The following is a 230,686-nucleotide window of genomic DNA, read 5'->3' as shown; positions in this document are numbered from 1 at the left end:
CGCCCCCCAGGTTGAGCGACAGGATACCACCAAAGCCGATGGTGCAACCCAGGATTTTACGGGTGGTAAGTTTATCGCTCTTAAAGAACATACAGGCCAGCAGCACCAGCGTAAACACGCTGAGCGAATTAAGGATGGCAGCACGACTGCCCTGACTATGCGACAGGCCGATATAGAAGGCGGCGTAATGCAGCGTAGTATTAAGTAAGGTGAAACCCAACAGAAACAAAGCACTACCGATGAGGTTTGGTTTGGCGGCCTCCTTGAACTGGAACGAGCGATGGGTGAAACGGGCTATCGAAAGGATGATGAGTCCCGAGATACAGAAGCGGATGCCGGCAAACAGCATCTTACTGCCCGTCATGTCGGCAGTAATCTCGAACTCGGCAAAGCCCAGTTTGATAAACGGGTAAGCCCATCCCCACAGAAACGCAGCGGTAAAGGCCATGAGGGCTGCCCAAACAGGACGCTGGAAGATACTTTGTTGTGTCATATAGGATGCAAAGATAAATGTTTTGGCACGAATTTCACGAATTAACACGAAAAAATTAATAAATTCGCGCAAATTCGTGTAATTCGTGCCTAATTTTTTGTATTTTTGTCGCGAAATTAGAATGATTGCAATGAACAAACAGGATACAGCAACAAGCACAAAGCGTGATGTGGCTCTGGTACTATCGAGTGGTGGTGCCCGCGGACTGGCACATATCGGTGCCATCGAGGAACTGCTTAACGAGGGCTATCATATCACCTCGATAGCAGGCTGCTCGATGGGTGCGCTGATAGGCGGTGTGTATGCGGCAGGCAAGCTGGAGGACTTCAGAGAGTGGATGAAAACCATCGACCGCAAAAAAATGCTCGAGCTGACCGATTTCTCGTTCAGTCTGAACCACCTGGTAAAAGGCAGCCGTATTATCGAGGCCATCATGGAGTTTGTGCCCGATGTGCCTATTGAGGAACTGCCCATACCCTACTGCGCCGTGGCTACCGACTGGATTTCGGGTAAGGAAGTGGTGTTTCGCAAAGGCAGTTTGTTCGAAGCCATCCGCGCATCCATCTCGCTACCCACCTTTTACGAGCCTGTGCGCCGCGACGGCATGATACTGATAGATGGTGGTGTTACCAACCCCATACCCCTTAACCGTGTGGAACGCCACGAGGGCGACCTGCTGGTAGGCATCGACGTGAGCGGTCACGACTACAAAGTGCAGTGGGAGATACAGCAGGAAATAACCGAGAAGCGCAAACGCAGCACCTCGTTATCGCAGCAGATACTGAACCGCCTGCTGCCCGATCACCTCGACTTTAACTATTACACCATGCTGTCGCGTGTAAGCTCGCTGATGATACGTCAGAACTCGCTGCTGATGGCCAAGTTGACCAAGCCCGATGTGCTGGTGGATATACAGATGGCCCGTTACGGCGGGTTCGACTACGACAAATCGGAAAAGCTGATAGCCATAGGCCGACAAAAAACACGCCAAACTTTGCTTTCGGTTTAAACCTTTTGTCGCACGCTACGTCAATAAATAAACCTGAATAAAATAGGAACCATTAGTTATTATCAACAAAACCAATAATTATGAGAAAACTATTCATGTCTCTCCTGCTCTTAGTAGCAGTGTCTGCAGGTGCTGCAGAAAACCCAGTTCTAACAATCGAAGGTGGCAAGGTGCAAGGCATCCTGGCCGACGATCATCCCGAAGTTTTTGTGTATCGTGGCATTCCTTATGCTGCACCTCCTATCAAGGAGAACCGTTGGAAAGCACCACAGCCCATCGTTCCCTGGAAGGGTGTGAAGGTATGTGATACCTTCGGTCGCCCCAGCTATCAGGCCATCCAATATACCGGTGGCTACTACACCGAGTGGGGTTATGGTAAGGAGGCAGCCTTTAGCGAGGACTGCCTGTACCTGAACGTATGGACCAAGGCCCCTGGTGATGTGAACAAGAAGCTGCCCGTAGCCCTGTGGATTCACGGTGGTGGCTATCGCGAGGGTTTCGGTTCGGAACCTGAGTTCGACGGACAGGAATGGGGTGCCAAGGATGTAGTGCTGGTATCTATCAACTACCGCCTGGGTGTATTCGGATTCCTCACCCACCCTGCACTGGCAGCCGAGAGCCCCAACCACGTATCGGGTAACTATGGTATCCTTGACCAGATTGAGGCCCTGAAATGGATTAAGAAGAATATCGCCCAGTTTGGTGGCGACCCCAATAACGTCACCATCTTCGGACAGAGCGCCGGTGGTGGTAGCGTACGTACACTGTGCGAGAGTCCCCTGGCCCGCGGCTTGTTCCACAAGGCTGTGATTATGAGTGCCCAGGGACTGAGCATTCCCGATGCCAACGGTAACATGATGGGTGGCCGCTACAGTGGCGGTACCGTACAGGAGGCCGAGGCTAACGCTAAGAAGGTGTTCGACTGGGCCGGACTGACCGACCTGAAGAAGATGCGCGCCGCCAGCACCGAGACTATCTTTGCCCTGCCTACCCTGTACTATCAGGTAAACAACGACGGACAGCAGCAGGCTGGCGGTTTCCCATTTATGCGCGGACTGCCATTCATGCCTATGATCGACGGCTACGTAAGCGAGAAGAGCTTTGACGATGCCACCCGCCAGGGCACACTGGCCGACGTACCTTATATGATTGGCTTTACACTGGATGATATGGGTAACATGGCACCAAACATTGCCGAGTTCTGTAAGGTTCGCGAGCAGAAGGGCGGTAAGGCTTGGGCCTACCAGTTTGCACGTCCATTGCCCGATGATGGCAGTCATCCCGAAGTAACCCAGCGCCTGAAGGGTGCTTTCCACTCAAGCGACCTGTGGTTTGTATTCAAGAGCTTGAAGCATTGCTGGCGCCCCTGGACTAAGGGCGACTGGGATCTGAGTGAGAAGATGCTTACCGCTTGGACCAACTTTGTAAAGTACAGCGATCCTAACGGTCCTAAGGGTGGTGCCTGGACTCCTTGCACCGCCAAGAGCACCAAGTTTATGGTATTCAAGCTTGACGAGAAGGATGCCGAGGCTTCGTTCTTAGGCCAGCCCGAGAAGTCGAAGCTGCCCGCATTCAGCTTCGGTCCTATGCCTGCACGACCATCTGCAACTGCTAAATAAAGTATTAAGTATTAACAAACAGAGAGTCCGTCTGCATCCGTAGGCGGACTTTTTGTATCTATCGTTGACCTGAATCAATAAACTGATTTGTATCAATAAAAACGCTGTGTTCGCACACAATTAGATAAAAATGCTTGTTTAATTCAAAAAGTCGCCGTACCTTTGCACCGTCAAAAAGAAACAAAGGGTAACAAAAATGTTTAAAGTAGGCCGACCGTGAAAGGCCGACTGAGTAAAATTAAGAAAGGGTAAAAAGATGAAAAAGATGATTTTGACATTAGTTGCAATGCTGAGTATGACAACCGCATTTGCCGAGGGTGAGAACACTAACGCTGTAGCAAACGTAGAGGCTTACAAGATGGATATCAATATCAATAAGCTGGCTGATGCTCTGAACCTGGGCGACGATCAGAAGGAAGCTGTTGAGAACATTCACCACGTGTTCAGCACCGAGATGACTTATGCTGCACAGTATGGCAATGCTGATCGCGATGCAATGGTTAAGAACGCTATCAACACCGACGTTAAGCGTATGAGCCGCGTTCTGAATGCTGAGCAGATGAAGAAGTACCTCATGTTGTTGAACATCACTATCTACAACCGCGGTCTGAACAAGTAAAAAGAGAGATTTATATAATTCTAATCCATGGGATAGTAGGACATCCATCCGGTAACGGAGGGTGTCCTTTTTTGATGTTCTGAAAGTTACGGCATCTGTAGCGGACCGTTACCATGCCCGATACGGATAGCTGCCGACTTGCGGATAGCCTCGGTAATAAACTGCTTGGCTTTACCCACCGCCTCGGGTAGCGGGTGACCTAAGGCTAAGTTGGATGCAATGGCCGACGAGAGCGTGCAGCCTGTGCCGTGCAGATTGCTGGTAGCAATACGCTCGGTGGCAAACGTGCTTAGGCTGCCATCAGGTTCGAACAGCAAATCTATCATCTGCGGCTTATCGGCATGCCCACCCTTGAGCAGGAAAGCGCAACCGAAATGCCGCGCCAGGGTTTCGCCAGCCACCTGTACAAACGACGAGGAGATGGGCTTTTCGATGAGTTGCAGCAGGCGGTTAGTTTCGGGCAGGTTGGGAGTGATGAGTGTGCAGAGGGGGAACAGCTTGCTGACCACTAACTGTACAGCCTCGGGGGCCATCAGCGGATAACCGCTGGTGGATACCATCACGGGATCGTAAACCACCGACACGGGGTGCTGCGCCAGATAGGTGTGCAGTTCGTCGGCTACCACCTGAGCCACCTCGGCATCAGGAAGCATACCAATCTTGATGGCCTTAGGCTCCAGATCGGAAAGTACAGCACGCAGCTGCTGGCCTACCACTTCGGGTGGCACAGGCATGGCGCTCTGTACGCCTAACGTGTTTTGTGCGGTGACAGATGTAATCACCGTAGCCCCATAACAGCCATGGGCCGTGATGGTTTTAAGATCCTGCTGAATGCCGGCACCTGCCGATGGGTCGCTACCGGCTATTGATAATACTACCTCCATGCGTCGCCGAGGATCATGGCTCCTCCAAAGCCCATTTCTTTAACTTCAGTTATTTTATCGAATGTAATGCCACCCAGCGCCATCACCCGTTCGTCAATCAGTCCTACCTCGTGGGCTGCAGCGATGACGTCGGGGGTAAAAGTAGAGTAATAGCCGCGCTTTGAGATACTGTCGAAGATAGGACTCAGACTCATGTAGGCATAAGGCTTTCGGCGGCACTCCGACAGCTCGCTCAGGGTGTGGCACGAGATGCTTACTGCCCCACTCCACCCTGCTGGCGGCTCGGGGTTACGACTGTTAAGATGCACCCCTCGCAAGCCATACTTGATGGCCAGCGAGTGATGATCGTGTAACACCAGACGCGAGTAGAGCTCTGTGGGAATGGAAAATAATAGCTGCTCTACCTCGCTCTGGCTGGCTCTAGGTTTACGTATATGTACCAGATTGGCCCTGCCGCTTTGCAGCAGCTGGGCAATCTTAGCGGCTTCGCCCTCGAAGAAATCAGGGCGTGTAATAACGATAATCATACACACTTTTTACACATGTCGAACGAGGCATCCCAATCCTTCCAAACGGGCTCGCGGCCCAGTTCCTTCAATCGGGTGTTAATCACCTTAGCCGTACGCTCATCGCTAACCGTAAACTGCTCCAAAGCCTGTGGATAGGTGTGGTAGCCACCAGGGTTCACATGGCTCTCGGCCGACATGGTGGTTACACCTAAGGTACACATGTTGTCGCGGATGTAAGCGGGTTCGCGGGTGCTGTACGAGATGTCGACATCGTGGTCGAAGATACGCATGGCAAACGTGGCTTGTGCCAGTTCGCGATCAGTCATAAAACAGTTGGGCTGGAATCCCTCGTTCTGGGCCGGGCGCATACGGGGGAAGTTGATCGAGTACTTTGTGCGCCAGTAGTGCTTTTGCAGATAGCGCAGGTGGTGCGCCATCATCGTCACATCGGTGCGCCACTCTTTCTCCAGACCGATAAGCACACCCATACCGATAGAGTGTACGCCAGCCTGCCCCATACGGTCGAATCCGTCGCAGCGCCACTCAAAACGGCTCTTCATGCCGCGTGGGTGGTACAGCTGGTAGTGCTCGCGGTTGTAGGTTTCCTGAAAGCAGATCACACCGTTCAGTCCGTGGTGGGTCAGCTCGCGGTATTCCTCCATCTTCAGCGGCATCACCTCGATCTTGATGTTCGAGAAGTAGCGCTTGGCAATATCGATGGCCTTAGCCAGATAAGGCACTCCCGCCTTGGCTGGATTCTCGCCTGTTACCAGCAGGATGTTCTCGAAAGGTGCCAACTTCTTTATTGCCTTATACTCGTCCTCAATCTGTTCGGGTGTCAGGATGGTGCGTGCCATAGGGTTTTCGCGATGAAAGCCGCAGTACACACACGAGTTGGAACACGAGTTGGTGATATACAGCGGGATAAACATCGACATGGTGCGCCCGAAACGCTCCTCGGTGTATTTACGCGAGAGTCGGGCCATCTGCTCTAAGTAAGGTTCGGCTGCAGGCGATAGCAGGGCCATAAAGTCGTTCACATCGCAGCGACTCTTGCCTAAGGCGCGGCGCACATCGGCATCGTTCATGCTGGCTATGCGCTCGGTGGTTTCCTGCCAACTAATGTTTTTAAGTTCGTCACTAAACATCTTTTCGTTTATTTTGATTTACAGGGTTTGAAAGCATACTCCTTCAACTGGTGTATCGAAGGATGAGTGCCACAGAGTTCGCAGTTTTCACGCTTGCCAAAGTCGAAGCGCTGCCACTGCATACTGAGGGCATCGAAGGTAAGCATACTGTTGGTGAGCAACCGGCCCACCCCAGCTAAGTATTTCAAGCACTCGGTGGCCTGCACGGTACCTAACATGCCGGCTATCGAGCCTAACACGCCCACCATGGCGCAGGTCTCCACATCCTGCTTGGCAGGGGGCTCAGGGAACAAGCAACGGTAACAGGCCGAGCCTGGCACATGGGTCATCAGCTGTCCGCTATACTTGCTGATGCCACCCATCGAAAAGGCCTTGTTAAGCATCACGCAGGCATCGTTTACCAGATACTTGGGCGCAAAGTTGTCGGTACCGTCGATCACAAAATCGTAGGGCTTAATCAGCTCCATGGCGTTGGCCTCGCTCAGATAGTATTCGTAGGTCTCCACATGCACATCGGGGTTGATGGCCAGCATGCGCTCCTTGGCCACATCCACCTTGGGGCGCCCCACATCGGGCGTGCTGTGCAGCACCTGGCGCTGCAGGTTGGTGATACTCACAGTATCGCCATCCACCACACCGATGGTGCCCACACCAGCTGCCGCCAGGTACAGGGCTACAGGCGAGCCTAAGCCCCCTGCCCCCACCAGCAGCACCTTGGCCTGCAGCAACTTGCTTTGTGCCTCAGGTCCGAAACCTTCCAGTATCAGGTGGCGGTTATAACGCCTACGTTGTTCACTCGTTAGTTCCATTAAAGTTTAATGTTTAATCTTTAATGTTTAATGTTTAATCTTCCTCAGGTCATGCGTGAGCTTGGCAGCGCAGAAGTTTGGTCCGCACATGGTGCAGTACTCGCCATCGGTATGTCCTGCCTCGGTGAAATACTGCAGCGCCAGTTCGGGATCCAACGACAGGTGGAACTGATCGCGCCAACGGAACTCGAAACGGGCTTTCGACAGGGCGTTATCGCGGATGGTGGCACCGGGGTGTCCCTTTGCAAGATCGGCAGCATGGGCAGCTATCTTATAGGCAATGATACCTGCGCGCACATCGTCCTTATTTGGCAGGGCCAGATGCTCCTTGGGGGTTACGTAGCAGAGCATGGCAGTTCCCAGCCAGGCTATCTGCGCACCACCGATGGCACTGGTAATATGATCGTAGCCAGGAGCGATATCGGTAACAATAGGTCCGAGGGTATAGAATGGTGCCTCGTGGCACTTCTCCAACTGGCGCTCCATGTTCTCCTTGATTTTATGCATGGGCACATGACCGGGACCCTCGATAAAGGCCTGCACATTCTTCTCCCAGGCACGTACCACCAGCTCGCCCATGGTGTCGAGCTCGGCAAACTGGGCGGCATCGTTGGCATCGGCTGTACAGCCAGGGCGCAAACCATCGCCCAGCGACAGGGCTACATCGTACTTAGCCACAATATCACAGATATCATCAAAGTGCTCATACAAAAAGCTCTCCTTATCATGCAGCAGGCACCACTTGCTCATAATGCTACCGCCACGACTCACGATACCGCACAATCTGCTATCGGCCAGGTGCACGTTGTGACGACGGATGCCGGCATGGATGGTAAAGTAATCCACACCCTGCTCGCACTGTTCGATGAGTGTGTCGCGATACACCTCCCACGAGAGGTCTTCCACCTTGCCATCCACCTTTTCCAAAGCCTGATAGATGGGCACGGTGCCTACGGGTACAGGACAGTTACGCAGAATCCACTCGCGGGTTTCGTGAATGTTGTTACCCGTTGAGAGGTCCATCAACGTATCGCCACCCCACTTGCACGACCATACGGCCTTGTCTACCTCTTCGTCGATGCTGGATGTAGTGGCCGAGTTACCGATATTGGTATTGATTTTCACCGCAAAGTTGCGTCCGATAATCATCGGCTCGCTCTCGGGGTGATGGATGTTAGCGGGGATAACGGCACGTCCGCGTGCCACCTCCTGGCGTACGTATTCGGGAGTGATATGACTCTCGATACCCAATGCCTGGCAGTTCATGTTTTCGCGAATGGCCACATACTCCATCTCGGGAGTGATGATGCCTGCCTTAGCACACGCCATCTGGGTGATGCCCTGACCTTTCTTAGCACGATCGGCAATCCACTGCTGGCGCATGGGGGGCAGTCCCTTCTTCAAGTCAACCGTATAGTTGGGGTCGGTATAAGGACCGCTGGTATCGTAGATATACACTGGTTCGTTCTTCTCTACGTGGGTTTTGCCGTCGGCATCCTTCGTCACCGTTGGTGTCAGGTTCACCTTGGTCATACCCACCTTTACATCAGGATACAAATTTCCTTGCATATAGGCCTTCTCTCTCTGAGCATAGGCCTTGTGATCGTTTATCATTAAAAATTAAAAATTAAACATTAAACATTAAACATTTAAAAACGCCGTGAGTGGGCTCGAAGCTTCGGCGCAATCGGCGATGGCTCCTAAGCCTGCCTCGAAGGCCTGGCGACCGGCGATGACAGCCTGACGGAAGGCATCAGCCATCGCTACAGGATCGCCTGCAACGGCAATGGCGGTATTCACCAGCACACAGTCGGCACCCATCTCCATCGCCTCGGCAGCATGACTGGGGGCACCGATACCGGCATCAACCACTACAGGCACCGTGGCCTGGTCGATGATAATCTGCAGAAAATCCTTCATTCTCAAACCCTTGTTGGTACCGATGGGGGCTGCCAGCGGCATCACAGTAGCTGCACCAGCCTCTTCCAGATGCTTACACAGCGTAGGGTCGGCCTGGCAGTATGGCAGCACCACAAAACCAAGTTTTACCAACTGCTCGGTGGCCTTCAGCGTCTCAACCGAGTCGGGCAACAGGTAGCGTGGGTCGGGGTGTATCTCCAACTTCAACCAGTTGGTGCCAAAGGCCTCGCGGGCCATCTGGGCAGCAAACACCGCCTCTTCAGCATTACGCACACCCGATGTATTGGGCAGCAACTGGATTTTGGGGTTCTGGGTGATGTGTGTCAGCAAATCGTCGTTCTTGTCGTCGAGTTCCACACGTTTCATGGCAACGGTAACCATCTCCGATCCCGAAGCCTCGATAGCCTGGGCCATCAGCGCATTGTTGTTAAACTTGCCTGTGCCCAGAAACAAACGAGAGTTAAACTCCCGTCCTGCAATTACTAATTTACTCATGATTAACTATGTTTGTTAAGTGTTTCATTTCGTCAATGGGGTTCGCAGCCCTTAGCACCGTACCACTCAGGGCAATGCCGGTGATGCCGGTTGCCAGTATGGCGGGTATATCGTCCTTGGTAATACCGCCGATAGCCACAACGGGGATGTCGATATGCGCCGCACGCATCTCGATGATAATCCGTCGGTAACCATCCAGTCCTAATACCGGCGACAACTTCTGCTTGGTGGTAGTAAAGCGGAAGGGGCCACAGCCAATGTAGTCGGCACCAGCCGCATAGTGGGCTTTTACATCCCAGATGGTGTTAGCTGTTCCACCTATGATATAATCGGGACCTAACTGGCGGCGTGCCTCGCTAATGGGCATATCGTTCTTACCCAGATGCACACCATCGGCCTGCAACTCCTTTACTAATGCCACGCGATCGTCGATAATAAACGTAGCGCCATACTGCTTACATAGCTTCTGGGCCTCAATCGCAACGGGGCGCACCTCATCGTCGGTAGCGTCCTTCATGCGCAGCTGTATCCATCGGCAACCACCCTGCAAGGCAAGGCGGATGCTGTCCAGATAGCTATACTTATCGGTGTAGTGAGATATAAACTGTAACATAGCCCTTACCCCCCGCATGCAGCTTTGATAATAGTGATAGTGGCGCCCTCTTGCAGGATGGTGTCATCCCAAGTAGTGCGCGGTTTCAACTCATTATCGATAGCTATTGCCACACCTTTGGCGGGCAACTGCAATTGGGCGGCAAGCTCGGATACAGTTTTGGCTTGCGTCTCGTGTTGTTTGTTGTTAATCCTTACTTTCATATTGCATTCCTCCGACGGCATTACCCGTATCAGGTTCTATGGGTATTTTCTCAGCTTTGGCACATGCCTCAGCACCCCGAATATTTAATTTTGCGCTGCAAAAGTAATGTTTTTATTTCTATCTGACAAATAAATCGCAGTTTTTTTTGCTATTTGCTATCAATTTACTACTTTTGCACTACAATGGAAAGAAATAAAGAGATATATAAGGTAACAATGGTTGGTGGCGCCGTGAATGTGGTGCTCCTGCTGTTTAAGTTTGTGGCGGGCATTGCGGGACATAGTGCGGCAATGATTGCCGATGCGGTGCACTCGCTATCCGACTTTGTCACAGATATCATCGTGCTGGTGTTTGTGCGCATCAGCGGCAAACCTACCGACAAATCGCACGAGTACGGGCATGGTAAATACGAAACGCTGGCCACCACACTGATTGGGTTGGCACTACTGATAGTAGCTGTAGGCATTGTGTACAGCGCACTCACCAAGATTATCGCTTGGGCACATGGCGAACCCTTAAAAGCCCCAGGCATGCTGGCGCTATGGGCTGCACTTCTTTCGATTATTCTGAAAGAGGCGGTGTTCCACTACTCGATGGTGCAGGCCCGCAAACTCAAGTCGCAGGCAGTAGAGGCCAACGCCTGGCACCACCGCAGCGATGCCCTGTCGAGTATAGGCACAGCCATCGGCATTGGTGGCGCCATCTTCTTAGGTGAACGATGGACGGTGCTCGATCCCATGGCAGGTATCATCGTGGGCCTATTTATTATTAAGGTGGCGATAGACCTGCTGCGTAATGGCATTGGCGACCTGATGGAGCATTCGCTGCCCGATGAGGTTGAGAGCGAGATTCTGCAGCTGGCAGGATCGATACCTGGCGTTACAGAGCCACACGATCTGCACACGCGCCGAATAGGCAATCATTACGCCATAGAACTGCACATACTGATGGACGACGACATCAGTTTGCGCGAGGCTCACAACAAAAGCGAAGAAGTGGAGAATATCCTACGCGAACACTACGGCAAGGAAACCCACATATCGGTACACGTAGAACCCAAAAGCATCAGAGAACATTAAACTTGTCGGCATCGTCCAGCACAGGGAACTTCTTACGGAAACGCTGCAGCTGTTCCATGTCGAGTTCAACGGTAGCAATACCCTCCTCACCATCGGCACACTGGGCGATGGTGCGGCCATAGGCATCAATCACCACCGAGCCACCAATATACTTACAAGCGGCATCGCTACCCACACGGTTCACGCCTATCACATAGCACTGATTCTCGATGGCACGTGCCTTCAGCAGCGTTTGCCAGGCATCCTGACGCTGTTCGGGCCAGTTGGCTACATAGATGATGGCGTCGTAATCGCCACGCGAACGCGAAAACACCGGGAATCGCAAATCGTAGCACACCTGCAGCAGGAAACGCACACCACCCCACTCTGCTATCACACGGCGATCGCCTGGCACGTAATCCTTGGTTTCGCCGGCAAACGTAAACAGATGGCGCTTATCGTAATACTCGTCCTTGCCATCGGGGCGAACAAAATACAAACGGTTACGCAGCTGTCCAGCGTCATCCTTAGTAGCCACACTTCCTACAACGGCAGCATCATACAGAAACCCCTTGGTCCCCATCCACTGCAAAATATCATAACCCGTATAATCCGAGCCTCCTACACCGCCCTCGGGCATAAAGCCTGTGGCAAAGGTTTCAGGCAGCACAAACATATCAGCATCCGGATGCTGATCTATCAACGTTTCAAGATGCTCCAGATTCTCAGAAAAATCGTTGCTACGTATATCGTGTTGTACAATCGCTATCTTCATAATCTTTATACCTTATTAATATAATGTGGCGGCAAAGATACAAAAAAAACTAAAAAAATGCACCACCTTATAGAAAAATAATGTATATTTGCGCCACAAATCAACTATTCAAAACAGTTTATGAATCATTTAAAACAAACCTTTATCTGTGCTTTTACAGCTACGATGCTCTGTGCGCCCATGCAGGCCCAGACATCAAAGGCCGAACTGTTGGCTAACATGGAGTTGGCTACCGGCAACTATTGCAATTACCCCCTGCCCAAGGGAACAGTAACGCCTGCACCTGCAGGTTACGAACCATTCTACGTGAGTCATTACGGCCGTCACGGTGCCCGTTATATGACGGACGACGATGCCTACAAATACGTGATTGGCAAGATGGATACCGCCCAGGCGCGCGGCTGGCTTACACCCAAAGGCGTAGAAGTGCTGCAACGTGTAAAACTGGCTGCTGCCGATGCATGGCATCGCGATGGCGACCTGACTAAGCTGGGTGCCCGACAGCATCAGGGCATAGCCCACCGACTGGCTACCAACTACCCACAACTGCTGATGCAGCCCGTTGAGGTAAAAGCCAACTCATCAACCGTTCGTCGCTGCATGCTCTCGATGGCCAACTTCTGTCAGGAACTGAAGAGCATGAATCCAAAGCTCAGCATCACAATGGATGCCAGCGAACACGATATGTACTACCTGATACCCAACGACAGTATTTTCATCCCCAAGAAAGGTATCGACGGACATCTGTACGACAAGCTGGACAAGTTCCGCCACGAAAAGCTGAACGGACGCTACCAGATGCAGATGCTGTTTAAGGATCCCAAACAACTGGAAGGATTTGTGGATGGCTACAAGCTGGCTGATGGCTTATGGAACATCGCCTCGAACATGCATTGTCTGCCCGAGTTGAATCTGTCGTTCAACGACCTGTTTACCACCGACGAACTTATCGACGGCTTTTATGTTTACAATGCCAGCTGGTGCCTGTGGGAGGGATTGATGCCTGGTTCGCGCCCCAACTACTACGCCATCTATCCGCTGCTGAAGAACGTCCTCGACGAGGCCGACCTCATGATAGCTTCGGGTAAAAAACAGGTGCGCCTGCGCTTCGGTCACGACAGCGTGCTGCTACCTTTCTCATATATATTAGGTGTGAAAGAGGCTCTGGGTGGCACGCAGGATATGGAGAATCTGCATAATACATTTGCCCTGTTCCGACTCATCCCCATGGCAGGTAACGTGCAGCTTATCTTCTTCCGCAAGCAGGGCTCGGATGATATCCTGGTTAAATTCCTGATGAACGAGAACGAGACATCCATCCCCATCCCAACCGACTGCTACCCCTTCTACCATTGGAAGGATGTTTCGGCCTATTATCGTAACATTTTGAAACAAGCAAACGTAACCTATAAAGATGAAAATAGCGATTGATTTAGGCGGTACCAACATGCGTGTTGGACTGACCGATGGCGCCACGGTGGTTGATACCGTGATAGAGCCCTGCCCCGCACAGGAGCCCGAGGAGGTGGTGCTTGCCCAACTGAAGCGACAGATAGCCCAGCTGATGCGCCCCGAGGTAACGGGCATTGGTGTGGGTGTGCCTTCGGTGGTAGATTGCCAGCAGGGCATCGTATATAATGTGGCTAATATCCCCTCGTGGCAGGAGGTACATCTGAAAGAGATTCTCGAAAGCGAGTTTGGTGTGCCCGTAGCCGTTAACAACGATGCCAACTGCTTTGCCTTGGGTGCCTGGCGCTATGGCGAGGGTAAGGGCACACAGAATATGGTGGGCCTGACGATAGGTACCGGCATTGGCGCAGGTATCATCATCGATGGCAAGCTGTATAACGGTGTGAACACGGGGGCTGGCGAGATAGGTTCGCTGCCCTATCTGGATGCCGACTACGAGTTTTACTGCAGTAGCCGATTCTTCAGTAAGCTGCATGGCGACACAGGTGCTAACTTTGCCAAGCTGGCTTTGGCTGGCGACAAGGAGGCGCTGGCTGTGTGGCAGGAGTTTGGCACGCATGTGGGCAACCTGATGAAGGCGGTGCTGTTTACCTATGCCCCCGAAGCCATCATCATCGGTGGCGGCATAGCCAACGCATTTGCACTTTACGAAGCGCCCATGCGCCAACAACTCAGCACCTTCCCCTACCCCGAGAACGTAGCTGCCACCCGCATCCAGCCATCAACCTTACCAAACGCTGCCATGCTGGGAGCCGCAGCTTTACATTAAACATTAAACATTAAACATTAACATTAAAGGCTGCGATTAAGCGAGAACAGAGCCAAGCTTGCTTGGGCTTTGTCGAGCGTGAGCAGGCTCAATACGAAGTATTAACATTAAAATATGAAACTTAAAACTATTTTGGCGGCGGGGATGCTGGCGGTAGTGGCTGCTGCATGTACCGAGCATAAGACATTGGATATGAACTGGGAGGTAGAAACACCCGATGGTTGGATACCAGCCCAAGTGCCTGGCACCCTGATGGGTACGCTCACTGCCAACGGCATAGAACCCGAGGCACTTACTGCCGACGACTATGCCAGGATTAACAAAACACAGTTTGATAAAAGCTGGAAGTACCGCACCACTTTCGATCTGCAACCACTCAACGAGGGCGAACATGCGGTGCTGAACTTCGATGGTATCAGCTACCGCGCCAACGTATGGCTTAACGGCAAGCAGATAGCCAACAGCAAGGAGATGTACGGCGCGTTCCGACAGTTTGAGTTTGATGTAACCAACGAGATTGCCAAACAAAACAAGCTGGAGGTTGAGGTGTTTCGTGCACAGCCCGGCGAACCCAACATCGGTTTTGCCGACTGGAACCCGCGCCCTGCCGACGAGAACATGGGTATCTACCGCGAGGTGCGTGTAAAAACCTGCGGCAATGTGGCCCTGTCGCACTCAGCCGTACGTTCGCGTGTAAACACCGAAACGCTGAACGAGGCCTGGCTCACCATCGCCACCGAACTGCGTAACCTGTCGGACAAGCCCGTCGAAGGCACCGTGCAGGGTACTGCCGACGGACAGAAGTTCAACTACCGCGTAAGTCTGGCTCCTGGCGAGAAGAAACGCTTTGTAAGTCCCACCGAAATACATATCAACAAGCCCAAATTGTGGTGGTGCCACAACATGGGCAAGCCCGAACTGTGTGATTTGCACATTGAGTTTGCCGAGGACCACAAAATTTCGGATTTCGAAGATGTGCGATTTGGTATTCGCGAGATAAAAAGCTACCTCACCGACGACGGTTACCGCGCCTTTTCGCTGAATGGTCAGCCCGTGCTGCTGCGTGGTGCCGGTTGGACCGATGATATCTACCTGCGCGACACACCCGAGAGTAATCGCCAGCAACTGGAGTATGTGCGCGACATGAATATGAACACCGTGCGCCTGGAGGGTTTCTGGGGCACCTCGCAGAACCTGTACGACCTGTGCGACGAGCTGGGACTCTTTATCCTGGTGGGCTGGAGCTGCCACTGGGAGTGGGAGGACTATATCGGCTCGCCCTGCGACGAGCTGTACGGCGGCATACTGAGCCCAGAGAATATCGACCTGATAGCCCGTTCGTTCGAGGATCAGGTGATGTGGCTGCGCTATCACCCATCCATCATCGGCTGGTTTGTAGGTAGCGACATGCTGCCCAAGCCCGAACTGGAGAAAAAATATCAGCAGTTCCTGAGCACCGAGGACGATCGCCAGTACCTGATTTCGGCCAAGGATCAGACGAGCGAGATTTCAGGTCCGTCGGGAACCAAGATGGCCGGTCCGTACGAGTATGTGGGTCCCAGCTACTGGTATCTGCCAGATGCTCCTGGAGGCGCATTCGGATTCAATACTGAGACGGGTATCGGCGCCCAGTTGCCTGTAAAAGAGTCGCTGCAGAAGATGTTAGGCCCCAACCTCTTCCCCATCGACCAGCGCTGGAACATCCTGTGTACCGCATCGGGCAGCGACATGAACTCGCTGAAACAGCTGAACGAGGTGATTCGCAACCGCTTTAGCGAGGCCAAGGATATCGACGAGTACCTGCGCCGTGCCGACATGCTGAACTACGAGAGCACCAAGGCAATGTTCGAGAGTTTCCGAGTAAGATTGCCCCACACCACAGGCATCATCCAGTGGATGCTGAACAGCTCACGCCCAGGCATTTACTGGCAGTTGTACGACTACTACAAGCAGCCCAATGCCGCCTACTACGGTGTAAAGAAAGCCAACGCCCCTGTGCAGCTGATTTACGACTACTACACCAAGGCCGTGTATGCCGTTAACGAGACGCTGCACCCCACCAAGGCCACAGCCCGCATGCAACTGCTGAGAGGCGACAAGAGCACCGACGACAGCCAGGAGATTGAGATAGCCCCCGGCATGGTAACCAAGGTGTTTGATATCGATATGGCCCAGGCCCCTGCCGCCTTCCTGCTGCTGAAGCTGGGCGACGACATCACCAACGAGTATTTTATTGTAAGCGAGAAGGATACGTACGATTGGGACAAGACCACCTGGGTACACACCCCTATCACCAAGTACGCCTCGTATGCCATGCTCGACAGCCTGTGTACCACCGATGTGAAGCTGACTACCACTCCCACCAACGATGGCTACCAGGTACAAGTAAGCAATCCTACCGACAAGGTGGCATTTATGATTCGCTTAACAGCCAAGAACCAGGGCGAGCTGATTTGCCCAGCCTACTGGAGCGACAACTACCTGACTCTGGCCCCAGGCGAGACACGTACCGTTACCTGCCGAATGCCATCCTTGACTGACAAAACTAAGGTTGAGATAGGAGTTTCCAAGCAATAAGTGTAAAATTACAATAATTTTTTGCTCCAAATCAAATAATTATTCCGAAACCGTGATTTGTTTCGGAATAATTTTGTATCTTTGCCCCCAAATTTAACGTTTTTCAATTAATTATTCATTATGAACGACAACAAAGTTATGAACATGGCAGCGGATAATATCCGTATCCTTGCTGCTTCGATGGTTGAGAAGGCTAAGTCGGGACACCCCGGCGGTGCTATGGGCGGTGCTGATTTCATCAACACCCTTTACAGTGAGTTCCTGGTTTACGATCCCGAGAATCCCGCATGGGAGGGTCGCGACCGTTTCTTCCTCGATCCAGGTCACATGGCTCCAATGCTGTACAGCCAGCTCGCTCTGATCGGCAAGTACACACTCGAGGATCTGAAGAACCTGCGCCAGTGGGGTTCAGTAACTCCAGGTCACCCCGAGCGCGAGATTGAGCGCGGCATCGAGAACACCTCTGGTCCTCTCGGTCAGGGTCACTGTTTCGCAGTAGGTGCTGCCATCGCCGCTAAGTTCCTGAAGGCTCGTCTGGGCAACGTCATGAACCAGACTATCTACGCCTACATCTCTGACGGTGGTGTACAGGAGGAGATTTCACAGGGTGCTGGTCGTATCGCTGGTAACCTGGGACTCGACAACCTCATCATGTTCTACGACGCTAACGATATTCAGCTCTCTACCAAGACCGAGGTGGTTACCTGCGAGGATACCGCCAAGAAGTACGAGGCATGGGGCTGGTTTGTACAGAAGATTAACGGTAACGATGTTGACCAGATTCGCGAGGCCATCAAGAAGGCTCAGGCCGAGAAGGATCGCCCATCACTCATCATCGGTCACTGTGTAATGGGTAAGGGTGCCCGTAAGGCTGACAACAGCTCATACGAGAGCAACTGCGCTACTCACGGTGCTCCTCTCGGTGGCGATGCTTACATCAACACCATGAAGAACCTGGGTGCCGATCCCGAGAACCCATTCCAGATCTTCCCCGAGGTTCAGGAGATGTACGCAAAGCGTGCCGAGGAGCTGAAGAAGATTGTAGCTGAGCGCTATGCCGAGAAGGCTGAGTGGGCTAAGGGTCACCCCGTACAGGCCAAGCAGCTCGAGGAGTGGTTCAGCGGCAAGGCTCCTGTTATCGACTGGAGCAAGGTTGAGCAGAAGGCAGGTGCTGCTACACGTGGTGCCAGCGCTACTGTTCTGGGCGCTCTCGCTGAGCAGGTTCCCAACATGATTTGTGCATCAGCCGACCTGAGCAACTCAGATAAGACCGACGGTTTCTTGAAGAAGACTCACGACCTGGTTCGTGGCGACTTCAGCGGTGCCTTCTTCGAGGCTGGTGTAGCCGAGCTCACCATGGCTTGCTGCTGCATTGGTATGGCTCTGCACGGTGGTGTTATCCCCGCTTGCGGTACCTTCTTTGTATTCTCTGATTACATGAAGCCCGCCGTACGTATGGCTGCCCTCATGGAGCTGCCTGTTAAGTTCATCTGGACTCACGATGCCTTCCGCGTAGGTGAGGATGGTCCTACCCACGAGCCTGTTGAGCAGGAGGCACAGATCCGTCTGATGGAGAAGCTGAAGAACCACCACGGTAAGAACTCTGTATTGGTAGTTCGTCCTGCCGATGCCGAGGAGACCACCGTTTGCTGGCGCATGGCTATGGAGAATGTTGATACTCCTACAGCTCTTATCTTCTCTCGTCAGAATATCGACATGCTGCCCGAGGGCAACGACTACAACCAGGCCACCAAGGGTGCTTACGTTGTAGCTGGTAGCGATGAGAAGTTCGATGTAATCCTGTTGGCTTCAGGTTCCGAGGTTTCTACCCTCGAGGCTGGTGCTAAGCTGCTCCGCGAGGATGGCGTTAAGGTTCGCGTGGTTAGCGTTCCTTCTGAGGGATTGTTCCGCAGCCAGAGCAAGGAGTATCAGCAGAGCGTACTGCCCGCAGGTGTTAAGAAGTTCGGTCTCACCGCTGGTCTGCCCGTTAACCTCGAGGGTCTGGTAGGTGCCGACGGTACCGTATGGGGTCTGGAGAGCTTCGGTTTCTCAGCTCCTTACAAGGTGCTCGACGAGAAGCTCGGCTTCACCGGCGAGAATGTTTACAAGCAGGTTAAGAAATTGCTTGCTTAATTAATAATCTGGCACGAATTTCGCGAATTAACACGAATTATTTTACTCATTGCTAGTAAAATTCGTGAAATTCGTGTAATTCGTGCCTTAAATTTTAAGACTATGGAAGTAAAGACAGTTGGAGTTGCTTGCGATCACGCAGGCTTCGCTTTAAAGCAGTTTGTGCTCCAGTACCTGGAGGAGAAGGGTTACCCCGTTAAGGACTATGGTACATGGAGCGATGCCAGTGTAGACTATCCCGATTTCGGACACGCACTGGCCGAGGGTATCGAGAGTGGCGAGGTTTATCCCGGTATTGCCATCTGTGGCAGTGGCGAGGGTATCTCAATCACCCTGAACAAGCACCAGCAGGTGCGCGCCGGATTGTGCTGGATTCCCGAGATTGCACATCTCATCCGTCAGCACAACGATGCCAACGTACTGGTAATGCCAGGCCGTTTCATCGACAATAACATGGCTCGCAAGATTATGGACGAGTTCTTCACCGCAACCTTCGAAGGTGGCCGCCACCAGAAGCGCGTGGACAAGATTCCCGTACAGAAATAATATTTTTAGGCACGGATTAACACGGCTTTTTTATAAAAAAGACACGGCTTTAGCATTGCAACTATAGCCGTGTCTTTAATTTATTAAAGCCGTGTTAATCCGTGCCTAAATCTTTATGTCGTACTTATTCTTTCGTTGTTCGGCTTTGCGGGGCTTGCCTACTCCGTGGAATCCCATGTGAGGCGATTTCACACCCTGATAGCCAGCATGGCGCTGACGGATTCGCTGCACGTAATCCACCGTCTCCGAACCACGCATATAACCATATTTTACGATGGGGTCGTTATAATAGCGGGGCTGACTCAGCTTCAGCACATAAGGCGCCACCTCGCTCCAGCGGTGTGGGTTGCGGCCGTCGCGCTTAGCCAGGTTCATGGCATCACGAATATGGTGCGCACCACCGTTATAGCTGGCCAGCACAAAATTGGTGCGCTCATACTGGTCGCGCACATCCGAGAACGTGTTCTGCAACTGTCCGATATATTTCACCGCCGCACGTATGTTCGTCTCAGGCTCGTACAACTGACTGCGTGACACGCCCAGATGGTCGGCTGTGCCAGGCATAATCTGCATCAGTCCCTTGGCACCCACAAACGATACGGCACGCGGGTCGAAAGTCGACTCCTGATAACACTGGGCAGCCAGCAGTCGCCAGTCCCAGCGTATGTCGCGGGCATACGTCATAAAATAACCGTCGTAATGCGAGATAATGCCGCCCTTGGCATCCAGCATGGGCGAGAAAATGCGGCGATGCACCTTACGCACCGTCAGCAGGTCGTTCTCCTCCTTCTGCACAGCCGCTATCAGCTCCGGGCGATACCAGCCCTGCAGCTCCTTAGCCAGGTCGTTCTTAGCAGTATCGGCACTGATATGTCCCGGTGTGGGCCAGGCCACAATGTCCACCTCGCCATCGGCAAAACGTTTTACTAACTCCATACTGTCGCGGCACACCTCTACACGCAGGCGCACACCCAGCGAGTCGGCAAATCGCTGACAAATCAGGAACTGCGTGCCCAGACTCTTACCATGATACTCATAGTACGTATGCGGACCGCTCACCGTGGCCATAATCAGCTCGCCACTAGTCTGGATATCATGCAGATCAAACTCGTCGGATACCGAAACGGTATCATCTATCACGCCCCAGGGTGCCACAATGGGTTCGTGCTTCTTTTCGAAACACGATACCAGCGATAGCAAAACCGCCCCAAAACCGACATATTTATACCATTTTCGCATCAATCTGCACCATTTTGTTAGTAAAAACGGTGCAAAGGTACTACTTTTTGGTCAGTAATGACACTTATTTCGCGAAAAAGTTGTAATTTTGCACCCGATATTTTTTAGATTTAACGATATGTTAAGAATTGCAGTACAATCAAAAGGACGTCTTTTCGAGGACACCATGAACCTGTTGTCAGAGGCTGACATCAAGGTTAGTGCCTCAAAACGCACCTTGCTGGTGCAGTCGTCCAACTTTCCGCTGGAGGTTCTTTACCTCCGCGATGATGACATCCCACAGAGTGTAGCCAGTGGAGTGGCTGACATCGGTGTAGTGGGCGAAAACGAGTTTGTTGAGCGTGGCGAAGATGCTGATATCATCTCACGTCTCGGCTTCTCAAAATGCCGCCTCTCGCTGGCCATTCCCAAAGAGATCGACTACAAGGGAGTAGAGTGGTTCAACGGCAAGAAGATTGCCACCAGCTACCCCGAAATCCTTCGACATTTCCTTGAGCAGCATCATATCCATGCCGAAATCCATGTCATCACAGGTAGCGTAGAAATCAGCCCGGGCATTGGTCTGGCCGATGCTATCTTTGATATCGTTTCATCAGGCTCTACCCTGGTGAGCAATAATCTGCGCGAAGTTGAGATTGTAATGCAGAGTGAGGCTCTGCTGATTGGCAACAAGCAGATGAGCGACGAGAAGAAAGCCATCCTCGAGCAGATGCTGTTCCGCTTTAAGGCCGTAAAGGATGCCGAGGACAAGAAGTATGTACGTATGAACGCCCCCAAGGCCCGCCTGCAGGAGATTATCAATGTGCTGCCAGGCCTGAAGAGCCCCACCATCATCCCTCTGGCCGATGAGGAGTGGTGCTCGGTTCACACCGTACTCGACCAGAAGCAGTTCTGGGAGATTATTGGCAAACTCAAGGAAATGGGCGCCCAGGGCATCCTGGTTACCCCCATTGAAAAGATGATTCTTTGAGATTAAACATTAAAGATTAAACATTAAATTTCAGTTTAATGATTATAATACGAAACCCTCAAAGAAGCGAGTGGGCAAAGATTGTAGAGCGTCCGCACTTGGATGTTTCGCAGCTCAACGACACCGTAGCATCGGTATTGGCCGACGTAAAGAAACGCGGCGATGATGCCGTAAAGGGCTACGAGCTTAAGTTCGACCATGTTGATCTGCCCACACTGGCTGTATCCGAAGAGGAGATGAACGAAGCCGAAGCGCTGGTAAGTGCCGATTTGAAAGCAGCCATCCAGGTGGCTCACTACAATATCAAGACCTTCCACGAGTCGCAGCAGTTCAAGGGCAAGAAGATCGAGACACAGCCCGGCGTGGTTTGCTGGCAGAAGAGTGTAGCCATCCAGAAGGTTGGACTCTACATTCCCGGCGGCACCGCCCCACTCTTCTCTACCGTACTCATGCTGGCCACACCAGCTAAGATTGCAGGATGCGAGGAGATTGTGCTCTGCACCCCTCCAGGTCGCGATGGTAAGGTAAACCCCGCCATTCTGGTGGCAGCCCGCATTGCAGGTGTAAGCAAGATATTCAAGGCAGGTGGCGTGCAGGCCATCGGCGCTATGGCCTATGGTACCCAGAGCGTACCCAAGGTATATAAAATCTTCGGTCCCGGCAACCAGTATGTGATGGCCGCCAAGCAGCAGGTTAGCCTGCACGACGTAGCTATCGACATGCCCGCTGGTCCTTCCGAGGTATGTGTCATCGCCGATAAGCATGCCAACATCGAGTTTGTAGCAGCCGACTTGCTGTCGCAGGCCGAGCATGGTATCGACTCGCAGGTATTCCTCATCACCACCTCCGAGCAGGTCATCCTCGACGTACAGGCCGAGGTTAACCGTCAGCTGGATTTGCTGCCCCGTAAGGAGATGGCAGCCAAGGCACTCGACAACAGCCGTCTGGTACTGGTAAGCAGTCTTCAGGAGGCCATCGACCTCTCGAATGCCTATGCCCCCGAGCACCTCATTCTGCAGGTAAAGGATTATGCCAAGGTGGCTAATAAGGTAGTAAATGCAGGTAGCGTGTTCCTGGGCGAGTATGCCTGTGAGAGTGCAGGCGACTATGCCAGCGGTACCAATCACACCCTGCCCACACACGGTTATGCCACTGCCTACAGCGGTGTAAACCTCGACAGCTACTGCCGTAAGATTACTTTCCAGCATCTTACCGAGGACGGTATCCGCAGCATCGGTCGCGCCGTAGAACTCATGGCCGAAGCCGAACAGCTCGAAGCACACGCCAACGCTATGCGCGTACGCTTACGTACATTAAACATTAAAGATTAAACATTAAATTTCAGTATTTGTATGAAAGAGAATAATCAGATTGTCATTGATTCTAAGAATTACGCAATTAGGATTATCAAATTATACAAATACTTGAATGATGTTAAGAAAGAATTTGTTATGTCAAAACAGATTCTTAGAAGTGGTACGAGCATCGGAGCCAATATTAGCGAAAGTGTATTTGCACAAAGTAGGCAAGATTTTGTAAGCAAACTGAGCATTTCTTTAAAAGAAGCAAGCGAAACGAAATTCTGGCTTGAATTATTACACGAGACAGATTTCATCAGTGAAGCTCAGTTCAACTCTCTTAATGATGATAATAGTAAACTAATAGGAACATTAGTAAATATCATTAATTCGACAAAGAACAATAATAATGTTTAATGTTTAATGTTTAATGTTTAATCTAGAACGATTGACGAGAAGAAATATATGGAACTTAGCTCCATATAGTTCTGCGAGGAATGAGTACGCTGGCCGCGAGGCACGCGTGTTTCTCGATGCCAACGAGAACCCATACAACGCGCCTTATAACCGCTACCCCGACCCCTTGCAGCTGGAGCTCAAGGAGGCCATCGCCAAAGTAAAAGGCGTGCCTGCCCAGTGCATCTTCCTGGGCAACGGTAGCGACGAGGCCATCGACCTGCCCTATCGCTGTTTCTGCGAGCCAGGCGTGGATAATGTAGTGGCCATCGAGCCCACCTACGGTATGTATAAGGTGTGTGCCGATATCAACAACGTAGAGTATCGTCCCGTATTGCTCGACGAGCATTTCCAGGTAACTGCCGACGCACTGTTGGCTGCCACCGACGAGCATACCAAGATTATCTGGCTGTGCACCCCTAACAACCCCACCGGCAACTGCCTGAACCCCGAAGAGGTGGTTAAGGTGATTGAGAATTTCGACGGTCTGGTGATTGTCGATGAAGCTTACAGCGATTTCTCATCGCAGACGTCGTTCCGCCAGTGGGCCATGATCAATGGTCAATGGTCGCGCCCCAACCTGATAGTACTCAACACCATGTCGAAGGCATGGGGCTGTGCCGCTATCCGTCTGGGCATGGCATTCGCATCAGAAGGCATCATCGACATTTTTAATAAGGTGAAGTATCCCTACAATGTCAACCTGCTCACCCAGCAGCAGGCACTCAAGGCATTGCAAGACCCATTCGAAGTAGATGGTTGGGTAAAGATTCTGAAGGAGGAGCGCGGCCGCGTGATGCAGGCCTTCAGCATACTCCCTATCTGCGAGAAAATTTATCCTACGGATGCCAACTTCTTCCTGGCCAAGATGACCGATGCCACCGGTATCTACAACTATCTGGTGGATCAGGGCATCATTGTTCGCAACCGCAACCGCGTGCAGCTCTGTCAGAACTGTCTGCGCATCACCATCGGCACCAAGACCGAAAACAGCGAGTTGATTGCCGCCCTGCGTCAGTATTAATCTCAGGGTCGGCCCCTAAATACCAAAACACCCCGCCTCAACAAATTGAAGCAGGGTGTTTTTTTATTTTCTGATAACAATCCTTCCGCCACCGCGAGCAAAGATGCCGTCGCCTATCACACGTAGACTAGAGGGTGCCGAGACATGCACAAAATGCTCACAAACACCAAAGGCACACGAGCATATCGTCACCGTTCCGTCGGGAATCACATATTCGTTTTGGTCGAACCCCATCCTGGCATATAGCAGTCGTTTGCGGTCTTTGGTATACACCACATTATATTCATCTACATACACATCGTCTTCCTCATACCAAAACTCATCGTCGTTCATGTCGTCAGGCAGATAAGGTCTGTCCCAGAAACAGATAGCGCCGATGTCACCACCCAGCACGGCATCAAATTCTTCCTCTTTGCACGATACCGGGAAATAGATACACTGCAACTTGTCGCAATACAGGAAAGCCAGACGGTCAATACTCTCCGTGCCCTCCCTTACCTTATAGTTCCTGATGTTGGCACTCTTCAGCAGGCGCTTTTTGTCCTTGCTGTATACAGCACCGAAGTCGTCTACCCAGCCTTCTTCTATTTCCTTCTCCAGTTCTTCGCTGCGGATGCAGTTCTCTGGATAAGGCCACCTCCAGCATTTCAGTTTCAGTCCCTTTGGGGCATAACGCATACAGTCATCATTCGACAAACGACCTTCCCACGTCTCTATCGTAAATGGCACGTCCACCTCTTTCAGCTGTTTGCAACCCTTAAAGGCTTTCTCATCTATTTCCTCTACGCCTTCCCTGATGCGATAATGCGGCACATCTGGTGCCTTCAGCAGTATTCTGCCATCATCCGAGATGATAGCGCCGTCTTCATCATAGATGTTTTTGTATATCAACTTACTCATACGTATTACTTTTATTAAATATCTGTGGCAAATATACTATATTTATCACAAACATCCAAATTACTTATACATATGAGACATATAAAAATTAGCAAGAGTATTACTACACGCACCGAGGAATCACTCAACAAGTACCTCACCGACATCAGCCGTATTCCCATGATCACACCCGAACAAGAGGTAGAACTGGCCCAGACCATCCGCAAGGGAGGCCGGACGGGCGCCAAAGCCAAGGAGAAATTGGTAAATGCCAACCTACGCTTCGTTGTATCCGTAGCCAAACAGTACCAGCATCAGGGCATTCCCCTTATCGACCTTATCAGCGAAGGCAATGTGGGCCTCATCACTGCCGCCGACAAGTTCGACGAGACACGCGGATTCAAGTTCATCTCCTATGCCATCTGGTGGATCCGTCAGAGTATCCTTCAAGCCATCGCCGATTATAGCGGTATGGTGCGTCGCCCTCAGAGCCAGATTGCCATCAGCAACAAGATCAAGAATGCCACCAATGCATTCATGCTTAAGAATCAGCGCAACCCGTCGGCCGAGGAGCTCAGCGAGATTATCTCGCTCGAGATCGAGAAGATTGAGAAAGCTATTCAGAGCGAGGCTCATGTTGCCAGTATCGATGCGCCTATCTCCGACGACGATACCACGACTATGGCAGATTCCATCGCCTCTACTGCCGAATATGCCTCCGACCGCAAAGTCGACTACGAGTCGATGTGTAGCGATGTGATGCTGGTATTGGGTGCCGTCCTGAGCGAACGCGAGCGCACGATTGTTGTACAGAGTTTCGGCATAGGCTGCCCCGAACGTGGTCTCGACGATATCGGCAGCTCGATGGGACTCAGTCGCGAACGAGTACGCCAGATACGTGAACGCGGACTCGACAAGATCCGAAAGAGTAACATGTCGTACATCCTCCTGCGCCACGCAGGATAAACCTAAAAAAAATGAAGTAGGCTCTTACGGGCCTACTTCATTTTTATGTTACCATTCAGGAACGGCTTCCATTCTTCCGCCCCGAAATCCCCTTCCACATATACCGTATCGCCAGGCATCACCCGCTGGTTCCATTGTTCCATCAGCGTTTCGTTGCGGCAGGTATCGGGTTGCACCATCCTGCTCATTTTTGCCATTGGTCCGAAAGCCGGTCCAGGTATATGATGCTCCGTAACAACACGGGGCTTTTCCATCCACGCCTTCAGCTCCTTCATACATCCCTCCAGCGACGTGTGTATCTCCTTCACACCGTAATACTTAGCCATGCGTCGCAAGTGGTGAATACCAGCCATATCATCGCCATTCTCATTCTTGAACTCTGGGTCGATACCGATAATCACCTTATGCCCACGCGCCAGGTTCTCAGCCATCTCCAGTCGCGTGGTGATGGCATAGTATCGCCATGGCTTCATCGCTCTGGCCTGAGGCGGAATCCAGAACAGTATCACGTCGCACATACGCAGTCCGAACGTCTCCCAGTTCACCTGATAAGTACCTGTCACAAACCGATCTGTCTTTCGGGGATTCAGTAGTGTCAGGTTCTCAATACCCACTTGGGCAGCCACCTTGGGGGCCTGAGCCTGCCAAGATGGTGCACCATGCATCGGACCAGCCAGAAAGGCGGTCCATTGCTTCTTCTCTACCACAGGGGTAGGACTCTTAATTACTTCTATCATAGGCTGTTATACTAGTTTCTTAACCAGCGGCATCAGGTACTTCTCTATCTCATCATACTCCATCTTATGCCCTCCGGGGAAGGTATAGATATGGTTGTAGTGCTCAGCAAACACAGGTTTGCAATGCCCGTAGTCGGTATCCTTATCACCAAACAGACCGTAGCACAACTCGCGGTCGGCATCGGTGATGCCCTCGAACTGGCGCGCCTCCAGACGGCGATAGCCATCCTGAATCTCAGGCGTAATCACATACTTCTGCACCCCATCCTCGCGGTTCACCACGAACTGATGGCTACCCACCTTCACATCGGCATCGTTCGACATGTCGAGGGCAGGATTCACACAGATGCGCTTATAGCCCCTGAGCATCTGGGCATAGTAGCCACCCTGACTACAACCTATAATCAGGTCAGGTTTCTCCTTCTCACACAGGTCCTTCAGCATCTTCAGACACTCCTCCGCATCCACCGGACAGTCGGGTGTCAGCAGCTGCCAGTCGTCAGGCAGATACTGCAGGATACCCATCGACGTACGACTATAGCCAGCCGAAGCCGAACCATGCAGATACATCAGCTTCTTGGTGTAGTGAGGCATCTCCAGTGTGTCATCCTGCAGCTTGAAGGTCTCATCCGCATGAATCATACCTTTACTGCCCACGAATCCCACACTGTACGAAGCTATCTTCTGAGCCATCATCAGCACCTCCTTCACCGTCTGCTCCGTCATATCCTTCACCTTCAGCAGTCCCTTGCTGCAGAGTGCAGCAATCAAGGTCGACGAGGTCCAGTCGCCTGCACCCTCATAGTCCTGATAGTCAGGGTTCATGATGGGATCCAGCTTGATCCACTTACCACCACGCAACTTAAACTGGAGGCCCTCAGCCCCCATAGTCTGGATGAAGAGCTTGTCGGGGTAGTCATCAGCGAACGACAGGTCTTGAACCAGCTCTGCCGACATCTTCACCACATCGCTGGCCTCAACACAGCGCAGAAAAGCCCTCTTGGCTGCCTTTCTGGCCTTATCGTCCTTCAGCTTGTGACCATCCGAGTCACCCTCAAAGTACACCATAGTACCCTTCTCGCGCAACTGCTCAGCCAGTATTCTGTGGCCAGCCTGTGCGATGTCAAAGAAGAACACATCTGGAGTGAAGTCCAGCGATGCCACGAGTGCCTCTACCTCACCGCCCTTCGACGAGAGGTACTTTCTGCAAGGGCGTGCCGACATGCCAGTCCATGGCTTACCACCCGTAGAACCCTTATGACTCAGCGCAGGTTGTCCCTGGTCGTCCAGTTTGTGCATACATCTCAGGATAGTAGTACCGCCCGTGCGTGTGTTGCTCACGAATCTTACATCAGCCCCATAGGCCTTCATGTCGCGTTTCATCCGGTAGCCCTGTGGCGACATGTCCAGTTTGGCCACAGGGTAGGTCTTCACACCCAGGTAAGGCAACATGGTCATCACATTGCCACAAGTGTTACCAATCTCCATAGTCAGGATTCTCTCCTCGAACTTGTTGCGCTTGCCAGGAACAAATCCTTCAGGGTACTCACGACGCGTGATAATGTCGAACGAGTAGTTACCAGTTCCCATGCAGGTCTTCCCTGCAGTACCCTCCCTCAGAGAGTTTACCAAAGTCAAAATGTCATTATTCATACTTAGAGTTAATAAGATTACAGCGGCAAAGATACAAAAATCATGCCATTATTATCTCTAATTATACCTATAAATGTTTGGCTGGTTAACAAATATTGTATATCTTTGCAATCAGATAATAACCTATAACGATTTCATATGCAGACATTCTACCATGGCACATCAGTGCTTTTCGATCATTTCGACATCTCCCACGCCCTCGAAGGCGACGGCAAGGCTAAGTTCGGTTTTGGCACCTACGTTACCGAGGCTTACACCTCGGCAGCTCACTATGCCTATAACAAGAAGCGCCCTGAAAATAAGAACTATTACGTGTATACCCTTGAGATACCCGATATGACAGATGATAACCACCTGTTCTCTGTCCGTCCTGTCCACCCGTCCATCATCGAACGCACCGAGAAGGCGCTTGGCGAACAGGTGCCCGACGAAGCACGTAAAGTAGGAAAACTCTTCCGCAAATATGTTGGCAACCGTCTTACAGGCAAGACTGGCACCATAAAACAGCTCACCGACAAGGCCGATATCGATGCCGAGAAGGCTGCAGCCCGATTCTTTAGCGAGGTTGGTTTAGAGTATTTCGCCTGGCCCCAGGCCCAGAGTAAGCCCGACGGGCTCACCAACCGTGTCGTTCTCAACATCGACAAAATCCGTATCGTCCGTATCGACAAGGTTGAACTTGACCCCAAGCATTTCCAACTGATTCCTGGCTCCGAGAAAGAGGTTCCATTAGACAGCATTAAATAACCACGCATATGAGCCTGCACAATCAAATCAAACAATACTATCCCCAATACAGTGATATTCAGCACTACCCTGCTGATAAGTGTGCCTGCATCCGCAAGACTACTGAAGAATGGGGAATCTTTGGCAATTTCTTTTATGCCCCAATCATCGTTGAAGGCGTGACCATCGACTGTACCGAACGTCTCTTTCATCTGATGAAGTTCAATGCCAACGGCGAAGAAGGTATCAAAAGCGAGTATGCAGCAAAGCGAGGTATGGCGATAAAAATGCACATGAAGCCTATCTACAAATCCCATCCCGAGTGGTTACGTAACGACTGGGGGGCAATGGTAGTCGATGCCATGCGGTTCTGTCTCCAGACGAAATATGAGCAGTGTGAAGCATTCCGCAAAGAACTGGAGCGAAGCAAAGGCCTGTTCATTGTCGAGGACGAAACCAAACGCAACGAAAAGAAGAAAGCTGATGCCGACTCCTGGGGCACCAACCTTGTAGGCAACGAATACGTTGGCCCCAACCTTTTAGGCCGCCTGCTGATGGAACTTCGCGACAACGGCAAGTTGGAGTACCATCTCCCCGCCGACGCCTTCGCGTTCCTCCAGCACCTTCCTGTACATGTGAATAAATGAATAATTGAATAATTTTCTTATACGTATATTTTTTAGGCTATCGTGATTTGTTTTCCCGATATTTGAACCGCGAAACACAAATCACATAGCAGAATGACAACAAAACAAACAAACCTACTCCAACCAAAGACTCGTGGCGGCAAAGCGCTCATGAGTACGTTGCTCACCAACACTCGCGCGTATCTGGAACAAGCCGAACGTGCCGATACAGAACCTCTGCGCCAGTTCCTGTTCAGTAATCCAGAACGCCCTCTTATCGCCATGGGGCATGGTGGTGCCCATTCATCAGCCTCGTATGCCGCACTTCTCTACGGCGCTAACTGCGGTCTGGGACGTGTTGTAACACCGTACCTTGCCAACTCACTCTCCGACCAGACCTTGCGTAACTCAAAACTCCTGCTCGTCAGCACCTCGCTGAAGAATCAGGATGCCGTGTACATCGCCAACCGCATGATCCGCGTAAACCCGGAACATAGCTGCGCGCTCACCATGTCACGCGATGAGAATGCCATCATAAAACGCATGCTGCAATCCAATCCCAATAGTGTTATCCGCCACCACTTCGAACGCGACAAAGGATTCATCAGCGTCAACGGCACCTTTGCCTACTTCGCCTTATTATACAAGGCCTTCACTGGCGATGACGATTTCTCGCACAAGCTGGCACTATCTACCGATTCTGCCGATAATTACGTTTACCGCTGCGCGGATGAAACCATTGCCCCACCCGATCTTAGCCAGATATCACAATTCACCGTGCTGTTCGGCTCGTATGGCGAACCTGTAGCCCACAAGATGGAGAGCAACATGACCGAAGCCGGACTGGCCTCATGCGTCATCTCCGACTACCGCGACGAATGCCACGGACGATTCCTCGCACTTTCCAATTTCATCAGCAGCCCCAATCATCCACAGACCGACTGCGCCCTTGTGCTGTTGGTTACTCCACGCGAAGAGTCGGTATGTCGCAATCTGCTAAATCGCCTGCCAGGCCGTCTGCCGGTTGTTATCATCCGTACCGACATCGATACACCTCTAGGTAGCATCGACCTGCTCTACAAAATGAGCATATTCACCAGCGACTTTGGCGAGAAATACCGTCACTCCAATCCTAACGATCCCAACAACCTGGGCGGAATCGACAAACGCGTTTTCCGTGACCACGTACGTTTCCAGGACGATTTCGCACTCTATGGCCCACTCTCACTCAGTGCTGGAACACCCACCTATACCAATCGTTTCAGCCTCAATACCATCTGCAGTGGCATCGACGTGCTTGGTGTACGCTTTGGTAGTATCGACGCTGCCGCACTGATGGCCCAGTTCGACGACAGCCCTGAAGCTGCCAAGGAACAGGCCAAGATTATCGCGCCCGAGAACGGCTATCTCAACAACCCCAACCACATCGTCAGCGATTTCCTTACACATCGCTATGGTACGCCTCATTACCGCAAACAGGAACTCGACCGCGATGGTGCCAAGTGGTACACTGAGTGGCTCAAGTGGCTGCATGGCGAGCCTGCCGATGTCAGTCTGCTCAATAGCGCCTACATCAACTGGCTAGGCGGATACCTCCGTTTCACCCAGACTGCCGATGGTCGCATCACCGTCGAACGTGTGGAACGTTCTGCACCGGAACATCTCCCACAGACAGGTCTCATCGGTGGCATCTGTGGCGAAGTGTTCGGCTCTAAATACGAACTCGAGAAAGACAAGCAGAAAGTAAAGAAGCTCGCCGGCAAGAAGGACATGAAAGTGCTGAAGAGCATGACCTATACCGACGACACCATCCTCTCGCTCGCCATCGCCAAGTGGCTCTTGGACAATCCAGAACACTCCAAAGACTCGCTCATCGACCTCTTCCGTCACTTCGCCAACCGTTATCAGACATACTCATTCGGTAGGAAATTCCAGGAGTGGGTTAAGTCTTCCGATCGTGCACCTTATGGGGCCGGCAGTAACGGTAGCGCCATGCGCGTGGCCCCTGTGGCCTGGTATGCCCACCCGCTCGGCGAGTGTCTGGCCCTGGCCAAGACCACTGCCGAAGTAACCCACAACTCTCCTGAGGGAATCCGTGGTGCCCAGGCCGTAGCTGCTGCCATCTATCTCAATCGCACCGGCTCATCGAAAGACGAAATCCGTTCGTACATCTCACAGACCTTCGGCTACAATCTCCATCGAACCACCGACGAGATACGTCCTGACTATGCCTTCGAGACAGCCTGCGACAAGAGCGTGCCCGAGTCCATCATCTGCTTCCTCGAAGCAGAATCGTTCATGGACGCCGTCATCCGTGCCATTTCTCTGGGTGGCGACACCGACACCATGGCCTGCATCGCCGGCAACATCGCCGCCGCCACCATGCCCGTCCCCGAAGACGTCGCCCTGGCCTGCTACAACAAACTCCCCCAGGAACTCCGCGAAATCCTCAACAAGTGGAATACTTAATTGATGACTCATTGTGTCACAAACACTCTCCAACTGCCGTCCTTCTCGCCACGTTCTACATATCTCTTTTGAATCAACTGGTCAAGGAGTTTCTGTATCGCAGTCACGCTGATGCCAGTCAGTTCTTTCATATCTGCCAAAGTCAGTGTTGGCTCTGTACGCATTGCATTCAGGATCCTTGTATAGTTAGGTGTTCTGAACGCAATGCGTTCACCATCATACCACCACACATTTTCGTCTTTCTCGCTCACAAATAGTACATCATTATACACCTCCGTCGCTACCAGTTCATTGAAATACTTCATAAAAGGTCTGATGTCCTTAATGTCAGCATGTGCACCATCACTTGGCACTGGTCCAACTTCCATATCCGCCTGATGGAGGGCTTCAAGATATTCACTCTTTTTACGACTGCGTACCACAATCATTGGATAGTCATGGCGAGTTAGAATAAAGTTTACCATCAGTCTGGCTATACGCCCGTTTCCATCCTCAAATGGGTGGATACGAATGTATCTATAATGAAACAAAGCGGCCAGCTCCAAAGGCGAAAGCTTACCTTCTTGCTCTGCAGCATTGTACCAATCTACCAGATCTGCCATCATTCCTGGAGTCTCCTCAGGCGAGGCATATTCGAATCGGTCACCATATCGTGTTATTACGCTATTTGGGCGCGTCTTATACTGACCAGCATGGATCATATAACTCGTCTGCTGACCGCCAGGGAGATTACGATATACAGTATAGTTTTCCCTTAGCAACGTCTTATGTAGTGTACGAATGAAGTTCTGAGTCAGCGGCATCTCCTTCACAGATGCTTCCTCAGTCATCATTTTGAGCCCCACATTGCTGGCTGCCATTTCTTGCACGTCTCTCACATCAGCCTCCCCTATCACTTTGCCAAACAAAAGCAGAATCTCCGTCTGCCCATAGGTCAGTGTATTTCCCTCGATGTGGTTGCTGTTATAGTTGAAGTCTACAGTAAAGCGACGGCTAAGCCTATCCCTGTCTTTTTCTGACAGCGGCTGCAGAGCCTGCCATGCTGCCAAAGCTTTCTTAATATTCAGATACTTCATATACTCATTTTTATAGTTTGCTACATTTTTATGCCGCAAAAATACAAAAAGTTTTCAAAATGGTTATAACACTACAACCTTTTTTATATAATTTAACCACAAATATCGTCATAAGAACAAGTATCATACAGAATTTATCTGTTATACATATAATTTTAGCAAACCTTTCTGATTCTGATTTCTATCTTTGTTATCAGAATCACATCAATTCTCAAGACTATGCAAAAGAAAGTATTATTCCTACTCCTTGCCCTGATGATGGGTGCAGCCGTTCAGGCACAAGAGATTGAGAAGGTCGACAAGTTCCCTTCTGGTTATATCAATGGCGTCTATATGGGCGAGGCCAAATACAAGACCATCGACGGCGTACTCTACGCCGTAGGCTACGAGGGCACTAAAGACTGGATCCTCGTCCGCTACCCCGCAGGCAGTCGCAACGACACCTATACCGTCCACCCCTACTGCCGACGTATAGCCCGTGGTGCCTTCGAGGGAGCTGCCTATCTCCGCGAGATCTACCTGCCCGAGACGGTCAGCTACATCGGCGATAATGCCTTCGCTGGATGTACTTCGCTCACAGGCATCTACTTTGGCGATAGCGAGCCTTCGGCTGTACGTTCAGCCGATACTTCATCCAGTGGCGAAGCATACGAAATAGCCCGATACAACCTCTCAGGCCGCCCCTGCAAGCCCACCGACAAGGGTGTACAGATCATCGTCTACTCCGACTACACCACCCAGACCATCATCATCAACTAAACATCTTATGCACTGACGAGGATCTGACTGATTTTACTCCAATAGTAAAACGCCTCAGGATTACCACGACGAATTTTGGCCACTTCCTTGCTAATCACAGGGTTTATGGTCATATCTTTCACGTCGGCAACGTTGCCAGAATATTTATCAATTCTGTCCAAACCATATTGGATGACAGTAGCCAAATATGCAGCTTTTGCTGCATCACATATAGCCATATCTAAGGTATACCTACCTACGTAGATATGGCTTTTCAGTTTGTCTACACCTTCTTTCAACAACTCAAAATCATTGTTGGGATCTATCTTTCCTCGCGTTGCCAAAGCAAATGCGGTATTCCTGATGTCATCATAAACAATACTGAGGTCATCCCCCTTATCGCGATAAGATGATAACTCGACGATCGCTATCGACTTGAATGTCTCTGCAGTAGTATTAATATCCCCGACAACATCAAACAACCTGCCAACATCATGCAATTGCTTGGCAACGTTGATAGTAGAGTTATGTGTGCCTTTATAATATGGCACGCCACAGGTGTTTGGTGCAAATGCAGTCAACTTATCACCTAGGATATCGGCTATAGAAGGTACATGGATTATGGTCTCACTGCCATCGGTTTTAATGAATGGATGCGAAAGGATCTTGTCTTCTATCTGATGGTAGTGGTTGTCTTCGTAGAGTACATCAAGTAGAACAGAGTCCTCTATCTGGTCGGAATATACCACCTCAAAGAACGATTTGTAATGCCCCTTAGGGATATTGTTGTTTCTATTCTCGCGACGAATAACTTTACAATCCGTAAATCCATATTTGTCACTGTTTTGCAGATATTGTTCGATGTCAGTACCAGGAGGGCAAAGCACATCTATATCGATTGATAGTCTGCGAGCTTCACCACCTAAAATCAAAAGAAGGCTGGTTCCACCTTTAAATGTTAACGGACAGCCCTCTTTTACAAGCATTTCTAATAATGAGAAGGCACGTATCACCTTCTCTACTAATTCGGGATGTTTAAACTTATGTGAAGAACAGACCTTGTCAATCCATTCCTTATTAAAGCATTCTTTCTGTATCATTATTTATGGTTTCTAAATCTTTCAGTATGGAGTCTTTTGCATTTCTGCGGTCGGCATACCTGAGAAGCCGGTTTATGTTAACATCGTAATGGCTTATGGCTGTCCTCATCATCTCCTGATTCTCGATGCCATGCAGATAATAGTAGTCTGCATCTACCCTTGTATCAACAAGTAGTTTCTCAAGTGTAGGAACAGGCACCTTACCATCACATGTCAATGGAGCCTCTGTCACCAGTGGTTTCACAATGATGTTCTCTTTGCTAAAGTCGATGTATGTTGTTGCTATCTCCTTAGTTGGTGCCAGGAATAAACGTCCCTTGTACTTTGGTTGCAGCATGTCGAATACGCTTTGAGTTGTATCTCGATTTGTCTCAACATAGATGGTATTATTAGGCATCATGTTGTGCAACAACGGAGTAATGACATTGGCACTATATATACAAAAGTCAGCAAAAGGATATTGGCGTAACAATGATCGGTATAATGAACGAACCTTTGCATTAGCCTTTACCAGAAAAGTATTGGCAGATTGTATTGTGTAGATACCACGGCCTACTCTGCGCAACTTACCCATTCGGCATAGCTTGCCAAGATACCAACTGAGTTTTGCTCTCTCGATATCAGGAAACAAGTCCGTTGGCATACTGTCTACAGAGAACTGTTGCATACCCGACGCAAGGTTCATTATTCTGTCGTATACTCCCATCATTACAATAACTTTAAGACAACGCAAAGATAGTCACAAATCGGCAAATTTCCAAATTTTTGCCGTTTTGTGACCTAATATTTAATATTTATTAGCAGATAAAAACACATTAGCTTAACATATAATATGATAAAAAACATAATTCATACATATAAAATATTGCATCTTACAGATAAAATGCTTATATTTGCAGCAGGAAACTAATAAAACCTAAGATATGAAAATAATCTATTCACCAGAGTTTAACTCTACAAGCTACATCAACCTCCAACAACGCCAGGGCCAACTCCTTGGGCTGAAAGTATGTGGTTCGACCGAACTGCTTTCCGAACTCGAACTGCGAGCCGGCATTGCTGTTCAGGAGCTATCTGAACCAGAGCGTTTGGTAGCACATCATGATGCCATAAAGGAGAGCATAAAGAAAACGATCTTTGCTAATTCTTTTGCGATGGATGAGATTGGAGTAACCCGTCAGCTACTCAATTGGCGCGACAATTTGTTGATGGCAGGATGGAATCCTCAAGAACACCGATTTACCAAAAAGCTGGAAAACCTTGCAGCATTAGAAGAGGAAACGACACCAAGGTCTCAAGCTGATCGTTGGAAAAAAGTACATGAATATGTTAAGAATCATCGGCTTTTTAGCGAGAACGACAAGATAGAAGTTCATGCGTCTTCAGAATTGTTACCTTTGGTTATTCGTAATACACTTGATGAGCTAAACAATCAAGGTTTTGTAGAATATGTTCAACCCACCACAACTAATTCTGCATACAATCTGAAGGTTTATAAGTTTAAGACACGAACAATCGCCTATCAGTGGTATCTGTCTCAACCGGATGCCATTAAGGACATTGATGTTACTGTAAGCAATGATAATTGCATGCTTAATGACATGGCTATCTCGTTTAACAAGCCTGTAGTGAATTCAAAATCATCAGATAGCAACCCTCAGATACTTCAACTATTCAAATTAGGTTTATCCCTCTTTGCACGTCCATTGAATGTTTATAACCTTTTGTCCTATCTCCAAGTTCCTGGACATCCTGCAAAGGGTGTGGCCTTTCAGTTGGCCAAAGTACTTGCAGATGAAGGTGGTGTGAATGAAAAATGGGATGAAGTTATAGAAAACTACGATTTCACAAACGACAAAGATGAAGATGAACAAGAAGATTGTCTCTCTTTTATCTGCATGGTTAAGGAAGATTTTCAGTCAGATCATATTCCTGTAGAAGCAATCAAAAGCTATGCAAATGATTTAGCTCATTGGTGTGATAAACAAATCTTCTCAAAACATGTTAGTGACGAACGAAAGGCACAACTTATTGTTCTGTCCTCTTTCTGCCGGTCACTTGTTCAAACGCTAAAAGACAAGAAGACCGTTACTTCTGAGGAACTGATGGTGACTATTGATGGCATCTACCAGCCTCAATCGTTTACACATTTCAAGGCAGAAAAAGACTCTCCTGATTTCATTTCGTCTGTAACCCAAATAGCGGATCCTGTCGACAATGTATGCTGGCTTGGATGTGTAGGTAGTTCCTTATCTACTTATCCTTACGATTTTCTGAATAATGAAGAGATTGAGAAACTAAATGAGCAGGGGGTGTCCATACCATCTAAGACAGAGTTTTATTCACATTATCGTCAATTACAACTTGATGCACTCCAGAACATACGTCAGAATCTTATTCTAGTATGTTGGGAATATGATGGTAACGAGTTGCAGGAAGAACATCCACTACTGACAGAGTTTAAGTCCAGATATACTGACGAGCAATGGGCAAGAATCGTGGTGCAGAATGAGAAGCCTCATTTAGAAGAAAAGAAAGGAGAAGTTGTAAAACTCGACATTCTCCCAAACTATCAACTTGATGGCACACAGTTAAGGGCGCTCAAACGCGAAACTGAGAGTTATTCCAGCATCAGCACCTTGATACAGCATCCTTTCGATTATACTGTAGACTACCTCTTAAAACTTAGAGAACCATCTGTGGGGCAGTTGGATGACCTCGACACAACTAAGGGTAACGTAGCTCATCTCTTCATAGAGAACCTGGTGAAAGAGTTTGGAACCGAGATGCCTAATAAGTATAAGGAACTGACAGATGAGGAAAAAAACAGCAGAATTAATATTGCCATCAGTCAGAAAGGTGCCATCTTATTACTCCCAGAGTACAAAATGGAACAACAGCAGTTTGTCGACAAGTTGAAAGAGAGCGCATTGATTCTGGTTGACATCATTACTCAACTAGGTTTGCAACCCGTTGAATGCGAGGTAAAAATGAATGTTCAATTTGAAGATATAGGTTCCTTCGAAGCTAAACCTGATATGGTACTTCAGGAGACTAATAATCCGTCACATTACGTGATTTTCGATTTCAAGTGGTCAGAAAGCAGCTCATTCGAAAAGAAACTCAAAGAGAAGCGTGCTATGCAGTTGGAATTCTATAGTCAGGCAGCAACCATTCATTATCAGAAGCAAGATAAGAATGCAAAGATTGTTGGTACCGCTTACTATCTTTTCCCATTGTGCAAACTCTTTACGACTGTTTTCCCAGAGTCAGAGCATGTTGTCAATGTTGAGGTTGATTATGATGCGGAAAATCGCAAATTGTTTGAAGAGATTAAGAATTCATATATTTATCGCAGAAATGAGCTCAATAATGGTAAAGTGGAAGACAGTGAATTGTGTGCAATTGCAGAACTTCCTTATAACAAGGACACAAAAGGAAAACTTCCGCTCTACCCACTCGAGGGACAATATAAAAGAGAAAATGACAAAAAATGTCCTTACGTCAAAACTGATAAACCGGCATTTGCTAAGAAAGTTCCCAACTGGGGAGATAGCAAAGCCGATGATCGCGAAATCAAGACAACTCATTCAATTCTAAAAGGCAGACTATTATGAAAAATGTAACATATATCAACGCAGGAGCAGGTTCTGGAAAAACGACCGAACTGACTAAAATCCTGGCTAAGGAACTGTGCAAGAAAGATGGAAGAATAAAGCCATCAGAAGTTATTCTGACCACGTTCACCAAGCTTGCTGCTTCTGAATTTCGTCAGAAGGCACGTGAAGTCTTGTATGAGAAAATAAAGAATGAACCTGACAATGATACCAAGAAGCAACTATCCGATATCGCCAATCAGATGGACGCTGCAACTATTGGCGACGTCCATTCCGTCTCTTTGAGTTTTATTCAGAAATATTGGTATTTGGCTGGAATCTCTCCTGATGCGAAGGTGATGTCTGAAGATGACATGCAGATTTATATCAGCCAGTCATTAGGTAATTATGTTACTGATACTGATTTGGCTTTCTTTACAGAATATTGTAACTATTTTGACATTGACTATCCTCTGTTTTGGCAAGACGAGCTCTTAAGCGTTATTGAGAAAATCAACCATTACGATATTGATCTTAATGGTTGTATTGATATGAGTAAAAAAACGATTAATGCTATTTTTAATGAGAATGGGAACCTCAATGAGAAACTGTTGAAAGAGTTTCAAAACATCCTAACGGAGCAAATAGAATCATATAATGAAGATATAAAGAAAAAAGCCAAGGAGTTCCTTTCAGAAAAACCGAACTATCATGTTTTATTAAACATATATAAGGAGATAAGCGGAAACACGTTTCTAGGGGCTCAATCTCGCTTGACACCTTTTGTCGAAAAAATGAAAGGCGATTTTCAGGAATTTGTTAAAAATATCAAATCGGTTCTTCTGTCATCAAAGTCTACAGATAGTTGGAAATCGCCTCAAAAAATGATGACAACTATGGTTCAAACCATTTTCCGCATCGCATCTAATTGGAATGATGGTTTTAAGGCTTTTAAGGATCGTCGTCACATCATCGACTACAACGATATGGAGGAGAAGTTCTTAAAGTTGTTAGATACTAAGAATGTCTGCGAAGAAATAAAGGCTGATTATAAGTTGATGATGGTCGACGAGTTCCAGGATTCCAGTCCAATTCAGTTGAGCATTTTCAAAAAACTTTCCGATTTGATAGAACATAGTTACTGGGTGGGCGATCCCAAACAGAGCATTTATGGTTTTAGAGGAGCCGATGTGTCATTGGTGAATGATTTAATTAAGCTTTTTGATGACGAGAAAGAAAAAAAGAAGAATGGTTTAAACTTATATTCTCTCCCTAAATCTTATCGTTCTCGCAGAAAACTAGTTAACCTTGTTAATGGCTGCTTCACAAGGGCTTTCAATGGAATTATTAATAATGTAGAGTTGGAACCTGCTCGTCAAGATGAAGAAGGCCTTTCCGAGCCGTTAGCTCATTGGAATTGTTCTGGCAACATGAATCAGAACAAGGCATTCATCGAAAAAACGGCTGATCGTGTAAAACAACTTTTGGATAGTAATGTGAAGGTAAAGCCAAAGGGTGCTCAGTATGTTAGAGGCATTGAACCTGGCGACATTGCCATACTGTGCTTGAAGAATAGCGAATGCAAAAGCTATGCAAAAGCATTAGCTGCTCGCGGTATACCAGTATCATTCGTCAACGATGATATTTCTCAGCAGATTGAAATTCATTTGGTTATTTCACTCTTACAGCAAATAATAGAGCCCTCTAACAAGCATGTTAGGGCTGAATTGCTTCGATTGTTGAATGATGATTCAACGACAGTTATTCTGAATTCTCGATTGGATTATCTTTATAAACAAAGTCTGGAAAGAGAACAAGAAGAGAATCCTGACGACCAGAAGTTACCCGATGAATGGATGAACAATAATCCTCTGATAGAGAAACTGATAGCCTTTATGAAAGCAGGACGTGATTTCTCTGTCTCCGATTTGGTAGAGAACGTCATCTATGCTCTTTCACTTCCAGAAGTAGTCGCCAAGTGGGGCGAAAAAGAGATACGTCAACAGAATCTCAGTACTGTCAGAGCATTAGCAAGACAATATGATAGCCATTGTCAACAGATGGGCATTGGAGCATCTGTTGGTGGTTTTATCAGCTATCTCTCTTATGCTAAAGTTGAAAACAAAATAGATAATTCTATCAATGCAGTTAAGGTATTAACCTACCATAAATCCAAAGGCTTAGAATGGAATTATGTGATTATGGACTCTCTCTTTGATAACAAATTGAAAGATGACCATTTCGCACTATGGAATTATTGGGGAGTACGAGAAATGCGTTCGGAGGATAACGATCATTACGTGATTCAACACCTTCCCAGGATTATGAGTTCTATAACATACAAATCAACATTACCGCAGCTTTATTTGGACAATGTCATTCAACTCTCTTCGTACAAGGCGATTAAAGAGCGTGAAACCAACCAATTACGTCATCTTCTCTATGTTGGTATGACACGTGCGCGCGATTATCTGACAACATTGGGAAGATGTAGCAATGCCCGGAACAACAGGTCTATTCCTACTGCTTACTGGATAAAAAATGCCGGCATCTCTGAGGGTGTTATGAATCAGTCTTTGGGAGTTTTGTGGGGCGAGAAGAATCTAGATGGAAATCCAGAAGATATTACCAATATTCCTGAAGCTGACAAATCAAAGGCAACAGAATATAAATATTTTGATTACCCAGAGTTGATCATTTCTGAACGAGAGCCCAAATATATCTCTCCTAGCAAGCTGCCTCAGATTGAGTTTGCAAAAGAAAATATTGAGATTCTTGATAATCTCAAATGTCGCATCGAGAATTACGATACCGATGATACCAATCAGGCGGCTGCTGGTACTTGCATCCATAACATCTTTGCAGTCTACGACCCTACCCTTTCTCATGAAGAGAATGTGGATAAGGCCACTGACATTCGCAATGGCAACAACATGTACGGAATCATATCTGAGCCCGAAGAAGTTATCAATTCCATTGAGCATCTTTACGCATGGTTGGAGCAGACTTATGGCAAAGCCTCGTCTGTCAAGCATGAGGTTCCGTTCATTCAACCTCTACCTGGTCAGATAGTGCATGGAGAGATTGACCTCTTATGGTATCTTAACGAGAATGAGTGTGTGCTGATTGACTTCAAGAATTTCCCTGGTGACAGGGCAACCATCACGAATCCAGACCCTAAGAACGAGCATTATGCAGGTAAGTATGCCTCACAGCTAAAGGCTTATCGCGATGTACTCAAGGTCTCTGGAATCACCGTTAAAGATACCCTCATCTACTACTCTGTCATGGGTAACGTCGTCCGCCTCAACCTGTAGTAGAAGTCCATTAACATACAAACAGAGTAACCCTAACCGGTTGCTCTGTTTTTATTCATACATATTAACAAGGGCGGTTATTTTGGAGTCTTGGCATAATCTTTGCAATCGTAATCACGTATAATACTATTACCATATGACAAAGCAAACTACTATTATTCCTTCGTTTACCACGGTGCTCATCGATTTTGATGGCACTCTGTTCGACACCACTGTTGCAGATCGTTTCTCTGTCCGGGGGAAGGGGCTGCGCAGGTTCTCGCCAGAGTGGAGCAAGGCCCGCAGCCTATACCTTGAGAAAATCAGGCAGAGCCCGCTCTACGATGGTTGGGAGCAGGCACTCGAGTTCTTCAAAGCAAACAACATCCAAGCTGCCATCGTGTCGGGCAACAACGTTCAGGTGCAAAATGTGGCAATCAAAGCCAAAGCAGAAAAGTATCCTGTTCTGAAAGATGTTTTTCCCAAGCCCAAGGTCAATCGTATTGGCGGCACCATAAAGTCCGAGGGCGATCCTTCGCTCTTCCTCCATGCACTGAAACAGCTCAACGTTGCTCCTGAATACACCATAGCTTTCGGTAATCAGATGATTGATGCTAAATTGGCATCCATGGTCGGCATCAAGGCCTATCACTGTCTGTGGGGCGCCAGAGATGAGGAAAAAGAGCTGATGCTCGCCGACCCTGACCATGAGTGCATCACCTCCCCGCTCCAGATCATCGACCTGCTTCGCTAACCCAAGAGCACCCCTCACCGGTTGCTCTATTTTTTGTTATATGTATGATTTTCGGCTTTGATTTCCTGCCAAAGGGATAATTTTGTGGGTGTAAACATCAAAACATCACGAATATGACAAAGCTGAATTTTAACAAACTATTCGTCCAGCCGGTTGCCAAGTGCATCGTCTGTCTGGCTGTCCTGAGTATTACCAGTTGCGAGTGTCCATTCATGGAAGAGCGCAACAGTCAGTATTCCTCGTCTAAGGGCGACCACCTCACTGCCGACTTGTTGACTGGACTCTGGCAGTGCTATTACCCAATGTACGTGGGTGATGTGGAATTCAAAGAGCTCCGCATCTTTTCCGACGGCAAGGCCGACATCATTATGGAGGATGTGGGAGGCTCGGCTTACTATGCCGAAACCTTCGCTTGGCGCTACGACGGCCGATACATCACGTTTACTAAGGGCAATACAGTGTATCAGTTCCAGATCACCGGTTACCTCTGGCCCGAACTCTATCTCCACGACTCTCGCGGCAAGTACACATGGGCCTGGCGCCGACCTGAAGAATGCCTCACTCAATAATCATTTATACATATGACTTTAACCCTTACTTTCTCATCAAACGGTAAATTTGCCACCAGAAATAACCCATTAAAACACTACTATTATGCCACCAAGAAGATTGAAAATTCAGAAGCGAAGTACAAACCTTGATTTTGACATGCGCCCCGAGCGCTCCTTGTTTGATAATGAGGAGAAGGAGTACAAGGAGCCCGACACCTGGACCATCATCACCGCTATGAACCGTGTGCTCGACCAGGCACGCGGCTCCGAACTCACCGATGAGTTCTGGGAGTCGATTAAGAATCCCCTGGCTTTCCTGCGCGGCGAGCTGGGCATCAACGATATCCAGATAGTAGTACTGGCCATGCTCATCGAGGCTGGCGAACCCCTGTCGTGGAAGAAGATGGGCAACTACCTGAACTGCTCACGCCTGCAGATGATGACCTACACCGACGAAATCGAGGAGATGGTGCGCAAGCGCTGGTTCGTACGCCGTGGCACCCACGAGATAGGTGGTTTCTTCGAAGGCTTCGCACTGGCTCGCGGCCTTATCACCGCCCTGCGCCATAATCAGGTGTTCGTTCCCGAGAAGATCGACGGACTTACCGAGCAGCAGTTCGTCGACAAACTCGAGAGCCATATCTCCAAGGGCCTGAACGACCGTCACACCGAGTTCCGCGACGACGAGGAGTGGATGGTTGAGCTGTGCAAGGCCAATCCTCACCTGCCCCTCTGCCACGAGGTGCTGCGCTTCGACGATATCCACGTGCAGTCGCTGCTGCTCATGATTGTGTTCGACTATGCCCAGTGGGAGGGCAGCGACGGCGAGGGCCTCACCATGGAAACCATTAGCGACCTGTACCCCGAGGATTTTGATTGCAACTTCCTGCGCCAGAACCTGCGCGAGGGCATCCACCCCCTCATACAAGCCGGCTACATCGAGTACAAGTGCCGCGACGGCATGGCCGACAACGAGCAGTACAAGCTTACCCTCAGGGCCAAGCAGGAGCTGCTGTCGGCCTACAAGCCCAGTCACACCAAGTGCCGCCGCTATCAAAACAGCTACAACCGCATGCTTAAGAGCCACGACACCATCAAGCCCAAGGAACTGTTCTTCAACGACAGCGAGCAGCAGCAGATTGACCGCCTCACCTCTCTGCTCAGCATCGACAACTTCCCCAGCATCCAGCAGCGTCTGGAGGAGCAGGGCATGCGCAAGGGCTTTGCCTGTCTGTTCTACGGAGGCCCTGGTACCGGCAAGACCGAGACTGTGCTGCAGATAGCCCGTCAGACGGGTCGCAACCTCATGCAGGTAGACATCGCCGGCATGCGCGATAAGTTCGTAGGCGAGAGCGAGAAGAACATCAAGGCCGTGTTTGCCCGCTACCGCGAGATATGCCAGAATAGCGAGGTACAGCCCATCCTGTTCTTCAACGAGGCCGATGCGCTCATCAACAAGCGCACCGAGAACATCGAGCACTCTGTCGACAAGATGGACAACGCCATGCAGAACATCATCCTTCAGGAGATTGAGGACCTGGACGGCATACTCATCGCCACCACCAACCTCACCAGCAACCTCGACAGCGCCTTCGAGCGCCGATTCCTCTACAAGGTTGAGTTCCACAAGCCCGACACCACCGTGAAGAGCAAGATATGGCGCTCGATGCTGAAGGACCTGAGCGACCACGACGCCCAGCAGCTGGCCTCGCACTTCGACTTCTCAGGCGGACAGATTGAGAACATCGCCCGCAAGCGCACGGTCGACTACATCCTCTCGGGCCAGTACGCCACACTCGAGCAGCTGGAAGACTACTGCCGCGCCGAGCAGCTGGCCAACAACAAGTCTCGCCACCGCATCGCCGGCTTCTCCCTGCCAGGGGACAGGTTCCTGGCAGGAACAGATAAGCACCAATAACCTCCCTGCCAGGAACCTGTCCCCTGGCAGGGGTCGACAAACTATTGATAAAGTTATGCAATACACCAAAGTACAGATTAGTAACAGCATCGCCAAATTACTGGAGGAAGGCAGGAGCAACGACTATGCTCTTGACCTCTACCTCAAGATGCGCATGATGAACGACCTGGGCCCCGAGCAACCGTTCATCACCAAAGTACCCTTGCCCGCCGAAGTGCGTATACACCTGATGGGCAACGGTACAATCAGCGATTCCGACATCAAGCTGGAGCTGGCAAGCAGCAAGTACCCCAGTCCGCGACTGATAGTCAAGCTCTCGCCTGCCTGCACCCTCTACGCCGAGAAGGTACATTCGGCCATGCAGCTTACCATCAACGACAAGAACCACACCGTGATGTTCCTCAAGTCGTACCGCGCCGAGGATATCGCCCTGTGGATGATACGCCAGAAGCAGAGGTTGGCCGAATATATGAACGATTGGGATGTAGAATTGCAGACAGCCTACAAGAAGCTCAAGATCGATCATATGGCATTCCTCGGCATCCGTGCCATATTCGCCGATGCCATGAAGGACTACCCCAAGCTCAAGTATGTTGTCGTAGAGCAGAAGCGCCGTGCCAAAATCATGGTGCATATTCCCAACACCACCCTCGGTGTGTACATCTATGCCTGGTGGGGATCGTACAAAAAACAGCTTCCCCAGCAGATTGAGAGTCTGAAACTGCTCCTCGACGTTCATCGCAAAAGCAGCATCAAGAACTTCTTCATCCACCACAAGAAATAATCTTTAATGTTTAATCTTTAATGTTTAATCTTTAATGTTTAATGTAGTACTATGTCAGTAATGATTAATATCTCCGAGCTCAAGCAAACCTTAGAGCTCACCCCCTCAACCCAGAACATCATGCTCGTAGGCAAGCACGGCATCGGTAAGTCCGAAATCCTCACCAGCTATTTCAATAGCAAGGGCATGAAAGTAGTAACCCTGTTTCTCGGACAGATGGCCGACCCGGGCGACATCATCGGCATACCCTCGAAGGTAGAGCAGATCGATGCCAACGGCAAGGCCACCTCGCGCACCGACTTCACCCCACCCTACTGGTTCCCACAGGACGGAAAGCCCATTGTGCTCTTCCTCGACGAGTTGAACCGCGCCCGTCCAGAGATACTCCAGACGGTGATGGACCTCACCCTGAATCGCAAGCTGGCAGGCAAGGCCCTGCCCAAAGGCAGCTACGTGATATCGGCCGTTAACGATGGCGACGAATACCAGCTCACCGACCTCGATCCAGCACTCGTAAGCCGTTTCAACATCTACGAGTTCAAGCCCACCGTCGAGGAATGGCTCAACTGGGCTGTGAGCGAGCATCTCGACGACCGTGTAGTAGATTTCATTCAGGACAACCCCACCTGGCTCGACGGCAACAACCGAGAATACAAGGGACTCGACAAGACCGCCGATCGCCGCGCCTGGAAGCATGTATCCGACGTGATTCACAAGGTAGACACCATCACCGACATCCACAAGCGCATCATCGCCGGCATCGTGGGTGTAGGCGCAGCAGCAGCCTTCATTCAAAGTGCCCTGCAGCATAATGCCATCACGGGCAAGGACCTCCTGCTTAAGTACGACAAGACCATCAAGACCGTCGAGAAGTACCAGCTGCACGAGTTTGCCATCCTCAACGAGTCGGTGTTCCGTTTCCTCGAAAATGCCGAACTCAAGAAGAACGAGAAGAAAACCGTGGCCGAGAACCTCGGTAAGTACATCGATTTTCTCAGCAATAACAGCGAGGCACTTGCCAACTTTACCACCATCTTTGAGAAGGACACCTACATCAGGGCCGCCTCATTTATGGTAATCAATGCCCCCAAGGTGTACAACACGTTAAACGATTATGTAGAAGCACTATGAAAGAACGAATAGCCAGAATCGCCCAGCGCTGGTTTCTCAGCGACGAGCCGCTGTTCTTAGCATTCTGCACCCATCGTGTGGTCGAGAACCGCGAGATGAAGTGCATCGCCCGTGTGGGCAGAGGCGTTATCGAGTTCAACCCCTTGCTGTGTTTCCACACCAGCGACAAGGAACTCGAGGAGCGCCTCCGTGTAGAGGTGATCCGTATCCTGCTCAAGCACCCCTACGACCGCCAGCCCGACGGCTGCAGCACCACGGCCAGGGCATTAGGCAGCAACTGTGTCATAACCGACAACTACCGTCTCCATTTTTTCGAGATGGTAAAGCCTGTCGACTTCGAGCTGCCCTCCCAGAAGCACTACGAGTTTTATGCCCGTAGCATACAACAGCTCCTGCCTAAGGGTGAGCAAGGCCAGGCCGGAGAGTCCGACGCAGATTCCGATCTCGCAGCCAACTGGCAGCAGGACGAGCTGATGGCGGCCCAGGTCGACCAGGTCATCAACAATGTCAAGTCATGGGGATCGATGCCTGGCCATCTGGTCGACCAGATCATTGCCTCTACCAAGGCACGTGTCGACTATCGTAAGATACTGGCTGGGTTCCGCGCCTCCATCCTGAGCGAGAAGCGCAAGCTTACACGCATGCGCCCCAACCGCCGCTTTGGATTCGATGCCATGGGCAGTCGCTACGATTTCTGCACGCACATGCTTATCGGTGTGGATTGCAGTGGCAGCATCACCAAGACCGATCTGCGCAATTTCTACTCCACCATCAACCGTTTTTTCAAATACGGCATCAAGCAGATAGATGTGGTGCAGTTCGACGTGAAACTGGGCGAAGTGCAAACCCTGGTCAAAGCCTCCGAGAACGTCAAGGTTACCGGCCGCGGCGGCACCCTTTTCCAGCCCTTTATCGACTTTGTGGCCAAGCATCCCGAATACGATGGTGCGCTTATCTACACCGATGGCTATGCGCCCCCGCCAAAGGTACCCGCCACCATACGCACGCCCCTTTGCTGGGTACTCCGATCCGAGAGGGAGTTGAAAGAGCACGAATCCTGGATGCGCCAATCCGGCCGCGTCTGCGTAGTCGAAAACACATAAATCCAATTATAGCCAAAGCACCCTGCCTCAGTAAAATGAAGCAGGGTGCTTACTTAATTGGCCAGGCGATGGTTATGCTCCCATGCAGCTGGTCGCTCCCAGTGCGGTAACAATGGCCGTAGCCACAGATGCTATGATCTGCACGATAAACTTTAAGGTTTCCTTCTTACTCATAACTTTTAATGTTTTAATCGTTTCTTTAGTACGCTTGGCATCGCCAAGAATGTTTCATGTTTAATCTTTAATGTTTAATGTTTAATGTTTAATAGTAAGGCTGGGGCCTAAGCCCCAAGCCCTTAGTCTCCGATAGGCTCGTGACTTCCTCCGCCGCCGGTATTGCCGCCACCAGTGTTTCCACCGGTATTGCCGCCACCGCTCTGGTTGCCACTGCTACCTGAGCCCGACGAAGGATTCTCGTCGTCCATAGTGCCGGCAAACGTCTCGGCATTTACAAACTCAGCCTTCTTGATGAACTCACGACTCGAGATGTCGGTCTCGGTGCTCGAATCGGGCAGGAATCGGATGTGCAATCCCTTCAGGTTCTTCTGAGGCAGGAACTTGTCCTTGCTCTCGGCACCGCCCTCGGTATTCTCCAGGGTGGTGAAGAAGATACCCAGACCGTCGATCTTCACACGCTTCGAATTAAGCAGCATCTCCAGCAGACAGCTGCGGAACTTCTCCAGCACGCCAAACACCACGTCGGGGGTGTAGATAGAGCCGTGCTCACTAATGTGGTTCGCCAACTTGCGGGTGTTCAAGGTCTCGATAGTCTTCTGATGGGCGAACCACTTGCCATTCACCTTCGAGTTCTTCACCTTGTTCTGCTTCAACAGATAAAATACTTTTGCCATAATGTGTGTGTATTAATTAGACTTAAGTGCGACTGACTACATCGGGCAGCCGCTTCCCGTGTGTGCGTTTCATATCTGATTTGCACTGCAAAGGTACAAATTATTTTTGAAACTACCAAACATTTTAGCAAGTTTTTATACGCTATTTTGTAAGTTTTTATAGTATATATACTCAAAAATACAGAAACGTAACTTCTGGCGCCCCGAAGTTACGTTTTCGGCTGCCAGAAGTTACGCTTCGTCGATCGTGACGGAGAGCTGGTTTTATTCACTATTCATTTATTCACATGTACAGGAAGGTTTTCAGTTTTCTCAAATATATATTTATATTATATAATTATATTATAATATAATTATATAATATAGTATTAACATACTAATAAGGCAATGGCAAGTCGTTTTCACGCAAAAGCATTCCCGTCTATGTGAATAAATGAATAACTGAATATTTTTTATTTCCCGAAAAATTTGCGTAATTGCAATTTTTCCATTATCTTTGCACTACATTGACGAATAAACCTAAAAATAAATAATATTCATAAAAATTATGGACAACAGAAACAGCTTATCATTCAGGCAGATAATCGATACATTATCTGCAACAATCAACCCAGTGAATCACGTCATGGACCTCGTACCATCCGACATGCAGGAGTTATTTCAAAAGAGTATGCTCATATCGCTATCCATCCTTAAGACCTCCGAGATGGTTCACAATTCGGGCGGACAGATCGACTACCAGCAGTTGTATCAGCTATTAAAGCCGCTACTAACCGACCCCGAAGTCATTAACAGCTACAACAAGTGGAAAAGCGACCTGTGCTGCATGACACCCCAAATGCTAAAGCATAAGCGTTTGCAGGTGATATTTGATGTGCTTAAGCGCGACATTATGAAGTACGACGAGGATGCATTCAACTATGAGGTTAATGAAATCAACGACGACGAGATTACCCAATGGATATCGTGCGAAGAAAAGCTCGACGATAACCTTAAGAAAGAGTTGGCAAAACTTAAGCGCTACTTGATTAAAGAGGGCGACATCATCATGATAGATCGCCAAAAGTTCGGTAAGTATGCAATGAAGCACATAAAAGCTTTCTCGTACGAGGACGCCAGGACTATGTTCGAACTCGATGCGACACTCGACATGGTGAATGCCGACCTGGTGGCGCAGAACCCCAGGCTGCAGACGATTATCAACAAGTACCGTCTGCAGCCTGAGCCGTTCAACGCTTTTGCGCCCGCCAAGATTATCAAGAGCATCCTCACCCAGACAGAAGTATTGGCATTGGTAAGCAACAAGCAAAAGTACACCGCCCAGTGGATAGAGCAGTTTGTTGACAATCTGATGGCCTCAGAGCATGGCAGAAAGATTGCCGAAGACTGGGCCAACAGTAAGAAACGCATCAAGATACCGGCTCTGGTGGCAGGCACACTAATAAGCGCAGGCGTTTTCAATTGTAGCAAACCAAAGTTGGCCCGCGCCATCCGCGTACAACACGACTTCACGGTAACAATCGACAGCTACGCCACCTACATGGGCTGCAAAAAGGAGCAGCCCTACCTGGAGTGGGTACAAAACTACGTAAAATCCAATTAACCGTATCCCAATTCTGTCCAACTGGCTTCTCCCGATTGGGGGAAGCTAATTTTTTTTGTTTTTTCTGATACGGCGATAAACACACGCAAACCACAGCAATTCTACACGCCAACCAACCGGCTGCCGCCAAAAAAGTTTTGGCAGTTGGATAGTTGGACTCTACTTTTGCACTCGCAATCCGGATTTCGCAACAAACATCAAATTTAAAATGACTTTAGAGTATTTAGAAATTATGGAAGAAATCAAGAAGGCCGAGGAGCAGCCATCCACAGCTCCACGCAGAAAGTGCATTCGTAGTTTCAAGTCGAACACCCGCGTTTTCGACGACGACTCGATCGAGGTTACGCCCCAGGAACGTGGCCAGCCTGCACAAACCAACGTTAAGAAGGTGGGCCGGTCCAAACGATACGACACCACGGGCAAGAACCCACTTACATGCATCGAACTCAAATGTCCCGACAACGTGCCCGACAAGGCTGCCTATTTCCAGAAGGAACTGGCCAAACTCACCAAGGACATTACTATCGCCACCCCCGAGCTGCCCAACAGCGAGTTTCTGTTAAATCAGGACAACCTGAAGGTATGTTTCGAGGAAAAAGAGAGAAAGCTGACGGCATGGATGGCATTCAACACCCAGAACATGCTTGAGGCAAGAAGAGATTTGTTTAATTTAACCAGCGAAATTTATAAATGTTTAGTTATCAACAACAACTTACTGACTCGCGAACGCGACTGATTACCCCCGAGGTGTTCTGGGCTTACTGCCGCGCACCACAAACAATACAACTGGTAACCGAAGCCCGACAGGCACTCCAGAACGGCGACGAGAAGACCTATGCCGACAAGAAAAAGCAGCTGGCGCTGATGATATTTGTAGGCACCTTTGAGGAATGGGAGAAGGAACTGGAGAACAAACGCACAGGCGAAAAGCGAAAGGAAACGGCGATGTGGCGCAGTCAGAGTCATGTACACCTGAACGGACTGGTGGTGGCCGACTACGACCATCTGCAGGGCGACGTTCGAAAGATTTGGGCCGAAGCCTACGAGCGCCTCTCGCCCGAAGACCAAGCCCGCATCGTGCTGGTTTACGTTACCCCATCAGGCCAAGGTTTGAAGCCCGTATTCACCGCCGATCCTGCCATCGGCAACCTCATCGACAACCAGCTCGATTTCTCGCGCAAGCTGGGGCTGCCCCTCGATGAATCGTGCAAGGACGGTAGCCGAGGGGCCTTCATGACCACCGCCGATGACATTATTTATATTAACGAAGAAAAACTGTTTTCCTATGAAGATGAAACATTTTCTGCGCGATTTGATGCTCTATATCGAGACGGTCAGTCGCAGGCTACGCAAAAGGATAATTTAGGCTCGGAGAAAAAAATCATAGAGTCCTGTGGTCCGTTGCAAGATAATTACAACGGCATGCCGGTAATGGAGATTGTCGACAAGTGGAGCCAGCAGCATTTTGCCAGCGAGGGCGTATCGCGCCACGAATCCAGCATCCTGCTGGCACGCGACCTACTCATTATGCTCGATCGCGACCAAAGTCTGGTGCTGTCGGTATTAAAGGCACAGCCCTGGGTGCAGGCCATCATCCGCGAACGTGGCGAGGACGTAGAGCGCACCGTATCCGATGCCGCCACCTATCTGAAAGCCCAGGAGAGTCAGGCCGCCAAGAAAGGTCAGCCCTGGCTACCCAAAATCTCAAAAGAGATGCAGGCGATAGTAGAACCTCTAAATTCTAAAATCTCAATTCTAAATTCAGATGCCGACATCTACTCCCAGCTGCCGCTGGACAAATGGGCTGATGAACTGCTCGAGATGGCCCAGTACTACCCCTGCATGAAGGAGCTGTTTGTTAACCTGCATCCACATAAACTGCCCGCCGTACTCTTCTCGTCGGGCGCCCTCTTCGGCACGCTGATGACTCGCGCGTGGTACCACTTCTGGTTCGACCCAAAGATTATACGCCGACTCAACTACTGCATCTTTATCATTGGCGATCCCGGTGCAGGCAAGCATATGATAGAGGAGTTCTATCGCCTGATAGCCGACCCTATCATACAGGCCGACCAGTGCATGACCGACGCCCTGAATCGCTATAAGGAGAGCCGCACCGAGCGCACCACCAGCACCAAGGCACAGAAGGCCGAGGCACTCAAAAAGCCCGAAGTTGGCATACGCGTTCACCCCGCCCGCACCGCCACCGGCGAGTTTATCCGCCACATGCTGGCAGCCAAGGAAATCATCCAAGGCCAGCCGATAAACCTGCACATGCTGTCGTTCGATTCCGAGCTCGACAACGTGAACAAGAACAACAAAGGTGGCGATTGGAAGGATCGCGAGATTATGGAGCTCAAGGCCTTTCACAACGAGGAAGACGGACAGATGTACGCCAATCAGGAGAGCATCAGCGGCATGTTTAATGTGTACTGGAACTTCATCTACACCGGCACACCCTATGCCCTGCATCGCAAGGTAAACCAGCGCAACTTTGGTACCGGCATGAGTAGTCGACTGGCAGTTATCCCCCTGCCCGACCGCGGCAAAGCCAAGCGCCATCAGGAGGTGATTGAGGGTGCCGACGAAACGTTGAAGATGTGGGCCTACCGGTTGGATAAGGTGGCAGGCGAGATACCCATCGAACCGCTGAACGACGAAACTTACGAGTGGCAGACCGAGCACATGGACATCGCCGAGTTTAATCACGACAAGGCCGACCGCATGCTGCTAAAGCGCATACCCTATTACGGCATCGGCATCAGCCTGCCCTTTATCCTGATGCGCCATTGGCAGGAGTGGGAACAGAACCGCACGCTATCTATGGACGACACCGACCGCCGTTTCTGTCGCCTGGTGATGGAGATACAGTACCGCAGCCAGCAGTTCTTCTTTGGCGAGATGGCATTCCACTACTTTGCCGATCAGGACAAGGAGTTTGTGGTTCGTCGCCGCACCACCCGTTACGACGAGTGCTATCGCCAGTTGCCCGAGGAGTTCAAGGCCAAGCATGTTGTCGAGATATTCGGCTGTTCGCAGCCCACCGCCTCGCGTAACATCAATCGCCTGCTGGCCGATGGCATCATCGAGCACGTCGACACCCACACCTACCGCAAGCTCCTCCCAGAGCTCCCCTAAAGTTAATTGAAAATTGATAATTGATAATTATGGAATCAAGAGGTTTAAGAAATTGTAATCCACTCAACATCCGTCGCTCAGCTGACCAGTGGAAGGGCCTCAGCGCCCAACAGACAGATGTGGCATTCTGTCAGTTTAAACAAATGGAGTATGGCTGGCGTGCAGCCCTAGTGCTGCTAACGCGCACTTACTACCGCAAGTACCGCCTTTACACTATCCGCAAGATAGTAGAGAAATGGGCGCCGCCCACCGAGAACAACACCGAGGCCTATATCAGCAATGTATCCGCCACCACCGGCATCGGACCCGACGACGACCTGGGCGATCCGCAGCAAAACCCCGCCAACTGGTTGCTCCTTGCCGCCGCCATGGCCATCCAGGAAAACGGTCCCAACTGTCGCGACCCCATCCCCCTCCTCCGCGCCTGGCGGATGCTATAAAAGCAATCAGGCTGGTATCCCTAATCCGGATATCAGCCTGTTTTTTGCATTTTTCTTGATAAATATTTGGAAGTTTCGATTGAAATATGTATCTTTGCCACCGAGAAAGTGTTTATCACGATTAACAAATCACACCAAAAAGTGTCTAACATGATTAACACATATGCAACAAAAGTGTTTATTACAATTAACACGAACGATAAAGTCAGATTTTGAAGCAGATCCTTCGGGACAATCAGCAGGAGGTAGAGCGATATGTAGTAGAACCTCGCGACATTAATCTAGACGACTTTCCTTGCCGTGTATTAGTAGGTGTGCGCAGAGCTGGCAAATCGTATATGCTTTATCACGTCATCCAGCAATTACTGGCCCAAGGACATAAATGGGACGAAATGCTGTATCTAAGTTTTGAGGATGAGCGCCTTGAAAACTTCGATACCGACGACTTCAACCGTCTGTTGGAATGTCATCAAGAAATGTATGGCAAGCGACCTATGCTATTTCTCGACGAGATTCAAAACATTGATTGTTGGCATAAATTTGCCAGAAGAATGGCCGACAGCCAATATACCATCTTTATCACTGGTTCAAACGCAAAGATGCTTTCAGGCGAGATAAACACCACCCTTGGTGGGCGTTTCCTCATAGCCGAAGTCTATCCATATAGTTTCAAGGAGTATTTGGCCGTACATCAGGTGCCTACTGCCGAATTAGACACCCTCTCTACCGAAGGACGTGCTAAAGTTATACGTTGTTTCGATGAATATCTTCATGATGGCGGATTGCCTGCAGCTGCCCTATTACCAGCCAAGCGAAACTACTTGAGCAGTGTATATCAGAAAATATACATGGGCGACATCATCGCACGTAACAAGATTACCAACGTGTCCGGTATCCGTGTATTGGTAAGGAAAATGGCAGAAAGCGTATGCCGCCCCATCTCCTACAAACGCATTAACAATCTCCTATCAAGTGTAGGCGGCAAACTCAGCCTTGCCACTACCATCAAATATGTAGAGTATTGCGAAGATGCCTGGTTGTTACTACGACTGCGTAACTACTCATCGGCATTAGCAGATAAGGAAAGTAACTGCAAATACTATTTCATCGACACCGGCATACTCGGTTTATTCCTTATCGACAAAGACGCCATGCAGCTCGAGAACCTTGTAGCCCTACAATTGTTCCGCATTTATGGGCACGATCCTGAGAATGAGCGTGTGTTCTTTTATAACGATAGTTATGAAGTAGATTTTTATGTCCCAGAAGCAGAACTGGCCATCCAGGTAAGTTACTCACTGCGCGACGAGGACACCCGAAAACGAGAAACCGAAGCTCTCCAAAAGCTACCTCGCCGTTTGCCTTGCAGCCGTCGTATCATCCTTACCTACGATGAAGAAGATACCATCACCGATCAGTACGGCATCATCGAGGTAATCCCCACCTGAAAGTGGTTATTGAACAAACTAGCTTAATGGGCTTCATATAACAACTTCTTCCTTATATAACCCGCTCAAATAATGGCGTTGCGACTCGTTATAAATCCCTTGCCATAGACGAGCTATTCCGAGTTTGCCTAATAGTTCTGACAAGGAATCATTGGCTTCTTTAGGCAATGAGCCTTTCTTCTGAACCATTTTTACCAGTCAGGGAAACTTATATACCAATCATCTTTGTTTATTAGTTCTTCGTATGTCATATTACAGTTATTGGTACGTTATTTTATCATTTCGTAATGCAAAGATAAGTATTTCCCCTAAAACTTGCAACAATTTAAAGGAAAATGTTACATAATTGGCAGTTTCACTCCTGTTGAGCTAGTTTCTTCAGAAGAGCAACATTCTCTTCTTCAAGTCCTTCTGCATATCTCTGAAGCTGCTCGAGGCGAGCTAGGTCACGACGATATGCCTTTATGAGGTATTTCATCCACACCTCGTAAGGAAGGTCGTTTAATGACAGGTTGCGGACTTTGCGTAGGGGGAGGTTCGCGATAGGGTTCTGACACTCTGAATTTACACTTTGCTGTTTCATAACTACTATATTTTAAATTAAACAATACTATCTATTCTGGATGGCCGTTCATTTAAATAGTACGCGAAAAGCGGATTTTCTAACATCTGGTAGCAACTTTTTTTAAAAATAATGTTTTTCACACCTTATTAATAATATAAAGGTAAAACTTATATATATAAGAAAACACAAATAAATGCGTATTTACTTGTATATTTCATCATAAATGATTAACTTTGCCAAATGATATTATGTTATGACTGAAAAAAACAACAATTACAAGCCTGCTCCAGTTGACACTACTAACGTGAAACTGCCAGATGAACTAACAGAACTTGCAGAGGCCATCTCAAAGAATGTACACGAGGTGTGGGCCCAGAACCGTATGAACGAAGGCTGGACATACGGCCCCGTACGTGACGACAAGAAACGAGAGACTCCATGTCTGGTTCCCTATGAAGAACTATCAGAGGAGGAGAAAGCCTATGATCGTAATACGGCTTTCGGCACCCTGAAGTTTATTGTATCCCAAGGATTCGAAATAATCAAGAAAACATAATCCCAATATGAAACCCATCTGTATTGCATTAACAAACATGTCAGGCATAGCCTGTGCTAGTGACAGAGATCATACAATCTATCAATTGTCAAAGCGAGTACCTTTTGCTGTAGCCGTTAATCCAGATTCTCCGATTCCCTGGTACAGCATAATTGAACAGTTCCAACTTTCTGGTGAACCAGAAGAGAGTGAGGAATTTTCTGACTACGTCACTCACTTCGTCGCTTTTCTTTCCAGTCACTTCGCTGAGAAATCATGGAGCAATCTTCCCGCAGACGATACAAACGTCTTCTTCATGGGGTATGGAAAGGAAGACCTGTTCCCCTCTGTATATGACACCGTACTGAAAGTAAACCCAGATAATGGACAGTTCGAGGCCACTCAGATAGGATATAATAAAATTTCCCATCAAGAGTCCACAGCCATTAACCATCTTTGTGACATCGATTCTGTATCACCCCTATTGTTTGGAGTTAACAATAAAACCAGAGAGGCACTTCTTCCAATATACACGAAATTGTTCGAGTCGTATAAGGATCGTGTAAAGAACCACTTTGCAGATACTGAATTTACATCTTATGTCACTCAGGAATTGGACAGCCATAATATTGAGGACTCTTTTTACCAAACATTTTATAATGCCAATAGTGAGGTAATGTCTCGGACGGACATGGGACTAAACACCTTCAGCGTGGAAGATCTTGTAACAGCCGTTGAAACACTTGTCAATGCTGAAGTCCGGCTTAAGCACCTACTTTCTAAGGGGAATGAATATCCTCATCTCACCAAGGAAATAGCCGTCATTACCCGCATCGAAGGCGTTACTTGGTTAAAACACAGTTTATTCGCATTGTAATTTATTAAATTTCATCGATTATGACAGCAGTAGTAGGTATATTAAATAAGAAAGGTGTAGCTATTGCAGCCGATAGTGCTGTAACGCGTACTAGAGGTCGCAATAATAAAGTGACCAAGAATGGCAACAAGATGGTTCGCCTTAGCGATGTACTTCCCATCAGTGTGATGCTTACAGGCAATGGTGCTTTCTTGCGTACCCAATGGGACATTATTATCCGTCATTATCGCCAACATAGAGGCGACATCAAGCATGAAACGGTAGAGGCCTGCATGCATGATTTCTTCCGCTATATTGCCGATCACGGATTGTTTATAGACTCCGAATTCGTCTTAGATCGTACAAGAAGGGAGTTAGACTATTTGTTCAACTATGTAGAGAATAAAATCGACGACAAGTATAAGCAACGTAATGACGAAGGAGCATTAACATCGCCCCGTGGCTTTCAGAAAGCTTTTGAAGCCTTGCTCAATCGTTGTTGCAAATTCTGGTCAAAAGATGGTGTTTGTCCCCAGTTTAAGGATTATTCCCCAGAGCAGTTCAATGGCTACACCAAAGAAATCTTCGACGAGTTTATTGAGACGCACATCTATAATGATGACGATCCTTTCAAGCACGGATTGTACCCTCACTCAGTCATGGCCGCACTGCGTGAGCCATTGGAGAAAACACTGATGATCAGACTTACCACACGCCGCACTGATGATGACGACAGTGCCGAGTTAGTGTTTGCCGGCTATGGTGAGAAGCAGGAATATCCCTCATTGGTTTCAACTATTGTCTGCGAAGGTTTCGATGGACGTGTCAACTATCATGTAAGCCCCAACGATATAATCTGCATCACCGATGATCGTCCTGTAGCCATCTGTCCCTTTGCGCAAACAGATGTCATATACGCAATCTTAAGGGGTATTCATCGAAGTTTCCAGGGTGAGTTTGCCGAAATATTAGACAAGGATTTCGATGCTTGGCAAAACGACATCTTTAATATACCAGAAACAGAGGATTTCAATTTCATCGAGTTTACCAATAAACTTGCAGAAGTCGAGACCAACGATATAAAAGATAAACTTTATACTCAAGCAAACCGTTATCTTGCCAGCAACCAGCGGCAATGGGAAAAAGCCCTCGAAAACTACGATCTCCAGTCAATGGCAGCATTGGCAGAGAGTCTCATCGACCTCACAGGTTTCCATCGCATCTTGACTTTCCAGCAAGAAGGTGTTGGTGGCCCAATTGACCTAGCTGTCATCACCAAAAACGAAGGTTTTACTTGGCTCAACCGCAAGAGCTGGTATCACCACAAAGACGTCGGCGGCCGCCACGGCAAATTTGGAGTATAAACGTCTAACTAAAGCATTTATGAAAACTATCAAGATATTCCTGGCATCATCAGAGGAACTTTCTCCTGAGCGGGAGAAGATGGCAGATCTCGTGCTGCATTTGAACAAACTGTTCAAGGGACGCGGTATTGAACTCGACCTTGAGAAATGGGAGTATCTTGATGCTTCCATGTCGGGCAAGCGCAAACAGGATGAGTATAACGACGTACTGCATCAGTGCGATATCTGTATGGTGCTGTTCTGGCGGCGATTCGGCAGCTATACCGGAGAGGAACTGGATGTGGCGTACAAGAGTATGCTCGATGGTGGCAACCCGCAGAAGATCTATGTGTTCTTCAAAAACCCTAACAGCGAAGATGTTTCTCAAGAGGTACGCGACTTTATCACAGAATATGAGAAACGTTATGGAGGACATTTCTTCTGCAAGTTCCATACAGTGGACACCATGAAGCTGGAATTCCTCCTACAACTAGAGAACTACCAGAAGGATATGCTTGGAGAGAAGACCATAGAGGTGCGGAATGAGCATGTCTTCGTGGACAACGAAGCACTTGTCGATCTCAATAATGTTCCTTTTGCAGCCAACAACGAGGGTTTCAAGAAGAGGCAGGCAGAACTGAAGAAACTGCGAGAGGAGATTACGGATATACAAGCTAATCTGGAAAAGAAACAAAGGAAACTTGAAAGGAAGAAGGCTGATTATGAGGAGAATCCCGATGATGAGGACTGTTTGGAAGACTATCAGGATGCAAAGGAAGATGTTGACAAACTGACGGATGACCTTCAGAAGAAACTCGATTGCAAGAATGCCTTGGAGGACGAGTTCGAGCGTGAGCAGCAGAATCTCTTCAACACTGCTAGACGCATCACGGAGCAGCGAGGCAGGAAAATCTCTGAGCGCATGACTCGCGCCATCGAGGCATTTGAAAGCGGCGATGCTCAGCGGGCAGATATTATCCTTGATGAAGCCGAAAAAGATTTTGATGAAGCCCGGAAGGATTTCCGCATGACTAAGAAAGTCAGCGTTCAGGCGCTTGAGGAACAAATCCAGAGAGCCTCATACAAAATGTCAAACAACTTTATACCCATTGAAGAACGTTTAGCAAAGACTCTTCAGATATACGAAGAGGCAGACGCCTTCGCACAGGAGATTAATTATGATCAGAAGAAATATTTAGATTTCCTTTGGGATTATTCTGCTTTCCTTTATGACCATGCCCATTACGAGAAAGCTATAGAAATTTACAACAGACAAATAAAAATGTGTGAAGATTTCTATGGCAAAGAGCATCCTGATACGGCCGGCTCATATAACAACATCGGCGCCGTATACTGTGATCTCGGCAATTACGACAAGGCATTAGAGTATCAGAAGCGAGCATTAGAAATTAGAGAGAAAGTCTATGGAAAGGAGCATCCTGAAACGGCAAGCATATATGGCAATATCGGTGTTGTATACGATTGTTTCGGCAATTACGACAAGGCTCTTGAGTACCATAAGCGTGCATTAGAAATCCAAGAGAAAGTCCTCGGCAAGGAGCATTCTGACACAGCAATTTCATGTGGCAACATCGGTGTTGTATACGGTATTCTTGGCAATTACGACAAGGCGCTGGTGTATCATAAGCAAGCATTGGAGATTCGAGAGAAAGTCCTAGGCAAGGAGCATCCTGAAACGGCAAGCTCTTATAACAACATCGGTATTGTATACGATTGTTTCGGCAATTATGACAAGGCGTTGGAGTATCATAAGCAGGCTTTGGACATCCAAGAGAAAGTCATGGGCAAGGAACATCCTGACACGGCACTTTCATATGGCAACATTGGCAATGTATTCTTTCGTCTCGGCAATTACGACAAAGCACTGGAATATTACAATCAGGCATTGGTAATCCAAGAAAAAGTCTTAGGCAAGAAGCATCCTGAAACGGCACGCTTATATATCAACATCGGACTCGCATACAAAAATCTCGGCAATTACGACAAGGCTCTTGAGCAATTTGAACTATGCCTGAAACTCCAGAAAGAGCAGAATATCCCAGAAGGGAGTATCCACGAGACAGAAGAAAAGATTGTATCACTCAAAGAACTGAAGAAGAATGGAAGATTATCAGAACAATAGGCAAATAAGAGTCTTTATCTCATCCACATTTAGTGATATGCAAGAAGAAAGAGAATACCTTTTTTATAATGTATTCCCTAAAGTGAGGAAAGTTGCAGAGAGTAGAGATGTGAAGCTTGTAGAGATTGATCTTCGCTGGGGCATTACATATGAAGAGTCTAGTAATGGAAAAGTGCTGGAGATATGCTTTAAGGAAATCTGTAATTGCAGACCTTATTTCATTGGTATTTTGGGGGACAGATACGGATGGTGTCCTGAAATAAACGAGTTGCAGAAGAATCCAAATTTGGAAACCGACTTTCCTTGGTTAAAAGATTATATTCTCCAAGGCAAAAGTGTGACAGAGATGGAAATGCAGTATGGAGCTTTAAGCAAGAGGCTTCAACCAAATCAAAAAATATATGCGAACTTCTATATTAAAGAAGATACTGCCCAAACCAGTCCAAACCAAAAATTCCTAAAAGACTTCGTCAGAAGTCAGACCAGTTTCCCGAAGCAATCATATCGTTCTCCAGAAGAATTAGGGAAACATGTTGAAGCAGATCTTCTTTCTTTGATTGATAGATTGTATCCAGAAGAAGAATGTACACCATTCGAGAAAAAGAAAAGTATTCAAAGGGCGTCTTTACATGCTTTCTCATTTGCCGTTAAGCCAAAGAACTCTGTTATTGATCACTTAAATCAGTTTTTAAACAGCTCGAAAAGATATTTAGTTGTACATGGGGATGATGGGTGTGGGAAAACCTCGACATTAGCATTCTGGATTACTCAAATAATAAAGTTACATAAAGTTGTCTATTATTTTGCTGGAGAGTCTAAAGAAAGCAAAATGGAATCTTACAAATCGTATGTTATTGATTCTCTTTGTGAACTATATCACATGAAAAGGAGTGAAGATGACATGGATTTTAAGCACTTTGTTTATGAGGTGACTTTAAACAATCCTACCATATTCATCGTTGACGGAGTAGACCATTTTGACGATCCTTATATACATCCCCAAGAATTTTTGCCAAATGTTGCTGCAGGTAGCAAAGTCATCATATCTTTAAGAACCGCTAACTACAAGAACTCTGACTGTGCAAACTTGGGGCATGAATGTTTTGATACAGCTGCAAGAGAACATCCTGAAATATACTCTGATTACATGCACTACTTAGACATCGTTTCAGGAAGAATGAAAGATTCTTGTGGATTTTTAGACGAATATATTAAAACAACAATCAAAATAGGTAGTTTATCAAAAAAAGAGTGCAGAAACATAATCGCTCATACACTAAGTGAATACGGTAAAAAGCTAACAAGATTACAATTAAACGAAATCATATCAGATGCAAAATCAAAAGTCCCATTTAGTCTTCGATGTTTAATTAGCTCCATCATTAATCTTCGTAGCCCGGAAGATCTTGATGAACATATTGAAGTATATCGTAACATAAAAACTGTCTACGATTACTATCTTTACCTATTGAAACAGCATGAAGAAATATTTGGTAATAAAACTGTTCGTGACTTTTTATTATCGATTATTGTATCCAGAAAAGGCGTACCTGAACATGACCTACGCTGTATTATCAACACTAATCAGCTAAAGTTTTCTCAAGTGTATTATGGTTTAGGAGCATTCATAAGAAACAAATCAGGTTATATCGTATTTGCCAACGATGGTATTAAAAATGTAATAGCACAACATTATAGTTCTGTATCGCTTGATATCTATCGACAAAAGTTTATTGACTATTATCTGGGGATGGACAACAATATAGGTGAGGATTCAGATTGTAATAGCTGGATGTGGAAGTTCGACCTGCCCTATCAATGTAAATTTCTTTCGAGATACGATGATTTATATTATGTTGTTTCACAGCCACAAGTTTTACTTGCTCAATTTCATGGAGCTTATTCTGGTACAGCGCCAGAGTATTACGTTGGTGAAGTTGTTGAATATTGGGATGTTTTGCTGAAACACACAAACTATTCCCTGGATACCTATTTTAACGACTCGGAAAAATATATAAACAAAGACCCTTTATCATTGGCATATGTTGTCATGATATCCAGATGCATCCAAGCACCTGTAGACAGTATAAGATATGTGCATTGGGCTTTAGACATTTATTCTTCGTATGGAGATACGTATATTCCCGTCATTTTATCTCTTTGCCAGTCGCTTGCAAGTATCTATGAAAGCGAAAATGACAAGGAAGGAAAAAGACTGATATTGACAAAGGCATTGAGTATATGCATAAAATATATCAATAGAGCCGATTTTTCTATCTTCCTTAGGTCTATTGTAAATGATTTGGTTGAACTGTATGGAGACATTACTCAGAACGATGATCTTTCGATTACGTATAATGAGCCGACAGCTGAAGGTGAGAAAATCTACGAAGATTTGTATGACTTATTACTACCGATCTCAGATAACGAAGCCTATGTGTTAATCTTCAGAGACGTTGTTAGTGCTTTGTCGAGGGTATATGTCAGAAAAAACATGTATGAATTTGCCTTACAACGACAATTAGAGGCATTAAGGATCTCTGAGAAGTATAAGAATAAGATAGTTAATAATGACTATTATTTATTTGAAGCCAATTGTGCTTATGACCATTATGAATGTGCTATCATATATCAGAAACTCAGAAATAATAAAGAAGCTATAGTACATTGCGAGAAGGCCATAATATACTATCAGAGAGAAAAGGACGAGCGAATAGTTGGTAATATGCTTAATATATTGAACAAGATGCTCGAAGAACTATAAAATTAGGTATTAATACTTTGTATTTTCGATTATAAACAGTATCTTTGCAACATCAATAAGTATTCCACATCCCAAAATAAAGCAGAAGAGATATGAAGACCAATATCATTGACAACCGCCAGATACGAGTATTCATCTCATCCACGTTCCAAGATATGCAGGATGAGAGGGATTACCTGATGAAGCGTACTTTCCCCATGCTGCGAAAGCATGCGGCAGAACGGGATGTAACGCTGACAGAACTTGACCTTCGGTGGGGCATCACCGAAGAAGAGTCAAAGTCTGGCAAGGTCGTGGAAATCTGTCTGCGTGAGATTGAAAACTCTATACCCTTCTTCATTGGCATCATCGGCAATCGATACGGATGGGTTTCTTCAAGAGAAGACCTTGGTGGGAATGTTACAGAACGCTTTACTGACGTTAACAAATATATCGAGCAACATCTTAGTGTTACTGAGATGGAAATGCAGTTTGGTGTGTTAGCACGTAAGGAAGACATGCATGCTTATATTAAGGAACAAGAAGAGAAAGATGAGCAAGACTATCCTGAGATGCTGGAACGATTAAAAGAGGAAGTGAGAGCTTGTAGATACCCAGCTAAAGAATTGATAAATAAACAATAGCAAATTCGTAGCGTAACATTAGAATTATAACATATTATTAAAGGTATGAAATACGATATTTTTATTAGCTACAAAAGGCTTGGCATTAGCAGCGCGACAGCTGCGTATCTTTACGACCTTTTAACGAAAAAAGGCTACAGCGTATTCTTTGACCGCAAAGAAATTCGTCAAGGACGGTTCAATGAGCAACTGCTTACACATATTGAAGGAGCACAGGATATTTTCGTGCTACTGGAACAAAACTCGCTTAATTCATGTTTCAATGGTATTTCAGGCTCGTATAAAACAGACTGGTTTTGCATGGAGATAACACATGCATTAAAGAATAAGAAAAGAATTATTCCGTTGTTGTTGGACGGATATAAGATGCCTGCAATACAAGAACTTCCTCCAGAACTGAAAAGTTTGGCCTTGGAGAATGCGATTATTTTCGAAGCCTCTGAAATTGATGATTTCTATAAGAAATATTTGATAGATCAAGGGTATTTGCAATCTAAACCGAAAAACCTGTTTATGTCAAGCCTTAATGGAAATGGTATTGCGGATTTCCTTTTTTATTCCAATGGGCATTGTGACATCTTTGAATATGGAAATCTGATAGGTTCTTTGGATCAAAATGTTGACGAGAAACATCCATACATATACACGGTAAAGAGAGCTGGAGAACACAGATTTGATTGCAAGAACAATGATACTTGCGAGGAACAGAGTTTCATTGTTAGTATTGAAAAAGACACACAGAAGTACGTGCCAATACAATGGAAACTCACGCAAAACCTTTGGGAACTCTCGGAAAAAGATATTGAAGCCCAAGATGATTCAAATACATTGCTCTTCTGGGGACGTGGACTTTTTGAAGGTTCAAGCACTCATGAACCTAAGATTGAAATGTCATTTCTCTGCCTTCAGAAAGCAGCAAAGCAATGGAATATTGATGCAAAAAACTATATTGTAAGAAATATTAATGCTATTACGAACAACAAGATAGAGAGAGACGTTATTGTTCCATGGCTGAAATTGGCTGCAGATTATGGTAGCAATGAGGCCCTATATATCCTTGGTTGTATGTATTTGCGTGGAAACGGCGTTGAGAGAAACGGGAAAACCGCTTTGTATTATTTTGAACAATCTGCCAATTTGGGTAATGATAAGGCAATGCGGCAAATTGGTTGGATGTATACTGAAGGAATCGGTGTTAAAAGAAATTATTCTAAAGGAAGGTTATGGTATGAAAAATCAATCAATCTTGGGAATAAAACATCAATGATATGGCTTGGTGAGATTTATCAGTATGGAAGAGGAACGAAACAAGATCTTGACAAGGCACTTTCTTTATACACTCAAGCTCTAGAAAAGGAAAAAGTATCTCCATTAATCAGAATAGGTTCATTGTATTTCGGCCCTGGCAAATACCATAATATGAGCAAAGCTTACAGTTTCTTTTGCGAGGGTGCTAACATTGAAGAAAACAACAATGAGGTTGCTTTCTCCAAAGTAATGTGCTCAATAATGATGAAAAAGGGCTATGGAACAGATGTTAATATTGAAGGGGCAGAAAGACACATGAACGAAGTAGACAAAATTTCAGCTACCTTTAAGGACATTTGTACTTTTTATAACTCTATTTCGTGGCAACTATATTTAATGGAAATATATGATGAGGCATTGCCACTTGCATTAAAATCTATAGAGTTGGGTGAGAACCCAGCCAACCTAGATACACTTGGCGCGATTTATAAAGCTTTAGGTGATTACGAGAAGGCTTTGGAGGCATATAATAAATGTCTGTCATTGGGAAAGCAATCTGCCAAGCTTGATATTGAAAAGATTAATAATATCATCAAAAAAAAATAAGAAGTGATAAGAAAAGCTGTTATTTCCTACCATCGACAATATGACAAAGCCTTGGATCATTTCCGCAAAGCCCTTAAAATCCGTTTGTTACATCCGACTTCCGAAGAGGGTGCCATCCTGCAATCACTGAAATACATTGAAGAAACCGAAATAATAATTGAAGATGAGCAATAGTAATCTCATAGAAAACAGACAGATACGTGTATTCATCTCATCCACATTCCAAGATATGCAGGACGAGAGGGATTATCTGATGAAGCGTACTTTCCCCATGCTGCGCAAGCTTGCGACAGAACGAGACGTAACGCTGACAGAACTTGACCTTCGTTGGGGCATCACCGAAGAAGAGTCAAAGTCTGGCAAGGTCGTGGAAATCTGCCTGCGTGAGATAGAGAACTCCATACCATTCTTTATCGGTATTATAGGAAACCGCTACGGATGGGTTCCCGAGAAGAAAGACATCAGCGAGAATGTCACAGAACGCTTCCCTGATGTCAATACTTTCATCGGTCAACATCTCTCCGTTACAGAGATGGAGATGCAGTTCGGTGTGTTGAAGCGCAAAGAAGACATGCACGCCTATTTCTACATCAAGAATAAAATGGAGGAGCAGGACAATCCAGAAATGCTTAACCGTCTTAAGGCTGAAGTAGAAGCAAGCAGATATCCTTCTTCTACTTACAGCTCACCTGAGAATCTCGCAGAACAGGTAGAGCAAGCCTTTATTGCACTTCTTGACCAACTGTTTCCTGAGGGGAATATCTCAGAATTGGAAAAAGAGCGAATCGGCCAACGTTCTTTTATGCACCAACTATGCCAGAACTACATTCGCGACGAGAAGAATTTCAAGGTGATTGATGACTGGATGCAAGACTGGGAGCAACACCAGATGGTTATAACTGGAGCAAGCGGTCTGGGTAAAAGTGCCCTCATAGCGAACTGGGTAAACGAAAAACTGCAGGATAAAGATCGTGGATATAATATCATCTACCACTTTACCGGCAATGGTGGAAGTGAGAGCAGCCATGAACAGATCATGAAAGTGCTCATTGACGAAATCAACGATGTATACGGATGGGAGTCGGAGAAGATATCTTCCATATCTCAGAAGGATAAATTGAATGATTTATTCATCAAAGTGGCAACAGAAGGAAAGAAACCATTGTTAATTGTTATCGACGCCATCAATCAGATTGTTGACATCGGCAATGCCAAACAGCTGTACTGGCTGCCAATACCTCCCAAAAACATAAAGATTATCTTCTCTACGCTTGAGAATGACCGTACCATGGAGGTTTTCCGCTACCACAACTACCCTACGTTTGTACTGCAGCCTATTAGTCTAAAGCATCGCAGGCTGTTGATTCATGATTATCTTCACTTGTTCGGAAAGAAACTCACCGAAGAACAGATTGAGCTTATTGCTAACGACAGTCTATGCGAAAATACACTCGTACTGAAGACCTTGCTCGATGAACTCATCAACTTCGGTGTTTATGAAATGTTAGGCAAATATATAGAAGAGTATCTATCGCCAAATACTGTCGAAGATTTTTATCAGTTGTTACTATATAATTATGAGAAAGAATTTGGAAAAGAAATTGTTGAGCATTGTCTCACTTTAATATCCATAAGTCATCTAGGGTTAACAGAGGGAGAAATTATGAGAATTGCTACTATAAGGCAGGTCGATTGGGCTACATTGTATTGTGCTCTTTTCTCTTTTTTGACCACAGGAAACGGTCAGATATTGTTTTCCCATATCCATTTTAGCAATGCTGTTTCAAAAAGATATGATATAAACAACAATACTATTATCACATATCGCAGAAACATCATTGAAACCGTTTCTGATATTAGTCCCCAAAGAGCAGTCTTAGAGGTTCCATTTCAGTTATATCATTTATATGATAATAAAAGTTTATATATTTTTGTAAAAAGAGAATTTGAAGTTCTTATAAATTTCGATGAGAAATGGGCGGCTTTTTATATCCAGAGAATCATAGGAGAAGGTTTAGGTACTTTAAAAGAATTTTTACTTAAAAAGGACAAACACGATCAGCCTGATTTTTGGTATGCTGATTTCATCTTTAGTCATCCTAATATAGTTAAAACCGCAATGAGTCAAGAAAATGGAATTTTGAAATTCCTTGAACCATATTTAAGTTCATCTCGTTACTATCCAAATTGTATACACAAATTAGCGGAAACATACGAGTCGATAGATATAAATACAGCAATAGAATTTTACCAATTAGAAATTAAATATTATAACGAAAAGATTTTGTTACCACCACCTGGATTTCTTAAAGAAGAGGAACAGATGGACATTTGGCATAGAATACAAGAATTAAAAAGGAATAGAAATGAATAACGCGAGACAGGATCTGATAGGAAACCGACAGATACGAGTATTCATCTCATCCACATTCCAAGATATGCAGGATGAGAGGGATTATCTGATGAAGCGAACGTTTCCAAAGCTTAGGAAACTTGCGGCAGAACGTGATGTGACACTGACCGAACTTGATCTTCGTTGGGGAATCACCGAAGAAGAAGCTAAGACGGGAAAGGTCGTCGAAATATGTCTTCGTGAGATTGAGAACTCCATTCCTTTCTTTATAGGCATTATCGGCAACAGATATGGTTGGGTGCCGGAAAAGGATGACCTTAGCGCCAATGTCACAGAACGATTTCCCGATGTTAATACTTTCATCGGTCAACATCTCTCCGTTACGGAGATGGAGATGCAGTTCGGTGTGTTACAGCGTGAAGAAGACATGCACGCCTATTTCTACATCAAGGATAAGATGGAGGACCAGGATAATCCTGAAATGCTTAACCGTCTTAAAGCTGAAGTAGAAGCAAGCAGATACCCTTCTTCCACTTACAGTTCACCTGAGAATCTCGCAGAACAGGTAGAGCAGGCCTTCATTGCACTTCTTGACCAACTGTTTCCTGAAGGTAATATTTCGGAGTTGGAAAAAGAGCGTATTGGCCAACGTTCTTTTATGCACCAGCTTTGCCAGAACTATATCCGCGATGAGCGCAACTTCCAGGCACTTGACGAGTGGCTGAACGACCGGGACTGCCGCCAGATGGTGGTAACCGGCGCCAGCGGCATGGGAAAGAGCGCCCTCATCGCTAACTGGCTCAACGAAAAACTCTCGGACGAGAACTGTGACTACAACATCGTCTACCACTTCACGAGCAACGGCGGCAGCGAGAGCAGCCATGAACACATCAAGACGGCGCTGAGCGACGAGATTGCCGACATCTACGGCTGGAACGCCACAGGCGATAATGGCATGCCGCAGTTCAGCAGTGCAGAAGGAGGGCAAAAAGAAAACAAAGACGACAAACTAGACAAACTGTTCCTTCGCGTAGCCGGCGAGGGCGACAAGCCTCTGTTGATAGTGCTTGACGCCGTGAACCAGATAGTGGACAACGACAACGCGAAGCTGCTCAACTGGCTGCCTGTGCCCCCCAGGAAGGTGAAAATCCTGTTCTCCACCCTTGAGGCCGACAGGACGATGCAGGTGTTCAGGAACAGGAACTATCCCGTCTTCACCCTGCAGCCTCTGGACATCGCCAACCGCAAGAGGCTTATAGAAGGATATCTGGGACAGTTTGCCAAGAAACTGACCCCCGAGAATGTGGAGCGCATAGCTGGTGACAGGCAGTGCGAGAACACCATGGTGCTCAAGACGCTGCTTGACGAACTGATCAATTACGGCGTATACGAGAAGATAGGCGACCGCATAGAGTATTACCTCTCGCAAGAGACGATAGAGGACTTCTATCAGGCGCTGCTGCAGAGCCACGAGGACGAATTCGGCAGAGACATCGTCACCCACGCGCTGTCGCTGATAGCCGTCTCCAAGAACGGCCTCAGCGAGGACGAGATACTCGCAGTGTTGAACCACGGCAGCACTGAAGACAACCCGCGTGTCGCTCGCCTGTATTGGTCGCAGTTCCTGTGCGCGTTCATGTCGCACACGGTCACCAACGGGGGAATCATCACCTTCTCCCACAGTTATATCCTCTATGCCGTGGAAGAGCGTTACCTGCAGAGCGACAACAATTACGAGCGCACTTGCCGCGAGGAGATAGTTCGCTTAACGGAAAGCCAAGAAACCGCCCGCGCCTTCGCCGAAAAAGCCTGGCAACTGTTCAATCTCATAGACCACAAGAGACTGCATGAGTTTCTACTAAATATCAAGGTTTTTGACTCTCTATATAAATCAGACGAGTTTGGCTTAGGTCAATATTGGCGAGAACTAATGGCTAAAGGCTATAATCTATCCGATTATAAATTATTGCTTGACGATGCTGATATAAAGTCTTGTAATAACATAAGTGGATTCTGTCGAGCTATTATGGCAGATTACGATACAGCCAGACAGATAGCCGAGATCTCACTGCAAAAGGCCAGGGAGAAGTTCGGCGAGGACAGCAAGGAAACGGCTAAAAGTTACAACAACATCGGGATTGTTTATTTTGACAAAGGCGAGTACGACAAGGCGCTGGAGCATCACCTGAAAGCGCTTGATATTCGCAAGAAGGTTCTCGGGACTGAACATCCCGACACGGCAATGTCCTACTACAATATCGCAAGTGCATATGGCTGCGAGGATGACTTCTACAAGGCACTGGAGTTTCACTTGAAAGCGCATGAGATTAACGAGAAGGTGCTCGGCACGGCACATCCTGCTACGGCTGATTTCTACAACAACGTCGGACAAGTATATGGAATCAAGGGCGACTCTGACAAGGCGTTGGAGTGTTTCCTGAAAGCCCTTGAGATTTTAGAGAAGACGCTCGGGATGGAGCATCCCGATACGGCAAGTTCTTACAATAGAATCGGGGGTGAATACTGGTACAAGGGCGATTACGACAAGATGCTGGAGTATTACCTGAAAGCCCTTGAGATTCGCGAGAAGGTTCTCGGGGCGGCGCATCCCGACACTGCAAGTTCCTACAACAACATCGGAGTTGTATATTCTGACAAAGGCGATTACGACAATGCGCTGGAGTTTCATCAAAAAGCCTTGGAGATTCGTGAGAAAGTCTTCGGTGCGGAGCATCCCGCCACGGAAACTTCCTGCCACTACATCGGGAATGTTTATGAAATCAAGGGCGACTACGACAAGGCACTGGAGTATTATCTGAAGGCGCTTGCAGTCAAGGAGAAGGTGCTCGGCACGGAGCATCCCGCAACGGCAGATTCCTACAGCAACATCGGGAATCTTTACGGGAACAAAGGCGACTACGACAAGGCGCTGGAGTATCGCATGAAAGCCCTTGAGTTTTTTGAGAAGGTGCTCGGCACGGAGCATCCTGACACGGCAGGCATCTATAATGATGTTGCATGGCTCTATCATCTCTTGAACAGATATGAAGAGGCGCTCCCCTATATTGAAAAGGCCATAAATGTGTTTCCTGACGACGTCAATTGTATCGACACGCTTGCCACTGTATATCAAGGACTTGGTCGGCACGATGAGGCGCTGGCGCAGTTTGAGCATTGCCTTCAGTTGATGAGGGAGCAGGCCGCGCCGAAGTATAGTATCCAGGAAATCAAAGACAAGATAGCCTCCCTAAAGGCAATGATGAAGAAATAATAGTAGTAGAAACATCAAAGAGTTAACAACGATGATTGACAATCACCTGATAGATAATCGTCAGATACGTGTGTTCATCTCATCCACATTCCAAGATATGCAGGATGAGAGGGATTACTTGATGAAGCGAACGTTTCCAAAGCTTAGGAAACTCGCGGCTGAGCGTGATGTGACACTGACCGAGTTGGACCTCCGCTGGGGTATCACCGAAGAGGAAGCCAAGACGGGCAAGGTCGTTGAAATATGCCTCCGTGAGATTGAGAACTCCATTCCTTTCTTTATAGGTATCATAGGCAATAGGTATGGCTGGGTTCCACAAAAGGATGATCTTAGTGCCAATGTCACAGAACGGTTCCCCGATGTCAACACTTTCATCGGTCAACATCTCTCAGTTACAGAGATGGAGATGCAGTTCGGTGTGTTGCAGCGTGAAGAGGATATGCATGCCTATTTCTATATTAAGGATAAGATGGAAAAGCAGGACAATCCTGAGATGCTTAACCGTCTTAAGGCTGAAGTAGAAGCAAGCAGATATCCTTCTTCCACTTACAGTTCACCTGAGAATCTCGCAGAACAGGTAGAGCAGGCATTTATTGCACTCCTTGACCAGCTGTTTCCAGAAGGAAATATTTCGGAGTTGGAAAAGGAGCGAATCGGCCAACGCTCTTTTATGCACCTGCTTTGCCAGAACTACATTCGCGACGAGAAGAATTTCAAGGTGATTGATGACTGGATGCAAGACTGGGAGCAACACCAGATGGTTATAACTGGAGCGAGTGGCCTGGGCAAGAGTGCCCTGATGGCGAACTGGGTAAACGAAAAGCTGCAGGATAAAGATCGTGGATATAATATCATATACCACTTCACTGGCAATGGCGGAAGTGAGAGCAGTCATGAGCAGATCATGAAAGTGCTCATTGACGAAATCAACGATGTATACGGATGGGAGCCGGAAAAAGAGTTGAACAAGTCTCAGGAAGACAAATTGAACGAACTGTTCATTAGGGTGGCATCAAAAGGTAAGAAATCTCTGTTAATTGTACTCGATGCCATCAACCAGATTATCGATACAGACAATGCCAAACTGCTGAACTGGTTGCCCTTCCCACCAAAGAACATCAAGATACTGTTCTCTACGCTTGAAGATGACCGGACGATGGAGGTGTTTAAGAACCGCCACTACCCTACTTTCGTTTTACAACCAATAAGTCTTGACCATAGAAAACAGCTGATCAATGAGTATCTCCACCTATATGGAAAGAAACTCAAGAACAGACAAATTGAGCGTATCGCCAACGACAGTCAATGCGAGAATACGCTCGTTCTGAAAACGCTTCTAGAAGAACTCATCAACTTCGGCATATACGAAAAGCTGGATGAGAAAATAGATTATTATTTGTCACAAGACACTATTGAGGATTTCTATCAGGCTCTGTTGCATAGCTATGAGAATGAATACGGAAAAGACATTATAAAGTACATTCTTTCTTTAATCGCACTTACTAAAAATGGACTTTCTGAGTCTGAGATTTTGAGTATTACAGAAGTTCCATCCCTTTGCTGGTCACAACTATTCTGTGCGTTAAGTGCCCACCTTTCAAACAAGAACGGACTCATTGCCTTCTCGCACATTCACATTTTAAATTCAACTATAAAGCGCAATTGTTCTTTAGATAAGGAATTTGAAAATAGTATAAGGAGAGATATTATAAAGTGTTTTAAGGATTATTCCGACTCTCGTCATGTCAGTGAGATTTCCTGGCATTATTATAAGTTAAAAGACATCATAGGCTTACACGATTATATATTAGAAATCAACAGATTCCTAATTTTATGCGATGAAAAAGTTGAACTTATCCATTATTGGCATCTTCTATATGAAAATGGCTATAATATGTCTGAATACAAACCTTTACTGAAGGAACATTCAATAGAAGTATGTCTGGTTTTTAGTTGGATATGCAGAGATTATCTAGCAGATTATGATAATAGTCTACAGTTTGCATTGTTAGCTTTGGAAAAAGCGAATATCAGCGGCACAGATAAATCTACCATTTCTTCTACTTATAAAGTTATTGGACTTATATACCAAAAACAAGGGAATTATGAAAAGGCATTGGAATACCATCAAAAGGACATAACGTTATGGGAAAACACAGTAGACGATCAAAGAGGAGATTTATCTACTGCATACGGTAATTTAGGAACTACATACTACCAAATGGGAGATTATGAAAAGGCTTTAGAATATCATAACAAGGCCCTACAAACTTCCATTTCTTTTGGAGAAGAAAATGCAGGAACAGACATTCATTTTCATAATGTTGGGCTTGATTATTATAAGTTAGGAGATTATCAAAAAGCATGCGATTATATTAATAAAGCAATAACAATTCGTGAGGAATTGTATGGTTGCAATAGTGAGATTACGGCAGAATCATACAATGCAGCTTCACTTATTCATGCAGATTTACATGAATATGAGAAATCCCATGAATATGCCGTTAGAGCATTGGATGCCACAACAAATACATATGGTAATTATCATCCTATGACTGCGCAAGTAATGGATAATATTGGCACATCTTATGGAAACCTAGGAGATTACAGCAATCTATTAAAATACAAACTTGAAGCATTAAAAATACGAGAGCAAATTATGGGATTAAACCACCCAAAGACTGCCGAATCCATGAATAATGTAGGAAGGGCATACGGATTAAATCAAGATTTCAACTCAGAACTGGAATATGAAATAAAATCTGCCTCGATTTTAGAGTCGCATCTACAAACATATGTAAATCCCGATTTGTTCACAGTTTATGACAACATCGCCAAAACTTACTCAAAACTGCATGACAATGAAAATGCCAGGATCTATTACGAAAAAAGGCTTGAATTCTCCAAATCACTTTGGGGTGAAACGAGTTCTAACACGGCTCTCGCTTTAAATGATTATGCTACCATTCTGGTAAAGAACGGCAATTATAAAGAGGCACTGCAATATAGCTCCAAAGCACTGGAAATAAGGCGATCAATATATGGGAATGAACACGCACACACAGCAATGTCTTATTGTAATACTGGTGCTATTTACGCGTATTTGGGAGATTATGAGACTTGCGCTGATTATATCACATCTGGTGCCGCCATATACGCAACCTTAGGACGATACAAGGAAGCATTAGATTACTATCAGAATGTTCTTGAAATACGTAAGGCTATATTCCCCCCAGACCACAAATACATTCAGGAGACAATAAAGGCTATTGATGAAATTAATAAAATGATGAAGTCATGATGAAGTATGTAGAAAGAAATATAGTGATCTTAATAGCACTATTGCTATCGTTACATTCATGTAGTGCAGGTTCTCCAACTAAGTTTCCGGAGGTTGGTTACCCTACCCTATCCGATACAATTCCTTCGAGGATTATAGAGCGCATTTGCTATACTGTATCTTATAACAACAGTACTTTCATGCCGAACTGGGTAATGTGGCAGTTGAAGGGAGAGCAAGTGATGAAGCGGAAAGAGGGCGTGTGGAACGAATATCATGAAGATCCTGAGATTGAGGAAGGCAGCCGGGCACTGCTCTCTGATTACGCTTCATCGGGTTATGACCGTGGACATATGTGTCCTGGTGGTGACTGCAATTGGAACGATCAGGGGCGAGATGAGACTTTCCTCTTATCCAACATGTGCCCCCAGAATCCCGTCTTGAATCGGGGAGACTGGAAAGAAATAGAAATCGCATGCAGGAGATGGGCAAAGGAGCACGGCAGCATTTATATCGTCTGTGGCCCCATCTTCCTTAAGAGCCAGGTTCATCAGAGAATCGGCGCCAACCAGATACCCGTTCCGGAAGCATTCTTTAAAGTGATCTTATGCATTGACGACAATGAGCCCATGGGCATTGGATTCATTTGCAGAAATACCGACGGCAACAGGAAGAAAGACTTTTACGTGAACTCCATCCGACAGGTAGAGAGGATTACAGGATACAAGTTCTTTCCCAATCTGGCCGATTCCATCAAGGAACGTGTCTATGACATGACTGACATAAGTCAATGGGATCTACCTAGTCTCTCTCGGTAAAGATTGTCGAGGAATTCAACTCATTCATTAATTAATCAGAATTACTTCAAGAATAAAAATTGACTCACATGAAATACGAGGAAGTATTCCCAGACATAAGATAAGATTGCTGCACTTAAACATGTCCCACATAATTAAAACAAAAGATTAATATGACAAACGAAAAGAAAAGATACGCTTTTATAAGCTACAATCATAAAGATGTAAAATGGGCGAAGTGGCTTCAAGAAAAGTTAGAATCGTACAAACTTCCTTCTGATATCCACAATGAATTTGAAGACAGCCGTTATTTAAGGCCTGTATTTCGAGATAAGACGGATCTTAATACAGGTATCTTAGCAAACGAACTAAGAAAGGAACTTGAGGAGTCTAAATATTTGGTTGTTATTTGTTCACCTAACTCAGCACAATCAGCATGGGTGAGCGATGAAGTCAAGGCATTTATTGAGATGGGCAGACTAGACTTTATCATTCCTTTTATAGTATCGGGAACACCACATAATTATAAAGATAGAGACTGTAATTCTCCTTATAATGACGAATGCTACCCAATCTTCTTGCGCCAATACACACAACAACATCCAGAATTAGAGTTGTTGGGAATTAGCACCGACGAAGTCGGAAAAGAAAAAGCCTTTATACGTGTAGTATCTCGTATGCTCGGCGTAAGTTTTGATGTTTTATGGAAAAGGCATGAGCGCCAGAAACGGAATCGCAAGATAATAACATGTGTTTCCTCTATATTTTTTGTTGCTGTTTTAATTCTAATTTGGCTTTACAATCAGCCCTTTGATTTAAAAATATCATGTTTAGAACAAGAAAAAAATCAAAATCTCCCCTTTGTTGATGGTAACATTGTGCTCATTTTAGAAAATGACACTCTAAAAGACTCAATTTGTGATTTAAACCATGCAATTGTATTCAAGAATATACCACGCAAATATCACAACCAAAATATCAAACTACATTTTTCTGCCTATGGATATACAAAAATTGATACAACATTGAATCTAAAGTCTGAAATAACATTACCTATATACAGAAAAACAGAAACCTACGGATTGGTTCGTGGTGTTGTGATAGATTCAAACGACAATCCAGTACATAATGCTCAAGTCAACATAATGGAGTACACAACAAAAACAGATAAAACAGGGTGTTTCTCTATACATGTACCTTTGGCAAAGCAAAACTCATCTGACATAGGATATATTGCCATTGTATCAACAGACAAATATAAGACCGAAGAGAAGGTTTATCCCGAAGGTGACAATAACATAACTAACAAAATTTATATACAATGAAAAAATTATTATTATCTGTCGTCGCAATTATTACTGCATTGAATATCAATGCACAAAGAGTATCTACTCAGCAATTTATGGTTAGAAAAATAACTTTTAAGGCAAACGACCAAATTGTTCCTATTAATGGAGTAAGCGTTGAGATAAACAAAGCAAAATTCCGTAGTGACAAAACTGGCCAGTTTACAGCCAACATTCCTGTGTCAAAAGATATGGGTTTTTATATATCAAACATTACAGCACCGGGATATATCGTATCTATCCCAGAAGATTTATCAAAAAAAATCTATTTAAGTTCAAATCAATGCGTTATAGTTTTAGCGGATATTAACGCTGTAAAAACTGAAAGAAATAGGATTTACAACAACAATAAAGCAGCATTAGCAAAACAAGAAGAGCGACTGAATGCAGAAGTAAAAAAGAACCAAGAATTGCTAAATAAGATCAAAAAGCAGGAATCAGAATACAACTCCATATTAGCTGAATTAGAAAAGGCAAAGCGTCAACTTGAATCATTCAATAATGCAAAGGCTAATCTGGTAGAAAAAATAGACTCTATGTCTGATAATCTGTCTGTGGTCGATTATGCATCATTGGAGTACGATGAACAGATACGCCTTGAGAAAGAAAAGAATGGAGAATGGATTGATGTCATTGTTGATGAGGTTATTTCAAAACTTGAAACAAATTTTAGCACGAAACATAGTAATGAACTGAATGAATTTGAGAAAGCGATAAACGATATTTCAAATGACTACTATCAGAATTTCATCAAGGGCAACCAACCTTTCGCAACAAATTTCTTTACATATCATTATAACGGTTACTTGCGCGCTTCAATTAACGAAATGAGAAAAAAGAAAAATAAAGTCTTAGATAGAATCCTCGACAAAATAATTGAAGAGGACTTAGAGAACATTCTAGAAAAACATATAGGGAACTGCCAAAAAAATTGGAAAGTTAAAGAGTCTGACGTAAAATCAAAAAACTTAAAACCAGAGGTGCAAAAAACATTAAAATCCGCAAAAGAAGATTTTCTAAGCTGGGCTTTGTATCCCGACAGAGAGAATTCTCTTCGCCAGGTTATGAAACCTCAATGGAATATATCCAATGTCGACAATGGAATAAGCAATACACTCAAGAAAGTATATCCAAATTATTACAATCAAAGCAAGAATGCTGCAGATAAGTATGTCGAGAAATACAAGAAAATTACCAAAGAGGAATTATATAAGTTTTCTGACCAAAGTCAAAGGGCTATGATTAGAATTGAGATAGAAGAAGAAATTAGAGAGCAGTTTAATGGAATAAGAGACGACAAGTCTATTCCATATAACGAATTCATAAATGATTTGGAATCTATTGTTGCAGACGAATCATTGGAGCCATTACGAAAAGCGTATAACGAGCTCGTTGATAATGATATCAAAGAGGTGAAAAAAAATACCTTTAAAAGCATAGAAAGCAAGATTCGACCAATTTCTCAAGAAAGGCATCATACAAATACATTGTCATGGGAAAGCGACAAAAGAATTGAGGAGTATAATAATAATTATACAGAACTAAAAAAAGATTATCCTGAGTATACGGACTTTTTATACCCAATAGTAATGCAGTTCATGCAACCAATAATTAATAAGTATGATTGTGATGATGCACTTTACACATGGAAAAGTTCAATGGAGCATGACGTTTCGGAGTATTGCTATTATCCTATCCGTCAATATAGCAATATACTGTCTCATATTCCAAATGTAGCGGGAAGTGACGATAAGTGCATGGATATAGTACATACTATTATAGAGATAGAAAAAGACAAGATAGTAAATAATCATAATAAACGACTTATGAACATCAAAGAAGTAAAAGCAAAAGAAGAAAAGCAAGCAATAGCAAACATGAAAAGCAATAAAAATAGATTCGACAAAGAGGAAGATATTATCGCTTTTCTTGCAACTCATAAGTTTGTCAATAAAGAATTAGAAATATCCTCATGGTACAATAGTCAAATTACCAAATGGTACATTAGTCTCGGGCAAATCGAAGGTTCTTACGACATCAATTTTACGATAATTGAATGGAACAGGAACTCAGCTAAACTCAAACTAACAGGAGGTGGTGCTCCAACTATTGTCAATATAGTATTGAATTCTAAGTCAGCTTCTTATTCTGAAAGTTGCGCAGGTGAAACGAAGAAGTATTCGGTTATAGATAAGTGATATCATCGATAAATAAGATATGAGTAGTCATCGTAATCAAGCTAGCGTATGGACAATCAAGACATGACATATTCCTATGGGTACGAACTTGCAAAGAGCGAATACGAAAAGTTATCAATAGTACCCCGAACCAGTCAAGAGTGGGTTGCGTTTTTCCGTAACGTCACTCAAGGATGTCCCATTTTAGAAGTAATTACCTTTGAACGAATCTTCGATGCCAACCTTCATGAAAAATTAGCAAAAGTCATCATTAACAGGCATTAAGAGTTAAAAAAGATAAAAGGACAAGCCACATTCTCACATCCTTGTTAGATTTTTGTCCTATTATTGTACTATATATATAAGTAGAACTTAAACACTATAAGAATATGAATAGAATTGAAGAAGCTATCCAGCAGATGAGTGTAGAAGAGATGCAGCAGCGTCTGGCAGAATACATGGCGGCTGACAAGAAGTGGGCTCCGAAACCCATAGCCATCGAAGTGCGCCATCGTGACGTCAATGACATCACTGGTTCTAACATCTACGACGTCATCATACTGAAGGATGACAACACAGAGGAGGCCATCAAGTTTGAGGACCGCTACTCAAAGCTGCTATACATATACACCCTACTCCACCCCAAGGGATATCAGCGTCGCAGTCTTAACAAGCCAGAAAAGGCTTTTCCTGAGCTTGCAAGTCTCTTCAGAGCTATCTTCATGGCAGACCCTAAGAGATTGATAGCTGCCGCAGAGAAAGACTTCAACCACATGATGAGTATGGCAATAGCCTTCGTACGCAAAGCAATCGGTAGGAAGATGGGGTATGAAGAGCTAACTTTCGGCAATCCGCGCCAGTATAACGGTCGCACTGTTATCCCCGCTGTATATAACGGTCTGGAAGTCATTATCGCCCCCAATCTCCAAAACATCATTTAGCAATGATTTTGTAAACAACACTTTTTTTTAAGCAGTTTTGTAGCTAATTCGAAGTTTTTTCGTATATTTGCCCCCATGAAAGCTAAAAACGAATATTTATCCGACCAAGAGATTGTGAAAGGCCTGATAGCCCGTAACGATAAAATCACGCATTATTTTTTCTGGGTGGAATGCGAGAAAGTTTTTAGTTATGTTATTAGAAAACTTTATCTTTCGCATCCAAGCAAGGAGCTGCTTAGAGAAAGTATGATTCGAGATCTGTATATTGAGCTGATGGCTAATAATGCCAAAGTATTACGTGGCTTTAAATACGGATCGAAGTTAACTACTTGGTTAACTGTTGTGGCTTATAGGTTTTTCATAAAAAAGAGGGATGCAGAACTAAATGAGTTAAGTCACAAACCAGAAACTGTTGGCATTGAAATCTTAAAAGATTCCAGCAATGAAGAATATGAGATTCTGGATGCAAAAAAAATAGTTGATCGAGTACTAGAAGCAATGCCCAATCAAGAATATGCTTATATTATCCGCAAGAGAAAATTAGAAAAATGTAGCTATAATCAATTGGCTATAGATCTAAATAAGAGTGTAAATTATCTATACAATCTTATGCGTGAAGCTTGGGCTATGTTTGTAGACACTTATTATCAAATAGAGGACGATTATGAGTAAACTTTTATTATCTGAAGAGTTGATGGCTCGTTTCTATGATGGTGAAACAACACCAGAAGAAACGATTAAAATATTGCGTGCAGCAAAAGAAGACCCAGAGTTGAAGGAAGAGATAGATTTCATGATGTCTATTCCTCATGAGTTAATGGACATTCATGTAAGCAGAGAGGAAATAGAATCTGCGAAAGAAGTATCATATTTACCGATGTGGCGACTTGCAGCCCAAAGTAGGGTTTACGGCCATGAGATGAAAGCTCCTAACGACTGTGTAATAAAATGTGAGCAATATGTTCTCCAGCTATTTAATATTGATGAATCTATAAAGACTCTTAAGGAATTATCCCAAAAGAATAAATGGTTAAAAGAAGGCGGAACTCCGCTTCATCATATTGGGCGCATTCTTTCAGAATATCAACTATCTGTAGTGCGGCGATACGATTGCGACATTGATATCCTAAGAAACGAGCTTGACAATGATTGTAAGATTATTGTAGCAATCAATTCTGACAAACTAAACAACAACGAAACAAACAGCATAATTCCTAATCACGCTGTTGTAGTACTTTCTGTCAATGAAAAAGAGGTACTGATTTACGATCCTCAAAACGCACAGAAATTATCCCATTCGGTTGATAGTTTTATTTCTGCCTGGAAAGACTCACATTATTATATAGTGTCTGTAAAAGAACGTGGCAAACGTCAATATACACCAGCTCCCATAGATGCCAGCAAATTCCAATTATCTACTGATCTTGATGAATTGATAGAAGCTATTGCAGAAAACAATCATGAGGTATGGGCAAAAGACAGAAGGAAAGAAGGGATAGAATATGGGCCAGTTCGTGACGAAAAACATAATCCTGACATGTTGCCGTACAGCGATCTTCCTGAATCAGAAAAGGAGTATGATCGCAAGGCTGCCCGAGGTATTCTTGAACTTGTACAGCGGCTTGGTTATAAGATAGAGAGAAAGAAATAATCCACTTATTTTTACTTCTATAAGAAAAAAAATCCCGAGATCTATGTTAGATTTCGGGGTTTTGTTTGTACTAAGTATTGTAGATAGTAATAATTAAAGTGTAGAATTATGAGTAAAATGCATCACCTCCTTGAGAATCGTTCCGAAGGTACCAACCACTACCTCAAGCAAATTGAAGACAATCAGCCTCTCACCTTGGAAGAAGAGCAGGAGCTGGGCCGTCGCATACTGGCAGGCGACACCTCTGCACGCAACAAACTAATCGAAGCCAACCTACGTTTCGTACTTACCTGTGCCATCGAGATGGCCACGCCCTTAGTTCCTATAGAAGAGCTCATCGCTGCAGGAAACTATGGTCTGACTATAGCTGCTAATCGCTATGACCCGTCATTCGGCAATCACTTTTGTTCATACGCAGTACACCACATCCGCAGGGCCATCAGTGAGGCTATAAAGGCCTGGACATGTACCGTTAAAGCACCCACCCTATTTGAGAGTCTAATGGCATGCTTGTCGCTAGATGATAGAAACGAAGATGATGAGGACAACTGGAGCCGTGACCTCATAGACCGTATTCCGGCTGCAATAGATGGATGTGTTATACGCCGAGACATGGAGGAGGCGAAGGAACATTTGCGCTCTTTCCTCAGCAAGTGGTACTACCCTAGTGATGTCGAGCTATTATTGGACCTGGCACAGATGATATATGATGGATACGACATCTCTGATCTGGCAAAGAAGCATAATCTGCCTGTTAAGAGAATGAAGTCAATCATTGCCGACCTCCGCAAAAAGGCGCAATTGAACAAACTACAGGCTGCCTATGCAAAGGCAGCTTAAGTATTCTGAAGTTTAACTCCCACTGTATTTTGTTGTTTCTAGTCACATCCTATTAGTTAAAAAGTATAAACAATATACAAATAGAATAAAAAAACGATCTCTTTCTCGCTAAATAATAACAACAATAAAGGATTTGTCGTATATTTGCATTAAAACCTAAAACAACAAATAATGAAGAAATCAATATTTACCGCTATCGTATTAGCGATTATTTTGGCGTCTAATATCTTTTGTACAGCACAGGCAGACAACAATTCTGTTGCTACAGGTGGCTTGGATTATCTAGAGAAAACATTCCCAAAATTGACAAACCTCTACAGGGAAGAACTAATTAAGTATCCTGCCCATTATATTTTTGCAATAGATGTTTCTGGAACCATGAATCAATATGAGGAAATGGTTGTAAACTCCATCATACCTTTCTTTAATGCACTCCCTAATGGTGATTGTGTTGATGTGATTCCATTCGGTACAGAGGCTCTAAGCAGTATGGCAAACTATAGCGGCGTCATAGACTCCCAAGTTAAAACAGCCTTAAACCAGAATATCAAAAGATTATATAACGATCCATCATATCCGGATGGGTTTAAGGGGTATACCGATATCCAAAAAGCAATCGAAGCTATAGCAAAGATTATTCAGGCCACTCGTGAATACAAGGTGAATGTAATTGTTATACTGACCGACTTTAGAAATGATGTTAAGGGAGACAAACCTTCAGAGCACAAATTCTCGGAAAGTCAGTTGAAGAAGATGAATGAAATCATTGGCGCTGCGACAAATGATACTTATACCCGTGCAATTGCCCTGGAATTACCCGTAGATCAATCCAAACCTGGTTATTGCCTAAAACAATTAAAATCGGACGTATTCCCGACAAGAGGAAGCGGCTTGGAGATTGTCTCCATGAATAATCCGGGCCAAATGATTGGACAATGGTTTGATCGTCTGAAGAGAGAAATAATGGTAACAAAACTCCGCGCTGTCATCGACTTGGAAAACAGAACCGAGCCAATCACTTTAAAGACGGACATTGACATTGACGGTAACACCAAAGCAGAGATTCATTGGACCCCAAGCAAGTTATATCCGACCATGCGGATAGATTCCACATATTTGGCAAAGAATGGATTCCTGTTTATAAATAATAAGGAGAATTTCCAAGATACGCAAGAAACAGATTTAAAGCTTGACTTAGGAAAAGTCGAGAACAATTCTTACGGTTTTCATCACCTTAAAGATAGTCTCAATTTGGGTATACTCCTACCCACTCCTTATGATGATGAACTGGCGTCACTAGGAGTTAAGAAGCCATTGCCCAATACAAAAGAAGGCATTGACAAGTTCTTGTTTACATTCTTCTTCCCCCTATGGGTATGCTGCCTCATACTAGCACTCATCTTGGCTTACATCATATGGGTTCTTTCCGCCGTGAGAAGAAATGCCAAATATGATATAAACGCAGATGTGTCCATTTATGATGCAGAAGATGAAAAAATAGGCAACACTAAAAAACCATCTGGTACATATCATCTCAAAGTAGGAAAAGGTGGCAGCAACGCATGTGGCATATCTGATGCTGAATGGCAATTTGAGATTAACCGAGTTAAGTCGAATCCTTTTACACCATGGGCAAAACCGCATTTTGAATGGCATAAGACACAAGGCACTGTATATTCTGGGAAACGTAAGGCTGATGCGTCTGGCATTCTAGATAAAAACAGTAACTCATCAGTTCGTCTCACATGTTGCGATAATGAAGGCGAGAAATCACACACAATAAAAATAAAAATGAAAGAAGATTAATATAACAACTAAAATATAAATTATTATGGCTAACGACAAACACATTTTTATCGGAATTGGCGGCTCTGGTTGCCAGACCGTTTCGCAAATCAAGGAGAAAGTTTACGAAAAAAGATTTACTGAAGCAACGGCTGCAAAATCTCGTCTCCAGCAGATGAACGACAGTTATCGTTTTTTATTCCTCGATACCGATCAACGCGATATCGATGAGGCGAACAAACGCAATAGAGAGACGTTTGAAAAAGGAAAGGTTCCATTTATCAGTCCTCAAACTGACCTGATAAACTTAGGACGAGCCAACCCACAGGCCATCTATTATGAGGCCAAGAATGATCCTAAAACGCTGATCAACAAGAGGATTCTTGAGGCGTGTTCAAAAGAACTGGCAGCCAAGATTCCAGATCAACCTCTGGCATTCGGAGCAGGGGCATTCCGTATGAAATCACGCATAGCATTCGCCCACTCTTTGACCGATTTTCAGTCAAAACTACAAGCTGCAATATCAGGTCTAAATGATGTAAAGACAGTAGGCGGCGAGGATTGTATCATTTACTACTGGGTAGTTGGAAGTACACTTGGAGGTACAGGTTCAGGCATTTTCAACGATGTATTATATCATGTCAACCAGATTCATCATCAGGTTGTAGGAAATGGAGATCCACAACTTGTTCTCACCATGTATATGCCTAAAGTATACATTGATAGCAACGCAACAGAAGAGAAATATGCTTTGAATGCATTTGGCGTTTTTTCAGAACTAGATGCATTTAAGGAAATGAGTTATAATCTTGAGCGCCAGACCGTTATGCATAGATTGGCATTCCAGAATGACTATAACTTAATTAATTCTGACAAGCGTTATTGTCCTTTCTATTATCTTATTCCTGTAGATATACAAACAGACAAGGGAACAAGTTTGGGTTCCACCCATACAATGTATAGGAATACTGCGGAAATGCTTTATCATTTACACAATGGTAAAGCAGGTTCCACCTTCCGTAGTGACATCGATAACTACATGAATGACATAATGGAACGCAACCATAAGGATTTCTTAGTTCCTATGGGTTATGTTTCACTGCAAAAGCCAGAAGAGCAGTTCCGAAACTACATGCACTATCGTTTCAAAAGAGACCTTCTTCGCAGTTGGTTACTCAATGACAGCAAGACCATAGAAGAAAGTAAAGTTGACGGACTTAAGAAAGAACTCTTCCGTGAACTCGAGGTAAAACCTGGAACACTTGCTTATAAAATCAGTCAACGCCAAGAACTGGATGAAGCTCTGAATTCACAGCCGACAGGCGCAAGTGAGTTGAATAGCGAACTAAAATTGGATAATATAGACAGTCTCCTTGAAGACGTTCTAAATAAGATTGAAAAGAACGGAAAGGGAGATATACGTAACCGATACAAACAGGTAATAGTTGAAGGCATCTGGGATGCTGCAGAAGATATGATACGCAAATATGGTTTAACATACACCCATGATGCTATTGATGCTGTACGAAAAAATGTTGCCGAATCCTACGAAAAGGATGATAACAAACTAAAAGAGGCAAAGGATACTATTGATTCAAGAAAAGACGAACTAAGGAAATTATTTGAAAAGGCAGACAAAAACGGAAAGTTTGAAAAGAACAGTCATAACAAAGAAGAAATTCGCCAGTACATTTCAGCCTTAAATGACTACGTTGATGAGGCAATAAAGAATAAAATTGAATACTGGGCTCACGACATTCTCAAGGACATTTGTGTAGATGAGAAGAATAGTGAGATGGCTATTCTCAAAAGTTATATTGCCAAGATAAAAGGCAAAGTTACAGAATTAAATACTGAAGCAGTTCATCAATATACCTCTGTGCTGCCAGGTAATTTTGGTAAGGCAGCGATGGATGTCACCACTGTATATCTACCTCAGCTTCGTAATATATGTGATGGAAATGGTTGGATTCAAGATAATTTCTTCAGTTCTATCTACACCACCATTATTAAAGCACAGAAAGATAAAGATGAAACTGCAGATCGCGACCAAATAATGAAACTAGTAGATGATGACATCTACAATTCTCAAGATGAAGCAGTCATTAAAGAGATCAATAAAGGACAATATAAATACGAATGGGACAATTCGTTTGATGAGAATAAGAAAAAAGATTCAAAGACTTTACAGAATAAAGTTAGATTCTTTACAAATCGCCGTCTCGAAGATAGAAATGCCCAGAAGATTGTTGATGATTTCGTTGCCATTGCTACAGACATTCTTGATAAGAAACTTAAGGGCAACAAAGAGGTTCAAGGTAAATGGTATGAGCAAAACGTATCAGGTTTCTTTGGTGAACTCACAAATGAAGAGAAAGACGAAGTTCGCCGTAGCCTGAACCCAGCACTCTTCTTCAGCTACAACTCAAACCGAATTGATGTAGTTAAGAAGGAAGAACACGTCGTATTTGTTGCAGGAAGCGAGGATCTGGCAGCAGAAATGTTAGGTTTCCAAAAAGGAAATCCCAAACACCGCTTTGAGAAGGCAGAAAGCGATAACACAGCTTTAGTTTTAAAGTCAAAATACGGTTTATCTCTTGCTGATTATCGTATTTATGACTCCATCAAGGCTGTATATGACAAGGCTACCTTCCGCGAGAAGTACCACTTCCACCATTCGTTCGCTCAGTTCCAAGAAAAGATAACATTAGCAGATCTGCCTGATGAGATTCTACCACAGCACTATACTTTTGCAAAGATCCAGATTCTTGATGCATTCAAGAAAGAATTAGCCCCATTCTTCTATAAGGATGAGTATGAGCCAGACAACTATGCTGTGTCTATGTATGAGGAAAATCCCAATAACAGCCAGTACTTCAGTATTGCTGTGCCAGAGGCGTTCACAATCAATCAAAAAACAGGTGCGCCTACTCTTAAAAAGAAAGATAATGATCGTAACCTCTATCTTGAAATAGAAGGTGCTGATTTTGCAGAGCAATTCCAAAAGTACTGTAATCTATATTTCAACTATCGTTTTGGAGAAACGGTTGAAGGTTTACTCTCTACATTGTTAAAATACACGATAAAAGATAGTGACAATAAAGAACATACCGGAGAAGAAATTTTCAAAGATGGATATGAGAAAAAACAAAAAGAAATTCTTGACAGTCTTTTCAATAAGAAAAAAGAAGCACGCAAGCCTGAAGTGAGAAGATTGTACAATATACTCTTCAACATCATCCGTGAGGAATATAGAACTGTACATGAATTTATTAAGTAAATAATTTAAATTAAGGATATCTGATGCTTCCACTTTGGATTATAGATATTACTGACAAATCTCCACGACGGGACTTTTTTGAAAGTCTCGTCAAGGAGATTCATCATACACACCTATCTTTGGATAATAAGCCAAAAGATGGGGAACAAACAAATAATGAAAATAATGGTGGTCAGGACAAAAAAAATCCTGCGAATAAAGAAATCAACGAAAGTGATAATTCCACAAAAGACATTCTTGATGCTCGAGACAAAAGATTAGCTGCCAAAAGGACTACAGTATATGGCGACTATTGGTTTTATAGCCAGGTTAACTGCGACGAGCTTCCAGAGTCATTAGACTCAGAGAATATAACAGACATAGAAATTGCAGAAAAACTATATAGCTTTCAAAACAGTCTGGTAGAAGAAGGCATTGATTTTATTGAAACACTCAGGAAATCCAATGCCCAACCATATCAAACAATTAATATTGCCGTTCTAGGTGATATCACAGAGAGACAGTCTCAATTGCTATTTGCTTCGATAGCATCCATGCTGCAGAAAGAGAAAGGTAGGTTCCTTCCTCATCATATCCATCAGGGAATGGAAATCATGGGTATGTTATACATACCATGTGATGTAAACACGAAACAAGTTTGCGAACGAGTTAAGATACAACGTACTCTAAAGGAAATTGAGGTACAACACACAAATTCAACAATTCGTGGATATGACCACATTATGTTGTATCAAAATGTCCAAAACAGAACAGAATGTAATTACCCGATGCTTGACCCTAAAGGGCAAGCGGAATATCTGCTTCAATGCCTTATCCACCTATTCTATGCTTGTGATACCGTCCATCCTCTATTAAGTGGAACCGGATCAGCTGATGATTTCTTCTTTTCTATGGGTGCAACATCAGCATTCTTTAACATGGATCTCGAAGACGAAACAGACTGTACAAATATCGCTTATAATATTGTTAGCAAATTTAAGGAAAAGGGCAATAAAGAAAAAGCAGCTGACAAAGATTTAAAAATCCTCAAAAACGAGGACATCAATGCTAAACAGTTTATACAAATAGCAACTGATATTGAGGATCTCGACATCTATCAAGTCAATTTATCCAGTCCAAATCCTCATCCCATTAAAGATTATCTCGCTGACTCCCTAAAAAGGATATATTATCTGTCATATCTTCGACGACTCCCTATTGATTTGATGAATAGTATTATCGAGTTTATTGACGATAATACAAAAGAGACTTTACAGAAAGTATCTATCGCTCGCAAGAATGCCTTTAGGAATGTAGCCATTGGCATTAAGCCTTCAATTAATAATGTAATCAAGAAAATCACGACTGATGATGGAGGCTTATTCTTCATCGAAGAACTCTTTAAAGATGCTCAAGGAAGATTATCAAAAGAAAAAGCTAAAATCAAGAATTGCCTTGAAGTTGAATTCTGGTCTAATATTCAAGAGGAGCATGTACCCAGAAAATTAAGAAAACATTTTGAAGATTATCATACTTGTTACACTCATGATAATGAGACAAAGAATGATGGTAGTGGCTGTGCCGATATGAAAAAAGAGGCACTTAAGGATCTTTCCGGACATATCAGCCAAGAACCAACGTTGTTAAGTATAATCTGTAGATGCGTCTTATTGGGTATTATCTTCTCATTGGCTATTGTTCCTATACTTAATATTTTGTCACCTCATATTATTGACTTAGGACGTATCAAGAGAAATTCTGAATTCTGGTTCACATTCACATTCTTTATTCCTACTTTGATGCAGTTCATCAAGTTCTACTTATATCAAAGGAAAAAGAATATGTACATTCGCGTTCTAAAGTCATATTTCCTGCACGATGCATTTGCAAGAGTAGCCAACCGCATTGAGATGGAATCTGCTATATTTTATGACAGACTTACTGACTTATGCGGCGAATACCTGGAAAGGTGTAAAATGATAAGAAAAGATGTGCATATTGAAGTCAATGACACCCAGACAGATACAGAACTGCCGCTAACACTGTTTAATATTAATCTGAATGGTGGAACGTTTGGTGGAGAGACAATCATCCCTGATGACAGAATCAAACGGGCACAAATAAGGGTTGCGGGAAAACCACGTTTCGTAAATGAACTAAATCGCGAATTATACTATATCCTTATCAATAATTTTAGTGACAAATTGGAAATTTTATTCAACAATGTTGATATCCGAGACAACAAAAATATGATACTGGATGAAGCCTCTGGAAGATATATATTCAGGAGCCACAGTGATATAGAGAAAGAAGATGCAGAAAAATGGCAGGACACCATCAAAGAATTCAAGTCTGCTCTTATTAGTGGTATCCACAAAGAGATACTACCAAGAGAACAACCGACTATCTGTGATAACCTCATCCAGTATTATAAGACGGTTAGACATACAGAATTTTTAGAGCCCATGTTGAACTATGCAGCAACAAATGGTGAGCTAACGTCATCGGCAGACCATGAATATGCAGACATTAAAGCTAACCGAGAGATTGAACCTCTGTTTGCTTGTCACCTGCCTCATTATGATACTAGATGCCAAGTAGACCAATACACTCCTCTATTTGAAAAATTCATATTTATTACACGATGGAGAAGTTTCGAACATTTCTCTCTTAATCGAATATTACCCCGTGAAGATTTTGACCGAGATATTCGTAGTAATCTAGTAACTGGTAAAGAAGAGAGCATTGTTTCTACATCCTCTGTTCTTTTATGGGCATTATTCCCTGATGACGACACTTCGTCAGAATGGTTCAAACTGTTTGACTCTGAAGTTTACAATAAGGCACATGCAAAACGTAAAATCATTAGAGAAAAACTTAATACAAACGATTAACAATAACGACAATGATATCAAACATATTACTTCTATATATACTGATTGGCTCTCTTCTGATTGTACTTATCATCATGCTGATAAGACTCAGGAAGTTTAAGACGTGGATAAAAACGCGTACGAAAAAACGCCCCATGGAAGAAATTGCCTTCCTTACATATCAAACAGAGGAAGCTTCAGAAGTTCACATATCTGGAGGTGGCAGTCGCGTTCCAATTGGCCGTGTTATTATTGGCGAGGGAAAAGATGATAACGCTTATGTAGATGTTTTGATGTCTGATTTTGATGATGATAGTATCAAACCATTATACCGTTCTTGTGGTTATATTGGTCAAGACGGCTATATCTATAAGAAATTATCTCCCAACAAAAAACCTATCAAAATAGGTTACACAGCAAGACCTTCAGATCCAAACACACCAACTACTATTGGTGAGCGTACTTGGCGGACACTTTGGCTTGGTTGCACATTAAACGCATATCTGGATATGCCTTCCAAGCAAACAGAAGAAGAAATTAAAGCTAATGATCCCAAAATAACCAAGATTACAGGTATTGGCAATGAAGTGGAAAGTGGAGATGGCGCAATAAAGAACGAAGAAATAGAGCAAGAAGAAGTTAAACAAGAAGTTGTTAAAGAGGACGAAGTAAAAGAGGACGTTCCCAATGAGACTGCCCCTGAAGAAGTAAAAGAGACCCCAAGATGGACAGAGCAAGAAAAAGAAGAATTGGATAGAATTAAAAAGACATTCCCTACTCTTCTTGAGCGTCTTGTATTAAATATGGTTCAAGTAAAAGGTGGCAACTTCATCATGGGAGCTGACCAAAAACATGATGCTACAGAAGAAGACAACAAAGGCGCTGTAGAACTTAACGAATCGCCTAAACACAATGTAACACTTGATGATTACTATATCGGAAAATTCCCTGTAACACAAGCTGAATGGAAAGCTATTATGGGTAGTAATCCTTCTGAATGTCAAGACAACACCAACTACCCTGTTGCTCCTGTTTCATGGAAAGAATGCCGCGAGTTCCTTGAGCGCCTTTCGTATCTGGTTGGTACTAAATTTGATTTCCCCACAGAAGCTCAGTGGGAGTACGCTGCTCGTGGAGGTATTAAAAGTCATGGGTACCTATTTAGTGGAAGTAATACATTTACCGAAGTCGGTCAAAGCGACTATAAAAATGAAGTCGGCTCAAAGAAGCCCAATGAATTGGGGATCTTTGATATGAGCGGTTTGGTAAGAGAATGGTGTGGAGATTTATGGGGACACTATTCTGCTGAAGACCAAACGAATCCCAATGGGCCTACCGAAGATAGCCCTCTTATTATCAAAGACCCTGATGGTAATTTGTTACGTGTCGTCCGTTCTCCGGCTGGCAATGAAACTGTGACGAACCGAAAAGGTGAATTACCAGAACTCCTCAAAGATTACAAGAGCTACGGGCTACGTATTGTCTGCTATCATATTCCTGAGGAATTTAAGAAAAAAGTAAAGGAAGATAATCTTGCAGGAACAACACCAAAAGAGCTGAAGGAAGAAGAGAAATCGTCCAAGAAATCGACAGAGAAGATTAACCCTGTCGCCATATGCCGACATTACAGTCTTCATTGCTCCAAAAAAGACACGATGTCTCCTGAGGCACGTGCATGTGCTTATGCCGTATTCTATGGCTTATATAATAAAAGGAACTACACAGAATATTATAAAGACAAGCCCTATGGATGGAAAGATACGGCTCTGCTGACCTCATTTGTCTATAGCGTCATCTTTATTACATGGTATCTCGTTGTAAAGTTTATACTTAACGAACGTTTCATCGGTTATCATTTCTGGGCTGTACCTAGTGTAGCCGGATTGTATTATCCTCTATGGGCAATTATTCGCATGATAAAGATTGATAGGCTCGAGAATTCTCAATCAATACAAGCAAAACTTGACCTATTCAACAAGTCGCTTAGACAAGGTTCATTTGACAAGGCTATATTAACATGCGCCGGAATTACAGCAGCATTTACCCTGACTTTCTATCGTTTTGACTTTTTACCGTTAGTCTGGGCAATGTCGTTCGGTGTATCGACCAATATGGGCATCAAAAACAATAAAACACGTTGGAGGATTGACAGATCCTTAATGGACGAAAACAATGACAATGCAGAATGGCTAGAGGAAGAAGACGAGGAAATGAACGAAGTCAAGAATCCTGATGGTGACATCTCGCGTTCGTACAATTGGGTATTGGAGAGAAACTATCAAAATCCTAATAACCTTCATGGTAGTCTCACAATGTACTTCACAGATGCCCAAATGAAAGAGCTTCGTCATATTAATCCATTCTATGCCCAAAGAAAAGAAAAGCACGCAAAAGACTATATTCTAACTATGTTCCATCAAATGAAGGAGCATACAGAACTTACTGCACGTTTACGTTACATTGTGTCTTATATCAACAGAACAACAGCTCCAATAGATAGCGTTGACCCATTAACTAAGATTCAGTTTACGCTTGATTTTGTACAGGAGCCAAATATTGTCTTTGCTTTTAATGAAGACTGCAAGGAGATCGATATGTTCCCTGAGTATATAAGATGGCCAGAAGAAACATTATATGACAAGACAGGAGATTGCAATAGTAAAGCACTGCTTGCAGCCACATTATTCCACTTAATGGGACATAATGTTCTATATATGTTCTCACGTGTACAGCAACACGCTGCTGTTGGCATTGAACTAGCACCAGGATGGGAAAGAATGCCTAATGGAAAAGAAAGACTAATTGGAGAGGTACCTGTGTCAAAACTCACAATAACCTATAATGGAAGGAAATTCCTTTTCTGTGAGGTCACCATGGATGGGTTCTCTATTGGCAGTTTGCTTGCAGGTATGTCATATGAGGATTTTGAGGAAACAATAGAATTACCTTTATATGAACCAGATGTAGATGATGCTGAAGATGTGGACATTACAAGTTCTAAATTCTATTATTGGAATCTGGATTCAGAATTCAACCACACGCTTAATGGATCATTTGCCTTGAAATTTACAAATGAAGAAATACAGCAACTTCGGGATATGAATCCATTCCGCACATACGGAAATGACGGTAATACATATGAACAGAATGTCAGCACCATTTTCTCTCATCTCTGCTCAAACCAAGAAAACGTCAGCAATATAAAAGAGCTTGCCAACTATATGAAGGAACAAATAGCTGAAGCTGGACTTCCAGAACTTGATTTGGTTCAGTTTGCTTTAGACTTCGTTCAAGAGCCAAATATTACTTATTGTCTCGATGAGAAATCGGCATCTATCGGCCTCATTCCTGAGTATATGCGATTCCCCGATGAGGTGCTATTTGACAAAGAAGGTGATTGCGACTGTAAGTCTTCTTTGACTGCAGCATTGTTCCATGAACTGGGTTATAATGTGATTTTTATGTTATCTCAGAAACTAGGTCATGCCGCCATCGGTATCGAATGCCGAGAGGAATGGCTTAGCCAAATCAAGATAGATAATATAAACAATGTATTAAGAGAATATAACGGTAAAAACTATCTCTACTGCGAAACGACTAGTGATAAGTTCAGAATCGGCCATATTGCAGAAGGCCAATCAATCCAGGACTTTGAAACTATCATTGAATTCAAATCGTATAACAACATTTAACTTCTTATATAAAAATGAAAATCAAATTTTTGACATTTGCATTTTTGGCAACTATTGTATTGTCGCTTTCATCATGTAAATCTAGAGAAGAGAAAGTTATCAGCCAGCTTGATAATCTTGCAGAAAGAATCGAAAAGCATGGTAAAGACTTTGACGCCGAAGACTGGGAAGAAGCTTTGGAAGATTTAGAGGAAATACATGAGAATATGGAAGATTGCGACTTCAGCAAAAAGGAACTGAGAGAATTGGGTCGCAAAGAAGGTAAGCTATTTGCAATTATTACCAGAGAAGGTGCAAAAGCATTAGGTAGGGGGGCAGCAAACTTCCTCGGAGAATTTGGTGCTTTTGCAAAAGGATTCAAAGAAGGTGCAGAAGATAATCTTAGCGAGAAGGATCTCAAAGAGGTTGAAGAAGATATTTCTGACTCCTTTAAATCCCTTGAAGAAGAACTTAAAGAATAATTAGAATATACAAAGAAGTCTTTCTAGAAATGAAAAGTAAAAATTGTAGATTAAAAAGCTTTTCTTTATTCTTTAAGGCTATCTCAAACACTAGGCATGAGATGTGGGTATCAGTGCAGGTACTGATTGCCATTACTATAATATTAGCGTTCATGCTATGGGCTGTAGAGTCTTCCGTGCAGTCTGAATTTGATTTATGGGGCAGCTTAACATGGCCATTCGTGCAATATATACAAGACCCAGGAGGTATTGCAGACTATAAGCCCTTGACTATCTGGGGGCGTGTCATTTCGGTGTTTGTTGGTATCATCGGTGTTGCTATCTTTGCTGTTCCAGCCGGACTCATCGGCTCGGGTTTCATGGATGCAATTGCTGAAGATCGGAAAGAACAACAACTGAAAGAGGCCAGCATTGTTCTACATAAGCGATTTCGCCGCATTGGACAGTCAAATTCTTGGTTTCTGAACGAAGATGGCCTGAAACGAACCTATAAGTTTGTGCCTAGATATCGCTCATTAGCCTATTTGCAGGTGAAAACAGGAATGACTGCAGATGAAATTATAGCTACTGTCAACTATTGTCCAGATATGCGTTTGTCTAATTTGGCCTCCACAGAACGTATTGCCGACAAGCCTCAAGACCGTCTTGTGGTTCAACATTTCCCACTGAATAGAGAATATGGCTGCTGCCTGGACCGTGAATCAGATGTCACAATCGTGGCACCTTCAGCTGCTAGTCAAATGGGGTCTGGAAACTTGGCTTTTTCCCTTGCGGCCATGGGTGGTTTCAACTATGTCAGTAAAGAAATTGAGCCCTATCCCGATGAACCCTTTGGATTCTTTTCTATGGATAAAGATGATTTGAGTATCATTGGTGATTATGAGACAAAAGAAATCGTAGAGTCTCAAGCACTTCATTTTATGGATGATCTTAGACAATTCAAGAAAAGAAGTGAAGAAAACAATCATCGTCACTGGTTCATTTTTATTTTAGGAACTACGAAATCACTTGAATGTCAAATCAATATATGGAGACTTGCTACTGACAAGAAAAAGAATTTGGAAAATAGAATTTTCTGCAGCAATAACAACAGAGAATATGGAAGCCTTGTTTTGAAAAGTGATGAAAACAAGTTGCAAAGCATTTTCCAAGAAATCCGCAGCAAGTTAACTGAAAAGAAAGTTACTATTCGTGATATAGAACAGGACATTGTATCAGAGCTGGATAATACAGATCGATGGAAAAGCATCAACAATAAAAATATTATGGTGAGATTGGGTGGTGGCGTTGATTGTAATGCTTTATCATTTCGTATCGCATACGAAATCTTAATTTATAACAATTCCCATCTTGCAATAGCCAAAGATATTGCTGATGCTATTAAGAATCAGATAGAACCAGAACGAATATTGCCTGAGTCTGCAGAGAAGTGCTTTTTGAAGGAAGGCGATGGTTTTGCTGATGATTTTGGTAAAGAAGAATTCTTCTTTCAATCACCTAACAAATTGAAAGAGATGATAAACAAGTGGAATTCTGAAGTCATTGATAAGTTCGAACACTTAGACCTTGATGGCAACGAGCAAGAAGATTATGTCAAGCGGCATAAAGCACCATGGTACCAGAATTAGCATATTAGAGAAGAAGAAAACAATAAAGAAAAAGTAAAATAGGTTATAATGAGTAAAATATTCAAACATTTCACTTTGTTAGACTTTGATCGTTCTTTTTCAAAAGGTTTGGGAAGTCAACTTGCATGGTTGGCAGGAATCATGTGCCTAGTTTATATTGTTCTTACGGCCATCAGCTATATAGGAGAGATGTATGCCGGAAACGGAAACAGTAGGTTTCTAGATATCCTCCTAGTACTAATAGACCCAGGCTCTGGAAGCGAGTCTATGTCTTCAACACTCGTCATTGTATGTGCAGTTTTAGGCCTGATTATCTTCAGTGGCATGTTGATTTCAGTGATCAGCAATGTTTTGGAACGACGAGTTGAGAGTTACACAAAGGGAGAAACTAATTACAATATAAGTGATCATATTGTCATTCTAGGATTCAACAAGAGCATTCCGTCGCTCATCAAACATATCCTTGAAAATAAATATCAGGGAGAAGACCCATATATATTAATCATATGTAATCGTAATATAGAGGAAACAAGAGACTGGCTTCATGCTAGTATTTCTGATCAACACGAAGACAACATCATCTTGATGAATGGTGTAAGGAATAAAGAAGACGATATAAAACGCCTCAGATTGGAACACGGGGTTAAAGAAATCTACATTCTTGGTGAAGAAGATGAACCGGCCCCCGCTCATGATGCAATTAATATGGAATGCGCCAATATTATTGCTACGATACTCAAAGACAAAAATATAAATACGAAAATAGAATGTCATGTCCAGCTCGATTCTCAGATAATGTTCTCTATACTGCAGAAAACAGAGGTTGACGAGGTAATTAAAGAACAACTGATATTCCATCCGTTCAATTTCAACGAAATATGGGCACAGAAAGTCCTTGCCACAATTCCTAATGAATACAAGTCACTTGACGATAAAGGCATTACTAGAAACAGCAATAAGCATGCCCATCTTATTATCGCCGGAATGAACCCTATGAGTTGGTCTTTGGCAGTTAACGCAGCACACATTCTTCATTTCCCGAATTTCAAAGAAGGAGATTTCAATACATGCTCAACGATTACATTCATTGATACCGAAGCAGTATCAAAGGGCAAAGAATTCAGAGGTCATTTTAGGAATCTTTTTGATTTAGCCAGATGGAGGGATGTCAATGATAATCAATGTATGAATAAGGATGAATACTGGACAGATCCAATAGCAGATGAGAACAGCCATTCTACATACAAGCATCTTAGCACGATTAATTTCATGGACATTCAATGGGAGTTTATCGAAGGGAACATTTTTAACACGAATATTCTTAAATATATCGAGTCTGTTACGACACAAGAAAATACGATTGCAACAATTGCTTTGTGCGAAGAAGAATCAGACAAGAACTCATCAATTTGTCTTTCCCTCTCTGAAGCTACAAGATTAAGTGCAAATGAAATACTATTACGTCAAAACGAAAGTGATATTGCTATCGAAAAACTTAAAGAAGTATACGGTTTTGAAAACATCAAAGCATTCGGCATGATGAACGAATGCTACAAGGAAAACTTAATCTCCGACAAATATGGAAAACTAATCAATGCTTGTTACGGAGATTATTCTACTGGTAAGCGCCAGGAGGTGGATATTAACGACGAAAAAGCAGTAGAAGACTTATGGGAGAAGGAGAAAAACCAATTAAATAAATGGTCAAGTATCTATTGCGCAAATATGTTATTCTACAAACTTCGTTCATTAGGAATTGATGTATCAGCTGGTTCTAAAAAAGTATTTTGCGAAGACATCAAAAATGCCGCAACCAATTGCATGTCAGGTTTGACTAGACTTGAACATTACCGTTGGGTAACAGAAAAGCTATTACTAGGATTCAGACCATTATTAAATGACGATGAAATACAAGAATGGTCAAAAAATAAAAAATTAATGAAAAAGCAAATGAAGCATATCGACATTTTGCCATTCTCTAAGCTACCTAAGAATGAACAGGAGAAAGACAATGACGTGAATACACATCTTCATCTTCTTTATGAGATTGTTGAGAGGGATCTAGGTAGCGCTTTCCCTAGCGCAGGCACCACTTCTTGATGGTACCATTGCTGCGGCGATAGTTATGCTGGCCTCATTGAGGAAGCAATGGAACGAGGGCTGTAGCAGGGCCTGCAAGAGGGTGTGTAGTTGCTGGAGCGACATCTTATCGGCTGGCACATGGTCAAAGGTGATATGAGGAATGGGCGATGATCGTTTTGGGCATTCAGACCATCGGCCATAATTCTGGATTCGCCGGCAAGGGTTTGGATCTGCGGGGGCACCTGGGTGGATGACAGGCAGATGATGTGTTTTGTACCGTTGGTGGTAGTGAACGCATCAAGTTAACGATAGTAAATGGTATAAGCATACACTTCCACACGGTGGTATAATGGTTCAATAGTTCAAATCCGTTTTCGGCTGCAAATTATATTAACTCTGCCGATTTGTTTATTTTGTGTTGGTCAGAAAATGCAGCTAAAAGTGCTTATGTAGAGAGGGAACGCAACCAGGCTTTAGATCGGGCATACCCCAAAGTTAAACCCATAGAAAAAGCTCCTCTTTTCATATATCCGCTTAGTATTAAGCCAAGGGCAGAATTGCCAGAAGACATGAAAAGTGTTTATAATTTCTAGCAAATATAAAAGGTACGAACTGCTGTGACATATTACATAGACAAAAATAATAGAATAGGCACAGTCTATAATATTGTTGCAAGGTTAATCATTTCCACCTCAATCTTGCAAAAGTGATTTAAGGGTATGTTGAATTACACAACAAATGGGAAATCTAACAATCGAAATATAAAAATGAGCGAATCAGGCAGATCCGCCCATTTGAATGTGATGATTATGGAACGTAGTTACAGTACTATGCACACAAAACGTCGGTACTTTCATCGGCAAGTTGGGGCAAGGGATTCCTCTGACTCTGCTTGGCGCCAACCTTTATAAGCTTGCCACAAGACTGCAGGATGCTCTGTCCACCGGGCTGCAGCTTCTTCTCGCCTTCGTTGTAGGCATCAGTGGCAGCTCCTAAAGCCCTGCCGATGGCCTGATACTTCTTCATGAACTGCCCTACTCTGTCGAGAATCTCATTAGCCAGTCTGAATACTTCCTCCTGGTTCTGGGCCTGAGCAATCTGAGTCCATGTAAGATTGATGATGCGCAGCGCAGCAAAGAGCGACTGCTCATCGGCGATGAACACATTCTTATCCATAGCCTTACGCCAAAGGTCGGGCTGTGCATTCAGTGCAGTCCAAAGGGCACCAGTGTGAGGCACAAACATGATGACGTAGTCCATCTTCACCTTAGGTGCCTTGATGTATGAAGAGTAGTCCTTAGTTGACAGTTCCTTCACATGCTTGTTAATACTATCGACATGTGCCTTCAGGAATCTATCCCTATCTTCCTCGTTCTCTGCATTCGCATAGTCCATAAAAGCTGTCAACGACACTTTAGAGTCGATAATCACTTCGCGCTGCTTGTCCAAGTGAAGTATCACGTCTGGGCGCATCTTCGAACCTTCGTCCGACACAATGATGTTGCCATTCTTATCTCTGAGATAGGGCTGCACATCGTAATGTACACCTTTGGTAAGTCCCTGAGACTCCAGTAACTCATCGAGAACAGTCTCACCCCAGTCACCCTGTACCTTTGAACGGTGTTTGAGGACATTTGCAAGTTCATCAGCACTCTTCTTGGCAGCTTCACTCTGTCTCATCATGATAGAAATCTGCGACTTCATCTCTCCACCCATTTCTGTCTGCTTAAGGGTACTCTCATCCATAGCTCGTTTCATCTTGTCGAGCGACTCCTTGAGTGGGTTTACAATCTGGCCAATATTCTCATTACTCGCCGCAGCAAACTCCTCCTGACGCTTTTTCAGAAGATCTTCGGTAGCCGATTTGACCTGTGCAGTAACTTTCTGCATAGTTTCATTGAAGCGTGACTGCTGGGCTGATAGTGCTTCTTGCTGTCTCTTCTCCTGCGCAGCAATAGCCTCCTTGTGCCTCTTTTCCTGAGCTTCAAGTGTCTGCTGATGACGCGTTTCCTGGGCAGCGATACTTTCTTGATGTCGCTTCTCCTGAGCATCAATCAGGTTATTGCAGGCCTTGTCCTTAGCCTCAATCATGTTCTCACAGGCCTTATCCTTTTCAGCCAAGACAGTTTCCAGTTTCTCTTGAGCCTCATCCTTGACATGTTGCATCTGAGACTGAAGGTTCTCTACTTGGTTCTGAAGCATCTTCTGGCGGTTCTGCATAGCCCAAACTCCCACTAACACGCCAAAAACAACACAAACAATTGCAATAATCATTATCTCCATATTCTTAACAATTTAAATAAAACAATAATCTAGCACTCCTCCTGAGATTTTTTTATAATACCTGCAGGAATCTCGACAGAATAATCCACATAGTCCATATCGAGACTAGCATTCATATGATCGTAGAAGAAGGACGCAGCCTCATCATCCGACAGTTCGTTGACGTAGTCGTCGAGCCACTCATAGAAGGCATCATACTTTTCTTCTTCAACATCATCGGGATCACTATCAGTCTCATCTGATTCAAAACTAAAACCAAGTTCCCGTTCGCAATAGTTCATCAGTTCCTCTGTATCGTATTCGAAGTAACCGTTGTTATAACCCTCCCATAGCCAGTGGAGCTCTTCAGCTTTGTAGGCCATGTTGTGATAGGCATCGTCGAGTTTCGCGTAAAGATCAGGATGAGTAGTAGCGATACCAAGCTCATCGACTTCGGTGGTTCCCTTCTCTTTGATAAGCTGGACGAGGATGTTCACTTCCTCGTCAGAGAGTTCTACTGCACTCTCACCGTTTACTGTTACTGCACCGTGATGGGACATTCCGAGGCACTGCTCGCTTTCAATACTGTATAAAGCCATAATTATTACGTTTTTAATGAAACATTCTATAGTATTAGTACACGAAAAGGGAAATATCTAACAAGGAAAGTATTCAAATATTCATTTATTCACATGTACAGGAAGAGGTTCGTGGTATGTGTATGTAACCCTGACGGCTGTGTATGCTTGGTCGTCGGATTTTTGAACCAGCCATTCGACCAGTATGCCTTTCTTCCTTAGGGGGAACAGATCTCCTGTTGCCAGACGCCACACGTCAACAGCGAAATAGGTAAAAAGGAAAATAAACAAATACAGCTTTGTATATTTCCACACACCGCCCCAGACTTGTTTATTGTATCTCATACGCAACAGTATTATTGTTTCTGAGGATTAAGTATAGTATGTTGGATGGAAATCAGAAAAACAATTCATACGTATGAATATATTCAAGTATTCATTTATTCACATAGACAGGAAGGGATATTTTATCGGAGGCGTCACTTATAGCCTATTTTGTTTAACTCATTAAACAAAAACAAGGAAATATATGTAAGTTCATTAAACAAATAGTGTTTTTGCCCCTACTTTTGGATAAAAATGGCAATTTTTTGCCCCGACTTTTGGATTTTTCACTTCTCCGTTTCGGTTACGAAGCAGGCCACGAGGCCGTAGGTGATGGTGGGGCGGATCCATATCTCAACCAGCAGATACTCGGTGTATTCGTTGATAGGTTCGAGATCTTGGCGTTTTTTTAAAATTTTGCAAAACTATCTTAAATACTGCAAAACACAAGCCACCACACCATTTTAACTTGGAGGTTTGGATTGTTTTGCTTATATTTGTTTTCAGATGATAGAGATTAAGAACGCAATAAAGGAACAGAACAAGGATATTGCCCGACTGATAATGATGGCAATGACAGACGAGTGTTGTAAGTATTTCTGTGGTGAGGGCTACGGTCTGGACGACTTTTACCGGATGATGTGCCACCTCGTAGAACGTGATGACTCGCAGTACAGTTACAAGAACACGCTGGTGGCGATGGACGATAAGCAGGTGGTGGGCGTATCGGTAAGCTACGATGGCAGCCGCCTGCACGAGTTGCGGTGTGCGTTTATCGAGGCCGCCAAGACGTACATCGGTAAGGATCATACTGGTATGGACGATGAGACACAGGCTGGCGAACTCTATCTCGACTCGCTGGCCGTGCTACCAGCCTATCGTAGGCAGGGTATAGCCCAGCAGTTACTGATGGCCACCAGGGAACGAGGCTACCTGTTGCACCTGCCCAGAGTGGGACTGCTGGTTGATAAAGGCAATCCCGACGGTGAGGCACTCTATACCAAAGTGGGATTCGAGTACCTTGACGACAATCTATGGGGCGGTCACCCCATGAAACACCTGATAATCAGTACTGCTCCTTGTGATATGCACTAATTATTTATTTGTGGTTGGCGGTGTAATCGAGAGCGGCGCCGATGGCGGTGCAGTACTGCGAGTACTTGGGGATGTGGAAACGGATGTTGTAAAGCGTTTCTAAGGCGGGGAACACCTCTTTACACTGGGGAAGCAGCGAGAGGTTGCCTATGAGCACGAAATCGCGTATATCGCTGCCTATAGAGGCGAGCCAGGCGGCTGAGCCTATCGACTGCAGTACCATATGGATTAATCCTGCTGCAATATCCTCCTTTGAGGCATCGCTCTGGGCGTTGGCAAAGTTACTGGCAGTGGTATCCATGGTGAGTCCTGGCACGGGGATGGCGCTGATGTCGCCAATGGTAAGGTCGATATTACGAATGTTACCGTGCTTGGCCATGGTGGCCACCTGCTTGATATCGCTGGTGTTGAGCATAATGCGGGCTAAGCCTGCCAAGGTACCACCACCCACACCAATACCGCCTATATGGCGCATATCGTTGCCATCGCAGCGCACAAACGAGGTACCAGTACCCATTGACACAACGATGGTGTGATCGAGCTTTGACTCGAAACGGGCACCCAGACCATCGGCAACGAACTCCTGACTCTTGGCGGTGGGCAATCCGTAGATGGGCTGATCGATATAAGCAGCACCTACGCCTGTGAGCATCACCTGATCGACATCCTGCAGATTGATATCATTATCGTGCAGATACTTGCCAAAGGCTCCGAAAAGTGACGTGATAGGATCGGCAGCGGTGATACTGATTGGAGCTGACACCTTGCCATTCTTGATTCCAACAATCTTTGTAGTTGAAATACCAACATCGATACCAATAACTATGCCCATGTTACATTAAAGATTAAACATTAAACATTAAAGATTAAACATTAAACATTAAAGATTAAACATTAAACATTTTAGGTATATATACGAAAAAACCCGGCTGTAGATAACTACAAGACCGGGCTAATGAAAGGAGGAGTGGTACCTCCAGGAATCGAACCGGGGACACACGGATTTTCAGTCCGATGCTCTACCAACTGAGCTAAGGCACCAACATTTCAAATTCGTTTTGCAAACATCCTTTCGTTGTTTTGCGGGTGCAAAGGTACGACTATTTTTCGAACCCGCCAAACTTTTAAACACCTTTTAACACTTTATTTTTTCATGCCAAAGGGTTCCAGCCTTGTGCTTTTAACGCAAACTCCTGATTATCACGGGTTACGAGTATTTGACCGAATTTTGCGTCGGTAATGTGACCAATGAGCTTAATGCCATCAATCTGCTGAATCTTCTCGTGATCGCCGATGGGAACGGTGAACAATAATTCGTAATCTTCGCCACCATTCATGGCGCAAGTAGTAACGTTCATGTTCATTTCTTCGGCCATTACGGCTGTCTGATAGTCGATAGGAATATTCTTTTCGTAGATACGGCAGCCTACCCCACTCTGCTTACAGATGTGCATGAGTTCGCTTGAGAGGCCATCGCTGATGTCCATCATAGCGGTAGGACGGATGCCTGCCTCGCGCAGCTTCTGGATGATATCGCCACGGGCCTCGGTCTGCAACTGGCGCTGCAATAGATACTCCTTACCACTGAAATCGGGCTGGAAATCCTTGAGAGCTGACAGCTGAGAGTTGAGAGTTGACAGTTTTGCATCGTTGCCGGCGGCTTTGGCTTCAGCTATCTTCTTTTGCAGATCGTTTATCTGACCGTAGTAAACGTTCTTTTCGCGCTCAAGGAGCTGCAGGCCCATATAGGCTGCACCCAGGTCGCCACTTACGCATACCAGGTCGGTATCCTTGGCGCCATTGCGGTACACAATCTCCTCCTTGGCAGCCTCGCCAATACAGGTGATGCTGATGGCCATGCCGGTATAGGATGAGGTGGTGTCGCCACCAACCACATCTACATTCCACTTTTCGCAGGCCAGGCGCAGTCCGCTGTAGAACTCCTCGATATCCTCGACACTGAAACGCTTGCTGATGGCGAGCGAAACGGTGAGCTGACGGGGGGTGCCGTTCATGGCGAAGATATCGCTGATGTTTACCATGGCCGACTTGTAGCCCAGGTGCTTGAGGTCGATATAAGTAAGGTCGAAGTGTACGCCCTCCATCAGCATATCGGTGGTAACGAGTACCTGCTTATCGGGGTAGCTGAGTACGGCGCAATCATCGCCAACACCTTTTACGGTGCTGGCGTTCTTGATTTCGATATCCTTTGTTAAACGGTCGATAAGACCGAATTCTCCTAATTTTGCTATTTCCATCCTTCAGTTGGGTGATCGGTATTAAACTTGTCTTGGTTGTGAGCCTGGATACGCTCGGCTCGGATAATCATCTCGCGCATAATGGCAGTCATCTTGGGCTGTGCCATGTTGGCAGCCTCCTGCACCTCCTCGTGACTTACCTCGACGGGCACGTCGAAGCCACCCAGGTCGGTGATGACCGAGATACCAAAGGTTTTGATGCCACAGTGGTGGGCTACGATTACCTCGGGTACGGTACTCATACCTACGGCATCGCCACCAAAGATGCGATACATCTTATATTCGGCAGGGGTCTCGAAGGTGGGGCCCTGAACGCCTACATACACACCATGCTGCACGGGGATATTAAGATCGTTGGCGATGCTGTCGGCCTCGGCAATGAGGTTGTGATCGTAGGTTTCGTGCATATCTGGGAATCGGGGACCTGTGGGGAAGTTCTTACCACGCAGCGGATGCTCGGGGAAGAGATTGATGTGATCGGTGATAATCATCAGGTCGCCAATCTTAAACTGGGGGTTCATACCACCTGCTGCGTTCGACACATACAGGGTGTTGATGCCCAGCTCGTACATGACGCGAACGGGGAAGGTGACATCCTTCATAGAGTAGCCCTCGTAGAAGTGGAAACGGCCCTGCATGGCCATGATGTCGACACCACCTAACTTACCAAAAATGAGCTTACCCTTGTGACCCTCGACGGTTGACACAGGGAAGTTGGGTATATCTTGATAAGGAAACTCGTAAGTATCAGTTATTTCTGAAGCTAATTGTCCGAGGCCTGTCCCCAGTACTATCGCTGTTTTGGGACTTGTGGTCATCCTTTCTTTTAGCCAGGATGCTGTTTCTTGAATTTTTGTATACATATCCTAAAATTTTTTGATTAAACTCTTTTTGCTGGCCTTGCATGATAGCAATACGCAGCGGTAACGCATAAAGATGGCGCTTCACGTCGTCGGTAAGTCCATCAACCACCATCAGGCGCGTGGCATCCTTTTCGGTGGTAAGCACCAGTCGCGGTTCGGGCAGCTGGGCAAAGGCCTCGTTGATGGCCAGGATATCCTTACGTTTGAAGTCGTGATGATCGCCAAAGGTGAGAGGTGTAATCTGCGAGTGATACTGCTGCAGATCGTGCATCAACTGCTCGGGCGAGGCAATGCCTGTGAGGAGCAGAATATTCTTGCCTGCGAGCGCCTCTAAGCTATCCACGGGAGCCATATTGGGCTCGTTGGTAAATACGGGGCGCGGGGCATCGTACTCTAAGGTTGAGAAGAACAGCTGCTGATAGGGATACAGATTCATAGCCTTGGTGATGACACGGAACTCCATGGGTTTGAGGTCCTTGGGGCACTTGGTGATAATCACGATGTCGGCTCTGTCCTTAGCCTTGACGGGTTCGCGCAAACGACCGGCAGGCAGCAGGCGATCGTAGATAACCAGGCGATGGTAATCTACCAGCAGGATGTTGATACCGGGCTTGACATAACGGTGCTGGAAAGCATCGTCGAGCAGCACCACATCGATATCCAACCCGCTCTCGTCGGCAGTGAGCTTGCTGATACCACGGGTGCGCTTGCGATCGACAGCCACAGTGATATCGGGGAACTTCTGTTTCATCTGGAATGGCTCGTCGCCTATCATAGGCATGGGGGTATCCTTATCGGAGAGCACAAACCCGCTGCTTTTACGCTTGTAGCCACGACTGAGCACAGCCACATTCTGTTTGCCCTTCAGCAATCGGATAAGATACTCAACATGTGGGGTCTTGCCTGTTCCACCCACAGTGATATTGCCCACAGAGATAACGGGGGTACTGAAGGAACGGCTCTTCAAGATGCCCATCTCGAACAGCAGATTCCTGATACCCACGCCCAGACCATAGAACCAAGCCAGGCCCAGCAGCTTATTATTGATTTTGATGAAATCGCCTTCCAAAACTTTATTTTCTTTTTACTTCACACGAATGTCGTCGAGCATACGTGCCTGCATACGACTATTGTTCTTGAGATCGTTGCGAATCTGCATGAGTGGCAGATAGGCATCGCCCAACAGCTCGCGAATCTGACCATCGAGATATGAACCCTTAGGTTCCTTGTTCATGAGCTTCTCGAACCATCCTGGCTCGGCAGGATAAGCGGCGGTGTGATACTCTTGAAGCTTAGCCAGCTCGGCTGCCTTCTTAACAGCATCGTCCAAGCTACCCAGCTTGTCAACCAGCTTGATGCCAAGAGCATCGCTGGCCAGCCATACACGGCCCTGACCTATCTCGTTAACCTGCTCGGGCTTAAGACCACGACCCTCGGCTACTACATTCAGGAAATTCTGATAACCACGATTGATGTAGTTCTGCATCTGGCGCATAATCTCCTGGGTATCCTTACCTGCTACCAACTCGGTTTCGTAACCGGCAAACTGGTGGGTCTTCACACCATCGAAGGTAATGCCCAACTTATCGGTAACCAGGCCGCTGACGTTAGGAATCAGACCGAAGATACCAATACTACCAGTGATAGTGGTAGGCTCGGCAATGATATAGTTGGCAGGTGAGCTAATCCAGTAACCACCCGAGGCGGCTGCACCACCCATAGATACCACAACGGGCTTCTTGGCCTTGATGAGCTTAACGGCATGGCGGATATACTCGGAAGCCACAGCGCTACCACCACCTGAGTTTACACGGAACACAACGGCTTTCACATCATCGTCGTCGGCCAGCTTGCGCAGGTCGTCGGCTACGGTCTTACCTACAATGCAGTGACCACCGCCTTCGAGCATGTTCATGGCCTCGCTATCTACAATGCTACCATAGGCATAGTAAACAGCAATCTTACCGCCATTCTCCTTCTGCTTGCTCTTTACGTTGAGCATGTCGCTCAGGGTAAGCTGGTTAATCTCATCGTTCTTACCCAGCTTGAGGCGGGTTTTAATCTCGGCCTTTATCTCCTCGGGGAAGAGCACCTTATCAACCAGCTTGCTCTTGATGAGCTGCTCGGCAGGAGTGAATGCCAGCAGGCTATCGTTAACCAGCTTGTCGAGCTCGTCGGCCTTAACCTTACGGCCCTCGGCCATCTCCTTGAGCCAGTACTTCCAGATACCACCCAGGTAAGCCTGGCGCTGCTCGCGATCGTAATCGCTCATGCCAGTAAGGGTGTTGCTCTCTACATAGCTCTTATATTTTCCAACCTTGGCCACCTGGTACTTGATGCCAAGCTTATCGTACAATCCCTTATAATACTCGCTCTTACCACCCAGACCGCGCAGATCGACCGAGCCCTGACCATTAAGGTAGATCTTATCGGCAACGGTAGCTACATAATACGAGGCCTGTGAGTAGTTATTGGCATAAGCCACAATCCACTTGCCGCTGGTCTTGAAGTCCTTGAGTGCATCGCGCAGCTGCTGGGCTGTGGCAGGACTATCGAAGCCAGCCGAACCACCCTGGATATAGATACCCTTGATATCATCGTTGTCCTTAGCCTTGCGGATGCTGGCAATGAGATCGTCGAGACCCATAGAGCCTGTATCGCCTAAGCCTAAGAAATCGTCGAACGGTGTACCCTCTTCGGAACGCTCGTTGACAGAACCACTGAGTTTAAGCACAAACACAGAGTTTTCCTTGACCTTAGTTGCAGCCGAATCGCTGGCAACCATGCCTACCAAAGAAATAACGAAGAACAGTCCGGTAATCAGACTGAGGATAACAACACCACAGATAGTGGCCAATGTCATTTTCAGGAATTGCTTCATAAAATGTCTTTTATTGGTTACGTAACAGTTTGCAAAGATAGCAACTTTTTTGCATACAGCCAACAAATAAACGAAAAATAACACAAAAAACCGGCTGTCATCACGACACCCGGTTCTCGAAAAACAAACTACTTAAAAACTAATCTACTAAAACAAATCAAAAAAATTATTATTTGCGGTTGCAAAATTAGCGTGTTTTTATGTAACCCACAAAAATTTTGTGATTAAAAACCGCATTTTTTGGCTAAAATACCTAAAAAAGGGGACGGATTGCAGAATCCATCCCCTAAATTGTTATGCAAAGTTTGCAAAATTACATCATGCCACCCATGCCTGGGGCACCTGCCATTGGCATAGCGGGCTCCTTCTCGGGTTTGTCGCAAATAATGCACTCGGTAGTAAGGAACATACCGGCGATTGAAGCGGCATTCTCGAGTGCAACACGGGCCACCTTAGCAGGATCGATAACTCCTGCCTCGCGCAGATCCTCGTACTTATCGAGACGGGCATTGTAACCGAAGTCGCCCTTACCCTCGCGAACCTTCTGAACTACTACGGCACCCTCGCCACCAGCGTTGGTAACAATCTGGCGCAGAGGCTCCTCGATGGCACGGCAGATGATGTTGATACCTGTCTGCTCGTCGGCATTGTCGCCCTTCACGTTCTTCAGAGCCTCCTGAGCGCGGATGTAGGTTGTACCACCACCAGCTACAACACCTTCCTCGATGGCAGCACGGGTAGCGCAGAGAGCATCGTCAACACGATCCTTCTTCTCCTTCATCTCAACCTCAGAGTTAGCACCTACGTAGAGTACTGCTACGCCACCAGCCAGTTTAGCCAGGCGCTCCTGCAGCTTCTCCTTATCGTAAGACGAGGTTGTATTCTCGATCTCCTTCTTAATCTGAGCGATACGATCCTGAATGGCCTGCTTGTCGCCAGCACCGTTAACGATAGTGGTGTTATCCTTGCTTACGGTTACCTTATCGCAAGTACCCAGCATCTCGAGTGTAGCCTGCTCAAGCTTCAAGCCCTTCTCCTCGCTGATAACTACGCCACCAGTAAGTGTAGCGATATCCTCGAGCATGGCCTTACGGCGATCGCCAAAGCCAGGAGCCTTAACAGCACAGATCTTCAGACCACCACGCAGACGGTTTACTACCAGTGTGGTAAGAGCCTCAGAATCAACATCCTCGGCGATTACCAGCAAGGGGCGTCCGCTCTCGGCAGCTGGCTGCAGGATAGGCAGGAAATCCTTGATGTTTGAAATCTTCTTATCGTAAATCAGGATGTATGGGTTCTCCATCACGCACTCCATCTTCTCGCTATCGGTGATGAAGTAAGCTGACAGGTAACCACGATCGAACTGCATACCCTCAACTACACCAATGTGTGTGTCGCGGCTCTTGCTCTCCTCGATAGTGATCACACCATCCTTGGATACCTTACGCATAGCCTCGGCCAGCAGCTCACCAATCTCCTTATCGTTGTTGGCAGATACGGTAGCTACCTGCTCGATCTTATCGTAGTTGTCGCCAACCTGCTCGGCACTCTTAGCAATGTGCTCAGTAACAGCCTTAACAGCCTTGTCGATACCACGCTTCAGGTCCATGGGGTTAGCACCAGCGGTAACGTTCTTCAAGCCCTCTGATACGATAGCCTGAGCCAGGATGGTAGCTGTAGTTGTACCGTCACCAGCGTCGTCGCCAGTCTTTGAAGCTACGCTCTTAACGAGCTGAGCACCTGTGTTCTCGAACTTATCCTCGAGCTCAATCTCCTTAGCTACAGATACACCGTCCTTAGTGATCTGAGGAGCACCGAACTTCTTCTCGATAACCACGTTGCGGCCCTTAGGACCAAGTGTTACCTTTACTGCATTTGCCAACTGGTCCACACCCTGCTTCATAGCATCGCGGGCCTCAATATTGAATTTGATATCTTTTGCCATGGTTTTATTTTACTATTTGACTATTTACTATTTGACTATTAAATTGTGAAATCGTGAAATTGTCCAATCGTCAAATACGATTATTTTTCAATAATCGCCAAGACGTCGCTCTGGCGCATCATCAGATACTTGGTTCCCTCGAACTCAAGCTCAGTGCCACTATACTTACCATAGAGCACCTCGTCGCCCTCTTTCAGAATCATAGCCTCATCCTTTGTGCCCTGACCTACGGCCTTGATGGTTCCGTGGAGTGGCTTCTCTTTTGCGGTGTCGGGAATAATAATACCGCCAATCTTCTCTTCTGCAGGTGCTGGCAATACCAACACACGGTCTGCTAATGGTTTGATGTTCATAATACTACTTTATTTTTTATGTTTAAACTTTTTATTTCTGCCATGATAGCTGCCAAAACCGTGCCAAATACGGGTTAATGTGACACATTGGCAGAAAAGAACACCTATTTCCGGCGGCGCGAACCGTCGAGGCTATTAATCTTCAAGGCATAAGAGGCAATCTCGATGACGCCACCATACTCGCTGATGGCATAGTAGAGGAACCAGAACACCAGCATGCCGCCACCCGACAGCAGCGTGTAAGGCCAAACCTGAGTAGGAAAGGCTGCTGTAATGGCGATGCTGCCCAAACCAAAAATAACGATGAGAACGCAACCTGTGATAAACGAGTGGTGCTTGCTAAGCAAACGGCGCTTGGTTTCGGGCGTCCACCAACTGGGAGCGTTAGCCTCGACAGTGGTTTGCTCAATGCTGTTCTGCGTTTTAAAATAATTGCTCAGGAACATATACGACAGATACACGCCATGCAGGAAGAAGATGGCAAACGGCCACTCGCTATAGGGCCTGAGCACAGGGATAACAATTGGCAGCCAATAGGTAATGATGCCAACGCCTAAGATACAGATATCGCGAATGACAATCCGGCGGGTAAGATAATTGGGGCACATCAACGGGGTGTGGCTCCAGCTGAACATAACAGCACCAACGTGAAAATACGACACGCTGAGAGCCGAGGCTGCTACCGGATTCTGAAAACGCAACGTAAGATAGCCATGAATAAAGAAACCTATGGCAAAGTTGATATAGTTGATGGCTGTAATCTTACAACTACGATGATAGATATCGTACTTACGATACTCGTAGTTATTAAACAACAGCAAAAGGGCTAACAGAAAATTTACCAGGCATGCTGCGTAAAGTACAGTTTGATATAAAACAAGATCCATAAATTTATAGTTGAACGTATAATTTTAATTGAAGAATCCCCGCCACTGACTGGCGAGGATTCGAAATCATATTTAATAATGTATTATTGCATATCGTAAACCACCTGCATGAGCTGCTTACCAAGATCGTCGGCCTGCTCCATGGTCTGGGCCTCGCTATACACGCGGATGATAGGCTCGGTGTTAGACTTGCGCAAGTGCACCCAACGATCGGGGAAGTCGATCTTCACACCGTCGATATCGTTAACTACAGCGCTGCTATCCTTAGCAAACATCTCCTTAACCTTTACCAGGATGGCGTCAACATCAGTCTCAGGAGTAAGGTCGATGCGGTTCTTGGCAATCTGATAGTCGGGGAAGGTGGCACGAAGCTCGCTTACCTTGCAACCCTTCTGAGCCAGACTTGACAGGAACAGGGCGATACCTACGAGGGCATCACGACCATAGTGGCTCTCGGGATAGATTACTCCACCATTACCCTCGCCACCAATCACGGCGCCTACCTCTTTCATCTTGGTAGTTACGTTAACCTCGCCTACGGCTGCAGCGGTGTACTGGCCACCGTGCTGCTCGGTAACGTCGCGCAGAGCGCGGGTTGAGCTGAGGTTTGAAACGGTATTACCTACTGTGTGGCTCAGCACATAATCGGCTACTGATACCAGTGTGTACTCCTCGCCAAACATGGTGCCATCCTCGCAGATAAAGGCCAGACGGTCGACATCGGGATCAACTACGATACCCAGGTCGAAACCACCCTTCTTCATCTTATCCATGATACCATGCAGGTTCTTCTCCAATGGCTCGGGGTTGTGGGCAAAGTCGCCTGTGCACTCGCCATTCAGAATCTCGTAATCTACATCAAGCGCCTTAAACAGGCCGGGCAGGATAATACCACCTACAGAGTTGATGGTATCTACGCACACACGGAACTTACGCTTGCTGATGGCCTCGCGATCAACCAACTTAAGTGCCAGCACTGAGTCGATATGACGCTGGTTGAAGCTATCGTCGATGGTGCAAGAACCCAACTGATCAACTTCGGCATAATCAAAATCCTCGGCCTCGGCCAGACGGAGCACCTCGGCGCCATCGGCTGCTGTAAGGAACTCACCCTCGCTGTTGAGCAACTTCAGGGCATTCCACTGACGGGGATTATGCGAGGCGGTAATGATAATACCACCATCGGCACCTGCCATACGTACAGCCAACTCGGTGGTTGGTGTAGTGGCATAACCAATATCGATTACATCGTAGCCCATACCCATCAAGGTTCCAACTACTACGTTACGAACCATCAGGCCTGAAATACGACCATCGCGACCCACTACTATCTTCTTGCCACCAATAAACTGGGCATAAGCAGTGGTAAACTTTACTATGTCTAAAGGATTAAGCGTGTCACCTGTGCGTCCGCCGATTGTACCACGGATGCCGGAAATAGATTTGATTAATGTCATAATATGTTAATACTTCTCTTAAGATTCACGTTGGAATGTGAGCTCATAATAATAGGGTGTTACATAGCTCGAAGCTGTAGCATGACCCTGAGAATGAGGCACAATCAGACGTACCTTGGCACACTCGTCGGTAAGCGACTGAGGGCGGCCCACCTTTACATATGTGAGGGGAACCAACCAGCCTGAAGGTACCGAAGCGCTCTGGTAGGCCTTATACATAAGTCCGCTCTCGAACGATGCTGTGAAAGAGCTGCCTGAGCGAGATACTGATATAATGTCGGGCAGTGTTACCACCGAAATGCCACTATACGACAAGCGTGGATTGTTGTTGCAGATAGTTGTGGTATCCTCAAGGATATTATACTCAGCGAATCGGGCTACCAGACGAGTGCTCTCGCCATCCTGCAGCTGGGTGCCACAGCCTGGGCGCACAATCTGCATGTACACACCACTCTTATCAAGCTTTACATACTGGTTCTTAACCGTATCGGTGGTGAAACCCTGCTGGTTAAACTGATCCTCGCTAATAACAACAATCGAGCGGTCGGAAATGAACTTTGCAATAGCATTACGTTCCTTTTCCTTCTTATCGCCGTAGGTCTCATAGTCGTTACAACTGCTGAGAACAGCGGCCATGGCTATCATGATAAACAGTATCTTCTTCATCTTGCATTTACTATTTGATGGTGCAAAAATACGAATATTTTCGTAAACACCAACAATATTAGGCTACTTTAACTTGTTTTCATAGGCAGAAATTGCCTTTTTGGTAATTTCAATCGCCTCTTCGATGGTTCCTTCAACCTTTCCGCCCGATGCATTCAGGTGTCCGCCACCATTAAAGAACTCCTCGGCCATCTGGTTGCAGGGGAAGTCGTCGACAGAGCGCAGACTAACCCAAACCATATTCTTCTCGGTATCCTCGCGCAACGAGATCGACAGCTTAAGACCCTTAATCTGCTGGGGCATGTTTACCAAGCCCTCGGTATCGCCCTTGATATAGTTGAAACGCTTCAGCTCGTCGCGAGTAATCGAATAGTAGGCGGCATGATACTCGGGCATATAAACCAGCTTCTCGTACATCACATAACCCATCAAGCGGATACGATCCTCGGAATAGTTATGATACACGTTGCGATAGATACGATCCTTATCGATGCGCTTGGTGAGCAGCTCGCTGATAATCTGGAAAATCTCGGGACGGGTGCTGTTAAAGGTAAAGCCACCTGTATCGGTCATCATTCCACAATACACGGGTACGGCAAAAGCCTTATCCAGCTGGGCAAAAGCGCCCATCTGCCATACAATGCGGAACACCAGTTCGCAAGTGCTCGAAGCCTCGGGCTGCGACACTACCAGGTCGGCAGGTACATCGGGCTTCAGGTGGTGATCGATAAGCACCTTCTTGGCCTTAGTGCTTACCAGGGCCTGCTCCATCTCGTCGACACGACTTGGGGTATTGAAGTCGAGACAGAACACCAGGTCGGCAATCTTAAACAGCATATCGCACTTTTCGCGATGCTTATCGTAACGCACAATCTTATCAGTATTGGGCAACCACATCAGGAAGTCGGGATACTGATCGGGCACAATCACGGTAACATCCTTTCCGCGCAAGCGCATATACTCGGCCCATCCTAACGACGAGCCGATAGCATCGCCATCAGGACTCTTGTGGCAAACCACAAGTACCGTATTTGCATCAGAAATCAGCTGGTCCATCAGGGCCAGCTGATTAGTATCTAAAATGTTTATATTCATTTAGAACAATTTGTTAGGATATACACCCTCGTCGACCAGCTGCTTGATACGAGCAACTGTAGCGTCGCGATCGGCTGCATAGGTTACGCCGAACCACTTGCTGGTGGTATCCAGAACCTCGACAGTAGCAGTACCGTCGTTGATGAGCTTGTTAACCATGAGGGGGATAAAGAACTCGGCCTTAAGGTTCTCGAGGTTCTTTGGATCGCTCAGGAACTCCTTGAAGTACTCCTCAGAATACTGGAAGTAATCGGGTGTGAAGCCCCACATATTCATTGATACAGGAGTGTTATCCTCGACAGCTACCCACTTGCCGTCCTCGTCCTTATAACGAACAGGCTCGTTAGCGGCACCTGCGTTCGAACCATCCTCAGCGCAACGTACAATCTCGGTACGCTCTACTACAGTTGTCAGGTGGCCCTTTTCGTTCTTTGAGCAGACACCACGTGCTACAGTACCATTCTCAGAGAGGGTATTGCCTACACGGAAACCTACCATAGCATACTGGTTCTTAGCACCCTCGGGCAGATTTGCCAGGTACTTACCAATAACCATGAAGGCATCGCGATTGTAGAAATCGTCGCAGTTAATTACACAGAAAGGCTCCTTGATAACGTCCTTACCCATGAGTACAGCATGGTTGGTACCCCATGGCTTCTGACGGCCTTCGGGAACGCTGAAGCCCTCGGGCAGTGCGTCGAGTGCCTGGAAACAGAGCTCGCACTTTACCTTACCCTCGTACTTAGCGAGAATCTGGGTGCGGAACTGCTCCTCGAAATCCTTACGGATAACCCATACAATTTTGCCAAAGCCAGCCTGGATGGCATCGTAAATACTATAATCCATAATGGTCTCGCCATTTGGGCCCAGACCGTCGAGCTGCTTCAAACCGCCGTAACGGCTACCCATACCAGCTGCGAGCAAAAACAAAGTCGGTTTCATTTTTTTCTAAAATTTTTTGAGTTATATCAATTTTTTGCGTGCAAAGGTACAAAATATTTTGGACTTAAGCACAAAAGAATCGAAAAAAAATGAGTTAGAACGGATAACCAACTGCAAAATGCAAAGTATGGGCACCACTAAAGCTGGGCACATTAAAATAGCCCGACTTACCCGTATCGTACGGACAGTGGATGGCCAAGCCCCAGTCTAAGCGGATAACCAGGAAGCCCAGATCGTATCGCAAGCCCACACCTGTGCCAAGCGCCGTGGTCTTTACCAACTGCTTGAGCGATGTGGGGAATTTGCCACCCTCGACATACTCGTCGGTAAAGTCCCATACGTTACCAGCATCCAGGAACACGGCACCATTCAAATCGCCAAACAGCTTGGTGCGATACTCCAGGTTACCCACCAGCTTTGTCTCGCCATTCTGTATCAGATAGTCGAGCTGGCGACCTAACCCACGACCATCAAAGCGACCAGGACCAATGGAGCGTACGCCAAAGGCACGGATGGTATTGGCACCTCCCACATAGAAGTACTCGCTGTAAGGTGCCTCGCTGCTATTGCCATAACAATAGATAATGCCACCATTGAAATGACCTATCAGCTGTGAGGTTGGGGTGAGATTCCACGTTTTTGAGAAATCGGCCTCTAAACGCAGAAACTGCGAATATGGGGTTTTAAACAGCTCCTTATCCTTCTCGCTGAAAGAGCGCCCGAACGCATAATCCCAAAGCGACACCAGGTTGCCCGATTCTTCGACTGTTACCTCCCAACGGATGGGATGGCGCAACGACGACGGACTGGTGTACATATAGGTATAGCGCATCTTAGGCATGAAGCAGTCCTCCATCGAGGCTGCCAGATAGGGATTCTCAACAATCACCGAGTCGAACTTATCGGTATGGCTGTTTACGAACTGATACTTGAGCGTGAGGGGCGAGAACTCGTGGCGACTATTGGCCGACGACTGCCAGCGATAGGTCCACTCGCCACTTACGATATGCATCTTATAATAATCGGGGCGACGAATCACATCGCTCGACACCTTGGCATAGGTGGTTGGTGTAGAATAGAAATGGCGACGGATGACACGACCATTCTTATCGCGGCGCACACGATCGCTATGAACAAAAGGTGCAATGATACGTGGGAACTCAATCGACACATCGGCACCATACTGATAGCTGTTCATATCAGCATCGGCACTCTTCTGCCACTCGTAGGCACCATGCAGGTTCAAATCAAGTTTCTCGCCGGCATGGAAAGCATTACGACGGGTAAGACCGATTCGGGCCTGAGGACCATATCGGCCACTGGTACGTCCGATGGCATTACACTCGATATAGAAATCGTAGGGTTTATCAAAGGTGCAGTTCAGGCGCAGGTCGAGGGTATCAGAATCGGGACGGGGCGTGAACTGGAAGTCGGTACTACTGAACACACCTGTGGCGTTAATCCTGCTGGCCGACTCCATATATTTCTCGTAGCTATACTCCTGGCGTGGGCGCAGACTGAGGTTACGCAACACCACGCGAGGCATGATGGGCGACTTCTTACCATTGAAATGAATGGTGAGATAACGGCGCTGTACCGAATCGGTAAGCACCTCGCGGGCCGACTTGCGGAAGTTAACATCCAGCTTGCCGATATACCACTTGCGCAGGGCCACATCGGGCAGGCCGTGTGCCAGCTGGAACCTGAGCTGTGCCTTGTTATCTACAGCAAAGGTATCAGCCAGGTACGAGGCATAGCTAGGACTGTAATAATAGTAGCCATTGTTACGCAGCAGCGTGCTGATACGGGTGCGCTCGGCATCGAGGTTATTGATACTGAAGGGCGACTGGCTCTTGATGAGACTCTCGTCGCGGGTTGAATCAATCAATGCCTGGATGGGAGCCGGGAAGTTAACATAGCTCACAGAGTCGAGTGTAAACAGCGAGTCGAGATGTACGGTATAGCCAATCTTACACTTCTTGGCATTCTTCTGTGGCACCAGCTCGTAAGTTACATCGCCACGAAAATAGCCGTTATTGCGCAATACCGATCGTGCCACACTACTGCGAAGCTCGGGGTTAACCTGACTCATCAGAACGGGTGGCTTACCAAACGTCTTGGTCATCCAGCGTGCAAAGCCCGAATCCTTACCCGCGTACTTATTATATACCCACAGGTGCCACGACCAGGGCACGGTGTAATAGCTACTGCCAAACAGCGATCCGTTGGGCTCGGTAGCCAGGGCGGCCTCGAGCTCAACCTTGGTATTCTCCAAGTGGGTGTCGTAAGCCTCAACATCGTATTCCTTCGCATCGTCGTAGGCTATCTTGGTAAGTCCCGTAAAGAGCTGCTCGCCTTCAGGGATATTCTTTGTCATTGAGCACGAAGCCAGACAAAGCACTAGGGGTATATACTTGATATTATTTAGCATGGCGTTCTCTGTTTGTGGATGGAACACTATCCCTACGGATGGTATCGCGAGGCGTGGTGGTTCGTGGCATCAGCATGGGCTGCTCCTTCTTCCAGAAGCTAAACACATCCTTCAGCGAGTTCAGCTTACGGCGCCAAACAAAACCTATACCATATTCGCCTGTGTAGCCCTCCAGCCAATCGTAAACGTTCTGGTTATAGAACAGCTTCAGGTTCTTGGTGGCATCCTGATTCAGGCGATACTCCATCGTGACATTATCGAAGAACGACTGGTTCTGACCACCCATCGCATCATTAGCACCCGACGATACTTTTCCACCCAACTCTATGCGCAGACGATTGTTGAAGAATCGCTTGGCAAACTTAAACGAGTAGTCGGTATGCATCGCTCCTGAGGCATCGGTAGTGTTATCGATACCCAAGCTCAGGTCGAGTGTCTTCAAGGCCGAACCTGCTATCGTGTTAATCTCGCTCTGCAAGAACGAGCTCAAGGCCGAGTTCATCGAGAAAGCACTGGTGTTGGTATCGGCCAGATACATACCGGTGGTAAGCATCGCCACAGCCATTTTTCCACGTTCCTCCTTCGACATGGTGGTCAACTCGCCACTCACCGTCTGATCCTCAGGGGCATCGATGATAAACTCCAGACCCATATCGTTCAGCGTCTTGGTGATAATCACACCACAATCAAACAGTACCGAACGGGTGCCACCACCCTCGTTGGTTACATTAGCCTTGGTACGCTCGGTAGCCGTGATGTTCAGTTTAGGATTCATCGGATCGCCCGTAAACTCTACATAGCTGCCCTCCTTAACGGTAAACGTCTTGAGCGGGATTACAGGCAACGAGTATTTCATCTCGCCACTCGACAAGGTATAACGACCCGTGAGGTGGATACCCTCGGCGTTGTACTTCATACGCAGGTCGCCACCACCCATCAAATCTACGTAGTTGCTCTCATCTACATTCAGGTCGCACACCACGTGAGCACCTTGCGATACGTTGATGGTAAGATCTACATTCAAGCCCGATGGTGCAGGACGCGTAACTACCGTGGTGGTAGAATCGCTGAAGTCGGTAAACTTAACCAGCTCTTCCAAACGGTTATCAGTTGAGAGAGGCGAATCGAGCAGCATATAGGTCATATCGGTAGAACCCAGCACATCCAGACAGCCACGCATATTCAGCGCCTCGAGCGGACCCTGCATACGACTCATAAAGTTAACGTAGGCCTTACCCCATGCCACACTCTTGGCCTGACGCTTAGAGTTGATAAGCAGGAAGTTGTTGGCACGCATACGCATATCCATCATGATATGCTCGGTATCCGAGAAGTCGATGTTACCCATCAGGTTCAGCAGGTCGTTATTGCTCGAGTAGAGTCCGAAGTTCTCCAGCAGCAGCTTAGAGCCCACGATACGCACGGGGTCGTTATCAAAACGCATGCGGATGCCATAGGGGATGCTGACCAGATAGGCCGAATCTACGTACATCTCACCATTCACCTCGGGATGTCTGGTGGTGCCACGAATGGTTACACTACCCTCGCCATAGCCCTCTAAGCCAACCAACTGGTCGGGCACAAATCCATTTACCAGCGACAGAGGCAGGCGCGTCATCGTAAAGTTGGCATCGATAAAGCCTTCGCCCTGACTCTTGTAGATACCGCTCAGCAAACCGAACTCCTCGTCGTCGAGCATCAGGCGGGCCTCTACGGCATGGGTATCGTCCTCCTTCATCAGGTAAACCAACTCGGTACTGATGTTACCAATGGGCGAACCCTCGTAGGTCATCTGGCGCACAGCCATATCGCTGGCCACCGAGATATTCTCGTTCTTATCCTGCAGGATATGGTAGTCGCCATTCAGCTTACCCGTAATGCGGGGCAGGTATGGGATTACCGAGGTGAGCTCGCCCAAATCAAAGCTGTTCACACTCAGGGTGATATCCTGCAGCATGGTAGAATCCTGGTTCTCGGTATAGAGTTTGATACCCGTCTTATCGTCGGCAATCAGGTCCACCTTTGCCTGCAAGCGCTTGTTGCGACCCATAAACAGGAAGTTGTCCTTGTTCAGGTTAAACTCCTTATAACCAATGGTCGGGCGCTCGGGCAGCAGTTTAAAGCGGATACCATCGCTCTCCATCTCGGCAGTCACGCCTAAACGCAAGCCCATTTTATCGTGCTGGTCGAAAAAGCGCAAGCCTACCAATGCACCATGCTGGTGGACGGTACCATCAATCAGGGCATTGAAGATAAACTGCGGATTACGTTTGTTGTTGCGCACCTGCCCCTGGTAGGTTAAGCGGTCGCCCTTCTGTGTGAGGTTCAAACGGATGGTATCGATACGGGTACTATCGTAAACCAACGAGTAGAGATAGCTCTGACCATTAATACCTGATACAGGCGAGGTGTTCACATCCAGCATCAGCTCCTTGAACTGCACATCCAGTGCCTTCAGCAAGCCAGCCAACGGGTTGTCGCGCTTACTCTCGACATGCAGTTTCATCTCGGGCAACAGACGCTTGATGGCAGGCTGGTCGATGATGCGCTTATCAATCTGCGCCATCGTTGAGTCGCCTAAGATGGTGAGTTTCTTCAGCAGGCGCTCGTAGTTGCCCTTGGCATCCAGCTTCACGATAAAGTCGCCACTCTGAATACGGGCAATCACGGTATCAACCGTAGTATTGATATGCAGTCCGATAAAATCGGGTCGCAGGGTTTCGTTCTTACCTTTGATGTAGATTTCATCCACCAAACCTGTTACACGATGAGTGAGTTTCATATCCGAAACCACATCTACCGAACCGCATAAGCCAATCGCCAATGGCATATCTACCAAACGCATGCGGTACAGGTCGGCCTTATCCAGATCGGCACTGATGGTAGCCATCAGTTTCTTGGTATTCAACTGGGCGTCAACACCTAAGGTGCCTTGCAGCAACTGGTTATAACCCGTGATAGATGCCAACGCATGTCCGTTAGCCAAGGTGGCTTCGGCATTCATCTGCTTCAAGTCCCAACTGCCATACTGCAACTGGTGTATCTTGGCACTGGCAGTCAATTTGCTCTTGTTCGAGAGGAAATCGGTACCATATCCCTTGGCCTTCACATCGGCCGTGATGGTATAGATAGAGTCGCGTGGCATAAAATGGTGCAGATTCAGGCGGTTGATGCTCATATCGGCATCGTAGCTTATGCCAGCCATCAGCAAATCACCTTTAGCATTGGTTGGAATGCTGGCACTACCCTTCAGTTTTACTATGCCTGTACCCTCGCGCAGTGTCAGATTGGTGGCATAGCGGGTGCCATCGGCCTTCAGCTTACCATCTATCGCCATACCTGGCAAACGATAGTTACGCATCAAGGCAGGATCGGCCAAAGCCAAGGCAAAGTTCAGATTCTCGGTCTTGGCATTCAGGGCGATATCAGCCTTCAGCTTGGTGATATCAGTTACGTTATCAGCCGTACCGGTAGCTGTGATACGAAAGGCAGTTGGCAGATGGATGTTGAGCCCCGTAAACGCCATATGCTGCATATTTCCGTTTACCGAACCCTTGATGCTGATGGGATGGTTAGGATAGTTGCGCACAAAGGCCTGTGGCATATCGCCGGCAAAACGCATCACATCCTGCTTACCTATCTGCGCATTCAAACGCAGCTTCATCGCACCAGGCTGCTGGGTGTCGAAGGTGTTAAAGTCCATCGCCAGCTCGGTCTCGATATCTGTATCAGGCGTTTGCAATCTCAGTTGGGGGATGGTCAGTCGCTTGTCGTCCATCGTTACGCGGGCCGACAGGTGGTTTACCTGCAGACCGCTTTTCTCCTTCGTCCTCAGGTCTCTAATAATAAGAGAGGTGTTAGGCTCTACGTATTCAATCGAATCGATACGCAGATTGATATCCGTGAGTGCCAGATGGTTATAATCCAGTCCGCTCACCTCTGGCTCGTAGCGGTTGTCGTAGTTCAGGCGTCCCTGGTTCCAGTCCAGACTGCCTACTTTATAAATCTTGTTACCAAGGTCGGCCAGCACCTCGCGTGCCACAGCCCTACCCATATAGGCCTGGGCGTTCAGCGTGTCGCCTGGCAGGTGGACCATGAAATTACTCTTCAGGATACTCACCGAATCGGCATTTACTATCCATTTCATTGTCGATTCTGTGGTGTCAACAGCCGCTGTATCGCTCAGGGCGATATCCAGTTGGGCTTCTGAAAGTCGGGCACCATTCACTTCTACGGTTTCCTGGTCAAGGTCGATACCATTCGACGACAGCCAAAGCTCCTGCAGATTACCTTTGATACGCAGGTCGCCAATAAAGCCGTTGGTATTCAGTTTGGCATCAGTCAACGATAGCTCATCTATCACCACACGCTTGCTAAACAAGGGTATCAAGCGCACATCGCACACCATCTTACGCACATCGGCAATGGTGTCGGTCTGGTTAGCTATCGAATCATTCTTATGTAAAGCACGAAAGCCCTCGATGCCTAAGTCGAGCGGGAACTCCAGGCATACCCGTTCTACTGTGATGTCCATGCCCGTTTTCTCCGAGGCGATGGCGGCCACCTTCTTTACCGCCCAATTTTGCACTGGCGGCAAATAAAGTAGCGCGGTTAGAATCACAATAAGCAGTATGGGTACCAAAACCGCTATCCCCAACCACTTCAGGACTTTCTTCATTTGTTTATCTGGTTGATGCAGCCTGCCACAACGGATCGTTGGGCAACGGTGCCTCTACGATAATGGTTTCTTTCGAAACAGGATGCACGAACTCCACCCTACGCGACATGAGCGAGATACTGCCATCAGGATTGCTGCGAGGCGCACCATATTTCAAGTCGCCCTTAATGGGACAGCCCATGGCAGCCAACTGACAGCGTATCTGGTGATGACGACCCGTCATCAGGTTCACCTCAAGCACCGTATAGTTATCTGTCTGTCCTATCACACGATATTTCAACAGGGCTTTCTTGGCATTGGGGCGCTCCTTATCGTAGGCATAGCTCTTGTTCTGTTTCTCGTTACGCACCAGCCAGTTCTCGAGCGTTCCCTCGAGGGCCTTAGGACGATTTTTTACTATCGCCCAGTAGGTTTTATGCACCTGTCCCTCGGCAAACATCTTGTTCAGTCGGGTAAGCGCTTTCGAGGTTCGGGCAAACACCACCAGCCCTGAAACAGGACGATCCAGGCGGTGCACCACACCCAGGAAAACGGCACCTGGCTTGGCGTATTTTTCTTTGATATAGTCTTTCACCAATTCAGAAAGGGGGCGATCGCCAGTCTTATCGCCCTGTACGATCTCCCCACTCTGTTTGTTGACTATGATGATATGGTTGTCTTCGTAAACGACCTCCATAATGTTCAATAATCAATGTTCAATGAACTACATGTTCATACCACCATCAACCTGGATAACCTGACCGCTTACATAGCTTGAGAGGTCAGAAGCCAGGAAGGTAGCAACATTAGCGATATCCTCAACCTGACCACCACGACGCAGAGGAATCTTGTTGATCCACTCCTTACGGATATCGTCGGGCAGAGCCTGAGTCATAGCTGTATCGATGAAACCAGGAGCGATGGCGTTAGCACGGATACCCTTAGGCCCCATCTCCTGACCGATACTCTTAGCCAGAGCAATCAAACCAGCCTTAGAGGCAGCATAGTTAGCCTGACCAGCGTTACCATGAACACCTACTACTGATGCCATGTTGATGATAGAACCACCACGCTGACGCATCATAACGGGTACACAAGCGTGGATGAAGTTGAAGGCCGACTTCAGGTTTACTGCGATAACAGCATCCCACTGCTGCTCAGTCATACGCAGCATCAGTCCGTCCTTAGTGATACCAGCATTGTTAACCAGAATATCGATTGATCCGAACTCTTCCTTTACAGCCTTAACTACTTCCTCGGTCTGAGCAAAGTCGGCAGCGTTCGAAGCATAGCTCTTAGCCTTTACACCCAGAGCAGCAATTTCCTTCTCGGTCTCCTCGTTCACCTGAAGATCGGTGAATGCGATGTTACAGCCTTCAGAGGCATACTTCAGTGCGATAGCCTTTCCGATACCGCGTGCAGCACCTGTAATCAGCGCTGTCTTACCTTCTAATAATCCCATAATTGTTTTCTATTATTAATAATGTGTAATGTTTATCTTTTCTGAATCTTTCCCAGCGCACCATAAACCACCTTGGCCACCTGGGGTTTGGTGTCCTCCTCCTTCATACCATGGGCAATACGTCCATATATATAAGGTACTTCGAGTCCCTTGATACAATAGTGTGTAATATCAGCCACCAGGTCCACGTTGTCGATATCAAACTCGCCATCGTCCTTACCCTCGGCATAAACCTTACGGAACAGCTCAATCTCGGCATCGTCGAAATGGCGGCGCACTTTCTCTACCATCCAGATGTTACGGAAGAACTCTGCACGCAGGTTACCGTTACGAACCACCGTTTCGCGAATCATACTGAGATGGGTATAGATCAGCTCGATAATCTTGTCCTGTGGACGGATTTTTCGGGCAGCCACCTCATCGAGCTTGTCGCTCAATCGCTCCAACTCGCTCTCGATAACAGCATAGTAGATTTCCTCTTTCGACTTAAAATAGGTATATAGCGTACGGCGACCCTTACCCGATTGCAGGGCAATATCGTTCATCGTCGTATTTTCCAGTCCGTTCTTGGCGAACAGCTGGCGTGCTACATCTACCAGTTTCTGTCTTGTCTTGGATATAGACATGTCTGTTTCCTCCTAAATTTTAAAATTGCACACTATTCTACGATGTGCAAAAGTAAGCCTTTTATTTGAAACTGACAAGAAAAACGAGGAAAAATATTACAAAAACAACAAATTTATAAAAAAATGGCCGAAAAATTTGGCCAATTCAAAAAATAGTCGTACCTTTGCACCCGCAAATCAGGAAACACCCTGAAATGCAGCGAAAATTTAACATCGCGGAGTGGAGCAGTTGGTAGCTCGCCAGGCTCATAACCTGGAGGTCGCACGTTCGAATCCTGCCTCCGCAACTAAAGAGGAGATGCAAGCTGAAAGGCTTGCATTTTTTGTTTATATCTCCCACCCCGACTTACTGCCAGATTAAACTGCATACAAAAAAAATGATCCGATCGTCAGGGCTCAGGCCCTCGACAATCGGATTATCAGATTTACTTTTTCATTCTTGCTATAACCTTTCGGTAGTAACTGTTAGTAGTTTTTATACCATAATTCATACCACCATTCCAAGAACGTATAGCCTTCTCGACGCTGTTCTCCGGGTTAAAATAGCTTTGAATCAGAAGGAACATCTCTTTCGATTTTTCTACACTATAACGGTCAGCTAAAGTGTATCGCTTCTTACTCTTACGTTTACTCAGGATGTTATTACATTCCTTAACGAGTACTGGAGTAATCTGCATCGCGCCTACCGAGTTTCCACTCACGGCCTTAGGATTTCCTTCGCTTTCCACTTTAATAATTGCATCCATCACTGGATTCCAGTCAAAGCCTAACGTTTTGTTGCTCCGTGTACCGAAACCTTCGGCCGAAACCGACAGAGTTACCAAGAACAGAGCCATTAAGCTCAAAACTGCCTTCTTAATAAAACCAATCATAAATCTCTATACTTTAGGCGGAGGGTTCTCGCGAACAAACCGCGTTATCCTTTAGATAAATTCATTAAAATTGAGAGTACCGACTTCACGTCGGAAATGCGTTCATATCAGCGCTTAGTTACGCTTAACCGGTGCAAAGATACGACGAATGACCTTACCGCCCAAATATTTTTAGCTTTTTTAAGCATTATTGGGAAGTTTCACGATTTAAATCAAGTATTGTTTTTTTATTCTAAATCCACAACAGTGATGCCTGCACCACCAAACTGCACATGCTCGTCGCGGTAGTGCGAAACGTTAGGAATAGTGCCCAGATACTGTCGGATTAGCTGGCGCAGAATACCTGTTCCGGTACCATGCAGAATGCGTACACGACTCACTCCTACCAGTATAGCATCGTCTATAAAATAGGTAATGGCATTAATAGCCTCGTCGCCACGCATACCGCGCACATCTATATCTTGTTTAAAGTTCAGTTTTCGATTATCAATCACATTGCGGGTATCCTTCGATACCACACCATACGAGCCAGCAATATTGCTGTTACGTTCCTCGGCCTTGGTCTGCTGCTCCTTGGGTTTCTCGGCATGCTCCAGGCGCTCCAGGCGCATCTTGGTTTTCATGCCACCAAATACTACCACAGCCTTTCCGCCATCGATACTATCGATAACACCCACGCTGGTAAGACCCTTGATACGCACGGTATCGCCTTTCTGGAGTGGTATGTTAGCCTTTGAAGACTGAGCACTTGCTACAGCTGCGGCATCCTCTCGCTTTCCACCTTCCTCTTTCTTCGAAAGTTTCTCGGCCTTACGTTTCTCTCTGCGCTCCTTACGCTCCTGAATCTGGCGCATCTTCTTGGCAATGGCTTCATCAGTAGCACGGGTATCTACCTGAGCCAGCTCCTCCTTAAAGGTATCCAGTTCCTCGCGAATCTTGCGGGTACGCTCCTTCTCGGCCTGGGCCTCACGTATCTCACGGATGGCGTTTTCTATCTTCTTATTACTCTCGCGCAACAGCTCCTCGGCCTGCTCTCGGGCCTTGCGCAGAATAGCCTTGCGCTCTGCTTCAATCTCTTCTACAGCAGCCTCCAAGCGCTCACCACTGGCCTGCAGTTTCTTCTCGTGCTGGTGGATAGTCTGTCGCTTACCCTCCCAGTAACGCTTATCGCGCACAATATCCTGCAGGTATTTATCACTCTGGATATAATCCTGACCCACGATATCACTGGCATCCTTAATCACCTCTTCGGGGATACCCGTCTTACGGGCAATCTCGATGGCAAAGCTTGAACCAGGCTGACCAATCGACAGCTGGAACAAGGCCTGCATCTCATGTCGGTCGTACAGCATGGCGCCATTCACCACACCCTCGTGATCGTCGGCAAAATGCTTCAGGTTCTGATAGTGAGTGGTAATCACACCAAAGGTACGCTTCTTCCAGAACTGCTTCAGCATGGCCTCGGCAATAGCACCACCAATGGCGGGCTCGGTACCGCTACCAAACTCATCTATCAGCAACAGCGAGCGCTCGCCAGCCTGTTTCATCATCTGCTTCATGTTCATCAGATGACTCGAGTAGGTACTCAGATCGTTCTCGATGCTCTGCTCATCGCCGATATCAATCATGATACTCTCGAAGATACCTGCAGTAGAGCGATCACCGATAGGAACAGGCAAGCCGCACTGCAACATATACTGCAGCAAGCCAACCGTTTTCAGGCATACCGATTTACCACCAGCATTAGGACCACTGATAAGCAGCAGTCGCTTTGCACGGTTCAGCATAATATCCAGAGGCACCACATGCCCACCCTTCTTCTCCAGCGAGAGCTGCAGCAAGGGATGGATGGCACGAATCCAGTCGATAACAGGTTCGGCCTTTACGGTTGGTTCAAAAGCCTGAGTCAGCTCAGCCCACTTGGCCTTGGCCTGAATCAGGTCGATCATAGCCAACAGCTGATACGAGTCGATTATCTCGCGCACGTGCGGGCGTACCTCATCAGTAAATACCGTCAGAATACGAATCACCTCACGACGCTCCTCAGCCTCCAGCTGTCGCACCTTATTGTTTGCCTCAACCACTTCGGTTGGCTCAATAAACACCGTCTTACCAGTAGCACTCTCATCGTGCACAATACCGTTAATACGGCGCTTTACCTGTGGAGCCACTGGTATCACCAGTCGTCCGTCACGCATAGCGGGGGCAGCATCCTTATCTACCAACCCATCGCGCTGGGCCGCATGCAATATAGTATATAATGTACGCGAGATACTACCCTGCGTTTTCTCTAAGTCGTGACGGATACCAGCCAGCGTCATCGAGGCCGAATCCTTCACCTTGCCAAATTTATCCAGAATAGAGTCAATACGACGAATCATAGCGGGGAAGGTAGCCACGCCATCAGTTAAACGGTACAGGGCCGGATACGGATACACCACCTCGCCGTTAGGTTTCTCGTCGCCATCGCGCTGCAAAAAGCGCACAATGTTGGCAATTGTTTCCAACGAGCGACGCAAATCCCACACCTCATCCTCTTCAAGATGGGTATTCTCCAATCGTATGCGCGCAATGCTCTCGCGCACATCAAAGAAGTATTGCATGGGAAAATCATCGTGTTCGGCAGTCAACCTACGGAACTCGCGCACCTGCGTTAACCATTCATTTACTACATCGGCATCAACCGAGAAAGCCATTTCGTCGACTTTCTCCTGCCCCAAGGTGCTCTGGCAACGTGCCTTCAGCAACCTACGAATCTCATCGAATCCGAGCTTACGCTCAAAGTTATTTGGATAAATCACGCTGCAAAGGTAGTAAAAATGGAGCAAAAATGCGCAAAATCACAAATATTTTATAAAAAGTTGGCGAAAAATTTGTTTATTCCAAAAAATCTCCTTACCTTTGCACCCGCTTTCGAGACAGAAGAGCACTGGAGAGATGGTAGAGTGGTCGATTACAGTAGTCTTGAAAACTACCGTGCTGAGAGGCACCGGGGGTTCGAATCCCTCTCTCTCCGCTAAGAGCTTAGCTTAAACGCTGAGCTCTTTTTTTGTGTCCGAGCAGAAAACTCGATTTTCGCTTGCGGGTTTCGTTCCTTTTTTGTACCTTTGCGCCATAAAATTCAACTTGACGATGACAAAACTTTGTATCAGACTGATATTCATTACTTTAGCGCTGGTAACTCTTGGTAGTTGCGAGCAAAAGAAACAAAATAATAATTTCGAGGCTGCCGATGGTTATGGGATAGCCGACTCGATTATTTCGGCTATTAGCGACGAACGCGACTGGCCCAAATTCCTGGCTACCTGCGACAGTTTCCAGCAGACAGGCGATATTTCGAGGGTAAAAGCCATATTCTATAAAACCGTAGCGTTTAACCTGATGGGCAAATACCGCGCCTCGCTGAGTCTTTACAACCAGCTGGCCGACGTGAACGTGAGCGAGCTGATTACCGAGGCCGATCTCGAATCATATATCTACTCAAGTAAGGACTATATACGCATGCTGTGCGATATGCGCCGCTACGATCGCGCCCTGCGACAGGCTCGTAATGCCGACCGCAAACTAAGGGCTGCTGGCTACAATGCGTTTACCGACCATCAGGACATTGCCCAGATGATTGGCGAGTGCCAGCTCTGTCTGGGACAGAATGCCGATGCCATGCAAAACTTCAAAAAGTCGTTGAAAGCCATCAAGGAACGTCTGAAGACCAACAACGGCGACCTCGATCTGCGCGAGTGCCAGAAAACCATGAATGCCATCGCCACCGTTTACATGCGTCGTGGTTACTATAGCGAGGTAACTCCATGGATCCTGGCCCAGGACTCACTGTACGAACAAGCCTTGAAACTTCCCAAGGCCGACCCTGTTTATCTGGATGAGATGAAGGCCGAAATCAGCTACACCCGCGCCATGCAGGCACATGCTTTGGGACGTATCGACTATGCCGAGAAGGCATTTGCCGAATACTCATCTACAGCCACTTCGAAACAGCCAGGCAGCCTGATTAACAGCTGTCGATACCTGATGGCCACCCACCGATACGAAGAGGCTGCCATAAACATGACCCAGCTTGATAAGTTTATGACCGAGGGTGCCTACGAAGAGGCCGACCTTGAGAATATCGGTCGCTTTATGATACCTAAATTCCACGTCAACCTGATGGCGGGTCATCGCGATTCAGCACTCCAGGTGGCTACCAGGATTGCCAATCTGTACGATTCGGCCCTGGTGCGCCAGAAGATTATCGATGCCGATCTGCTTTCTACCGTTTACGATACCGAGGGCAAAGAGCGCGAGATAGCCGAGCAACGTGCCCAGTTGAGTCAGCAACGCATGCTTTGGGTAATTGGCGTAAGTCTGGTATTCATCATCCTGCTGCACCTGCATCTGGTACAGCGCCGCAAAGCCTTCAAGAAGCTGAGCGACACCAACAAACAGCTTATCGAGGCCAACGAGCGTGCCGAGGAATCAGAGCGTATGAAGAGTAAGTTTATCCATCAGATATCACACGAGGTGCGCACACCGCTTAATGTACTTTCGGGCTTTACGCAGGTACTGGCAGCCCCTGATATCGAGATCAGCGCCGACGAACTGCAGTCAATCAGCAAGAAGATTGTAGAAAACAGCGAGCGCATCACCCGTTTGGTTGATAAGATGCTTGACTTGAGTATGGTTAACGCCCATACCTGTGCCGAGTGTAACGATAAGATATGCCCTGCCGACATCGCCTATCAGGCCGCCCAGCTGGCAGGCATTACACAGGCCACCCACCTCGACTTTAATCTTAAGCTGGGTGCACGCACCAGTCAGGTTATCCTCACCACCCATCTCAAATCGGCTGTCAAGGCCTTGGCTTTGCTGCTCGACAACGCCCAGAAGTTTACCCAGCCCATCGCCTTTAAGGGCAAGGCGCCCGAAGGCAAGGCCAGTGTGGTACTCAATGTAAACATCGACGGACAGAACGTGATTTTCAGCGTAGAAGATACAGGTATTGGCGTGCCAGCCGATCAGGCCGAGAATATCTTTACCGAGTTTGTGCAGCTCGACGAGTACACCGATGGTACAGGTATCGGTCTTTCGATAGCACGCTCACTGGCACGCAATTTAAAAGGTGATATCAAACTTGATACCACCTATACTGCCGGCGCACGCTTTATCATGCAGCTACCGATTTAATAATCAAATATTGTTTTAATCGTATACCTCTATCTCAATGCGATAAAAATCGCCTTCCTTTGTTATTGGGTACACGGCAAACTGTGTTTCATAATTGCCGTCGCCCCAAGGGTTGGTAATATACAGGCGCTTATCGTCGGGCTTGGTAATCACGTTAAAGGTCTTACCGTTAAACTGCACCGTTTTCTCCTGAGCAATACGTGCCAGGAAACGTTCGGCATCGCCCTTGTCTACGTAATAAAGACCTGCTGTTACTGAAGAATCGAAACTCATGCAGAAGAAATAAGCATGAGGCGATGAGGTAGTAATCTCGTAGCCCACATCTTTCTTGTCGCCCTTCTTCACGCCGTGACCATAAACCACTTCGGCATAGTGTTTGTCGCCTTCCTGTACATCGTCTCTACAGATAAACTGCAGAGGTGTATTAGGCCTCCTGCCTGTGCCCTCGTAGTTGTACAGCAAGTCGAGCAGATTGGTAAGAGAAATCTCCTGTCCCGTATCATCCGACGATGACGAGAGCGAGAAAACGCCCGCTGCTATAACAGCCAGAACCACGATTGTTGTTATAACCTTTTTCATTTTACCTTTTTTACTTGTTAATTGGTTTTATTGAATTGCGGCACAAAAGTACTAAATTAAACTTAATCCACCAACATTTTTGGTATTTATATGCTTAAATTATTTTTTTTTAGTACCTTTGCACCGCATTTGGCAACACATGCACCCGTAGTTTAAAGGATAGAATAACGGATTCCGGTTCCGTTGGTCACGGTTCGATTCCGTGCGGGTGTACTGGTTTTTCAAACACAACGCTAATCAATGCTATCGCAAACATTCCAAGCAGTAACACATACCCAATCAGATGCACGATTACCCCAAAAATCTGTTTCATTTGTATTTTATGTTTATTTGTTTAATTACGCTGCAAAAGTAAAACAACTCATTATTCTGCGCAAATAATTTCAGCCAACGGGCTTTTTTAATCAACAAAAACCACATAAAAATAAAGGTGCATAAGTTCTAAACTTTCCTAATATTCGCTGCAAAGGCACGTTTTATCGTAGTTTTTTATTTACCTTTGCCCCTGATTTTAATATGTTATGTAATATGATGAAGAAGATTATTTTTGCGTTGCTGGCAGCAGTGTTGGTTTGCCAGCCCGCCGATGCACAGTTTTTCAAGAAGATTTTTAAGAAGAAGGCCAAGACCGAGAAAAAGGCCAAGAAGAGTGCCGATGGTATCGATGATGCAGCACAGATTGCAATGGCCGATATAGCCACACTGGCCGATAACACCAATAATCGCAATGCTTTTATGGGCATCCCCTTGGGCATCAAGGCCAGCCTGTTCGAGAAGCAGCTAATTGAGAAAGGATTCACCGAGCGTGTACTCGAAGGCAAGCACACCGCCAAGTCGTACATCTACGACGGCCAGGTGTATGGTGCCAAGTGTACCGTTACACTGGCCGTAAGCGACGAGACCGACCGCGTATATGCCGTAGATGTAACCGAAGATACCATCTACCCCTCGTTAAAAGAGGTAAAGGCCCGATTTGCCAAAGTAAAGGCCGAACTGGTTAAGGTTTACGGTCGTGGCTTTGTAGATAATCAAGGCGAGGCCTACACCATCCAGACCCAGTTAGGCACCGTTAACCTGCATTACGAGCGTGGTTCGCTCACCAGCAGCTATACCTTTGGTTTTGCACTCGACGATGCCAAGGCCTACCAGATGGCTTATAACGAGATGGACGACAAGGAGTACGAGACAGCTCCACGCACCATCGCCAGCGGACTGGCCTCAGCCTGCAACCATACCGATTTGGTAGGCTTGGGCGTGCTGCTGTATCAGAACCGCACCCTGAAAGGCGCGCAATCGGTACTGGCCAGCTACGATTACACAGCAGGCAAGGCCACAGCCAAAGTGCTGCCCGCCACATTTAAGATGGATGGCTATCAAGCCACAGCCTCGCTCGCCCGTCGCAAGCAGGCCATCACCGCCATCACCCTCACCGCTACCGACGATGCCCAAGCCCTTTGCAAGGACCTCAAAACCTACGGTTTCACCAGCACCGATCAGAAAACCTGGCGCCAGGGCCGTATGACAGCCATCGTCAAAACCAACACCCAGGGTCAAGTAGTGCTTACAATTAAATAATTTGATATAATGCGCGTAAAAAGATTATTAGATTTCCTGGATGCTTCGCCAGTAAACTTCCTGGCAGCACAAAATATCGCCACCGAACTTGAAAAGGCTGGCTATCGTAAACTCGACCCTCGCGAGCCGATTGGCATCGTGAAGGCAGGCGACAAACTGTATGTAACCAAGAACGATTCGTCGGTCTATGCCTTCCATATCGGCCGCCAACCCATGGCCCAAGCTGGGTTCCGCATGATTTGCGCCCACTGCGATTCGCCTACCTTCCGCATCAAGCCCAATGCCGAGATGCTGTGCGAAGGTGGCATCGTAAAGCTGAATACCGAGGTGTATGGCGGTCCCATCATGTCAACCTGGTTCGATCGTCCACTCACCATCGCAGGTCGAGTGATTGTGCGTGGCCAGGATGCCCTCAACCCTGAGACATTGCTGCTGCACGTCAAGCGCCCGCTGCTGCAAATCAGCAACCTCGCCATCCATTTCAACCGTCAGGTAAACGATGGCGTCAAGCTCAGCAAGCAAAAAGATATGCTCCCCATCTTGGGCATTATCAACGATGAACTCGAAAAGGGAAATCTGCTCATGAATATCATCTGCGGCGAACTCAGCATCAAGCCCGAGCAGGTACTCGACTTCGACCTGTATCTGGCCGACGCCACCCCCGCCTGCACGTTTGGTGTACACGATGAGTTCCTGTCGTCGGGGCGCCTCGACGATCTGTCGATGTGCTTTGCCGGACTCGAGGCCATGATTGATACCGATACTACCGATGCCACCAAGGTGCTGGCCATTTTCGACAACGAGGAAACTGGCTCGCAAACCAAGCAGGGTGCAGGCAGTCCGTTCCTGGCCATGATGCTGCAGCGCATCGCCCTCGCACAGAGCGGTAGTGCCGAAGCATGGTACCAGGCCATCGAGCGTGCCTTTATGATTTCGGCCGACAATGCCCACGCCTGGCATCCCAACTACAGCGAGAAATACGACCCCACCAACCATCCCGTGCTGGGTGGCGGACCCGTTATCAAGTTTAATGCCGCCCAGAAATACGCCAGCGATGCCGTTTCGGCAGCCGTGTTTGCCGAGATCTGTCGCCAGGCCGACGTGCCCTGTCAGCGCTTTGTCAACCACTCCGATGTGGCAGGTGGCAGCACATTAGGAAACATCCTGGCCTCGTCTATCCCCCTGCGAGGTGTAGATATGGGTAATGCCATTCTGGCCATGCACAGTTGTCGCGAAACAGGCAGCGTGACCGATCACCTTTATACGGTTAAGGCTTTTACGCAGTTTTTTAAGTAACCCGATACAATGAAAAAGATTATAGCTGTGGCAGTAGCTGCGATGATGGAGCTTGTAAATGGCCAATGGCTGTTAGCCGACTTCGACAATCACAAGGCCGACTGCATCCGCCACATCGCCGAGACCCGCTAATAGGCGTACACCAGACCGTATTTCTCGTGTAGCTGGCGCAGGGTGCCGTCGGCCTTCATCTGACTGATGACGTCGTTTACCAGTTGCAGCAGGTCGTCCTGCCCCTGGCGCATCAGCACACCTATCTCGCCATGGGTAAATGGGGCATTCAATAGCGGGGCTGCCAGTCGGCTGTCGGTCTGTATATAATAAGGTGCCTCGGTAATCTCGGTTATCATCACATCGGCTTGGCCCTCGGCTATGAGCGATGGTATCTCCTCGTTCTTATCATGCACAATGATGGTGGCATGAGTAAGGTTCTGGTTGGCAAACTTCTCGTTCAGTCCGCCGGGGTTCACCATCACACGTACATCGGGCTTGTCGATATCGGCCAGTTTCTGGTAGCGATCGGCCTCGGATGCCCGGCACAGTATGGTTTTACCATTAGCCAGATAGCCATCGCTCATCAGCATGGTTTGTTTGCGGGCATCGGTGATGGTGATGCCGCCAATGGCCAGATCGAATGCTTGCGGATTGGACGTAACATCGGTAGAAAGTGTAGGCCACGAGGTTGGCACAAACTGTATGTTTACGCCCATGCGCTTGGCAATCTGACCTGCCACCTCGATACCGAATCCCCAGTACGTGCCGTCGGCCTCGCGGAAGGTTAACGGACGATAATCGCCCGTAGTGCCAATCAGGATGGTGCCACGCTCCTGAATACGGTTGATGGTGGGCTGGTTTACTATGATAGTATTATCCTTGCTTACCGTACACGAGGCAAACGATACCATACTACCTAACAATACGGCGCTAAGGAATAAAAGGATAAATTTTCGTACTTGTATTCTCATCATCAGGTATTAACTTTATCATAATGCGCGGCAAATTTAAGCAAAAAACCCCAAAGCCATACCATTTGGCCTTGGGATTTAACTTTTGTTGAATTCTGTCTCTAATTACAGCGTTATTACCCGTTTCATCTCAAGATTCTCGTAGCCCTCGGGACAGTGGGTTGAGAGATAAACGGTGGGATTCTGCTGGATAAACTCGCGTACACGATCGAGTGTGATGCGGGCAGCCTCGATATCCTCGAACACGATACTTAGCTTATTGGCTTTCAAGGCTGCATCGCAATAAGTCACGTCGCCGTGCATCATATAATAAAGTCCATCGTTCTCAGCAATGATAATGCTGTTGCCCTTGGTGTGCCCCTTGGCCTCGATAAACCAAATGCCATCGGCCACTTTTTCGGCTCGTGGGAAGTTCTTGAACGATTCCTTGTATTCCGAACGGATGATGTTTCCACCTTCTGGCAGTTTCATGGCGTCGGCATCCTCGGGCGAAATATACACCTTGGCATTGGGGAAATACTGGATGGCAGCCGAGTGGTCGGGATGCTTGTGCGTGATAAGAATCTTTGTTACCTGCTCAGGCTTGTAGCCCAACTCGGCAAAGGCCTCCATATAATCCTTCACTTTCTCGCCCATATAGAGTGGCGCGCCCAGTTTCTTCTCGGGTGCCTTAAAATCGTTCTGGAATCCAGTGTCAACCAGAATCACCTCGTTTCCAGTGTCAATCAAGAAGTTCTGCAAACTGCTGCGGTAGATAATCTGTTCGTCTGTACCTTCCTTACCTTCACCGCCAAAGGCAAACTGCTGGTTCATAAAACCGCCATCGAACATACGAATTGCTTTAATCTCCATAATCGTACTTGTTTTGTTTGGGTTAGTAATAAATCTTCGCAAATATAAGAAAAAAATTCCAAAGCTATACCATTTGGCCTTGGGATTTATGATTTATTGTGTTATCACCCAGTTCGCTGAACGAATCATTTCAACAAAAGTTAAATCCCAAAGCATAATAGCACTGCTTTGGGATTTTTTGTTTATATTTGCCAGCGTTATGACTACAACATTAATCATAGGATTGCTTATTCCGCTGCTGGGCACCATGCTCGGTTCGGCTTTTGTGTTCTTTATGAAGGGCGAAATGTCGGACAGACTGCAGAAATCCTTGTTGGGATTTGCTTCGGGTGTGATGGTAGCGGCATCGGTATGGTCGCTGCTGATTCCGGCGATGGAGATGGGAGCCGATAACGACAAGTGGAGTGTGATGCCTGCAGCTGTAGGATTCCTGTTGGGTATGGGATTCCTGCTGCTTATCGACGAACTGACGCCACACTTGCACATAGGCACCGACAAGCCCGAGGGTATGCGCTCGCATCTGTCGAAGACGGCCATGCTGGCCCTGGCAGTAACCATCCACAACCTGCCTGAAGGAATGGCTGTGGGTGTGGTGTTTGCTGGAGCCGACAGTGGCACCACCAGTATCTCGCTGGCCAGTGCGGTAGCCGTATCATTGGGTATCGCCATCCAGAATGTGCCCGAAGGTGCCATCATCTCTATGCCTATGCGTGCAGCAGGCAACAGTAAGTGGCGATCGTTCCTGATAGGCTCGTTGAGTGGAGCCGTTGAGCCCATCGGTGCCATTGCCGTGTTGTTGCTGGCATCGCTACTCATGCCCACGATGCCCTATATGCTGGCCTTTGCCGCAGGCGCCATGTTCTATGTGGTAGTAGAGGAGCTTATCCCCGAAGCCTCAAGCGGTCAGCACTCCAACCTCAGCACCATCGGTTTTGCCATTGGTTTTGTGCTGATGATGGTGCTGGATGTGGTGATGGGATAGCTTACGGTTATTTATTTGGTAAAGGAGATTGCCGACGAGGTATGGGGCACAAGCAAATAAAAAACATCCAAAAAACTATAAATCCCAAGGTACAATCATCGTGCTTTGGGATTTTTTGCGTATATTTGTCGGCATAAAAACCAAACTAAAGGATAAGATGAAAGTAGGTATTATCGGAACAGGATGGATTGCTGAGAAGGCAGCCATCACCTTAAACGGACTGGACAACTGTGAGGCCTATGCGGTGGGCTCACGCCAACAGGAAACGGCAGACGCTTTTGCTGCCAAGTGGAACATCCCCAAAGCTTACGGCAGTTATACTGAGTTGATAGCCGATAAGGATATCGACCTGGTGTATATCGGCACCCCGCACTCGCACCATTACGATGTAACGCGCCAGGCCATCATGGCAGGCAAGCCCTGCTTGGTTGAGAAGGCATTCATGGCCAATGCCACCCAAGCACAAGATATCATCCGATTGGCACACGAAAAGCAAGTGTTCTTAGCCGAAGCCATCTGGACACGCTACCAGCCTGCCGTGGGCATCGTGAGGAAACTGATGGCCGACGGACGTATCGGACAGCCCCGAATGGTGACAGCCACCCTTGGCTATTCGATGGGTAACAAGCCTCGCATCATGCGCCCCGACCTTTGCGGCGGTGCCCTACTCGACCTGGGCGTGTATGCCCTTAACTTTGTACGCATGTTCTGCGATGCCGATATCGAAAGTATCGACGGCCACTGCGTGAAGAGCGATACAGGGATGGACCTGACGAACGCCATCACCATCATTCTCAAGGATGGCATCCTGGCCAACGTGCAGTCGTCGGCCCAATGCGTGGGCGACAATATCGGTGTGATAGCAGGCACCCAGGGCAACATCATCATCGACAACATCAACAACCCCCAAACGATAACCCTCAACGGTCCCGACCGTACGTTTGTTGAAACCATCCACGTACCACAGCAGATAACAGGCTACGAATACCAGTTCCTGGCTTGCCGACAGGCACTCATCGACAAGCTGACTGAACCCCGCGAGATGCCACATGCCGAAACACTCTACGTGATGCAACTGATGGACGAGCTACGCCGTAAATGGGGCGTGCGCTATCCGATGGACAACTGACAGCATTCTCGGGTTCGCTGAAGAACTTAAGCGCTTGGTTGATTAAATTAGGCGGATAAGGGCAAATGCATTACTTTTGCCACCGCTTATGACAACAATCAACAACATACTGGGCACCTTTGCCCCTATCACACTCGAGCAGATGAGCAGCGTAAAGCTCATGAATCGCACCGATACCAAGTTTGTTACAAACATGGCTAAGCTGCGCCTGCTGCTGCAGATGGCACAAGCCGATTATGATGTGCAGGAGATAGATGGCGAACGAAATCCGGAGTACGACACCACGTACTTTGATACCTACAACTTCGACATGTACAACCAGCACCAGTGGAACCATACCAACCGACAGAAGATACGGTTCCGCACCTACTGCGTAAGTGGTTTGCAGTTTATGGAGGTTAAGACCAAAAACAATCACGGGCGCACCAAGAAAAAACGTATAGAGGTAAGCAATATGGATGTTACCGAGCAACAGTGCCGCCTGTTTCTCGGCCAGCATCTGCGCTACGATGTCGATACCTTGCAACCGGCACTCAACAATCATTTCCGTCGCATCACTCTCGTCAACAAAGCCAAGACCGAACGCCTTACCATCGACCAGCAGCTGTGCTTTCATAACCTTATCAGCGGTGTTAACAAACACATGGCCGACTCGCTGGGTATCGATGTCAACGGGCGACTGATTGGCACCCCCGTGATGGAGCTGGTGGTGATAGATGTGATTACCGTGCTGGCCATCACGCTGTTAGAGCGCTACCTGAAGATCGAAAACTCCAAGTTGGTACAGTACGACCGCATCGAACTCATTAAGCCCGAGAAACGCCGGGAACTGATAGCCGATCTGGAACTGCGCCTGGGCATCGCCGTAACCGATGTAAAGGTGGGTGCCATCGACTTTCTGCACGATATGGCCGTGCTGCGGGTGTACTACCAGGGCGATGGCGATAAGGAGATTGACAACAAACTAAAGATTAAAAACTCAGAGTATGCAAATGTGTAAGTATTATGTGGCAGCGCTGCTGTTAATGGGTAGCATGCCAACTATGGCCCAGAGCGACGACTTTGGCCTGTGGAGCGAAGTAAACCTGGAGAAGAAACTGAGTAAGAAGTGGAGCCTGGATGCAGGTGTGGAGTACCGTAATCGTGACAACATGAAGACTGCCGACCGCTGGAGCTTCGGTGTTGATGCTAACTACAAACTCACCAACTGGCTCAAGCTTTCGGCAGGCTACTCATTATTAAACGATCATTATTACAAGCTGAATGATAGCGGCAAGAAATACGCCGACTACTGGGGTCTGCGCCACCGTTTCAACGTATCGGCCACAGCCAGTCAGTCGTTTGGCAACCTTACCCTGTCGCTACGCGAGCGCTGGCAGTACACCTATACCCCCGAAACCACCGTGCAGCGCTACTACACCGCTAATGGCACCGAGGCCGACGAGCATACCTACAGTGGCAAAGGCAAGAACGTGTGGCGTAACCGCCTGCAGGCCAAATATAAGCTTGGCAACCTGTTCCGCCCCTATGCCAATGTCGAAACCTACATGTCAAACGGATGGGATAAGATTCGCTATGCCGTAGGTACCGAGTTACGCCTGAACAAGCAGCACGCATTCGATATCAAATACATGTACCAGCATCCCTTTGGCCAGGATGATACCGACGGCAACCGTCACATCCTGGGTTTGGGATACACGTATAAGTTCTAAGCGCGCAGGGTACGCATCGCATTCAGCACGGCCAGCACCGTTACGCCTACATCGGCAAACACGGCCATCCACATGGTTGCCACACCAAAGGCAGCCAGAACCAGCACAGCCAACTTAATACCGATGGCCAGCCATACATTCTGTCGGGCGATGGCCAGTGTTCTGCGGGCTATACCGATGGCCGTTGCTATCTTCGATGGCTTATCGTCCATCAGCACCACGTCGGCAGCCTCTATGGCCGCATCGCTGCCCAGTCCGCCCATAGCAATACCTATATCGGCACGCGCCAATACAGGCGCATCGTTAATGCCATCGCCTACAAAGGCAAGCCCATCCCCCATCAGCTGCTCAACATGGGCAACCTTATCAGCAGGCATCAACTCGGCATGGTATTCGGTCAGTCCTAACTGCTTGGCCACGTTATCGGCCACCTCCTGGCGGTCGCCAGTCAGCATCACCGTACGGTTCACACCCAGTGTATGCAGGGCAGCAATCGCCTCGGCACTATCCGCTTTTATCTGGTCGTTAATCACAATATGACCCGCATAGGTACCGTTAATGGCCACGTGGATAATCGTACCCGTATGGTGACAGTCGTGCCACTTGGCACCGATGGCATCCATCAGTTTGGTGTTACCTACAGCCACCTCGCGATCGCCCACCTTGGCTATGATGCCCTGTCCGGCCATCTCGCGCACATCGCTCACCTCGCAGCCATCCGTAGCCTCATCGGGGAATGCATCACGCAGGGCCGCACCAATGGGATGAGTAGAAAAGTGCTCCACATGAGCCGCCAGGTGCAGCAACTGGTGATCGTCGATAGCATCTGGATGCACGGCCGTTACGGCAAATTTGCCGTGAGTGAGCGTACCCGTCTTGTCAAACACCACCGTACGCACCTTCGCCAGCACATCCATGTAGTTCGCACCCTTGATTAATATTCCACGGCGCGAGGCACCGCCGATACCACCGAAGAATGTCAGCGGCACGCTGATTACCAGCGCACAGGGGCACGATACCACCAGGAACATCAGCGCTCTGTACAACCAGGTGCTGAATGCCCCACCCAGCAGTGTAGGCACAACGGCCAGGGCGATGGCGGCAAACACCACGATAGGTGTGTAGATGCGGGCAAAGCGGGTAATAAAGGTTTCGCTTTGCGACTTATGTTCGCCGGCATCCTCAACCAGCTTGATGATTTTCGATACTGTACTCTCACCGTAGGGTTTGGTCACACGTACACGCAGCACGCCACTCAGGTTTACGCATCCCGATATCACCTCGTCGTCCTCGGCCACATCGCGGGGCAACGATTCGCCTGTCAGCGCCACCGTATTCAGCGCACTCGTACCGTCGATAATCACACCATCCAAGGGCACTCTCTCACCCGGCTTAATAATAATCGTATCGCCCACCTTCACCTCGTCGGGCGCTACTGTCATCTCCTTACTCCTTCCTCCTTCGTCCTTACTCCACAGTGTGGCATAGTCGGGTTTTATCTCCATCAGGTGCGCAATGCTGTCGCGGCTCTTACCTTCAGCATAACCCTCAAACAGCTCACCCACCTGGAAAAACAGCATCACAAACACCGCCTCGGGGAACTGTGTTTCAGCCCCTGGCAGAAAACCTATACACAAGGCGCCGATGGTAGCAATACTCATCAGGAAGTGCTCGTTAAACGGCTCGCCCTCCAGCAAACCCTCAGCCGCCTCCTTCAAGGTATCATGACCTATTATGATATAAGGTACCAGATACACCAACAGCAGCTGCCAGGTTTCGAGTGCAAACTGGTGTTCTACTATTACCGCTCCAATCAGCAGCACGGCTGTGATAATAATCAGCCTCAATTGTTCACGAGTGTTATGCTCGTGGTGGTGCTCGTGCTCATGATGATGCTCGTGCTCATGATGCTCATCATGATGTGCATGTACACCGCAATATTCGCAATTCTTTTCCATATTCTTAATCCTTTTTATTGTTTCTGGGTGCAAAGGTACGCAGTATTTTCTGCAACCAAGTTGCAAACTTACGCATTGATAAAGATTACCCTATGCCGATTGTCCTTGGGCCGCACCGCAAAATGTACCCACACAGCCCCATATCTATTACGTTCTATCAACAATTCGTCAAACTCCTGCTGCGACTCTTTGGCATAATTAATCAGGATGGCCGCATAAACTATCGCTTGTTCATAGCCCGAAGTACGTATATCCACCGCACAGCCTGTAAGATGATTACTGTTCGCCGCCCCGCCAACCTTTCTATTAAGTTGAGGCGATCTGTACCCTGAGTTGATGATAATAGATTGTGAGGACCTTTCCCTTAATACCTCCAGCCATTGGCATAGCCTTTTCAGGTTTGCAATCGCCTCATGACTGGGAATGTTATACACCTCAGGATACTTACTCCTGGTGAACTCCCCGAGCACAAAATGCTCGGAGAGGTTTGCTTTACTGTTTAACTGTACTATCTGTTCCATTCTCTTAATTTTTACATTTTTACATTCTTACATTTTTCAATTTTTACATTGTTCATTTGAACCAATGAACTAATGTACCACTCTTAGAATACAAGCACGGCTTTTTTCTTGTAGCGATGCTTGCACGCACCATTCTCAACATATTCACCACACTTCACCACGGCACCATCTTTTAGCAAACGCTTTACGCGAGTTCGAGCCGAACTAATGCAAAGGTGTAAGCTATTCGCCACATCGTCGATCGAGAATTCCTCAGGTAATCTATTAAAGTCCTCGATGGTTCGTTGACGGTGACGACGATTGGTTGATGCATCACGCAACTTGTCGTCGAAATACTTCTCAGCTAATGATCCGAAGTAGTGGCGCTGACAGGCAAACTGGATGTTTACAATCAACTCAGCCAACTGGTCGTCGATCTCGTCAGTTTCAAACTCACCACACCAGTAATCACCCTCTTGGTGCAAGTCACCCCAGTGGCGCATCACAATAAAGGGAGCCGAGTAGTTAATGCCATGGTAGGCACAACGCTTCAACAGCATCTCATCGGCCTTGCTCTCATTGTCCTTGGCATCGGCCATGCGGCGTGCCGTCCAGTCGTACATCGTTCGAACGATGCGCTTAATGGATAGTTCGCCCTTGGTCTTATCCAGCTTCTTGGCCCATTCCAGCAGGCGGTTGTCGCTGTCCTCATCCACCTCCTCGTCCAGGTCCATCATTTCAAAGTGCGTGCTGGGCAGGGGGATGCAGGTTAATCGGGTTGCCAATCCACTACCGAAGTTCTGTTCGTTCACCTTCTTTTTCAAGGCGATGGGCGTACCGGTATAAACGTAGTTCCAAGTCACGTTAAAATCCTGCATAATCGAGTCCATGTTCGAGTAAGCCTGTCCGTCCTCCTCGTTGTGGAAAGCTTTCAGCTCCAGGTTCTGCTTGTCAATCCAGCTGCCACCCTTCTGTACACTCAGGGTATTATCCAGCTCGGTATCAAACGTGAGCATGTGCAGCTGCATATCCGTGCCATCCACATTCTCCACGGCGTTTACCATGTCTTGGATAAACTGGGCGTTACTGGTTCGCGAGGGGTGTACACGCACCACTACCTTAGGTTTCTTGGGTTTCTCTTTGTTGGCGCCCTTGGTTTTCATCTCCTCTCGATAGCGATTAATGGTGTCCTTACCTGCTTTATCGGCTGCCACGATGGGGGCGGCCAGGAACTCGTACAAACGGGTGGCGAACGATTTACCACTAGCAGGATCGCCGATAATCAATGCCGATGCATTCAGTCGTCGTAGTTTTGAGGGACGATGATAGAAGCGGTACGTGCAGCGTGTCATCAGCGTCATCATCAGGGCTCCAGATACTATCAAGGCCGCAGGGTACTGATTGCGCTTAAGCCCCTTGCAGGCATCCTGCAGCGCAGGATAGTAAGGAAACAGTGCCTCAATCTTCTCACCCCAATCCCAGAGCCACTGCTCAATCTCTTCCTCACCTATGGTGGCGGTGTCTGTCGTTTCGCCCTGTGTAATCTGTTTCCATGACTGGCCGCACGCTTGGCTAATTGCCTCTTGCATAGCCTTTGAAGGACATTGGGTAAGGTACTTCTTTTCGCGATCCGCCATGCGTTCTGCTGCCGATGCCACCGTCTGTGCCACGTTCTCGTCGCGCTCCTCGATAATCTCCTGCACCCATGATTGTCGTTCAAGTATCCGCTGCACCAGCTTTCGGTCGCCATCAAACAGTACCAGCAGGTCGCTTGCCAGTTTAAGACTCTCGTTGTGTCGGTTACTATCGGCTGCACAGGGCAGCTTTGCGCTATAGCGCTTATCAATAATACACTGTATATCATAATCCCTCCACTTTATTTCCACTTCATGATTATCCAGGTTCCCACTCTGCTCAGCTGTCTGTTTATCAGTGCGGTGGGCCAAAGTAACAGTTTGAGTAACACCACTGTGACCAGCCCTATACTCAGCATTGTATTTCTCGGCAAATTCTTTGTTCTCATACGTAAACAGTTCTTTATCAATGTATAATATATCCGATTCCTTGCAGATGAACGACATGCGTGATGCGTCCTTGCAACTTTCGTCAACCTCAACACCCAGGATTTCAGCCATCCGGTGCTGGTTGTCGATGAGATTACCTACCGCAGCATCAGCCTTAAACACAACTTTCAATCCCTTACCGCTGGGTGTGATATACACCAAAAGTATTCTCCTAGCCGCGTCTTTATTTATAAAGCCGTGTTCATCCGTGCCTAATCCCCATTTGTCGAACACCCCTTTGGGGGCTTCCACGTGATCGATATCCATTACCACAAGTCCCGTTAACAGGGTGGCAGCCTGTTTGCGCCAGGCACCTGTTTTACCAGCCTTCGATGTTGTTGCATCAAACGTAGCCTGGAAGATAAACGCAGGCAGTTTACGCTTCAGACTGGCATCGCCCGTTTCTCTGAACTTATCAATGTTTTCGTTCCATTTCCCTGCCCTGACGAGCGCATAAAACTGCGCTTCGTCAACGGGCAAAGTAGGATTACTGTAATTCTTCTGATAACAAAAACTCATTCAACCTCCTTTTTTATTCGTTATTACTATCTTCGTGGGCAAGCATATTGTCGATTGTTTCTTTAAATCTGTCGCCATCAACTTTGTGACCACCAAAAAAGAAATCATAACCTATCTGCATGTGGTCGTGCTTTACCCATCGCCATGAATCACCATAGAATAATTTATCAAAATCTTCTATCAGCTTCTGTGCCTCCTTGCCAGTAGTCATAGGCAACGCAAGTTTCAGGTAATTATAGCTCTGCATAATGCCAATCATGGCTATTACCAGGCCTTCAGCATCTGGCTCAACATTGCCAATTATCAGTCTAAAGATGTCGCGTGCCAACAGGTCACCTTTACGGGCAGTCAGCATAATCGACTTATCTTTCTTACGACGATAGAAACTCCAATGACAATAAAAGTCAATTACCTTGTATCCAAGTTTCTTTACTTCTTTATACAGTTTCTTTTCCATATATTCCAATTTTTAAGTTAAACTCTATCTACAATCTCACGATCCATCAGGTGGCTGCTGGCCTCGCGCTGCTCGCGCTCCATAGCGCTGATCATTCGGGCTGTGCCGATGGATTTCTTCAGCGAGATGTAATACTTCACTCTCTTAGGGCTCTCTTTCAGCCAGCCGTGCTCCAGAATAGCAATAACCTTATCCTTTAAGCGTTTCTTACGCTTATAGTGATTAAAGTCGATACGCTTGGCCTGCTCGTTATAGTGCAATGAGCCTTGCACAAACTTTCCTTCCATGATGCTTTTAAGCACCTCTTCGTTAATCTCAATGTATTTTCGCATAATTCTTAAGTTTTTAGTGAGTCGTTGGGCCCATTGACTCGGTTAGTTACTATTGTTTAATAAATCTCTTCATCAATCAGTCGGTAGCAGTATGCCAGCGCCTCGTCTGCGCTCTGATAGCCAATATCCTGCACTGGCACATCATTCACATAATCTACTATGTTTTCTGCCATATCCTGCTGAACCCTGCTTGAATAAGGCAACAGAATTTGCAACAAGTATTCATACAAGCCACTACTTATTCTATGCTTTACATAGCGCATTACTTTTGCAGCTGTACCATCTACATCGTAAAGTAAGTATTCCTCTGCCATTATATTATATATCCAGTAAAATTGTGGTACCATAATCCGTTTCATACTCACGTCTGATGCTCTCGATTGTTCTTGACTCAGGCTCAGGTTTGCCTTGCTTTTTGGCTTTCAATGCCTCAACACCCTCACCTAATCGGATGGCCAGTGCAAACATCAGATATTCCTTTTTGTGAACGCGCCCTCGGCACACGCCTGCCTGTGATGTGTTGTAATCCATCTTCCACTGATTGCACACATGGTTCGATTCTACAAACGTATCATGGATGGGGCACAACCTCATGCCATCGTTATCTACTAACTTGTTGATACAACTGGCACAGCACTTCTTTACTCGCAAACCACAAGGGTTCAATACTGTTTTCACTTTCTTCATTTTTTCTTATTTTTTTAATACTTAAAAATCTACCTTTGTCGCTTATCGACGATGCAAAGGTAGATCATTAAGCATTACTCTCGGGTTGATTCCGTATTTCCGTATTTTTCCCGTATTTTTTCCGTATTATTTCTTACTAATGCGTATTTTTTCCGTATTTTTTAGGCCTCATAGCCTATTATTTCGCACTTTATTATATTCCAGAACGTGTCGCACAGGTCACCCATGGGGTTATACTTAAGTTCGTAATAAGCCTCATCATCCGATATAACCATTACACGTCCAAAGTTTTTGATAACATTTTCGTTTATCTGCAGGTTGATTGGCCAATCATCGGGTGTAGCGCTGATGGCGATTGACAGAAAGTTGCACTGCAGTAATCCGTAATCCAACCTATCACGCATAACCAGATAGATTGCCTGCCATTGATTCTTAAATCTAAATAGCTTGGGGTAATTGACACGTAACGAGCTCAGACAAGCACTAAGCAGCTCTATGCGTTCATTCGGCGACATATGTAGATACTTCTTTCGAACTTGATCCTCAATGCTTACATGACACTTGGTAAAAGGCGTAACTCTATCCTCATCCATACTTGGCACAGGATACTTACGCACCTGATAGTACTCACGTATCTCGTTAGCCTTATTAATAAGGTACGCAAGTCCATGCGCACATCCATGCGCCAACAGCGAACACACGTAATGTTCGGCTAATGCGTAACTACCTGCACCCATAGCCATTGTTACCAACTGATCCTCGCGAATCCTTACACCATCATGCCAGATGTACTGAACTTCTTGTTCTTTTCTCATAATCTTTTTTAGAGTTATGAGTTCAGTCTTAGGCCTAATCCCTCCCTCAGAGTTAATAATATATTTAATTTTAGCGGGTGCAAATATATGTGTTTTTGAACATAAAAAAGAGACCAATTCCGAATTTCGGAAGTGGTCTCAAAATAAATTCTGAAAATTCGAAAAATTCCGAAAATTCTGAAAATTCCGAGTTCATTAGTCATGCAATGAGTGCAAATTTCTCCAGTTGGCGACAGAGATTTAAGAAGTCGATATCATTATCGTATTTCTTATATTTAGCGCCACGATACGTACAATACGACGTACTGTCACGCCCTTTCCCACTACCGAATTCATCAACAAACACTTGGTACGGTATGGGTTCGTTCAGCATTTTCAGTTTTATAAGAGCTCGTTGTCCCATCATCACCGCCTGCGAACTCAGCTTTCCGTCGGTAAACTTATGCAGTATCTGCATCACGGCATCCACATCAGTGGCTATTATATAGTCGCGATACTTCTTTACCGATTCAATCTTCAGCTTCTTTATCTTCTTTACTTTCTTCGTCTTCTGCTCCAAAAGTTTCTTACATGCGGGTGCCAATTCTTCAAAGCCCATTCCTAAAAAAGGGTTCAGTGTATCCTGATGCTTGGCATATAGAAACGACTCATAGCAGTTCCTTGCAATCATATTCAACGCTTCGTCGTAGCCCATATCCCAAGGTTCAAGATCCATCTTCACCCCCTTCTCCACCAGTATCTTGTTAAAGGCTCTTTTCACCACCTTCAACAGTGTGCGTGCATCCTTGAATGCCGGTTTATAGTCGAGCAAAGCCAGATATGGAAACTCAACCCTGTCGCTCACCTGGATACAAATCTGTGCATAGTCATCAGGTGTTGTATAACGACCCACGCTTATCATTATTTCGCCCGCCTTGGGCACTATCGAGTATTTCCGTGTATATTTCTCGTTCGTTTCAGGATCCCTGAAATCAAAACGTTTTCTACGATAGTCGTTTTCAATAGCTTGTTCTACCAGTTTCAATAATTTTACACCTGCAGGTCCACCAAACAACGTACCCTCGGTGCTTAAGAGTTGGAGCTTGTACAACTTTAAGCTCCATTTTGTTTTCCTCATTTTGGTTTTCGTTTATATGATAGTATTTATTTAGTAAACTTCCTGACTCCCTTTCAGGTGCCACAAACATAACAAGGCGGTGCGGATTACATCTTATTCAAAAGAAACAGAGGGCAACCAATTAAATGGCACAGTGATTTCCAGGAACCACGACGAACCTCGACGAACACAATACCACCATGGTCACACCTCTGCTGAGATATGAACTGGTAGCCTTCGTTCGTCTTAATTAATAGAATATTCGTGGTATTCGGAAATACGAAGAACCCGGCTCTATTTCTAACCAATAAGATTTTTCTGAGTGCAAAGATAATGCAAATCGAGTGAAATTCCAAAGGAAAACACGTTTTTCTTTGCATTTCCGAGATGAAGCTTATCTTCGAGCATTGCTCAAAGATAATGCAAATATCCTTTCCGCCCAAATATTAAACGGAAAATCTTATGTAATCATCATCTCTTTGCCCTCCTCTGCAAAAAAAATAAGTTCAACATGTTTTCTAAATTATCTCTGATATAACAAGCCATTTCCCTAATTATGATAGAGAAAAGTATAAAAAAATACTATTTTGCTTGCAAAATTGAAATTAATCTCTTATCTTTGCACTCAGAAAGTACATCGGAGACTTGTTCTCCGTCATCAGAAGACTCCTTGGAAGCAAACGGGCGCTTTATCTCGTCAATACTTCTGAGGAGTTTATTTATTTCTATAGGTGTTAATGCGTGGTCATAATAGGTACATCCATTTTTCACACCAATAGCCAGTTTAACAGTATAATCTATGCCCTCCATTTTCAACCCCACAACGTAATATCTAAAGGTATCATACTCGTTTTTGTTTTTCTCATTCAGATCTTCTGCTATGAATATAGATTTCCTTATTAGTTCTGGTATAAGAGCCAACGACTTCAAGTGAGCCAAATTTTCAGCATCATGCCTTGTAACCTTTTCAGCACCCTTACGAGTCACTTTAATCAAATCGCCAGTATCAACATTAAGATAACTGCCTCTGATGTTAGCCCTCAGATACTTCTCAGCTGATTTGTTAGTCAACTCATATAAACCTTCGTACTCTTTTCCTGTTGATATTACTATTTGACTCTCTGCGAGTTTCTTTATTCGCAGAGAAAGCAAATCTGTTTCTTCATTATTGGTTTCTATGTTGTTCATTCTTCAGTTTTCTAAATATGCTTGCAAAGATAACACAAATATTTGTAAGCGCCAAAAGTTTTATGGGGAAATAACATTCAACGCAACTTTTTTCAAAATTCAAAAAGCTGATATAATACTTAAAGTTGTTTCATCATCTGATCCCATTCTATCTCTTTTGCTTTACGAATATTAGGGATATCATAACTACTACAGACAAATGTTTGTTCTTTCACACTACTATCATTGTCTATATAAACACAGGTGGCGTAGTGAAAAGAAACACCAATACTATTCTTATGAAATATTATCAGCTGACCGCACGTAGAATTATAAACGACATCTATAATAAAGTGCCTTTGTCTGTCAAACATAAAATACTTTTTATCCTTTATGAACACGTAATACTCGTCAAGGCTGCTACAATTATCAGGGATGCGCATAACTGATTCGTCAATTTCAACTCGTAATGCTGCCATCGTCTCCTTTGAAAATATACTTTTTCCATAGCTTAATGGTGTTTGACAATCACTGTATTCGTCATTTAGAAACGACTTGTACATCTCATCTTTAAGCCCAGAATAATAATCGTACCTCATTTGTCTATTTTCCCCTTGAGCGGGAATTTCCTGTGGTGATGGTTGAGGGAGAGATTCTTCATCATTAGGATTATTAATCCAATCACGACACATAGGAGAGCAGAGTAAGAATTCCTTAAGATTATCTACCGCCTGTTTACTAACATTAATTTCCAGGCAGGTAATACCAGATTCCACTATTTTCTGTCTCTTTCTTCCATTTACCTCATGAGTGTTATTAATCTCTATTGCCCATCGTTTGCCATCCGCTGTGATACCAACAATGTCAGGTTGCATATCTATTCTATCCTCACGTCTTTCGACTTCAACTTCCACAAACTCTAGTTTGCGAGGAGCAACTGATTTATATTGCGGAGCCATTACAGACATATTCTCTTCAATGATTTTTTCTGAAAGCATATGTAAAATTGTCATAGTAACTCCATGGCAATTCGAATGCTTTGAATGAGCAAAATATGGTGCACGAGCACCTGTACCTATTCTTGCTTCAAGTGGTTTCCTGCATTTAGGACACCGGCAATTACAGGCCAATCCATGTTCTTTTATGCTGTAGATGCTTACTAACTCATTATTTGAATTAAGCGCATACGGCAGTTTTCTATCATAAGCGGTCCTTTTCAAATCACTTTTTTATACTATTTTGTACCACTTTATCAAATTCCTCTTTCGTGCAGGGTTTACGTAAAATCCAATAGGAAGTTGTAGATGTAGAGCCTGTTCCTCCTGAAGAAGCTCCATGAGTCGTAGCACCATTCAAATACATTTCCCATCCTTGCGAAAAGAAATACATCAAGGCACCAGCTGGAGTAGAGAATTTGACTTTTTCTCCATTCTCATCACGAAGGCGTTTCACCTCATTTCCATCATCATAAAAGACTTTAAATTCCTCATTTGTAAAATCTCCGTAGAAAGATACAATATTATAAATTCAAGTTTCGCATGTTAAAAATTTGTTGAGATAAGGTCGCCAAAAAGAGCACAGGGATTTCCGTATGTCGCAGAAATTTTGTAACTTTGAAGTGCTAACAATAAAGTACAAAACCCCATGCTCAGCGACAAAGGTACAAACATTTTTTCAGAGATCGGCAAGTTTTTCAAAGAAAATGATGCCACGAGTGCAATGAATGCGATAATAGACATGACAAAGGCCCTCCGGCTGTCCGAAAAGCGGCTCTTCAGCAGCGAGAGCAGGTGCAACTGCAAGCTGACGCAGCTGCAGGTGCTTGGGCTGTTGATGTTGTTTCCCTGTTTCATGATTCGCAATGCCTATAACTATGGTAAGTCCTCGCTATGCGGTCTGTTTGACTGCAGGAAGGACGTGTTCTATCGGTTTATCTCCAATGAGTCGTATGACTGACGCAAAATCCTTGCCACTGTCTCGCTCCAGCTTTGGAACAAGACTCAGTATCGTAGCCGATGAGCGCAACGCCATGGTATTTGTGGACAAGAATCTGAAGTCTACATAATGGCAGGCACCATGTATTTTGCCATGCAGTAACCCCCACCTATGAGCCATATCCAGAGGATGAAGGCCAGGAGGAAGGGCTTGGCACCTGCCTTCTTGAATTTGTCTATACTGGTCTCTGCACCAAGGGCTGTCATCGCCATGGTGAGGAGGAAGGTATCGAGCGTATTGATAAATTCCACTGCGCTGGCTGGCAAGAGGTTGAGAGAATTGAATCCGATTACCACCAGGAAGAGAATAGCAAACCAAGGGATGGTGATCTTGCCTTTCTCGCCGTCCTCTCTGCCTGCCACATCTTTTGCCACAAAGAAGGCGATGACCAGCAATACTGGTACAAGCATCATCACGCGTATCATTTTTACGATGATGGCATTATCGGATACATCGGCACCCATCGCATTGCCAGCACCCACCACATGAGCCACCTCGTGAATGGTGCTACCTGCAAAGATACCCATCTGCGATGCTGGCAGATCAAATACGCCTGCACGATACAGCATGGGGTAAACAAACATAGAGAGTGTGCCAAATATCACCACCGTAGCAACGGCCACAGCAGTCTTATAAGGTTTGGGCTTGATGGCGCCATCTACACCCATCACTGCAGCTGCACCACAAATGGCACTACCACAGGCTGTAAGCAGGGCGATAGAACGGTCCATTTTGAGCAATCTACCGATAAACACACCCAGCAGGATGGTACAGGTCACCACAATGGCATCTACCACGATGGCGGGCAGTCCTACTGCGATAACATCCTGAAACGAGAGTTTGAAACCATAGAGGATGATACCAAATCGCAGGATTCTCTTGCCGGTAAAAGCGATGCCTGGCACCCATGCATCGGGCAACTGATTGCGCAGACTGTTGGCATACAGCATACCAAGAATAATACCTACTACCAGCGGACTAAAGCTAAGCGCCTTGACCAACTGCATATCACCAATGTAAAAAGCGGCACAAGCAAAGAGTGCCATGAGTAGCACACCATTGAGCATGCTGCCACGTTGTTCTGAAATCTTCATAATTTTGTCGTTTGTTTTTTTTGCCTGCAAAGGTACGAAAAGTTACGAAGAATACAGTCTATATGGTCATACAAAATAACTATCCCTTATAACCAGCAGTTATAAAGCGCTTGAATGATTTAGCGATTTCAGAGGTCTCGCCTTGCTTTTCCACGAGAGATAATTTGCGATTGATGCTCATCCCATCTATCTCCACTATGCGGAAGATATTGCTGTATATTTCCTTGTTGACCGAGCGTATGCTCACGATGCCCAGCGCATCTGATTTCTCTACATAATGCTTGATACCCTCTGTTGTTCCGAAGTTCATTTCTATGTCCAGGTCGGATAAGCTAATGCCCTGACGCTTAAGTGCTTGTTGTATCACGTCAAGAGTACCAGAGCCGAACTCTCTGATCACGATAGGGATAGATTTCAATTCTGCCAGCGAAATGCTTTCCTTCGTCAGTTGGGTGTTGTCTGAGCGAACGATAGCCACCAGTTCATCATCCATGAAGGATGTATATTTCAGTTGTGGCTGACGTATCACGCCCTCCACCATACCTATATCAATTCTGTCTGACGAGAGCGCATATTCTATTTCTCTGCTATTGCCACTCAGCATGGAGATGCGCACATCAGGAAACTGGCGATGAAAAGCTGCAATCATCTCTGGAACCACATATTGCGAGATGGTGGTACTTGCTCCAATACGCAGCTCACCTGTGGTATACTGCTGCAGGGCATTCATGTCGTAATTTAGTTTCTGGTAATTCTTCAGAATCTTGTTGGCATGATCTAGCAGCAACTGACCGGCCTTGGTCAGTTGAATTTTGTTACCCAAGCGCTCGAAAAGTCGCACATTATACTCCTTTTCCAGTTCCTGCACATGCTTGCTGATGGCAGGCTGACTGATAAAAAGCTCTTGAGAAGCCTTGGTAAAGCTCAAGTTTCGAGCCACACTCTGAAATACCTTCAATCGAATATCTATCATATTATTCAAGTTTCGCATGTTAAAAATTTGTTGAGATAAGGTCGCAAAAAAGAGCACAGGGATTACCACCAATCGCAAGCTCGATTTCTTCGAGGCCTACAGGATTTACTCCAGACGTTGGTCTCTGGAAGTCGTATTCAAGGAGAGCAAGCAGAACCTGGGACTCGGAAAGTACCAGATGCGCCGCTCGGCTTTGCCGCTTGGCTCGTCCAAGAACTTCTCCTCGCAGATTGCCATGACTGTAATCACGGCCATGCAGTACAATCTGCTCTCCACCGCCAAGCGCTTCTCTGACTACGAGACTGTGGGCGGACTCTTCAATGATGCTGTCAAGGGCAGCGTGGAGCTCACTCTCACTGAGAGAATCTGGGATATGATACTTGAGATGGTCCGCATGATTGCAGAGTGCTTCAATATCGAGGATGAGGAAATCTTCGATACGCTCTTGAATCGGTCGGACAAACTCAGTCATTTCGTTGGACTTTATCAGTTAAAACTGGCAAGTTAGGAACTTGCGAAACTTGAATTATAAATATAATACTTATCTGTCTCCCCTTGGCAATAACCAAACAAAGGAATTGTCAATAATAGCAATAAAAATACCTTTCTCATAAAACAAATCATTTTTGTTGCAAATATAATGCAATTAAGCGAAATCGCCAAAAGTTTCATGTGAAAACTTGTGTATCTTGCAAGGAAGTTGAGAATTATACCTACTTCAACTTACTGTACAACTCAAGCCCTTTGAGAGTTAATAGGTATTTCTGGCGGGGATGGCGAGGCGTATTGGGATATAGCGGACATACATTACCGGCATCTATCGATGGTTTGAGATAGTGCGATGTAAAGTGTTCGCGGTCATTCAATCCTACAGTAGCCATCAGTTCCTTCAATGACATTTGTTGTTCACCAATAGCCAGCACTACACGTTCAATATTAGGATTACTTGTCGGGTACTTGTCGGGTACTTGTCGGGTACCTCCCGTCAAGTCAGGCTGTACGCTCCACTCCTCGGTGGGATTTATATGCAGATAGCGATTACGCAAATCCCATTGTTCGTCAAGCAAAAGATTTCGGAAAAATCGCTCCAGATATACAGGCGAATAATCGATACCCTTTACGGCATTTTTATAATTGGCACGTACCAAAGCATTACGGAAGTACCACGAGTGATTGGCAAACATATCGTTATTTACCTTAAAGCCAATATGTCGCAGATAAAGAATGGTAAACACAGCCGTGGTACGGGTATTGCCCTCGCCAAAAGCATGAATCTGCCAAATGCCCGATACAAAGCTGGCAATATGCGCAATCATCACATCATGCGAAATGCCTTTATAACTAAACTTGCGTTCCTGCTCAAGATCGTAATCCAATGCACGCTGCAAATCTTCCCAATTCAGGTAGTTCACGGTATCGCCCTCAAGCACCCACTCTTTCTTGGTGATATTATAATCGCGCACTTTGCCGGCATGCTTAAACACCCCCTCAAAAATTCTGCGATGCAGCGATATGATGCCATTCGAACTAAAATCAAAAGTTTCCGACGAGAGAATCTTGGTGATATTAGCAGATACTTTATCTGCCTCCTGTTTCTCATTGTCGTCTGGCTCACGAACCGATTTCGACTGATAATAAGACTTAATCAACTCACGTGCCTGATCGATATCTATATCGCCCTCAATATGCTTGCGAGCCGTTTCTTTAAGATAGTCAGACGTCTTCAAACCATCAACAGCTTGAAGTCCGATAGCAGTCTGCCAATACTCAGCCTTTTCCCTTTTACCAGGCTCTCCTTGGCGGATATACTCATCAAAGTCTATGTACTTATTATCTTGTGACATAACTTTACTATTAACACTGCAAAGATAACACAAATATTTGGAAGCACCAAAAGTTTTACCCCAAAAACTTGCAGGATTGAAGAAAAGTAATATCTTTGCCAACGCAACACCCCGATGCCCCTGCTATACCACTCGCTGGAAAGATGTGATAAAGCTGAAGTAGCTATGCAGTAAGCACCAAAGGTTTTGGCACAAATGACGGTTATTCTTCAATAACAGACAAACTTGACCACTAACTTGACCACTAACTTGACCACTAACGTGATTTGTACTTCCCTACAATAGGAGCTGGGAACTTAGAAACCTTCATTTTAGGTGGTTTTTGTGATGGTTTCCGGTCACCCTCATGACCATTTTTGTGACCATTTTTGTGACCATTTTTACGGGTTTAGAAGTGTAATTAATGTTAAAACCAAATTATATGCACAATGGTACATTAGTTCATTAGTTCATTTCCAATCTGAAGAAATACAAGCAGGAGAACGAGAGAGGGTAACGGGAGGTGGAGACTATATTTATTCTATATTATATATTAAATTTATATATATTGTAATATATATAAATTATATAAAGCAATAAGAGCCCACAGATGCGCTACTAAACTTTACAAAATGAACTAATGAACTAATGTACCATTCCAGCCCGCCAGCAGGGCATTTTGAGTGGTACGTCAGAATCTGGTGGATAGTTTACGAGATTTTTGTAAAAACTGCCGAACTTTCTTTTAGATAGCTTGGCTGTATCTCGAGGATTGCTGATAGATACATTATTTGTGAAGTAATATTAATTTACAATAAAAAACAAGGTCCAAAAAACGTTTGGAGGGTAAAATTTTTATTTGTACCTTTGCATCGTCAAAAAGAAACAAAGTGCACACGTGGATTGAGACATACGAGAGTAATTAACATTAGTATTAACCATTAAAATTAAAAAGTATTAGAGTATGGCAAAGATTTTTTATGAGTTGCGACAGAACAAGAACAATAAGTCGCAGGTATTTGGCAAGTGGTTCGCCCACAGCAAGAGTATTGAAACCCTGAACACCCGCAAGCTGGCAAAGCACATCAGTGAGCACGGTAGCGTTTATACGCAGGATGTAGTATTTGGTGTGCTGGAGAAGTTCCGTAGCTGCCTGGTGGAGATGCTGCTGGAGAGCAAGCGAGTGAAGATCGACGGACTGGGTACCTTCTTCACTACCCTGGAGAATGAGCCCGGCGGTGCTCCCAAGAAGGAGGAGTTTAATGTGGGTAAGAACCTGAAGGCTCTCCACATCCGATTCATGCCTGAGCAGGAGCAGGAGATGAACATCTCAAGTCGTGAGTTCCTGAAGAAGGCCGAGTTTGTGAATGCCGAGAGTCTGCTGAGCGGCGATGGTGAGAAGACCACCAACGGCGGTGGTAGCAGCCAGGGCGGCAATACCGGTGGAAACACCGGAGGTAATACCGGCGGTGGCAATAGCGGTGGTGGAAGCCACGAGCCTATCGGAGACTAAGGGCTGGGGCTTAGGCCCCACCCTATTCCATTGACCATTAACCACTAAACATTGACCATTAAACATTAAACATTAAACATTAAAAGCTATGACAAAGAAAGAAACATTAAAGTTTATCGTACAGATGATTGCCAGTATCGCTACAGCGATTGTAACAGCCCTAGGTGCCACGAGTTGCATGGGCGCCATGTAGATAGCCAAGGACCTGCACTTGCGCGGCCCGCCACGCATACTGCAGCAGGCTCTATCCTATCACCCTCAGGTTTCAAATCGAAGCCTGAGGGTATTTTTTTATATGAAATCAGGGAGGACGGGCTGTTCAGATTTGAGAAGAGAATGGCGGATTAACAATTATTATGTCCTAAAATTAGGCAGTTTGGAATATTTTCCGTATATTGCACCCCAAATACCAATAACGAATGAAGCTGAAAGATTTCTTTGCGTTTAAGGACTGGCTATCTTATCGACAGAAGGTGGGTTTGCTGGTTATAGCGGGCGTCGTATGCGGCCTCGGCGGATTGTTTATGTATCTGCTTAGGGCGCATACCTATTTTATAGGCGATAACCCGTCGGCCTGCGTTAACTGCCACATTATGACCCCTTACTACGCCACATGGAGCCACTCCTCGCACGGACGTATCGACAACCAGAAAAACGGTGCTACGTGCAACGATTGTCATGTGCCTCATCAGAACTTAGCTTTTTATTATGGTTTCAAGGCGGTAGACGGCTTGAAGCACACGGCTTATTTCGTGGGTCACATGGAGCATCAGGCTATCAAGGCCGAGCCCCTGACTGGGCAGGTGGTAATGGATAACTGCATTCGTTGCCACACCCAACTAAACACCGAGTTTGTTAAGACAGGACGCTTGGGCTATATGCAGCAGCTGGCCACAGGCGGCAAGGTGTGTTGGGACTGCCATCGCAACGTGCCCCATGGCGGCATGAACTCGCTGATGGCCACCCCAAATGCCGAAGGCGTAACGCCGCTGCCACCCTCTCCAGTACCTGAGTGGCTACAGAAGATGATGGACTAAGGCAATTGATAATTGATAATTGAAAATTGATAATTGAAAAAAGGAATATTATGGCTAAGCATTTGAAACAATGGCAAGGTTGGATTCTTTTCGGAGGATCGATGGCAGTGGTCTTTATCCTGGGACTGCTTGTTTCGTCGCTGATGGAGCGCAGAGCAGAGGTGGCCAGTGTGTTTAACAATAAACGTACAGTGTTCGAGGATGAGATCGTCGCACAGAACGAAAAGTTCAAAGCCGACTACCCACGTGAGTACGAGACTTGGGCGATGACAGAGGACACCACCTTTAAGTCGAAGTATAACTCGTCGCAGGAGGTGGATGTGCTCGAGCAGCGTCCTGAGATGGTAGTGCTGTGGGCTGGCTATGCCTTCTCGCGCCATTACAACACCCCTCGCGGACACAAACATGCCCTTGAGGATATGCGCAAAATTCTGCGTACAGGTAATCCAGGCATTGTGGTGAAGACTGCCGATGGACGTGACTCAATCGCTGGAGATATGCAGCCTGCTACCTGCTGGACTTGTAAGGGTCCCGATGTGCCACGCATGATGCGCGAACTGGGTAATGGTAAGGATCAGTTCTCGCCCGCCAACTTCTACGCTAAGAAGTGGAGCGAGCTGGGTGCCGAAGAGGTAAATACCATTGGCTGCAGCGACTGTCACGATGCACGCACCATGGACTTGCGCCCTGCGCGTCCTGCCCTCTACGAGGCCTTTGCCCGTCGCGGTCTGAACGTGAAGAACGCTACCCATCAGGAAATGCGTTCGCTGGTATGCGCTCAGTGCCACGTGGAGTACTACTTCATCAAGCCTAACGACGAGAAGAATCCCGGCAAGGCCAACTATCTGGTATTCCCGCACGACAAGGGATTAACCTGCGAGGCTGCCGAGGAATACTACGACGAGATTGGTTTCTACGACTATATACATCCGCTATCTGGCACGAAGATTCTGAAAGCTCAGCATCCGGGTTGGGAGATGTCGCAGCACGGTATCCATGCTCAGCGCGGCGTATCGTGTGCCGACTGCCACATGCCTTACAAGCAGGAAGGTGGCGTGAAGTTCAGCGATCACCAGATTCAGTCGCCATTGGCTAAGATTGATCGCACCTGCCAGACTTGTCACCGTCAGGATGCCGAGGTTCTGCGCCAGAATGTGTACGACCGTCAGGAGAAGTGTAACGAGGTGCGCAACCGTGCCGAGCAGGAACTGGCCCGTGCCCATTTCGAGGCTAAGTTCATCATCGACAAGGGAGCTACAGAGGCTGAGATGGCTCCTATCCAGGCTTTGTTGCGCAAGAGCCAGTGGCGTTGGGACTATGCCATCGCCTCTCATGGTGCTACTTTCCATGCGCCTCAGGAAGTTACCCGTCTGCTCTCCCACTCTGTCGACTATGCCCAGCAGGCCCGTTTGCTCATCGCCCGCGTAGCCGCCAAGCACGGACATACCGAAGCCATCCCTGTGCCTGATTATAGCACCAAGGCAAAGGCTCAGGCTGCCATCGGTCTCAACATGCAGAAGCTGAACGAGAACAAGCAACGCTTCCTGCAGGAAATCGAGCCCAAGTGGATTGAAGAGGCGAAAAAGAACGGAAAACTGATTGAAATCTGATGTGGACGAAACCCTGGACATTTAAGGAAGGCTTCCTCATTGGAGGAGGCCTTATCTTTGCAGGACTGATGCTGGAACTGAGCGTGGGTCCTGTAATGTGGGATGCATTTGCGTGGCCAGCTAACGCCATTGTGCTGGCAGGATTCTTTGTGATGTTGACAGCGATGGCGTACTTGCGTAAAAAAATATATGCCTTCCAATGGATGACAACGTATCAAGCAGCCATCCCAGCCATGGTATATGCTGTTGCGCTGACCATTATCATGGGACTGACACGACAGCAAGCAAACGGCACGTGGCTGAACAATATGCTGTCGTTCTGGCCGTTCGTACTTATTTATGTGTATATCACGGTGATTCTGGGACTCACCATCCATCGCAGATTACGTCAAATATTCAGAGGTGAGTGGTCGATGAAGCGCGATGTACCTTTCTTATTGAACCATCTCGGCCTTTTCATAGCATTGACCACTGCCACGCTTGGCAATGCCGACATACAGCGCGTAAAAATGATTTGTAGCGTTGGCGAACCTGAATGGCGCGCAATGGAGCAAGGAGGTGCTATCAAAGAAATGGATCTAGCCATCGAACTGAAGAAGTTCATCATGGAAACCTACGACGACGGCTCGCCCAAGCGCTTTGCTTCGGAGATACAGATACTGACGAAGACGGGCAAGAATATCGAGACTACCATTGATGTGAACATGCCCTACGAGGTGGACGGCTGGAAAATCTATCAGTACGGCTACGACACGCAGATGGGGGCTCAGAGCCAGATATCAATACTCGAACTGGTGAGCGACCCGTGGCTGCCATTTGTCTATACAGGTATTTATATGATGCTGGCAGGAGCGGTTTGTATGTTTGTTATTGGTGGGAGGAAACGCGTATGAGTTGGGAGCATTTTATATATTTCGCAATTGCAGCGGTACTGCTTTGGGCCGTGGGTGCATGGGCTGCGTGGAAGAGTAAAACTGGTATGGCCTACGCGACAACTGTCTTGGGCTTACTCTTTTTCTTCTCGTTCATCCTCTCTATGTGGATCTCGCTGGAGCGACCGCCACTGCGCACGATGGGCGAAACGCGACTCTGGTATTCGTTCTTCCTGCCGTTGGCGGGTCTCATCGTCTATTCGCGCTGGAAGTACAAGTGGATCCTGTCGTTCTCGACCATTCTCGCCCTGGTATTTATCTGTGTAAATCTGTTCAAACCGGAGATACACGACAAGACGCTGATGCCCGCCCTTCAGAGTCCTTGGTTTGCGCCACATGTTATCGTCTATATGTTCGCCTACGCCGTACTCGGTGCGGCGGCAGTGATGGCTATCTATCTGCTCTTTATCAAAAAGAGTGACATCGCTGACCAAGAGTTCTTTGCAGAGCAAAGCGACAAAGTCGAGCGTGACATCACGGACAACCTCGTTTATGTCGGTCTTGCCTTCCTCACCATAGGCATGCTTTTGGGTGCCCTATGGGCCAAGGAGGCATGGGGCCACTACTGGTCGTGGGATCCTAAAGAAACGTGGGCTGCCATCACTTGGCTAGCCTACCTCATCTACGTCCACTACCGCCAGTTACAACTCCATCGTGAGCGGCTGGCCCTTTGGATAATCATCATATCGTTCGTACTCTTACAAATGTGTTGGTGGGGTATCAATTACCTGCCATCAGCCCAAGGTTCAAGTGTACATACTTATAGCATTAGTGAATAAACAACTATGAGAAAAGCAAGTAGAGAGATGGTAAGCGTAAACAGTATGATAAACAGGGTGAAGAAATGAAATATGGCAGAATGAAATGACCAGGATTGAGCAAGAGAAGCGAATAGTCCGTAAGATGATTGATCGGAAATCTTTCACATCCACGTCGAGGTGGCGTGCAATCTCATAGAGTACTTCTATCTGCAATGGTACATTAGTTCATTAGTTCATTTCTGATTTTTTATGTAATAAACGCCAATAATCAGGCAAAGATGATGGAATTTGAAAGAAAAACACTATCTTTGCAGGCAATTATGGACATTACAGAGAGATTTATAAACTATACCCAGTTTGACACACAGTCGGCTGAGGATAGTGACACCGTACCGAGTACGGCGAAACAACTGGTGTTTGCCGAGTACTTGAAGAAAGAACTGGAACATGAGGGACTGAGTGATGTGGAGATGGACGAGAAGGGTTACATCTACGCTACACTAAAGGCCAACACGAAAGATGAGATTCCTACCATCGGATTTATTTCGCACTATGATACCAGCCCCGACTGCTCGGGTGCTGACATCAAGCCACACATTGTACGCAACTACGACGGCAGCGATATTCTGCTTTCGGAGGGTATTATGATGAGTCCCACAAAATTCCCCGAGCTGCTGCAGCACACAGGCGAGGACCTGATTGTGACGGATGGTACCACACTGCTGGGTGCCGACGACAAGGCGGGCATAGCCGAGATAGTAGAGGCGATGTGCTACCTGCGCGACCACAAGGAGATAAAGCATGGCGATATTCGCGTGGCCTTTAACCCTGACGAGGAGATTGGTATGGGCGCGCACCACTTTGATGTAGAGAAATTCGGTTGCGAATGGGGCTACACCATGGATGGCGGCGATGTGGGCGAACTGGAGTTTGAGAACTTTAATGCTGCCAGCGCCAAGATATATATAAAAGGTGTAAGCGTGCATCCTGGCTATGCTAAGGACAAGATGGTGAATGCCAACCTGCTGGCGATGGAACTGGCTGCGATGCTGCCTGCGGATGAGCGCCCCGAGACTACTGAGGGTTATCAGGGATTCTATCACCTGCTGGGTGTACAGGGAAGTGTTGAGAAGGCGAGCATGCACTACATTATACGCGACCACGACCGCGACCGTTTTGAGGAGCGCAAGCGCACACTGGCCAGCGTGGTGGCTGCAATGAACGAGAAATATGGTGAGGGTACTGTAACACTTGAAACAAAGGACCAGTACTACAATATGAAGGAGAAGATTGACCCGCAGATGCACGTGATAGACTTGGTGCTGCGCGCCATGCAGGACTGCGGTGTGGCTCCGAAAGTAAAGCCTATCCGTGGTGGTACGGATGGTGCACAACTGAGTTTTAAAGGATTGCCCTGCCCTAACATTTTTGCGGGCGGCGTGAACTTTCATGGACCTTACGAGTTTGTAAGTATCCAATCAATGGAAAAAGCCAAGCAGGTAATCGTCAAAATCTGCGAGCTTACCGCAGGCTTTAATCTTTAATCTTTAATGTTTAATGTTTAATCTTTAATGTTTAATGTTTAATCCTTAATATTAAACAGGGCGTCGAGCGAGTCTTGCTCGCCTACCACCCAGATGATATCACCTGCGCGGAACTTACGATTTGGACTATAGGGGGAGAGGCTTTCCTTTCCCTCTTCAAGTCCTACCACCATACAACTGAAGCGATCGCGGATACGACTCTCGATGAGGGTCTGACCCACAAACGGACTATCGGTACCGATAATGAGTTGGCGCAACTTCATCTCGCGCATCTCTACATCTACATCGATACCCAGCACCTCGTTCTCGATGGCATCGCGGAAAGCGGTGAACTGCTGGTCGCTACCGATGACCTGGAGCACATCGCCTGGGAACAGGATGTTATAACCATCGGGGATGTTTATACGACGGCCTCCACGCAGAATACTACTAACATGCACACCATACTTGGTACCCAACTTGAGCTGTGCCAACGACTGCCCCATCCAAGTGGAGTTGAACGGCACCGTGAAATCGGCAATATGGATATCGCGATCGAGCAGCTTGCCCTCGTAGAGCGGACGTTTCTTGCCATGCACCTGGGCCTCGATATCGCGCGAACGCAGGTTCTGAATAAACAGGCGCTCGAGTGTGATGCTACGGTGCTTGGTACGGCGTGAGAGGATGATGAGCACGATGACTACAAAACCGATGGTAATCATCAAGGCATTGGTGAATCGGCTGAGGAAATTGCAGATGTAGAAGATAAAGCTGACGGCAATGAGGAAACGCACGAGGATGGTGAACAGCAATGGCAAACGGTTGCGATTGCTCTCGGCCCACAGGGCTTTCCACTCCTCGCTGTGATTCTTCTTCATGACCATGGCACGCAGGAAGGGTGCGATGAGGGCCACGGTGAGCACACCGGTGATGGCGTTGGCATACCAATGGAGCTCCCAGCCGGGCAGCATTTTGCGGGTTACGGGCAGCACAAAGGCAAACATCATGGCAATGGATGCCGACGAAAGGATGGAGTAAACAATGGTGTTGATGGTCATCTGCGTGAGCAGGCGTTTCCACTTGCTCTCCTCCTGACTATGCGTATTGCCCATGGCCAACTGGTTAAGCGACTTGATAAGCTTACCAGGCAGATGCTTCTCAAGTTTATTATAGGCTGGCGTGGCCAGACGAATCATGTAAGGAGTCAAGAAGGTAGTGATGACAGATACGGCTACCACCACGGGGTAAAGGAAATCGCCAATAACGCCAAGCGACAAACCTAACGAGGCGATGATGAACGAGAACTCACCAATCTGCGCCATCGAGAAACCACAACGCATGGCCGACTTGAGCGACTGGCCGCCTAACATAAACGAGATGGTGCCGAACAGGCTCTGCCCTACAATAATGGTGAGTACCAGGCAGAGAATAGGTATGGCATATTCGACCAGAATCTTTGGATCGACCAGCATACCTACCGACACGAAGAACACGGCACCGAAGAGGTTCTTAACAGGCTCGACGAGTTTCTCGATACGCTCGGCCTCGATGGTCTCGGCCAGGATGCTACCCATGATAAAGGCACCGAAAGCTGAGCTGAAACCAACCTTGGTTGAGAACACCGCCATGGCACAACACAAGCCTAAGGCTACGATGAGCAGCACCTCGTTATTGATGAGTCGGCGCACACGGCGCAGGTACAGCGGGATGGCAAAGATACCCACCACCAGCCATAGTATCAGGAAGAAACCGATACGCATGACCGACTGCAAAAGCTGTCCGCCACCCATATCAGAACCGCTGGCCAGGGCACTCAGCATCACCATCATGACAATGGCCAGGATATCCTCGAGTATGAGCACACTCATAACCATGCCCGCAAACTGCTGCTGGCGCAATCCGAGATCGTCGAAAGCTTTATAGATAATGGTGGTACTCGACATGGCGAGCATACCTCCAAGGAAGATGCAGTCCATCTTACCCCAACCGAACACATGGCCCACCACGATACCGAGCATCATCATACAGAAGATGATGGTGATGGCGGATATGACGGGCGAGGCGCCCATCTTAAGAATCTTCTTGAACGAGAAATCCAATCCCAACGAGAACAGCAGGAACATCACACCGATATCGGCCCACAGGTGTACGTTGGCCATATCAACAGCCGATGGCGTATAGGTCATGTTAGGACTAACCAGGAAACCTGCCACGATGTAGCCCAGCACAAGGGGCTGCTTTAAGCGTTTAAATATGAGCGTAACCACACCTGCCACCATCAAGATGAGTGCCAGATCTGCTATCATTGGGGGTAATTCAGCCATAAATTATCAATTGTCAATTATCAATTGTCAACTGTCTTAGTACCACTGCACAGCGTTTGAGTAACTTGAGCGCTTGTCGTACTTGAGCGCATCGGTAAGCGTTGACGCGTTACAGCGGAATGAGAAGTTATAACTAGTGTATGGTGCCAACACTACCGAGCACGACATATTGAAGCAATGGAGGTCGCGATTAAGTGAGGCCGTTGTCATAGATATCTTCTTATTATCGAAATCGTAACCAGATGAGAACGAGATGTTCCATCCGTCGCTGATGCGCAGGTTACCACTTACATTGAGGTTCTGACTAAACTTATAAGGATAGCGCATGGTGTTATAGTTGAACTTTGAGAGGGTCTGGTCCTCACGCATGGTTACACCATAACCGATACTCAAGCTCCAAGGCATCTGGAAGGCCATGTAGCCATCCTCGTCGGTCTCGGCTTTCGAACCGCTACCTTTACGATTAGCCCCATGCTTGGCTTTCTCCATATCCTTATCCACGTTCGACTCGAGGGTGTCGTCCCACTCGTCATCGTCGTTATCGTCGTTCTTACGTTCTTTCTTATCCACTTTCTCGCCACGTAAGCGCTTAAAGAAGTTGGCAATCTTCTCGTTGCTGAGGGTATAAGAAAGGTTCTGCGAGATGCCCTGGAAACGTCCGAGTTTACCCATACCCCAATAAGTCTTGTGTTCAGATACACGAGGTGTGGCACCAACGCTATCGGCCTCGTAAACATACGATGCGAACACAGCGTTGAGGTTCAGGGTATAGTTCTTAGAGAGTTTGAGTCGCAAACTGGTTGACAGGTCGCTCCAAGGACGGATATCGGCAGCAAAGTTATACGACATCGACATGCGGAACTCGTCGATGAGCGAAATCTTCTTAAAGCCTGTAGAGTCGTCGTCGCTCTTAACCTTCATTTCGAGGTTCTGCGAAAGGTCCATCGAGAGGCTACCGGTTTTACCCTTGCCAGGCACACCATAGGTACCAATCTGATAGGGTGAGTACTCAACCATGGTTACCTTACCATCGGCATCGGTTTTCTGATAGTAGTCGTAATAGCCATAGCGCGATGCACTGAAGTCAGGTGCATAGCTAAAGCTAACGGTTGGGGTAACCACGTGGCGGATAGCATTAATCTTATCGCCGAATATCTTACGGTTGGGCACCCACATACCGTAAAGCTTGGTAGAGGCGCCAACACTGAAGTTCCAGTTGTAAACGTTATAGAAACCGCTCAGGGTATCTACTACCTCGCGCTGAGCAGCGGCATCCCAGCCCTTGTGTACCTTACTGAAATAGGTACGGTCGGTAAAGTTGAACGATGGGTTGAGGTTGAGATAGCCGAACAGGGTAAAGTTACCGCTGATAGGTATATTGTGCTGCATGCCGTTCTTCCAGTCCTTTGAGAGCGACGAGTGCAGCAGTTTATCCTCTTTAGTGGTTATCTCGTTCTTGATCTGACCCGTGTACTGCATCGAGATTTTCTCGTACCAGCGCTCATTGCCTGCCCTCTTTTTGCGCTTGAAAGGATAGAAACGGGCGATTGAGATATTCAAATCGGGCAATGTGAGCGAGATAGTACTATCACGCATGTTCTGGTTTAAGTTGGTGGTTGAGCTCAATGTCATGCCGATGCTCGAGAACGTGGTGCTCCACGATACTGATGAGGTACGTGTTGACTGTGTGAGCGTTTGCGGATTGTACATCGAGGTAAGGTTATTGCGCTCGTAACTGCTAGTGGCAAAGTTTACGTTTGCCGAGAGCTGCGAGTAAGGGTTGGCCTTAGCATCCTGACGATGGCTCCATACTACCTTAAAGCTGGTTTGCTTAGAGTAGTCGGGCATATTCTTCTCGCCGTTGATGGTGTTCTGATAGCTGGCCATGAACGAACCGCTGTAGCGATAACGCTTGCGATAGTTAGAGGCTGCCGAGAGGCCCCACGAGCCCTTGGTATAGATTTCACCTATCAGCTTCAGGTCCATCTTATCGTTGATGGCAAAGTAGTAACCACCATCGCGCAGATAGAAACCACGCTCGGTCTCATCACCATAGGTAGGCATGATGAGTCCGCTTGAGTAGCTCTTGGTGAAGGGGAAGAATCCGTAAGGGATAGCCAATGGCAGAGGCACATCGGCCACAACCAGATAGGTAGGACCGAACACCACATCCTTACCAGGGCGCACCTTGGCACGCGACATGGCGAGGTAGAAATCGGGATGCGGATCGTCGCAAGTGGTATAACGACCGTGCTGCAGGAACATCTCGCCATCAGCACCGCGCTTCGACAGTTCGCTGGTAAGGAAGCCTTCTTCCTGCTGCGTATATACGCTCGAAATCAAACCTTTCTTGGTCTTGAAGTTAAAGGCCATGGTATCGCTCTGGTACTCATCGTTACCCATCTTGAAAACGGGGGTACCTTTGAGTCCGTTGGCTGTAGAATCGAAACTACCTGTGGCATGTACCAAACTGCTGTCAAGACTCATATAAATCTTGTCGCTCTGCAGGTCCATATTCTGATACTTCACCTTCGAGTCGCCATACAGATGTGCCAAACCCGAAGCTGCCTCGTATGTAAGCGAGTCCTCAGCCGAATACTCTACTGGTGAATCGATACCATTTTTGCGGCGCTTATTGATACTATCCTGCGCCAACGAATCGTCGATAGCTTTGTTGTGACGATATATGGCGAGCTGAATAGAGTCCATCTGAGTGGTATCGATGGTAGCCTTAATGGTGTCGAAGGCTGCTTTGATGGTATCCTTTACGATGCTATCTGTGGGAATACTATCATTGTTACCAGAGCCTTGCTGAACTCTGGAAACCATCTTCATGGGCACTTCCGCCATCACCAAAAGGATAACGAAAGCGAACACAATCAATACCGATTTTCTTTTCACGGGTGCAAAATTACAAATAATTCTGCGATTTTCGCCATAGATTAACAGAGATTATCACAAAAATTTTACTTTATTCGAACATATCCACCCATTTCAGGAACTTCTGCACGCCTTCGGCACCGAATTTCTCCAAACTCTGTGCTGTTTCTACTACCGAACGCTCGTGGGCTACATGCGACTTTGAATAGAACTTATCGGCATAGCACACCACCTGCTCTTCGAGTGTCTCAGGCTCGTAACTACGGTCGAGAGGCAATGGCAGATGCTGGCGCTCAATCTGTGTACGGGTAAGACCTGTACCGGTATGGCGTTCGCACACCAGCGCGTGGCGCAAAAAGCCCTCGTTGCGCAGTATCTCGCCACCTAAATAACCATGACAGATGTAAGGTTCGGTGCCTACACACTGGATACTGGGGGCATTACAACGAAAAATGCCGATATCGTGCAGCATGGCTGCCTCTTCCAAAAACTCGGTATCCAGACGTAGTTCGGGGTGCTGCTTGGCAATCTTCAAGCATCTATCCGCCACCTGACGAGAATGATGCATCAGCAAACGCTTAAGCTCATTATCCTCAGGATAATATTTATCAATAATCTTTTCGTAATCCATAGAAAAAAAATTTGGCACGGATGGAAATAATAAATTGGCACGGATTAACGCGGCTCTTTTATAAGAAACACTGCTTTTTCACTACAGCCGTGTCTTTAATAAAATTAAAGCCGTGTAAATCCGTGCCTAAAACATATCCGTGCCTAAAACTATATAAGTTTAAGCTTCGCGCTCAATCCAGGCGATGGTGTCGCCCTGACGAATGTTCTGACCAGGCTTAACGCTGATATCAACCAGCTTACCACCCATAGCGGCAGGGATTGATACAATCTCGCCCCACTTGGTCTGCAGATAACAGAAGGTGTCGCCCTCCTTGTACTTCTGACCGATGAATGGCTCAACGCATGGTGCCAGTACACCTTCGCCACCGAAGCCCCACAACAGCTGACCAGCCAGAGGAGCCTTTACAGCGTCGGCCTTAGCATGCTTGATAGCGTCGATCTCTTCCTGCGAAATCTTCTGACCACCACCCAGCTTGGCATCCTTAGCCTTCTGGATATCAGCCAAAAGCTGCTTCTTAGCCTGACCGCTCTTGAATGGACGGTACTGCTCAGGGTGCATAGCCAGCTCGAACAGTTCCTCGTCGTCCTGTCCGTAATCCCAACCGTTCTCGTCCATCTCCTTGCGGAAGGTATCGAGTGAGTTCTCCAACAGCGTGTGAGGATCGGCATCAGTGAACTTAAGACCCTTCTTCTCGGCCAGCTCAACCAGCTCGGGAGCGATTGTTCCGGGCACCTTACCGCTCTTACCAAGAATCATACCCCAGATGGCATCGTCCATCATCACGTAACGACCCTTACCCTGCTCCATGGTGAGGAGGTTCATCAGAGCGATATTCTTAGTGTACTGAGAGAATGGTGTTACCAATGGGGGATAACCTACCTTTGGCCATACGTACTCAACCTCGTTGAACAGCTTAACCAGCATATCGTCCATAGTGAGTGCGCTCTCACCCTTCTTCTCGCGTTCCTTATTAATCATCTTCTGGATAGGACCAAGATCGGCCATCATAGATCCCATCATACCACCAGGCAGACCGCAACCAAGCAACAGTGATGACATGTGCTTGTTAGCAGGGTTGATGAAGCAACCCAACCAGTCGTCGATAAACTCCTGAGTGAGTGTACGTGCCTGCATATAGGCGTTCATATCCAGATCGGCCACCTCGAAGCCCTCGTTCTTCAGCATAGAACGAACCGAGATGATATCTGGGTGAACCTTACCCCATGACAGAGGCTCGATAGCAGTATCGATTACATCGGCACCGTTGTTACAAACCTCGAGGATAGAAGCCATTGACAGTCCAGGACCTGAGTGACCGTGATACTGAATGATGATATCGGGGTGCTTGGTCTTGATAGCCTTGGTGAGCTGACCCAGCATAGCAGGCTGACCGATACCAGCCATATCCTTCAAACAGATCTCCTCGGCACCAGCAGCGATTACCTCATCAGCAATAGCAGCATAGTACTCAACGGTGTGAACCGGCGAAGTGGTGATACACAATGTAGCCTGAGGTGTCATGCCACCCTCCTTGGCCCACTTGATACTTGGAATGATATTACGGGTATCGTTTAATCCACAGAAGATACGAGTGATATCTACACCCTGAGCGTGCTTTACCTTATACATCAGTGCACGAACATCATCGGGTACAGGATACATACGGAGTGCGTTGAGACCGCGATCCAGCATGTGAGTCTTAATGCCAACCTCGTTGAAAGGCTTACAGAAAGCACGAACAGCCAGGTTAGGATTCTCACCTGCCATCAGGTTCACCTGCTCAAAGGCACCACCATTGGTTTCTACTCGGGCAAAACAGCCCATATCGATAATGGCGGGCGCAATGCGTTCCAGCTGGTCTTTACGAGGCTGGAATTTGCCTGAACTCTGCCACATGTCTCTGTAAACGAGACTGAATTGAATCTTCTTTTTTGCCATATTTTATAAGCTTATTTTCGAAATTTGAATGCAAATATAGCACTTTTTCTGCACATAGCGGCAAATATCCTACAAATTTTATAATTTTTAGTAGATACCTCCAGCCCCTTTCTCAAGGCAAAGCCTTTCGAATCCTCCATCACCCCCTAGCCCCCTCTTCATAAGATGGGGTCTCGACCTATTCTCCAAACCTCTTTCCCAATCCCTGGGAACGAGGCTTAAAATTGATTACGATAATCGGACATCCGGCCTCCGAGCCAGCGCTCGGCTTTGCCGCTACCGAGGGGACGCAAGAAAAGGACAGATAAAATTAAAATTTATCAAAAAACATTTGGAAATTTAGAAAATAGTGCATATATTTGCGGCAAGAAATAATAACCTAAAACAATTTGGAAGATGAAAACAAAACGATCTTATTATCTGATGCTCACTCTGATAATGGTAGCAGGGTTGAGTACCACATCATGTGTACAGAACGATAATCCTATCGTGGCCGACGTGTCGAGCGGTGTGCAATCCAACAAGGCTAAAGAGCCTACAATCGACCGGATGAGCGTGCTGGTGACAGCCGACGTACCCACTGCCGTGATTGGCACATTCGACGAGGGTACTACCGGTGCATCGTTCGTGAAGCGACTGCCTAAAACCACGGCCAGCATTGATGCCGACACCCGCATGGTGATACTGTCGGGTAGCATGTTCGACAACATGGATGCGTTAGACCCCGAGGTGATGAAGGCAGCAGTACGACTCACCATGGATGGTGGCTACATATGTCTCACTAACCCCACTAACGAGCAGGCCGGCGTGTTCGGACTGACCTATCTGCTGTCGCTGCTTGCACTCGAAGAGACCGACATAGAGCAGCTGTTTGACATTACCAGCGAAGAGGCCACCGAAGCGGCACAAAGCTCGCCACGCCTGGAGCGTATGAAGATGCGCATGGCCAACATGCAGCGTGTGGCCAGAACCAGAGCCGACGACGAGGACATGGACATGAATGCCCCCTTTGCCGAGGTGATCATCCTGGGATCGAACGACTACTTCATGCAGGAACCGTTTGAAGAGAACTTCACCTCGTACGTCAGTGAGAGCGACGAAAACGGTAACTCCACCGATCCACAAGTGGTGACCGGTAAGATGACACGTACAGCTGCCATCAGCGGTATGCTGGCCGATGCTGCTGCACAGTGGCTGAACGACACAGAGAAGAGCTACCAGCAGGCTGCTGCACGTCGCACCAAGACACGCGCCAGCGGCAGCTCGAACATCAACGAGCTGATGAATGCCAGCGAGACATTCACCTACAACGGTGATATCTGCTTTACCGACGATGATGCCTCGACAAGTCGGCGCTACAACCGCGTCAATATGAAGGTCAGCTCGTGGGGCGTACACAACATCGATGCCAACAAGGACTACTACTACCTGAAACAGAATGTCACTCTGTGCATGGGTGATCGCAATGGATCAAAGATCTTCTACCCCACACGAGGGGAGCACTATTGGTACACCGCTACCAACTTCGGCGAGTATAACCGCTGGTATGGGGCATTCCTCTCGAAGTACGCCACCTCGATGGATCTCACTGGTAGCGGCAGCATACACCTGGAGGCTGCAGCACCTAATACCGATAATAACTCGTCGACCACTACCGTCACCACGGGCACGTCGCACTCTACCACCGAGACGGTGGGTATCACCTGGGGTGCCAGCGGCGGAGCTAATGCCGCGGGGCCTATGGGCAGCTTTAGCGTTGGCGGCAGCTACTCGGTGGGTACTACCAATGGCTCGTCGTTCTCGGTGGGCATGTCGCAAACCACCAAGGAGCTGGGTGTGAAGAAGAATACGGTGGGTACGAAGGTGGCGTGGACCTATACGGGGGCACTGCCGCAGTATTACGAGAATGTAGGCGATTATATCTATTACTGTCATCAGACGCCTGCTGCCATCCTGGTGAACGATGCCGATGTGAGTCAGGAGATATGCTGGTCGGTGGATAATCCATCAGGACAGTATACCGTCAACATCACATCATCGCCACAGACAGCTGTGCTGGTGTATGTATATAAGAATGAGGACGGCTACAAGAATGCCCCACGCAAATATGTATACAACAATGATGCCGATGCCACCTATACGCACAACCTGTTGGAGCCTAACCGCGCCATGCAGTCGTGGCGCATGTACATCACCATCGATGAGTGGGTATCTTCGCCTATCGCGGGTGCGCAGGGCGAGTTGGAGTCGAACATCCGCAATGCCTTCCCCGACCTCTATGCCAGCACCTTCAGGATAGCCGACAAGACGGCTACCAGTCTGAATACCATCGGCTATATCGTCAAGGCATCGAAGGAAATCATGACTAATAATGTCGACATCCTGCAGAGCTACGCCAGGTCGTGGGGCATCAAGAAGTTCACCATCCACTGGCGTTGTGACGATCGTAATGTTACAACCCGTGAGGGTCTTACCATCATTGCGAACTAAGAGTGTATTTCATAAAAAACATCAGCGAGGGTCACGGGGTGGCTCTCGCTGAATGTTTTACGAACGATTTTTCACAAAAAAGATTGTAGAGAAAAAGAAAGTAATCCCAAAAACATTCCGCACGAGGAGGTATTTAGAGGAATTATATTTTTTTGAAGCGATATTGAGTCTCTGATTGCGGAGCAATCTGAGCAACGAAATACGAAATGCTGTTTGAGCGCAGCGAGTTCATTGAGTGCTTTGAAAAAATATGGTTCCGGCCTCCGAGCCAGGACGTTTTTGGGACTACTTTCTTTTTCGACCCACGCGAGGACTACTTAAACGTATGGTTCATCAGTCTTTGTTCGGCGAGGGTTTCGAATTTGGTGCCGGGGCGACCGTAGTTGGCGTAGGGGTAAATGCTGATACCACCACGGGGAGTGAAAAGACCGATTACCTCGATGTACTTGGGATCCATGAGACGAACCAAGTCCTTCATAATCACATTCACACAATCCTCGTGGAAATCACCATGGTTACGGAAGCTGAACAGATAGAGCTTCAAACTCTTACTCTCTACCATCTTCTCACCAGGAATATACATGATCTTGATCTCTGCAAAATCAGGCTGACCTGTGATAGGACACAACGATGTAAACTCAGGACAGTTGAACTGTACCCAGTAATCATTCTCAGGATGCTTGTTCATAAAAGTCTCAAGCACCTCGGGTGCATAATCGCTCTTGTACTCAGTCTTCTTACCGAGTGCCTGCAAACCTTCTACTTCTCTGTTCATAATACATTAAACATTAAAGATTAAACATTAAACATTCTTGGCGATGCCAAGCGGCAAAGCCGAGCGAAACATTAAACATTAAAGTTCCTTGACCTTGAAGATGTTGTACGTTACATCCTTGTCGAACACATCCTCGTGGTCGTGCTTCTTGGTAAAGTTTACCACACGGATGGTTACAGGAAGTGCAATGATTTCGTAAACCGTCTTCAGTGTTACCTGTGTGATAACCAGCGATGGCATCTCCTCCCAGGGGATAACACCACCCAGCGCCAGGGGGAAGAAGATGATTGAGTCGGTAAGCTCACCCCAGACAGTACTCATCACGGCACGTGCCGAGAAATTCTTACCGTTCGAGCTCAACTTCATTTTACTCATCACGTAGGCATTCATAAACGATCCTGCCAGGAACGCCAGGAACGATGCACCGGCGATACGAGGCGCCAATCCGAAAATCTGATGGAATCCCTCCTCACCATGCCAGTACGAGGCACCAGGAATCCAGTCGGCGATGGCACCAAACACCACAAACATAAAGTTCATGGCAAAGCCCAGCCAGATGAGCAGACGCGTACGACGGTATCCCCACACCTCGCAAACCACATCGTTGATGATGTAACTTACGGGGAACACAATGAGTCCAGCCGTCATGTTAGCAGGTCCAAACGAAATCTGTTTTGTCTCCAATACGTTTGCCGTAATCAGGCACACGCAAAACAGTATGCCGTAAAACATAAACAGCACACTGATCCTCTGATTGTCTTTTAATTTTTCCATATTTCTTGTTTTTTTAAAGGGGGTGTTCAAGTACCCCTGTTATCCATTACAACAGATACAGCAACCAACCCATGTAACCCATAAAGGTAAGTATCAGTACCCATCCCTCGCGGCGCGATACAAAATACTTGGTGATTGCGAATATCCACATCAGTCCAATACTAATCAGCATCATCATCAGATCAACGATGGTGATACCCATAATACGCATGGGGTGAACCACCGAAGTGATGCCGAGAATAAGCAGAATATTAAACACATTCGAGCCGATGACATTTCCGATAGCCATGGCCGAACGACCCTTGTAAGCAGCCACCACGCTGGTAGCCAACTCGGGTAGCGACGTACCGCCAGCCACGATGGTAAGACCTACCACACTCTGACGGATACCGAAACGATAAGCCACATAAGTAGCACCGTTTACAAAGATATGACTGCCCACGATTAAGCAGCCCAGTCCGAGACCAATCCAGAACAGGTTACGCCACAGGTGCGTATAATCCTTCTTGGGCTTTTCGCGCTCCACACCCAGCTCCTCGTCAAGGAAATCCAACTTTCCGTCTTTTGCAGCCATCTGGAAGGTGTAAACCATAAAGGCCACAAAGCCGATGAGCAGGATGATACCATCCGAACGACTGATTTCGTTACCCCACAGGTGTACAGAGCCCATATCGTCGGCACACAGCATAAAGAGCAGCAACGAAGCACCGATGGCAAAGGGGATATCCTTCTTAACCGTGTTGGGTGCCACAGCGATTGGTGCTACTGCAGCCGAACAACCCACAATGAGCAGGGTGTTGAAGATGTTAGAACCTATCACATTACCTACGGCCAGATCGGGTGTACCCTTCAGGGCCGACATCAGACTCACAAACAGCTCGGGCGCCGAAGTGCCGGCAGCTACGATGGTTAGACCTATCACGATTTCGGGCACACGCATGTCGCGGGCCAGCTTTGAAGCTCCATCCGTCATACGATCGGCTCCCCAGATAACGAGGATGAGACCTACGACGATCAGTCCGATGTTAAATAATGTCATAGTTTTCTCGGTTTTTATTCCATGTCGCTGATAAACGCATCCAGACTGCGACGATCCTTCTTGGTGGGACGACCGGTACCACGGGCACGATCCACAAAACCACTGATACGCGTCATCTCCAGCAGTTCGTACTGCTCGGGAGCCGTCACATTCTCGTAGATTTCGGGCAGGAGTTTTGCTCCTACGCGCTGTTCGATAGTCTTCAGAATACGGAACGAGTAGGTAATGGGCGGTTTGCGCACACTTACAGTCTCGCCTACCTTTACCATACGCGAGGGTTTTACGTTCACCCCAGCGATGGTAACGCGACCGTTCTTACAGGCGTCGGCTGCTATAGAGCGGGTCTTAAAGATACGCGATGCCCAAAGCCACTTGTCAATTCTTGCTTCTTCCATAAACTATTTCTTGCCCAGTTTGTTAAACTGGTTCATAGTAATATCAATACCAGCCAATACAAAGCTCTTGATAATTTCGCAAGCAGTATCGATGCTTGGTGCGAGGGTTTTCATATCCTCCTCGTCGTACTTGCCGAGCACCCAATCCACCTGCATGCCACGTGGAAAATCGTTGCCGATGCCCATACGCAGGCGCGCATAATTCTGTCCGATGAGCTGCTGAATATGGCCCAATCCATTATGTCCACCATTAGAGCCACCAGCCTTCAAGCGGAAAGCGCCGAGGGGCAGAGCCACATCGTCGCTGATAACCAGCAGTCGGCTCTGTTCGATATTTTCCTTATTCAACCAGTAACGAACGGCATTACCGCTCAGGTTCATGTAGGTGGATGGTTTGAGCAGGATAACTTTACGGCCCTTCAGCGATGTTTCGGCCACAAAACCATAGCGCTTATCATCAAAATGAATATTGGATGCCTTAGCAAAAGCATCCAATACCATAAAGCCTGTATTGTGGCGGGTGTTCTCGTACTCGTCGCCGATATTTCCCAAGCCTACAATCAAGTACTTATCCATTCGCTAACGAATTAGATAATTACTCAGCTGCAGCAGCAGCAGCAGAACGAGAAGCACGTGTAGCCTTAACTGAGCATACTACAACCTGAGCAGGAGTAGCGATCTGCAGACCATCGAAGTTCAGCTCAGCTACCTTGATAGCCTTACCGAGCTTGAGCTCTGTAACGTCTACATTCAGAACCTCAGGAATCTGCTTGTAAGGAGCTGTTACGTTCAGTGTGCGAACAGCCTGGCTCAGACGACCACCATCACGAACACCCTGAGCGTGACCAACGAGCTTAACAGGAATACCAATTGTGATAGGCTTCTCATCGTTAACCTCATAGAAGTCAACATGCAGCAGAGCATCTGTTGTGGGGTGGAACTGGAGCTCCTTCATTACAGCCTTGTGAGCCTCACCATCGATAGTCAGGTTTACAACATAAACATCGGGTGAATAAACAACACGACGGAGCTGTGAAGCAGGAATAGCAAATGACAGTGATACGGGCAGACCGTTCTCACCCTTTGCCTCACCGTACATGTTACAAGGTACAAGACCCTCCTTACGCATTTCCTTGCTGGCCTTCTTACCAGTTGTGGCACGCTTCTGGCCACTTACGCTAATTTCTTTCATAAATGTGTTACTCTAAATTAAGTTTAAAAAATTACGTTTTGCTTAATTCGCCATCACACGAATCTCGGCACGAAGCCGAAAAAGCGGTGCAAAGGTACTACTTTTTTTGATACCAACCAAATATTTGGCTAAAAAACCTCAATTTTCTGTATTTTTCTTGCTTATTCCGACCTTTTTTACTAATTTTGCAGCCGATTTAAACGAAAAGTTTATATATATAATAGGTATAATAATAAAAAACATCAAGTGAGATGATTAACAGAGAAATTATCAGAATTAAGATTGTTCAGTTAACCTACGCCTACTATCAAAACGGTAACAAGAACATCGACACGGCTGAAAAAGAGTTATTTTTCAGTCTCTCGAAAGCTTATGACCTCTACAACTACATGCTGGCCCTGATGGTGGCCGTAAATAAAGAAGCAAGCCGCCGTATGGAGGTGATGGTACAGCGTGCCAAGCGTGAAGGCACACCCGAGCCATCGCAGCGTTTTGTATTGAACCGTTTTGCCATTCAGTTGGCCGAGAATAAGCAGCTTAACGACTTTATCAGCACCCAGAAGAGCGGTTGGGACGAGAATGCCGCATTTGTAGCATCGCTGCTCGAGAAGATTGAGCAGAGCGAGGTTTATCAGGATTACATGAATAACCCCGAGGATAACTACGATGTGGACCGTGAGTTCTGGCGCAAGATATATCGCACCCTGATTCAGGACAACGACGAGCTCGACGCTATCCTGGAGGACCAGAGCCTGTACTGGAACGACGATAAGACCATCGTTGATACATTTGTACTGAAGACCATCAAGCGTTTCGACGAGGCTAACGGCCCCAAGCAGGATTTGTTGCCCGAGTGGGACAGCGAGGAGGAGAAGGATTTTGCGCGCAAGGTGTTCCGTGCAGCTATTATGAATGCCGACGAGTACCAGCGCTACATGAGCGAGGCTTCGCGTAACTGGGATTTCTCACGTCTGGCTTACATGGATATCATCCTGATGCAGATTGCCATCGCCGAGATGATGACCCTGCCCAACGTGCCCATCAGCGTAACCATCAACGAGTATGTTGAGATTGCCAAGTTCTACTCTACCCCAAAGAGTGCCGGCTACATCAACGGTATGCTGGATGGTATCGCCCGCAACCTGGTTGAGAGCGGCCGCCTGGCTAAGTTCATCGAACCTAAGAAGGAGAGAGAATATAAACCCAAAAAACAAATTATAACAAAGAAACATGACTAATTTTGTACTCGCTGCACAGGCAGCACAGAACGGTGGCGGCATGAGCATGATTATCATGATGGTAGCCATATTTGCTATCATGTGGTTCTTCATGATCCGCCCACAGCAGAAGAAACAGAAGGAAATCCAGAAGTTCCAGAACGAACTTACGGAAGGTACCGAGGTAGTTACCGGTGGTGGTATCCACGGCACAGTTAAGAGCATCGACCTGGCTAAGAACACAGTCGACATCAAGATTGCTCGCGACGTGGTTGTTACTGTCGAGAAGACATCGGTTTACAAAGATATGGCAAGCACTCTGCAGAGCAAGTAAATGAAGAAGTTCTTCGGAAGAATCATACAGATATTGCGCACGCTCCTTTTTAGCAAGACTAATAAGGAGCTGCTGATTTTTGTGTTCTTCCTGGCACTTTCGGGCATCTTCTGGCTGCAAACCACACTTAACGAGGTGTACGAGCGCGAGTTTGCCATCCCCGTGTCGGTAGTAGGTATTCCGAAGAATGCCGTGCTTACCAGCGACGAGACCGACACGGTGCGCGTAACCATCCGCGACAAGGGCATCACACTCCTTACTTATATGTATGGCGACATACTGCGTAAGGTAAATGTGAACTTTAAGAACTACTCGCACGGCAACGGTACTGGTGTGATTACACAGCAGGAGCTGCAGAAGCTGGTTTACCAGCAGCTGGCCAACGGATCGCGCATCACGGCTATGAAACCCGAGAAGCTGGAGTTCTATTACAACTACGGCGACAAGAAAACGGTGCCCGTACGCTGGAGCGGACGTGTAATTCCCGAGGAGCTGTTCTTTATTTCGCGTGTGGCTTACAGTCCCGATAGCGTTACCATCTACGCTTCGCCCGAAAAGCTGGATAGCATCAACGTGGTTTACACCGAGCAGCTTAACTACGCCAACTTCCGCGATACGCTGCGTGCTAACTGCGAACTGGCCAAGATTAAGGGCGTAAAGATGATACCCGACCATGTGCGTGTAACCTTCTGCACCGACGTACTTACCGAGGAGAGCATCGAGGGTGTACCCATCAAGGCCATCAATCTGCCTAAGGGTAAATCTATCCGCACATTCCCATCGCGCGTAAATGTAACATTCGTAACGGGTGTCAGCGTGTACCGAAATCTTAAGCCAACCGACTTCTACGTAGTGGCCGACTACAACGAGATTAAGGACCACCCGCAGGAAAAGTGCCACATTTATCTTAAGAGCGTGCCACGCGGCATTTCCAGAGCACGTTTGGAAACCAGCATGGTTGACTATCTGATCGAATCCGGCGAAGAATGAAAGTAGGTATTACGGGCGGCATTGGTAGTGGTAAAAGCTACGTGTGCCGCGTGCTGAAAGAGCAGGGCATCGAAGTTTTCGACTGCGACAGCGAGGCCAAACGCCTGATGCGTAACTCGCCTGAACTGCGCCAGCAACTTACAGCGCTGATTGGTCCCGAAACCTATACTCCCGAAGGCATACTGAATAAGGCCGCTGTGGCCAAATTCCTACTGGCATCGCCCAGCAATGCCAAGGCCATCGACGCCATCGTACACCCTGCCGTATTCGAGGCTTTCCGCCAAAGCGGGTTGGACTACATGGAGAGTGCCATCCTGTTCGAGAGCGGAGCCAATGTTCTGGTAGATAAGGTGATAGTGGTGATAGCCCCCAAGGAGATTCGTCTGCAGCGTGTGATGGAGCGCGACGGTATCAGTCGCGAACAGGCGCTGCAATGGATGAACCGCCAACTGCCACAGCAGGAGGTGATACGTAAGGCCGACTTTGTGCTGATTAACGATGGAGAAGCTGATATAGATAATCAAATTAATAAAATAATAAAACAATGCAACAAACCATTTTAGCTATTGCCGGCAAGCCCGGTTTATACAAGCTTGTTACCCGTGGTAACAACAATCTGATTGTAGAGGCTCTGGATGCTACTCACAAGCGCATGCCTGCCTTCGCAACCGATCGCATCACATCACTTGGCGATATCGCCATGTTTACCGAGACTGATGATGTGCCCCTGACAGATGTTCTCGACAACCTGAAGAAGCTGGAGAACGGTAAGCGTGCCAGCATCAACGAGAAGAAGGCCTCGTCAGCCGAGCTGCGCGAGTACTTTACAAAGGTACTGCCCGAGTGGGATCAGGATCGTGTAAAGGATAGCCACATCAAGAAGCTCATCACTTGGTACAACATCCTTATCGAGGCCGGTATCACCGACTTCAAGGACGCCGAGCCCGAGAGCGCTGAGTAATTTATTTTCTTTTAGGCACGGATTAACACGGCTTTTTTTTATAAAAAAGAACACGGCTTTAGCATTGCAACTAGAGCCGTGTTTTTAATTTATTAAAGCCGCGTAAATCCGTGCCTAAAAAAAATCCGAGTAATCCGTGCCTAAATCTTCTTTGCTTCGAAGGTTTGTTTGATTTTCTGTTCGCGGTGCTCTACGCGCACTTCGATACCAAACTTTTCGTGGATATGCTCGGCCAAGTGCTGCGCCGAATACACCGAACGGTGCTGACCACCTGTACATCCAAACGAGAACATCAGAGACGTGAATCCACGCTGGATGTAACGGCGCACATGCGCATCGGCCAACTTATAAACCGAATCCAGGAACGTTAGTATCTCACCATCATCCTCCAGGAATCGTATTACCGGTTCATCCAGTCCCGTCAACTTCTTATACGGCTCATAACGGCCGGGGTTGTGCGTGCTACGGCAGTCGAACACATAACCACCACCGTTACCGCTCTCGTCCTCAGGTATGCCGTTGCGATACGAGAAGCTGAACACCTTAACCACCAGCGGTCCCTGCGCATCGTACTTCGAGAACGTAGCCGGTCCGTCCTGTGGATGGGCCTTATAAGGGTTCAAATCAGTCGTCTTATAACCATCGGCACGACTGGCCACCGTCTCAATCTGCTGGAACTGTGGCAGCTCTGTCAGCTTCTGCAGAATCTCCATCAAGTATGGATAATGCCAAGGCGTGCTGCTTGCCAACAACTCGCGCAGGTTCTGTATGGCAGGTGGAATGCTCTCAATAAAATGCTTTTTCTGCTCAAAATAGCCGCGGAATCCGTAAGCACCCAGCACCTGCAAGGTACGGAACAGCACAAACAGCGACAGACGATTTACAAAGTGGCGCACCGTGGGCACCTCGATGTAATTCTTCAGCGAGTTGTAGTATTCATATACCAGTTCACGGCGCAGCTTGTGTGGATACTTAGCCGAGGCCTGCCACAAAAACGAAGCCACATCGTAGTAAAACGGACCTTTTCGGCCGCCTTGGTAATCAATAAACCAAGGGTTACCATCGTGATCCAGCATCACGTTGCGAGCCTGGAAGTCGCGATACAGAAACGAGTCGCTCTGTTCCGAAGTCAGGTCCTTTGCCATCAGTCGAAAGTCGGCCTCCAGCTTCAGCTCGTGGAAATCAATCTCCGTAGCCTTCAGGAAACAGTACTTAAAGTAGTTCAGGTCGAACAGCACACTATCCACATCAAACTCAGCCTGTGGATAGCAGTTGTCGAATTCAAGGTCGCGTGCGCCCAGAATCTGCATTTTAGGCAGTTCGCGAATGGTGCGTCTCAGCAGTTCTTGTTCTTTCAGGGTATAACGTCCGCCCGCTTCGCGACCACCACGGATGGCGTCGAAAAGCGACATGCTACCCAAGTCGGTTTGCAGGTAACGCAGCTGGTCGTCGCTGGCAGCCAGAATCTTTGGCACCGGCATCTGCAGACGCGAAAAATGCTTGGTAAGATAGATAAACGCATGGTCCTCGTCGCGACTGGTACCTATCACGCCTATCACACTCTGTCCCTGCTGGTCGGTCAAACGGAAGTAAGTGCGGTTACTACCGCCCCCGGGAATCTGCTGAACATTAGCCGGCTCAGCTCCCCTCCACTCTGTATATAAATCGATAAGTTTCTGCATAACGCCTGCAAAGTTACGAATAAGCGAGCAAAAATCCAAATATATTTGAGATTTTTCGAGCGGGAGTACCTTCAAGAAGGGCACAAAAAGGTACGAAAAATATCAACAAAAGACGAGGGGTTCGCAGCATCACGCGGCGAGCCCCTCTAACCAATAATATTAACCTGTGATTATCTATACTTCCCAACCGATGGCTGAGGCACCGAGAACGGCTGCACTTGCGCCATCGAGACCTGAAACGAGGAACTTGGCCTTGTTCTTGAAGATCTTAAGAACGTGGGCATCGTAAGCCTCGCGGATAGGTTTCATAATCAGCTCGCCGGCCTTAACCATACCACCAAAGAAGATGAATGCCTCGGGTGATGAGAAGGCAGCGAAATCGGCACAAGCCTCGCCAAGCATCTTACCTGTAAACTCGTAGATGTCCTTAGCCAGCTCGTCGCCCTTACCGGCAGCGATTGATACATCGAGCGATGTGATATCCTCGGGGTTCATATCGCGCAGCAGTGATGGACGGTCGGTCTTAGCCAGCATCTCACGAGCTGTACGAGCCACACCAGTAGCCGAGCAGTAGCACTCCAAGCAGCCTGTACGACCGCATCCGCAAGCGCGACCTTCCTCGCCACGAACCATTGTTACGTGACCCAGCTCGCCAGCAAAACCATCGTGACCGTAAAGCAGCTGACCGTTAACAACAATACCCGAACCTACACCGGTACCAAGAGTGATAACAATGAAGTTCTTCATGCCACGAGCCACACCGTAAACCATCTCGCCGATAGCAGCGGCATTAGCATCGTTGGTAAGGGCTACGGGAATGCCTAATGCATCGCTGAACAGCTTAGCCAGGGGCACTACACCATTGTGGGCCCAAGGCAGATTAGGAGCAAACTCGATTGTGCCGTTATAATAGTTGCCGTTAGGAGCACCAACACCCATGGCCTTGATTTTCTCGATACCACCAACCTGCTCGATGATAGGCTGCAAAGCCTCGACCGATGCGGCCACGTAATCATCTACATTACTGTAACCACCAGTTTTGATGGCAGTTGTGGCCTTGATATCGCCACGGGCATCAACAATACCAAATACCGAATTGGTACCTCCTAAGTCTAAGCCAATAACGTAAGGCTTAATTTCTGCGTTCTGTTCGTTCATAATTATAATAAGTTTATTAGTCTATATTAATATCGTATTTTGATTTCAAGGCACAAAATTACTAAAAAATTCGGCATAACACTTGACTTTTTACGGAAATTAACCATTATTTTATAAAAGAATGACTAAAATCAGCCGTAAGCGGAAATTTTTTCGTAACTTTGCACCCGTTATGCCAATTCATATACCAATAAATATATTAGACTTCATCTTCAAGGGGATGTTGATCGGTGTGATTGCCAGCGCACCGATGGGACCGGTAGGTATTCTGTGCGTGCAGCGCACACTGAATAAGGGCCGCTGGTTTGGCTTTGCCACTGGCATAGGTGCCGCTGTGAGCGACATTATCTATGCGGCATTTGCTGGCTTCGGAATGTCGTTTGTGATGGATTTTATCACCAACGATCAGAACAGATTCTATCTGCAGATAGCGGGTAGCATATTGCTACTGTGTTTCGGCTGGTACACCTACCATACCGACCCCACACAGAAAATGCACCAGAGCGGTAAGCAGCAGGGCACACTGTGGTACAACACGTGGACGGCCTTTCTGGTTACATTCTCTAATCCACTCATCATCTTCCTGTTCCTGGCCATGTATGCCCAGTTTGCGTTTGTGCTGCCCAACCATCCGTTCGAGATGATTGTGGGTTTTGCCAGCATTGTAGCAGGCGCGCTGCTGTGGTGGTGGGGACTGACATGGCTGGTAGATCAGATACGCACTAAGTTTGATACTAACGGTATCAAGATCATCAACAAAGTAATTGGCGTGGCAGTAATCGTGGGCAGTATCATTATGCTGCTCGGACTAACCACCAACCTGGTAAGATTTTTTTAGCATAAAATATGTTTATAGCAAACGAACTTAGAAAAACCAACATTGCCGAGTATCTGCTGTATATGTGGCAGATGGAAGACACGGTGCGAGCATTCGACTGCTCGCTGCAACGCATCAAGCGCGAGTATATTGAGCGCTTTGATTACAACGACGAACAGAAGGAGGAAGAGACCGACTGGTTTGGCAACCTGATACGCATGATGAATCAGGAGGGATGCCGCGAGCAGGGACACCTGCAGATTAACAAGGTTACCATGCAGATGCTGATTGAGCTGCACCAGCAGCTGTTACAGAGCAGCAAATTCCCCTTTTACAACACGGCTTACTACAAAGTGCTGCCCTTTATCGTAGAGCTGCGCAACCGTGGTGCCAACAAGGAGGAGAACGAGATTGAGACATGTTTTAACTCGCTGTACGGTGTGATGTTGCTGCGCCTGCAGAAGAAGGACATTTCGCCCGACACAGCACATGCCGTAAAGGAGATAACAACTTTTATCGGCATGCTCTCAGATTATTATAAAAAGGACAAAGAAGAAGGATTGAAATTTGAATAATTATTAGGCACGGATTTACACGGCTTTTAATAAAAAGACACGGCTGGCTGCGCAAAAAAAAGCAGTGTTTCTCTAAAAGAGAGCCGCGTAAATCCGTGCCAAGAAAAAAAATAGAGCGTCATGAGGATATTGATAACCGGATGTAACGGACAGTTAGGAAACGAGATGCAGCTGCTGGAAAAGGAAAACCAGCAGCATACCTATTTTAATACGGATGTGGCTGAGTTGGATATTACCGACGAGGAAGCCATCAACCGATTTGTAACTGACAACGAGATTGACGGTATTGTGAACTGCGCCGCCTACACTGCCGTGGACAAGGCTGAGGAGAACCAGGAGCTGTGCCACAAGCTGAACGCCACCGCCCCAGGATTGCTGGCCAAAGCCATCGAGAAGCGTGGTGGATGGATGATTCAGATTTCTACCGACTATGTGTTCGACGGCACCAATCACCGCCCTTATACCGAGGACGAAAGTGTATGTCCTAACAGCACTTACGGTCGCACCAAGCTGGAAGGCGAGCAGGAGGTAACCAATGGTTGCAAGCGCTCGATGATTATCCGCACGGCATGGTTGTACTCTACATTCGGCAATAACTTTGTAAAGACGATGATTCGTTTGGGTAAGGAGAAGTCCGAGCTGGGTGTTATCTTCGACCAGATAGGTACACCTACCTATGCACGCGACTTGGCTGTGGCCATCTTTGCCGCCATCAATCAGGGCATCGTGCCAGGCATTTATCACTTCAGCAACGAGGGTGTTATCTCGTGGTACGACTTTACCAAGGCCATCCACCGCATTGCCGGTATCAACACTTGCCATGTGCGCCCCCTGCACACCAGCGAGTACCCTACTCCCGCCGCCCGTCCGCACTACAGCGTGCTCGACAAAACAAAAATAAAGCAGACCTACAACATCGAAATCCCCTACTGGGAAGAAAGCCTAGCCGAGTGCATCGCTCTTTTAGGCACGGATTAACACGGTTTTTTTAAAAAAAAGGACACGGCTATGTTATACGAAGATTTATCAAAGAAAATTGTACATGCTGCTCATCTCGTACACGATGAGTTAAAATTTGGTTTCCTCGAGGCCGTGTATGGTAACGCTTTGTATAAAGAGCTTAGTAGAATGGGCCTGAAGTGTGAATGTCAAAAACCATTAGATGTTTACTATAAAGGCGATAAAGTTGGGCACTATGTTGCCGACATGGTAGTTGAAGATAAGATTATTATAGAATTAAAGGCTGTAACTGATTTACGACCAGAGCATGAATGGCAGCTAATAAACTACTTGGCAGCCACCCATATGGAGTTGGGACTATTGATCAATTTTGGTCGCTCAGTGAAAGTTAGACGTAAGATATTAACAAAAGAAGGGCAAACGGACGAAGAATAAGCCGCGTCTCTTTTAAAAAGAGCCGTGTTAATCCGTGCCTAATTATTATGTGTATATGAATCAGGAAATAGAAAGAAGACGTACATTTGCCATCATTTCGCACCCGGACGCGGGTAAGACTACACTGACAGAGAAGTTTCTGCTGTTCGGTGGACAGATACAGGTGGCTGGAGCTGTAAAAAGCAACAAGATTAAGAAAACTGCCACCAGCGACTGGATGGATATCGAGAAGCAGCGTGGTATCTCTGTATCGACCTCTGTGATGGAGTTCGATTACACCCCCGATGGCAAGGACATCGAATACAAGGTGAACATTCTGGACACCCCAGGTCACCAGGACTTTGCTGAGGATACCTTCCGCACACTCACCGCTGTAGATTCAGCCATTATCGTAGTGGATGGTGCCAAAGGTGTTGAGACTCAGACCCGCAAACTGATGACGGTGTGCCGCATGCGCAAAACACCCGTTATCATCTTTATCAATAAGATGGACCGCGAAGGTCGCGATCCGTTCGACTTGCTCGACGAACTGGAGCAGGAACTCGAAATCAAGGTTCGCCCACTGTCTTGGCCTATCAATCAGGGTGCCAAGTTCAAGGGCGTTTACAATATCTACGAACAGAAGCTCGACCTGTTTACACCCGACAAGCAGCGTGTAACAGATAAGGTAGAGGTTGACATCGACAGCGAGGAGCTCGACCAGCGCGTAGGCGAGGAGAACGCCGCCAAGCTGCGCGAGGACCTGGAGCTGGTGGATGGTGTTTACCCAGAGTTCGATGTAGAGACCTATCGCGAGGCCGAAGTGGCCCCCGTATTCTTCGGATCGGCCCTGAACAACTTTGGTGTGCAGGAGCTGCTTAACTGCTTTGTTGAGATTGCACCATCGCCACGACCCACCAAGGCCGAGGAGCGCGATGTGCAGCCCGAAGAGCAGAAGTTTACAGGATTTATCTTTAAGATTACCGCTAATATCGACCCCAACCACCGCTCGTGTATCGCATTCTGTAAGGTATGCTCTGGTAAGTTCCAGCGCAACCAGCCTTACCTGCACGTGCGCCAGGGTAAAACGATGCGTTTCTCAAGCCCCACACAGTTTATGGCGCAGCGTAAGAGCACCATCGACGAGGCTTGGCCAGGCGATATCGTAGGTCTGCCCGATACAGGCGGCATGTTTAAGATTGGCGACACACTGACCGAAGGCGAAAAGCTGCACTTCCGCGGACTGCCTTCATTCTCGCCCGAGTTGTTCAAATATATCGAGAACGACGACCCCATGAAGGCCAAGCAGCTGCAGAAGGGTATCGACCAGCTGATGGACGAGGGTGTGGCACAGTTGTTCGTTAACCAGTTTAACAACCGCAAGATTATCGGAACCGTAGGACAGCTGCAGTTCGAAGTTATCCAGTATCGTCTGGAGAACGAGTACAACGCCAAGTGCCGTTGGGAGCCCGTACATCTGTATAAGGCCTGCTGGATTGAGAGCGACGATCCACAGGAGCTGGAGAACTTTAAGAAGCGCAAGTACCAGTACATGGCCAAGGATAAGGACGGCAGAGACGTGTTCCTGGCCGATAGCGGCTACGTGCTGAGCATGGCCCAGCAGGACTTCGAAAACATCAAGTTCCACTTCACATCAGAATTCTAAATGATAGGCACGGATTAACACGGCTTTTTAATAAAAGACACGGCTGGCTGCGCAAAAAGCAGCGTTTCTCTAAAAGAGAGCCGTGTTAATCCGTGCCAAAAGAAAAAAGCGTATGAAACAAGAAGACGATATTAAACAGGCCGTAGAGTGCATGCGTAAGGGCGGTGTAATCCTCTACCCTACCGACACCGTTTGGGGTATTGGTTGCGATGCCACCAATGCCGAGGCCGTGAAGCGTGTTTACGAGATTAAGCAGCGCGAGGATTCGAAGGCGCTGATTTGCTTGGTGGATAGCGATGCCCGCATGCAGCGCTACTTCCGCAATGTGCCCGATGTGGCCTGGCAGTTGATCGACAGCTTGAAAGAGGCTACCGATGCCAAGCCAACCACACTGATTCTGGATGGTGCTATCAACCTAGCACCCAACCTGATTGCCGAGGATGGCAGTTTAGGTATCCGTATCACCAACGAGCCTTTCTCGAAGGAGCTCTGCTTCCGTTTCCAGAAGGCCATCGTATCAACATCAGCCAACATCAGTGGCGAGCCTGCCGCACAGAACTACTGCGACATCGACCCACGTATCCTTGAGGCTGTAGATTACGTATGCTGGAGCCGTCGCCAGGAGCACAAGCCCCACACCCCCTCGAGCATTATCAAACTGAAAGAAAACGGCGAAGTTACAGTAATACGAAAATAATAATTAGACACGGATTAACACGGCTTTTTTATAAAAAGACACGGCTGGCTGCGCAAAAAGCAGCGTTTCTCTAAAAGAGAGCCGTGTTAATCCGTGCCAAAAAACAAAAAGATGGAGACAACAGTTGTAGATAGAAGACCGGAGTGGCTGAAGCGGTTGCACGACTGGCGCGTGGAGCACGTGAGCGAGAGGATGTTTATGATTATCCTTGCCCTGCTTGTGGGCTTTTTCGCCGCCGTGGCTGCCTTTGTGCTGCACTGGATTATCAACCAGATTGTAACGCTGCTCACCAGCTCGTTTGCTGCCGAGCGCGCCAACTGGCTCTACCTGGTTTACCCCGTTGTGGGTATCTATCTCACGTCGCTGTTTGTACGCTATATCGTAAAAGATAACATCTCGCACGGTATCACGCGCATTCTCTATGCCATCTCATCCAACCGTTCGCGACTGAAATCGCACAACTGCTGGTCGAGCGTCATCGCTTCGGCCATCACCATCGGCTTTGGTGGATCGGTAGGAGCCGAGGCACCTATCGTGCTTACAGGTTCGGCCATCGGTTCAAACCTGGGTCAGCTGTTCCATCTGGATCGAAAAATGCTGATGACGCTGGTGGGCTGCGGTGCTGCAGGTGCTATCGCAGGTATCTTTAAGGCCCCGATAGCCGGACTGGTGTTTACGCTCGAGGTGCTGATGATTGATATGACCATGTCGGCCCTGCTACCTATCCTGGTATCGTGCGTAACAGCCACCGTGTTTACCTATATCTTCAGTGGCGACTCATCGCTCTTTACCTTCCATCTGGATAGCGAGTGGAGCGTGGAGCGCATACCGGCCTGCATAGGCTTAGGCATTGCCTGCGGACTGGTTTCGCTTTACTTTATCCGCATGATGGGCGCCTGCGAGGATGTGTTCTCGAAATTCAAGGATAAGCCTTACGTAAAGCTGGCCATCGGTGGTACCACACTTAGTCTGCTCATCTTCCTGTTCCCAGCCCTCTACGGCGAGGGATACAGCAGCATTAACCTGCTGTTGAACGGACAGAATGCCGACGACTGGAATCGCATACTCAACAACTCGATGTTCTCGGGGCAGGGTTCGCTGTTGTTGGTATATATCGCCCTGGTACTGTTTACCAAGGTAGTAGCCACATCGGCCACCAATGGCGGAGGCGGCTGCGGTGGAACATTCGCACCATCGCTGTTTATCGGCTGTTTTACCGGCTTCCTCTTTTCGCGACTTTGGAACATCAACTCCATCGGTGTGTATGTGCCCGAGAAGAACTTTGCGCTGCTGGGTATGGCAGGTGTGATGTCGGGTGTGATGCACGCGCCGCTTACGGGTATCTTCCTGATAGCCGAGCTGACTGGCGGCTACTCGATGTTTATGCCGCTGATGATTGTGAGCGTGGTGGCCTATATGACCATCAGCATTTTCGAGCCTCACAGCATCTATGGTTCGCGCCTGGCCAAGCAGGGAAAACTTCTTACCCACCATACCGACCACGCTGTGCTGACGCTGATGAATCTCGACTCGGTAATTGAGCGCGACTATCTGGGTGTTGAGCCCGATATGGAGCTGAACGAGATTGTACACAAAATCAGTCGCAGCCACTCCACGGTACTGCCCGTGCTCGATGCAGGCGGCAAATTGCTGGGCGAGATCGACATTATGAAAATCAGAAACGTAGTATTCAGAATAGAACTCTATCACCACTTCAAGGCGTCGCAGCTGATGACCGATCCCAAAGCACTGCTCACGGATGGCATGCAGATGCGACAGGTGATGCGCACCTTCGACCGCACCGGTGCCAACTGGCTCCCCGTGCTCGATGCCGAGAACCGTCTGAAGGGTTACATCTCGCGCCAGCGCATTTACACCATGTATCGCAAAATGGTGGCCGATATGTCAGAGGATTAAATCATTAGGCACGGATTAACACTGCTTTTAAAAAAAAGACACGGCTGGCTGCGAAGGAAGCAGCGTTTCTCTTAAAGAGAGCCGCGTAAATCCGTGCCCCCCAAAAAAATAAAAGAAATGAAGAAGGAAAATTTGCGTATTATTTTTATGGGAACACCCGAGTTTGCGGTGCCAACACTGCAGGCTCTGGTTGAGAACGATTATAATGTAGTGGCTGTAGTAACACAGCCCGACAAACCCGTTGGTCGCCATCAGACTGAGATGCAGCCATCGGAAGTTAAGAAGTATGCTCTTGAGCACAACTTGCCCGTACTGCAACCCGTAAAGATGAAGGATCCCGAGTTTGTAGAGCAGTTGCGCTCGTATCAGGCCAACCTGCAGGTGGTAGTAGCATTCCGCATGCTGCCCGAGGTGGTTTGGGATATGCCCGCCTACGGCACCTTTAACGTACATGCAGCTTTGCTACCACAGTATCGCGGTGCAGCCCCCATCAACTGGGCGGTGATTCACGGCGAAACACAAACAGGCGTAACCACCTTCTTCCTCGACCACGATATCGACACCGGTCGCATCATCATGCAGAAGCCCTTCGCTATCCCCGACACAGCCGACGTAGAGTATGTGTACGACGGACTGATGAACCTGGGTGCCGAGATCTGTCTGGAGACACTCGAAAAAATTATCGCTGCCGACGGACACCCCGAGAGCATTCCTCAGGAGCAGATGATACCCGTAGGTAGCGAGCTGCACGCAGCACCGAAGATATTCAAGGAGACCTGCCAGATTAACTGGAACCAGCCAGCCAAGCAGGTTTACGACTTTATCCGCGGTCTTTCGCCCTACCCCGGCGCCTGGACCACACTGGTATCGCCCGATGGTAAGGAAACGGTGCTGAAGATTTTCAAGACCAACAAAACCGGAAATACCACCGGCGAGCTCGGTCACACCGCCATTATCGACCGCAAGCCCTGCATCAAGGCAGCCGACGAGTTGCTGATGATCGAGGAGCTGCAGTTGGCAGGAAAAAAGCGCATGAATGGCAAAGATTTCCTGAATGGCATTAAAAATTTCGATAATTATATAATAAAATAAGGTATATTTGCGTTACTATAATAGGTAGAACATTAAAAACAGATTGCCTATGAAGATTTTTACTCCAGACGACAACATGTTCAGCGAGAAGACGTACAAGCCGCGCAAGCAAACGCTCGACCTCATTCGTCTTGTTGCATACACCTATCGTAGTAACTGCAACAAAACGTCGAACCTGAACTAACTTAAAAAATTATGGCATTAGTATCACCATCATTACTTGCCGCAGATTTTCTGCATCTCGACCGCGACATCGACATGATTAATCGCAGTGAGGCCGATTGGCTTCATCTGGATGTGATGGACGGATCGTTCGTACCCAACATCTCGTTTGGTTTCCCCGTACTCGAGGCAGTAGCAAAAGCTTGCAAAAAGCCACTCGATGTACATTATATGATAGAGCACCCTGAGCGTTACATTGCACAGACAGCCAAGTTGGGTGCCATGATGATGAATGTACACTACGAGGCTTGTGTACACCTGCATCGCACCATTCAGGAGATTCACCAGGCTGGTATGAAAGCCGGTGTAACACTGAACCCCGCCACGCCCGTTAGCGTGTTAGAGGATATTATTAACGATGTGGATATGGTACTGCTGATGAGCGTAAACCCAGGCTTTGGCGGACAGAAGTTTATCGAGAACACCATCGATAAAGTAAAGCGCCTGCGCCAGCTGATCACCGAGAAAGGCAGCCACGCACTCATCGAGGTTGATGGTGGTGTGCAGGGCCAGACAGCCCCACGCTTGGTCGAAGCAGGAGTTGATGTGCTGGTAAGTGGCAGCTACGTGTTTGGCGCAGCCGATCCCGAGGGCATCATCAAGTCGCTCCGTTCACTCTAAGCTGAGATTAAGATTGTATTCGCGCGAATATTTGCGCATGTTGATCAGGGCGTAACGCATACGTCCTAACGATGTATTGATGCTGCATCCCAACTCCTCAGCTATCTCCTTGAACGACATATCCTGGAAGTATCGCATGTACACCACCTCGCGCTGTGGTGCAGGCAGGGCATTCATCAGCAGCACCAACTGCTTCAGCGTGCGCTGGTTGGTAAGCTCGGTTTCGCGATTCACATCTATTACCTCTTCGCCCTTCACGGCACTCAGATCGTTCTCCTTAGGCGCATCTACCACAAAATTCTTCTTCAGGTCGCGATAGTAGTCAATCACCGTGTTATGCGCCACGCGAATCATCCACCACTGCAGTTTACCTGTCTCGGTATACTGGTGGTTCTGTATCTTGCTGATAATCTTCAGAAACGTTTCCTGAAACAATTCGTTAGCCAACTCCTCATCCTTCACTACACGTATAATGTAGCTGAAGATATTGTCCTGGGTGCGTGAGAGTAACTCGTCGAATGCATGGTTATTACCATCTAGGTAAGCCTGAACCAATTCCTGGTCAGTCATACTTGTAAATGTACTCATAAGCTCAAAAATTTAAAATTGAGTAGAGTTTGTTTCGATAGGCAATAATCATTTAAATTGTTAATAATCTGCGGCAAAAATAGATATTTTTATCCAAATCACCAAAAAAAATGGTCAAAAACTTAACATTGTGACATTTTTTTACTACTTTTGCAGTATCGAAGTAACCTAAAAAAGGAAAAAATATGAAACTATTCGTACCAGGACGCCTATGTCTGTTTGGTGAACATACCGACTGGGCGGGACACTACCGAACAATGAATGCCGACATTAAACCTGGAGCAGCTATCGTGACGGGTATCGAACAGGGAATCTACGCCGAAGTAGAGAAGTCGAGCATTTTTGAGCTTTACAGCACAGCCGATGAGATTAAAAGCGTGTGGCAGGATTTCAGCTGTCGCATGGACGAGACTGAACTAAAGCGTATTGCAAAAAGTGGATCATTCTTCTGCTACTGTGCGGGTGTGGCATCGTACATGCTCGAGTGGTATAAGGTTGGCGGTGTGCGCATTCGCATCACCGATATGACGCTGCCCATGAAGAGTGGCTTGTCGTCGTCGGCCGCCATCTGTGTGCTGGTGGCACGCGCTTTTAATCAGTTATATAATCTGAATCTCAACACGTTAGGCGAGATGAACATTGCCTACTTAGGCGAGTTGCGCACCAGTAGCCGTTGCGGCCGCTTAGACCAGGCCTGCGCATTTGGTGTAAAGCCTAACCTGATGACCTTTGATGGCGACGAGATCGAGGTACGCTCGCTGAACGTCAAGAAACCCTTGCACTGGGTGTTCGCTGATTTGTGCGCCGAGAAGGATACCATCAAGATTCTGTCGGATCTGAACAAGGCCTACCCCTTCCCCAATAGCGATGCCGAACGTGCCGAGCACGAAGCTCTGGGACAGCTTAACCTGGATATCGTTGATCGTGCCATCAAATACATGGCTGCCGGCGATGCCGAGAGCTTAGGAAAACTGATGACCGAGGCCGAGGCGATGTTCGACGAGAAGATTGCGCCTATGTCCGAAGCCCTGCACTCGCCCAAGTTGCACGCCACGTTGAACGATCCCAACATCCAGCCTTTGGTTTGGGGTGGTAAAGGTGTAGGTTCGCATGGCGATGGTTCGGTACAGTTCCTGGCACGCGATGCCGAGTCGCAGCAAAAGGTGGCCGATTACCTCAATGCGCATGGCATGAAAGCCTACACGCTCACGCTCAAGCCCGTACACACCGTACGCCGTGCAATCGTGCCCGTAGCAGGTTTCGGTACGCGTCTTTACCCCGCCACGCGTGTTATCAAGAAGGATTTCTTCCCCATCCCATGTCCCGATGGCATGGTACGCCCGGTGATACTCATTCTGCTCGAGGAGCTTATCCAGAGTGGTATCGAGGAAATCTGTCTGGTATTAGGTTCCGAGGAGGAGCGCCAGCAGTATGCCGACTTCTTCGAGCATCCCCTGCCCGATGAGCATCTGCGCAAGCTGAACCCCGAGGCCCAGGAGTACGAGAATCATATATTAGATATAGGTAAAAAACTGCACTACGTATATCAGCACGAAAAGCGTGGCTTTGGTCATGCCGTTTACCAGGCAGCGCAGTTTGCAGGTAACGAGCCCGTATTGCTGTTGCTGGGTGATACACTGTATCGCAGCGACTCCAACAAACCTTGTGCTCTGCAGATGATCGAGGATTACGAGCGCTACAACCGATTGATGGTAAGTATCCATCCTATCCCCCTGGCCGAAGTGAGCCGCTATGGCATTCTGCACGGTGTTTGGGAAGATAACGATCACACCATCCTGAACGTGTACGCTATGTGCGAGAAACCCAAGGCCAGCTATGCCGAGGAATTTCTGGCTGTGCGCAACAAAAAGGGCGACAAAGAGTACTACAGCGTATTCGGACAGTATATCCTTACCCCCGAGGTATTCTCGCAGTTGCACGAGGACATCATGCAGAAGGAGGTTGAGGGCGACCACGTAACCGAGATTGAGCTTACCGCAGCTCTCGAGGCTGTTCGCAAGCGCAGTGGCATGGTTGGTGTAAGGCTACGCGGAGAAATGTTCGACATGGGAAACCCAGCCGCACTCACACGTGCCATCACCGAGTTCTCAACCCACAAATAACAAAAAATCCCGCAATCAAATGCGGGATTTCTTTATTTAATCAAACTCAACAGATACTTACCGTAATCGTTCTTGGCCATCGGTTTGGCCACTTCTTCAAGTTTTTCCTTACTGATCCAGCCACGCTTAAAGGCAATCTCCTCCAAGCAGGCCACCTTCAGGCCCTGGCGCTTCTCAATCACCTCGATAAAGGTCGAAGCCTCCGAAAGCGAGTCGTGTGTACCTGTATCCAACCAGGCAAAGCCACGCTGCAAAGTCTGCACCTTCAGTTTCTTCTGTGCCAGATACTCCTGATTAACGGTGGTAATCTCCAGCTCACCACGAGCCGATGGCTTGATGTTCTTGGCAATCTCAACCACGCTGTTGGGGTAGAAATAAAGACCTACCACGGCGTAGTTCGACTTGGGGTGCTCGGGCTTCTCTTCAATGCTCAGGCAGTTACCCTCGGCATCAAATTCAGCCACACCGTAGCGCTCGGGGTCGTTCACGTAATAACCGAACACAGTGGCCTGATCGCGCTTCTCGGCATTCTCAACACTCTCCTTCAGCAAGCCTGTAAAGCCCGAACCGTAGAATATGTTATCGCCCAACACCAAGCAGGCGCTGTCGTCGCCAATAAACTTCTCGCCTATGATAAATGCCTGTGCCAGTCCATCGGGTGATGGCTGCTCGGCATACTCAAAATGCACACCGTAATCCGATCCGTCGCCCAGCAAGCGCTTAAAGCCTGGCAAGTCGTGTGGAGTCGAGATAATCAGAATCTCGCGGATACCAGCCAGCATCAGTGCCGATACGGGGTAGTAAATCATCGGTTTGTCGAAAATAGGTATCAGCTGCTTACTGATGCCCTTAGTAATGGGGTAAAGGCGTGTACCTGAACCACCTGCTAAAACAATTCCTTTCATACGTTGATATTTAAAATTTGGTGCAAAGATACAGTTTTTGGCACGGATTACGCGGATTACACGGATTTTTTATATAAAATTATTATTAATCTGTGTTAATCCGCGTAATCCGTGCCTAATTTTTATTAATTTTGCAGTCGATTTGTAATTATAAATAGATTTTTATGGGATTTTGGAATAAATTATTTGGCAATAACAGCGAACAGAAGGTTGGCGGCATGGAGGATTTCATGACGCTGATTCGCGTATATTTCCAGGCAGCCATGGCAGCCGACTTGGGAATTACCAACCTCGCTGCACTGCCCGACCTGCGTGTGTTTAAAACCACACTCAAGGTAGCTACCGTAAACAATAAGTTAGGTGTTGGCGAGCGCACCCGTTGTAAAAAGATGCTCAAGGAGATGTACGGCATGGACGACGATTTCTTTAAGGAGATCGACTCAAGCCTGCGCAAGCGTTGCAAGAAGGTTCAGGATGCACAGACCTACCTGCTGCAGTTCCAGGGCTTTACTCAGGACATCATGATGCTTACCGGCAACCTGATGAAGTTTAAGCTCCGCCTGCCCGGATTCATGAAGAAGGCACTCTACACCATGACCGAGAAGACCGTGAACGACATCTTTACCAAGAACGACTTTACCGACCCCGCTGTACTGAAGAGCGTGGTAGCCGTTCGCGAGTATAACCGTCGCTTAGGTTTCTCACAAAAGTGGGTAACCGACTTTGTGTTCAAGGTGGTGATGCTGGCTAAGAAAGAACCCAAGCCCGCACAGGACGACAAGTAAAAGGTTTAAAATATCTTAAAAGATAGCTGATACGCTATACTTTAAAAGATAAATTATATAACTTTGTACACCAAATAGTTATATCATGAGTGCAAACGAGCAAACGATATTGGCGTTCGAGACGCGTGTAAGACAGATGATTCTCCACTTCAAGCAGTTGAAGAAGGAGAACGAAGATCTTCTGGCACAAATCGAAAAGGGTAAGCAGGACATAGCCGACCTGCAGGCCAAATTGACTCAGGCACAGAATGATTACAATTCACTGAAGATGGCTAAGATGATGCAGATTACCGACGGTGATCTTGAAGGCGCAAAAGCCCGCGTCACCAAGATGATAAAAACGGTAAATCAGTGCATAGCCATTCTGAGCGACGAACAATAAATAAAAGGTGCCCACAATGACAGAAGTGAATAACGAGAAACTACATATCAGGTTGCACGTCTACGACGAAGAAATCGAAGTAACCATCAAGCGTTCCGACGAGGAATTCTATCGTAAGGCAGCCAAACTCATTACCGACCGTTATAACGCCTATTCGCAGGCTTATAAGGGTAAGAAGGGCGAGCATACCATAGCGCTCATGACGCTGATTGATATCGCCCTGATGTACGAGCGTGAGCGCGGCAACCACGACACTGATCCCTACAATAGTATTCTCACTAAGTTGACTTCTGAAATAGAGGAGGCACTTAAGTGAGAATATCATTTTATTAACATAGATTTTATATGGATATCATTATTGTACTACTGATCGCTGCAGGCGCCCTCGCATTAGGAGGAGTCTGCGGATACCTTGTATTCCGCTACGTTCTGAAGGGGAAATACAATGAAATGATCGACACTGCCACCAAGCAGGCCGACGTCATCAAAGAGAAAAAACTGCTCGAGGTGAAGGAAAAATTCATCAATAAGAAGAGCGAGCTGGAGAAGGAGGTGCAGCAGCGCAACCAGCACATCCAGCAGAGTGAGAACAAACTCAAGCAGCGCGAGATTTCGCTCAACCAGCGCCAGGAAGAACTGGGCCGCCGTAAGAACGAACTCGACAATCAGCAGCAGCGCATCGAGAACGAGAAGAAGCTGCTCTCTGTAAAGGCCGAGGAGCTCGAGAAGATGCAGCTCAAGGAGCGCGAGAAACTCGAGGAGGTATCAGGTCTCAGCGCCGAAGAGGCTAAGAACCGCCTGGTTGAGTCGATGAAGGACGAGGCTAAGACTGCCGCTGCCAGCTACATCAACGAGATTATGGACGAGGCCAAGCTGAACGCTAACGCACAGGCCAAGAAGATAGTTATCCAGACCATTCAGCGTGTAGCTACCGAAACCGCTATCGAGAACTCGGTAAGCGTGTTCCACATCGAGAACGACGAGGTGAAGGGTCGCATCATCGGTCGCGAGGGTCGTAACATCCGCGCACTCGAGGCCGCCGCAGGTGTTGAAATCGTTGTCGACGATACTCCTGAGGCAATCGTTATCTCTGGTTTCGATCCTGTTCGCCGTGAGGTTTGCCGCCTGGCACTCCACCAGCTGGTGAGCGATGGTCGTATCCACCCCGCACGTATCGAGGAGGTAGTTGCCAAGGTTAAGAAGCAGCTCGACAACGAGATTATCGAGACTGGTAAGCGCACCGCTATCGACCTGGGTGTTCATGGTCTCCACCCCGAGCTCATCCGCATCATCGGTAAGATGAAGTACCGCTCATCATACGGTCAGAATCTGCTGCAGCACGCGCGCGAAACAGCCAACCTGTGTGCCGTTATGGCCAGCGAGCTTGGCTTGAATCCTAAGAAGGCTAAGCGTGCCGGATTGCTGCACGATATCGGTAAGGTGCCCGACGAGGAAAGCGAGTTGCCACACGCTATCTACGGTGCTAAGATTGCCGAGAAGTTCAAGGAGAAGCCCGATATCTGTAATGCCATCGGTGCTCACCACGACGAGATGGAGATGCAGACTCTGCTGGCTCCTATCGTACAGGTGTGCGACGCCATCTCAGGTGCCCGTCCAGGTGCACGTCGCGAGATTGTAGAGGCTTACATCAAGCGTTTGAACGACCTCGAGGCCATCGCTATGAGCTATCCCGGTGTTACCAAGACCTACGCCATCCAGGCTGGTCGCGAGCTCCGTGTGATTGTAGGTGCCGATAAGATGAACGACGCCGAGAGCGAGGCCCTCAGCGCCGATATCGCTACAAAGATTCAGAACGAGATGACCTATCCTGGTCAGGTAAAGATTACCGTTATCCGCGAAACACGTTCTGTAGCTTATGCTAAGTAATCTTTAAATAATCTGTTTGATATCAAGTAAATCAGATACTGTGTAAGTGGGGGCCTCAGGGTCTCCACTTTTTATGTCGTATCCCCAACGGTTAAACAGCAGCGCATCTATGCCCACGGCCATCGCGCCCTTAATGTCGGTTTGCAGGTTGTCGCCTATCATCAGCGTTGTTTCGGGCTTGGCTCCTGTCTGCTTAAAAGCATACTCAAAATAGCCCGCAGCAGGTTTGTTTACCCCCGCATCCTCGCTCAGCACTATCGTATCAAAATAGTCGCGCAAACCGCAGGCAGCCAGTTTTTTGTACTGCACCTCGTGAAATCCGTTGCTCGTCATGTGCATACGGTAGCCCTTTTCGCGCAGGTATTGCATCAACTCGTGTGCACCCTTCACCGTGCCGGGCTTGTTGCTGCAGTACGCCAGAAATTGGTCGCTCATCTCCAGGCAGTACGCCTCGGTAGCAGCATCACCCATGCCCACACTCAAGGGTCGGCGGAATCGCTCAACTATCAGGTAGTCACGCGTAATCTCACCCTTCGAGTAGCGACCCCAAAGGTCGATATTCGCCTCCCAGTAAGCATCGTAAAACACCTGAGGGTCAGCAAAATAGCGTCCCAGCTGGTAATACTCGAACGTTTCGCGTATGGCAATCTCCGAGTTGCCATGGGTGTCGTAGAGCGTGTCGTCAAAGTCTACAAACAAATCCTTATATACCTTATTCTTTTCCATACGCTGGCAAAGGTACGAAAATAGTTGCAAAGTTACGTACTTTTTTAGTGCGCAGTTTGGAATATTGCCAAAAAATCACTAATTTTGCAACCGAAGTTCTATAACAAGTCCTAAGCAATGAAACGTCTATTAATAATATTTATCACCTTGACAGCAGCTTTTGCAGGCGTTAAGGCGCAATCGGTGGAAAAAGAATTGCAGGCCGACCCTAACCGTGCGGCAGGTATGTTCTATGCCCTCCCCATAGGCAAGATGCCTAAGGATACCCCCGCACCCGCCGGTAAAAGACCATTCTACATCAACCACTACGGCAGCCCGGGTTCGTATTATCTCGATAAAAAGGAGTACTATACCGATACCTACGCCACCTTTGCAAAGGCCGACAGCTTAGGCAAGCTTACCAAGCTGGGTAAGGATGTGTTCCGCCGTATCAAGTTACTGTGCCAGGATGCGCAGGATCGCGATGGCGAGCTCACCCCTATCGGCGCCCAGCAGTCACGCGACATGGTAAAGCAACTGGTTGAGCGTTACCCCGATATGTTCACCCCCGATGGCTACTACAGCGTGCGCAGTATTGTTGAGAACCGCTGCATTATGACCATGCAGGAGGGGCTGCTACAGCTCTCAGCCATGCATCAGCCCATCATTGCCCGCAGTAAGGCATCGCTACAGGAAAACAGGTTTATGAGTCCTGTCGATAATATACTTACCTCGCAGCGTACCGATTCGCTCACCCTGCTGCATTACAATCGCTTTGTATCGCTCAACTCGAGCGACAACCGCCTGATGCAGTCGCTCTTTAACGATCCCTTCTACGTGGTTTCAAGCATCGATGTACCCAAGCTGGCCCGCCAGCTGTTCATCCTGGCAGGTAACGTGCAGCATGCCAACGTAAAGAAAAACGTTACGCTGTGGGACATTTTTACACAAAATGAGATTCACCAGCATTGGCGCAAGCAAAACGCCTGGCACTACATCAACTACGGCGGTTGCACCCTTAACGGTGGCTATCAGGCCTACCTGCAGCGCGCCACCCTGCGTAATATGATGCACATGGGCGACAGTGTGCTTAAACGTTATAGCCCACTGATGCACCTGCGCTACACCAACGAGCAAGTTATCATGTCGCTGGCCTGCCTCATGGAGCTCAATGGCTGCGGCCTGCATACCGACAACCTCGACTCGCTCGAAGCCTATGGCTGGGCCAACTATCGCATCGCCCCCTTAGGTGGCAGCATTATCATGATTCACTATCGCGCCAATCACGACGATCCCGATGTGCTGGTAAAAGTACTGCTCAACGGCGAGGAGGCACGCCTGCCCATCAAAACCGATTGCGCCCCCTACTACCACTGGAAGGATGTTAAGCGCTACTATCTGCGCAAAATCTATCGCTACGAGAACCGTCGATTCAGCCACAAAAAAAGATAACATTTCATGAACACCAAAATCAAATACACGCTCCTGTTGATACTGGCCGTAAGCAGCTGTAGGCTGTCTGTGGCCCAAAGTGTTATCGACCTGATCAAGCAGCGCCCATCCTACGCATCATGCAATTACGATGTGTATCCCGATAGCATCACCGCCAAGCTCACACCAGCCCCCGCTGGCAAAAAGCCGTTCTATATCTCGCACTATGGTCGCCATGGTTCGCGCTACATCAGCAATCGCAGCGGATTCGACACCCCCTACTTCATGATGTTGCATGCCGACAGCCTAGACGAGCTTACACCTACAGGCCAGCAGGTACTGCGCCACATGAACAATATCATGCGCAACACCGAAGGCCGCTGGGGCGAACTTACCGGCTATGGCAAACAGCAGATGCAGAATATAGGTCGCCGCATGGCCGAACGCTTCCCCGAGGTGTTCCATCCAGGCGCCAACGTTACCTGTATCAGCACCGTTGTGCCCCGTTGCATCGAGTCGATGGGCTCTTTAGCCATGGAGATGCTGCAGGTATGCCCGCAGCTGCACATCACCATGCAGGCCTCAAAGCGAACCCAGTGGTACATGAATTATCAGGACAAGAAATTACGTAAGAGCTATATGACCCCCGAGGCTCAGAAAGCCTTAGACGCCTATACCGCCACCCGTATGGGTAACACCCGACTGATGGAGCTGATATTCAAGAATCCCGATATCGCCGAAGAGTTTGTAAACCAGGAGGACTTCAGCTATTATCTCATGAAGATGGGACTCTTCCAGCTCAACACCAACTTTAATCGCAACACCAACCTTATTGGTCTTTTTAATACCAACGATCTGTATCGCATGTGGCAGGTCGACAACGCCTACTGGTACCTGCAGCATGGTGCCTGCAAACTTAACGGTGGCAACCAGCCTTACACGCAGCGCCACCTGCTTAAGAAGATGATTGCCGATGCCGACAGCTGCATCAAACTACCCGATCCTGGTGCACAGTTGCGTTTCGGTCACGAAACCGTACTGCTCCCATTGGTATGTCTCATAGGTGTTAACGGGTTTGATTTCTCTACCGACAACCTCGACGAGCTCGAGGGCCATGGCTGGTGGTGCAGCAGTGTGTTTCCGATGGCCAGCAACCTGCAGTTCATCTTCTACCGCAGCAATCCCAAGGATAAGGATGTGCTCGTAAAAGTACTGCTCAACGAGGTCGAGGCCACCCTCCCCATCTCCACCGACTGCGCCCCCTACTACCACTGGTCCGACTTCCGCCAGTACTGCCTCAACAAACTCGCCGCCTATAAGCAATAACTGCTTATATCATTTATACTACGCTTGTATAAACGCCACTTTTCTACGATTATCTTTGGGGCGCACGGCAAAAACAAAAAAGTTGCGGCGTGCGGCGTGCTGCGTGCTGCGCACATAACCTTACCAGGTTTTCGACAAGCCAAATGGTTAATATTGTTTACAATTTCCACACAACACAACAATACTTTTTACAGAATCATTTACAAAAAAAAATAATATTCACACCCATCTTGTAAGCTCCGAGAATACGTACATTGTGATAGTACCACACCGCACGCAGCACGCCGCACGCCGCAACTTTTTTGGTTTTGCAATGCGACGGAGGCAAGAACTGAGAGGAATTTATTAGTATTATAAATATTATATATTATTATATATATTATAATATATATAATAATATATAATATTCTACGAACAAAGTTGTGAGTGTGTAGATTACGGAAAAGTTGCGGCGTGCGGCGTGCGGTGTGGTGGTGAGTACAGGAAACGAGATTGTACTAATTTGAGCGAAATCCGTAAAATTCGGAGCCATAGAATTACTATTCTTTGCGCAAGAAATGAATAACCAAAATATTTTCGCTTTTTGATTAAAAAAAGTGGCTAAAGTATTTGGTGGTTTGAAATATTTTTTGTACCTTTGCATCGTTAATCAAAAACAAAGCGCGCACAACTTTTGAGAGACACAAACAACACTTAATTATTAACCATTTTAAAAATTAAAACACACAACATTATGGCAAAGATTTTTTATCTGCTGAAGCAGAACAACACCAAGACCTCGAAGATTTACGGCAAGTGGTTTGCCCGAGGAAAAACCACCGAAACACTGAACACCCGAAAGATGGCCAACCACATTGCAGAACACGGAAGCATCTACACCCCAGACGTGGTATTCGGAGTGCTGGAGAAATTCAGAAGCTGTCTGCTGGAGATGCTGCTGAACTCGAAACGAGTAAAGATCGACGGTCTGGGCATCTTCTTCACAACCCTGGAGAACGAGCCCGGCGGAGCCCTGAGAAAGGAGGATTTCTCGCCAGCCAAGAACCTGAAAGCCCTGCACATTAGATTCCTGCCCGACCAGGAGGCTGAGACCAACATCTCGAGCAGGGAGTTTATCAAAAGGGCTGAGTTTGTGAATGCCGAGACATTTGCAGGACAGCTGACCGAGGAGGAAGATAAACCAAGTGGTGGTGGTAGCAACCAGGGTGGCAATACCGGTGGAAACACCGGAGGCGGCGGAAATAGCGGCGGTGGCAATAGCGGTGGTGGAAGCCACGAGCCTATCGGAGACTAAGGGTTGGGGGCGCAAGCCCCACCCTGTCCATTGACCATTGACCATTGACCATTAAACATTAACCATTAACAATTATGACAAAGAAAGAGACATTAAAGTTTATCGTGCAGATGATTGCCAGTATCGCTACAGCGATTGTAACGGCCCTGGGCGCGACATCGTGCATCGGGGCTTAGCCCCGATGCGCCACAAGTTCTTGGACAAGCCAAGCGGCATAGCCGAGCGGCATGGCAGGTTGAACAACAACCACGAACCATTAACCATTAAAAGAGATAGAGCCCACAGCATGGTCTGTGAGCTCTATTTTTGTGCTTTTGGCCTAACCACCTAACAAACTAACATTTGGTATTTTAGTTATTCGACAAGATATAAAAATATAAAGTAGAATTATTATAAAGTAGAATTATATTCTTAATTTTGCCTAAAATATTTGGTAGGAAAGCCTAAACTCCGTATATTTGCGGCACGATATAAATTGCAAGAGATATGGAGTTTGTTGACAGACAGAAGGAATTTTCACGCTTGCAGGCTGCTCTAAAGAGAGAGAAGCCTCAGTTTATAGTGGTTTATGGACGTAGACGAATTGGAAAGTCGACACTGATAAAAAAGGTGATGGACTTTGAACGTGGCGACATTTATTTCTTGGCTGATAAAACCGCTGAGCCAAGTCAGCGTCAGCTCTTCTCGTCACTTATCGACATGAGTATCGAAGGCTTCAGCATGGCTAACTATCCTAACTGGGAATCGCTGTTGCTAAGTTTAAACAGGTCTATCAGCCACCGCATAACCGTTTGTTTGGATGAATTTCCATATCTTGTTAAAAGTTGTCCTGCTCTGCCATCGATACTGCAGAGACTGATTGACGACAAAAAACTGAAATACGATTTGATAATCTGTGGATCATCGCAACAGATGATGCAAGGTTTTGTACTCGATAGCACAGAGCCTCTATATGGTCGCGCCGACGAAATAATGAAAATGAAACCTATCGCCCCCACTTTTGTTGGTCAGGCGCTAAGATGTGATGCCGAACAGGCTGTTAGAGAGTATGCTGTTTGGGGCGGTGTGCCAAGATACTGGGAACTGCGCGAAAACTATGACAGTTTGCATGCAGCAATAGAAAACCTAATGCTTACATCCGAAGGAACGCTTTACGATGAGCCATCACGCCTACTGCAGGATGAAATGCGCGATACAGTACAGGCCTCTTCTATATTATCATATATAGGCAATGGCGCAAATAAACTATCCGAAATTGCTGCCCGTGCCGAGAAACAAGCAACAGATATTACTCCCCAGTTGTCGCGACTGCGCGAACTTGGCTTTATAAATAAAGAGGTGCCATTTGGCGAGAGCGAAAAGAAGAGCAAAAAAGGGTTGTATCGCATATCCGACCCACTGTTGTGTTTCCACTATCGATATGTACTGCCATATCGTTCACTCATTGAGTTGGATAATAGCGCGGCTGTATTGGATGTATTCAAAAAAACGGAGAACGAATATGTTAGTATGGTTTGGGAAGAACTATGCCGAAACCATATCAGCTCGCAGGGTGTTGATGGCATTTTATATAAATTAGCATCTCGCTGGTGGGGCAGCTATTATAACGAAGAAAAAGGAGAGTATATCCCTGTAGAACTTGATGTAGTAGCCGAATCGTTTGACGGTAAGCATCTGTTCATAGGCGAATGTAAATGGCAGGAGCATATAGATGCAAGCGAGGAAATATCGCGATTACAGAAAATAGCGAAGGGACTTCCCTTCGCCAAGGACCACGAAATACATTATGGCCTATTTTTAAAAGAAACTCCCAAAAACGCGGAAAATGCAAGGATATACTATCCTGCTGATGTAATGGAAAAATAGTAATACGCGATATCGGCATAGCAGTAAAGGCGGGTGCTGCGGGTTTTGATAACATCGGTGTGGTAATGGCGGTGGTGCTGCATTTTGCGTATCTGACTATAGGAGGCGGTAAAGGAGCGGTTATAGGCGGTGGCTAAGAATCGCACCTGGTCCTTGTGCGACAAACGGGACAACTGGGGATGGCGCTGCTGTTGTAACAAGATAAAAATGGCCAGATAACGGCACTGGCCTTGCATGGTGGAGAGTCGGCGAATGCGCGAGCGACGGGCTTGGCTGTTGGGCTGCAGGTTGAACACAAAGCCGTATTGCTTGGATAACGAAGAACGGTTCCACGCCTGCTCTACCTGCTCGGCAAACGAGGGTTTCATCTGGAACCGACCAATAGAGAAGTCGGCACCCTGACTGCCTTTGGTAACATAAAGGCCATTAACGGCGGCTCGCTCTATCTCGTCCTTCCACATGGAATAGCGGATAAGCTCTGGAAACACGATAGCCTCGGCCAAACGTGCATCCACACCAAAGGGCGCAAACTCCTGCTGCCACTCGGCGTGGTGATCGGCCACATAACGTGCTGCCGAGGTCCAATCGCTACCAAACACTTTTTGATAACGTGTGGAAAAAACAGTGGTGCTGCCCATAAAGAGCAGCAACCACAGTATGAGATAGCGCAAACCTACCATTTTACAGTTTGTAAGTACACTTTACAATCTTACCCTCATCGAAGATAATCCACTCTAAACGATCGGGGTTAGCAGTGAAGGCCGCTGGAGCGTAGGTGGTCATACCATTCAGGATAATCTCGCCCGTTTTAGAGTACTCTACAACGCGCTTGCCACTACGACTCTTATAAACACCATAAGGTGGGTTAGTGCCTGAATTAGCGCCCTTCTTCAGTCGGGCATCGGCCTTTTTATTAATGGCCTTCAGCTCATCCTCGTTAATCTTGCGGAACTTGCCATTCTCGACTACTGCATACTCGCCAGCCTCAGCGCTCTGGGCCAACAAAGGCCAGTTGCCACCACCACCAGGTGATTTAAAATCGTTTACGCCACCAATGTAGCCACGGCACTCCCAGGCACCAAATGTCCAGCTTTTTGGCAGTTCGTAGACGGTTTCCTGACAAACGGGCGATGCCTGCAGCTCGGGCAGATCCTTATAGGCCTGGTCTAAGATGTTGCCCACGGCAATCACGCTATTCAGGTCGGCACGACCGATGGCACATTCTGGCAGATCGCCACTGGCAACCACCTCACGCGACAAGCGGGTATATTCGGCAGCAAACTTCTTGTGCTCGGAAATCAGGCGCAGCAGCGAGGCGCGATACTCCTTGGCAGCCTCTAAACGATAGTTGTACAGCAACTGATCGGCCTCATCATAAAGGGCATCAATCTTGGCTGCATCATCTATACCACATATCTGCTCGTAAAGCTTCTGCAACTTACTATCGTACTTTTTGCCAATGGCACTGTAATCGTGATTGGCCTCGCGCGTAATCACCTTAGCAAAGTTTTGAGCCAGCTGTCCCACCTTAGCCTCATAGCCTGTAAGGGCACCTGTAGTTTGCTGCATCTGCTTGCTAAAGTTGCCAGCATTCATGGCCATCTTCTGCATCTTCTGTACAAAATCGGGGTGCGCCTTGATGTAAGCCTCTTGCTCTTTCTCGCTCATCTTCTCAAAGCGTTCCATCTCGCTCATGTTAACATTGCCACCCATGATTTTAGCCATCACTTTTTGCTGGATGGGCTCCTTCTTCGAGTCGGGCGCGTTCTCATCGTTCAGGATAGCCATCTCCTCTTTGGTAAGGCCAAACATATCCTGCACTTTGCGCTCCCACTTTTGGCGCAGGGCTTCCATATCGGCATCGGAGCATCCGTTGGCACCCTCCTGCAACTGCTCGGCACGGGCCACAACGCGGGCTATCTTAAGTGCATAGGCATCGCGCTCCTCCATGGTGCTGCGGGCCATCTTCTCGGCCGATGGCAACTGTGGCAGCTCGGCCATCAAAGCCGAAGCCGACGAGGCCGATGAGGGGGTAAAGGTTCCATCCCACGTAACTGTAGGGGTTTTACGCTTAGGCACGATATCGTCGCCAGCGGCCACAGCCAACTTAGATGGGTCGGCAGGCTCATCGCTCTCGTCCTGCACAGCCTCGCTTATCTCGGCAGTTGCTTTTTTACCGATAACGGCTTGCTGTGCCTTTTGTTTTAGTTTGCCCAGAAATCCCTGAGCATTGGCGCCTGCTGTGCCCATCATGAGCAAGGCAGCCAGCATTACTAAGTGTTTTTTCATATCGGTACTTGTTATTTCTTAATAAACTCTACACGGCGGTTCTGGGCGCGGCCGGCATCGGTCTTGTTGTCAGCTACGGGTTCGTGACTGCCCTTACCTACGGCACGCAGGTTGAACTCGTCGCAACCTAACTGAGCGAGGGCTTTAACAACGGCCTCGGCACGCTGCTGCGAAAGGGGATCGTTGATTTTATCGGAGCCCTGATTATCGGTATGGCCCTGCACCTCGAAACGCACACTGGGGTTCTTCTTCATATAGTCGGCCACCTTCTGAATCTCTTCCATCGACTCGGGCTTCAGGGTAGCCTTGCCCGTCTCGAACAGGATGTTATTGGTGACGAACTTACCCGTCTCAGCGATGGCTTTCTCTACAGCTGAGAGATCGGTAGCCTGGCGCTGATAGAGCTCTACCGCACCCTTGGCAAGCACCACATTGGCAACGCCACGATAGGGATTCTCGTCCTGGATAATGAACTCGAAACGAGCTGGGGCAGCTACATTAGGCAGATTGATGATGCGCGTGCCATTGAGGTAGAACTTAAAAGCACGCTTGTTGAACGAGATGGCGAAATGATTCCACTGGCCAACCTTGGTGTATTGCTTTAAATGATCCCAATCCATGCTGCCAACAACATTCTGATCGATACCACCACCCTTCTTAAAGGTATAGTTGCCGTAACAATCGGGATTGCCTGGGCGATAGCGCAGATAGATATGGCCCGTCTGATTGCCACTTGCATCAAGGAGCTGGAACTCGAAGGGGAAATCGGGGATTTCGCCAGCCTTACAGAAGAACTCATCCCACTCGAGGGTGAACACATCGGGCAGGTACGACTTCATATTCTCCATCAGGGGCGAGAATCTGGAGTCGGGGGCGTTACTATGCGCATACTTCTTACCATTAATAGAGGCTGTCTCCAAGCTACCATCACTGACATCCCATTTTGAAGGGAACTCACCCATCTGCTCGGTAGCGAAGTCGTCTTGGAACAGAATGACGCTTCCACGAACAAAGTCGCTCTTCTGGTTCTGACCTACGGCATCGGGGGTGTCGTCGACCGCTTCGGCATCGTCGGCCTGGTTTTTAGCTTTCGAGTTTTTCTGGCCCTTTTTACCGTCGAGCACTGCATCCATCTCCTTATCAACGGTGCGCTCAACCTTGTTCTCAATCTTGTCTTTTGCTTTTTCGAGGGCTTTATCCTTCAACTTCTTCAGAAAGCCCTGCGCATCGGCCGTTGCACTAAAAGCAACCATAGCCAACAATAGTAATAATAGTTTTTTCATAAGCTTTTAGTTTTAGTATAAATAATATGTTAACGATTAGATTGGGGCAAATATACGAAAGATATTTGAAAGTTGCAAGTAATTGGCGCTAAAAAAACAAAAACGACTTTTTCTTTGATTTCTCGGCTTTCTTGGCATCTTTCTTGGCGGCTTTCTCGGCTTTCTTGGCTTCGCGCTTGGCCTGGCGCTCGGCTTTGCGGGCTTCTTTGCGCTCGCGTTTGGCCTGCTTGGCCTCGTCGGTCATCTTATGGAACTTCATACGACCACGACTTACCTTGAGCTTGTGCATCTGGTTGGTATCGGTAAAAGAGAACGAACAGGAGATGTCGCGCCAGTTGCCACGCTGGATGACTTCGCCGGTAGCCTCAGCGCCATTGCTATTTACAGTAACGGCCACATTGCGCACATGAACGCCTTTATAACTGCAATCGTCGATGGTGGCATTAACAGCGCCTATAGGCAACTTGCCACCTAACTTGCGACGCATGGCGGCGGTGCGGGGCTTGCTGATATCAATCTTGAAATCGGCCTTGGCTGCCAGGGGGCCGACATCCTTCATGCCCATGACCTTACCAAAATGCAACTTCCGGGTGCTGGCATTACCTACGACATACTTGTTGCGCTCGTCGAGCCAGAACTGGAACTTAAGACTACCCACGGCGGTGCCAAGGGTGCCCCAGAAGCGCTCTTCCTTACGGATGACTCGGAAACTACCCACATAGCTGATATTACCTAAATTATGCAGCTGCGCCATCATGAGGCGCTTAACGGGGAACTGACTGATGATGCGCTCCTTGATACCACTCTTGGCCGTCATCCGGTTGACATGGAACAGCACGGTGAGCTTTTCCTTGCTCTTGAGGTTGGTGATATCGCCGGTGGCAGTGATGGCCAGGCGTTTATCGGCGGTGCCAACCTTTACCTGACGGAAGCTGAGCGCATCCTGATTACCACTCATGGTACAACTGAGCTGGAGGGGCAGCGTGAACTTACTGAGCACGGGGGCAAAGGCACGCGAGATATCCTGGAGATAAACGGTGCCAGCGATGGGACCTGTACTGAAACTGAGGGGGATGCTATCGCGCTTACTGGGCAACTGCATAGCGGCATGGGCGATGTGCAGCTGGGTGTGCTTTTGCTGTACCTGCACATTGTTTAAAAGCAGCTTTTTACCTGCCAAGCGCACCTGGGCCTGCAGGTTGCGGATATCGATACCGGTAATGGAATCACGGGCCTGCAACTCAGAGAGATTAAAGCGGAGGGTGTCTTTTTCGGTGGCATCGATAGCGGCCTTGAAATGACAGGTGACATTGAGATGACCTACATCGAAGAATCCGCGTTTGGGCTTGCCTGCATTTTTGCGGGGCTTGTGATTATCGGTAGCCAGCTGCAACTGGGCCTGCGCCTGATATTTACCCTTGCGCCCCTTGATGAGGGCCTGGGCAAGCTGCAACGACAGCTGATTATAGGTTACCTGGATATCATTCAGGCGCACGCTGTGGATATCGAACTGGATTCGCTTGCGGGGCGCCACAATGGTATCACGTTTGGCCTTGGGTTGCTTTTTAAAGGCATCGATGATGAACTGGAAGTTGGATACCGAATCCTTTGAGGGCTTGAGCAACAGGGCGCGGGCCCCCGACAACTCGACATCCTTGATGGTAAACTTATTACCCAGCAGTTCGCTGATATCTACATCTACCCCGGCCTGGCGAACAGTGAGCAGAGGGCGCTGCTGCTGGTCGGCTACATGCAGTCCGTACAGGCGCAGCTGCTGTGCCATAAAGCGGATATCAACGCTATCGATACTTACCTGCGTTTGCAGGCGCTCGCTCAGCATCTGGGTGGTTTGCTTAAGTACGCGCTGCTGGAAAGCCTTGGTATTTACCAACACCACGCCTGCACCCACCAACAATACTACCAGCAGCAGGAAGGCTGCCAGCAGCTTGAAGGCCAAGCGAAGGGGTTTCATGCTAAAAGGCTACTAGAACTGAGGCATGTTGGGCAAGCACACGGCCTTAACGGCCATGCACTCCATCTCGATGAGCCACCCGGGGCGGCACACCGGCGCATGAACGATGACACAGGGCTTGCCTGGGAACCGTTCGGCATAGAGACTGCGCACCAGCTGATAATCGGCCACATCGCGCAGATAAACAATCATGTGGGCTACATCGTCGAAATTGCAATCGGCCTCGACCAGCAGTGCCTCGACATTCTCCCACATACGTTGGGTTTGTTTCACGATATCGTTGGGATACATCACCTCGCCCTTGTTATTGATAGAGGCGGTACCTGAGATGAACACATGGCGGCGATCGGCATAGCTTACCATGGTGCCACGCTCGAACGATACACCATAATCGCTGGTGCGATTAAGATGGGTAGGCGCATAGAGATAATGCACCTGTTCGGGGCGCACGCCAGCGATGGCATAGTTATCCATCTGGGCGAGCACATTAGGATCCTGCTGGCGACCACCGATACCGGTAGAGGCAATGAAGTGGGTATTGACAGTAAGGCCCTGGGTGAAGAACACCTGATTGCGGGCACGCACCACACCACCGTAGTTCAAGTCGATATCGTTGACAAACAGCCAGGTACGGATACAGTTATCGGCCAGCGTACAGCGCTCCTGGGCCAGCTGCATGATATACTCGTTGAAGAGCAGGCGCATCTGATACTCGGAGTTGGCTGCCAGGTTATGGGCCGAGGCATTGAATAGGTGGCGGAACTGACCGTGACTAACCTCATAGAGCTCGCTCGGAGTCATGCTGGTTTGCACATCGGTCATGAGCCACACCCACAGCGCCACCTTGGTACCATCCAAAGGGGCCTGCTGGATAATGCTCTTGGCACAGTCGGTAACATCGTTTACTACTATAGCGTCGGCCTGATTGGCTGCATCGCTTAAAAAATAACGTTTAAATACGGCTTGCGCACCAGGCAACTGGGCCAGCAAGCTGTTGTAGGCATTCAGCACAGCCTCGACCTGCTGGGCAAACGGAAGGCACGCCTGCTGCACGCGTATGATGGCATGATACTCGCGCACCTGGGTTCCGTTATCAAAACAGAACACGTCGGCCCCAGCCTGTTCGAAATCTATGTGAGATAGTTTCTGGTTCATATAGTTACTTACTTTTGGGCACAAAGGTACGAAGAATAATTGAGAAACGTGCAGCAAGCAGCAAAAAAATACCTAATAATAAGTATTGTATATATCGAAAAATAGTATTAATTTTGCACCCGTAATCATTAATAGGCATACAGGTAAGGAAATGAAGAATCAGAAGATGTATGAAGCGGACGATAAAATGATATCACTGATCCGCGATAATTACGATTTGTTGCAGGCACTTGGAAGCTTTGGCATAAACCTGGGTTTTGGAGATAAGACGGTACGCGAAACCTGCGAGGACAATGATGTGGACACCTACACATTCCTGGCAGTGGTGAACTTCGCCATGAACGGTTATGGTGAGTTTGACAACGACGAACAGATCAGCGTGCCTACCCTGCTGCACTACCTGCAGGCCAGCCATGCTTATTTTCTGGAGTTCCAGCTGCCTTACATTCGCAGAGAGCTGAGCGAGAGTCTGGATGAGAACGACTCGCTGGGCCGACTGATACTGAAATTCTACGATGAGTATGCCCACGAGATACGTCGCCACATGCAGTACGAGCAGAAAACCCTGTTCCCCTACGTACAGCAGCTGATAGATGGCGAGCCTGCCAATGATTACAACGTAGAGACATTCTCGAAGCACCACGGTGCTACCGACAAGAAACTGCGCGAGCTGAAACTGCTGATTATTAAATATCTGCCACAGGACGGACTGCACAACAACCAGCTTACCGCCACACTGCACGATATTTACGAGAACGAGGTTTGGTTGCGCCAGCACGCGATGGTTGAGGACCATATTTTTGTGCCTGCCATCCGCCGATTGGAGCAGATTACCAAGCAGCAGGACGTGACACGCAACATTTCGGGTATGGTGTTTGGCAATGCCACCGCACAGAATCCCGACGCGCTGAGCGACCGTGAAAAGGATGTGATTATTTCGCTGGTGCAGGGTATGTCGAACAAGGAGATAGCCGATCACTTGTGTATATCAATCAACACGGTGATTACCCACCGCCGCAACATAGCCCGCAAGCTACAAATACATTCACCAGCCGGATTGACCATCTATGCAATAGTCAATGGGCTGGTGGACATATCAACTGTAAAGTTATAAAAGGTGTAGTTGTTTGCTTAAGAATGTAACAACAGCACAAAGCGTGTACCCTTGGTGAACTCGGGATCGATATCGAGGTCGCCCTTCATCTTGATGGCCATCTGCTTACAGATAGGCAAGCCAAGACCGTCGCCCTCGGTAAAGTCCTTCACCTCGGTAAATGGCTTGAATACGTCGTCGCGCTTATCCTCGGGGATAGGCTCGCCGGTGTTAGATACCAGGAACTGGTGAACGTGTGCACCACGCTTCTTGTATTCCAACCAGATAGTACCATCCTTTGGAGCATAGATAGCAGCATTAGCCAGCAGGTGCTGCAGGATATGCTGTACATACTCCTTATTCATATTAACGCTCAAGGCGGGCACGTTAGTTTTTACTACCACGCCTGGGTTAACCTTGCTCTTGATAGCGTCGACCAGCTCGTTGCAGAATGGGGTGAGCTGTACATCGGCTGTTTCTACCCCCTGATCGATGGTGTTCTCAAGATCAGAGAGGGTGGCGATATGCTCAGAGAAATCGAGCAGGGCCTTAACCTCGGGAATCTTGGCATCGAGCTTGTGGAGTGTAGGATTAAGCTGGGCTGAGATATTGCTGATGAACTTGGCCTTGAGGGCATTGTTCTCGTTGGCCAGGTTAATGAGCTTCTTCTGCTTACGGGTAAGCAGGATAAAGCGCATCAATACAATACCACCCAATACCAAACCTGCAGCCAGAGCTACTGCCAGGATGCACAGACCTACGATAATGGCCTGGCGCGCTGTGAGCGAGCTGGCCTGATCGTCGATCTTAGCCTCGTTGTCAGAAATCTGCTTTTTCAGTGCGCCAATCTCATCGGCATGCTTCAAGGTGTTAACCGAATCTTTCCAAGCCAGATAGTTGCTGTACGACTGTGCCACCATATTGGCATTGCCACTACGACGGGCATTGGCAATCAGGGTTTTGTAAACCTCGTCAACCTTGTCGTACTGCTTAGAAGCGGTAAGCTTACCGGCCATCTCCTTGAACACCTCATTACCCTGGGCATTCTGTCCGAATGAGTAATGATATACGGCTTTATTATAAAGAAGGTCGTTCTTGAGTTCTTCGTCGGCAGCGTAGGTAACCTGGGTCTCCATCAGGCCAAGCTGATCCTTGGCGCTATCACTCTTGCGCAGCTTGATGTACATGGCCAAGCGCTCTTTAGTGATGATGTAATGGAGGGCAGCCTTCTCCTTAGCATTCTTGCTACGTGCATCAATCTCAGCATCGGCACGGCGAAGCAAATCGAAAGCCTCTTTCCAATAGTTATCCTTGTAATACAAAGCAGCACCACGAGTGGCACACTCCATGCCAACCTTTAACTGGCCCTGACGGGTGTACTCTTCGAAAGCGCGGATAAAGCTAAAGCGGGCACCTGCCACACTACCTTTCTGCATTTCGCTCTCGGCACGCTGATGTAACTCACTCTTCGTGGCTTGCTGAGCCTGGGCAATGCCCACACTGAAGCACACGGCTAACAGAAGAACAAAAACCTTTTTCATAATATGCGTTAGATTAGATTAGAACTTTGCCATCTTGATGGCTACAACGGCACACTCATCACCCTTATTACCCAAGCGGCCACCGGCACGGTCGAGTGCCTGCTGCTGGTCGTTGGTGGTGAGCAAACCGAAGACTACAGGGATATTGCTTGTTGCATTAAGACGAGCCACACCCTCGGTAACGCCCTGGCAGATGTAATCGAAGTGAGGAGTCTCGCCACGAATCACGCAACCAAGAATAATGACGGCATCGTAACCATCATTAAGGGTCATCTGGTGAGCGCCATAAATCAGCTCGAAGCTACCAGGCACCGTCTTAACATGGATATTTTCAGGCAAAGCGCCATGCTTTTCGAGTGTGCTAACACATCCGTCGAGCAGGGCGCCAGTTATTTCGGGATTCCACTCGGCCACGACAACTCCGAAGATCATGTTCGAAGCGTCGGGCACTGTGGTAATATCGTATTCCGATAAGTTTTTAGTAGCCATGGAGATTATTTTGATGAAACACGCTCAATATAGCCATCGATAGTCTGATAAGCCATAGAGTTGAAGTACTTCTCTTTAACCTCCTGATACAGCTTCAGGGCCTCATCGTTCTTACCCTGGCTCTCGAGAATCTCACCAGCCTGGATAAGGAAGGTGGGCGACAGAGAGTTGTTGTCGGCCTTCTCGGCAGCGCTCTTCAGGTGTGATACAGCCTTGTCGAGCTGGTTCAGGTGTGCATAAGCGTTACCCAGAGCACCCTCGGCAGCTGGAGAAATCATCTGATCGTCGGCACCATCGAACTCCTCGAGGTACTTAGCAGCATCCTCCCACTTGTTAAGCTTAGCGTAGCAGAGACCGGCATAAAGGTTTGCCAGGTTACCAGCTGCTGTGCTGCTGAACTCGTCGGCGAGCTTTACAAAGCCCTTGAAGCTGGCGCTGTCGCCATTCAAAGCCTTCTGATAATCGCCTGCCATGAAGAGCTCCTGACCCTTGGCGATAGCTGTGCTAGCCTTAACCTCCTTAGGACCGCTAACGTAGGTCTTGTACAGAACCACACCAGCGATGATGATTACAATTGCTGCTACGGCAGCACCAATGGCCTTCTTGTACTTAAAGAAGAAAGCCTCACTCTGATTCAGGCTCTGCTCAGCTGTCTGGGCGGCCTGCTGTTGATTTGTTGTATTTGCCATTATAATATTTATATTTAAATTTCCAAAAATCGGGTGCAAAGTTACTAAAAAAGACACACATTTTATATTTTTTTGCGGAAAATATTTATTAATCTGTGTTAATCCTTAGCATCAATGCCCAAAAAACGCTACCTTTGCACTATGATTCTAGAAAAGTTATCGGTCATCAACTACAAAAACATAGCAGAGGCCACACTGGATTTCTCGCCCAAAATCAACTGTCTGATAGGACAGAACGGGGTGGGAAAAACCAATGTGCTGGATGCGATTTACTACCTGTCGTTCTGCCATTCGGCCAATAATCCTATCGACTCGCAAGTGATACGTCATGGGGCCGAATTCTTTGTGCTGGAGGGCGCCTACGAGGGCGACCTGCACATTTACTGTGGCATGAAGCGAGGCACTAAAAAACACTTTAAGCGCAACAAGAAGGAGTATCGCCGACTGTCGGAGCATATCGGACTGATACCGGTGGTGGTGGTATCGCCATCAGACACCCTGCTGATTGAGGGTGGCAGCGAGGAACGACGCCGCCTGATGGACATGGTGATTGCCCAATACGAACATGGCTATATGGAGGCCATGAACCGCTATAACAAGGCCCTGCAGCAGCGTAATGCGATGCTGAAACTTGACGAGGAGCCCAACCCGGATGTAATCAGCCTGTTTGAGGAACAGATGGCCTACGAGGGGGAGCGCATCTACAAGAGCAGAAAGGCATTTGTTGAGGAGTTGACACCTATCTTCCAGCGCATTCACGAAACCATCTCGGGTAATCGCGAACAGGTGGCACTGAACTACGTGTCGCATTGCCAGCGCGGTCCGCTGTTGGAGGTGATACAGCGCGACCGATTCAAGGACCGTGCCATAGGTTACTCGCTGCATGGTGTACACCGCGACGACCTGGAGATAACCTTAGGCGGACACCTGATGAAACGCGAAGGCAGTCAGGGGCAGAACAAGACGTTTGTGATTGCCCTGAAGCTGGCACAGTTCGACTTCCTGAAGCGTACCAATTCGAAGACTACCCCACTACTGTTGCTCGACGATATTTTTGACAAGCTGGACGCCCAGCGCGTGGAGCAAATAGTAAAACTGGTGGCAGGCGATGATTACGGACAAATTTTTATTACCGATACCAATCGCGACCACCTGGACCTGATACTGAGCCGGCAGACGCTGGACTATAAGATTTTCCACGTAGATAAGGGAGAAATAACAGAAACGCAGAAAGATGTTTAAGCGCGACGTACATAATGTAAAAGATTTGATTCTGAAGAATCTGAGAGCACAGGGACTGGAGACGCCCTTGTTGCAGAAACGACTGATGGACTCGTGGGCCGAGGTGGTTGGCGAATTTGTGGCCAACTACACCGAGAGTATGTACATCAGAAACCAAACACTATACGTACATCTGACCAACCCTGCCATGAGGGCTGACCTATCGATGATGCGCAGAGAGATAGTAAACAAACTGAATGCCCATGTGGGCACTCAGGTAATAGCCGATGTAAGATTTAACTAATCAAGCCATCCATACACACATCGTGTTCGTCGGCGGGAATCGCATCTACACGCTGGAAATCAAAGCAGACACCATAGAACACAGCGCATCGCGGCTGAGAGAATGAACTCAGAAAACGGTCGTAATAGCCCTTACCGCGACCCAGGCGGCGGTTCTCCTTATCAAAAGCCACACCAGGCACCAGCACAACTTTAATATCGTTGTACTTCTCTTTTGGCATAACCGGACCCGTTGGTTCCATAATACCAAAAGCCCCCTTCTGCAGACTATCACGCCCCGTATATCGGCACAGCACCATCTCGGTATCGCTTACCACCTTCGGCAGGTAAACGTTTTTGCCTGCTGCCAGCAATTCGTCGAGCAACTGATGGGTACATACTTCGTCGGGAAGCGAGTAATAGGCCACAATGTTGTCCATCAACATGAGATACTCCCTCATATGGGATACCACAGTAGCAGACAGTTCACCCAACTGTTGTTGAGTGAACTGCTGTTTACGTTCGCGCATCAGGGCGCGAAGTGCGTTCTTATTAAGCATGAGCTATCATTTTACTGAGCAACCTGATTTCGCGACTGTCGGCAATCTTTGCCACCTGCTTGCCCTTGGTTTTGGGCATCGGTTTCTGAGGGAATGCGCCCTCGGAATGGAACAGTCTCAGAGTCTCATCAATCACAGGATCGTTCTGGTTGAGATACTCGGTCCAGGCCTGCTCGTTATGGATGTTATAGATAATTCGACTTACTACAAAGCGCTCGAGCAACTTGTACGACTTCTGAATCATCAGGTTACGACGCTTCAGTCCGTTCTTGTCAGCAAAGTTTACAAACTGCTCAACAATATTCTGGCGTTTCAGATAGGTTTCCATCTCCTTTACGTTGGTAATCGCACCCAGCTTGGCACGGTTATCGTCGGTATAGGTAAATGCAAACTGCAGGATAAGACCCGACATGGCAGCCTCCTTGTAGTAAGAGGTAACGCCAAGGGTATCCTCAGGAATAAAGATATCAGGAGTGATACCGCCACCGCCGTACACAATACGACCATTGTTGGTGTGGTACTCGGGACCTGTATTCTTAATGCTATCCTTTGAGAAGAACTCGCCATGCTGATAACGGGTCAACCAATCGTCGTCGTAATGGTTGCCATTGTTATAAGGCTTCTGGATGCAACGACCAGATGGGGTATAATAACGAGCAATGGTGAGGCGAATCATTGAGTGGTCGCTGAACTCCATAGGTTTCTGAACCAAACCCTTACCAAACGAACGGCGACCGATAATGGTACCACGATCGTTATCCTGAATGGCACCTGCCAAAATCTCAGAAGCCGAAGCAGAACTCTCGTCGACCAGCACTACCAGAGGCAGGCGCTGATAAGAACCACGACCATCGGCACGGTAATCCTGACGTGGGAAAGCACGCCCCTGGGTGTAAACAATCAGCTGGCCACGCGACAGGAACTCGTTGGCAATCTGCACTGCCGACTCTAAATAACCACCGGTGTTGCCACGAAGGTCGATAACCAGATTGCTGAAACTCTGCTGCGACAGCTTGGCCAGTGCAATCAGCAATTCGGGATAGGTATTCTCGCCAAAGTTACGAATCTTGATATAGCCACACTCGTCGTCGAGCATGTAGCAAGCGGTAACGCTCTTGGTAGGAATCTCGCCACGGGTAATGGTAATATGACGGATTTTCTTCTCGCCATAGCGGATAACGCCCAGTTTAACCTTGGTATCCTTTGGACCCTTAAGGCGGTGCATGGCCTCCTCGTTGGTAACCTTCTTACCTACAAAGGCCGAATCGTCAACCTCAACAATCTTATCGCCAGCCAGCATACCGGCACGCTCGGCAGGACCATTGCCAATCACGTTTTGCACACGGATGGTGTCCTGACGGATGGTAAACTCGATACCGATACCAAAGAACGAGCCGCGCAGGTCGTCGTTGGCAATCTCGCCATCACGGGCACTGATGTAAACCGAATGGGGATCGAGCTCAGCCAGAATCTGAGGCATGGCTTTCTCAACCAGCTCGTTGATGTTCACCGTATCCACATACTGATCGTCGATGATATGGAGCAGGTTGTTGAGCTTGTTACCACTCGAGTTGATGATATTCAGGCGGTTGCCTGAGAAATGGTTGGCATAAAACGTTCCGATAACAATACCCACAACCACACATACGGCCATAAGCAAAGGCATGAAACGATTAGTTCTATTCTTACTCATTTTTTATTTATCTTCTAATCCAATATAGATAACCTCGATGCCAGCACGCTCAAGCAGCTCGATGCCATCGGTGAGGCGGTATTTCTCGCCATAAACCACACGCTTGATACCAGCCTGGATGATAAGCTTGGCACACTCGATGCATGGCGAAGCGGTAATGTAGATGGTGGCGCCATCGCTGTTGTTATTGCTACGCGCCAGTTTAGTAATGGCATTGGCCTCGGCATGCAGCACGTAAGGCTTGGTTACGTTGTCGTCGTCCTCACACACGTTCTCAAAGCCGCTGGGAGTGCCGTTGTAACCATCGCTGATAATCATCTTATCCTTTACCACCAGCGCACCAACCTGACGGCGCTTGCAGTAGGAGTTCTCAGCCCAAATACGTGCCATACGCAGATAGCGTACGTCAAGTTTACTTTGCTTGTCGTTTTTTGATTCCATTCCGTTTAAGTAATGCGTCAATGGTGGGTTCGCCACCCTTGAACCGTTTATATAATGTCATCGGATTTTCGGTACCACCTTTCGACAGGATGTTCTCGCGGAAACTGCTGGCTGTCTTCTTGTCGAAAATGCCATGTTTCTTGAACACACTGAAGGCATCGGCATCGAGCACCTCGGCCCACTTGTAGCTGTAATAGCCAGCGGCATAGCCACCTGCCATAATGTGCGAGAACTGCACCGTCATACAGGTATCGGGCAACTGAGGCAGCACCATGGCTTTCTCCCAAGCCTTCTTCTCGAACTGAATGATATCGGCTGTAAACTCATCCTTCTGGGTGTAGTAAGCCATATCCAGCAAACCGAAGCTAACCTGACGCATGCAAGCGTAAGCCACATTAAAGTTACGACTCTTTACAATGCGGTCGATGAGTTCATCGGGCAAAGGCTCGCCTGTCTGATAGTGAAAGGCAAAGGTGCGCAGGAACTCCTTCTCGATCGAGAAATTCTCCATAAACTGCGAGGGCAGCTCCACAAAGTCCCACCACACGTTGGTGCCACTCAGGCTCTCGAAACGGGTGTTGGCAAACATGCCATGCAACGAGTGTCCGAACTCGTGCAGGAAGGTCTCCACCTCGCCCAATGTAAGCAGGGCGGGCTTCTCCTCGGTAGGTTTAGTAAGGTTCATCACCACACTGACGTGGGGACGCACATTACGCATATTATCATCGCCAAAAGGTTTCTTCTGGTCGATACGTTCTTTCCACTGGCCCTGGTATTCGGTCATCCAGGCTCCCCCCTGCTTACCCTTGCGGGGATGGAAATCGGCATAGAATACAGCCAGGAACGAGCCATCCTCATCAAACACCTCGTAAGCCTTTACATCAGGGTGATAAACGGGGATATCCTTGTTCTCCTTAAAGGTGATACCGTACAGACGATTGGCTAATCCAAACACGCCGTCAATCACCTTCGAGAGTTCGAAGTATGGGCGCAGCATCTCGGCATCGAGATTATACTTTTGAAGCTGCAGCTTGTGCGAATAGAACGAAAAGTCCCATGGCTCGAGCTTAAAGTTGTTGCCCTCCAGCTTGCGTGCCATTTTCTCGATAGCCTCTACCTCCTTGATGGCTGTGGGCTTGTAGGCATCAATCAGGTTGTTAAGCAACTTATATACGTTGCGCACATTACCTGCCATACGGTGCTTGAGCACGTAATCGGCATAAGTTTTATGACCCAGCAACTGAGCCAGTTCGCGACGCAGGTTGATGAGTCGCTTACATATCTCGAGATTATTCTCGGTATTATCGTGGATACACTCCGTATTCTTAGCCATATACAGCTGGCGGCGCAGTTCGCGCTGGGTGCTGTAGGTCATAAAGGGCGAATACGAGGGGAAGTCGAGTGTAAATACCCAACCCTCTTTCTGCTGCTCCTTGGCTGCCAAAGCTGCTGCCTCGCGAGCAGTATCGGGAAGGCCATCAAGTTGAGCCTCGTCGGTAATATGCAGTGTAAAGGCCTTGTTCTCCTTTAGCAGATTCTGCGAGAACTGCAAGCCAAGCATCGAAGCCTCTTCGGTAAGCTGGCGCAGACGCTCCTTACCAGCGGCATCGAGCAGAGCACCACTACGCACAAAACCATCGTAGCAGTTATCAAGCAGCATTTTCTCCTCGGCAGTAAGCTTACGATGATGCTGATGAACATATTTTACGCGCTCAAACAGGCGCTCGTTCAAACGGATATCGTTGGCATGCTTGGTAAGGATGGGACTCATCTTCTGAGCCAATGCATCCATCTCGTCGTTGGTCTCGGCCGAAAGCAAATTAAAGAATACAGTAGAAACGCGACCCAGCAAATCGTAGTAGCCCTCCTTATCCTTCTCGTCATCTACACTGATAATGGTATTGTCGAATGTAGGTTTTGCAGGATTATTGATAATACGCTCTATCTGTTCATCGTCGCGACGGATGCCTTCCAACATAGCCTCTTCGAAATCTTCCATGCGGATACGGTCGAATGGGGCTGTGTCGTGAGGTGTGTTATAAGGTTCAAAGAACGGGTTCGTTCTAGCTTTCTTTTCGTTTATCATTATACTAACTCTTTTCGGATTGCAAGGACGGTGCAGCCCGTTCTCGCATTTTCGATGCAAAGTTACGACAAAAATCCGATACTTTACAAAACAATACATTAAAAAAGCTGAAAACGCAAAGAATAGGCGTTTCTACTTGGTATAAAGCAGGCGTTCGAGCTGAGGAATCTCTATTTTACCACGACTCAACTCTATCAGTCCACGGTGCTGCATATCGTTCAGAATACGCGACACATTGAGGCGACTATCGTTCACCTCCTCGGCCAATCGGGTCATCAGGATATTAAACGTTTTATGACCGGCTGGATACAAGCAACGCTGGGTAAGGAATCGTACCACACGGTCCTCGAGCGACTGGGGTGCACGGTACCACACCTGACGCATCTGCTTCTGCGTCTGAGTGGCAAAATGGTTAATCATATTCAAGCGGAACACCAGGAAATCTTCGGTAAGTCGCACTACCTCCTCCTTGTCGAGCGTCAGGAAGTTCACATCGGTCTGGGCTATAAAATCGCGGGTGTAGCGCTGGTTATAGCCAAACACCGCCTCCAACTGAATGATATAAGGATCCGAAATCTGTTCCTCAACATGATAGCCATAGTCGTCGGCAAACGAGCGCACTTTCAGACTGCCATTTATCAGGAAATAAAGCTGATGACAGTTATCGCCCGATTTCATCACGGTCTTACCAGCATTCAACTTCAAGAATCCGAAACGGGTGTGACCAGCCACAATCTCCAAATCGTCGCGACTCATACCCTGGAACAAAGGGAACTGCAGCAGCTTATCAAAAATCTGGAGAACAGCCATACGCTTTTATTGCTGAATCTTATTCTTAAGCGAGGGCGAATACCAAACGGCATTCTTACCATCCTGATCGCTGTAAATCAGATAAGCCATCAGTTCAGGGTGCTGCGCAAGTACCTGCTTAGCCTTTTCTACACCCATCACCATAAACGAGGTGGCATAGGCATCGGCCACAGCACAGGTGTTAGCAAACACCGTAGCCGAAAGGATGCTATGCTGAACGGGATAACCCGTCTTAGGATCGATAGTATGGGCGTATTTCTTACCGCCCTTATAGTAGAAATTACGGTAGTTGCCACTGGTAGCCATCGCCTTATCGGTAATAGCCACAATGCTCTGAACCTCCTGACCTGCGCCCTGCACATCGTCCTCAGGCTTAGAAATACCTACGCGCCAAGGTTTCTGATCGGGGTTCAAACCACTGGTAACAATCTCGCCACCAATCTCGATCATAAAGTTATTAACGCCCTTGCTACGCAGCAGTTTGGCCACTACATCGGTACCGTAACCCTTGGCAATAGCCGAGCAGTCGAGCATGATGCGATCATCGGTCTTACTGATCTTACCTTTTTCGAGGGTAACCTTCTGATAGCCAATAATCTGCATCAGACTATCTACCTGCTGTTTCGAGGGCTCGATACCATTCTTAAAGCCGAAGCCCCAAGCATTAACCAACGGGGCAACAGTGATATCAAAAGCACCATCAGTCTCTTTCGAGATGTTCATCGCCAATTTGTACACATCGAGGAACATATCGTTAAGCTGCACATCCTGATTCTGATTTACAGCAGTGATAATCGATTGGGGATTGAATGGTGACAGCGAGGCATCTACCTTAGCCAACTCTGCGTTGATGCTATACGTCATATCCGAATCACACTGATACACAGCGTGATAGAACGTTCCGAATACCTTATCGGCACTTTTCTGATAAGGCATATTACGCTGCTGACGGATAATCAGCACCGTACCAACAATCAGCAGTACCAGAAATGGCAACTGCCACAAAAGCTTTTTGTTCTTGGGTTGCTGCATCAGTTTCTTAGATATCAATAATCACATTGAAGGTTCCACCCAGACGGGTATCGCCAAAGATTCCAAAGCCTGGCACATACCAAGTATTACCAAAATCGCCCTCTTCCTTATGGGCAATGCGGCGCTTATAGCGCAGGCTCCAGCCCAAATGCAAGGGACCATAAATCTTGGCATCAACACCCACTACAGCCTCTATCCAATGGTAGTTGCAAGGGGCATCTAACACACCATAACCAGTAGGCCACTTCCAAGTGGGATCGGTAAAATCAGGGCACGAAATATCAACCTTATACGATGTAAAAGCATAACGCAAACCACCATACAAACGGTTATCACCGTGTTTATCCTTCAATAGATTCTTATCAATACCAATACGGAAATAAGGAGCCGATGTGCTATAGTGAATCTTTGTTACATCATCGTTGTGATTAGCACGTCCCAATCCAGCCTCGATAATCGGGAACCACTCGTCGTGCAAATTAACACGCAGGGCACCTTCGTACTGACCATTATCAGTAAAAGCCATCAGTCCCGCTCCAACCAGATCGAACGAAACAGCAAAACCACGGAACATGGGCACAGAGTCTTTCTGGAACGAGAAAAACTTCTGAGCCTGAGCTGGCACCGATGCCGAAAGCACCAGGATACTAATCGTCGCTCTTAGGATAGAGGTAGAAATGAACCGTCTTAGAATCATAGGTTACTGATGGGTTATTAATCACAATTGAGTCGATGTAGTTGCGGGTATAGCGCACATTGGTGAGCGTGTGGAAAAAAGTGGTATTACAATCCACCGATTCGAAATGGGGATAGTCGTCCTTCTTAATCCATACGGTATCGCGTACCAGCGAATCAGTATTGGCTATTTCAAACTTGAACAGCAGCACATCCTCGGGATGCGAGTAACTGATAGGCAAGTTAAACTGACTAATGCCTACACCTTTATTATATATAATAGAGTCGCGACCACTGTAAAGCACCACGTTCTCATTATCGACATTAACGGTCGAAATGGTCATTGTATCAGTAATCGTTAATTCATTACCATCGCTGGTGCGTATCTGATAAAGAGTTGCCACCGTACGGTCGACAGGACAATCGACAGACGAGCAGGCTACCATCAGCGCTGCCAACGACAGATATAACAGACGTTTCATCATATCTTCTCCTCTATCTGATAATCATTACGTCCGCTCGACGAGCGACTAATCAGATCGCCCAGGAAGCCTGTCAGGAACAGCTGTGTTCCCATCAGCATCATGGTAAGCGCAATGTAGAAGAATGGTGAATTGGTTACCAATCGCTGGGGGATATGGTTAGCCAAGCACCACAGTTTATCTGCACCAATCCAAGCTGCAGAAATAAAACCAATAAAGAACATCAGTGTACCCAGGAAGCCGAACACGTGCATAGGTTTCTTACCAAATGTGCTCAGGAACCAGAGTGTGAGCAGGTCGAGATAACCATTCACAAAGCGGTTCAAGCCCATGAACTTCGACGAACCATACTTACGTGCCTGGTGCTGTACCACCTTCTCGCCAATCTTATTGAATCCAGCATTCTTGGCCAGATAAGGGATATAGCGGTGCATCTCGCCATACACCTCGATATTCTTTACTACTGCCTTGCGATAAGCCTTCAGTCCGCAGTTAAAGTCGTGCAGATTCTTAATGCCGCTTATTTTGCGGGCTGTAGCATTGAACAGCTTGGTAGGGATAGTCTTCGAAATGGGGTCGTATCGTTTCTGCTTGTAGCCACTTACCAGATCGTAGCCCTCTTCCTTAATCATACGATACAACTCTGGGATCTCATCAGGCGAGTCCTGAAGGTCGGCATCCATGGTAATCACCACATCGCCCTGAGCCTGCTCAAAACCACAATACAGAGCAGGACTCTTACCGTAGTTTCGGCGGAACTTGATGCCCTTTACCACACCGGGCTGCTGCTTGTTCAGCTCCGAGATAATCTCCCACGAACGATCGGTAGAACCATCGTTAATGAAAATCACCTCATAGCTGAAGTTGTTTGCCTTCATCACACGCTCTATCCACGCATAAAGCTCAGGGATAGACTCATCCTCATTATAAAGAGGTATAACTACTGATATATCCATAATTTCAATTCAAATTTTCAATTCTTTTGCGCTGCATAATCAGTCCGATGGGCACACCAAGAATGAAACCCAACGAGATATTGATGGTGAGAATATTCAGCGCATAGTCGATAGGACGCGTCATAGCCATTTCGGCCAAACTCTCGTCCACCATTTGGGTCATACCATATTGCTCCAACATGGCCTTACCCTCCTCAGTGCTCATCATCTTGGCAAACGAACTTACCAGATAGCCATTATCCATATAAGCAAAATACAGATACTGAACCACTGCCAACAGCACGGCGCCATAAAAGAACACAAAAATAGTATAAGCATAACTACGGGCAAAGGAGATAATACCCTCCCTACCCTCGTCGCGGAATTTGCGCAAGCGGTTGGCTACAAAGAATGGTGTCATCACAGCCATCAGCATAGCAGCCATAGCCAGAACCTGATTAGTCAAGCCAACAATGTAGCTTGCGAAGCTAGCAATCCAAAGGATAGCCAGAAAGAAACCATCCTGACGAGCGTAAGCCTTTAATTGTACATATTCTGGTGCGGTCATCTTTTAACATTTACCTCTTACAGGGTGCAAAATTAAGCATTTTCCTGCATATAACGGGGGCAATCCCTAAAAAAATAGTTAAAATCACGAAATTTTTCAATTCTCGATTCTCAATTCTCAATTAAAAGTAGTACCTTTGCACCCGCTTTAAGCAAATAGTTCTTTAAAATTACACGGGTAAGTCCTGTACGGCCAGCTCCCTTTGAATCCCCCAGGGTGGGAACGCAGCAAGGGTATTAGGTTGTAGCGGCGCGATGCAGATCGCTTACCCACCCGCCTCTTTAGCTCAGTTGGCCAGAGCACGTGATTTGTAATCTCGGGGTCGTTGGTTCGAATCCGACAAGAGGCTCGTTTTGAATATGAGGATTGACGTTAGTCAGTCCTCTTTTCATTTTCAGATGTATGGACGATAAGCGTTATATCCATAGCCTCATTCGTGAGGGCGAACACCAGCAACAGGACTTCAAGTACCGTGTGTCTGACGCCTGTAAACTGGCTAAATCAGTATCGGCATTTGCCAATACCGATGGAGGACGGTTGCTGATAGGCGTACGCGATGATGGAAATCTATCAGGCGTCCGTTCCGAAGAGGAAATATACATGATGCACCAGGCGGCTTACAAATACTGCAAGCCCGAAACAAGCATTAAGTTCGACACCTATCATATTGAGGGACGTACCATTGTGATTGCTACCGTTCCGCCATCTACCCGCAAACCTGTTTGCGCCATCGATGCAGAAGGTAAAGCACGAGCATATATCCGCATCAACGACGAGAATATTGTGGTCTCTCCTGTTCACCTGGCCCTATGGCGTGAATCACAGAAACCCCAAGGAGCTGTCATGACCTACGATGACACAATCCGTCAACTACTCGACGCCATGCCCACACAGCAAACACTTAACCAGATTGTTCGCCAATCACGCCTACCACGCCACAAGGTTATCACACTCCTGGCGCGACTTATCCGTTTTAGAACAGTCAGCTGGCAATATACTAACCAGCAGTTTCTGTTCAGCCTTGCATAAAGATTTTCTTAAAACTACACCATTTTCTTAGTTAATTTGTTTATCTTTGCAACGTGAAACAAATTAATATTAAGCATTATGGATTTATTACACATTATTGCAGTAGTAGCACTCATCATCATTGGTGTAGCTATTTATATCAATAAACGTAATGGCTAAGGGACACTTAGCCATTACGTTTAAGAATCTACATATCAAGGATTTACGGGCAGTCCCTGCATCTGCTTGATATGTGTATCAAGAATATGGAAGGCAGGATCTACCATACCACCATGACCATGACCATCTATCTCATACAAATAGGTTTGTTTGTGACCAACTAATTTCATCATACGGGCCAGATACTGATTCTCATCGTATCTACCATATAATTCCAACTCACGATCACCACAAATCAACACCAATGGTGGACAATCATTACGCACCCAATAAAGCGGCGCATACTGGTCGATAGTTGGCTGCAAAGGCTGGATGCCCTGCATCTTACGTACATTATAATGGGTAATAGCTTGACCACTAAAAGGAATATACTGCCAAACACTGTCAGCATCAACCTGATAGTTATTAAGCCAAGCCTTATTTAAACAAAGCATCATGGCGAGATAGCCGCCTGCAGAGTGACCTGTTACAACTATTTTTCGCACATCGCCACCATATTCTTTAGCATGACGAAAAGCCCAAGCAACAGCTTCGGCAGCATCATCAATCGTTTTATCAACAGTAACTTTAGGCAATAAACGATAGTTAGCACCTATCACCACATACCCTTTATCCTTTAATCGTTGTGGAATCTCTTTCTGGCCAGCCTCTAATCCGCCACCATGAAACCATACTATCACAGGACAATCTTTCTTGCCTTCTGGGTAATACACATCCAGTTTCAAACGCTCTTTAGCATAAGCATCAGTTTTTGAAGTATAACTGATGTTTGAAACAGTTTTGTAATTCTGTGCACTGATGGCGACAACCATCAGAAGCAATACGGCTAATACATTTAATCTCTTCATAGTTCGTTAGTTTTTGAAAATAAAAAAGCCCTAGAGAAGTGTATCTCCAGGGCTATCGTTAAAATAAAGACGGCGGCTTCCTACTCTCCCGCATTGCATTGCAGTACCATCGGCGCAGGTGGGCTTAACTTCTCTGTTCGGAATGGGAAGAGGTGGGACCCCACTGCAATAACCACCTAATA

General features: G+C 47.2%; 197 protein-coding genes, 5 tRNA genes, 1 rRNA gene and 1 riboswitch (1 of these 204 cut by a window edge). Of the genes, 107 read left to right on the top strand and 96 right to left on the bottom strand.

Annotated features, from left to right (window positions below):
- A protein-coding gene (locus BLR73_RS10000) for a DMT family transporter (protein ID WP_091861662.1) crosses the window boundary here: on the bottom strand, nucleotides 1–493 show its 5' portion. Its footprint begins 440 nt before the window's first position; the window shows 493 of its 933 coding nt (coding positions 1–493); it begins with the start codon at nucleotides 491–493; its stop codon lies beyond the left edge, outside the window.
- 130 nt (nucleotides 494–623) lie between these two features.
- On the opposite strand from BLR73_RS10000, the gene BLR73_RS09995 reads away from it, so the two are divergent.
- From BLR73_RS09995 to BLR73_RS09985, 3 genes are all read left to right on the top strand, one after another.
- Entirely contained in the window at nucleotides 624–1,502 is an 879-nt protein-coding gene (locus BLR73_RS09995) for a patatin-like phospholipase family protein (RefSeq protein ID WP_091862005.1), read from the top strand.
- Between the two features lie 80 nt (nucleotides 1,503–1,582).
- Nucleotides 1,583–3,121: a carboxylesterase/lipase family protein gene (locus tag BLR73_RS09990; protein ID WP_091861660.1), complete on the top strand. Its 1,539-nt coding sequence runs from the start codon at nucleotides 1,583–1,585 to the stop codon at nucleotides 3,119–3,121.
- 256 nt (nucleotides 3,122–3,377) lie between these two features.
- Nucleotides 3,378–3,740: a hypothetical protein gene (locus BLR73_RS09985; protein ID WP_091861657.1), complete on the top strand. Its 363-nt coding sequence runs from the start codon at nucleotides 3,378–3,380 to the stop codon at nucleotides 3,738–3,740.
- Nucleotides 3,741–3,826: 86 nt separating this feature from the next.
- Here BLR73_RS09985 and thiD read toward each other — a convergent pair whose 3' ends face one another.
- The 8 genes from thiD to thiS form a co-directional block, all read right to left on the bottom strand.
- Nucleotides 3,827–4,624 carry a bifunctional hydroxymethylpyrimidine kinase/phosphomethylpyrimidine kinase gene (gene thiD / locus BLR73_RS09980; RefSeq protein ID WP_091861654.1) on the bottom strand — a complete coding sequence of 266 codons (798 nt, stop codon included), beginning with the start codon at nucleotides 4,622–4,624 and terminating at the stop codon, nucleotides 3,827–3,829.
- A complete protein-coding gene (locus tag BLR73_RS09975) occupies nucleotides 4,615–5,151 on the bottom strand; it encodes a thiamine phosphate synthase (RefSeq protein ID WP_091861651.1) in 537 nt (178 codons plus the stop codon). The genes thiD and BLR73_RS09975 overlap by 10 nt, the downstream gene beginning before the upstream one ends.
- Entirely contained in the window at nucleotides 5,148–6,281 is a 1,134-nt protein-coding gene (thiH, locus tag BLR73_RS09970) for a 2-iminoacetate synthase ThiH (protein ID WP_091861649.1), read from the bottom strand. The genes BLR73_RS09975 and thiH overlap by 4 nt, the downstream gene beginning before the upstream one ends.
- Nucleotides 6,282–6,289: 8 nt before the next feature.
- Nucleotides 6,290–7,090, bottom strand: a complete 801-nt coding sequence (locus BLR73_RS09965; protein WP_091861646.1) for a HesA/MoeB/ThiF family protein — start codon at nucleotides 7,088–7,090, stop codon at nucleotides 6,290–6,292.
- A 27-nt stretch (nucleotides 7,091–7,117) separates the two neighbouring features.
- On the bottom strand, nucleotides 7,118–8,704 hold the full coding sequence (thiC, locus tag BLR73_RS09960; RefSeq protein WP_091861643.1) for a phosphomethylpyrimidine synthase ThiC: 1,587 nt from the start codon (nucleotides 8,702–8,704) through the stop codon (nucleotides 7,118–7,120).
- Between the two features lie 27 nt (nucleotides 8,705–8,731).
- A complete protein-coding gene (locus BLR73_RS09955; protein WP_091861640.1) occupies nucleotides 8,732–9,505 on the bottom strand; it encodes a thiazole synthase in 774 nt (257 codons plus the stop codon).
- Nucleotides 9,498–10,118 carry a thiamine phosphate synthase gene (locus tag BLR73_RS09950; RefSeq protein WP_233456457.1) on the bottom strand — a complete coding sequence of 207 codons (621 nt, stop codon included), beginning with the start codon at nucleotides 10,116–10,118 and terminating at the stop codon, nucleotides 9,498–9,500. Before BLR73_RS09950 ends, BLR73_RS09955 begins: the two co-directional genes overlap by 8 nt.
- A gap of 5 nt (nucleotides 10,119–10,123) precedes the next feature.
- Nucleotides 10,124–10,321 carry a sulfur carrier protein ThiS gene (thiS, locus tag BLR73_RS09945; protein WP_013063548.1) on the bottom strand — a complete coding sequence of 66 codons (198 nt, stop codon included), beginning with the start codon at nucleotides 10,319–10,321 and terminating at the stop codon, nucleotides 10,124–10,126.
- A riboswitch (TPP riboswitch) is annotated at nucleotides 10,308–10,410 on the bottom strand. (Overlaps the previous gene by 14 nt.)
- A gap of 94 nt (nucleotides 10,411–10,504) precedes the next feature.
- On the opposite strand from thiS, the gene BLR73_RS09940 reads away from it, so the two are divergent.
- Complete coding sequence (locus BLR73_RS09940) at nucleotides 10,505–11,401, top strand: cation diffusion facilitator family transporter (RefSeq protein ID WP_091861635.1); 897 nt, start codon at nucleotides 10,505–10,507, stop codon at nucleotides 11,399–11,401.
- Here BLR73_RS09940 and BLR73_RS09935 read toward each other — a convergent pair.
- Nucleotides 11,388–12,155 carry an amidohydrolase gene (locus BLR73_RS09935; RefSeq protein WP_091861632.1) on the bottom strand — a complete coding sequence of 256 codons (768 nt, stop codon included), beginning with the start codon at nucleotides 12,153–12,155 and terminating at the stop codon, nucleotides 11,388–11,390. The two genes, BLR73_RS09940 and BLR73_RS09935, sit on opposite strands and share 14 nt — an antisense overlap.
- Nucleotides 12,156–12,275: 120 nt before the next feature.
- Here BLR73_RS09935 and BLR73_RS09930 point away from each other — a divergent pair, with 120 nt between their 5' ends.
- The 5 genes from BLR73_RS09930 (at nucleotide 12,276) to rpiB (ending at nucleotide 19,650) form a co-directional block, all read left to right on the top strand.
- Entirely contained in the window at nucleotides 12,276–13,586 is a 1,311-nt protein-coding gene (locus BLR73_RS09930; RefSeq protein WP_091861629.1) for a histidine-type phosphatase, read from the top strand.
- Nucleotides 13,570–14,394, top strand: coding sequence for an ROK family protein (locus tag BLR73_RS09925; RefSeq protein WP_091861626.1), 825 nt, complete (start codon nucleotides 13,570–13,572; stop codon nucleotides 14,392–14,394). Before BLR73_RS09930 ends, BLR73_RS09925 begins: the two co-directional genes overlap by 17 nt.
- Nucleotides 14,395–14,508: 114 nt before the next feature.
- Nucleotides 14,509–16,971 carry a glycoside hydrolase family 2 protein gene (locus tag BLR73_RS09920; RefSeq protein WP_091861623.1) on the top strand — a complete coding sequence of 821 codons (2,463 nt, stop codon included), beginning with the start codon at nucleotides 14,509–14,511 and terminating at the stop codon, nucleotides 16,969–16,971.
- 120 nt (nucleotides 16,972–17,091) lie between these two features.
- Nucleotides 17,092–19,104, top strand: coding sequence for a transketolase family protein (locus BLR73_RS09915; RefSeq protein ID WP_091861621.1), 2,013 nt, complete (start codon nucleotides 17,092–17,094; stop codon nucleotides 19,102–19,104).
- A 102-nt stretch (nucleotides 19,105–19,206) separates the two neighbouring features.
- Complete coding sequence (gene rpiB, locus BLR73_RS09910; protein WP_013064281.1) at nucleotides 19,207–19,650, top strand: ribose 5-phosphate isomerase B; 444 nt, start codon at nucleotides 19,207–19,209, stop codon at nucleotides 19,648–19,650.
- Between the two features lie 105 nt (nucleotides 19,651–19,755).
- Here rpiB and BLR73_RS09905 read toward each other — a convergent pair whose 3' ends face one another.
- Nucleotides 19,756–20,889 carry an MltF family protein gene (locus BLR73_RS09905; protein ID WP_091861618.1) on the bottom strand — a complete coding sequence of 378 codons (1,134 nt, stop codon included), beginning with the start codon at nucleotides 20,887–20,889 and terminating at the stop codon, nucleotides 19,756–19,758.
- Between the two features lie 118 nt (nucleotides 20,890–21,007).
- Here BLR73_RS09905 and hisG point away from each other — a divergent pair, with 118 nt between their 5' ends.
- Genes hisG through hisC form a run of 4 tightly spaced genes read left to right on the top strand, consistent with a single transcriptional unit; the run spans nucleotide 21,008 to nucleotide 24,637 of the window.
- On the top strand, nucleotides 21,008–21,859 hold the full coding sequence (hisG, locus tag BLR73_RS09900; RefSeq protein ID WP_091861615.1) for an ATP phosphoribosyltransferase: 852 nt from the start codon (nucleotides 21,008–21,010) through the stop codon (nucleotides 21,857–21,859).
- 38 nt (nucleotides 21,860–21,897) lie between these two features.
- Nucleotides 21,898–23,190 carry a histidinol dehydrogenase gene (gene hisD / locus BLR73_RS09895; RefSeq protein WP_033151402.1) on the top strand — a complete coding sequence of 431 codons (1,293 nt, stop codon included), beginning with the start codon at nucleotides 21,898–21,900 and terminating at the stop codon, nucleotides 23,188–23,190.
- A 21-nt stretch (nucleotides 23,191–23,211) separates the two neighbouring features.
- On the top strand, nucleotides 23,212–23,574 hold the full coding sequence (locus BLR73_RS09890) for a four helix bundle protein (RefSeq protein WP_091861612.1): 363 nt from the start codon (nucleotides 23,212–23,214) through the stop codon (nucleotides 23,572–23,574).
- 13 nt (nucleotides 23,575–23,587) lie between these two features.
- On the top strand, nucleotides 23,588–24,637 hold the full coding sequence (hisC, locus tag BLR73_RS09885) for a histidinol-phosphate transaminase (RefSeq protein WP_091861609.1): 1,050 nt from the start codon (nucleotides 23,588–23,590) through the stop codon (nucleotides 24,635–24,637).
- Between the two features lie 63 nt (nucleotides 24,638–24,700).
- On the opposite strand, the gene BLR73_RS09880 is transcribed toward hisC, so the two are convergent.
- On the bottom strand, nucleotides 24,701–25,537 hold the full coding sequence (locus tag BLR73_RS09880; protein WP_041385546.1) for a leucine-rich repeat protein: 837 nt from the start codon (nucleotides 25,535–25,537) through the stop codon (nucleotides 24,701–24,703).
- 72 nt (nucleotides 25,538–25,609) lie between these two features.
- Here BLR73_RS09880 and BLR73_RS09875 point away from each other — a divergent pair, with 72 nt between their 5' ends.
- The gene (locus BLR73_RS09875; protein ID WP_091861607.1) at nucleotides 25,610–26,482 is read left to right on the top strand and encodes a sigma-70 family RNA polymerase sigma factor; all 873 of its coding nucleotides are present in this window, start codon (nucleotides 25,610–25,612) and stop codon (nucleotides 26,480–26,482) included.
- Between the two features lie 32 nt (nucleotides 26,483–26,514).
- On the opposite strand, the gene BLR73_RS09870 is transcribed toward BLR73_RS09875, so the two are convergent.
- Both BLR73_RS09870 and BLR73_RS09865 read right to left on the bottom strand, forming a co-directional pair.
- Entirely contained in the window at nucleotides 26,515–27,219 is a 705-nt protein-coding gene (locus BLR73_RS09870) for a nucleoside 2-deoxyribosyltransferase domain-containing protein (protein ID WP_091861604.1), read from the bottom strand.
- 6 nt (nucleotides 27,220–27,225) lie between these two features.
- Complete coding sequence (locus tag BLR73_RS09865) at nucleotides 27,226–28,872, bottom strand: YqiA/YcfP family alpha/beta fold hydrolase (RefSeq protein ID WP_091861603.1); 1,647 nt, start codon at nucleotides 28,870–28,872, stop codon at nucleotides 27,226–27,228.
- 138 nt (nucleotides 28,873–29,010) lie between these two features.
- Here BLR73_RS09865 and BLR73_RS09860 point away from each other — a divergent pair, with 138 nt between their 5' ends.
- The 3 genes from BLR73_RS09860 to BLR73_RS14625 all read left to right on the top strand — a co-directional run bounded on the left by BLR73_RS09860 (nucleotide 29,011) and on the right by BLR73_RS14625 (nucleotide 32,693).
- Entirely contained in the window at nucleotides 29,011–29,619 is a 609-nt protein-coding gene (locus BLR73_RS09860) for a hypothetical protein (protein ID WP_091861601.1), read from the top strand.
- 8 nt (nucleotides 29,620–29,627) lie between these two features.
- Nucleotides 29,628–30,245 carry an NADAR family protein gene (locus BLR73_RS09855; RefSeq protein ID WP_013063190.1) on the top strand — a complete coding sequence of 206 codons (618 nt, stop codon included), beginning with the start codon at nucleotides 29,628–29,630 and terminating at the stop codon, nucleotides 30,243–30,245.
- A gap of 93 nt (nucleotides 30,246–30,338) precedes the next feature.
- Entirely contained in the window at nucleotides 30,339–32,693 is a 2,355-nt protein-coding gene (locus BLR73_RS14625) for an ADP-ribosylglycohydrolase family protein (protein ID WP_233456458.1), read from the top strand.
- Nucleotides 32,694–32,701: 8 nt separating this feature from the next.
- On the opposite strand, the gene BLR73_RS09845 is transcribed toward BLR73_RS14625, so the two are convergent.
- Nucleotides 32,702–33,496 (bottom strand): Fic family protein, encoded by a 795-nt coding sequence (locus BLR73_RS09845; RefSeq protein WP_255397372.1) that lies wholly within the window; start codon nucleotides 33,494–33,496, stop codon nucleotides 32,702–32,704.
- Between the two features lie 492 nt (nucleotides 33,497–33,988).
- Here BLR73_RS09845 and BLR73_RS09840 point away from each other — a divergent pair, with 492 nt between their 5' ends.
- Nucleotides 33,989–34,528 (top strand): leucine-rich repeat protein, encoded by a 540-nt coding sequence (locus tag BLR73_RS09840; protein ID WP_091861598.1) that lies wholly within the window; start codon nucleotides 33,989–33,991, stop codon nucleotides 34,526–34,528.
- A gap of 5 nt (nucleotides 34,529–34,533) precedes the next feature.
- Here the strand turns inward: BLR73_RS09840 and BLR73_RS09835 are convergent, their stop codons facing one another.
- Nucleotides 34,534–35,607, bottom strand: a complete 1,074-nt coding sequence (locus BLR73_RS09835) for a nucleotidyl transferase AbiEii/AbiGii toxin family protein (RefSeq protein ID WP_176763664.1) — start codon at nucleotides 35,605–35,607, stop codon at nucleotides 34,534–34,536.
- Nucleotides 35,585–36,316 carry a DUF6577 family protein gene (locus BLR73_RS09830; RefSeq protein ID WP_081353074.1) on the bottom strand — a complete coding sequence of 244 codons (732 nt, stop codon included), beginning with the start codon at nucleotides 36,314–36,316 and terminating at the stop codon, nucleotides 35,585–35,587. Before BLR73_RS09830 ends, BLR73_RS09835 begins: the two co-directional genes overlap by 23 nt.
- Nucleotides 36,317–36,530: 214 nt before the next feature.
- Here BLR73_RS09830 and BLR73_RS09825 point away from each other — a divergent pair, with 214 nt between their 5' ends.
- The 8 genes from BLR73_RS09825 (at nucleotide 36,531) to BLR73_RS09790 (ending at nucleotide 48,740) form a co-directional block, all read left to right on the top strand.
- Nucleotides 36,531–39,224: a PD-(D/E)XK nuclease family protein gene (locus BLR73_RS09825; protein WP_091861595.1), complete on the top strand. Its 2,694-nt coding sequence runs from the start codon at nucleotides 36,531–36,533 to the stop codon at nucleotides 39,222–39,224.
- Nucleotides 39,221–42,520 (top strand): UvrD-helicase domain-containing protein, encoded by a 3,300-nt coding sequence (locus tag BLR73_RS09820; RefSeq protein WP_091861592.1) that lies wholly within the window; start codon nucleotides 39,221–39,223, stop codon nucleotides 42,518–42,520. The genes BLR73_RS09825 and BLR73_RS09820 overlap by 4 nt, the downstream gene beginning before the upstream one ends.
- Before the next feature lie 136 nt (nucleotides 42,521–42,656).
- Nucleotides 42,657–43,253 carry an HAD family hydrolase gene (locus tag BLR73_RS09815; RefSeq protein ID WP_013065114.1) on the top strand — a complete coding sequence of 199 codons (597 nt, stop codon included), beginning with the start codon at nucleotides 42,657–42,659 and terminating at the stop codon, nucleotides 43,251–43,253.
- Nucleotides 43,254–43,366: 113 nt separating this feature from the next.
- On the top strand, nucleotides 43,367–43,822 hold the full coding sequence (locus BLR73_RS09810; protein WP_091861589.1) for a hypothetical protein: 456 nt from the start codon (nucleotides 43,367–43,369) through the stop codon (nucleotides 43,820–43,822).
- Between the two features lie 85 nt (nucleotides 43,823–43,907).
- The gene (locus BLR73_RS09805; RefSeq protein WP_091861586.1) at nucleotides 43,908–45,722 is read left to right on the top strand and encodes an ATP-binding protein; all 1,815 of its coding nucleotides are present in this window, start codon (nucleotides 43,908–43,910) and stop codon (nucleotides 45,720–45,722) included.
- A 55-nt stretch (nucleotides 45,723–45,777) separates the two neighbouring features.
- Nucleotides 45,778–46,506: a hypothetical protein gene (locus BLR73_RS09800; protein WP_091861583.1), complete on the top strand. Its 729-nt coding sequence runs from the start codon at nucleotides 45,778–45,780 to the stop codon at nucleotides 46,504–46,506.
- 51 nt (nucleotides 46,507–46,557) lie between these two features.
- Nucleotides 46,558–47,637 carry an AAA family ATPase gene (locus tag BLR73_RS09795; RefSeq protein ID WP_091861580.1) on the top strand — a complete coding sequence of 360 codons (1,080 nt, stop codon included), beginning with the start codon at nucleotides 46,558–46,560 and terminating at the stop codon, nucleotides 47,635–47,637.
- Entirely contained in the window at nucleotides 47,634–48,740 is a 1,107-nt protein-coding gene (locus BLR73_RS09790) for a VWA-like domain-containing protein (RefSeq protein ID WP_013063821.1), read from the top strand. Before BLR73_RS09795 ends, BLR73_RS09790 begins: the two co-directional genes overlap by 4 nt.
- A gap of 72 nt (nucleotides 48,741–48,812) precedes the next feature.
- Here the strand turns inward: BLR73_RS09790 and BLR73_RS14370 are convergent, their stop codons facing one another.
- Both BLR73_RS14370 and BLR73_RS09785 read right to left on the bottom strand, forming a co-directional pair.
- Complete coding sequence (locus tag BLR73_RS14370; protein WP_170857849.1) at nucleotides 48,813–48,914, bottom strand: smalltalk protein; 102 nt, start codon at nucleotides 48,912–48,914, stop codon at nucleotides 48,813–48,815.
- Nucleotides 48,915–49,036: 122 nt separating this feature from the next.
- On the bottom strand, nucleotides 49,037–49,591 hold the full coding sequence (locus BLR73_RS09785) for an HU family DNA-binding protein (RefSeq protein WP_091861577.1): 555 nt from the start codon (nucleotides 49,589–49,591) through the stop codon (nucleotides 49,037–49,039).
- Nucleotides 49,592–50,138: 547 nt separating this feature from the next.
- Here BLR73_RS09785 and BLR73_RS09780 point away from each other — a divergent pair.
- The 5 genes from BLR73_RS09780 (at nucleotide 50,139) to BLR73_RS09760 (ending at nucleotide 56,220) form a co-directional block, all read left to right on the top strand.
- A complete protein-coding gene (locus BLR73_RS09780; RefSeq protein WP_143010936.1) occupies nucleotides 50,139–51,194 on the top strand; it encodes a hypothetical protein in 1,056 nt (351 codons plus the stop codon).
- Nucleotides 51,195–51,426: 232 nt separating this feature from the next.
- Complete coding sequence (locus BLR73_RS09775; RefSeq protein WP_041385537.1) at nucleotides 51,427–51,930, top strand: hypothetical protein; 504 nt, start codon at nucleotides 51,427–51,429, stop codon at nucleotides 51,928–51,930.
- Complete coding sequence (locus BLR73_RS09770) at nucleotides 51,885–54,332, top strand: BT4734/BF3469 family protein (RefSeq protein WP_233456459.1); 2,448 nt, start codon at nucleotides 51,885–51,887, stop codon at nucleotides 54,330–54,332. The genes BLR73_RS09775 and BLR73_RS09770 overlap by 46 nt, the downstream gene beginning before the upstream one ends.
- 29 nt (nucleotides 54,333–54,361) lie before the next feature.
- Nucleotides 54,362–54,772, top strand: coding sequence for a hypothetical protein (locus BLR73_RS09765; RefSeq protein WP_233456460.1), 411 nt, complete (start codon nucleotides 54,362–54,364; stop codon nucleotides 54,770–54,772).
- A gap of 212 nt (nucleotides 54,773–54,984) precedes the next feature.
- Nucleotides 54,985–56,220 (top strand): ATP-binding protein, encoded by a 1,236-nt coding sequence (locus BLR73_RS09760; RefSeq protein WP_233456461.1) that lies wholly within the window; start codon nucleotides 54,985–54,987, stop codon nucleotides 56,218–56,220.
- A 355-nt stretch (nucleotides 56,221–56,575) separates the two neighbouring features.
- Here BLR73_RS09760 and BLR73_RS09755 read toward each other — a convergent pair whose 3' ends face one another.
- The gene (locus BLR73_RS09755; protein ID WP_091861571.1) at nucleotides 56,576–56,803 is read right to left on the bottom strand and encodes a hypothetical protein; all 228 of its coding nucleotides are present in this window, start codon (nucleotides 56,801–56,803) and stop codon (nucleotides 56,576–56,578) included.
- A gap of 235 nt (nucleotides 56,804–57,038) precedes the next feature.
- Between BLR73_RS09755 and BLR73_RS09750 the strand changes: the two genes are divergently transcribed.
- The 25 genes from BLR73_RS09750 to BLR73_RS09630 all read left to right on the top strand — a co-directional run bounded on the left by BLR73_RS09750 (nucleotide 57,039) and on the right by BLR73_RS09630 (nucleotide 99,357).
- The gene (locus BLR73_RS09750; protein WP_091861570.1) at nucleotides 57,039–57,341 is read left to right on the top strand and encodes a RyR domain-containing protein; all 303 of its coding nucleotides are present in this window, start codon (nucleotides 57,039–57,041) and stop codon (nucleotides 57,339–57,341) included.
- A 7-nt stretch (nucleotides 57,342–57,348) separates the two neighbouring features.
- On the top strand, nucleotides 57,349–58,197 hold the full coding sequence (locus BLR73_RS09745; RefSeq protein WP_143010935.1) for a hypothetical protein: 849 nt from the start codon (nucleotides 57,349–57,351) through the stop codon (nucleotides 58,195–58,197).
- Nucleotides 58,198–58,217: 20 nt separating this feature from the next.
- Complete coding sequence (locus BLR73_RS09740; protein ID WP_091861564.1) at nucleotides 58,218–59,540, top strand: hypothetical protein; 1,323 nt, start codon at nucleotides 58,218–58,220, stop codon at nucleotides 59,538–59,540.
- Between the two features lie 19 nt (nucleotides 59,541–59,559).
- Complete coding sequence (locus tag BLR73_RS09735; protein WP_091861562.1) at nucleotides 59,560–61,662, top strand: tetratricopeptide repeat protein; 2,103 nt, start codon at nucleotides 59,560–59,562, stop codon at nucleotides 61,660–61,662.
- Entirely contained in the window at nucleotides 61,640–64,426 is a 2,787-nt protein-coding gene (locus BLR73_RS09730) for a DUF4062 domain-containing protein (protein ID WP_091861560.1), read from the top strand. The genes BLR73_RS09735 and BLR73_RS09730 overlap by 23 nt, the downstream gene beginning before the upstream one ends.
- Before the next feature lie 92 nt (nucleotides 64,427–64,518).
- Nucleotides 64,519–65,049 carry a DUF4062 domain-containing protein gene (locus BLR73_RS09725; protein ID WP_091861557.1) on the top strand — a complete coding sequence of 177 codons (531 nt, stop codon included), beginning with the start codon at nucleotides 64,519–64,521 and terminating at the stop codon, nucleotides 65,047–65,049.
- Between the two features lie 45 nt (nucleotides 65,050–65,094).
- A complete protein-coding gene (locus BLR73_RS09720; RefSeq protein ID WP_091861555.1) occupies nucleotides 65,095–66,903 on the top strand; it encodes a TIR domain-containing protein in 1,809 nt (602 codons plus the stop codon).
- 163 nt (nucleotides 66,904–67,066) lie between these two features.
- A complete protein-coding gene (locus tag BLR73_RS09715; RefSeq protein WP_091861552.1) occupies nucleotides 67,067–69,277 on the top strand; it encodes a DUF4062 domain-containing protein in 2,211 nt (736 codons plus the stop codon).
- Nucleotides 69,270–72,527: a tetratricopeptide repeat protein gene (locus BLR73_RS09710; RefSeq protein ID WP_091861549.1), complete on the top strand. Its 3,258-nt coding sequence runs from the start codon at nucleotides 69,270–69,272 to the stop codon at nucleotides 72,525–72,527. The genes BLR73_RS09715 and BLR73_RS09710 overlap by 8 nt, the downstream gene beginning before the upstream one ends.
- Before the next feature lie 31 nt (nucleotides 72,528–72,558).
- The gene (locus BLR73_RS09705) at nucleotides 72,559–75,828 is read left to right on the top strand and encodes a tetratricopeptide repeat protein (RefSeq protein WP_091861546.1); all 3,270 of its coding nucleotides are present in this window, start codon (nucleotides 72,559–72,561) and stop codon (nucleotides 75,826–75,828) included.
- Nucleotides 75,825–76,625, top strand: coding sequence for a DNA/RNA non-specific endonuclease (locus tag BLR73_RS09700; protein WP_091861543.1), 801 nt, complete (start codon nucleotides 75,825–75,827; stop codon nucleotides 76,623–76,625). Before BLR73_RS09705 ends, BLR73_RS09700 begins: the two co-directional genes overlap by 4 nt.
- A gap of 152 nt (nucleotides 76,626–76,777) precedes the next feature.
- Nucleotides 76,778–77,929 (top strand): TIR domain-containing protein, encoded by a 1,152-nt coding sequence (locus BLR73_RS09695; RefSeq protein WP_091861540.1) that lies wholly within the window; start codon nucleotides 76,778–76,780, stop codon nucleotides 77,927–77,929.
- On the top strand, nucleotides 77,926–80,148 hold the full coding sequence (locus tag BLR73_RS09690) for a hypothetical protein (protein WP_091861537.1): 2,223 nt from the start codon (nucleotides 77,926–77,928) through the stop codon (nucleotides 80,146–80,148). Before BLR73_RS09695 ends, BLR73_RS09690 begins: the two co-directional genes overlap by 4 nt.
- 48 nt (nucleotides 80,149–80,196) lie before the next feature.
- The gene (locus BLR73_RS09685; protein ID WP_091861534.1) at nucleotides 80,197–80,412 is read left to right on the top strand and encodes a hypothetical protein; all 216 of its coding nucleotides are present in this window, start codon (nucleotides 80,197–80,199) and stop codon (nucleotides 80,410–80,412) included.
- Between the two features lie 104 nt (nucleotides 80,413–80,516).
- The gene (locus BLR73_RS09680) at nucleotides 80,517–81,068 is read left to right on the top strand and encodes a hypothetical protein (protein WP_091861531.1); all 552 of its coding nucleotides are present in this window, start codon (nucleotides 80,517–80,519) and stop codon (nucleotides 81,066–81,068) included.
- A gap of 75 nt (nucleotides 81,069–81,143) precedes the next feature.
- A complete protein-coding gene (locus BLR73_RS09675) occupies nucleotides 81,144–81,740 on the top strand; it encodes a sigma-70 RNA polymerase sigma factor region 4 domain-containing protein (protein WP_091861528.1) in 597 nt (198 codons plus the stop codon).
- Complete coding sequence (locus tag BLR73_RS09670; RefSeq protein WP_091861526.1) at nucleotides 81,733–82,719, top strand: RyR domain-containing protein; 987 nt, start codon at nucleotides 81,733–81,735, stop codon at nucleotides 82,717–82,719. Before BLR73_RS09675 ends, BLR73_RS09670 begins: the two co-directional genes overlap by 8 nt.
- A gap of 108 nt (nucleotides 82,720–82,827) precedes the next feature.
- Nucleotides 82,828–83,559 (top strand): sigma-70 family RNA polymerase sigma factor, encoded by a 732-nt coding sequence (locus tag BLR73_RS09665; RefSeq protein WP_091861523.1) that lies wholly within the window; start codon nucleotides 82,828–82,830, stop codon nucleotides 83,557–83,559.
- Nucleotides 83,560–83,730: 171 nt separating this feature from the next.
- On the top strand, nucleotides 83,731–85,365 hold the full coding sequence (locus BLR73_RS09660) for a vWA domain-containing protein (RefSeq protein ID WP_091861520.1): 1,635 nt from the start codon (nucleotides 83,731–83,733) through the stop codon (nucleotides 85,363–85,365).
- Nucleotides 85,366–85,390: 25 nt separating this feature from the next.
- On the top strand, nucleotides 85,391–88,624 hold the full coding sequence (locus tag BLR73_RS09655) for a tubulin-like doman-containing protein (RefSeq protein ID WP_091861517.1): 3,234 nt from the start codon (nucleotides 85,391–85,393) through the stop codon (nucleotides 88,622–88,624).
- A 119-nt stretch (nucleotides 88,625–88,743) separates the two neighbouring features.
- Nucleotides 88,744–91,497 (top strand): hypothetical protein, encoded by a 2,754-nt coding sequence (locus BLR73_RS09650; RefSeq protein WP_143010934.1) that lies wholly within the window; start codon nucleotides 88,744–88,746, stop codon nucleotides 91,495–91,497.
- An 11-nt stretch (nucleotides 91,498–91,508) separates the two neighbouring features.
- The gene (locus BLR73_RS09645; protein WP_091861511.1) at nucleotides 91,509–95,168 is read left to right on the top strand and encodes a formylglycine-generating enzyme family protein; all 3,660 of its coding nucleotides are present in this window, start codon (nucleotides 91,509–91,511) and stop codon (nucleotides 95,166–95,168) included.
- 14 nt (nucleotides 95,169–95,182) lie between these two features.
- A complete protein-coding gene (locus BLR73_RS09640; protein WP_091861508.1) occupies nucleotides 95,183–95,629 on the top strand; it encodes an outer membrane protein assembly factor BamD in 447 nt (148 codons plus the stop codon).
- A gap of 29 nt (nucleotides 95,630–95,658) precedes the next feature.
- Nucleotides 95,659–97,257, top strand: coding sequence for a potassium channel family protein (locus BLR73_RS09635; RefSeq protein ID WP_143010933.1), 1,599 nt, complete (start codon nucleotides 95,659–95,661; stop codon nucleotides 97,255–97,257).
- Between the two features lie 48 nt (nucleotides 97,258–97,305).
- Entirely contained in the window at nucleotides 97,306–99,357 is a 2,052-nt protein-coding gene (locus BLR73_RS09630; protein ID WP_143010932.1) for a hypothetical protein, read from the top strand.
- Nucleotides 99,358–100,167: 810 nt separating this feature from the next.
- Here BLR73_RS09630 and rmuC read toward each other — a convergent pair.
- Nucleotides 100,168–101,622, bottom strand: a complete 1,455-nt coding sequence (rmuC, locus tag BLR73_RS09625) for a DNA recombination protein RmuC (RefSeq protein ID WP_233456462.1) — start codon at nucleotides 101,620–101,622, stop codon at nucleotides 100,168–100,170.
- 29 nt (nucleotides 101,623–101,651) lie between these two features.
- Nucleotides 101,652–102,161, bottom strand: coding sequence for a hypothetical protein (locus tag BLR73_RS09620; protein WP_091861501.1), 510 nt, complete (start codon nucleotides 102,159–102,161; stop codon nucleotides 101,652–101,654).
- Nucleotides 102,162–103,010: 849 nt separating this feature from the next.
- Here BLR73_RS09620 and BLR73_RS09610 point away from each other — a divergent pair.
- On the top strand, nucleotides 103,011–103,598 hold the full coding sequence (locus tag BLR73_RS09610) for a GNAT family N-acetyltransferase (RefSeq protein WP_091861495.1): 588 nt from the start codon (nucleotides 103,011–103,013) through the stop codon (nucleotides 103,596–103,598).
- A 4-nt stretch (nucleotides 103,599–103,602) separates the two neighbouring features.
- Here the strand turns inward: BLR73_RS09610 and coaW are convergent, their stop codons facing one another.
- The 18 genes from coaW to BLR73_RS09520 form a co-directional block, all read right to left on the bottom strand.
- Nucleotides 103,603–104,430, bottom strand: a complete 828-nt coding sequence (gene coaW / locus BLR73_RS09605) for a type II pantothenate kinase (protein ID WP_013064480.1) — start codon at nucleotides 104,428–104,430, stop codon at nucleotides 103,603–103,605.
- Nucleotides 104,431–104,566: 136 nt separating this feature from the next.
- Nucleotides 104,567–104,639 (bottom strand) — tRNA-Phe (locus BLR73_RS09600).
- A 110-nt stretch (nucleotides 104,640–104,749) separates the two neighbouring features.
- A complete protein-coding gene (gene thiL, locus BLR73_RS09595) occupies nucleotides 104,750–105,856 on the bottom strand; it encodes a thiamine-phosphate kinase (RefSeq protein ID WP_091861493.1) in 1,107 nt (368 codons plus the stop codon).
- Nucleotides 105,847–106,719, bottom strand: coding sequence for a purine-nucleoside phosphorylase (locus tag BLR73_RS09590; RefSeq protein WP_091861490.1), 873 nt, complete (start codon nucleotides 106,717–106,719; stop codon nucleotides 105,847–105,849). The genes thiL and BLR73_RS09590 overlap by 10 nt, the downstream gene beginning before the upstream one ends.
- The gene (gene lpxK / locus BLR73_RS09585) at nucleotides 106,604–107,788 is read right to left on the bottom strand and encodes a tetraacyldisaccharide 4'-kinase (protein WP_091861487.1); all 1,185 of its coding nucleotides are present in this window, start codon (nucleotides 107,786–107,788) and stop codon (nucleotides 106,604–106,606) included. Before lpxK ends, BLR73_RS09590 begins: the two co-directional genes overlap by 116 nt.
- Nucleotides 107,789–107,803: 15 nt before the next feature.
- Complete coding sequence (gene sppA, locus BLR73_RS09580) at nucleotides 107,804–109,600, bottom strand: signal peptide peptidase SppA (RefSeq protein ID WP_091861484.1); 1,797 nt, start codon at nucleotides 109,598–109,600, stop codon at nucleotides 107,804–107,806.
- Nucleotides 109,601–109,913: 313 nt separating this feature from the next.
- Nucleotides 109,914–111,545 (bottom strand): chaperonin GroEL, encoded by a 1,632-nt coding sequence (gene groL, locus BLR73_RS09575; protein WP_013065434.1) that lies wholly within the window; start codon nucleotides 111,543–111,545, stop codon nucleotides 109,914–109,916.
- A gap of 80 nt (nucleotides 111,546–111,625) precedes the next feature.
- On the bottom strand, nucleotides 111,626–111,898 hold the full coding sequence (locus BLR73_RS09570; RefSeq protein WP_013064936.1) for a co-chaperone GroES: 273 nt from the start codon (nucleotides 111,896–111,898) through the stop codon (nucleotides 111,626–111,628).
- Between the two features lie 104 nt (nucleotides 111,899–112,002).
- Nucleotides 112,003–112,785 carry a hypothetical protein gene (locus tag BLR73_RS09565; RefSeq protein ID WP_143010931.1) on the bottom strand — a complete coding sequence of 261 codons (783 nt, stop codon included), beginning with the start codon at nucleotides 112,783–112,785 and terminating at the stop codon, nucleotides 112,003–112,005.
- An 83-nt stretch (nucleotides 112,786–112,868) separates the two neighbouring features.
- On the bottom strand, nucleotides 112,869–114,242 hold the full coding sequence (gene glmM, locus BLR73_RS09560; protein ID WP_091861479.1) for a phosphoglucosamine mutase: 1,374 nt from the start codon (nucleotides 114,240–114,242) through the stop codon (nucleotides 112,869–112,871).
- Nucleotides 114,243–114,260: 18 nt separating this feature from the next.
- Nucleotides 114,261–114,908, bottom strand: a complete 648-nt coding sequence (locus BLR73_RS09555; RefSeq protein WP_091861477.1) for a DUF4827 domain-containing protein — start codon at nucleotides 114,906–114,908, stop codon at nucleotides 114,261–114,263.
- Nucleotides 114,909–114,971: 63 nt separating this feature from the next.
- Entirely contained in the window at nucleotides 114,972–116,003 is a 1,032-nt protein-coding gene (locus tag BLR73_RS09550; RefSeq protein WP_091861474.1) for a DHH family phosphoesterase, read from the bottom strand.
- Nucleotides 116,004–116,945 carry a glycosyltransferase family protein gene (locus BLR73_RS09545; protein WP_013065641.1) on the bottom strand — a complete coding sequence of 314 codons (942 nt, stop codon included), beginning with the start codon at nucleotides 116,943–116,945 and terminating at the stop codon, nucleotides 116,004–116,006.
- A 94-nt stretch (nucleotides 116,946–117,039) separates the two neighbouring features.
- Nucleotides 117,040–119,322, bottom strand: coding sequence for a translocation and assembly module lipoprotein TamL (locus BLR73_RS09540; RefSeq protein WP_233428927.1), 2,283 nt, complete (start codon nucleotides 119,320–119,322; stop codon nucleotides 117,040–117,042).
- A 43-nt stretch (nucleotides 119,323–119,365) separates the two neighbouring features.
- Entirely contained in the window at nucleotides 119,366–124,054 is a 4,689-nt protein-coding gene (locus BLR73_RS09535; protein ID WP_091861470.1) for a translocation/assembly module TamB domain-containing protein, read from the bottom strand.
- Nucleotides 124,055–124,058: 4 nt separating this feature from the next.
- Nucleotides 124,059–124,730: an RluA family pseudouridine synthase gene (locus BLR73_RS09530; protein ID WP_013064336.1), complete on the bottom strand. Its 672-nt coding sequence runs from the start codon at nucleotides 124,728–124,730 to the stop codon at nucleotides 124,059–124,061.
- Between the two features lie 27 nt (nucleotides 124,731–124,757).
- Complete coding sequence (gene fabG, locus BLR73_RS09525; protein ID WP_033151428.1) at nucleotides 124,758–125,495, bottom strand: 3-oxoacyl-[acyl-carrier-protein] reductase; 738 nt, start codon at nucleotides 125,493–125,495, stop codon at nucleotides 124,758–124,760.
- A gap of 32 nt (nucleotides 125,496–125,527) precedes the next feature.
- Nucleotides 125,528–126,121 (bottom strand): TetR/AcrR family transcriptional regulator, encoded by a 594-nt coding sequence (locus BLR73_RS09520; RefSeq protein WP_013065131.1) that lies wholly within the window; start codon nucleotides 126,119–126,121, stop codon nucleotides 125,528–125,530.
- Between the two features lie 214 nt (nucleotides 126,122–126,335).
- Between BLR73_RS09520 and BLR73_RS09515 the strand changes: the two genes are divergently transcribed.
- Nucleotides 126,336–126,408: transfer RNA gene (locus BLR73_RS09515), tRNA-Met, on the top strand.
- Between the two features lie 138 nt (nucleotides 126,409–126,546).
- Here the strand turns inward: BLR73_RS09515 and BLR73_RS09510 are convergent.
- Nucleotides 126,547–126,957 (bottom strand): lytic transglycosylase domain-containing protein, encoded by a 411-nt coding sequence (locus BLR73_RS09510; protein WP_013065106.1) that lies wholly within the window; start codon nucleotides 126,955–126,957, stop codon nucleotides 126,547–126,549.
- 263 nt (nucleotides 126,958–127,220) lie between these two features.
- Nucleotides 127,221–129,794, bottom strand: a complete 2,574-nt coding sequence (locus tag BLR73_RS09505) for an endonuclease MutS2 (protein ID WP_091861467.1) — start codon at nucleotides 129,792–129,794, stop codon at nucleotides 127,221–127,223.
- Nucleotides 129,795–129,924: 130 nt separating this feature from the next.
- Here BLR73_RS09505 and BLR73_RS09500 point away from each other — a divergent pair.
- Nucleotides 129,925–130,009: transfer RNA gene (locus tag BLR73_RS09500), tRNA-Ser, on the top strand.
- Nucleotides 130,010–130,125: 116 nt separating this feature from the next.
- Nucleotides 130,126–132,171 carry a sensor histidine kinase gene (locus tag BLR73_RS09495; RefSeq protein WP_091861464.1) on the top strand — a complete coding sequence of 682 codons (2,046 nt, stop codon included), beginning with the start codon at nucleotides 130,126–130,128 and terminating at the stop codon, nucleotides 132,169–132,171.
- A 15-nt stretch (nucleotides 132,172–132,186) separates the two neighbouring features.
- On the opposite strand, the gene BLR73_RS09490 is transcribed toward BLR73_RS09495, so the two are convergent.
- Nucleotides 132,187–132,750, bottom strand: a complete 564-nt coding sequence (locus BLR73_RS09490) for a hypothetical protein (protein WP_033151431.1) — start codon at nucleotides 132,748–132,750, stop codon at nucleotides 132,187–132,189.
- Between the two features lie 141 nt (nucleotides 132,751–132,891).
- Here BLR73_RS09490 and BLR73_RS09485 point away from each other — a divergent pair.
- From BLR73_RS09485 to BLR73_RS14620, 4 genes are all read left to right on the top strand, one after another.
- A tRNA-Arg gene (locus BLR73_RS09485) sits at nucleotides 132,892–132,963 on the top strand.
- Between the two features lie 318 nt (nucleotides 132,964–133,281).
- Nucleotides 133,282–134,325 carry a hypothetical protein gene (locus tag BLR73_RS09480; protein WP_143010930.1) on the top strand — a complete coding sequence of 348 codons (1,044 nt, stop codon included), beginning with the start codon at nucleotides 133,282–133,284 and terminating at the stop codon, nucleotides 134,323–134,325.
- Between the two features lie 9 nt (nucleotides 134,326–134,334).
- A complete protein-coding gene (locus BLR73_RS09475; RefSeq protein ID WP_091861458.1) occupies nucleotides 134,335–135,621 on the top strand; it encodes a M18 family aminopeptidase in 1,287 nt (428 codons plus the stop codon).
- Between the two features lie 9 nt (nucleotides 135,622–135,630).
- The gene (locus tag BLR73_RS14620) at nucleotides 135,631–135,753 is read left to right on the top strand and encodes a hypothetical protein (RefSeq protein WP_255397368.1); all 123 of its coding nucleotides are present in this window, start codon (nucleotides 135,631–135,633) and stop codon (nucleotides 135,751–135,753) included.
- Here the strand turns inward: BLR73_RS14620 and BLR73_RS09470 are convergent.
- Complete coding sequence (locus BLR73_RS09470) at nucleotides 135,750–136,589, bottom strand: transporter substrate-binding domain-containing protein (RefSeq protein WP_233456463.1); 840 nt, start codon at nucleotides 136,587–136,589, stop codon at nucleotides 135,750–135,752. The genes BLR73_RS14620 and BLR73_RS09470 overlap by 4 nt on opposite strands.
- 102 nt (nucleotides 136,590–136,691) lie before the next feature.
- Nucleotides 136,692–137,438, bottom strand: a complete 747-nt coding sequence (locus BLR73_RS09465) for an MBL fold metallo-hydrolase (RefSeq protein ID WP_091861455.1) — start codon at nucleotides 137,436–137,438, stop codon at nucleotides 136,692–136,694.
- Between the two features lie 199 nt (nucleotides 137,439–137,637).
- On the opposite strand from BLR73_RS09465, the gene BLR73_RS09460 reads away from it, so the two are divergent.
- The 4 genes from BLR73_RS09460 to BLR73_RS09445 all read left to right on the top strand — a co-directional run bounded on the left by BLR73_RS09460 (nucleotide 137,638) and on the right by BLR73_RS09445 (nucleotide 141,261).
- Nucleotides 137,638–138,420 (top strand): ZIP family metal transporter, encoded by a 783-nt coding sequence (locus BLR73_RS09460; protein ID WP_091861452.1) that lies wholly within the window; start codon nucleotides 137,638–137,640, stop codon nucleotides 138,418–138,420.
- Between the two features lie 157 nt (nucleotides 138,421–138,577).
- Nucleotides 138,578–139,549 (top strand): Gfo/Idh/MocA family protein, encoded by a 972-nt coding sequence (locus tag BLR73_RS09455; RefSeq protein WP_091861450.1) that lies wholly within the window; start codon nucleotides 138,578–138,580, stop codon nucleotides 139,547–139,549.
- A gap of 88 nt (nucleotides 139,550–139,637) precedes the next feature.
- On the top strand, nucleotides 139,638–140,549 hold the full coding sequence (locus BLR73_RS09450) for a VTC domain-containing protein (RefSeq protein ID WP_091861447.1): 912 nt from the start codon (nucleotides 139,638–139,640) through the stop codon (nucleotides 140,547–140,549).
- Entirely contained in the window at nucleotides 140,542–141,261 is a 720-nt protein-coding gene (locus tag BLR73_RS09445; RefSeq protein WP_176763661.1) for a DUF2490 domain-containing protein, read from the top strand. The genes BLR73_RS09450 and BLR73_RS09445 overlap by 8 nt, the downstream gene beginning before the upstream one ends.
- Here the strand turns inward: BLR73_RS09445 and BLR73_RS09440 are convergent.
- The 15 genes from BLR73_RS09440 to BLR73_RS09370 form a co-directional block, all read right to left on the bottom strand.
- A complete protein-coding gene (locus tag BLR73_RS09440) occupies nucleotides 141,258–143,219 on the bottom strand; it encodes a heavy metal translocating P-type ATPase (protein WP_233456464.1) in 1,962 nt (653 codons plus the stop codon). The two genes, BLR73_RS09445 and BLR73_RS09440, sit on opposite strands and share 4 nt — an antisense overlap.
- Before the next feature lie 68 nt (nucleotides 143,220–143,287).
- Nucleotides 143,288–143,740, bottom strand: a complete 453-nt coding sequence (locus BLR73_RS09435) for a YcbK family protein (protein ID WP_091861441.1) — start codon at nucleotides 143,738–143,740, stop codon at nucleotides 143,288–143,290.
- An 83-nt stretch (nucleotides 143,741–143,823) separates the two neighbouring features.
- Complete coding sequence (locus tag BLR73_RS09430; protein WP_091861436.1) at nucleotides 143,824–146,301, bottom strand: BT4734/BF3469 family protein; 2,478 nt, start codon at nucleotides 146,299–146,301, stop codon at nucleotides 143,824–143,826.
- A 13-nt stretch (nucleotides 146,302–146,314) separates the two neighbouring features.
- Entirely contained in the window at nucleotides 146,315–146,758 is a 444-nt protein-coding gene (locus BLR73_RS09425; RefSeq protein WP_033149432.1) for a hypothetical protein, read from the bottom strand.
- Between the two features lie 17 nt (nucleotides 146,759–146,775).
- Nucleotides 146,776–147,090 (bottom strand): hypothetical protein, encoded by a 315-nt coding sequence (locus BLR73_RS09420; protein WP_143010929.1) that lies wholly within the window; start codon nucleotides 147,088–147,090, stop codon nucleotides 146,776–146,778.
- Between the two features lie 56 nt (nucleotides 147,091–147,146).
- Nucleotides 147,147–147,404 carry a hypothetical protein gene (locus tag BLR73_RS09415; protein WP_013064831.1) on the bottom strand — a complete coding sequence of 86 codons (258 nt, stop codon included), beginning with the start codon at nucleotides 147,402–147,404 and terminating at the stop codon, nucleotides 147,147–147,149.
- A gap of 4 nt (nucleotides 147,405–147,408) precedes the next feature.
- Nucleotides 147,409–147,777 carry a hypothetical protein gene (locus BLR73_RS09410; protein ID WP_033151443.1) on the bottom strand — a complete coding sequence of 123 codons (369 nt, stop codon included), beginning with the start codon at nucleotides 147,775–147,777 and terminating at the stop codon, nucleotides 147,409–147,411.
- A 161-nt stretch (nucleotides 147,778–147,938) separates the two neighbouring features.
- Nucleotides 147,939–148,592 (bottom strand): hypothetical protein, encoded by a 654-nt coding sequence (locus BLR73_RS09405; protein ID WP_143010928.1) that lies wholly within the window; start codon nucleotides 148,590–148,592, stop codon nucleotides 147,939–147,941.
- 199 nt (nucleotides 148,593–148,791) lie between these two features.
- Complete coding sequence (locus tag BLR73_RS09400) at nucleotides 148,792–149,709, bottom strand: hypothetical protein (protein ID WP_091861428.1); 918 nt, start codon at nucleotides 149,707–149,709, stop codon at nucleotides 148,792–148,794.
- A gap of 561 nt (nucleotides 149,710–150,270) precedes the next feature.
- Nucleotides 150,271–150,876, bottom strand: coding sequence for an LPD3 domain-containing protein (locus BLR73_RS09390; protein WP_033149439.1), 606 nt, complete (start codon nucleotides 150,874–150,876; stop codon nucleotides 150,271–150,273).
- Between the two features lie 119 nt (nucleotides 150,877–150,995).
- On the bottom strand, nucleotides 150,996–152,075 hold the full coding sequence (locus BLR73_RS09385; RefSeq protein ID WP_143010927.1) for a competence protein CoiA family protein: 1,080 nt from the start codon (nucleotides 152,073–152,075) through the stop codon (nucleotides 150,996–150,998).
- 1 nt (nucleotide 152,076) lies between these two features.
- Nucleotides 152,077–152,307, bottom strand: a complete 231-nt coding sequence (locus tag BLR73_RS14180) for a hypothetical protein (RefSeq protein WP_143010926.1) — start codon at nucleotides 152,305–152,307, stop codon at nucleotides 152,077–152,079.
- Nucleotides 152,308–152,396: 89 nt separating this feature from the next.
- Nucleotides 152,397–152,708, bottom strand: a complete 312-nt coding sequence (locus tag BLR73_RS14175) for a hypothetical protein (RefSeq protein WP_139294829.1) — start codon at nucleotides 152,706–152,708, stop codon at nucleotides 152,397–152,399.
- A gap of 204 nt (nucleotides 152,709–152,912) precedes the next feature.
- On the bottom strand, nucleotides 152,913–153,944 hold the full coding sequence (locus tag BLR73_RS09375; RefSeq protein ID WP_027455093.1) for a YeiH family protein: 1,032 nt from the start codon (nucleotides 153,942–153,944) through the stop codon (nucleotides 152,913–152,915).
- 79 nt (nucleotides 153,945–154,023) lie between these two features.
- The gene (locus tag BLR73_RS09370) at nucleotides 154,024–154,917 is read right to left on the bottom strand and encodes a LysR family transcriptional regulator (protein ID WP_033151357.1); all 894 of its coding nucleotides are present in this window, start codon (nucleotides 154,915–154,917) and stop codon (nucleotides 154,024–154,026) included.
- Nucleotides 154,918–155,152: 235 nt separating this feature from the next.
- Here BLR73_RS09370 and BLR73_RS14170 point away from each other — a divergent pair, with 235 nt between their 5' ends.
- Entirely contained in the window at nucleotides 155,153–155,425 is a 273-nt protein-coding gene (locus BLR73_RS14170) for a hypothetical protein (protein ID WP_143010925.1), read from the top strand.
- Between the two features lie 205 nt (nucleotides 155,426–155,630).
- Here BLR73_RS14170 and BLR73_RS09360 read toward each other — a convergent pair whose 3' ends face one another.
- The gene (locus BLR73_RS09360) at nucleotides 155,631–156,761 is read right to left on the bottom strand and encodes a Fic family protein (RefSeq protein WP_091861416.1); all 1,131 of its coding nucleotides are present in this window, start codon (nucleotides 156,759–156,761) and stop codon (nucleotides 155,631–155,633) included.
- 943 nt (nucleotides 156,762–157,704) lie between these two features.
- Between BLR73_RS09360 and BLR73_RS09355 the strand changes: the two genes are divergently transcribed.
- The 7 genes from BLR73_RS09355 (at nucleotide 157,705) to pepT (ending at nucleotide 164,137) form a co-directional block, all read left to right on the top strand.
- Nucleotides 157,705–158,253: an HU family DNA-binding protein gene (locus BLR73_RS09355; RefSeq protein ID WP_073045524.1), complete on the top strand. Its 549-nt coding sequence runs from the start codon at nucleotides 157,705–157,707 to the stop codon at nucleotides 158,251–158,253.
- Between the two features lie 88 nt (nucleotides 158,254–158,341).
- Nucleotides 158,342–158,446 (top strand): smalltalk protein, encoded by a 105-nt coding sequence (locus BLR73_RS14365; protein WP_157054458.1) that lies wholly within the window; start codon nucleotides 158,342–158,344, stop codon nucleotides 158,444–158,446.
- A gap of 226 nt (nucleotides 158,447–158,672) precedes the next feature.
- On the top strand, nucleotides 158,673–159,290 hold the full coding sequence (locus BLR73_RS09350; RefSeq protein WP_091861413.1) for a NapC/NirT family cytochrome c: 618 nt from the start codon (nucleotides 158,673–158,675) through the stop codon (nucleotides 159,288–159,290).
- 50 nt (nucleotides 159,291–159,340) lie between these two features.
- On the top strand, nucleotides 159,341–160,900 hold the full coding sequence (gene nrfA / locus BLR73_RS09345) for an ammonia-forming cytochrome c nitrite reductase (protein WP_091861410.1): 1,560 nt from the start codon (nucleotides 159,341–159,343) through the stop codon (nucleotides 160,898–160,900).
- Entirely contained in the window at nucleotides 160,900–161,793 is an 894-nt protein-coding gene (locus BLR73_RS09340; protein ID WP_028913132.1) for a cytochrome c biogenesis ResB family protein, read from the top strand. Before nrfA ends, BLR73_RS09340 begins: the two co-directional genes overlap by 1 nt.
- Nucleotides 161,790–162,611: a cytochrome c biogenesis protein CcsA gene (ccsA, locus tag BLR73_RS09335; protein ID WP_091861407.1), complete on the top strand. Its 822-nt coding sequence runs from the start codon at nucleotides 161,790–161,792 to the stop codon at nucleotides 162,609–162,611. The genes BLR73_RS09340 and ccsA overlap by 4 nt, the downstream gene beginning before the upstream one ends.
- Nucleotides 162,612–162,913: 302 nt before the next feature.
- Entirely contained in the window at nucleotides 162,914–164,137 is a 1,224-nt protein-coding gene (pepT, locus tag BLR73_RS09330) for a peptidase T (protein WP_091861404.1), read from the top strand.
- A gap of 38 nt (nucleotides 164,138–164,175) precedes the next feature.
- On the opposite strand, the gene BLR73_RS09325 is transcribed toward pepT, so the two are convergent.
- The 4 genes from BLR73_RS09325 to BLR73_RS09310 all read right to left on the bottom strand — a co-directional run bounded on the left by BLR73_RS09325 (nucleotide 164,176) and on the right by BLR73_RS09310 (nucleotide 171,892).
- Nucleotides 164,176–166,440 (bottom strand): cation:proton antiporter, encoded by a 2,265-nt coding sequence (locus BLR73_RS09325; protein WP_091861402.1) that lies wholly within the window; start codon nucleotides 166,438–166,440, stop codon nucleotides 164,176–164,178.
- 36 nt (nucleotides 166,441–166,476) lie between these two features.
- Nucleotides 166,477–169,290 carry a putative LPS assembly protein LptD gene (locus BLR73_RS09320; RefSeq protein ID WP_369821149.1) on the bottom strand — a complete coding sequence of 938 codons (2,814 nt, stop codon included), beginning with the start codon at nucleotides 169,288–169,290 and terminating at the stop codon, nucleotides 166,477–166,479.
- A gap of 121 nt (nucleotides 169,291–169,411) precedes the next feature.
- Nucleotides 169,412–169,951: an HD domain-containing protein gene (locus BLR73_RS09315; protein ID WP_091861399.1), complete on the bottom strand. Its 540-nt coding sequence runs from the start codon at nucleotides 169,949–169,951 to the stop codon at nucleotides 169,412–169,414.
- A gap of 159 nt (nucleotides 169,952–170,110) precedes the next feature.
- On the bottom strand, nucleotides 170,111–171,892 hold the full coding sequence (locus BLR73_RS09310) for an oxaloacetate decarboxylase (protein WP_091861397.1): 1,782 nt from the start codon (nucleotides 171,890–171,892) through the stop codon (nucleotides 170,111–170,113).
- A 396-nt stretch (nucleotides 171,893–172,288) separates the two neighbouring features.
- Between BLR73_RS09310 and BLR73_RS09305 the strand changes: the two genes are divergently transcribed.
- A complete protein-coding gene (locus BLR73_RS09305) occupies nucleotides 172,289–174,382 on the top strand; it encodes a hypothetical protein (RefSeq protein WP_091861394.1) in 2,094 nt (697 codons plus the stop codon).
- Between the two features lie 313 nt (nucleotides 174,383–174,695).
- Here BLR73_RS09305 and queF read toward each other — a convergent pair whose 3' ends face one another.
- The 6 genes from queF to BLR73_RS09275 all read right to left on the bottom strand — a co-directional run bounded on the left by queF (nucleotide 174,696) and on the right by BLR73_RS09275 (nucleotide 178,557).
- The gene (gene queF / locus BLR73_RS09300; RefSeq protein WP_028907401.1) at nucleotides 174,696–175,157 is read right to left on the bottom strand and encodes a preQ(1) synthase; all 462 of its coding nucleotides are present in this window, start codon (nucleotides 175,155–175,157) and stop codon (nucleotides 174,696–174,698) included.
- Between the two features lie 78 nt (nucleotides 175,158–175,235).
- Entirely contained in the window at nucleotides 175,236–175,931 is a 696-nt protein-coding gene (locus BLR73_RS09295; protein ID WP_013064422.1) for a queuosine precursor transporter, read from the bottom strand.
- A gap of 46 nt (nucleotides 175,932–175,977) precedes the next feature.
- Nucleotides 175,978–176,970: a calcium/sodium antiporter gene (locus BLR73_RS09290; RefSeq protein ID WP_091861391.1), complete on the bottom strand. Its 993-nt coding sequence runs from the start codon at nucleotides 176,968–176,970 to the stop codon at nucleotides 175,978–175,980.
- Nucleotides 176,971–176,984: 14 nt separating this feature from the next.
- Nucleotides 176,985–177,365, bottom strand: coding sequence for an RNA-binding S4 domain-containing protein (locus BLR73_RS09285; protein WP_073045558.1), 381 nt, complete (start codon nucleotides 177,363–177,365; stop codon nucleotides 176,985–176,987).
- A 3-nt stretch (nucleotides 177,366–177,368) separates the two neighbouring features.
- Complete coding sequence (gene pth / locus BLR73_RS09280; RefSeq protein ID WP_028907404.1) at nucleotides 177,369–177,941, bottom strand: aminoacyl-tRNA hydrolase; 573 nt, start codon at nucleotides 177,939–177,941, stop codon at nucleotides 177,369–177,371.
- 19 nt (nucleotides 177,942–177,960) lie between these two features.
- Complete coding sequence (locus BLR73_RS09275) at nucleotides 177,961–178,557, bottom strand: 50S ribosomal protein L25/general stress protein Ctc (RefSeq protein ID WP_033149391.1); 597 nt, start codon at nucleotides 178,555–178,557, stop codon at nucleotides 177,961–177,963.
- 251 nt (nucleotides 178,558–178,808) lie between these two features.
- Here BLR73_RS09275 and nusB point away from each other — a divergent pair, with 251 nt between their 5' ends.
- The 5 genes from nusB to BLR73_RS09250 are packed head-to-tail and all read left to right on the top strand — an operon-like array spanning nucleotide 178,809 to nucleotide 182,059.
- Nucleotides 178,809–179,795, top strand: coding sequence for a transcription antitermination factor NusB (gene nusB / locus BLR73_RS09270; protein ID WP_052173252.1), 987 nt, complete (start codon nucleotides 178,809–178,811; stop codon nucleotides 179,793–179,795).
- Nucleotides 179,788–180,108 carry a preprotein translocase subunit YajC gene (yajC, locus tag BLR73_RS09265; RefSeq protein WP_091861389.1) on the top strand — a complete coding sequence of 107 codons (321 nt, stop codon included), beginning with the start codon at nucleotides 179,788–179,790 and terminating at the stop codon, nucleotides 180,106–180,108. Before nusB ends, yajC begins: the two co-directional genes overlap by 8 nt.
- Nucleotides 180,109–181,098, top strand: a complete 990-nt coding sequence (locus tag BLR73_RS09260; RefSeq protein ID WP_091861386.1) for a YbbR-like domain-containing protein — start codon at nucleotides 180,109–180,111, stop codon at nucleotides 181,096–181,098.
- Entirely contained in the window at nucleotides 181,095–181,661 is a 567-nt protein-coding gene (gene coaE, locus BLR73_RS09255; protein ID WP_091861383.1) for a dephospho-CoA kinase, read from the top strand. Before BLR73_RS09260 ends, coaE begins: the two co-directional genes overlap by 4 nt.
- Nucleotides 181,643–182,059, top strand: a complete 417-nt coding sequence (locus BLR73_RS09250; RefSeq protein ID WP_013064694.1) for a DUF5606 family protein — start codon at nucleotides 181,643–181,645, stop codon at nucleotides 182,057–182,059. Before coaE ends, BLR73_RS09250 begins: the two co-directional genes overlap by 19 nt.
- A 140-nt stretch (nucleotides 182,060–182,199) precedes the next feature.
- On the opposite strand, the gene BLR73_RS09245 is transcribed toward BLR73_RS09250, so the two are convergent.
- Nucleotides 182,200–183,741 (bottom strand): RapZ C-terminal domain-containing protein, encoded by a 1,542-nt coding sequence (locus BLR73_RS09245; RefSeq protein WP_091861382.1) that lies wholly within the window; start codon nucleotides 183,739–183,741, stop codon nucleotides 182,200–182,202.
- 174 nt (nucleotides 183,742–183,915) lie between these two features.
- On the bottom strand, nucleotides 183,916–184,899 hold the full coding sequence (locus tag BLR73_RS09240; protein ID WP_091861379.1) for an ROK family protein: 984 nt from the start codon (nucleotides 184,897–184,899) through the stop codon (nucleotides 183,916–183,918).
- A gap of 172 nt (nucleotides 184,900–185,071) precedes the next feature.
- Between BLR73_RS09240 and BLR73_RS09235 the strand changes: the two genes are divergently transcribed.
- The 10 genes from BLR73_RS09235 to rpe all read left to right on the top strand — a co-directional run bounded on the left by BLR73_RS09235 (nucleotide 185,072) and on the right by rpe (nucleotide 193,880).
- Nucleotides 185,072–185,737 (top strand): LysE family translocator, encoded by a 666-nt coding sequence (locus BLR73_RS09235; RefSeq protein WP_033149387.1) that lies wholly within the window; start codon nucleotides 185,072–185,074, stop codon nucleotides 185,735–185,737.
- An 8-nt stretch (nucleotides 185,738–185,745) separates the two neighbouring features.
- The gene (locus tag BLR73_RS09230; protein ID WP_013064904.1) at nucleotides 185,746–186,291 is read left to right on the top strand and encodes a DUF4924 family protein; all 546 of its coding nucleotides are present in this window, start codon (nucleotides 185,746–185,748) and stop codon (nucleotides 186,289–186,291) included.
- Between the two features lie 120 nt (nucleotides 186,292–186,411).
- Nucleotides 186,412–187,269 carry a dTDP-4-dehydrorhamnose reductase gene (gene rfbD, locus BLR73_RS09225; RefSeq protein WP_091861376.1) on the top strand — a complete coding sequence of 286 codons (858 nt, stop codon included), beginning with the start codon at nucleotides 186,412–186,414 and terminating at the stop codon, nucleotides 187,267–187,269.
- Nucleotides 187,270–187,299: 30 nt separating this feature from the next.
- Nucleotides 187,300–187,686: a GxxExxY protein gene (locus tag BLR73_RS09220; protein ID WP_033149385.1), complete on the top strand. Its 387-nt coding sequence runs from the start codon at nucleotides 187,300–187,302 to the stop codon at nucleotides 187,684–187,686.
- 55 nt (nucleotides 187,687–187,741) lie between these two features.
- On the top strand, nucleotides 187,742–189,331 hold the full coding sequence (locus BLR73_RS09215) for a peptide chain release factor 3 (protein ID WP_028907422.1): 1,590 nt from the start codon (nucleotides 187,742–187,744) through the stop codon (nucleotides 189,329–189,331).
- Nucleotides 189,332–189,443: 112 nt separating this feature from the next.
- Nucleotides 189,444–190,028, top strand: a complete 585-nt coding sequence (locus BLR73_RS09210) for an L-threonylcarbamoyladenylate synthase (RefSeq protein ID WP_028907423.1) — start codon at nucleotides 189,444–189,446, stop codon at nucleotides 190,026–190,028.
- A gap of 111 nt (nucleotides 190,029–190,139) precedes the next feature.
- Complete coding sequence (locus tag BLR73_RS09205) at nucleotides 190,140–191,945, top strand: chloride channel protein (RefSeq protein WP_091861979.1); 1,806 nt, start codon at nucleotides 190,140–190,142, stop codon at nucleotides 191,943–191,945.
- 117 nt (nucleotides 191,946–192,062) lie between these two features.
- Nucleotides 192,063–193,037 carry a methionyl-tRNA formyltransferase gene (gene fmt, locus BLR73_RS09200; RefSeq protein WP_033149383.1) on the top strand — a complete coding sequence of 325 codons (975 nt, stop codon included), beginning with the start codon at nucleotides 192,063–192,065 and terminating at the stop codon, nucleotides 193,035–193,037.
- Nucleotides 193,038–193,086: 49 nt separating this feature from the next.
- Nucleotides 193,087–193,221: a hypothetical protein gene (locus BLR73_RS14615; protein WP_255327352.1), complete on the top strand. Its 135-nt coding sequence runs from the start codon at nucleotides 193,087–193,089 to the stop codon at nucleotides 193,219–193,221.
- Between the two features lie 8 nt (nucleotides 193,222–193,229).
- Nucleotides 193,230–193,880, top strand: a complete 651-nt coding sequence (gene rpe / locus BLR73_RS09195) for a ribulose-phosphate 3-epimerase (protein ID WP_091861373.1) — start codon at nucleotides 193,230–193,232, stop codon at nucleotides 193,878–193,880.
- Here rpe and BLR73_RS09190 read toward each other — a convergent pair.
- Nucleotides 193,872–194,468: an RNA polymerase sigma factor gene (locus BLR73_RS09190; RefSeq protein ID WP_033149381.1), complete on the bottom strand. Its 597-nt coding sequence runs from the start codon at nucleotides 194,466–194,468 to the stop codon at nucleotides 193,872–193,874. The two genes, rpe and BLR73_RS09190, sit on opposite strands and share 9 nt — an antisense overlap.
- Before the next feature lie 185 nt (nucleotides 194,469–194,653).
- On the opposite strand from BLR73_RS09190, the gene BLR73_RS09185 reads away from it, so the two are divergent.
- On the top strand, nucleotides 194,654–196,591 hold the full coding sequence (locus tag BLR73_RS09185) for a sugar phosphate nucleotidyltransferase (protein WP_091861370.1): 1,938 nt from the start codon (nucleotides 194,654–194,656) through the stop codon (nucleotides 196,589–196,591).
- A 32-nt stretch (nucleotides 196,592–196,623) separates the two neighbouring features.
- On the opposite strand, the gene rfbA is transcribed toward BLR73_RS09185, so the two are convergent.
- Nucleotides 196,624–197,496 carry a glucose-1-phosphate thymidylyltransferase RfbA gene (rfbA, locus tag BLR73_RS09180; protein ID WP_091861367.1) on the bottom strand — a complete coding sequence of 291 codons (873 nt, stop codon included), beginning with the start codon at nucleotides 197,494–197,496 and terminating at the stop codon, nucleotides 196,624–196,626.
- A gap of 164 nt (nucleotides 197,497–197,660) precedes the next feature.
- Here rfbA and BLR73_RS09175 point away from each other — a divergent pair, with 164 nt between their 5' ends.
- From BLR73_RS09175 to rny, 4 genes are all read left to right on the top strand, one after another.
- Entirely contained in the window at nucleotides 197,661–198,281 is a 621-nt protein-coding gene (locus BLR73_RS09175) for a hypothetical protein (protein WP_013064067.1), read from the top strand.
- Between the two features lie 85 nt (nucleotides 198,282–198,366).
- Nucleotides 198,367–198,663: a hypothetical protein gene (locus BLR73_RS09170; protein ID WP_013063458.1), complete on the top strand. Its 297-nt coding sequence runs from the start codon at nucleotides 198,367–198,369 to the stop codon at nucleotides 198,661–198,663.
- A gap of 16 nt (nucleotides 198,664–198,679) precedes the next feature.
- Entirely contained in the window at nucleotides 198,680–198,979 is a 300-nt protein-coding gene (locus BLR73_RS09165) for a cell division protein ZapA (protein ID WP_013063326.1), read from the top strand.
- 29 nt (nucleotides 198,980–199,008) lie between these two features.
- On the top strand, nucleotides 199,009–200,550 hold the full coding sequence (rny, locus tag BLR73_RS09160; protein ID WP_013065465.1) for a ribonuclease Y: 1,542 nt from the start codon (nucleotides 199,009–199,011) through the stop codon (nucleotides 200,548–200,550).
- 3 nt (nucleotides 200,551–200,553) lie between these two features.
- Here rny and BLR73_RS09155 read toward each other — a convergent pair whose 3' ends face one another.
- Nucleotides 200,554–201,276: a YjjG family noncanonical pyrimidine nucleotidase gene (locus BLR73_RS09155; protein ID WP_013064425.1), complete on the bottom strand. Its 723-nt coding sequence runs from the start codon at nucleotides 201,274–201,276 to the stop codon at nucleotides 200,554–200,556.
- A gap of 117 nt (nucleotides 201,277–201,393) precedes the next feature.
- Between BLR73_RS09155 and BLR73_RS09150 the strand changes: the two genes are divergently transcribed.
- The 5 genes from BLR73_RS09150 (at nucleotide 201,394) to BLR73_RS09135 (ending at nucleotide 207,172) form a co-directional block, all read left to right on the top strand.
- A complete protein-coding gene (locus BLR73_RS09150; protein ID WP_091861364.1) occupies nucleotides 201,394–202,707 on the top strand; it encodes a histidine phosphatase family protein in 1,314 nt (437 codons plus the stop codon).
- Nucleotides 202,708–202,713: 6 nt separating this feature from the next.
- Nucleotides 202,714–204,012 carry a histidine-type phosphatase gene (locus BLR73_RS09145; protein WP_091861361.1) on the top strand — a complete coding sequence of 433 codons (1,299 nt, stop codon included), beginning with the start codon at nucleotides 202,714–202,716 and terminating at the stop codon, nucleotides 204,010–204,012.
- Nucleotides 204,013–204,745: 733 nt separating this feature from the next.
- Nucleotides 204,746–205,306, top strand: coding sequence for an HU family DNA-binding protein (locus BLR73_RS09140; RefSeq protein ID WP_091861358.1), 561 nt, complete (start codon nucleotides 204,746–204,748; stop codon nucleotides 205,304–205,306).
- A 74-nt stretch (nucleotides 205,307–205,380) separates the two neighbouring features.
- Nucleotides 205,381–205,482, top strand: coding sequence for a smalltalk protein (locus BLR73_RS14360; protein ID WP_013065470.1), 102 nt, complete (start codon nucleotides 205,381–205,383; stop codon nucleotides 205,480–205,482).
- Between the two features lie 310 nt (nucleotides 205,483–205,792).
- Nucleotides 205,793–207,172, top strand: coding sequence for an ATP-binding protein (locus BLR73_RS09135; protein ID WP_091861355.1), 1,380 nt, complete (start codon nucleotides 205,793–205,795; stop codon nucleotides 207,170–207,172).
- Here BLR73_RS09135 and BLR73_RS09130 read toward each other — a convergent pair.
- The 5 genes from BLR73_RS09130 to BLR73_RS09110 form a co-directional block, all read right to left on the bottom strand.
- A complete protein-coding gene (locus tag BLR73_RS09130; RefSeq protein ID WP_143010924.1) occupies nucleotides 207,145–207,843 on the bottom strand; it encodes a hypothetical protein in 699 nt (232 codons plus the stop codon). The two genes, BLR73_RS09135 and BLR73_RS09130, sit on opposite strands and share 28 nt — an antisense overlap.
- A gap of 10 nt (nucleotides 207,844–207,853) precedes the next feature.
- Entirely contained in the window at nucleotides 207,854–209,461 is a 1,608-nt protein-coding gene (locus BLR73_RS09125) for a hypothetical protein (RefSeq protein ID WP_143010923.1), read from the bottom strand.
- A gap of 11 nt (nucleotides 209,462–209,472) precedes the next feature.
- Nucleotides 209,473–210,744, bottom strand: a complete 1,272-nt coding sequence (locus tag BLR73_RS14610) for an OmpA family protein (protein ID WP_091861347.1) — start codon at nucleotides 210,742–210,744, stop codon at nucleotides 209,473–209,475.
- 88 nt (nucleotides 210,745–210,832) lie between these two features.
- Nucleotides 210,833–212,716: an AsmA family protein gene (locus tag BLR73_RS09115; protein ID WP_091861344.1), complete on the bottom strand. Its 1,884-nt coding sequence runs from the start codon at nucleotides 212,714–212,716 to the stop codon at nucleotides 210,833–210,835.
- A gap of 12 nt (nucleotides 212,717–212,728) precedes the next feature.
- Nucleotides 212,729–213,871 (bottom strand): Rid family hydrolase, encoded by a 1,143-nt coding sequence (locus BLR73_RS09110; protein ID WP_176763660.1) that lies wholly within the window; start codon nucleotides 213,869–213,871, stop codon nucleotides 212,729–212,731.
- A 151-nt stretch (nucleotides 213,872–214,022) separates the two neighbouring features.
- Between BLR73_RS09110 and BLR73_RS09105 the strand changes: the two genes are divergently transcribed.
- Nucleotides 214,023–214,985: a LuxR C-terminal-related transcriptional regulator gene (locus BLR73_RS09105; protein WP_091861337.1), complete on the top strand. Its 963-nt coding sequence runs from the start codon at nucleotides 214,023–214,025 to the stop codon at nucleotides 214,983–214,985.
- 17 nt (nucleotides 214,986–215,002) lie between these two features.
- Here the strand turns inward: BLR73_RS09105 and BLR73_RS09100 are convergent, their stop codons facing one another.
- The 3 genes from BLR73_RS09100 to BLR73_RS09090 are packed head-to-tail and all read right to left on the bottom strand — an operon-like array spanning nucleotide 215,003 to nucleotide 217,683.
- Entirely contained in the window at nucleotides 215,003–216,505 is a 1,503-nt protein-coding gene (locus tag BLR73_RS09100; RefSeq protein WP_143010922.1) for a sensor histidine kinase, read from the bottom strand.
- An 18-nt stretch (nucleotides 216,506–216,523) separates the two neighbouring features.
- On the bottom strand, nucleotides 216,524–216,994 hold the full coding sequence (ribH, locus tag BLR73_RS09095) for a 6,7-dimethyl-8-ribityllumazine synthase (protein ID WP_013065589.1): 471 nt from the start codon (nucleotides 216,992–216,994) through the stop codon (nucleotides 216,524–216,526).
- Nucleotides 216,995–216,999: 5 nt separating this feature from the next.
- Nucleotides 217,000–217,683 carry a tetratricopeptide repeat protein gene (locus BLR73_RS09090; protein WP_033149361.1) on the bottom strand — a complete coding sequence of 228 codons (684 nt, stop codon included), beginning with the start codon at nucleotides 217,681–217,683 and terminating at the stop codon, nucleotides 217,000–217,002.
- Nucleotides 217,684–217,824: 141 nt separating this feature from the next.
- Between BLR73_RS09090 and BLR73_RS09085 the strand changes: the two genes are divergently transcribed.
- Nucleotides 217,825–218,925 carry a DNA replication/repair protein RecF gene (locus BLR73_RS09085; protein WP_033149360.1) on the top strand — a complete coding sequence of 367 codons (1,101 nt, stop codon included), beginning with the start codon at nucleotides 217,825–217,827 and terminating at the stop codon, nucleotides 218,923–218,925.
- On the top strand, nucleotides 218,918–219,208 hold the full coding sequence (locus BLR73_RS09080) for a DciA family protein (protein WP_013064001.1): 291 nt from the start codon (nucleotides 218,918–218,920) through the stop codon (nucleotides 219,206–219,208). The genes BLR73_RS09085 and BLR73_RS09080 overlap by 8 nt, the downstream gene beginning before the upstream one ends.
- Here BLR73_RS09080 and BLR73_RS09075 read toward each other — a convergent pair.
- The 10 genes from BLR73_RS09075 to BLR73_RS09030 all read right to left on the bottom strand — a co-directional run bounded on the left by BLR73_RS09075 (nucleotide 219,201) and on the right by BLR73_RS09030 (nucleotide 228,468).
- A complete protein-coding gene (locus BLR73_RS09075) occupies nucleotides 219,201–219,746 on the bottom strand; it encodes a 5-formyltetrahydrofolate cyclo-ligase (RefSeq protein WP_013063791.1) in 546 nt (181 codons plus the stop codon). The genes BLR73_RS09080 and BLR73_RS09075 overlap by 8 nt on opposite strands.
- Nucleotides 219,739–221,439, bottom strand: a complete 1,701-nt coding sequence (locus tag BLR73_RS09070) for a S41 family peptidase (RefSeq protein WP_028908587.1) — start codon at nucleotides 221,437–221,439, stop codon at nucleotides 219,739–219,741. The genes BLR73_RS09075 and BLR73_RS09070 overlap by 8 nt, the downstream gene beginning before the upstream one ends.
- Before the next feature lie 3 nt (nucleotides 221,440–221,442).
- Nucleotides 221,443–221,880, bottom strand: a complete 438-nt coding sequence (locus BLR73_RS09065; protein WP_013065511.1) for a deoxycytidylate deaminase — start codon at nucleotides 221,878–221,880, stop codon at nucleotides 221,443–221,445.
- Nucleotides 221,852–223,966, bottom strand: a complete 2,115-nt coding sequence (locus tag BLR73_RS09060) for a M3 family metallopeptidase (RefSeq protein ID WP_074833739.1) — start codon at nucleotides 223,964–223,966, stop codon at nucleotides 221,852–221,854. Before BLR73_RS09060 ends, BLR73_RS09065 begins: the two co-directional genes overlap by 29 nt.
- Nucleotides 223,967–224,098: 132 nt before the next feature.
- Nucleotides 224,099–224,776, bottom strand: coding sequence for a Crp/Fnr family transcriptional regulator (locus BLR73_RS09055; protein WP_091861334.1), 678 nt, complete (start codon nucleotides 224,774–224,776; stop codon nucleotides 224,099–224,101).
- Nucleotides 224,777–224,782: 6 nt separating this feature from the next.
- Nucleotides 224,783–225,808, bottom strand: a complete 1,026-nt coding sequence (locus BLR73_RS09050; RefSeq protein WP_013064504.1) for an FAD:protein FMN transferase — start codon at nucleotides 225,806–225,808, stop codon at nucleotides 224,783–224,785.
- Between the two features lie 7 nt (nucleotides 225,809–225,815).
- Nucleotides 225,816–226,505, bottom strand: a complete 690-nt coding sequence (locus BLR73_RS09045) for a DUF6048 family protein (RefSeq protein ID WP_033149357.1) — start codon at nucleotides 226,503–226,505, stop codon at nucleotides 225,816–225,818.
- Nucleotides 226,456–226,968 (bottom strand): DUF6452 family protein, encoded by a 513-nt coding sequence (locus BLR73_RS09040; protein WP_041385497.1) that lies wholly within the window; start codon nucleotides 226,966–226,968, stop codon nucleotides 226,456–226,458. Before BLR73_RS09040 ends, BLR73_RS09045 begins: the two co-directional genes overlap by 50 nt.
- Nucleotides 226,965–227,921, bottom strand: a complete 957-nt coding sequence (locus BLR73_RS09035) for a glycosyltransferase family 2 protein (RefSeq protein WP_013063969.1) — start codon at nucleotides 227,919–227,921, stop codon at nucleotides 226,965–226,967. Before BLR73_RS09035 ends, BLR73_RS09040 begins: the two co-directional genes overlap by 4 nt.
- Nucleotides 227,922–227,925: 4 nt before the next feature.
- A complete protein-coding gene (locus BLR73_RS09030) occupies nucleotides 227,926–228,468 on the bottom strand; it encodes a DUF4199 domain-containing protein (RefSeq protein WP_013063416.1) in 543 nt (180 codons plus the stop codon).
- Nucleotides 228,469–228,743: 275 nt separating this feature from the next.
- Here BLR73_RS09030 and BLR73_RS09025 point away from each other — a divergent pair.
- Nucleotides 228,744–228,817, top strand: a tRNA-Thr gene (locus BLR73_RS09025).
- 53 nt (nucleotides 228,818–228,870) lie between these two features.
- Entirely contained in the window at nucleotides 228,871–229,497 is a 627-nt protein-coding gene (locus BLR73_RS09020) for an AlbA family DNA-binding domain-containing protein (RefSeq protein ID WP_091861331.1), read from the top strand.
- 194 nt (nucleotides 229,498–229,691) lie between these two features.
- On the opposite strand, the gene BLR73_RS09015 is transcribed toward BLR73_RS09020, so the two are convergent.
- On the bottom strand, nucleotides 229,692–230,504 hold the full coding sequence (locus BLR73_RS09015; RefSeq protein ID WP_013065376.1) for an alpha/beta hydrolase: 813 nt from the start codon (nucleotides 230,502–230,504) through the stop codon (nucleotides 229,692–229,694).
- A gap of 67 nt (nucleotides 230,505–230,571) precedes the next feature.
- Nucleotides 230,572–230,684, bottom strand: a 5S ribosomal RNA gene (gene rrf / locus BLR73_RS09010).
- Nucleotides 230,685–230,686: the final 2 nt, after the last annotated feature.

Origin of the sequence: Prevotella sp. khp1 (assembly GCF_900102205.1) — a bacterium.
In the GTDB taxonomy this organism is placed as follows: domain Bacteria; phylum Bacteroidota; class Bacteroidia; order Bacteroidales; family Bacteroidaceae; genus Prevotella; species Prevotella ruminicola.
Note: the sequence above shows the minus strand (reverse complement) of the source record. Positions and strands in the feature narration are given on the sequence as shown.

Bases quoted from the DNA above. Each gene is read 5' to 3' on its own strand.
- BLR73_RS09445 (WP_176763661.1), top strand. From the start codon at position 140,542: ATGTGTAAGTATTATGTGGCAGCGCTGCTGTTAATGGGTAGCATGCCA.
- BLR73_RS09045 (WP_033149357.1), bottom strand. From the start codon at position 226,505: ATGATTCTAAGACGGTTCATTTCTACCTCTATCCTAAGAGCGACGATT.
- BLR73_RS09925 (WP_091861626.1), top strand. From the start codon at position 13,570: ATGAAAATAGCGATTGATTTAGGCGGTACCAACATGCGTGTTGGACTG.
- BLR73_RS09355 (WP_073045524.1), top strand. From the start codon at position 157,705: ATGGCAAAGATTTTTTATGAGTTGCGACAGAACAAGAACAATAAGTCG.
- BLR73_RS09290 (WP_091861391.1), bottom strand. From the start codon at position 176,970: ATGACATTATTTAACATCGGACTGATCGTCGTAGGTCTCATCCTCGTT.
- BLR73_RS09040 (WP_041385497.1), bottom strand. From the start codon at position 226,968: ATGATGAAACGTCTGTTATATCTGTCGTTGGCAGCGCTGATGGTAGCC.
- BLR73_RS09250 (WP_013064694.1), top strand. From the start codon at position 181,643: ATGCAACAAACCATTTTAGCTATTGCCGGCAAGCCCGGTTTATACAAG.
- hisG (WP_091861615.1), top strand. From the start codon at position 21,008: ATGTTAAGAATTGCAGTACAATCAAAAGGACGTCTTTTCGAGGACACC.
- BLR73_RS09020 (WP_091861331.1), top strand. From the start codon at position 228,871: ATGGACGATAAGCGTTATATCCATAGCCTCATTCGTGAGGGCGAACAC.
- BLR73_RS09840 (WP_091861598.1), top strand. From the start codon at position 33,989: ATGCAAAAGAAAGTATTATTCCTACTCCTTGCCCTGATGATGGGTGCA.
- pepT (WP_091861404.1), top strand. From the start codon at position 162,914: ATGGACATTACAGAGAGATTTATAAACTATACCCAGTTTGACACACAG.
- nrfA (WP_091861410.1), top strand. From the start codon at position 159,341: ATGGCTAAGCATTTGAAACAATGGCAAGGTTGGATTCTTTTCGGAGGA.
- BLR73_RS09680 (WP_091861531.1), top strand. From the start codon at position 80,517: ATGAATAGAATTGAAGAAGCTATCCAGCAGATGAGTGTAGAAGAGATG.
- BLR73_RS09635 (WP_143010933.1), top strand. From the start codon at position 95,659: ATGAAAAGTAAAAATTGTAGATTAAAAAGCTTTTCTTTATTCTTTAAG.
- BLR73_RS09510 (WP_013065106.1), bottom strand. From the start codon at position 126,957: ATGGCTCTGTTCTTGGTAACTCTGTCGGTTTCGGCCGAAGGTTTCGGT.
- thiS (WP_013063548.1), bottom strand. From the start codon at position 10,321: ATGAAAGTAAGGATTAACAACAAACAACACGAGACGCAAGCCAAAACT.
- BLR73_RS09570 (WP_013064936.1), bottom strand. From the start codon at position 111,898: ATGAACATCAAACCATTAGCAGACCGTGTGTTGGTATTGCCAGCACCT.
- BLR73_RS09875 (WP_091861607.1), top strand. From the start codon at position 25,610: ATGAGACATATAAAAATTAGCAAGAGTATTACTACACGCACCGAGGAA.
- BLR73_RS09690 (WP_091861537.1), top strand. From the start codon at position 77,926: ATGAAAAAATTATTATTATCTGTCGTCGCAATTATTACTGCATTGAAT.
- coaE (WP_091861383.1), top strand. From the start codon at position 181,095: ATGAAAGTAGGTATTACGGGCGGCATTGGTAGTGGTAAAAGCTACGTG.
- BLR73_RS09420 (WP_143010929.1), bottom strand. From the start codon at position 147,090: ATGCGAAAATACATTGAGATTAACGAAGAGGTGCTTAAAAGCATCATG.
- BLR73_RS09125 (WP_143010923.1), bottom strand. From the start codon at position 209,461: ATGAAAAAACACTTAGTAATGCTGGCTGCCTTGCTCATGATGGGCACA.
- BLR73_RS09735 (WP_091861562.1), top strand. From the start codon at position 59,560: ATGAAAACTATCAAGATATTCCTGGCATCATCAGAGGAACTTTCTCCT.
- BLR73_RS09890 (WP_091861612.1), top strand. From the start codon at position 23,212: ATGAAAGAGAATAATCAGATTGTCATTGATTCTAAGAATTACGCAATT.
- BLR73_RS09730 (WP_091861560.1), top strand. From the start codon at position 61,640: ATGGAAGATTATCAGAACAATAGGCAAATAAGAGTCTTTATCTCATCC.
- BLR73_RS09465 (WP_091861455.1), bottom strand. From the start codon at position 137,438: ATGGAGATTAAAGCAATTCGTATGTTCGATGGCGGTTTTATGAACCAG.
- BLR73_RS09750 (WP_091861570.1), top strand. From the start codon at position 57,039: ATGACTGAAAAAAACAACAATTACAAGCCTGCTCCAGTTGACACTACT.
- BLR73_RS09210 (WP_028907423.1), top strand. From the start codon at position 189,444: ATGAAACAAGAAGACGATATTAAACAGGCCGTAGAGTGCATGCGTAAG.
- BLR73_RS09440 (WP_233456464.1), bottom strand. From the start codon at position 143,219: ATGGAAAAGAATTGCGAATATTGCGGTGTACATGCACATCATGATGAG.
- BLR73_RS09435 (WP_091861441.1), bottom strand. From the start codon at position 143,740: ATGGAACAGATAGTACAGTTAAACAGTAAAGCAAACCTCTCCGAGCAT.
- BLR73_RS09830 (WP_081353074.1), bottom strand. From the start codon at position 36,316: ATGATGGGAGTATACGACAGAATAATGAACCTTGCGTCGGGTATGCAA.
- BLR73_RS09190 (WP_033149381.1), bottom strand. From the start codon at position 194,468: ATGAGTACATTTACAAGTATGACTGACCAGGAATTGGTTCAGGCTTAC.
- BLR73_RS09815 (WP_013065114.1), top strand. From the start codon at position 42,657: ATGACAAAGCAAACTACTATTATTCCTTCGTTTACCACGGTGCTCATC.
- BLR73_RS09175 (WP_013064067.1), top strand. From the start codon at position 197,661: ATGGGATTTTGGAATAAATTATTTGGCAATAACAGCGAACAGAAGGTT.
- BLR73_RS09150 (WP_091861364.1), top strand. From the start codon at position 201,394: ATGAAACGTCTATTAATAATATTTATCACCTTGACAGCAGCTTTTGCA.
- groL (WP_013065434.1), bottom strand. From the start codon at position 111,545: ATGGCAAAAGATATCAAATTCAATATTGAGGCCCGCGATGCTATGAAG.
- BLR73_RS14175 (WP_139294829.1), bottom strand. From the start codon at position 152,708: ATGAAACAGGGAAACAACATCAACAGCCCAAGCACCTGCAGCTGCGTC.
- BLR73_RS09375 (WP_027455093.1), bottom strand. From the start codon at position 153,944: ATGAAGATTTCAGAACAACGTGGCAGCATGCTCAATGGTGTGCTACTC.
- BLR73_RS09140 (WP_091861358.1), top strand. From the start codon at position 204,746: ATGGCAAAGATTTTTTATCTGCTGAAGCAGAACAACACCAAGACCTCG.
- BLR73_RS09405 (WP_143010928.1), bottom strand. From the start codon at position 148,592: ATGAGAAAAGAACAAGAAGTTCAGTACATCTGGCATGATGGTGTAAGG.
- BLR73_RS14360 (WP_013065470.1), top strand. From the start codon at position 205,381: ATGACAAAGAAAGAGACATTAAAGTTTATCGTGCAGATGATTGCCAGT.
- BLR73_RS09060 (WP_074833739.1), bottom strand. From the start codon at position 223,966: ATGATAAACGAAAAGAAAGCTAGAACGAACCCGTTCTTTGAACCTTAT.
- BLR73_RS09100 (WP_143010922.1), bottom strand. From the start codon at position 216,505: ATGAAAAAGGTTTTTGTTCTTCTGTTAGCCGTGTGCTTCAGTGTGGGC.
- BLR73_RS09235 (WP_033149387.1), top strand. From the start codon at position 185,072: ATGCCAATTCATATACCAATAAATATATTAGACTTCATCTTCAAGGGG.
- BLR73_RS09705 (WP_091861546.1), top strand. From the start codon at position 72,559: ATGATTGACAATCACCTGATAGATAATCGTCAGATACGTGTGTTCATC.
- BLR73_RS09640 (WP_091861508.1), top strand. From the start codon at position 95,183: ATGAAAATCAAATTTTTGACATTTGCATTTTTGGCAACTATTGTATTG.
- BLR73_RS09360 (WP_091861416.1), bottom strand. From the start codon at position 156,761: ATGTCACAAGATAATAAGTACATAGACTTTGATGAGTATATCCGCCAA.
- BLR73_RS14370 (WP_170857849.1), bottom strand. From the start codon at position 48,914: ATGAGTAAGAAGGAAACCTTAAAGTTTATCGTGCAGATCATAGCATCT.
- BLR73_RS09240 (WP_091861379.1), bottom strand. From the start codon at position 184,899: ATGAACGAACAGAACGCAGAAATTAAGCCTTACGTTATTGGCTTAGAC.
- BLR73_RS09075 (WP_013063791.1), bottom strand. From the start codon at position 219,746: ATGCTTAATAAGAACGCACTTCGCGCCCTGATGCGCGAACGTAAACAG.
- BLR73_RS14615 (WP_255327352.1), top strand. From the start codon at position 193,087: ATGAAGATTTTTACTCCAGACGACAACATGTTCAGCGAGAAGACGTAC.
- BLR73_RS09935 (WP_091861632.1), bottom strand. From the start codon at position 12,155: ATGAAGATAGCGATTGTACAACACGATATACGTAGCAACGATTTTTCT.
- BLR73_RS09475 (WP_091861458.1), top strand. From the start codon at position 134,335: ATGCGCGTAAAAAGATTATTAGATTTCCTGGATGCTTCGCCAGTAAAC.
- BLR73_RS14625 (WP_233456458.1), top strand. From the start codon at position 30,339: ATGACAACAAAACAAACAAACCTACTCCAACCAAAGACTCGTGGCGGC.
- BLR73_RS09880 (WP_041385546.1), bottom strand. From the start codon at position 25,537: ATGAGTAAGTTGATATACAAAAACATCTATGATGAAGACGGCGCTATC.
- BLR73_RS09820 (WP_091861592.1), top strand. From the start codon at position 39,221: ATGAAAAATGTAACATATATCAACGCAGGAGCAGGTTCTGGAAAAACG.
- BLR73_RS09535 (WP_091861470.1), bottom strand. From the start codon at position 124,054: ATGAAGAAAGTCCTGAAGTGGTTGGGGATAGCGGTTTTGGTACCCATA.
- BLR73_RS09655 (WP_091861517.1), top strand. From the start codon at position 85,391: ATGGCTAACGACAAACACATTTTTATCGGAATTGGCGGCTCTGGTTGC.
- BLR73_RS09955 (WP_091861640.1), bottom strand. From the start codon at position 9,505: ATGAGTAAATTAGTAATTGCAGGACGGGAGTTTAACTCTCGTTTGTTT.
- thiH (WP_091861649.1), bottom strand. From the start codon at position 6,281: ATGTTTAGTGACGAACTTAAAAACATTAGTTGGCAGGAAACCACCGAG.
- BLR73_RS09610 (WP_091861495.1), top strand. From the start codon at position 103,011: ATGATAGAGATTAAGAACGCAATAAAGGAACAGAACAAGGATATTGCC.
- BLR73_RS09185 (WP_091861370.1), top strand. From the start codon at position 194,654: ATGAAACTATTCGTACCAGGACGCCTATGTCTGTTTGGTGAACATACC.
- BLR73_RS09870 (WP_091861604.1), bottom strand. From the start codon at position 27,219: ATGATAGAAGTAATTAAGAGTCCTACCCCTGTGGTAGAGAAGAAGCAA.
- BLR73_RS09490 (WP_033151431.1), bottom strand. From the start codon at position 132,750: ATGAAAAAGGTTATAACAACAATCGTGGTTCTGGCTGTTATAGCAGCG.
- BLR73_RS09755 (WP_091861571.1), bottom strand. From the start codon at position 56,803: ATGAAACAGCAAAGTGTAAATTCAGAGTGTCAGAACCCTATCGCGAAC.
- BLR73_RS09845 (WP_255397372.1), bottom strand. From the start codon at position 33,496: ATGCCGCTGACTCAGAACTTCATTCGTACACTACATAAGACGTTGCTA.
- BLR73_RS09430 (WP_091861436.1), bottom strand. From the start codon at position 146,301: ATGAGTTTTTGTTATCAGAAGAATTACAGTAATCCTACTTTGCCCGTT.
- BLR73_RS09315 (WP_091861399.1), bottom strand. From the start codon at position 169,951: ATGGATTACGAAAAGATTATTGATAAATATTATCCTGAGGATAATGAG.
- fabG (WP_033151428.1), bottom strand. From the start codon at position 125,495: ATGGGATTATTAGAAGGTAAGACAGCGCTGATTACAGGTGCTGCACGC.
- BLR73_RS09495 (WP_091861464.1), top strand. From the start codon at position 130,126: ATGACAAAACTTTGTATCAGACTGATATTCATTACTTTAGCGCTGGTA.
- rny (WP_013065465.1), top strand. From the start codon at position 199,009: ATGGATATCATTATTGTACTACTGATCGCTGCAGGCGCCCTCGCATTA.
- BLR73_RS09245 (WP_091861382.1), bottom strand. From the start codon at position 183,741: ATGCAGAAACTTATCGATTTATATACAGAGTGGAGGGGAGCTGAGCCG.
- BLR73_RS09340 (WP_028913132.1), top strand. From the start codon at position 160,900: ATGTGGACGAAACCCTGGACATTTAAGGAAGGCTTCCTCATTGGAGGA.
- BLR73_RS09480 (WP_143010930.1), top strand. From the start codon at position 133,282: ATGAAGAAGATTATTTTTGCGTTGCTGGCAGCAGTGTTGGTTTGCCAG.
- BLR73_RS09295 (WP_013064422.1), bottom strand. From the start codon at position 175,931: ATGGAAAAATTAAAAGACAATCAGAGGATCAGTGTGCTGTTTATGTTT.
- BLR73_RS09800 (WP_091861583.1), top strand. From the start codon at position 45,778: ATGCAATACACCAAAGTACAGATTAGTAACAGCATCGCCAAATTACTG.
- BLR73_RS09110 (WP_176763660.1), bottom strand. From the start codon at position 213,871: ATGAACCAGAAACTATCTCACATAGATTTCGAACAGGCTGGGGCCGAC.
- BLR73_RS09645 (WP_091861511.1), top strand. From the start codon at position 91,509: ATGATATCAAACATATTACTTCTATATATACTGATTGGCTCTCTTCTG.
- BLR73_RS09415 (WP_013064831.1), bottom strand. From the start codon at position 147,404: ATGGCAGAGGAATACTTACTTTACGATGTAGATGGTACAGCTGCAAAA.
- BLR73_RS09325 (WP_091861402.1), bottom strand. From the start codon at position 166,440: ATGGCTGAATTACCCCCAATGATAGCAGATCTGGCACTCATCTTGATG.
- BLR73_RS09695 (WP_091861540.1), top strand. From the start codon at position 76,778: ATGACAAACGAAAAGAAAAGATACGCTTTTATAAGCTACAATCATAAA.
- BLR73_RS14170 (WP_143010925.1), top strand. From the start codon at position 155,153: ATGACTGTAATCACGGCCATGCAGTACAATCTGCTCTCCACCGCCAAG.
- BLR73_RS09975 (WP_091861651.1), bottom strand. From the start codon at position 5,151: ATGATTATCGTTATTACACGCCCTGATTTCTTCGAGGGCGAAGCCGCT.
- rmuC (WP_233456462.1), bottom strand. From the start codon at position 101,622: ATGGAGATAATGATTATTGCAATTGTTTGTGTTGTTTTTGGCGTGTTA.
- BLR73_RS09215 (WP_028907422.1), top strand. From the start codon at position 187,742: ATGAATCAGGAAATAGAAAGAAGACGTACATTTGCCATCATTTCGCAC.
- BLR73_RS09015 (WP_013065376.1), bottom strand. From the start codon at position 230,504: ATGAAGAGATTAAATGTATTAGCCGTATTGCTTCTGATGGTTGTCGCC.
- BLR73_RS09795 (WP_091861580.1), top strand. From the start codon at position 46,558: ATGTCAGTAATGATTAATATCTCCGAGCTCAAGCAAACCTTAGAGCTC.
- BLR73_RS09660 (WP_091861520.1), top strand. From the start codon at position 83,731: ATGAAGAAATCAATATTTACCGCTATCGTATTAGCGATTATTTTGGCG.
- BLR73_RS09835 (WP_176763664.1), bottom strand. From the start codon at position 35,607: ATGATACAGAAAGAATGCTTTAATAAGGAATGGATTGACAAGGTCTGT.
- BLR73_RS09675 (WP_091861528.1), top strand. From the start codon at position 81,144: ATGAAAGCTAAAAACGAATATTTATCCGACCAAGAGATTGTGAAAGGC.
- BLR73_RS09170 (WP_013063458.1), top strand. From the start codon at position 198,367: ATGAGTGCAAACGAGCAAACGATATTGGCGTTCGAGACGCGTGTAAGA.
- BLR73_RS09410 (WP_033151443.1), bottom strand. From the start codon at position 147,777: ATGAAGAAAGTGAAAACAGTATTGAACCCTTGTGGTTTGCGAGTAAAG.
- BLR73_RS09630 (WP_143010932.1), top strand. From the start codon at position 97,306: ATGAGTAAAATATTCAAACATTTCACTTTGTTAGACTTTGATCGTTCT.
- BLR73_RS09740 (WP_091861564.1), top strand. From the start codon at position 58,218: ATGACAGCAGTAGTAGGTATATTAAATAAGAAAGGTGTAGCTATTGCA.
- BLR73_RS09555 (WP_091861477.1), bottom strand. From the start codon at position 114,908: ATGAAGAAGATACTGTTTATCATGATAGCCATGGCCGCTGTTCTCAGC.
- BLR73_RS09350 (WP_091861413.1), top strand. From the start codon at position 158,673: ATGAAGCTGAAAGATTTCTTTGCGTTTAAGGACTGGCTATCTTATCGA.
- hisD (WP_033151402.1), top strand. From the start codon at position 21,898: ATGATTATAATACGAAACCCTCAAAGAAGCGAGTGGGCAAAGATTGTA.
- sppA (WP_091861484.1), bottom strand. From the start codon at position 109,600: ATGAAGCAATTCCTGAAAATGACATTGGCCACTATCTGTGGTGTTGTT.
- thiL (WP_091861493.1), bottom strand. From the start codon at position 105,856: ATGGAAATAGCAAAATTAGGAGAATTCGGTCTTATCGACCGTTTAACA.
- BLR73_RS09950 (WP_233456457.1), bottom strand. From the start codon at position 10,118: ATGTTACAGTTTATATCTCACTACACCGATAAGTATAGCTATCTGGAC.
- fmt (WP_033149383.1), top strand. From the start codon at position 192,063: ATGAAGAAGGAAAATTTGCGTATTATTTTTATGGGAACACCCGAGTTT.
- rfbD (WP_091861376.1), top strand. From the start codon at position 186,412: ATGAGGATATTGATAACCGGATGTAACGGACAGTTAGGAAACGAGATG.
- BLR73_RS09865 (WP_091861603.1), bottom strand. From the start codon at position 28,872: ATGAATAATGACATTTTGACTTTGGTAAACTCTCTGAGGGAGGGTACT.
- BLR73_RS09205 (WP_091861979.1), top strand. From the start codon at position 190,140: ATGGAGACAACAGTTGTAGATAGAAGACCGGAGTGGCTGAAGCGGTTG.
- BLR73_RS09450 (WP_091861447.1), top strand. From the start codon at position 139,638: ATGACAACAATCAACAACATACTGGGCACCTTTGCCCCTATCACACTC.
- thiC (WP_091861643.1), bottom strand. From the start codon at position 8,704: ATGATAAACGATCACAAGGCCTATGCTCAGAGAGAGAAGGCCTATATG.
- BLR73_RS09030 (WP_013063416.1), bottom strand. From the start codon at position 228,468: ATGACCGCACCAGAATATGTACAATTAAAGGCTTACGCTCGTCAGGAT.
- BLR73_RS09775 (WP_041385537.1), top strand. From the start codon at position 51,427: ATGGAAGAAATCAAGAAGGCCGAGGAGCAGCCATCCACAGCTCCACGC.
- BLR73_RS09050 (WP_013064504.1), bottom strand. From the start codon at position 225,808: ATGCAGCAACCCAAGAACAAAAAGCTTTTGTGGCAGTTGCCATTTCTG.
- BLR73_RS09065 (WP_013065511.1), bottom strand. From the start codon at position 221,880: ATGGAATCAAAAAACGACAAGCAAAGTAAACTTGACGTACGCTATCTG.
- BLR73_RS09685 (WP_091861534.1), top strand. From the start codon at position 80,197: ATGGACAATCAAGACATGACATATTCCTATGGGTACGAACTTGCAAAG.
- BLR73_RS09715 (WP_091861552.1), top strand. From the start codon at position 67,067: ATGAGCAATAGTAATCTCATAGAAAACAGACAGATACGTGTATTCATC.
- BLR73_RS09545 (WP_013065641.1), bottom strand. From the start codon at position 116,945: ATGAAACCGACTTTGTTTTTGCTCGCAGCTGGTATGGGTAGCCGTTAC.
- BLR73_RS14610 (WP_091861347.1), bottom strand. From the start codon at position 210,744: ATGAAAAAACTATTATTACTATTGTTGGCTATGGTTGCTTTTAGTGCA.
- BLR73_RS09390 (WP_033149439.1), bottom strand. From the start codon at position 150,876: ATGAACAACATAGAAACCAATAATGAAGAAACAGATTTGCTTTCTCTG.
- BLR73_RS09590 (WP_091861490.1), bottom strand. From the start codon at position 106,719: ATGTATACAAAAATTCAAGAAACAGCATCCTGGCTAAAAGAAAGGATG.
- rpiB (WP_013064281.1), top strand. From the start codon at position 19,207: ATGGAAGTAAAGACAGTTGGAGTTGCTTGCGATCACGCAGGCTTCGCT.
- BLR73_RS09520 (WP_013065131.1), bottom strand. From the start codon at position 126,121: ATGTCTATATCCAAGACAAGACAGAAACTGGTAGATGTAGCACGCCAG.
- BLR73_RS09805 (WP_091861586.1), top strand. From the start codon at position 43,908: ATGCCACCAAGAAGATTGAAAATTCAGAAGCGAAGTACAAACCTTGAT.
- BLR73_RS09455 (WP_091861450.1), top strand. From the start codon at position 138,578: ATGAAAGTAGGTATTATCGGAACAGGATGGATTGCTGAGAAGGCAGCC.
- rfbA (WP_091861367.1), bottom strand. From the start codon at position 197,496: ATGAAAGGAATTGTTTTAGCAGGTGGTTCAGGTACACGCCTTTACCCC.
- BLR73_RS09665 (WP_091861523.1), top strand. From the start codon at position 82,828: ATGAGTAAAATGCATCACCTCCTTGAGAATCGTTCCGAAGGTACCAAC.
- BLR73_RS09620 (WP_091861501.1), bottom strand. From the start codon at position 102,161: ATGTCCCATCACGGTGCAGTAACAGTAAACGGTGAGAGTGCAGTAGAA.
- BLR73_RS09260 (WP_091861386.1), top strand. From the start codon at position 180,109: ATGAAGAAGTTCTTCGGAAGAATCATACAGATATTGCGCACGCTCCTT.
- BLR73_RS09825 (WP_091861595.1), top strand. From the start codon at position 36,531: ATGAAAATAATCTATTCACCAGAGTTTAACTCTACAAGCTACATCAAC.
- BLR73_RS09080 (WP_013064001.1), top strand. From the start codon at position 218,918: ATGTTTAAGCGCGACGTACATAATGTAAAAGATTTGATTCTGAAGAAT.
- BLR73_RS09460 (WP_091861452.1), top strand. From the start codon at position 137,638: ATGACTACAACATTAATCATAGGATTGCTTATTCCGCTGCTGGGCACC.
- BLR73_RS09860 (WP_091861601.1), top strand. From the start codon at position 29,011: ATGCAGACATTCTACCATGGCACATCAGTGCTTTTCGATCATTTCGAC.
- queF (WP_028907401.1), bottom strand. From the start codon at position 175,157: ATGAACAGAGAAGTAGAAGGTTTGCAGGCACTCGGTAAGAAGACTGAG.
- BLR73_RS09995 (WP_091862005.1), top strand. From the start codon at position 624: ATGAACAAACAGGATACAGCAACAAGCACAAAGCGTGATGTGGCTCTG.
- BLR73_RS09165 (WP_013063326.1), top strand. From the start codon at position 198,680: ATGACAGAAGTGAATAACGAGAAACTACATATCAGGTTGCACGTCTAC.
- BLR73_RS09105 (WP_091861337.1), top strand. From the start codon at position 214,023: ATGAAGAATCAGAAGATGTATGAAGCGGACGATAAAATGATATCACTG.
- BLR73_RS09710 (WP_091861549.1), top strand. From the start codon at position 69,270: ATGAATAACGCGAGACAGGATCTGATAGGAAACCGACAGATACGAGTA.
- BLR73_RS09275 (WP_033149391.1), bottom strand. From the start codon at position 178,557: ATGAAAGAAATTAGCGTAAGTGGCCAGAAGCGTGCCACAACTGGTAAG.
- BLR73_RS09155 (WP_013064425.1), bottom strand. From the start codon at position 201,276: ATGGAAAAGAATAAGGTATATAAGGATTTGTTTGTAGACTTTGACGAC.
- BLR73_RS09035 (WP_013063969.1), bottom strand. From the start codon at position 227,921: ATGGATATATCAGTAGTTATACCTCTTTATAATGAGGATGAGTCTATC.
- yajC (WP_091861389.1), top strand. From the start codon at position 179,788: ATGACTAATTTTGTACTCGCTGCACAGGCAGCACAGAACGGTGGCGGC.
- BLR73_RS09915 (WP_091861621.1), top strand. From the start codon at position 17,092: ATGAACGACAACAAAGTTATGAACATGGCAGCGGATAATATCCGTATC.
- BLR73_RS09220 (WP_033149385.1), top strand. From the start codon at position 187,300: ATGTTATACGAAGATTTATCAAAGAAAATTGTACATGCTGCTCATCTC.
- BLR73_RS09785 (WP_091861577.1), bottom strand. From the start codon at position 49,591: ATGGCAAAAGTATTTTATCTGTTGAAGCAGAACAAGGTGAAGAACTCG.
- BLR73_RS09790 (WP_013063821.1), top strand. From the start codon at position 47,634: ATGAAAGAACGAATAGCCAGAATCGCCCAGCGCTGGTTTCTCAGCGAC.
- BLR73_RS09370 (WP_033151357.1), bottom strand. From the start codon at position 154,917: ATGATAGATATTCGATTGAAGGTATTTCAGAGTGTGGCTCGAAACTTG.
- BLR73_RS09285 (WP_073045558.1), bottom strand. From the start codon at position 177,365: ATGGAAGAAGCAAGAATTGACAAGTGGCTTTGGGCATCGCGTATCTTT.
- BLR73_RS09145 (WP_091861361.1), top strand. From the start codon at position 202,714: ATGAACACCAAAATCAAATACACGCTCCTGTTGATACTGGCCGTAAGC.
- BLR73_RS09115 (WP_091861344.1), bottom strand. From the start codon at position 212,716: ATGAAACCCCTTCGCTTGGCCTTCAAGCTGCTGGCAGCCTTCCTGCTG.
- BLR73_RS09230 (WP_013064904.1), top strand. From the start codon at position 185,746: ATGTTTATAGCAAACGAACTTAGAAAAACCAACATTGCCGAGTATCTG.
- BLR73_RS09770 (WP_233456459.1), top strand. From the start codon at position 51,885: ATGTTTAGTTATCAACAACAACTTACTGACTCGCGAACGCGACTGATT.
- BLR73_RS09070 (WP_028908587.1), bottom strand. From the start codon at position 221,439: ATGAGTAAGAATAGAACTAATCGTTTCATGCCTTTGCTTATGGCCGTA.
- BLR73_RS09305 (WP_091861394.1), top strand. From the start codon at position 172,289: ATGAAAACAAAACGATCTTATTATCTGATGCTCACTCTGATAATGGTA.
- coaW (WP_013064480.1), bottom strand. From the start codon at position 104,430: ATGGGCATAGTTATTGGTATCGATGTTGGTATTTCAACTACAAAGATT.
- BLR73_RS09700 (WP_091861543.1), top strand. From the start codon at position 75,825: ATGATGAAGTATGTAGAAAGAAATATAGTGATCTTAATAGCACTATTG.
- nusB (WP_052173252.1), top strand. From the start codon at position 178,809: ATGATTAACAGAGAAATTATCAGAATTAAGATTGTTCAGTTAACCTAC.
- BLR73_RS09310 (WP_091861397.1), bottom strand. From the start codon at position 171,892: ATGGCAAAAAAGAAGATTCAATTCAGTCTCGTTTACAGAGACATGTGG.
- BLR73_RS09530 (WP_013064336.1), bottom strand. From the start codon at position 124,730: ATGGAGGTCGTTTACGAAGACAACCATATCATCATAGTCAACAAACAG.
- BLR73_RS14620 (WP_255397368.1), top strand. From the start codon at position 135,631: ATGAAAAAGATTATAGCTGTGGCAGTAGCTGCGATGATGGAGCTTGTA.
- BLR73_RS09400 (WP_091861428.1), bottom strand. From the start codon at position 149,709: ATGAGGAAAACAAAATGGAGCTTAAAGTTGTACAAGCTCCAACTCTTA.
- ccsA (WP_091861407.1), top strand. From the start codon at position 161,790: ATGAGTTGGGAGCATTTTATATATTTCGCAATTGCAGCGGTACTGCTT.
- BLR73_RS09905 (WP_091861618.1), bottom strand. From the start codon at position 20,889: ATGCGAAAATGGTATAAATATGTCGGTTTTGGGGCGGTTTTGCTATCG.
- BLR73_RS09855 (WP_013063190.1), top strand. From the start codon at position 29,628: ATGAGCCTGCACAATCAAATCAAACAATACTATCCCCAATACAGTGAT.
- ribH (WP_013065589.1), bottom strand. From the start codon at position 216,994: ATGGCTACTAAAAACTTATCGGAATACGATATTACCACAGTGCCCGAC.
- BLR73_RS09090 (WP_033149361.1), bottom strand. From the start codon at position 217,683: ATGGCAAATACAACAAATCAACAGCAGGCCGCCCAGACAGCTGAGCAG.
- hisC (WP_091861609.1), top strand. From the start codon at position 23,588: ATGTTTAATCTAGAACGATTGACGAGAAGAAATATATGGAACTTAGCT.
- BLR73_RS09930 (WP_091861629.1), top strand. From the start codon at position 12,276: ATGAATCATTTAAAACAAACCTTTATCTGTGCTTTTACAGCTACGATG.
- BLR73_RS09940 (WP_091861635.1), top strand. From the start codon at position 10,505: ATGGAAAGAAATAAAGAGATATATAAGGTAACAATGGTTGGTGGCGCC.
- BLR73_RS09670 (WP_091861526.1), top strand. From the start codon at position 81,733: ATGAGTAAACTTTTATTATCTGAAGAGTTGATGGCTCGTTTCTATGAT.
- BLR73_RS09470 (WP_233456463.1), bottom strand. From the start codon at position 136,589: ATGATGAGAATACAAGTACGAAAATTTATCCTTTTATTCCTTAGCGCC.
- BLR73_RS09550 (WP_091861474.1), bottom strand. From the start codon at position 116,003: ATGAATATAAACATTTTAGATACTAATCAGCTGGCCCTGATGGACCAG.
- BLR73_RS09780 (WP_143010936.1), top strand. From the start codon at position 50,139: ATGGACAACAGAAACAGCTTATCATTCAGGCAGATAATCGATACATTA.
- BLR73_RS09765 (WP_233456460.1), top strand. From the start codon at position 54,362: ATGGAATCAAGAGGTTTAAGAAATTGTAATCCACTCAACATCCGTCGC.
- pth (WP_028907404.1), bottom strand. From the start codon at position 177,941: ATGGATAAGTACTTGATTGTAGGCTTGGGAAATATCGGCGACGAGTAC.
- BLR73_RS09745 (WP_143010935.1), top strand. From the start codon at position 57,349: ATGAAACCCATCTGTATTGCATTAACAAACATGTCAGGCATAGCCTGT.
- BLR73_RS09055 (WP_091861334.1), bottom strand. From the start codon at position 224,776: ATGGCTGTTCTCCAGATTTTTGATAAGCTGCTGCAGTTCCCTTTGTTC.
- BLR73_RS09965 (WP_091861646.1), bottom strand. From the start codon at position 7,090: ATGGAACTAACGAGTGAACAACGTAGGCGTTATAACCGCCACCTGATA.
- thiD (WP_091861654.1), bottom strand. From the start codon at position 4,624: ATGGAGGTAGTATTATCAATAGCCGGTAGCGACCCATCGGCAGGTGCC.
- BLR73_RS09085 (WP_033149360.1), top strand. From the start codon at position 217,825: ATGATTCTAGAAAAGTTATCGGTCATCAACTACAAAAACATAGCAGAG.
- BLR73_RS09990 (WP_091861660.1), top strand. From the start codon at position 1,583: ATGAGAAAACTATTCATGTCTCTCCTGCTCTTAGTAGCAGTGTCTGCA.
- BLR73_RS09720 (WP_091861555.1), top strand. From the start codon at position 65,095: ATGAAATACGATATTTTTATTAGCTACAAAAGGCTTGGCATTAGCAGC.
- BLR73_RS09565 (WP_143010931.1), bottom strand. From the start codon at position 112,785: ATGGATCTTGTTTTATATCAAACTGTACTTTACGCAGCATGCCTGGTA.
- BLR73_RS14365 (WP_157054458.1), top strand. From the start codon at position 158,342: ATGACAAAGAAAGAAACATTAAAGTTTATCGTACAGATGATTGCCAGT.
- BLR73_RS09920 (WP_091861623.1), top strand. From the start codon at position 14,509: ATGAAACTTAAAACTATTTTGGCGGCGGGGATGCTGGCGGTAGTGGCT.
- BLR73_RS09320 (WP_369821149.1), bottom strand. From the start codon at position 169,290: ATGGCGGAAGTGCCCATGAAGATGGTTTCCAGAGTTCAGCAAGGCTCT.
- BLR73_RS09540 (WP_233428927.1), bottom strand. From the start codon at position 119,322: ATGACAAAGAATATCCCTGAAGGCGAGCAGCTCTTTACGGGACTTACC.
- BLR73_RS09810 (WP_091861589.1), top strand. From the start codon at position 43,367: ATGACAAAGCTGAATTTTAACAAACTATTCGTCCAGCCGGTTGCCAAG.
- BLR73_RS09135 (WP_091861355.1), top strand. From the start codon at position 205,793: ATGGAGTTTGTTGACAGACAGAAGGAATTTTCACGCTTGCAGGCTGCT.
- BLR73_RS09725 (WP_091861557.1), top strand. From the start codon at position 64,519: ATGAAGACCAATATCATTGACAACCGCCAGATACGAGTATTCATCTCA.
- BLR73_RS09985 (WP_091861657.1), top strand. From the start codon at position 3,378: ATGAAAAAGATGATTTTGACATTAGTTGCAATGCTGAGTATGACAACC.
- glmM (WP_091861479.1), bottom strand. From the start codon at position 114,242: ATGACATTAATCAAATCTATTTCCGGCATCCGTGGTACAATCGGCGGA.
- BLR73_RS09425 (WP_033149432.1), bottom strand. From the start codon at position 146,758: ATGGAAAAGAAACTGTATAAAGAAGTAAAGAAACTTGGATACAAGGTA.